This is a genomic window from Streptococcus sp. ZY171113, from assembly GCF_057748235.1.
The window spans coordinates 1,034,880-1,265,565 of record NZ_CM173243.1; the positions used below are offsets into that span (position 1 = coordinate 1,034,880).

Below are 230,686 nucleotides of genomic sequence, written 5' to 3' on the forward strand. Positions count from 1 at the left end.
TCCAACCGCTATGCTTAGGTGGGTGTCCACTGATAAAGATGAATACTGGCCATTCAAAATGCGTGTCATTAAAATATAATATTTCTGATCAACTTCAAATAGTTAAAAAAGTTACAGAATAAAGAAAAACAACAATGAAAATTGTGTGGAGCCTGAGACAAACACCCACGAGAACGATTGGACATGGGGTTATTTCCTTTCTTAAATGATTAAAGGTACGGAAATTGCTAAAAAGAAAAAATAGTAAAAATAAACATCTGATGGTTCCTTTCTCTTACCATTATACCATATTTGAAAAATTCTTCTTTTTCCGCTATAATAATAGGGTTAGAAGAGAGAAAAGGCAGACTCTGCTCTGCTATTTCCAAAACCATAGAAAAGAAAGAACACGTCATGACACTAGAACAAGACATTCAAAAACGCCGCACCTTTGCCATCATCAGTCACCCGGACGCGGGGAAGACCACCATCACCGAGCAGCTCCTCTATTTTGGGGGCGAGATTCGGGAGGCTGGTACCGTTAAGGGCAAGAAGACCGGCAACTTCGCCAAGTCCGACTGGATGGACATCGAGAAGCAGCGGGGGATTTCCGTGACCTCGTCTGTCATGCAGTTTGACTACGCTGGCAAGCGGGTCAACATCCTGGACACCCCAGGGCACGAGGACTTCTCTGAGGACACCTACCGGACCCTGATGGCGGTGGACGCTGCCGTCATGGTGGTTGACTCGGCCAAGGGTATCGAGGCCCAGACTAAAAAGCTCTTTGAGGTTGTCAAGCACCGTGGCATTCCCGTTTTCACCTTCATCAACAAGCTGGACCGAGACGGTCGCGAGCCTTTGGACCTGCTCCAAGAGCTGGAAGAAGTCCTGGGCATCGCCAGCTACCCTATGAACTGGCCCATCGGTATGGGCAAGAGCTTCGAGGGCCTTTATGACCTCCACAACCAGCGTCTGGAGCTCTATAAGGGTGAGGAGCGGTTTGCACCTTTGGAAAATGGCGGAGCTTTGTTCGCTAATAACCCCTTCTATGAGCAAGTTTTGGAGGACATCGAGCTCTTGGCGGAAGCAGGCAATGAGTTTTCCCGTGAAGCTATTCTGGCAGGGGAGCTGACGCCAGTCTTCTTCGGCTCGGCCCTGACCAATTTTGGGGTCCAGACCTTCCTGGATTCCTTCCTGGAATTTGCCCCAGCACCGCATGGTCACAAGACCACCACTGGCGAGGTCATCGACCCCCTCAACAAGGATTTCTCTGGATTTGTCTTCAAAATCCAGGCCAACATGGACCCAAGACACCGTGACCGTATCGCCTTTGTCCGTGTGGTTTCAGGCCAGTTTGAAAAGGGCATGGCGGTCAACCTGCCTCGGACAGGCAAGGGAGCCAAACTGTCCAACGTGACCCAGTTTATGGCTGAAAGCCGTGAGAATGTTGAAACGGCCGTTGCAGGCGACATCATCGGGGTCTACGATACGGGGACCTATCAGGTCGGAGACACCCTGACTGTTGGCAAGAACAAGTTTGAATTCGAGCCCCTGCCAACCTTCACCCCAGAGATTTTCATGAAAGTGACTGCCAAGAATGTCATGAAGCAGAAGTCCTTCCACAAGGGCATTGAGCAGCTGGTGCAGGAAGGGGCCATTCAGCTCTACACCAACTACCAGACGGGCGAATACATGCTGGGTGCTGTCGGCCAGCTCCAGTTTGAAGTCTTCAAGCACCGCATGGAAGGCGAGTACAACGCCGAAGTGGTCATGACCCCGATGGGTAAAAAGACCGTCCGCTGGATCAAGCCAGAAGACCTGGACGAACGCATGTCCTCTAGCCGAAACATCCTGGCCAAGGACCGCTTTGACCAGCCTGTCTTCCTCTTTGAAAACGACTTTGCCCTCCGCTGGTTTGCGGACAAGTACCCGAAAGTGGCACTTGAGGAGAAGATGTAAGCAGTATCATGAGCCAAAATCAGCCAGATATCATCAAGATTTCTGGTTTTTTGGTTGCGTTTTCTTTGACATTGAATTAGTTTTATGATACAATTTAGTCATAAAATAAGAGGAGGTAACTATATGTTCCCAATTTCAGAACCTATTTCTAATCATTTTCTTTTATCCCTACTCATTTTACTGTCAGGCTTAGGCCTGGTAGCCTACCTTCCCTGGCACCGGCTGGGAGAACTGAGGTTATCTGTTGATGGGAAGGCCTTGATTTTTCAGCAACAACACCTGACTGCCTTCCTGAAAGGTCTACTGATTTTTTCATCAGTCTTCATCAGTTTATCAGTCTTTACTGCAGGTTTGCCGGTAGGTTTTTACTGGTTACGCTACCTTTATCTGCTATTAGCCATTCTCTTAAGCTTATGGGCTAGCCGAAGACAGATACATTAAGTAAAACATCAGCACTCATTAAAAACCAACTCCGAATGGGGTTGGTTTTTAGCCGTTATATCCAAACTAATTCTTGCAGGCTGAAGCGAATTCTTCCTTGGCGAAGGCTTCGTCGATGATAGCCTTGAGTTGGTTAGCAGAAGCCTGCATTTTTTGAAGCTCAACATCGTTGAGGGGAACTTTAACGTTGCGAACGATACCGTGGGCACCAATGATAGCTGGTTGACCGATAAAGATGCCAGACACGCCCTCGTACTGGTCTGTTTGGTAAACAGAGAGTGGGAGCACCGCATTTTCATCGTCAAGGATGGCCTTGGTGATACGGGCCAGGGCAACGGCGATACCGTAGTAGGTGGCACCTTTTTTGTTGATGATAGAGTAGGCGGCATCACGAACAGACACAAAGAGGTCAACCAAGCCTTGCTCGTCAATGTCGCGGTTGTCTTGCAACCATTGTTCCAGCTTCACCCCAGCAACGTTGGCGTGTGACCAAACGGCAAATTCGGAGTCACCGTGTTCACCCATGATGTAGGCGTGTACGGAACGAGCATCAATACCAATTTTGTCAGCCAGGGCATGACGGAAGCGGGCTGAGTCAAGGGAAGTACCAGAACCGATAACTCGCTCTTTGGGGAAACCTGAGAATTTCCAAGTGGAGTAGGTCAGGATGTCAACGGGGTTGGCGGCCACCAGGAAGATGCCGTTAAAACCAGACGCTACAACTGCCTCAACGATGCTCTTGTTGATCCGCAGGTTTTTTTCAACCAAATCAAGACGGGTCTCACCTGGTTTTTGGGGAGCACCAGCAGTCAAAACCACCACATCAGCGTCATGGCAGTCGCTGTACTCGGCTGAGTAAATCTTCTTAGGTGAGGTGAAGGCCAAAGCGTGGCTCAAGTCCTCGGCATCACCTTGGGTTTTTTCCTTGGAAATGTCGATAATCCCCAGCTCCTGAGCGATGCCCTGAGTTACCAAGGCGAAGGCGTAAGATGAACCAACGGCACCGTCACCAACCAAGATGACTTTTTTGTGTTGTTTTGTGATTGTCATGATATGCTCCTTTTTTCTAGTTTGGGCGAACCCATATGATTATTGTATCACTAAACCCTTACCTTGTCAGCCGTCAGTTGTGAAAAACATAACAGAAACCGTTTTCCATATGGAACAGAAGTTGCTTTTATATAACAAAGACCAGGCTTTTTCGTAGTTCTAAGGGGAAATTTTTCGAGAATTATGCTATAATAGAAAGCGACTTAAACCCTAGAAAGAGTGTGGTTATGCAAGATAGAAATCTGGTCAGTGTAAACCTGACCACGGAGATGAAATCCAGTTTCATCGACTATGCCATGAGTGTTATCGTCTCACGAGCCCTGCCTGATGTGCGTGATGGCCTCAAACCGGTTCACCGTCGGATTCTGTACGGCATGAACGAATTGGGCGTCATGCCTGACAAGCCCCATAAAAAATCAGCCCGTATCACGGGTGACGTCATGGGTAAATACCACCCGCACGGGGACAGCTCCATTTATGAGGCTATGGTTCGTATGGCCCAATGGTGGAGCTACCGGGCCATGTTGGTTGACGGCCACGGAAACTTTGGTTCCATGGACGGCGATGGGGCGGCTGCCCAGCGTTACACCGAGGCCCGCATGAGCAAGATTGCCCTGGAGATGCTCCGGGATATCAACAAAAACACGGTTGACTTTACCGATAACTACGACGGCAACGAGCGGGAGCCTATGGTGTTGCCAGCCCGTTTTCCTAACCTTTTGGTCAATGGTGCCACAGGAATCGCGGTCGGTATGGCGACCAACATTCCTCCCCATAACCTTGGAGAAACCGTAGACGCGGTCAAATTGGTCATGGATAGGCCAGAAGTGACCACCAGAGAACTCATGGAGGTCCTGCCAGGTCCTGACTTCCCAACAGGGGCTTTGGTTATGGGCAAATCGGGCATCCACAAGGCCTACGAGACAGGGAAGGGCTCGATTGTCTTACGGTCACGCACCGAGATTGAAACCACCAAGTCAGGCCGTGAGCGGATTGTGGTGACTGAGTTTCCTTACATGGTCAACAAGAGCAAGGTCTTGGAACACATCGTTAAACTGGCTCAGGAGAAGCGGATTGAGGGCATTACAGCCGTTCGAGACGAGTCCAGCCGTGAAGGGGTTCGCATGGTCATCGAGGTGCGACGGGATGCCTCAGCCAGCGTTATCCTCAACAACCTCTTCAAACAGACCCAGCTCCAGACCAATTTCAGCTTTAACATGCTGGCCATCGAGAATGGGGTGCCACGTATCCTGTCCTTGCGAGCCATCTTAGATAATTACATCGCCCACCAAAAAGAGGTTATTGTTCGTCGGACCCAGTTTGACAAGGACAAGGCAGAGAGCAAGGCCCACATCTTGGCTGGTCTCCTGATTGCCCTGGACCATATTGACGAGGTCATTCGGATTATCCGAAACAGTGCAACCGACGCTGAAGCTCAGGCAGAATTGATGAGCCGCTTTGACCTGTCAGAACGCCAGAGCCAGGCCATCTTGGACATGCGTCTGCGTCGCTTGACCGGCTTGGAACGTGACAAGATTCAGGCTGAATACGATGAGTTGCTGGCCTTGATTGCTGACTTGGCTGATATTCTGGCCAAGCCAGAGCGGGTGGTGACCATCATCAAGGAAGAGCTAGACGAGGTTAAACGTAAGTACAACGATGCCCGTCGCACCGAGCTCATGGTCGGCGAGGTTCTCTCTATCGAAGACGAAGACCTGATCGAAGAAGAAGATGTCCTGATTACCCTCTCCAACAAGGGCTACATCAAACGCCTGGCCCAAGACGAGTTTCGTGCCCAAAAACGGGGCGGCCGTGGGGTGCAAGGGACTGGCGTCAACGACGATGACTTCGTCCGTGAACTGGTCTCAACCAGCACCCACGATGCCATGTTCTTCTTTACCAACCAAGGTCGTGTTTACCGCCTTAAGGGCTATGAAATCCCTGAATACGGTCGGACAGCCAAGGGCTTGCCAGTGGTCAACCTGCTTAAATTAGATGAGGGTGAGACCATCCAGACCATCATCAATGTTAAGGCAGATGATTTCACCGACAAGTACCTCTTCTTCACCACCCGTCAAGGTGTCATCAAGCGGACCAGCGTGTCTGAGTTTGCCAATATCCGTCAAAATGGCCTTCGTGCCATCAATATGCGGGAGGGTGATGAACTGATCAACGTCCTTTTGACCAGCGGTCAGGAGGAAATCATCATCGGTACCCAAACCGGCTACTCGGTTCGCTTCAAGGAAGAAGCCGTTCGTAGCATGAGCCGGAGTGCCACTGGGGTTAAAGGTGTCAGTCTTCGTGATGGCGACCGAGTAATCGGTGCCGCACGAATTTCAGATGACCAAGAAGTCTTGGTCATCACGGAAAAAGGTTACGGGAAACGCACCTCAGCCACTGAATACCCAACCAAGAACCGTGGTGGTCTGGGTATCAAGACCGCCAACCTTACTGAGAAAAACGGTAGCCTGGCTGGCCTTGTCACCGTCTCTGGTGACGAAGACATCATGATTATCACCGATACGGGTGTCATTATCCGAACAACGGTTGCCAGCATTTCGCAAACCGGCCGCTCCACCCAAGGGGTTAAGGTTATGCGACTGGATGATGAGGCTAAGATTGTAACCTTTGCCCTGGTCAAGGCCGAAGAGGAAGACCCAACAGAAAACGAGGAAACAAATGACTAAAAGAAAACGACAAAACACCATTCGCAACTGGATTTACAACAGCCTGATGGTGGTCTTGGTTGTGGTTGGTTTACTCTTGATTTTTAACAAGCCCATCCGCAACTACATAATCGGTCAAAACAGCAATAAGTATCAAGTCACCCAAGTGACAAAAGAGGAATTGCAGGCCAACAAAGAAGCCGAAGCCTCCTTTGATTTTGCAGCCGTTCAGTCTCTCAGTACGGAGGCCATCTTGACCGCCCAGATGGAAGCCCAAAACCTCCCAGTAATCGGTGGCATTGCCATCCCTGAGTTGGAAATGAACCTGCCGATTTTCAAAGGTGTTGGCAACACCGAGATTGCCTACGGTGCTGGTACCATGAAGGAAGACCAGGTCATGGGAGAACGCAACTACGCCTTGGCCAGTCACCACATCTTTGGTATCGAAGGAGCTTCTAAGATGCTCTTTTCGCCCCTGGACAACGCCCAAAACGGCATGAAGATTTACCTGACAGACAAGGATAAAATCTACACCTACGTCATTTCAGAAGTGAAAATCGTCTCTCCTGAACACGTGGAAGTCATTGATGACCGCCCTGGTCAGACCGAGGTAACTCTAGTGACCTGTACCGACTTTGATGCCACCAACCGCATCATCGTTCACGGCACCTTTGTGGAGTCGGTTGATTTTGAGAAAGCCCCTGCGGAGGTGTTGAAAGCCTTCGAAATGACTTATAACCAACGCATTTTTTAAGCCAAGCCCTCGCAGTAGCGAGGGCTTCTTGCTAGAAAGGATTACCCATGACCTTAAATTTGACCGCCATCCATCATGTGGCCATCATCGTTTCTGACTACGACAAATCTCGCGACTTCTACGTCAACAAGCTTGGCTTTGACATCATTCGGGAAAACCATCGCCCTGAGCGGCATGACTACAAGCTGGATTTGCGTTGCGGCACCATCGAGCTGGAGATTTTTGGCAATAAGTTGAGCGACCCAGCCTATGTAGCCCCGCCCAAACGGGTTGGTCGACCAGACTATCCTAGCGAAGCCTGTGGCCTACGGCACCTGGCCTTCTATGTGCCAGATGTCCCAGCAACGGTGGCCCAATTAGAAGCCCTAGGGATTCCTTGTGAACCCATCCGCTATGACACTTACACCGGTAAGGCCATGACCTTCTTTTTTGACCCAGACGGCCTGCCCCTGGAACTTCACGCCTAAACAAACGAGACTGGGATAAAAAGATTTTGAGTTTTCGAAATCTCATACAATTATCCCTTGATGAAACTAAAATCAAAAAAAGCGAACAAAGAATGGTTCTGATTTTCAGAAATCCTTCTTTGTTCGCTTTTAATATTTGGGTTTGGACTTTTGTCTCAGCCTCATATTTTATGAAAAGCTAGGATGACGTCCTAGTCTCGAGCCAGTTCCCAGTGCTTGCTGAGGTGGCGAGAAAGCTGGGAAATGCTAAAGTTGACTACAAAGTAGAGCAGGGCAAGAGTCACATAGAGGGTAAAGACTGGACCAGGCTCAACATTTCTGCCCATGATGATTTGGCTGGCTCCAAACAGTTCCTGGAGGGCGATGACCGAGTAGAGGAGGCTGGTGTCCTTGATGACAGTGACCGCCTGAGAAATCATGGCTGGCAACATCTTGCGGATGGCCTGGGGGAGAATGATGTAACGCAGGATTTGCAGTTGGGAAAAGCCTTGAGCTAGGCCAGCCTCCGTCTGCCCCTTATCGATGGCGTTAAAGCCCCCACGGATGATTTCAGCCAGGGCAGCCGAGGTAAAGATGGTAAAGGCTGTGATACCAGCAGGTCGTGACTTGAGTTGAAAGACCAAAAAGACGGTGAAAATCCAAAGCAGGTTAGGGACATTACGGATAAATTCGATGAGGACACTGGCCAGGAAACTGACCAGCTTGTTTTTGCTGTTACGCATGAGGGCTAGGACAGTCCCGAAAATGCTGGAGAGGCAGATGATGATGGCTGACAGGTAGAGAGTTAGTCCCAAGCCCCGAAAGAGAAAGGCCAGGTTGGTTGGGGTAAGAACTTCTGAAATGCTTGACATGGGTCACCTCCTTAATAGGCCTGCTTGTTCTTTCTCTCCCAACGACGGGCCAGGCTGGCCAGGGGGAAGCAAAGAGAGAAGTAGAGCAGGGCTGCTGTGACAAAGGGTGGGATGTAGTTGGCGTGGACCGCCGACCAGTGCTTGGTCATAAACATGATGTCCACCCCGCCGATGATGGCCACGGTCGAGGTGTTTTTAATCAGATTGACCACCTGATTGGCCAGAGGAGGCAGGATGGTCCTCACGGTCTGGGGAAGGATGATGTAACGCATGCCCTCCAGGTAGCTAAAGCCCTGAGACAGGGCAGCCTCCATTTGACCACTAGGAACAGCTAGAATACCCGTCCGAAAGACCTCGGCCATGTAGGCCCCGTGGTAGAGGCCTACACAGAGAACAGCGGTAGCATAGATAGAGGGCATAAGGACAAAGTTGGAAATCAGAGGTAGGCCGTAGTAGACCAGAACAAACTGAACCAAAATCGGCGTGTTCTGGTAAAATTCCACATAGACCCGAGCCAGGATCCGAAGGCTCTTGGATTTGCTGGTGGCTAGGATGGCGAAGAAGCCACCTAGGCTAAGGGCCAATAGCAGAGCACCACAGGCGATGAGAAGGGTAAAGAGAAATCCCCTAGCAAAGAGAGGCCAGTCTTGGAAAAAGCTCGCCCACAGGTCAGGAGAGAAAATAGATTCAAGGGTCATAGCAGCTCCTTTCTAGTTGGTGGCCAGTGTCGTTGGTTTGAGGGTGTTTTGCTGGTAGAGCTTGTCCAAACTTCCATCAGCCAGCCACTCAGTGACCCAACTGTCTAAATAGGCATGGAGATCGGTGTTAGACTTTTTGGTCACAATCCCATACTGGGAGGGGTTATAGTCCAGATCCAGGATTTGGTTCTTTTTCCCAACAAAACCAGAGAGAATGGACCTGTCGATGGAAAAGGCATCGACGCGTTGGGCTGCCAGACTGATGGCCACTTCAGGGTTGCTCCCGAGTTCGGTAAACTTAAGGTGGATGCCCTTTTCAGCTGCCAGTTTGGTCAGGACCTGCTGCTGGATTGACCCTTGAGTAACCCCAATGGTCTTGCCGTCCAGGTCTTTCCAGGTCTTGATGGGGCTGGTTTTCTTGACCAAAAAGCTATTAGCATCGGTGTAGTAGGGAGTGGTAAAGTTATAAAGTTTCTTGCGTTCCTCGGTGATGGTAAAGGTAGCAATAACCATGTCCAGCTGACCGTTATCAAGCAAGGCCCCTCTGGTCTGGGCAGTTACAGGTGTAAAGACAACTTTAACCTCTAGCTGCTCAGCTATTTTTTTAGCCAAATCAACCTCCAAGCCCGTGTAGGCTTGGGTCTTGGGGTCTCGGTAGCCGAAGTTAGGCACATCCTGTTTGACACCAACGCGGAGTTCCCCCCGCTTGATGATTGTGGCTAACTGCTGGCTAGTTAAGAGTTCCTCCCGCTGGCTATTGGCCTTAACGGGTTGAGCCAGGCCGAAAAGAAAGACGAGTGAGAGGGCAAAGAGGGTTTTAAAAAAAGTTGCTAATCTCATCATAGGCCAGCCTCCTCTAGGGAAACCCGCTCACTGGTGTGGTTGATAATCTTGCTGAGGAACTGTTGTACCCGTGGTTCAGTCGGTTGGTCAAAGAAGTCATCCACCGCTGTGCTATCGACCAGAACCTGGCCGTCGGCCATAAAGATGATACGGTCAGCAACTTCACGGGCAAAGCCCATCTCGTGGGTGACAACAATCATGGTGATGCCTTTGCGGGCCAGATTCTTCATGACAGTCAGGACATCACCGATGGTTTCAGGGTCAAGGGCAGAGGTCGGCTCATCAAAAAGTAGGAGCTTGGGTTCCATGGCCAGGGCTCTAGCGATAGCAACCCGCTGTTTTTGGCCCCCAGAGAGCATGGCAGGGTAGGCCTCTTTACGGTCCCACATGTTAACGTAGGTTAAGTACTTTTCTGCCCGTTTTTCCGCCTCTTTTGGGGTCAGCCCCAAGACTTTCAAGGGTGCTAGTGTAACATTTTCTAACACAGTTTTGTGAGGATAGAGGTTAAAATGCTGGAAAACCATGCTGGCTTCTCGGCGGAGGGTCATCAATTCCTTAGAAGTCGCTCCCTTGACTTGGTGACCATTGACCACTAAGTCTCCCTGGTCGATGGTTTCCAGGGCATTGATGGTGCGGATGAGGGTGGACTTTCCAGAGCCTGATGGCCCTAAAAGAACGACCACCTGCCCCTCTTCAAACGCAAGGTTAATGTCTTTGAGAGCGTGAAAGTCTCCATAGAACTTGTTGACGGCTGTAAAGGATATCAGTGGCATAGGCAACTCCTTGGTTTGTATTTGTTAGTTTTTCTAACATGACACTAAAATACCACAAAAAAAGAACGATGTCAACAAAAATAACATCGTTTCAAGGGGTTTTTGTGATATTTTTTTCTAATTGTGGTGGTTTTTGTTGAAAGAACCTTGTTTTTTAGCCTCTTGGTTGAGCAAATCACTGATTAGGTTGCCAATCCGAACAATATCATCAGGTAACCCCCTTAGTTCAAAATTATCCAGAAGGGGAAAACCAAACCGCTGACTGTACTGTTTGGCCGTCAGGCAATACTGGTGGTTGAAATTGCGGTTACCGCTACCGACAATACCAAGGCAATGCTTATAGTTGTCGTAGGCAGCTAAAAAATCACCCAGGGGCGTGGTCAAGATTTCCACGTCGCCAGTATCGACCCCGTTTCCCCCCTCAAGGTAGGTGGGAAGAAAGGCAATCACAGGGGCCTCAAGAGGAAAAATCTCCCCCTTGAGAGACTTGACATTGAGGGAGGTCGCCTCAAGCTCATGCTGGCTACTCAAGTAATCGGTCAATTTAGTGACAAAATGCTGGGTATTGCCTGTCAGGCTGATGTAAAGGAGGGTTAGGGTCATGGTTTACCTTTCTCTGGTGTTGATAGTGTTTGGGTTTATCGCGAAGGTTACTGGTCTTGGTTGGTCTGTCGCTTGCTTATTCAGTTCAAGATTCCTTTCTCAACCAACCGATTTGACAGCCAGAATGCCTGGCGACAAGAGATAGTTTGGGGACTAGGTACTCTTCCAGTTTTTTGAAGATGACCCTGTCCCCTTCTTAAATTAGTTGCCTTGCTGGTCAGGTTTTGGCTGATAGGACTATTATAGCAAAAAAGCTCAAACATTCACAAGAAAACCTAAGCCACTCTCCAAACTCTCCCGCTGATTTTTGCCCCACAAGACGCAAGGGATGAAGCAGTTGACAGCGGAACTTGCCCATCAGAAAACCTCCCCAGGCTGACTTCTGGGGAGGTTTTGGCTGTCAGGCAGTGGCTTGGTCCTGAGGGAGCTTGCTAGTCTTGTGGTGGCGTTTGGCCAAGAGGTCAGCGTAGTAGTGGCGGCTATTGTTAGCCACGACCAGCAGGTCCTTATAGAGTTTGAGGGACTTGGCCCGGCTCATGAGGTCAATGTAGTCAACCACCAACCGATAGGCCTCAAGCACTTGCTGGCGAAGGGCGGTGAGGTCATAGGCTTGGCGGTCAATCTGTTCTTTAGACCGACTAGCAAAGAGGGCTTCGAATTCCTGTTGGGCGATGTTCAGCTGATCCACAAAAGGTTTAACGCCCAGGCTGGCAACCTCCTCCTTGTTGGGGCTGGTAGTCAGTTTACCCAGCAGTTTGGAAATCAGAATGGACTGTTCTTCATAGTTGTGGCGACCGCCTCCCTGATAGTGGGCTAAGAGTAGTTTGAGACTGGTGTAAGCCGACCGCAAAGGCTCTGTACTGTCATAACGGTGGGCCCGAATACTCTCTTTTAGGCCCTGAATCGCCCGTTGTCGCCGCTCATCAGCTTCTCGTATGAGTTGAGATTTGTTGCTGACACGGATTGGCTTGACGGCTTCCTTATAGGTTGTGGTTTCTTGACGAAGTTTTGCCACCAAAGAGACAAAGAGCTCATCACTGCTGTAACGCAGGCCAGACCGGTCGAGATCGTCGAGGAAACGGGTCAAAAATTGAGCCATCTCGGTGTTTTTCAACCGTTTCAAGTTAAGTGATGTTAAGGTCATGGGATAACCCTCCTTGATAAATATGTTTGTCTTGTTTGCTCCAGTCTCAGTTTTAGCTTGAACCTGGGGCTCTAGAGGTTTTGCTTCACCTCCTGTCATCTTATTATTCGTAAGCACCTAATAAAAAATAGGTTTTCGTTAATTTTTTTGAAAAATTTTTAGAAGGAGAAGACGGCCGTTTCTTCTTCCCTCAACAAGAGACTAAAGCCATGTTTATCCAAGTCCAATGCCACGGGGAAATGACCAGGTCAAGCTCTGACCAATCCCAATGCCACGGGGAAATAGCCAGGTCACGCTCTGACCAATCCCAATGCCACGAGGAAATGACCAGGTCAAGCTCTGACCCAAGCCAATGCCACGGGGAAATGACCAGGTCAAGCTCTGACCTAAGCCAATGCCACGGGGAAATGGCCAGGTCAAGCTCTGACCAAGCCCAATGCCACGGGGAAATGGCCAGGTCAAGCCCTGACCTAAGCCAATGCCACGGGGAAATGGCCAGGTCAAGCTCTGACCAAGCCCAATGCCACGAGGAAATGGCTTCTTTTGTGACGTAAAAGGTGCGGACGGTAAGGTAAAACTGTGTTATAATAAGAACAAGGATAATAAGACGAGGAGGGAAAGCATGACCGAGCAACTGATAAAATCTAAAAAGCGTGTTCAGCAGCATGGTGAGGTCTTTACACCAAGATGGATGGTGGATCTCATGTTGGATATTCCTGAGGTGGCTGTAGCCTGTCAGTCTATTGATGCCACTTTTCTTGAGCCAGCGGCAGGAGATGGCAATTTCTTGTTAGCTATCTTGGAACGTAAGCTCACTTTTTTAACCAGCCACTACCCATCGTCTGACTGGGCTAGGGAAAGCCTCTGGGTTCTAGCTTCTATCTATGGCATAGAGTTCCTAGCGGATAATCTGGAGCTGGCTTGGCTAATATTATGAGGCCCCTTACTAGAGATGGGATTTCAACGGTGACAATTATTTCCAATTGTGGTATGATTGAATTGTCTGACAACCAAGTTGTTAACCGAAAATTATTTCAAAAGTCTTACCCGGGAACTTTTTTTGAATTAAAAATTGATGCGTCCAATGAAAGTTTGTATGATACGGAGGAAGAGGAGGAGTTTGAATGGTAGTATTGGTAGTAAAAGATTTGGTGGCTAATGCTTCTGACAATCAGTCAGGAACTGCTTTGTTTGAACAAATTCAGCATGCCTTCCAGCAAGGTCAAACAGTAACAGTCTCTTTTGAAGCTGTCCCTTATGTCAGCACCTCTTTTGTCAATTCAGCTTTTATCAATCTGTTGGAAACTTACTCTTTTGATGAGATTAGAAAACAGTTAAGATTTACACAGTCGACGGTGCAGATTAACGCTTTGATTAAAGACCGCTTCGCCTTTGAAACGCAAAAGAGATCGACAGTTGCCTGATAATAACTAGCCTTAGCAGAAGCTTTAACGTCTATACAAAACAACCCTCCCTCGCCTTGGTCTCGGCGAGGGAGGGTTTGTCATTAGTTATTCCCACTCAACAGTTGCTGGTGGTTTGCTGGTGATGTCGTAGACGATGCGGTTGACGTGGTCCACTTCGTTGACGATGCGGACAGAGATTTTTTGGAGGACTTCCCACGGAATCTTGGCGAAGTCGGCGGTCATGCCGTCAATGGAAGTGATGGCACGGATGGCGATGGTGTAGTCGTAGGTACGGCCGTCACCCATAACGCCGACGGAGCGGACACCGGTGTTAACGGTGAAGTATTGCCAGATGTCACGGTCAAGGCCAGCCTTGGCGATTTCTTCACGGAGGATGGCGTCTGATTCACGCACCGTTTGGAGTTTTTCTTCGGTGATTTCACCCATGACACGGATGGCCAGGCCTGGGCCTGGGAATGGCTGACGCCAAACAATTTCGTCTGGCATGCCAAGGGCAGTACCAAGAGCTCGCACCTCGTCCTTGAAGAGGGTGTTGAGGGGTTCAATCAATTCAAACTGCATGTCCTCAGGCAGGCCGCCCACGTTGTGGTGGCTCTTGATGGTCTGAGCTGTTTCAGTTCCTGATTCGATGATGTCGGTGTAGAGGGTGCCTTGAGCCAGGAATTTAACATCCTTGAGCTTGCTGGCCTCGTCATCGAAGACGTAGACAAATTCGTTACCGATAATCTTGCGTTTTTGTTCTGGGTCTGACACGCCAGCCAGTTTGTCCAAGAAACGTTTGGCAGCGTCAGCCTTGATGATGTTGAGGCCGAACTTGCCACCCAGCATTTCCATGACCTGGTCAGCTTCGCCTTTTCTGAGCAATCCATGGTCCACAAAAATACAGGTCAACTGGTCGCCGATGGCCCGCTGGAGCAGGACGCCAACCACAGAGGAGTCAACCCCGCCAGACAGACCGAGGAGGACCTTCTTGTCGCCCACGGTGGCACGGATTTTCTCGATGGCCATGTCGATGAAGTTGTCCATGGACCAGTCCTGGCGAGCGCCACAGATGTTTACCGCAAAGTTTTTGAGAAGGTCGTTACCGTAAACAGAGTGGCGAACCTCAGGGTGGAACTGGATGCCGTAGATGCGTTTGTCAGCCCGCTCGATGGCCGCAAATGGGCAGTCGGCAGAAACAGCGGTACGAACGAAACCTTGAGGAATCTCAGTCACGGCGTCACCGTGGCTCATGAGTACCAGCTGCTCTTCAGGGGTTTCGCCAAAGAGGGCAGAGGTCTTATCATGGGTCAATGGGGACTGGCCGTACTCACGGTGACCAGCCTCGTCAGCAGGGACAACCTTACCACCCAGGGTTTGGGTCAGGAGCTGCATACCATAGCAGATGCCCAAAATGGGAATGCCCAGTTCGAAAATCTCTGGGTCGATGGAAAAGCTGTCCTTCTCGTACACGGAGTTTGGACCGCCAGACAGGACGATACCAATCGGGTTGATGGCACGCACCTCGTCAGCAGAAATCTTGTGACTGAGGAGCTCAGAGAAGACACCGAACTCACGGATACGGCGGGTAATCAGCTGATTGTACTGGCTACCGTAGTCGAGGACGATGATTTTTTGCACGTCTTGTGGGGAAGAAGTAGTGGTCATGATGGTCCTTTCTATATAAAACCTTGTAAACATTCCCATTTTACCATAATTTTGGTAAATAGGGTAGGGAAAAATAACAGAAAAAGAGGGCAAGGACGAAGAAAAAGCCCATCCCTCATAAGAGCTGGACAGGACTAGACAGTTGGTTTCGAAGCATGGCTCAGCCATTCTTTACCCAGGCCGGGGTCAAACCGCCTGAGGGGAGTGATTTTTTCGAGGAGAAAGTGGCCAGCCAGGCCGACAAGGAAGCCAGATAAAATCCCACTAAAGGCCAAAATAGGCAGGTAGTTGAGGGGGGCTAGGGAGCGGGCGATAGCTGAGAAGACCAAAAGCTGGCCCAGGTTATGGAGCATCCCCCCCAGGGTGGAAATGCCAATCAGGCTGACCCGCTTGGGCCCCAGCTTTTTAGCAGTCAGCATGCCCAGATAGCTGATTATGGTGCCAGAAAAGGCGTAGAGAAAGCTGGAAAAACCGCCAGCCAGGAGGGTGGTCACCCCTAAGCGGAGCAGGATGACCTTGAAGCTATCACGAGGTGGCAGGCTGAATAGGGCGATGAGAGTGACCAGGTTACCTAGTCCTAGCTTGGCTCCTGGAGCAAAAGCGAATGGAGCAGGAATCAGACGTTCAAAGAGACCGATGATGACAGCCTGGGCGGCCAACATGGTGATAAAGAGGGTTTTGCTGATGGGTTTTGACATGATGGCCTTTCTAGAGGTGTTTCTTCTATCTTACCTGTTTTTGGGAAAATAGGCAAGTCTCCTTACTGAGCTGGACTATGAAGCTTACTGGTTAGGTCAGGGAGGTCGTCTTTCTTGTCCTTTTGAGAAAATATGCTATAATGGTCTTTATCAATAGTTAGAGAGGATTTTTCCAATGAAACGCATTGTGATTGTCGGTGCTGGTTATGCTGGAGTGTCAGCTGCCCGTCACTTGGCAAAGACTTTTAAGAAAAATCAAGAGATTTCCATTACCTTGATTGACAAGAACCCTTTCATGACCTACATGACCGAGCTTCATGAGGTGGCTGCTGGTCGGGTGGAGCCTGAGGCCGTTAAGCATGACCTGCAACGGATTTTCAAGAAATACCCTAACGTTAATCTGGTGACCGACAAGGTGACCAAGGTGGACTACGAGAAAAAGGAAGTTCTTGCTGAACACGGCACCTTTGCCTATGACTACCTGCTTCTGGCAATGGGTGGTGAGGCCAATGACTTTGGCACGCCTGGTGTGAAGGAAAATGGTTTTACCCTCTGGTCCATCGAAGCAGCAGAAGCCTTGCATGCCCAAATCATCGATGCTTGTTACCAGGCTAGTCGTGAACACGATGAGGCCAAACGTCGTGCCCTCTTGACCTTTACCGTTATCGGTGGTGGTTTCACAGGTATCGAGATGATTGGTGAGCTGATTGACTGGGTGCCAATCTTGGCCAAGCAATTCCGTTTGGACGAGAAAGAATTCTCCCTCAAATTAGTTGAAGCCACACCAAACATCTTGGCCATGGTGACTGAGGTGGAGCGTGAGAAAGCCACCAAGTATCTGACCAAAAAAGGGGTTGAATTGATTTTAGCAGACGGGGTAACCTCTGTTGACAAGGACCAGCTCAATCTGGCTTCTGGCCGTTCCATCCCGACCTACACCTCTATCTGGACAGCTGGGGTTCAGGCCAACTCTGACACAGCTGACTTTGGAATTGGCAAAGGCCGTGCTGGTCGCCTTATGGCCAACCAGTATATGGAAGCTCTGGACCAAGACGATGTTTACATCGCTGGTGACCTGGTTTACTTTGAAGATGCCAGTCAAGAAGGCCGTCCTGTGCCGCAAATCGTTCAGGCCGCTGAACAAACTGGCCACACTGCCGCTGCCAACATCGCGGCAGCCATTACCGGTGGGGAAAAGCATGAGTTCAAAGGCAAGTATGACGGCTTTATGGTCTCTATCGGTGCCAAATATGCCGTGGCCTACCTCAACGACAAGTACCACCTGTCAGGTTTCATGGCGACCTTGGTTAAACACCTGGTTAACCTGATTTACTTCTTCAGCATCAGCTCCCTCTACAACATGGTGACCTATGTTCGCCACGAGTTCTTCGATGTTGAAAACCGCCGTAACGTCTTTGGTGGTCACCTGTCCAGCAAGGGCAACCGCCTCTGGTTGGTGCCTCTGCGGGTCTTCTACGGTAGCGTTTGGCTCTATGAGGGGATTAAAAAGGCTTTTGGCCTCTTTGGTACCAACTCTTGGTTGGGGGATAAGGTGGTCTTTCCTTTCCCTTGGTTGCAGGAAACCGTCTCTGGTGCCTCTCAGGCTGCTGAAGCGACTAGTGGCGCCTCTATGGCAGCAACCGCTGCGGAAGTAGCAGAACCTGTCTTTAGTTTGAGCTACACCTACGGTGAAGCCCCGATGACTGTCTTTGAAAAGATGCCAGACTGGTTTGCGACGGTCATGGAGTTCCTGATGCCTAACCAGGAAGTGGCCCTGCTCATGCAGAAGGTCATGGTCTTTGTTGAGATTGCCATCGGCTTGGCCCTGATTGCTGGTCTCTTCGTCTGGTTGATTTCAGCCATGACAGCTGGGATGGTGGTCATGTTCAGTTTGTCTGGCATGTTCTTCTGGGTCAACATCTGGTTCATTCCAGTTGCTGTTGCCTTGATGGGTGGGGCTGGTCAAGCCCTCGGTCTTGATTACTGGGTGATGCCGTGGTTGGGCAAACACCTGGACCGTATCCTCTATGGTAAGGAACGGCACCTCTACGGCCAGAAGAACTAACGGATTTATTTTTGGGAAATAGCAGAGCTGAGGTTCTGGTTTTTCTCAGATAAGAACAAAAAGAAAAGCATAAAGAGGTTAGGACAGTTGTCCCGACCTCTTTATGCGACAAGAATAAGAAAGGAGAGGTTATGGTACATCCGATTTGGGATAGCTTTCCCCAGGTTCAGGCTGGCCTGGCAGAGGTTAAGCAACTGATGCTTGATGAGCTAAAAGGTTTGCCCAAACCGATGGCTGACCAGGTCGCCTTAGCCATTCAGGCTCCAGGTAAGTACCTGCGATCTGGTCTCTGCCTCTTGCTGGCTCAGGAGCGGCAAGGCAAATGTTCCACTGGTCACTATTATCTGGCGGCAGCCCTGGAGTATTTTCATCTGGCGACCCTTTTTCACGATGATGTCATTGACGGGGCTGATCAGAGGAGGGGCCTGCCAGCCCTGCATCAGGTGACCTCTAACCGCCTAGCCATCTACATAGGGGATTACCTGTTGGCACGGGCAGGTCAACTGGCAGCCCGAGGTAGTCAGGCTCTGGGGATTGAGCAGGCCCCATCTGGTCTGAAAACCCAGGCTATCGAGGGGGTCTTGGCTGGTGAAATCCGCCAGCTCCTCAATCACCACAATCTGCAAATGACCCTCAAAGACTACCTCAAGCAAATCCAAGGTAAAACTGCTCTGCTATTTGCCCTAGCCTGTCAAGCAGGGGTTCTGGAAGCGACCAGCTCCCCAAGAGACCATCACCTAGCCTTTCAGGCGGGGCGGGCCTTGGGCATGGCCTTCCAGTTAGCAGACGACCTTTTGGACTACGAGCAGGCCCTGAGCCAGTCTGGTAAGCCCCAGTTCCAGGATGTGCAAAACGGCATTTACACAGCTCCCCTGCTCTTTGCCTTGAACGACCAGCCAGCCCTGGCAGAGTGGTTGGCTCAGCGGCAGGGTCAGGCTTGGTCAGAGGTAGAGTTGACAGATTTGTTAGAACAGCTTGAACAGTCCCAGGCCCTAGCCAAGACCAGGCAGCTCAAACAGGCTTATCTGGCCAAGGCCAAGCAGGCCTTTGAGCGGTTGGGCTTATCTCAAGTTGTTCTGGAGCATTTGATAAAAAACATTTGACAGCCCTATCATCATATGGTAGACTAACAAAGTATCAAAAAAAGAAAAGGAAATTCCTATGTCTAAAAAATGGTTTTTGAACAGTGCCCTTGTTTTGGCTACTAGCTTGACGCTGGTTGCTTGTGGTGCTAAAAAAGAAGAAGCTGCTCCAGCAGCTAGCTCATCTGTTGCCGCTTCAAGCTCTTCAGAAGCAACTTCAGGTGCAACAGCTACTAAGTTGGTAGACGGCACTTACATGGCTGAAGGTGCGGAGTACGATGAGCGTGGTTGGAAAATCAGCCACACCATCGTTGTTAAAGATGGCATGGTTGTTGAGTCTAAGTTTGACTACGTTAACGCTGAAGGCAAACTCAAAGGTGAAGACGAGGCTTACAACACTTCAATGAAGGAAAAAGCAGGTGTTTCTCACGCAGAAGCCATCGAGAAACTCAACGCTGGTGTTGTTGCTAAACCAGGCTTTGATAACATCGAAGTGGTTTCAGGTGCAACTCACACGTCTGAGGCTTTCAAAGCATCTATGATGGAACTGATCAAAGCTGCTAAAGAAGGCAAAACTGAGACAATCGTCTTGAAATAAGCTACTTGTTAAGCCCTCATTTGGGGGCTTTTCGCATACAGATAGAAAGGTTATCATGAAACGATTGCTTTTAGTGCTGGCCCTGGCCCTCCTGGTTCTGGTGGGTTGTCAGCCCAAGACGGACCAGGGGCTGGCGGTCAGCAAAACACCTCTGACACGGACCGAGTCCCTGATTCACACCGTCGTTACCCTCAGCATTTACCACGATGGCCAGGAGGCGGTCATGGAGGAGGCTTTGGCGGAAATAGCAGAGCTGGAAAACCTGCTTTCGACCAATCTGGAGACCTCGGACATCTATAAGATTAACCAGGCCGCTGGAAAAGAGGCGGTCAAGGTTGACCCGAGAACCTTCAGCCTTCTTGAGGCAGCGCTTGAGGCCTCTGAGATTAGCCAAGGAAGATTTGATGTCTCTATTGGGGCTGTCAGTCAGCTCTGGCGAATCGGCTCACCAGAGGCTCGCAAACCGTCTGATGAAGAAATCGCTGAGGCTCTGACCCATATCGACTATCAGAAGATTGAGCTGGACAAGGCCAAACAGACGGTCAAGGTGCCAGCTGGCATGGTGCTGGAGATGGGAGCCATTTCCAAGGGCTTTATCGCTGACCAGATTAAGAAACTCTTTGCCGAGAAGGGCATCACGACAGCTGTCATCAACCTGGGTGGTAACGTGGTGGTTATGGGCAGCTCGCCTAACAATGCAGACGGCTGGAAGGTCGGGGTCCAGGACCCTGACGAAATCCGTGGGGCAACGGTGGGAAGTGTTCCTCAGAAAGACAGCTCCATTGTGACCTCTGGTATTTACGAACGCTACCTGGAAGTGGATGGTGTCCGTTACCACCACATCCTCAACCCTGAGACGGGCTATCCGATTGACAACAGCATCTCTGGCGTCACCGTCTTTACCAAGTCCTCCACCCAGGCCGACGCCCTGTCCACCAGCCTCTTTGTCATGGGGCTGGAAGAAGGACTGGCCTACATCAACCAACTAGAAGGGGTCGAAGCGGTCTTTATTGACAAGGACCGCGGGGTTCATGTCAGCGATGGGCTCAAAGACCGTTTTGAATTAAGCAACGAGGAGTATCACCTTGCCAACTAAGACCAAATTGACCCTACCGATTTTTTTAGAATTTGTGGAACTCAAGACCAAGGTGGCCAGCGTCTTTCCGCTGGTGGCTGGTCTTCTCTGGTACCGTTACTGGTATGGCCAGCTGGATGTGGTCAACACGGTTTTGTTCAGTTTAGCCGTTCTGGCCTTTGACCTGACCACCACAGCCATCAACAATACCATGGACTACAAGAAGGCTCTGGATGCGGCCTATAAGGCTGAGGACAATGTCATCGGCCGCCACCAGCTGGACTACGGGCAAATGGTGAGAATCATCTTTGCCCTCTTGGGGTTGGCGACAGCCCTGTCTCTGGTCTTGGTCTGGCGGACGGACTGGTTGCTTTTGCCCATGGGTATGGTTTGTTTCTTGATTGGGATTTTCTACACCTTTGGTCCCATGCCCCTGTCCCGCCTGCCTCTGGGCGAGGTCTTTTCTGGGGTGACCATGGGCTTTGGCATTTTCTTTCTGGCCAACTACATCCAGTTTCCGACCTACTTTGTCAAGAGCGGCTGGGTGGAGGGTTACCTGAGTATGGAAGTCCATGTCTGGCCACTGGCTGAGCTAGCCTTAATCAGCCTGCCTCTGGTGGCTCTGATCGCTAACATCATGCTGGCCAACAACATCTGCGACTACGAGCAGGATTTGCGAAATGCCCGTTACACCCTGGTTCACTACCTGACCCCAGCCTGGTCGGTCAAACTCTATCAAGCCTTATCAGCCCTGCCCTGGGTGAGTTTGGGTCTGGCTGTCCTACTGGGCCTGCTGCCCTGGTGGAGCCTGGTCATCTGCTCGGCCATTCCCCTCCACCTGAAAAGTGTCAAGCGATTTAGCAGCAAGCAGGTCAAGCGGGAGACCTTTATCGAGAGCATTAAGAGTTTTGTGCTCTGGAGCGGGCTTTATGTCCTGGTCCTGCTGGTCGCTGGTTTCCTTAGGTAAAGAAAAAGCCCTGCTTGGGGCTTTTTTGCTATCGCGGTAAGATCAGTTCGTCTGGGCTGTCGGTGAGGAATTATTGAGACTGTCAGCTCCTAGTCCAACTTTCTCCCTTAATCTTGACCCTAGTGATTTGGCTAACTGGCTAAGAGAAGGGGGAGGGAGATGGTAATCGTCAGGCCTGGCTGGTCAGGTCTAAAGTCTGTTCTTCCTTTGTGAAGGGCAATGATTTGCTTGGTGATTACGACTCCCATGCCGTGTGCGCTGTAATTACTGGTCTTGGTAGCTAGTGTAGCAACCATTTCTGGGGAAATGCTGCCTCTGTCAGCTAGGGTCAGGACGGCTTGGTCTCTTTCTTTGCTTAGCCTAACGGTGATTGGGACATCAGGGCGATTGTGGGTGATGCTGTTGAGCAGGCAGTTGTCAATGGCTCGAGACAGGAGGACTGGGTGGGCAAGGACGAGAATGCTCTGAGCAGGCAGGTCAATCGCTAGCTGGGTTCCTTCGTGGTGGTTGAGAAAGTCGGCTAGCGTTTGCCGCACCAAGGCGGTCACATCGATTGTTTGAAACTCAGTTTGGATTTCTTGACTTTGTAGGCGATAGACCAGGTTGAGGTTGTCAATGATGGTCTCCATGCGGTGGATGGACTGGGTCAGTTGCTGGGTGTGTTTACTTATGCCGTATCCCTGCTCCAGCTGGTCGGCGTAGCCCAAGGCTAGGGTCAGAGGCGTTCGCAAGTCATGGGTCACCCCTCTTATCCAATGACTTTGCATGTCCTTGGTTGCCTGGAGGAGCTGGGAGGTTTGGTTGATGGCGGTCTTGATTTCAGAGAGGTTGCCTCGTTCATCCAAAAGAACAGGCTGGTCCTGAGACAAATTGTGCAGGGCTTGGGTGATGGGGGAGATTTCTCGGAGCAGCTTGAGGCGGCTTTTCCAATAGATGATAAAGTAGGTCACCAGCAGCACCACGACAATCCCTAGTAAGAGGTAGAAGAGTTTATCGAAAGCACTAATGAGGATTGTACCGCCAATGCGTGTGTAACTATCTTTGGAATAGCCCAAGACGACAATCTGGTCGTCCAGTAGGTAGGTAAAGACAGGATAGTCCTCCAAGTACCAACGACTAAAACTGGCAATGTCAGCTCGTGAATAGGTTTTGTTTAGTTGCTCAGGCAGGCGGTAGTTTTGGCTAATGTTTCCATTTTCATTTAAGACCATGAGCCAGATGTCTTTTTCGTCTAGCTCTTTTTTTATGTCCTTGTCAAGAATGACTGCATCATCGACAATCAGGCGGTCATAGAGTTGGGAAGGATAGCTATTGCTGGTGAGATTATCCTGAAAAAGGTAGAAAAAACCACCAATAAAGAGGCTCAAAGCCAGCAATCCCAGCCCTAAAACGGTCACAAAATAGCGTAGTAGGGTTTTGGAAAAATAGTGAAGGGTTGTCATATCAGTTTACTTTCAGTTGGTAACCGAGCCCCTTAACGGTCAGGAGGTGACGAGGGCTAGAAGGAGTGGCTTCGATTTTCTGGCGGATTTTGCGGATGTGAGCCATGAGAGTATTTTCATAGCCTTGGTAATTGACACCCCAGACTTGTGTCAGAATTTGCTCGAATGTCAGGATTTTATTGGCATGGTCAGCTAGGAGTTTGAGGAGGCTATATTCCTTGGCAGTCAAGGGGATTTCCTGGCCAGTTTTAAGCACCAGAGCTCGCTCAAAGTCAATCTGGCTGGCAGAGAGCTGAAGGGTCTGGGGCGTTTCGGGGTAGGTTCGCCGTAAGATGGAGAGGAGACGCAGTTCCAATTCCTTGGGGCGGAAGGGTTTGACCAGGTAGTCATCTGCTCCCAGCTCAAAGCCTTGGTATTGTTTTTCAATGTCGGAAATAGCTGACAAAAAGAGTACAGGAAGCTGAGAAGTCGCACGGATATGGCGGAGGATATCAAAGCCGGATCCGTCTGGTAGCATGATGTCCAGCACAGCCAAGTCTACTTTTTCCGTATCTAGCAAGTCCAGGGCTTGAGATTGACCAGTCGCTGTCAAGAGCTTGGAAAATCCAGCGATGGTCAGGCTATCCACAATCATCTCTAAAATCTCTGGGGTGTCTTCTACGATGAGAAGGTTTTTGTCTTTTAAGTTCATCTGGCGCTCCTTTCAAGATAAGTATAGCACAGCCAGCAAGTCTGCGGCAGCTATTTTCCAAAAATTAAGGCAAAAGTAAGGAAGGCATCATGGAGAGGTAAGGTGGTAGCGCTATACTGGGGGTATTAAGAAGATGGAGGTGCTCAGATGACAGCAATGATTGAACTCAAAGGCGTGACCAAATGCTTTGGCCAGCAGGTGGCTGTTGACTTGGACAAATTGCAGATTGAAAAAGGGGAGATTTACGGCTTGATTGGCCCCAATGGAGCGGGAAAATCGACTATTATGAAGATGGTTTGTGGGCTTTCGACTCCAAGCAAGGGGGAGATTTGCATCAATGGCACTGCGATGAATGAGAAAAATCGGACGGCTATTGTTGGCCAGATTGGTTCCTTGATTGAGGAACCTGCTTACTATGATAACTTGACAGGACTTGAGAACTTGCAGATTGTTCAGACCCTCAAGGGCTTGTCCGATCAAGATGTGGCAGAAGCACTAGCCATTGTCCGCCTGAGCGACCATCAGAAAAAGCTAGTCAAGCACTATTCGTTGGGGATGAAGCAGCGGTTGGGCATTGCCATGGCCATTATGGGTCGGCCTGATGTGGTCATCTTGGATGAGCCGACCAATGGACTGGATCCGCAGGCACGGGAAGAGATTCGCCGCTTGATTCGGAGTTTGCCAGAGCGGTTTCAGACCACGGTCATGATTTCCTCTCATGCCTTGGATGAGATTGAAAAAATGGTGACCCAGATTGGGATTATTGGCAAGGGCAAGGTGCTCTACCAGGGAACGGTGGAGCAGTTCAAGCACCGTCACGCTAGCCAAATCTTGCTACGGACATCCGACGATGCCTTGGCACAGACCGTCTTGTCCGCTTATCCGTCTGAACGGACGGCAGATGGTCTGCTCTTGCCCTATGCGGCAGATGAAGAGGTGGGGAGTTGGGTACAGGTGCTGGGCAGTCAAGGTGTTTCTTTGTACCGCATCAGCGATCGCAGCAAGTCGCTGGAAGAGCTCTTTATTGCCTTTACAGAAAGCACACAGTTGTAGGAGGTGGGTATGAAATTGTATCAGATTGAGCGGCGGAAGTACCGCAGGCAGGGCCTGGGGATTTTGCTGGCAGTTTTTATCGGTTTGCAGGTTCTAATTGCAGGTGTTCAGCTCTTTCAAAAGGGCGGTCTATCCGTTAGCGATAGTGTCCGTGTCTTGCGTGTCTTTGATGGTTTGGCAGTCTTTAGTGTGATTCTGTTGCCGATTTTTCTGGCTAGTCTAGTCAGTATCAGTGTGCAGCTGGAAAATCGCCACCAGATGTGGAAGGTCTTGCAGGCGACAGGCGTGTCTTTTCCAGCTATTTTTTGTCGGAAAATCATCTATGTTTTTGGGCGTTACCTACTAGCACAGCTGGTGACATGGGGGATAGTGCTTGGAATGGTCTGCCTGTCTGGTCTGGGGCAAGCCTTGGACTGGGGGCGCCTGGCTTGGTATGGAGGCAGTTTTCTAGTTGTGTCGCTGGCCATTGTGGAGCTGCATTTTTACCTGTCTCTGAGGGTGGCCAATCAACTGATTTCCCTAGCCGTGGCCCTTTTGGGGTCCTTGGTGAGTGTGATTCTGGTCTTTCTGCCCTTCCCGCTCATGTGGGCCATCCCTTATGCTTGGTACGGCTACCTCATGAGCTTGCTTCCCGAAAAAATGGGTGATAGTTTTACCTTCCAAATCCGTGAGGTGAACTGGCTGGCGTTGGGACTAGGGCTTTTCCTAGCGATTTTCCTACATCTTATCAATCAAGGTCAGAAAGCGAGGAACTAAGATGCTATTTTTGAAGATGGAAATCCTGAAAATTCGCAGGTCCAGGCTCTGGCTGCCCCTCTTGGTCTTGCCTGTCTTGGCCATTCTCTTTGGTACGGGCAATTATCTGGGCAATCGTGAGGTCTTGCAACGGGAGTGGCTCAGCCTCTTTACCCAAGTGTACTTGTTCTACAGCATGCTCTTTTTTCCAACCTTGGTCGGCCTCTTGGTGGCCTTTGTCTGGCATAATGAACACAAGAAAAATGCCCTCAAACTCATGCTGGTCTCTCGCTACTCGCCGCTGGCGATGGTAATGACCAAGACTGGTCTGGTCTTTGGTCTGGTGATGGTGGCACAGTTGTTTTTGTTGCTGCTCTATGGTCTGGTAGGAGCATTCTTGCACTTTGAGATGGACTTCCCCTGGGTCTTGTGTGCCTATACGCTGGCGGGGACTCTCTTTATCCTGCCCCTCATCGCTATCCAGTCCTACCTCTCCTTGCGGGTCAAATCCTTTGCCTTACCTGTTGCCTGTGCCATGGGGCTAGGTCTGATTGGATTTTTTGTATCGGCTCAAAGCCACATTCCTGAGCTGGCAAATGTCTTTGCTTTTTCCAAAATCACCCTAGTCTTGAACAACCTAGATAGCCTGATGATTGATTTGGCTGTGGGCGAATGCCTAAAAATGAGCGGCTGGTCGTTTCTTGTCACCGTTGGTTTTTCCCTGCTGCAACTCTACTATTTTGAAAAAATGAGACGCTGAAGACCACGTGTCGCAATGACCAGGGCAACAGGACTAGTGCCTTTCGGTGAACATTTCGGAAGTAGATTTTTAGACAAAAAAGCCCTGCTTGGGGCTTTTTATATTGGTAAAATCAGTTCTTCTTGACTGGCTTGGCCTTGGATTTCGATCAGGAATTGGTGGGGCAGACAGACCAGGACTTGGCCAGCCTGGCTAATCCAGCCGGTACGGACGGCAATTTGGTCAGGACTGTTATCTTCCTTGACCCGGATACGGGAACCGTCGATTTCCACAATGTTGTACTGACCAGGATTGGGGTGGTAGGTGATGGTCTGCTTGGAGCCGTCAGTAGTCAGTTCGAACTGGTCAATGACCTCCCCTTTGATTTTAACCACAGCAACCAGACTGGCTGGCTGGGGTTGCTGGGCCCGCCAGACGGTATAAAACCAGGGCGACAGGCTGATGAGCAGGGTCAGACCAATCAAGAGGTAGTCGTAAGGCTTGAAATGTTTTAGAATGGTTTTCATGTTTCTATTGTACCAAAAAATGAGGCAAAGGTCACGGGGCTATGCACCTAAGGTTTCTGTTAATGGGACAAGTTTTGTTAGACAGTTGACATCAGATTGTAAAGAAATAGAAGCTTAACTTCAGCTTTTTTTAAGCCTTCCTTGCATAGGAAAGCCTTTTTATCTATAATGATTACTAGTTAGTGTTATTTGGTTTGTATTTATTGACAGGAAAGAAGGGTATTTGATACGATGTAGGGGTATTATTTTAGAAAGGTTTTTCAGTTATGAAAAAAATTATTTCAATCGTTGTTGGGGTTTTGGCCCTCCTTGCTGCCGTGATTAACGGCTACCTCCTCTTCTTCAAGTCGGATAAGGCGACTGAAACAGCGGCACCAGCCTCTTCAGCACCTAGTCAAGCGATTAGTTCATCAGAGGCAGTGGCTTCAAGCAGCGAAACTGCCACTAGCTCGTCAGAAGTAGTAGCCGAAGCAGGTCAATACACTGATGGTACTTATACTGGTGTCGTGACCTCTACTAACCGTGGTGATTATCAAGTACAGGTGACCATTGCTGAAGGTAAGATGGCCGATATTCAAGTTATCCTCTTCCCAGACGGTAACGAGATGTCTCAGCAAATCAACGGCACCAACCTGCCAATCTACACGGCAGAGGCTTTGGAAAAACAGTCAGCTGAGGTCAGCCAGATTTCTGGTGCCAGCGAGGCCTTCAAAGGCTTTACAGGCTCTCTTCAAGATGCCCTTAACCAAGCTAAAGGTTAATGGTTAAAGTTATCTATCAAACGGTGGTGGCCATGACCATGCCCTTCACCCTCAGCCTGGCTGTGACCGATGAGGTTGCAGGCCAGGCTTTGTTGCAGAAACTGGCAGGAGCTGTCCTAGCAGACCTCAAGGCCATCGAAGACAAGTTTTCAGCCTTTCGGCCTGATTCTCTGGTTTCCCGGTATCGGGCAGGCGAAAAGGCGGTCATGTTGGACAGGGATTTCCAAGAAGTTTACGTTCGTAGTCTGGCTGCCCAGGAGGAGACAGCTGGTGGTTTTGACCCTTATTTTGACGGGTCCTATAACCCAACTGGTCTGGTCAAGGGTTGGGCTATCGAGAGGGTCTTTAACCGCCACCTCAAGCCTGTATTAGCTTATGGCTATGTGGAGGCAGTTTGTCTCAATGGTGCTGGGGATATGCAACTGGCGACGTCACCAGTTAGTGACTTTATCTGGCAGGTTGGGGTTGAAGGGGCTACTAATCCTCAGGAACTGGTGACCCGCCTATCTTTGAAAGATGGGGCCGTGGCCACCTCTGGTTACAGCAAGAAGGGCAATCACATTGTAGGCGCAAGCTCTGACCTTACTCAGGTGACTGTGGTTGCTCTGTCTCTGACTGAGGCTGACCTTTGGGCGACAGCCCTATTGGCTCTGCCAGAAGAAGACGCTCGGGCTCAAATCGCCCAACACAAGCTCAGTGGCCTCTACCAGACGGCGACTGGGACGATTTATTTTCAACATGGAGGATTTCAAAATGTTTAAGACAACACAACTTAGTCGGCTGCTTGTCTGGCTAGTAGGGGCGGTTCTTTTGCCCCTGCCTTTGGTGGCGACTTACCTAATCGGTTTAACAGGTGTTCAATCTGGTTCAAAATTGGGTGTCGTGTATGGGATTGTGGCCTATGTTTGGCTCATGCTGGCACTTTATCTCAGCACTAAGCCAAAATGGGTCAAAACCTTGGTCGGCTTACCTTTTGCCAGTCGCATGAGCCATATCCTGAGTGGGGTTTCTCTGCTTTTTACTGGTTTTCACAAGGAATTGAGCCCGGCCTTTGGCTTGGTCGAGCTGACAGGTCAAGTGGCTCTGATGGTCTTGATCAGTGCTGGTCTTTACTGGGCGGTCTTTTCTGGCTCTGGTCTGAGCAAGTATTTGCCTAGTCTGTCTAAACTCACTATGTCGGCTGGTTTTAATCGAAGTTTAGTTAACTTTGTTCAAGGTCTGCTGGCGGTTTCAACTGGTTTGGTCTTTGTCCACACTCTTGTTTTGCCGTCTCTGCGTAGTAACCTGATTTTCCTGGCCACTTTCTTGGTTTTTAGCCTGCCGATTTTTGTGGCCTACGCCAAGAGCAAGCTTTCGCAACCTGCTCAAGAAGTGGCGACAGAAGACCTGATTCTGACAGAACAAGCCTAATCCTATTGGAGGTTATCATGTTAAAAACCCATAAATTTAGTGTGATTGTTGCTTGGCTGGTGGCGGTATTTCTCCTGCCCCTGCCCTTTCTATATACCTACATCAATGGCATTCAGCCTGGATTTGGCAGCCAGAAGTTAGGGGTTTCCTACGGGATTATCGCCTACGTTTGGATGCTCTTGGCCATCTACATTGGTACACGCCCTCGCTGGATTGACCGCTACATCGGCCTGCCTGCGGCCTACATGCTGCATGGTATCCTGAGTTTGGTGGCGATTGTCTTTTCCTTTTTCCATAAAAATATGAACCCGTCCTTCGGACTGGTTCAACAAACTGGCAACATTGCCTTTATGATTTTTCTGAGTTTGGGGCTTTACTCTACTGTTTTCATGGCAGGCTGGTTGACCAGTCGTGTGCCCGCTCTAGGTAAACTCAAACGCCAGTTGGAAACAGTCTTTAAGCACGAGGTATCGGTTTGGTTGCACCGTCTCAATGTGGTTGCAACGCTCTTGATTTTTGTCCATATCCAGTTGATTGACTACATCCGTGCCAATAAGCCTTTCTTGGCTCTTGTTTACCTGATTAGTATTTTTGTTTTCGGAGCCTATCTCTACAGCAAACTCAAGCCGACAGCTAAGGGTTACACCTCAACATTGATTAGTAACAAGGAAATTGCTCCTAACATTTACGAGTTGAGGATCGCCCTCTCCAGCAAACGTCAGGCCAAGTCTATCCGTCCTGGTGACTTTGTTTTCATCTCTTTCCCAAATGTTAAGGGATTAGCTGAACCACATCCTTTCTCAGCGGTCAACAACCCGGCAGATGACAAGAATGAGCTGGTCTTGGCCATCCGTGGTGATGGTGACTTTACAAGAGGCCTACAAGCTGTCTCTGCTCCTGCGGAAATCTTTGTTACGGGTGGTTACGGCATGTACCAAACGGTTATTGACGACCTGCAACCTGAGTCCATTATCATGGTGACGGGTGGTATTGGGGTAACCCCAATGTTGTCTATCATCGATGGTAATCCAACCATTCCGACCACGGTTTTCCATAGTGCGACTGTTGAGGCCTCCCTTATCTACGGTGATAAATTTGCCCAATGGGAAGCTGAGCGGCCTCATTTCAAAGCCTATCGAACTGTTGGTCTGTTTGACCCGAGCGGCATGGATGCCTATCTGCCTAAGAATAAGACCAAGGTTCTTGTTTTGGTTAGTGGTCCAGGTGTCATGGCCAACTTTGTTATCAAAGAAAGCCTCAAGCGTGGCGTGCCACGCGGCCAGATTTTCTATGAAGAATTTGGATGGTAACCCATTCATATCAACACCTCCGAGAAATGGAGGTGTTTTTCTATCCTTGTCTCCGTAAACAGCTCCGCCATTTCCCAAAAGAAGTAGCTGTTTATAACCGTTCTCATGTTTGCGAAATGGTTTACAAGGAGCTTTCATATCTCGTATAATATAAGTATTAGAAAGAGGTTAAAATGAACAAGATTTTGCGTTATTCCCTTTTGGCGGTGGCAACCCTGAGCCTGGCCGCCTGTGCCCAGACTAGCTCAACAGCGACACCTGCCTCATCGGCGGAGACGGCGGTCCTCAAGAACCAGAATCAGCTGGACCAGATTACCCAGGACTATCGGGCCTTTGTTGAGGGCCAGATGGATCAGCTCCTTGCTGATACGGAAAAATGGGCAGAGCTGCTCAAAGAGGGCAAGCTAGAAGAAGCTAAAGCCCAGTACCCCATCATTCGCATGGCCTATGAGCGGAGCGAGCCAATTGCCGAGAGCTTCGGTGAACTGGACGTTCGGATTGACTTCCGACTGGTGGACTACGTTGACGAGAACCAGACAGAGGAAGGTTGGGCTGGCTTCCACCGCATCGAGTGGATCCTTTGGGAAGACAAGACCACGGTCGGTACAGAAAGTTATGCTGACCAGCTGGTCAAGGACATCAAGGAACTCCGTGCCAAGGTTTCAACGGTTGAGGTGACCCCAGACATGATGACCACAGGTGCCGTTGACCTCCTCAACGAAGTGGCTACCAGCAAGATTACAGGGGAAGAGGAGATTTACTCTCATACCGACCTCTACGATTTCCGAGCCAACATTGAGGGGGCAAAAACCATTTTTGAACTCTTCAAACCGCTCTTGGAAGAAAAGGACAAGGATTTGGTGGCTGAATTGACCAAACGTTTCGCTGAAGTCAATAGCCTTTTAGATAGTCACATGACCGATGAGGTCAACTACAAGTCCTACACCGATTTGACCAAGGACGACACCAAGCTGCTGGCTGAGGCGGTGACCAAATTGGGTGAGCCCCTGTCGCAGATGGGACTTGTTATAGAATAGGAGTTGCCATGACAGATCAGAACAAGCCTGAGTTCTTGGAGCAAAAGATGAGCAGGCGAGACTTTCTTAAGAAAGCCAGCTTGGCAGGAGCAGGAGCGGTTATCGGCTCAACCGTTGTCGGTGGCCTCTTGACCAAACAAGTGGCTGAGAAAAGCAAGCAGGTGGTCGGTCAGGAGCAGTTTGACTTCTACGGCCGTCACCAGGCTGGTATCATCAGCCCTGTTCAGAAGAATCTTTACCTGGTTGTCTTGGATTTGGCCACGACAGACAAGGCTACCGTGATTCAAATGTTCAAGGACTGGACGGCCTATTCCGCCAAGCTGATTGCTGGTGAAAATGTCGAGACTGAGCCTGACAACCCGCATTTGCCACCCAAGGATACAGGAGAGACCGTGGGGCTTAACCCCTACCGCCTGACCCTGACCTACGGCATCAGCAAGTCCTTCCTGCAAAAATTGGGCCTGTCTAACAAAGAAATGGCAGTCTTCCGTGACCTGCCACCCTTTCCTGGTGAGCAGCTGGAGGACCGCTACACAGGGGGGGACATCATGATTCAGGCCTGTGCCGATGACGAGCAGGTGGCCTTCCATGCCATCCGAAACCTCATTCGCAAGAGCCGAGGCAGCGTGACCATGAAGTGGAGCCAGTCTGGCTTTACCGCTATTGGTGACGGTAAGGAAACCCCACGCAACCTCTTTGGCTTCAAGGACGGTACCGCCAATCCAGCCACCGCAAAAGACCAGCAGGACACCATCTGGTATGAGGGCAATGATTGGCTCTTTGATGGCACCTTCATGGTTGTCCGCAAGATTCGCATGCACCTGGAAACCTGGGACCGAACCAGCCTCAAGGAGCAGGAGAACACCTTTGGCCGCCACAAGGTCAGCGGAGCTCCGCTTGGTAAGCACCACGAGTTTGATGAGGTCGACATCGAAGCCAAGGACGACAAGGGCGAACCTGTTATTCCCATTAGCTCCCACGTCCATCTGGCCAAGAAGTCTGGCAAGACCATGCACCGCCGTTCCTATTCCTACTCGGATGGCATCAACGAGCGGACCGGCCAGTTCGAGTCGGGCCTGCTCTTCATTTCCTTCCAGAAGGACCCTGACCAGTTCATCAAGATGCAGACCATGATGGGGGCGACCGACAAGCTCAACGAGTACATCACCCACATCGGGTCGGGGCTCTTTGCCTGCTTCGGCGGGGTCGCAAAAGGAGGCTATATTGGTCAAGCCTTATTTGAATAAATGCCTGGCGGTCATCAGTCTCCTTTGGCTGTTCATCCAGGTGCCAGCTGTATCAGCCCAATCCCTGAGTGACCTCTACATCCAGATTTCGGATGCCAAAACAGCCCTCCAAGCTGACCAATCAGCCCAGGCTCTAGAGCAAATCAAGACCTTTTCAGCTGAGTTTGCCCAGCTGGAAAACAGCCAGTCTGAGGCAGGTCAGTCGGTCTCTGAGGAGTTGACGGCCATTCTGGCTGATGAAGCAGTTACCAAAGACGAACTGGCTAGTTTGTCCAAAAAACTCTTGGCCTTTGAAAAAGAGCAAAACCCTGTTGACATGGCAGCTGAATTGGACAAATTCACCAACAAGGTATTTCCAGCTTTGGACCGCCTGCGGGCGACCATTGAGACCGAGACAGATGTTGAGGAGCTCAAACGGGCCTTTCTGACCTTCAACACGGTCTGGACCCGCAACGAGGCCTTGGTTCGACCAACCATGGCCCATTATGGGCGGATAGAGACCAGCCTGTCCTTCCTGCGAGCCTCGCTGGAGGTCGAACCTCTGGATAAGGTTGCGGTGGTGGCTAATCTGGATGAACTCGAAACAGCCCTCAAGAGCTTTGTGGCTGGGGAAGACCTGTCTCAGAGCTCTGCCATTTCCAGCCTCAGCCAAGGGATAGAGACCTTGGAGGCGGTCCACCAGGCTTTTGTCAGCGGGCAGACCGCTAAGGGCCAGGGGCTGATGCGGGACTTTATCAGTGCTTGGCCAAGTTTTGAGAGTGCGGTTAGTACGCGATCGGCTAGTTTGTATAGCCAGGTTGAGGGCCAGTCACCCATTATCATGGCTCGGGGACAGGACAAGGGCCAGCAGGACAAGCTGGCAGCCTTGATTGACCAGCTCAAGGGCATTGACACCAATGGGGCCTACTCGATTTGGGACAGCATGTTGATTCTGCTCCGAGAGGGAGTGGAGGCCCTCTTGATTGTCCTCAGTCTGGTCAGTATGCTCAAGGCAGCTGGGCAGAAGAAGGGGCTGAGCTGGGTTTATGGCGGAGCCGTGATCGGTTTGGTCGCCAGCGGCCTGGCTGCGGTGCTCTTACACCTGCTCTTCCCAGCCCTGACTTCGGGTGCCAATCGGGAAATCTTGGAGGGCTTTGTCGGCCTCTTTGCCGTAGCCATGATGTTGGGTATTGGCATCTGGCTCCATAGCAAGTCTCAGGCAGTTGCCTGGCAGGCCTACATGGAGAAGCAGATGGCCTTGGTTTTATCAACGGGCTCTTTTGTCTCCATGTTTGCCCTGTCCTTCTTAGCGGTCTTCCGTGAGGGGGCAGAGACCATTCTCTTCTACGCAGGAATTTTGCCTAACATCAGCCTGACGGATTTTCTATTGGGAATCGGTTTGGCTATTTTGGTCTTAGTGGTGCTGACGGTCGTCTTTCTCAAGTCGACTCAGAAACTGCCCATTCATCGGATTTTCCAAGTTTTGGGTTGGTTGATTTACCTGCTAGCTTTCAAGATGTTGGGCGTCAGCCTACATACCCTGCAATTGACTAACATCATCACCAGCAGCCACATCAAGTGGCTACCCAGTGTGGATTGGCTGGGCATTTACCCCTCTTGGGAGGTTGTCCTGCCTCAGCTAGGCTTTGTGGTTCTGGCTGGTCTAGCCTGGGTCATTCAGAGGAGGTCAAGCCATGTCCACTAAGGAAGAACGGGTTCTGGACCACTTGGCGGAATTCCGCAGGCGACTGATTGGAGTTCTGGGGGTCTTTGGATTGACATTTCTGGTCAGTTTATATTTCTCGCCAGCTTTTTATCAGTTCTTGACCAGCAACTTGGAGCAAAAATTGCTGGTGCTGGGACCAAATGACATCCTCTGGATTTACGTGAGTTTGGCCAGTTTAGCTAGTTTTAGCTTGATTTTACCTTTTACTTGCTACCAGATTTGGGCCTATATCAAGCCAGCCCTCAAACCACAGGAGGCCAAGGCCCTTCTGACCTACATTCCAGCGGTCTTTGCCTGTTTTGTGGCTGGTCTGGCCTTTGGTTTTTACCTGATTGTGCCAGCCCTTTTCGGGGTGCTCATGTCCCTGGGTGAGGGGCTCTTTCTGACCCAGATTACAGCTCAAAACTACCTGGCCTTTGTTCTCCACACTTGCCTGCCCCTGGCCATCCTCTTTGAGTTTCCGGTGGTAGTGGCCTTCCTAACTAAACTGGGGCTGGTCAGCGCTAGCTATTTACAACAACACCGCCGCTATGCCTATTTCGGCCTGATTTGTTTGGCTGTTGTGCTAACCCCAGCCGACCTGGTGAGCGACCTGGTCCTGTCTCTGCCCTTGATTTTGATTTATGAGGTGGGGATTGTGGTCAGTCGGACGATTGAAAAGAAAGGAAAACCTTAAATGGGATTTTTACGTGATATTGGAACGCCTGGCGTTCTGGTCATTCTAATTGCTGCTCTGGTCATTTTTGGCCCGCAAAAACTGCCCGAGCTAGGGGCTTCCCTGGGCAAGATGATTACCGAGTTCAAAAAAGCCATGGGCACCGACAAAAAGGAGGAGGAGTAGATGTACGACAGCCGCGTTGAAGGCCAGGGCCTTTTTGAGGTAACCTCCCAGGGCTATGGTCAGCCCATCACCACCTTTGGCATGACCGACAAGGGCGAGACCCCCATGAGTTTGGTCAACATCGCCCTAGCTTCCTGCGTCACCATGTGCGTTCAAGGCTATTTTGCCAAATGGCAGAGCAGAAAAGACATCCGTATCGCTACCGACAGCAGTTATCGGGAAGGGAGATTTACCCTGACTGTCCAGCTGGAGGAGGACTTGACACCTGAACTCGAGACAGACGTCCGAGCCTACGTTGCGGAGCGTTGCCGGGTCAAGCAACTCTTCCGTGAGGATATTGCGGTTAGCATTGTATTCAAACAGTTTCCAAAATAAGTCCACATAATTTATTTTATGTAAAAAATAAACCAACTGCCGTTTAAGGTAGTTGGTTTTTGCATGTCTAGGAAAAAAGACAAGAGCAATCAGCCTTGTCTTACAAGATTTTCACGACCTTGCCATAGATAGAGCTCCGAGATACCCAACCATTGACATGCTTGTGGTTGTTGGAAATCTGAAATTGCCTGTTGTTCTTGATGGCTGAAATCAGGTGGAGGTAGATGTGGCCGTTGACCTTGACAAAGACGATGTCTCGTTTCTTCAGAACTGTCTGATCTGTCACGGGTTCTACAATGACTGACTGACCTGATTTGAGCCGAGGTGTCATGCTTTGGCCATAGCCCGTCACCTTACAAGTTTCACCAGCCTGTAAATGCTTAAGAGTATTGGCATCTTCCTTACCTGAATAAGTGTAGTCCATAGAAGTTTCCTTTCTCAAATATTTTTTACATAACTAAAATTATGTAAAAAAAGAGAGGGTTTGCTCAGATTAACATAATTTTAGTTATGTTACAGTTTATCCAGAGCATTTTTTTGTTCATCGTTGACGATATGGGTGTAGAGGTCGGTGACCTGGGTACTGGCATGGCCCAGCTGGTGGCTGACCAGAACCTGAGACTTGGTGGCATCGTAGAGTCTTGTAGCCAAGGTGTGACGGAGTTTGTGGGGGGTTACCCTGACCTTGAAGCCTTGCGAGTACTTAGCCACAATTTTTTCCACGCTAGATGCCTCAATCCGATTAACCTTGCCACCGTATTCGGTAAGAAAGAGAGCGGTGTCGGTCTTGTCAGCCTTGTAACGTTGCTGACGAATGGCCAGATAGGCCTCCAAGTAAGGCTGGGCAAAACTGGCCACGTGAACCGAATCCCGTTTACCGCCTTTTCGAATAACCTCAATCATCATGGTTTTGAGGTTGAGCTCACGTAAGTCCAGATTGACAGCCTCAGACAGGCGGACACCCGATGCCAGCAACAATGCAATCAGGGCCAAATCCCGCTCCTTATTTTTCAGGAAGGAGGATAGGGCTCGCTGAGACAGGCCCTGCGGGTAGTCCTGCTCGATGTAGTCTAAAAAGCCCTGCGTTTCTTCCCCCAAAAAGAGCTTCTGCTTGATGTTTTCCGCCCGAGCCGCCAGGGTCTCCCGCTTTTTCTTGGTGGCGACTTTTTTCATCACATTCCGATAAAAGTAGGGCTCGCCATTTTTGTCTTCGACTTCTTCGGTCAAATACTTGTAAAGACTAGACAGGGCGGACAGGGTGCGGTTGATGGTGGTCTGGGAGACACCCTGTCGTTTGCTGACGCTGTTCAAAAGTGTCCGCTCCCGCAGATAGAGGATAAAGGCCTCCATGTCTTTCTTGGACAGGTTTTCCAGGGTTTCCAGGGGAATGTCGGCTGGCTCCGTCACCGCAACCAGGTCACTGTCAATTAACCAGTCAAAAAAACGTTTGTATTCTTTCAAATACTCGTAGAGGGTGGTAAAACTGTAAGGCACCGCCAGCTTGGACTGATAATAATCCAAAACATACCAGGGCATGATGGCTTTTAGTTCCTCAATTTTTTCCAGTAAGACCTCACGTCGCATGTTGATTTTCCTCCGATAATGTTCTTAATAGTAGTATATCATGGCTGGGTTTGTTTTTCAAGAAAATTATAGTTTTTCGGAAAGATGTGAGGGCAAAATGGGAATTCTGGTTTTTCCTTGTGAATTTGCTAAAATTGGTTTATAATAAGATATCGACTTGAAAGGAAGATCTTGCCTATGTCCCATCCAGAATTGATTGTCATGCTGACCCACAATGATAGAACGGTCTCAAACGCTGCAAGTCTCTTTGAAGCCTGCAAAGCCACCAAGGCCAAGTATTGGGGGTTCAAAGAGAAACCCCTGCCCCTGGAAGACATGAAAAGACTTTTTGCTCAGATGAAAGCCTGCGGGAAAACGACTGTCTTAGAGGTTGTTGAGTACACTGAACAAGCTGGTTTAGAGGGGGCTGAAATCGCTCATGCCTGTGGTGTTGACATTTTGATGGGAACCATATATTCTGAAAAAATACATGACTTCTGCAAAAAACACGACTTAAAATACATGCCTTTTGTTGGGCAAATCACTGGTCGCCCTTCGATTTTATCGGGTTCTATTGAGGACATGGTTGCTGAAGCTGAAAGCTACCTCGCTAAGGGCGTTGATGGCATTGATTTGCTGGGTTACCGTTATACTGGAGACCCCGTGGCCCTTAATAAGACCTTGGTCAGTCAAGTAGAGACCTCTATTTGTCTTGCTGGTAGTATCGACAGTTACCAACGCTTAGACGAAGTCAAAGCAGCAAATCCTCGCTTTTTCACCATTGGCAGTGCCTTTTTTGATCATCAATTTGAGGGCAGTTTTGCAGAACAGATCGATAAGGTTTGTGATTACATGAGCAAGTAAAAAAGACTTTAGGCCATCCTAAAGTCTTTTTTGGTTTAGCGTAACAATTCTTGTGGGATATACTGGGGATCATACATGACTTCGGAACGGTTATCCAGGAGCAAGTCGGTGGCTAACAGTTCCCGGCTTGCTGCGTCTAGGGTTTGTTTGTAGATTTTAGACCGTCGGTAATATTTTTCCCCTATCTGGGTGAAATGATGGTCTTCTTCGATAATCTCATAGGCCCAAGGAAAAGGTTTTTCGCTCCGCAATTCCCCATAAAGCACCTCATCCTGGCACCAAACCAAGAGTTGAACGTCTTGATCGGTGGTGTTTTTGAAACGATAGTCCTGATTGTTATAGGAGACGGACGTCCCATTGGCAAAAGGCACCCGCGGGCCTTCATCTGGGGCTAAGGCATCAGAATGAGCGTGGAATTCTGTGATTTCTAGGGGGCTTCGGATAACCATTTGATGGATGGTATTGGCTAAATTGCAGAGCCCGCCACCAATATCAGCCACCAGTTTGCCCTGATGGATAACCCGACCGTCTTGGTAGCCCTTGGCTGCGGTAATCTTGCCCACTAATTTCCAAAAGGAATACTCTTCGCCTGGATGGATGATTAAGCCCTGCATGGTCTCAGCGGCGATGGCAATGTTTTTAGCCTTACCAACTTGCAAATCAAGCTCTACCCCAGGTCCCCGCTTGATAAGGTTTGACTGCCGTTGATCAATCAGGTGGGGCAGGGGAGTTTGCTGACGGGTCAGGGCAAAATTTGGACGGTCCCGCCAATTTTTCAGGTGACGCTTGAGGATTTCCTTCTGCGTCGAAATCTGATAGCAAGTGGAATTAATGTCGCAAAAGAGGATTTCACGACGCAAGAAACGTTTGATGTTATGAAAGGTCATGCTTGCTCTCCTCCTAACTTTTCCAGTTGCCCCAGGCGATTATAGTAAGGTGAATGGCGATAAAACCAAAGGATAAGCTGTTCCAGTCGCCGTCGTTTTCCTAGTTTCACCTCGTGCTCCCGTCGGATAAAGGTGACCAAAATGCTGGCAAGACCAGCTCGATTGGCTCCTAAAACGTCTGTAAAGACTTGGTCGCCAATCATAATGACCTCTTCTGCTGACAAGCCTAAACGCTCCAAAGCCTGATGGTAGGCCTGAGGCTTGGGTTTATCAGCCAAGGCAATGAAGGGGCTGTCAATGTTTTGGGTAAAGTCCAAAATCCGTTCCTCATCGTTATTTGACAGGAGCATGGTCTTGAAGCCTTGTCGCTGCAAATCAGCAAAGAGGGCTTCAATTTCTGGTGTCGCTGGATCTCCGTGGTTGACCAAGGTCTGATCAATATCAAAAATGAGCCCACGATAACCTAAGGCAGCCAACTGCCCGTAATCAATCCTAAAGACGCTGGCAACTTGATTAAACGGAAAGAATTGCTTTAACATAATACCCTCCAATTTCATATCTTATAAGATTAGTTTAACACAAACAAGTAGAGAAGACAAGATAAAACAAGGCCTCTTCCAAGACCTTGTTTTATCTGATTAGTTTTTTTCCTTGGCCAATCGCTCCCGCTCCAAACGGAGTTTGCGATTGGGATTGAGGGTGTTGAAGAGTTCTTCTAATTTTTCAGCCGTCCAAACATCGGCGGCCGACACAAAGTTACCATTCTTATCCTTAAAGGATATGGGTTTATCTCCCATAACCGACCTCCTTTTTTACATAAATAAAATTATGCAAAACTGTTTTATTCTAGTCGCTTTCACAACTCTAGGCGACAAGCTGATATAACCTATTACTCAGTCTCTATTCATTTTCAGGCTCGGGTTGATAAGGTCACCCGAAGCCCTACTCGCTTTTTCATTTTAGGGCGAGTAGCTCAAACTCCCCGAAAAACAAGATTTTCTATCCAAAGCGAACTGTGCCTTTACTCCGTGAGTCCAGTCGAACACGGCCTACGTTCTATGCAAAAAAGATAGATTTTCCTAGAAACTACGTTTCTTCGTCAAATCTCCTGTTTTTGCTGTGAACGTTTAACGGCCTTTGTATCCTAGTCAACAAACTCAAATTCAAAGTTGCCGATGCGGACGGTGTCACCGTCCTTGGCACCACGTTCGCGAAGAGCCTCATCAACACCCATGCCCCGCAACTGGCGGGCAAATTTCATGATGGACTCGTCACGCTCCATGTTGGTCATAACAAAGAGGCGTTCCAGTTTCTCACCAGACAGTACCCAAGCCGCATCGTCATCACGGGTAATGTCAAATGGCCGCTGATCTTCGGTAAATCCGTAGTAGGCTTCTTCTTCCAAATCAGTCTCGTCATAGAGCAAGAATTCGTCGGTCTTATCAAGCAATTCCGCTGTCGCTTCCAAGAGGGCATCCAGCCCCTGGTGGGCAATCCCTGAAATCGGGAAAATCAGCGGCAGATCGTCAAACTCATCGTAGTTTTCAGCCAACTGCTCCTTGAAGAGCTCCAGATTATCCTCGGCCCCTGGCATGTCCATCTTGTTGGCCACGATAATCTGCGGCCGCTCCATGAGGCGGAGGTTGTAGGTTTCCAGCTCGCTGTTGATGGCCACATAATCCTCGTAAGGGTCACGGCCTTCGCTGGCCGCCATGTCAATCACATGGAGGATAACTCGGGTCCGCTCAATGTGGCGGAGGAACTGGGTTCCTAGACCAACACCCTGACTGGCCCCTTCAATCAAACCCGGTAGGTCAGCCATGGCAAAGCTCTCTCCAGATTTGGTCCGCACCATGCCCAGGTTAGGGACAATGGTGGTAAAGTGGTAGGCACCAATTTTGGGCTTGGCTGCTGAGACAACGCTGAGCAGGGTTGATTTACCGACAGACGGGAAGCCAACCAAACCCACATCCGCCAAAATCTTGAGTTCCAGCTCCAGCTCACGTTCTTCACCTGGTTCACCGTTCTCAGCAATCTCAGGAGCTGGGTTGCGGGGGGTCGCAAAACGAATATTACCACGGCCACCACGACCACCTTTGGCAATGATAAACTCCTGACCATGCTCAACCAGGTCAGTAATGACCTTACCCGTTTCGGCGTCACGGACAGTCGTTCCCTGAGGGACACGAACATAGAGGTCCTTGGCCCCCTTGCCGTGCATGCCCTTGGTCATCCCTTTTTCACCTGCCTGGGCCTTAAACTTGCGGTTGTAGCGGAAATCCATGAGGGTTCTAAGGCCCTCATCCACCACAAAAATCACATCGCCACCGCGACCACCGTCACCACCCCAAGGACCGCCGTCCGGCACATATTTCTCACGGCGGAAGGCCACCATACCATCGCCGCCCCGACCAGCCTTAACGCTGATCTTAGCGGTATCTAAAAACATACTCATCTACTTCTTCTTTCTTTTTCTTTGGGAAATAGCAGAGCTGCTCTGCTATGACCAAAAAACCTAACATCTACGACCATAAAACCAGGCCTGTCACCAAACAAAAAACGCTGGTAAGCGTTTATCTAGGGCGGAGAGCACTGTAAGCACTCAGCACAATCCCGCCGATAGTGATGATCACCATCAGGATAACGACCAAGAGGGTCAACCGTTCAAACCAAGTCTTTTTACGGGGTCCTTTATCACCAAAAGCCACTCAACTTTACCTCTATCTACTTATTTCTTTCAGTATTTTACCACAATGCCGAAAAAATCGCAAATAGAAGGCTAAAAACATCAGGAGTTGTTGTGACATTTCTGAAAATATGATAAACTGGAAAGGTACTAAAGATAAAGGAGACGCACATGGTTTTACCAAACTTTGACGAAAACTTGAAAAAATACGCCCAGCTTTTGATTGCTAAAGGGATTAATGTCCAAAAAGGACACACCATCATCATCACGATTGGTGTTGAGCATGCGAAATTCGCCCGTCTCTTGACAGAGGAAGCCTATGCCCGTGGTGCAGCTGAGGTTATCGTGGATTATACTGATGAGAAAATTTCTCGTCAACGCCTGATTCATGCTGACATCGAGCGTTTAGAAAATGTGCCAGACTACATCGTTGAACGCTCTCGCTACCTCTTGAGCAAAAAGGCTAGTCGCCTGGTTATTCTCTCATCTGACCCTAATGCCTATGGTGGTGTTGACCCAGACCGTATCCAGACAGCTCAAAAAGCCATGGCCATCGCCCTGGAGGAGCAACGCAACGCCAGCCAGGCCAACAAAATCAGCTGGAACCTGGCCTCTGCTGCTAGTCCAGAATGGGCTGCCATGGTCTTCCCTGACTTGGAAACTGAGGAAGAACAGGTTGATGCCCTCTGGGATGCCTTCTTCAAGATGAACCGCATCTACGAGGCTGACCCTGTTAAGGCTTGGGACGAGCACGAAGCCCGCTTGACAGAGCGTGCTGCTTGGCTCAACGAGCAACAGTTCGATGCCCTCCACTACACGGCTCCAGGAACTGACCTGGTTCTGGGCATGCCGAAGAACCACAGCTGGCAAGCAGCAGGTTCCATCAACGCTCAAGGCGAGAAATTCATCGCCAACATGCCAACTGAGGAAGTTTTCTGTGCCCCTGACTACCGCCGTGCGGATGGTTATGTTTCTTCTACAAAGCCACTTAGCTACGCTGGCGTTGTCATCGAAGGCATGACCTTCACCTTCAAAGATGGTCAAATCACCGAAGTCACTGCTGAAAAAGGCGAGGAAACCATCAAACGTTTGGTGGAAGAAAACGACGGTGCCCGTGCCCTGGGTGAAGTCGCACTCGTGCCACACAAGACCCCAATTTCTCTCTCAGGTTTGACCTTCTTCAACACCCTCTACGATGAGAACGCCTCTAACCACTTGGCCATCGGTCAAGCCTACGCCTTCAGCATCGTTGGCGGTACAGAGATGACCCCAGACCAGCTCAAAGAGGCTGGCCTCAACCGCTCAACTGCCCACGTTGACTTTATGATTGGTTCCGAACACATGGACATCGACGGCATCAAGGCTGACGGCAGCCGTGTGCCAATCTTCCGTGGTGGTGAGTGGGCCAACTAAAAAACGTCACCTTCCCCTGACATGAAAAGCCCCCAAAATTAGAACGAAAAGTCTAACTTTGGGGGCTTTTCTTATAGAGTTTTCTTTTTGGTTAGCCCCTGATTGAGCGTGAGGTTAGCTGTGGGAAAGGCCCTCAAAATGGCCCGGCAGAGCAACTGCTCACTCTCCCTGAGGTCAAGCTGATAGACCAACGCCATCTGATTGTTCTTGACGGTTAGGCTCAATAGCTCCGCTCTCTGACAGCAAGCGGTGATGACCTGATTGAGTAGCCCCTCATCGGCCTCATCTACAGAAAGGCTGAGGCTGAGCTGACGCTTCTGACTGCTGACTTGAGCGAAGCTGGCATGTTCCAAAATCAGTAATACCCCAGCTACCAAAAGCGTCACCAGTCCAGCAAGCATGAGGTAACCCATCCCTGTCGCTAGACCAATGGCTGTCGCCATAAAAATCAAGAGAAGCTCCTTGGCAGAGGCCGCAGGTGAGCGGAATTTAATCAGGCTAAAGGTTCCCGCAACAGCCACTGAGGTGCCTAGATTACCATTAACCAAGAAAATAATCACGGCAATCAAACAGGGAAGAACGGTCAAGGTTTGAACAAATTCCTTAGAATATGCTGAACGGTATTTGTAGAGACTGGCCAAAATCAAACCGAGGACCAAGTTAACCAAGAGGCTGACCAAGACCCAGAGGGGACTAATCGTCAGATTGGTTTGAGTAAACACACTATCAAGAATGGTACTAGGCATGGGCAACCTCCTTTTGCTTGGTCAATCTGGCCTGATTGAGCAGGTAGGCTTGGCCGTATTTAGAGAAGGAAATTTTCTCTAAACCATAGGCCTCAAGCAAATCAACCAACCACTCTGGTTTTTCTCCTGCCACCTTGACTTCAATGATGACCTGATTGCTGGGCAGCAAGGCATGACCGTGGCGATTAGCATAGGCGGCTAGCTCATGGTCACGGTAAATCAGGTTTTGATCGATGGTCAAACGAACCGTTTTATCAACCTTCCCCTTGAAAGATTGGCGGTCATAGGCAATCACCATCTGAGGTTGGAGTTTGCCGTAACGGTGACGCAACTGCTTTAAGTGAGCCGTCACATCTTCTTCAACCATGGTGTTCAAAACCTGGCCTTTGGTAACACAGTCAACAACGGCCACAGGTTTAGCGGTCAAGCGGTACTTGAAACCAACCCCATTCACCTTTTTCTTAATTTCTAGAAAAGCCTGGCTATCAGCTGTTGGTTCTTGGTCGTAGAGCCGCATGCGAATCTTCTCCTTACCATGTTTCTTGGCCAAGGCGTCTTCAATCATCTGGAACTCAGGGTTATCAAAGTAGACGTTGGTAATTGTGGACTGGGCAAAATTATCCGCCTCCATGTGCTTGACTAAATCTTTTATCAGTTGGTTTAAGCGGGTTTTCTCTAAAATATATTTGGTTTCTACTCGTTTGAAGTGTTTTTGAATAACTTGGTTGTTCATAATGCTGTCCTCATTTCTTTTGATGGTCTTAGTTTACTGGGAGAGACTTAAGGACCTCTTAAAAATAAGTTAAAGAACTCTTAAACGTGCCAGCTGGGCTATTTTATGGTAAAATAAAGAAAACGCATAGAAATGAGACGCTTATGACCTACGAACTGAGTTTAGAATACGGCAGCTACCCTGTGAAGGTCCGTGATGGCCTGTGGGGGGAACGCAAAACAGCACCTGAGTTTTTGCTGGGCAACCAGCCCCTTTTGGATAAGATTGAGACCATGAACCAGCTTTTCCACGAGCTCTTTCTGACCATCGAGTGCACCTTCCACTATGTGGGCAGCCAGTACCCGGAGAAAATCCAGACCATCAAGGCCATGTATGAGGATGTGGCTGAGGAGTTGACCCAAACCTACCCTGAGCAGGGCGTGGTCATTGAGTACTTTATTTTGTAGAAGCAACAAATGAGGCTGGGACAAAAAGATTTTGAGTTTTCGAAATCACATACCATTATCCCCTGCTGAAACAACAAAATCAAAAAGACGAACAAAGAGAAATTCTGGTTTTCAGAAATCCTTCTTTGTTCGTTTTTAATATTGTTTTGTCCCAGCCTCATTTTTCTGTCTCGTTCGTTGGCTGGTCAAAAACAGCAAAGCCGACTACTGCACCGCTACCACTTCAACCTGAGGACCGCCCAAGAGTACCAGGTACTGGTCCACTCGGTCTACGCCGTAGGCCTGTTTGAGGGCTTGGGCATAGAGGCCCATCTGAGCTTGGTAACGGGAGACTAAATCCGCTGGATTTTTGTACTTGTCCGTCTTGTAGTCAAAGAGGACTAGGCGGTCATCTAGTTTCAAGAAACCATCCACAATCCCCCGAACCACAAAGTCCTCACCGCTGACCTCATCGGTCATGAGGAGGGCAAAGGGTGCCTCACGCACCAGGTTCTGGTGCTGGGCCTGCAAAAGCTGGCCCAGGTCAGTTTGGAAAAAGCTGTGTAACTTTGGCAAGTCCAGGGCGACCTTGACCTGCTCAGGCAGGTTCATCCCAGCTAAAGCCTGCTCCAAATCCGCTAGACTTACCCTCTCACGGATAGGCAAAACCTGCATGAGCTCGTGGACCGCCGACCCAATCGCGGTCGGCGACAGGTCCTCAACCTGACCAAAGCTCGGCAGGTCAAAACTGACCGGCTTGATGGCCGTCTCCATCACCGCTAGGCTATCTCCATCCACCAGAGGTTGGTAGCGGGCCTTGATTTGGCTGGGTGTTCTCAGGGTCGGTAGGTTAATGGCCGAGCGGTAGGTCTGGTTCAGGTCTTCCACCCGTTCCAGACTAGCCAAAGCCTGCTCCAACTCCTCTGTCTGACGGACCTGGCTCTGACGCTGACTGTCCATAGCCAAACCAGTTGGCAAGTCTCCAATCTGGTCTGGGGTCAAGTCCTCATCCGTCACCACCGTCAGTTCAATCGGCAACTCCTTATCGGTCGCCAGAACAGCCAGAACCCAATCTTGGAAGGAAGCCAAGGCTTCCCTCTGGGCAAAAGGCAGCCGCCCATCAACCAGTTTTCCGTCAAAACGGTCCGTCAACTTATCCGCCTGGCCCTTGCCAACCAGATAGAGCTTCTTCTCTGCCCGGGTCATGCCCACGTAGAGGAGCCGCATTTGCTCGGACAGGCTGGCTAGTCTTAGGTCACGCTGGTTGGTCTGATAGGCTAGGGTATCCAGGCTCACCAGAACCCTTGGCAGGTCAATCTGACCTGGCTCAAATTCCCCCTTCATATCGGCAAGGTAGCGAATACCAGCCCCCTTGCTCCGACTCAAGACCAACTTGGACCGCTCATCCCGCTTGTCAAAAGACTTGTCCATATTGAGGATAAAGACATAAGGAAACTGGAGGCCCTTACTCTTGTGGATGGTCATGAGGCTGACCGCATCAGCAGGCGGAGCCACCTCCACACTGGCCAGGTCATTTTCCGTCTCCAAAATTCGGTCAATCATGCGGATAAACCGCCCTAAGCCCTTGAAACCCGTCTGCTCAAACTGGTTGGCCCTCAGGGCCAGAGCATAGAGGTTGGCCTGCCGCTTGTCCCCATTGGGCAAGAGCCCCACATGGTCATAGTAGAGCCGGTCCTGGTAAATCACCCAAATCAAGTCGTAGAGGCTATGGCTCTTGGCGTAGCGCCGCCATTTTTCCAGATACTGGTGGAAATGGCTGAGCTTCTGAGCCAGATTTGGGGTGATGAACTGGCTTTCCTCCCCCTGACCAGACAGGGCCAAGAGAACTTTCTCGTAAAAATTGAGCCCCTTGGCCTGCAAGGACAGGCGGGTCAAATCGTCCTCGGAAAAGTCAAACATGGGTGACTTGAGCAGGGCCACCAGGGCGTAGTCCCGCAAGGGGTTGTCAATGGCCCGCAAGCTGTCCAGCATGACCATGACGTCCACCGATTTGAGGTAGGTCAGCTCGCCCCCGTCCGCCACCAGAGGAATGCCATGACGGTCAAAGGATTTCAGAATCTTGTCATTGCGGGAACGAGAAGCCACCAAGAGGGTCATGTCCCCAAAGGGCACCCCTTGCTGGTGAAGGGCAATGATTTCCTTGACCACCACATCCACCTCGCCCTGGCTGACCTGATTGTCCCCCTCCTGGTCCTCATCTTGGTCCTTTTCACCCGTTTCAGGGCTGTAAAGCAGGTACTGGCAGGTGTTGGCCGTGTCAGCGATTTGCTGGCCTGGCGAGCCAGCCACCAGCTGGTGGGTCTGGTCATAAACCAAATCACCCAGGTCCTCGTCCATAAGGCGGGTAAAGATGGCGTTGGTCGCTTCCAAGACCTCCATCTGGCTACGGAAGTTCTCCTTGAGCACAATCAACTGGCCAGCCGTCGGGTCCTGCTGGTAGAGCTTGAACTTGTGGTTAAAAATCTGCGGGTCGGCCTGGCGGAAGCGGTAGATGGACTGCTTGATGTCCCCCACCATAAAGCGGTTGTTGCCACGGGCCAAGAGCTCCAAGAGACTTTCCTGGGTGTGGTTGGTGTCCTGGTACTCATCCACCATGACCTCCACATAGCGGTCCTGGTAACTGGCTCGAACCTCTGGAAACTCCTCCAAGAGCTGGATGGCCAGGTGGCTAATGTCCGAAAATTCAAAGGCATTTTCAGCCCGCTTGACCTGCAAGTACTGGTCACAAAAATCCAGCAGAAAGTCCTGGAACAGTTCCAGCAAGGGCTGGGCCCCGTCCTGGTAGGCCAGGACCAACTTGGTCTGATAGGCCTGGGCCAGCCAGTTCCGCACCTGGTCCATCAGGGCCTTACGGCCAGCATTGTAGGCCTCCTTGATGTCTTTGGTATCTTCTTTCCGAGTGGCGTTGGTCAGACCACGCCCATTGGAAGAGCTGGCCAAACGATCCACAAAGCCCAAAACTTCTTCTAACCTGGCCAGGTCGGCAGTCAAGTCTACTTCCGCCAAGCGGTCAACAATCTCAGCCACATGGTCCAAATACTTGGCTTTAGGAAATAGCTGAGCTTCATTATCCAGATGGTGGCGGAAAAACTTGTCTAAGTCATCAACCAGGCTCAAACCTGACTGCCTGAGCTGGTCAAGCACCAGCTGGCTAGAACTGGCCTCTGGGATAAAGGTCTCCCTCAGCCACTTGGTCGGGTTTGGGGTGGATTGGACAAAGGTGTAAACCTGGTCCACCACTTCTCGGAAGCCCTTGGTGTCCTTGCGGTTGCCTGAGAAATTCCCAACCAGCTGCTTGAAGGTCTGGGCCTGAGGCCCTGCCGCATAGTCTTCAAAGAGGTCATCAAAGACCTCTTTTTTCAGAATGTCTTGCTCGCTCTTGTCGGTTAAAATCCGAAACTGGGGCGACAGGCCGAGCAAGTAACCATGCTCCATAACCAGTTTCTGGGTAAAGGCGTCCATGGTCCCAATGTCTGCGGTCTGTACACCGGCCAGCTGGGTGGCCAAATGGGCTTGATGGGCTGGCTCAGTCGTCTTGGCTAGAGCCGTTGCCAACTTGTCCTCCAAACGTTCCTTGAGCTCGCCAGCTGCCTTAACCGTGAAGGTGGAGATAAAGAGCTGGTTGACCCCAACGCCCCGCTGAATCATATCCACAATCCGCTCAACCATGACAAAGGTCTTCCCTGAACCTGCAGAGGCTGACACTAGGATGTTATTGCCGTGGCTGTAAATGGCTTGGAGTTGCTCCGCCGTCCGCTTCTGCTTCTTATCACTAGCGGCTTCCTGGGCCACCAGGTCCCTGATGGCTCCCTGGCTTAAAAAGTCCTCAAACATGCTTGTCCTCCTTGGTTTGGTCTAACTGCTCGGCCATTGCCTCCAAAATCAAGGACCGCTGGTCCTTGCGTGGGAAGTTGGTCAGGTGCCGGGCCTGGTTCAGGTGCAGGTCGGCCTCAAAACGGGTGATGCTCTTGAGCTGGTCGCCAGCCACGCTCTTGCCATCCTTAGTGTAGGGGTTGATAGCGAACTGGCCACTCAAAATGGTCGCCGCCGCCTGACGGTAGGTCTCTCGGTTGTAGGCCAAGAGCAGGGCCAGCTCCTCCTGGCTAAAGGTGTTGCCCTTGCTGGCGTAGGCTGGGCCCAAGGGCAGGCTATCCTCGGCCACAAAGAGGCCCTTGTAGGTTAGCTCCTGGGCCAGGGTCTGGCGAATATCGTCCAAGGACCCTGTCTTGGTCAGGTTGACCTGGGGCTCCTGAACCTGAAGGTACATGGCCCCAAAGATGGCCTCCACCTGAGCGAACTGGTCCCTGTCACTCAGGGCAGCCAGGTAGGTCATGAGCTGGGGACTGAGACGATTGTAGAGGTCGCTAAGCTTGAAGCGTTGGTCGCTGGACTTGTAGTCCACCACACCATGGGTCTGGCTGCCTACCAAGCGGTCCAGTCGGTCAATCTTGCCCCGAACCGTAATCTGACGGCCATCAATCTCATCCAACAAGAAGGGCTTGTCCATGCCAAAACTGGCCTCCTGGGCCACGATTTGCACAGGCTCCTGGTCTGCCAAGAGCCGACTGGTAGCCACAATCATAGCCGTCACCACCTCTTGGGCATAACGGGTCTGGGCCGTCTGCTGGTAGGCACTTGCCAATTCAGGCTCGCTCAGGGCAGTAGTCAAGGCCTGGGTCAACTTGTCGTCAAAGGCCCGGTCTGACCGATCATCCCCCAAAAGCTCAAAGACTCGATGAAAGAAAATCCCGTGCTGGCGGGCGTCTGGCAGGACACTCTCCTCCTCCCGCAAGCCCAGCAAATGATTGAGGAAGAACTTGTATTCATTGTTGTAGAAATCGCTGAGCGCCGAAGCGGATAGGTTGAGGGGACGGTCTGCGGGGTAACGCACCGCCAAGGCTTCAGGACTGACGGGTCTGCTGGTCGGGTTGGAATTGACCTCAGGTAAGGTCAGGCCCTGCTCAGCCAATTTTTTCCGTAAGCGTCGAATCAAGACCGCCCAGTAATCAGCTGCCTCCTTGGGTAAATCAGAAAGGTCTAGCTTGTCCTGGTGGGCCTCAACCAATCGAGCCAGAAGGCTCCGATAGGTTCCCAGATTCTCAGTTTGCTGAGACAGGCCCTTGCTGAATTTGGTCTCCACAGGCAGGCCCAGGTCCTTTAGGGTCAGAAGATAGCTGGATTGGCTGTCTTCTGTTTCTCCCAAGAGGGTCGGACTGGATAGGACCAGTTCTTGAGTGGCGGCATTGAGCAGGGACATCATGGTATAGTTGTTGCGTTTGAGGTTGTCCTGGCTAGGCAGGTCCAGCTGCCCCTTATCCGCCAAATGGCTGTTAATCAGGCCCCGATCCTCGTCAGTCAGGAGGCTGACATTTTTAACCACTTCCGGGAAGTTAGACTGGGACAGCCCAACAGCAAAGACAAATGGCTTGGTGTGGGGTTCAATCAGGTTGTAGGCGGTCACATTGACCACATCCACCGTGGATGGAACCAGGCGGTAGGTGGCCGATAGCAGGCCTGACCGCAAGAGACCCAGGTAGTCTGCCTGAGACAGGTCCTCCCCAGCCAAAATCAGGTTCATCTGCTCCAAGAGCTGGGTAAAGACCTGCCAAACCTCAGCCTGACGGTCCGCCTCCAACTGGCTACCTGATTGGGCCAGGTGAGACAGGTGGTTCCGCACACCAATCCCTTCGAGTAAGGCCAGCAAACGGATCAGAAAATCTGTCACCGACTGGTTCTGAGTGGTCAAAAAACTGTCCAAATAACCCATGATAGTCTGTCGGGTCGCATTGAGGCTGGCCAGGTCAAAGCGGCCAGTTGTCTTGGTAAAGGGACGGGAAAAGGCTGAACGCCCCTTGAGGTTGGCATAGGTCACGTATTGCTCAAATTTGTCGATGGCCAGCTGGTCAAACTGGCCAAAGAGACCAGATTTGAGGAGGTTGAGCAGGTCCTCAGCCCGAAACTGGTAGCGAACCAAGCGTTCCAAACTGTCAATCAACTGAACCAGCGGGTGGTCAGCCATGGCCTCGGCCTTGCCCAGATAATAGGGAATGGCATAGGTATCAAAGACCCGTTTGAGGTGGAGCTGGTAGGCCTCAACATCCCCCAACAAGACCAGCATGTCCTTGTAGCGGTGACCTTGGTCCAGCTTGCTCCGAATGGCCTTGGCCACCTCTTCCAATTCGTCCTTGACGGTCGGTAAGTTCCAAATCCTAAGGGCTGACTTATCCTGGTCGGTCAGCTCCATCGGCTCGGGGCTAAAATCATATCGGGCTTCCAAGGCCTGGGTTATTCGGCTAAAGATGGTCTCTCGGTCAGGCTGACCCAGGTATTCTGGCTTGACTGCAAATTTAGCAGCCAGACCTCTCAGGAAATCTAGACTGGCCTGGTAGAGGTTTCCAGCCAAAAACGGTCGCTTGTAGGCCTTGGGACTGGCATAAACCCCGATGACCACGTCATGGCACAGGTGATTGAGCTCACTTAAAAGGATTTCTTCTTCCGCCGTAAAGCGGGTAAAGCCGTCCACAAACACAACCACTTGTGACAAATCAAGGGCGGTCTGACCAGTCGCTAAGGCTTGACGGAGGTGGCTGATAGGGGTGGATTGGGACAGGTCAAGGCCTGCTAGAACAGCCGAAACGCGGTCGAAAATGAGCCTGATGTCCGCCAGTTTGTGGCTATCCAAGCCTGCTAAATCCTCCCAATCAAGAGTGCTGCTCTGCCATTCCTTATAAAAATCAACTAGCTGCTTGATAAAAGCCGGGTCCTGCCGCAGGCGAGCGTAGAGCCTCAGGTCCTGGTCGCTCAAACCGTTCAGAACCTTGTAAAAGACCATGCTCAGGCCCGTGTCGTTGAGACTGGTCGGCTGGTGCTTGGCCGTCAGGGTCAGGTAGCGAGCCATCTGGCCGAAGCGGGTCACGGTGATGGCAAAGGAAGCCTTCTGGGGCAAGCTCTCCAAAACCTGCCGCTCCTTGTCGAAGGACAGGGAGTTTGGGGCCAGGTAAAAGACCCGCTTGCCGCTGGCAGCGTAGGCCTCTGCTTCTCTGGCCAGGAGCTTGGTGAGGTGGTTGGCCACATCGGTGTAAAGTAGTCGCATAAAAAAACCTTTCGTGCACGTTCTCCCTCTATTATAGCACGATTTTTATGACATTTCGTGTATAAAAATAGAACCACTAATGGTAGTTTCAGAACTGACATTAGCGGTTCATTGATCCAGCTTGCTATAAAAAATTAATAATTGTATACAGGTTCTATGGGGAATTCCCCTCGAAAATGACTTATCTTACCTCTTGCTGGTAAAAGGCCTCCAAGGCCTCCTGCCAGGTCGGAATGACAAAACCAGTCGCCTTGGTCTTTTCCAAACTCATGGTCGAATTGAGCGGCCGTTTGGCCTTGGCTGGGAATTGGCTAGAATCCACAGGTGCCACTTCCACATCGGTGTTTTTCAGAATTTCCTTGGCAAAATCATACCAGGTCACATCCTCAGCCGCATCGTTGGACAGGTGGTAATAGCCGTAAGGAATGGTTTTGTCAATGGCGTAGGTCATAAACTCCGCCAGGGTCCGTGTCCAGGTTGGACGGCCGTGCTGGTCGTTAACCACGGTCAATCGAGGGTGTTTCTCGGCCAGAGCCTGCATGGTAAAGACAAAGTTCTTACCGTAGTTACCAAAGACCCAAGCCGTCCGAATGATGTAGTGCTTGCTGGCGTAACGCTCAACCGCTTCCTCACCCAAACGTTTGGTGCGGCCGTACTCGGTCTGAGGGTCTGGGGTGTCAGTTTCCAGCCACTCTTGACCAACTGGCTTTTGGCCATCAAAGACATAGTCCGTCGAGATGTAAACCAGGGTCGCCCCGTATTTGTCACAGGCCTTGGCGATGTTTTCTGTCCCCGTCACGTTAACGGCATAGTTGAGGGCCTTGCCCTCGTCTTCTGCGGCGTCAACCGCCGTATAGGCCGCACAGTGGTAGACCAAGGTCGGCTTGACTTCTGCAAAGACCTCATCCACCTTGTCCCAGTCCGTGATGTCCATTTCGGCCACATCAACAGCCACATAGTCTTCTTTTCTTTCGTCAAGCAAATGGCGGAGCTCTGTACCCAGTTGCCCCTTGCTACCTGTTACTAAAATCATCAGTTTGTCTCCTTTTTCTTTCTATTCTACACCAATTTTCCTAAAAAATCAGCCCTTTTCTTTGACAATATAGACGGGACGCTTCTTGGTTTCTAGGAAAATCTTGGCGATGTATTTACCAATAATGCCCAAACAGAGCAGCTGAATGCCACCGATAAAAAGCATGATGGTTACCAAGCTGGCCCAGCCGGCCACAGGGTCACCAAAGAGCAGCTTTTTCCCTACCACAAAAGCGATACCAAGGATGGATAAGATAAAGGACGAAGTCCCAGCCCAGATGGCTAGACTGAGTGGCGCGTCCGAAAAGTTAATAAAACCATCGATGGAATACTTGAGCAAGCTCCAGAAATTCCAAGAAGTTTCCCCAGCTACCCGCTCCCTGTTTTCATAGGACAGGTAGGTCACCTCATAGCCCACCCAGGAAAAAAGCCCCTTAGAAAAACGATTGACCTCACCTAGCTCTAAAATACTGTCCACCACTTGGCGGGTCATGAGGCGGAAATCCCTGGCACCATCAACCATCTCAGTGTCTGAAACCTTGTTGATGAGGTAGTAAAAGGCCTTGGCAAAGAAGGACCGAATGGGCGGTTCTCCCGTTCGATCCGCCCGACGGGTCCCGACCACATCGTAACCCTCTTGGATTTTCTCATACATCTCAAGCAACAATTCTGGCGGATCCTGCAAATCAGCGTCCATAACCGTCACCAAGTCCCCCTTGGCCGCCTCAAGACCAGCCAAAAGAGCTGCCTCCTTGCCAAAATTTCGTGAAAAGGACAGGTAATGGACGTTGGTAAATTGATTAGATACCGCTCTCAGGACAGTCAAGGTCCCGTCCTTGGAGCCATCATTAACAAAGATATAATCAAACTGGAGTTGACCAGCCAGCTGTTTTTCCACCGCCTGGCAGGCTGCCAGAAAGGGTCGAATAGTGGCCTCTTCATTGTAACAAGGCACGATAATTGCTAATTGTTTCATTTTTCTCTCTTCAAACGTTGAACGTTATGGTCAGCCAGTTTTTATAAGACGAGTTCTCTAGCCACGCTTCTTCTTGGCTTTTTTAATCTTATTAGCCTGGCGTTTCATGGCTGATTTCATAGCAAATTCGCCAATCTTGCCCTTGAGGCCGCCGCCAAACATATCTGACATGGATGGCATACCGGAACCGCCCATCATGCCGTCTAAGGCAGATAGGTCCATGCCTGACAAATCAGGCATACCGGAGCCCATGCCCATATTTGGCATGTTTTTTGGCAGGTTGTTGGGGTTAATGCCCATTTGCTTCATCATCTGGCTCATGTCACCAGTCATGATGCCCTGCATCATGGTCTTAGCCTGATTGAAGTCCTTGATAAATTTGTTGACCTCAACAAAGCTGTTACCTGAACCGGCCGCAATCCGACGGCGACGGCTTGGGGTCAAGAGGTCTGGATTTTCCCGTTCTTCAGGTGTCATGGAAGACACGATGGCCCGTTTACGGGCAACCTGTTTCTGATCCACCTTGAGGTTGGCAAGGGCTGGGTTACCAGCCATACCTGGCAGGAGCTTGAGCAGGTCTTCCATTGGTCCCATGCTTTGAACCTGGTCCAGCTGGTCGATGAAATCGTTGAAATCAAAGGTGTTTTCCCGCATCTTCTCAGCCAGTTCCAATGACTTCTTCTCATCGTACTCAGCTGAGGCCTTCTCAATCAGGGTCAGGAGGTCACCCATGCCCAAAATCCGGCTGGACATGCGGTCTGGGTGGAAGGTTTCAATGTCAGTGATTTTCTCACCAGTACCCGTGAACTTGATTGGTTTGCCAGTGATGTGACGGATGGACAAGGCCGCACCACCACGGGTATCGCCATCAATCTTGGTCAGAATAACACCAGTAATGTCCAGCTGGCGGTTGAACTCGTCAGCCACGTTAGCAGCTTCTTGACCAATCATGCTGTCAACAACCAGGAGAATCTCGTTAGGTTGGGCCAGAGCCTTGACATCACGAAGTTCTTCCATGAGGTGCTCGTCGATTTGCAGACGACCAGCTGTATCAATCAAGACGTAGTCATTGCGGTTTTCGCGAGCCTGTTTGAGACCTTCAGCCACGATTTGAACCGCAGGCACTTCTGTTCCCAGGTCAAAGACTGGCACCCCAATCTGGCCACCTAAGGTTTTAAGCTGGTCGATGGCTGCTGGCCGGTAAATATCCGCTGCAATCATGAGCGGACGGGCGTTTTGCTCCTTGATGAGCTTGTTGGCCAGTTTACCCGCAAAGGTGGTCTTACCCGCACCCTGAAGACCCACCATCATGATGATGGTCGGAATCTTAGGTGATTTTTCTAACTCAGCCGTTTCAGACCCCAAAATAGCTGTCAGTTCTTCGTTGACAATTTTGACAATCTGCTGACTAGGGTTAAGGGTGTCGATAACCTCATGACCGATGGCCCGCTCGCGGATTTTTTTGATGAATTCCTTGACCACAGGCAGGGCCACGTCAGCCTCAAGCAGGGCCAAACGGATTTCCTTGGTCACCTCTTGGACGTCTTTTTCACTTAATTTTTTCTGACCACGCAGGTTCTTAAAGACACCTTGCAAGCGTTGGGTTAATGATTCAAATGCCATAATTAGTTTACATAATAAAAATTATGTACTTCCTCCTTTATCTTATCTCTTACTGGTTAACGACAGGGCAAAAACTGTTAGCTCTGCGATTGCCCCAAAACCACCTAATCCCGGTTATCGATGCTGGTCAAAATGGCCAACCGCTCCTCCAGGAAGGGGTCACCAGCATAGTGCTGGGCCAACTCTTCGAAAATCTGGGAACGCACGATGTAGTCCGAGTACATGTGGAGCTTCATCTCGTAGTCCTCCAGAATCTTTTCTGTCCGCTTGATGTTGTCATAAACAGCCTGGCGACTAACCGCAAACTCCTCGGCAATCTCGGCCAGGCTATAATCATCGGCATAATAGAGCTCGATATAGTTCATCTGCTTGTCGGTCAAGAGGGCCGCGTAAAACTCAAAGAGGGCGTTCATTCGGTTGGTTTTTTCAAGTTCCATGTCTTTCATTTTACCATATAATTAGCGTTTTGTCAGCGACTGACCGCTTTTCCCTTGAAATCATTCATTCCAAAGCTATTTCTCCGCATTCAAATGATTATTGCTCAGTTTCGAATCGTTCAGTAACCAAAGAAACGATGATGATCTCCACACTTCCTTACTCTTTCTTGAAAAATCATTGACACTCCTTCTCTAAAGAAGAGTTTGCATCAGCCTGTAAGAACCAAAAAAACAGCTAGACTGAGCCTAACTGATTTTTTTGGTCACTTCCTTCCATCTGCTCCGCTATTTAAAACGATTAGGAGAGTTCCTCGAAGGATTATTCCAACAAGACCGGTTCAACAAGCCAGCCAAACCCTTTTGATATTCAAGTGCTTGCTACAAGGTAAAGATTTCTTCTGGATGACCAGCTTGATTCAAACTTGTTTTTAAGGTCGCAATCCTTTCTTCTCTCTCTCTTTTCTGGCAGGTCAGGTCATTTTTTTGTCCTAGCTATTGTCCCAATTTCTGTGAAAAAACCAGCTTGAAAAAGCTGGTTTTTACTATCTTACTTGGCACCAAGTGCAGCCATAGTGATGTAGTTGTATGGTTTGTTGAAGTGTGGCAAGAAGAGGATGTCAAGCAGAGCCAACTTGTCGATGGTTACTTGCTCTTGGATAGCCAATGAGAAGAGGTGCATACCCATAGAGATGTCTTCTTTAGAGGCCATTTGCGCACCAAGAATCACACGAGTGTCTGCATCGTAAACGATACGGATCTTAACGCTGTGGTTGTCATGCTCCATGAATTCTGGTTTTTGCAGGTCTTCAAAGTCAGTTGCAACAGCGTTGAAACCGAAGCGTTTTGCTTTCTCAAGGGTCAAACCAGTTGATACCATCTTGAGGTCGAAGATCGCGATACCGTTAGAACCTTGAACACCAGCTGTTTCAAGCTCAGTACCACAAGCGTTGTGAGCGGCAACAATAGCTGTACGAACAGCGTTTGAAGCCAAAGCGATGTAGTTAGTGTCTTGAAGTGAGTTGTCATAGATGGTCGCACAGTCACCAATCGCATAAACGTCAGGAATGTTTGTTTCACCTTTTTTGTTAACCACGAAGGCACCGTTACGGAAGAGTTCAATCTTACCGTCGCCAAGACCAGTGTTAGGACGGAAACCAACAGCCAAGATAACCATGTCAACGTCGAAGGTTTCTTTGTCAGTTACCAAACGCTCAACTTTACCGTCACCTTCAACTGCTTGTACAGTTTGACCAAAGGCCAACTTGATGCCGTTCTCTTCGAGGTTTTTGTTCATCAAGTCAGTGAATTCTGGGTCGTAGTAACCACCAAGTGATGTTGTTGCGATATCAACAAGGGTAACTTCTTTGTTAAGGCGTTGGAAGGCTTCAGCAAGCTCAACACCGATGTAACCAGCACCAACAACGGCAACGCGTTTGATGTCTGGGTTGTTGAGTTTCTCGATAACTTCAGCAGAGTTTTGGTACAACTTAACGAATTGCAAGTTTTCCAAAGTTGCTTTGAACTCACGAGAACCTTCTTGGATTTCAGCACCCTTGATTGGAGGCAAGATTGGTTGTGAACCAGTCGCCAAAATCAACTTGTCGTAGCTCTCAACGTGTTTTTCACCGTTAACAAGTGCGTGAACTTCTTTTTTGTCGTAGTCGATGAACTCAACTGGTGACTCCATGTAAACTTTAGCACCTTTTGCTTCAAGTTGCTCTTTACTTGAGTAGAACAAGCCTTCAGCACCAGCGATTTGCTTACCAATCCAAAGGGCCATACCACAGCCCAAGAATGAGATGTTATTGTTTTGGTCGAAAACAACAACTTCGTTTTGCTCGCCGTAGTTGTTCAAGATAGTGTTAATAGCTGATGTACCGGCGTGGTTAGCACCGACAACAACGATTTTAGCCATGTGTAAATTCCTCTTTCTTAATTTTTCTTAGATTTACTTTCCCATTATAGCATGTTTGTGAAGTTAATTCAAGTTTTTTGTCACCATTCTGTGAAAAATTCTTCAATGACAGGGGTTACACCTCTATACATTGTGAATTTATTCTCATTCTTTAAAAAACCAACCCTTGATTTAGGGTCGGTTCTCTTGCTTCTTATGGATTAAATGAGATGTGAACGTGGTCATAGTGGTTCTCTGTGACGCTGCCACGATCCTCCATGAGGTTCCAAGTGTAGGCAGGACCGTACTTGCTATCAAACGGTGCATAAAAACGTTGCTTCCAGATGATGTAAGAGATGTTCTTGCTACCCATATTAGCTGCGGCATAGGCTGCAATTTGGTCACCCAAGTCAGAGCTAACTGGTACCATGAAGTCCAAAGCAAGACCCTTGCCATGATCACCTGAATCAGAACGGTAACCATTTACCCACATGTCACCAAATACTGACAACACCTCATGCTTATAGGCAACCACATGGGGTTGCAAACCAGCTTCTGAACCTGTAAATGTCGTCACTGTCGAAACAACAGGATTAGGAGCAGGTGCTTCAACAACAGGTTCGGCTGGAGTGGTTTCTGCTGCTGGTGCTTCAACAACAGCTTCGGCTGGAGCTGGTTCTGCTACTGGTGCTTCAACAACAGGTTCGGCTGGAGTGGTTTCTGCTACTGGTGCTTCAACAACAGCTTCGGCTGGAGTGGGTTCTGCTACTGGTGCTTCAACAACAGGTTCAGCTGGAGCTGGTTCTGCTACTGGCGCTTCAACAACAGGTTCGGCTGGAGTAGTTTCTGCTACTGGTGCTTCAACAACAGGTTCAGCTGGAGTTGTTTCTGCTACTGGTGCTTCAACAACAGCTTCTGTTGGAGTAGCTTCTGCTACTGGTGCCTCAACAACGGGTTCGGCTGGAGTGGTTTCTGCTACTGGTGCTTCAACAGTAGAATTCTCTACTGTTGCTGACGCAGGAAGGGGCACCTCGTCAAGGTTAACAACTGTTTCATCTACTGTTACTTGATTAGTTTGCAAATCAACATGAGCCTCAACAGCTTCTGTCGTTTGCTGAGTAGCTGGTGCTTGAATGGCCAAACCAGTTACTGCATTATTCTGGTTAACCTGAGTGGTCAAGACAGTATCAGGGAAAATCAAATCCCAGTTGCTGATTTGGTTAAGTTTAGCCAAAAGCTCAACATCAACAGACAAGGCTTCGGCAATGGTGCTCAAGGTGTCACCGTATTTGATGGTGTAAGTAACTTGACCACCGTCTTGTTGAAAATCTGCTCGCACATCTTCAACGGTCCGCGGGGTCCAAACCAAGGCCTCCGCCTGAGCAAGATTAGCTGTAAACAATGATAAAACAACACTTGATGTCAACACAACTTTTTTATTTACTGTCATTTCAAATACCTTCTTTTCGTATTGGATTATCTCCATCTTACCATAAGCTGAAACAAAAACAAGCCCAGAGGGCCTGTTTTAACCAAATTGTAGTTTTGAGACACAGTTGTAACAAAAGAGACTGGCTGAGCCAATCTCTGTAACATTAGTGACGGAAATGACGGACACCCGTAAAGACCATGGCGATATCATACTTGTTGGCTGCGGCGATGACTTCCTCGTCACGCACCGAGCCGCCAGGTTGGATGATGGCCTTGATGCCTGCAGCGGCGATTTCTTCCACGTTGTCAGCAAATGGGAAGAAGGCGTCTGACGCCAGAACAGCACCGTCCAGACGGTCCTTGGCCTGCTCGATGGCGATCTTAACAGAGGCCACACGGTTGGTCTGACCAGGGCCCACGCCCAGGGTCATATGGTCGTTAGAAATGAGGATACCGTTAGACTTAACGTACTTGATGGCCTTCCAGGCAAACTCCAGGGCCACACGCTCCTGCTCGCTCGGTTGACGGTCAGTCACGATGGTCCAGTCCGCTGGATCCACAGTCGTCACGTCCTGGTTCTGCACCAGCATGCCGCCCACAACGCCCGTGTACTCGGCTTCCACTTCGCTCTTGTCCTGCTCGTCAAACGGCAGTTCCAGCACGCGCAGGTTGGCTTTTTCTTGAAGAATGGCTAGCGCTTCTGCCGTATAAGACGGTGCGATGATGATTTCCAGGAAAATCTTGCTCATCTTCTCAGCCGTCGCCCCATCTACCTCTCTGTTAAGGACAACAATCCCACCGAAAATGGATACTGGGTCTGCTTCGTAGCAGTAATCCCAAGCTGACTCGATGTCGTTAGCCTGACCGATACCGCAAGGGTTCATGTGCTTGAGGGCCACCACCGTTGGCTTGTCCTTGAAGTCACGGATAGAACGGATAGCCGCATCCGCGTCACGGATATTGTTGAAGGACAGTTCCTTACCATTGAGCTGTTTAGCTGAAGCAATCGAATAATCTGTTGGAATGGCTTTTTGGTAGAAGTCCGCATCCTGTTGAGGGTTTTCCCCGTAACGCATCGGCTGTTTGAGGTCGTAGGTCAGGGTCAATTTTTCTGGCTTGGTCTCGCCAACTTGAGCCGTGAAGTATTCCGCAATCAAGGCATCGTAGGCTGCGGTGTGACGGAAGACCTTGGCAGCCAAACGCTGTCTGGTTTCGTAAGTCGTGCTGCCCTGCTCTGCTATTTCACCCAAAACCACCGCATAATCCGCAGGGTCCACCACCACGGTCACGCTAGCGTGGTTTTTAGCCGCCGAGCGGAGCATGGACGGGCCGCCGATGTCGATGTTTTCCACCGCCAAATCGTAGGTCACGTCAGGGCGAAGGATGGTCTCCTTGAAGGGATAGAGGTTGACCACCACCAGGTCGATGAGGCCAATCTCGTGGCTGGCCGCCGCATCTAGGTGGCTGTCCAGGTCACGACGGGCCAAGAGGCCACCGTGAATCTTAGGGTGGAGGGTCTTAACACGGCCGTCCATCATTTCAGGGAAACCAGTCACATCGTCAATGGCAATGGTCGCAATACCAGCATTGTCCAAAGCCACCTTGGTACCGCCAGTTGAGATAATCTCCCAACCCAGGCTCGTCAATTCTTGGGCAAGCTCTACAATGCCTGCCTTGTCTGATACGCTAATTAAAGCACGTTTAGTCATGGGGTCTCCTTTTTCTTTTTTTACTATTTTTCTTTATTTAAAGCTTTTAAAATTAATCGTTCTACTCTAGATGAATATAAGTATCTCCGTAATGCATTGCTTGCCCGTCGCAGTTTATAAAGTAATTCTAAACTATCATATATAGACATTGCAAGCAACCATTCTTCTTCTACTTTTTTCTTCTCCATTTCCTCTTTAGAAAAATCAAAAGAGTCTGTATATCTATTGAGTAATTTAATTTTCATTCCTTCGCTAGTATAGAAAGACATTTGAAGTTGTTCCAGATTCCTCAGAGAATGAAATTCTGACCAATAAAGATTCCAAATATCATGTTGTTTAACTGAAAAAAGTCTTGTAAATTTCCTTAAACGATCACTAGATAGTTTATCAACTATTCCTTTTAAATCATTTAAATTGGGTAACTCAACAAATGAATACCTTTTTATAGTTTTTAAATTACGCCCACGTGTCCCCTTCAGGTATGAGTAGTTAGGAATTTCTTTATCCAAAATTAAATCAACAATCAGTTCTTGAACTCTAATAACGTAATCAAAATTTTTAGAGAGCTCATAAATATGTTTGTCAATCCATAACAACAACTTCTCATATAGAAGTACAACCTCTTCAAAATACTGACTATTCTCTTTATCAATTATTCTTCTAATTTCACGCTTCTGGCTATAGAAATAGAAAAAGAAAATAACTGGCATTAATGTTGTAAGAGCAACTAGAGCAGGTAGTCTAGAAAACACATCACCTATGTTTACTTTCACTTGTGATATATTTTTAACTAGCTCTTGAATTTTAGGTAAATAGTAAGCGATGTCTATTTCTAACATCCCTAGAGAAAAACAAGAGAGTAAAAATGCTAAAGCCACAGGAATACTAAATAAAACCCTAAATAGGGTGATCATGCTTAGAAAAATAGGTGGCTTAGATAATCCTAACCATACTGGACTTCTCTCATTACCGCCAGAAACTAGCCAACCTAGTCTTAAAAATCGACAAATTCGTAATCCATAGTAATTTAATCTAATAGTAAATAAAGCTAACCATACAATCTTCTTGCGTGTTGCAAGCCTTCCTAATTCACTAATATAGTAACTTGAAAATCCATATATTTGTGAAATTGAAAAATCATATACACACAAACAGAAAATTAATTCCAGCCAATATATAAAAGTTAACAATAACAAATTCCCTTGGGAACTTTTCAAATTACTCGAAACTATTGCAGATATTATTTGTTCTCTAAACAAAATTGCTAAGATTAACGAAAGTGGCAATAGAACTAATTTCAATAGTTTCATATTTAAAGTTACCTCTAAAACACAAATCTATCTTTACTTACTTTCTTAAAACACCTAGATGACAGAGCACTTCCGGATACAGCACATACTCCGCCTCGTGGATTCTGGCTTCAAAGGTGTCGATGGTATCGTCTGGTAATCGAGGCACACGCACCTGCTTGATGATGGCACCTGTGTCCACACCTGCATCAACATAGTGGACAGTGACGCCACTCTCAGCCACACCAGCCTCCCAGGCATCTTGGATGCCGTGGGCACCTGGAAACTCTGGCAGGTAGGCGGGGTGGATGTTGATGATACGGCCCTCGTAGGCTGACAGGAGGGTCGGCCCCACGATTTTCATGTAGCCCGCCAGGACCACCAGGTCAATCTGGTTCTGGTCGAGGAGCTCCACCAGGGCGGTCTCGTAGGCGGCCTTGTCGGCAAAGTCCGCTAGCTCAAAGCTGTAGCTGGGCACGCCTAGTTTTTCTGCCCGCTCTAGGGCATGGGCGGTTTTTTTGTCGGAAAAGAGCAGAGCGATGGGAAATTGTTCCGCTAGAACTTGAAAATTAGAGCCATTACCAGAGGCAAAGACGGCGATTTTCTTGGTCATTAGGCAATCACCACGCTCTTGTCGGTCTTCTCTGTGATTCGACCGATTTGGTAGACCTCTTCGTCAACCAGTTCTTTAACTTTTTCAACATTTTCTGGGGAAACAGCCAAAATGAGGCCGATACCCATGTTGAAGATTTCAAACATTTCCTCGTGTTTGATGTTCCCGTAGGTCTCCAAGGCGGTGAAGATTGGCAAAACTGGGATACTAGCTTCGTCAATGTGGGCAGCCAGATCTTCGCTAAACATGCGAGGCACGTTTTCGATAAAACCGCCGCCGGTGATGTGGGCAATGCCGTTGACCAGACCTGCCTTAACCAGAGGCAGAACCTGCTTGACATAGATACGAGTTGGTTCAAGGAGGACATCCTTTAGAGCTCTGCCATTGAGCTCTGGCAACAGAGCGTCCCCGTCCACATCCGCAAAAACGCGGCGGACCAGGGAATAACCGTTGGAGTGGATACCGCTGGAGGCCAGGCCCAGGAGGATGTCGCCACTCTTGACCTTGCTGCCGTCAATGAGCTGGGACTTCTCGGCGATACCGACAGCGAAACCGGCCAAATCGTAGTCCTCTTCGCCGTACATGCCAGGCATCTCGGCAGTCTCACCACCAATCAGGGCAGCACCTGCCTGCACACAGCCCTCGGCCACGCCAGCAACCACCTGCTCCAGCTTCTCAGGGACGTTCTTGCCAGTCGCGATGTAGTCCAGGAAGTAGAGGGGCTCAGCGCCCGCAGCAATGATGTCGTTGACACACATGGCCACACAGTCCTGACCGATAGTGTCGTGCTTGTCGTACTTGATGGCCAGCATGAGCTTGGTGCCCACGCCGTCGGTACCAGAAACCAGAACGGGCTCCTTGACATCCAGCTGGCTCAGGTCAAAGAGCCCGCCAAAGCCACCCAGGGCGCCTAGAACGCCCAAACGCTCGGTGCGTGCCACGTGCTTTTTGATGCGTTCCACAACTTCGTAGCCAGCCTCAACATCAACGCCAGAGGCGGCGTATGCATTTTTGTTTTCAGACATTTTCTTCTCCTATTCGGCCTTTTGTAAAACTACTTTTCATCCAAGTCTTTTAATTCCTTAGCAATCATTAGCCATTGATAAGCTGCATAAATCCATGCCAAGGCCCAAATACCGTAACCTATACCGGCAAATAGATGGTTTTTGATAAGGGATACCACTGTTAAAAAGAGCAACAAGGGAACTAAAATAAGACTAATGGCTAAAATTAAGTGATTTATTTTTTGAATTTGCTTTTTCATTACTTCACATTATCAATATAAAAGCTAGTATGCTCGTTGAGACTGCGTTTGTACTCTTCCTCGTAATCGTAGAGTGGGGTTGGGAATTCGCCGTCGAAGTAAGACACGCAGAGGCCGCCTTTTGGGGCATCGGTGTCAATGCCGATGGCCTCAATCAGGCTCTCCACAGAGAGATAGGTCAGGCTATCTGCTCCAATAATCTCGCAGACCTCATCCACCGTGTGGTTGGCTGAAATCAGCTCACGGCGGGTCTGGATGTCAATCCCGTAGAAACATGGGTACTTGAGTTCTGGGCTACCGATGGCCACGTGAACTTCTGCCGCTCCTGCTTCCTTGAGCAACTGGACAATGCGGCGGCTGGTTGTTCCACGGACAATGGAGTCGTCAATCATGACCACCCGCTTGCCCTTAACCACGCTGGACACGGCAGAGAGTTTCATGCGAACCCCCTGCTCACGCAGTTCCTGGGTTGGCTGGATAAAGGTCCGTTGCACGTATTGGTTTTTGATCAGACCCATCTCATTTGGCAAACCAGATTCTTCTGCGAAGCCCATGGCTAAGGACAGAGAGGAGTTTGGTACACCGACCACGATATCGGCTTCTTGCTTGAACTCCTGAGCCAAGCGACGGCCCATTTCTTTTCGGGCTAGATGGACATTAACCCCATGAATGACCGAGTCAGGACGGGCAAAGTAAACGTACTCCATGGAGCAGATAGCCAACTGGGTGTCAGTCGTGTAGTGGTCGATGTGCATGCCAGCATCGTCAAAAACAATCACTTCCCCTGGTTGCATGTCCCGCACCCACTCGGCACCAATGACTTCAAAGGCACAGGTTTCAGACGACACCACCCAGGCACCGTTCTTCATCTGACCGATAGACAGCGGACGAAAACCGTTGGGATCAAGAGCCGCCACCAGCTTATCTTCCAAAAGAAGAACGTAGGCAAAGCCACCCTTGACAATGTTGAGGGATTCCTTAATCTTGTCCATCAGGTCCTCCGCCTTGCTGCGGCGGATCAGGTGCATGAGGATTTCCGTGTCAGAGGAGCTGGAGAAAATGGCTCCTTGGGCCTCCAATTCTTTTTTCAGAGACACGGCATTGGTCAGGTTACCGTTGTGGGCCAGACCCGCCTTCATGTCTGAAAAGCGGTAGTGGAAGGGCTGGACATTGTTGATGGAGGCTGAACCCGAAGTCGGGTAACGCAAATGACCGATGGCCGCTTGCCCCTCTAATTTTTCCAGGTTTTTAGGGTCTTTAAAGACATCTGCCAAGAGACCCAGGCCGTGGTGGCGTTTGAATTTGCCTTGGTCGTTGGCCAAGATACCGGCCCCTTCTTGGCCTCGGTGCTGGAGGCTGTGTAGGCCAAAGTAGGTGATTTGGGCGGCCTGGGGATGACCCCAGATGCCAAAGACCCCGCATTCTTCGTTAAGAGATTTGACGTCGTAAATCATGATTTCAATTCCTTTTTCTCGCTATCGCTCGCTGTTCTGCTGCTTATTTCCCTGTAAAATACTTCACGGCACTTTCAAAGAGTTTCTGGTCCTTGTTGCCTGGCACGTTCTGGAAGAGGCCATTTTCAGTCCGCTCAGAGTGGGCCATCTTACCGATGATTTGGCCGTTTTCACTGACGATGCCCTCAATGGCATAGAAGGAACCGTTTGGATTGTAGCGGCTGTCCATGCTTGGCTTACCGTCAAAGTCCACGTACTGGCTCCAGATTTGGCCCTTGTCACGCAGACGGGCAAATTCTTCAGCCGTCACCACAAACTTGCCTTCTCCATGAGAAACTGGCACCGTGTGGATGTCGCCAACAGCCACGCCTGCCAACCACGGTGAGTTGACATTGGCGATGCGGGTTTCAACCATCTTGGCCACGTGTTGGTTGGCATCGTTATAGAAGAGGGTTGGGCTGGTCGCTGTCGCATCCTCAAAGTTGCCGTAAGGCAGGAGACCTGATTTGACCAAGGCCTGGAAGCCATTACAGATACCGATGATGAGGCCACCACGAACCACAAAGGCATCGATGGCTGCCCGCACCCGCTCATTGAGCAAGATATTGACGATGAACTTGGCCGAACCGTCTGGCTCGTCCGCCGCCGAGAAGCCACCCGCAAAGAAGATGACGTTGGCCCGCTCGATGGTCGCCACCATCTCAGCGATGGACTGGCCGATAACCTCCTGATTGAGGGTTCTAAAGGGCACCAGCACCACTTCCGCACCCGCCTGCTCGAAGGCCTTGGCCGAGTCGTACTCAGAGTTGGTGCCTGGGAAGACTGGGATGTAAACCAGTGGCTTGTCCACGCTCTCCTTGGCTTTTTGGGCAAATGGCAGAGCGACTGACGGCACCTCCTCCAGAACATCAGCTTGCGTAAAGGTGGTCGGGTAGAGGTCTTCTAAGGTTCTCTCAAAGGCAGCCAAGAGCTTGTCACCAGCTAAAACCTGGCCATTAACCGTCAGGGCAAAGTCAGCCACCGTGCGACCGATTGGCTCCAAACCAGGGATTTCTGTCGCAGAAGTGAAGACAAAGCCACCCAACTGACCAGCCAAACTGGTTTCCAGAGTTGCCAAGCTCACCTCAGCACCAATCCGGTTACCAAAGCTCATCAGGACCAGGCTTTCCAGAAGACCACCGTATTTCACCGCAGAGATAGCAGTTAGGTTGTACTTGGCCTGCAAGTCAGACAGGGTTTCAAGATTAGCCTTAACCGTTGCAAAATCAATGTCAGCCGTCAAACCAGCCCCTGGCAAGTAATAAACATAATCACCAGCAGCCTTAAATTCAGGCGAGTAAATCGACTCCACATGACCAGTAGCCACACCAAAGGCTACCAAGGTTGGCGGCACCGTCAGTTCTTCAAAGGTACCCGACATGGAGTCCTTACCACCGATAGAAGGTAGCCCCAGCTGAATCTGAGCTTCGATAGACCCAAGCAGAGCCGATACAGGCTGACCAAAACGCTCTGCCTGCTTGTCCATACGCTGGAAGTATTCTTGATAGGAGAAACGAGCTTTCTGCCAGTTGACACCCGTCGCCGCCAAACGAGCCGTCGCTTCAATGACCGCGTAGGCTGCCCCGTGGTAAGGTGACCAGGCCGCCAGATAAGGGTTATAGCCTTGGGCTATGGCGGAAACCGTTGTGGTCACCCCATGCTGAACAGGGAGTTTTTGCACCGAACTTTCCGTTGGTGTGAGTTGGTAGCGACCGCCCAGCGGGTGGTTAACCGTTGAACGACCAACTGAGGAGTCAAAAATAGTTTGCAAGCCCTTCTGGCTGGTGTGGTTGAGGTCAGCAAGAACAGCCGTCAGATCCGCCTCAAGGCTATCAAGGCTAGTCGTCACTTGGTAGGGTTGCTCGGTCTGACTGTCCACCACCTTGGCAGTCACCTGAACACGGACACCGTTGGTGTCAAGAAAGGCCCGCTCCAGGTCCACGATGGTCTGACCCTTCCAAGTCATGACCAGACGAGGCTCCTCGGTCACGGTCGCCACTTGAACCGCATGAATGTTCTCACCTGCCGCCGCTGCGATAAAGGTCTCTACATCCTGGGCAGCCACCACAACAGCCATCCGCTCCTGCGATTCTGAAATGGCAATCTCAGTACCGTTAAGACCAGCATACTTGAGCGGCACCTTGTCCAAGTCGATAAAGAGGCCGTCTGCCAGTTCACCGATGGCCACGCAGACACCACCTGCACCAAAGTCGTTGGATTTCTTAATCAATTGGGTTACGGCCGGGTTTCTAAAGAGGCGTTGGATTTTGCGTTCTTCGATGGCATTCCCCTTTTGCACCTCTGCTCCTGCTGTTTCTAGGGATTCGGCCGTTTGCACTTTAGAGGAACCTGTTGCCCCACCGATACCGTCACGGCCAGTTTTTCCGCCGAGAAGGATAATGGCATCCCCAGCCTCAGGCTTGAGTCGGCGGACATTGTCCTTAGGCGCCGCACCGACCACTGCACCCAGCTCCATCCGCTTGGCCATAAAGCCAGGGTGGAAATACTCGCGAACGTAGGTGGTCGCCAGACCAATCTGGTTGCCGTAAGAGGAATAGCCGTGAGCAGCGGTCTTAGAAATCACCTGCTGCGGCAACTTGCCAGGACGGGTATCCGCCACCGACTGGGTCACATCGCCAGCCCCTGAAATCCGCATGGCCTGATAGACGTAAGAACGGCCGGACAAGGGGTCACGAATGGCCCCACCGATACAGGTCGCCGCCCCACCAAAGGGCTCGATTTCTGTTGGGTGGTTGTGGGTTTCGTTCTTGAACATGAGGAGCCAGGGCTCCTTGACGCCATCCACCTCAACCTCGATTTCCACCGAGCAGGCGTTGATTTCGTCCGAGACCTCCAGGTCGTCCAAACGCCCATTGGCCCGCTCGTAACGGCCAAAGATGGTCGCCATGTCCATGAGGGTGATGGGCTTGTCAGAACGGCCCAACTCCTCCCGCATGGCCAGGTACTTGTCATAGGTCTCTTGAAGGTTTTGGGCAAAAGCTGACGCTGAAAAGTCGATGTTGGTCAGCTCGGTTTCAAAGGTGGTGTGACGGCAGTGGTCAGACCAGTAGGTGTCCAGAACCTTGAGTTCCGTTTCCGTTGGCACACGGCCGATGGACTTGAAATAATCCTGAATAAAGAGCAAATCATCCACTTCCATGGCCAGGCCTTGGTCACGCTTGTAGGCCACAAATTGGTCACGGTCATGGGTCGCAAATTCTTCCAAGCTAGGAATGAGCTGGCTGGAGCTGGCAAAACCATCCAGAACCAAGTCAGCCTCCAAATCCTTGAAGCGGGAATCAACAGGGTTGAGCAGGTAGGTCTTGATGGCCGCCAGTTCAGCCTGGTCAATGTCCTTGTTGAGTAAGTAGAGGTGGGCAGCCTTAACCACCACCTCATCAGAAGCACCCAAGAGGAAGAGGGCTTCCTCGGCCGAAGCTGCCCGCTGGTCGAATTGACCTGGCAGGGCTTCGATGGCAAAGCTGGTCCAATCAGCCAAGGCAGCTGCCTCTTCTTCTCCTGTCCAGATGCTGTCGGTCACCTGCTCTGAGAAGATGTGCTTTTTAGCCTTGTCCAAGAGGGCTTCGTCCAGACCAAAAACATCATAGACCTGAACCAAACGCAGGGCTGACAAACTGGTCAGCTGCAACTTGTCCTGCAAGTCCTTGAGCAGGGCCTGAGCCTTGATGCCAAAAGCCGCCTGTTTCTCAACAAAAATCCGTTCTGCCATTAGTTTTTAACTCCTTTTAATTTGTCTAACACTTCTTCATAAACAGCGGTCAGGGAACCCAGGTTCCGCCTAAAGACATCCTTGTCCATGTGTCGGCCGTCTGCATCCCAGAGACGACAGGTATCAGGGGAGACCTCATCAGCTAGAACCAGCTGGCCATCAACCGTCCGACCAAACTCCAACTTGAAGTCAATCAGGGTCAGGCCAATCTGAGCAAACAAGTCTGTCAGTACGCGGTTAATCTCCAAGGTCTTGGTCCGCAGCTCTGCCATTTCCTCAGGGGTAGATAGGCCCAAGAAAAGCACATGGTCATCGTTGATAAAGGGGTCGTCCAGCTCATCTCGCTTGTAGTAGAACTCCAAGATGGGTTGGGGGAGCTTGCCGCCCTCGTCCAGACCGAACCGCTTGGCAAAGGAGCCAGCGGCATAGTTTCTCAGAACCACTTCCAGAGGGATAATGGTCACCTGCCGATTGAGTTGCTCGGTTTCTGACAAGAGTTTGACAAAGTGGGTATCAAGACCAGCCTGGTTAAGGTGCTCAAAAATCAAGCCTGAAATCAGGTTGTTGAGTCGTCCCTTGCCTGCCAGTTCTTCCTTCCTGGCCCCATTGAGCATGGTCACCTGGTCCTTGTAGTGGGCAACAATCAGGCCCTGGTCCTCTGTTGCATACAGGTCCTTGGCCTTTCCTGAATAAAGAAGTTGTCGTTTCACCATTTTATTCGCCTTTCTTGCGTTTAATGTTATTTTATCATAGCCTCATCAGTTTTTCAAATAGAAAAACGAATTATTTTCAGAATTCCATTGTTTTTGGTCAGATATAGTGGGTTTACAACTAAAAACAGCGGTGGGCATAAGCCTAAAATACTACGGCAACAAACTATTCAGACAAAACTTGACTAATCATAATATTTTCAAGACCTTACTCAGCTATGATAACAAAAGAAAAGGACAATCAATTTTGATTAACGGTAAGCCAAAAAAATAAGATGAGCAATTGCTCATCTTATTTGGATTTGATGTAGTTAACTCCTCCTGCTTTTGGTCCAACAGCCTTACCAAAGAAGGCAGCCAGAACCACGACGGTCAGGAGATAAGGGAAGATTTGCAGGTAAACGTTTGGGACCTTGGCCAAAAGAGGCACCTGGCCACCGATAACCGCCAAACTCTGCGATAGCCCGAAGAAAAGGCTGGACAGCATGGCACCAATCGGGTTCCAACGGCCAAAAATCATGGCTGCCAAGGCGATGAAGCCTGGACCCAAAATGGTGGTCACGGCAAAGTTAACCGATACCGATTGTGCATAAAGCGCTCCGCCCATTCCCCCAAGAAAACCTGAAATCAAGATGCCGTAATATTTCATGAGGTAAACGTTGATACCAAGGGTATCGGCCGCCTGCGGGTGCTCGCCGACCGAGCGAAGACGCAGGCCAAAGCGGGTCTTGTAAAGGACGTACCAGGCCATAAATGAGAAACCAATAGCCAAGTAACCAGCCAGGCTGGTGTTTTTGAAGAAAATATCACCCAAAACTGGAATATCCGCCAAAATCGGGAAGTTGAACTTACCAAAAGCGTGCTGGATATTATCCGTTTGCCCCTTGCCATAGAAGACTTTTACCAGGAAAATAGCTAGCGCTGGGGCAAGCAGGTTGAGGACTGTTCCAGAAACCACGTGATCCGCACGAAGATTGACCGTGGCTACCGCGTGGATAACGGAGAAGGCCAGACCAGCCAGACCAGCCACCAAGAGGGTCACCCAAGGGGTTGCCTTGCCCAGACTGTCCGCCATTTCAAGGTTGAAGACGATGCCAGAGAATGCCCCGATAACCATGATGCCTTCCAAACCAACGTTGACCACGCCAGACCGCTCTGAGAAAACCCCACCAATAGAAGTCAAAATCAGGGGAGCGGCATAAACCAACATGGACGGGATTAAAATCGCGAGTACATTCATCTTATTTCCCTCCTTTTGCTGCTTTTTTCGGCTTGATGTGGCGTTCAATCAAGTAGTGGACACCCACGAAGAAGATGATTGAGGCCGTTACAATCTTCACCACTTCTGGTGGAATACCCGCCACGTTCATCCCTGGGGATCCAACGCTCAAGGTTCCAAAGAGGAAGGCTGCAAAGACGATACCCACAGGGTTATTGGTCGCCAAGAGGCTCACCGCCATACCATCAAAACCGATGGCCAGAGAGCTGGATTGGACAAAGACGTTTTCAAAGGTACCAATCCCCTCAACAACACCAGCCAGACCAGCCAGGGCACCTGAGATAATCATGGACAGGATAATGGTTCGTTTTGAGGACATGCCTGCGTATTCACTGGCATGGGGGTTAAGACCAACCGAACGAATTTCAAAACCGAGGGTGGTTTTGTTGAGCAGGTACCAGATGACCGCTACGGCAATCAGAGCCAGGAAAATGCCCAAGTTGGCCCGAGAGTTGTTGGTCAACTCGGATAACCAAGCCAAACGGTAGCTGGCTTGTTCTGAAACAGGAAGGCTTGAGTCGATGGATTTCTTGATGGATTCATCCATGACATTCTGGATGATGTGGTTACCAGAGTAGAGGATGATGTAGTTCATCATGATGGTCACAATCACCTCGCTGGTTCCCAGATAGGCACGGAGAATGCCTGGAATAGCGCCAGCAATTCCCCCAGCCAACATGCCAATAAGGACCGTGCAGAGCAAGAGGAGTGGGCGAGCCATCTCAGGGTTTTCCAGGGCGAACCAGCCCGCAGCAATCCAGCCGATGAAGGCTTGACCGGCCAAACCGATGTTGAAGAAGCCAGCTCGGCTGGCCACCGTGAAGCCCAGACCAACCAAAATCAGCGGTCCCATAGCCCGAACGATTTCACCGATGTTTTTCAGGCTACCAAAGGCGGTCAAAAAGAGCCCCTCGTAACCCCAAATCGGGTCGTAGCCAAAAATTAACATGGCTACTGCCCCCAGCAGGAGACCCAAGATAACGGAAATCAAGGGCACTGCAATCTGTTGTGTTTTCTTAGACATGACTTACCTCCTTGTCAATCGATCCACCTGCCATCAGGATACCCAACTCTTGTTTGTTGGTTTCTTCTGGCAACACAATGCCTTGAATGTGGCCGTCATGAATAACGGCGATGCGGTCGGACAGGTTAAGGATTTCGTCCAGCTCAAAGCTGACAACCAGAACAGCCTTGCCCTTGTCCCGCTCTTCAATCAAGCGTTTATGGATGTATTCAATGGCACCAACGTCCAACCCACGGGTTGGCTGGCTGACAATGAGGAGGTCAGGATTGCGGTCAACCTCACGGGCAATGATGGCCTTTTGTTGGTTACCGCCTGAGAAGCCCTTAGCTGGTACCAATTCGTTGGCACCGCGAACGTCAAACTCCTCCATGAGCTGACGGGCATAGGCGTTAATCTTAGGATAGTTAAGAACCCCGTTCTTACTGAGCGGTTCCTTATAATAGGTCTGCAAAGCGATGTTTTCAGCCAGGGTCATCTGAAGGACCAGGCCATCACGGTGGCGGTCTTCTGGCACGTGACCCACGCTCAGTTCCGTGATTTGACGGGAACTAGACTTGGTCACGTCTTGGCCCTTGATGGTAATGCTACCGGATTTGACCTTGCGTAGTCCAGTAATGGCCTGGATTAATTCGCTCTGGCCGTTGCCGTCAATACCTGCGATACCGACAATCTCACCGGCCCGAACATCCAATGACAGGTTTTTAACCGCAGGAACACCACGGTTCTCGTTGACAACCAAGTCCTTGATGGAAAGAACCACTTCTTTTGGTTCAGAGGCTTTCTTTTCTGTCTTGAAAGACACCGAACGGCCCACCATCATTTCTGCCAAATCCTGAGCGGTTGCACCAGCAACATCAACGGTCTGGATAGACTTACCACGACGGATAACCGTTACTCGGTCAGCCACCGCACGGATTTCATCCAGCTTGTGGGTGATGAGGATGATGGATTTGCCTTCCTTAACCAAGTTTTTCAGGATGGTCATGAGTTCCTGGATTTCAGAAGGGGTCAAAACGGCTGTCGGTTCATCAAAAATGAGAATATCTGCCCCACGGTAGAGGGTTTTGAGGATTTCAACCCGCTGTTGGGCTCCGACAGAAATGTCAGCCACTTTAGCCTCTGGTTCTACAGCCAAACCGTATTTTTCAGACAAGTCCTTGATGTTTTGACTAGCCGTTTTGAGGTCCAAAACGCCGTTCTTGACAGTCTCATTGCCCAAAATGATATTTTCAGCAACGGTAAAAGCCTCAACCAACATAAAGTGTTGGTGAACCATGCCGATGCCCAGCTGAGATGACTTGGATGGGGAATCGATACTGACCGTTTGACCATTGATGGCAATTTCACCACTGGTCGGCTGCAAAAGGCCAGCCAGCATGTTCATCAGGGTTGATTTTCCCGCACCATTTTCACCCAAGAGGGCATGAATTTCACCCTGCTTGACCGTGAGGTTGATGCGGTCGTTGGCCACGAAATCACCGAATTTCTTGGTAATCTCGCGCATGTCGATGACAGGTTGTGTCATAAAACTATCCTTTCGGTATCTCTTTATAGTTCAGCAAAACCTGCCAGCCTAAGTTGGGAATGGCAAGTTTTACTGAAGCATAAATGCTTCAGCTCGGTAAAAGGCGACCGACAGCGTCGGTTCGCCCCTACCAGTCATGCAAATTAGTTTTCTGGAACAGTTACAGTACCGTCGACAATCGCTTTTTTAGCGTCTTCGATCGCTTTCTTAGCTTCATCGTCCAAGCCAGTTGTTGCCAATTCAACACCGCCGTCTTTCAAACCGTAAACCGTTACGGAACCGCCAGGGAAGTTGCCGTCTTGGGTTTGTTTAGCAATCAATTGAACAGCTTTACCAACTTCTTTGATGGTTGACGCCAGAACGAAGTTAGACTCTTTACCGTCTTTAGACGTGTATTTACCTTCTTCAGCCTGGTCACGGTCAACACCGATAACCCAAACTTTTTCAGCTTCTGGTTTTGTTTCGTTGAGGGCTTTAGCTTCTGAGAAGACACCCGCACCAGTACCACCTGCTGCTTGGAAGATGACGTCTGCACCAGCACCGTATTGAGCGGCAGCAATGGTTTTACCTTTAGCAGCGTCACCAAATGAGCCTGCGTACTGAACGTCAACTTGGATAGATGGGTCAACGGATTTGACACCAGCGACAAAACCTTTTTCAAAACGTGAGATAACCACACCTTCAATACCGCCGACGAAACCAACCTTTTTGGTCTTAGTGGCTTTAGCCGCAGCGATACCAGCTAGGTAAGATGCTTCATGGTCAGCAAAGGTGACGCTAGCCACGTTGTCAAGACCTTCAACAACACTGTCAACCAGGATGAAGTTAGTTTCAGCATTGTTCTTAGCTGATGTTTCAACCGCATCGGTCAAGAGGAAACCAATACCACCAATCAGGTTGTAGCCGTTTGATACAGCGGTGTCAAAGTTAGTAACGTACTCAGATTCGCTGTTTGACTGGAAGTAGTCAAAACCATTTCCTTTTGACAAACCGTTTTCTGCACCCCATGCTTGGAGACCTTCCCAAGCTGATTGGTTAAATGATTTGTCGTCAACACCACCAGTGTCTGTTACGATAGCAACTTTAAGGTCCGTTTTTGCTTCAGTTGAAGCCGCTTCTTTAGAAGCACCGCGGTTACCGCAAGCTGCAAGTCCAAGAACAGCAACTGCTGTCAAACCAACACCGATATATTTCTTGTTCATTGAAATGAACCCTCCTAATTTTTTTTGCAGCCTGGGGCTGCGTGTGATAGTGGTTGCCTACAAACTAAGTTAAGTCTGTAAACGAGTATGGAAGTAATTCCCCGACCGTCATCTCGACCGTCTGGCCGTTTTTAGCGACCAATGTAACTTTGGAATCCGATTTGAAAAATTCGACCATGACCTGACGACAAGCGCCGCAAGGAGAGACTGGTTCTTCGGTCTGGCCATAAACAGCCAATTCAACCAAGTCACGATGCCCTTCGGAAACAGCCTTGAAAATGGCTGTTCGTTCACCGCAGTTGGTCAGGCCAAAACTGGCGTTCTCAACGTTACAACCCGTGTAGATGGTACCGTCTGCCGTTTTGAGGGCGGCACCGATAGGGAAGTTTGAATAAGGCACATAGGCCTGTTTGCTGGCAGCCATGGCCAGGTCAACCAGATTAGTAGCCGCCATTGACTGTTTCTCCTTCAACGATGGCAACGCCTGATGAGGTCCCGATGCGAGTCGCACCAGCCTCAACAAAGGCCTGGGCATCTGCCAGGCTACGGGCACCGCCTGCCGCCTTGACCCCGATGTCTGGACCAACGGTCTGACGCATGAGAGCCACATCGGCAATGGTCGCCCCACCCGTTGAGAAGCCTGTTGAGGTTTTAACAAAGTCGGCACCAGCTCGCACGCTGGCCTCACAAGCCTTGACCTTTTCCTCGTCGGTCAAGAGACAGGCTTCGATGATGACCTTAACCAGTTTGTCCCCGCTGGCTTCAACGACGGCACGAATGTCATCTTCAACCAGTTGCCAGTTGCCGTCTTTGGCAGCACCGATGTTGATGACCATGTCAATCTCATCTGCACCTTGAGCAATGGCTTCCTTGGTTTCAAAGGCCTTGACACTACTCAGCGTGGCTCCCAGAGGGAAGCCGACAACGGTACAAACCTTGACTGAGGAGCTCTGCAATTTTTCCGAACAATAGGCCACCCAGGTCGGGTTGACACAAACGCTAGCGAAAGCGTATCGCTTAGCTTCCTCAAGAATCTGGTCAATCTGCTCCTGACGGCTGTCTGCCTTGAGCAGGGTATGGTCAATGTATGTGTTAATGGTCACGAGTCTTTCCCTCCTAACGAATGATGGTGATAATCTCTTTAGGGGTGATTTCCTCACCTCCTATTGTAACATGTTTTTGGAAATTTGTAAGCTTTTCAGCCTCAATTTTTTCATTCGAGTAGATTTTGGCAATGAGGTTGCCGTTGGTAACCCTTTCACCAACTTTTTTATCGAACACTATTCCTGTTTCAAAATCTAAACTATCGGTTTTGACAGCACGGCCTGCTCCTAGCTTCATGGCATAGAGACCAAATTCTAGGGCTGGGAGGGCGGTGATAAAGCCGTCTTTTTCAGCACGAACCTCGGTCACGTAGCTGGCAGAACTTGGTCGGAAGAGGTCGTCCAGGTCACCGCCTTGAGCAACCACCATCTCCTTGAATTTGTCCAAGGCCTGGCCGCCAGTCAGGTGACTTCTGATGTCTTCAAGCGACTTGGTCACGCCAGCCAAATCCAGCATGAGCTGGGCCAGTTCACAGATAAAATGGGTGATGTCTTCTCTACCCTGGCCTTGCATGATTTCCAGAGCTTCCAAAACCTCCAAACGGTTACCAATCGCCCGGCCCAGAGGCTGGCTCATATCGGTAATCACAGCGATGGTCTGACGGCCAACGGCCTTGCCAAGAGACACCATGGTCTTAGCCAGTTGTTCCGCATCCTCGATGGTCTTCATGAAGGCCCCATCACCAACGGTCACGTCCAGCAAAATGGCATCGGCACCCGCAGCAATTTTCTTACTCATGACCGAGCTGGCAATCAGAGGAATAATGTCAACAGTAGCCGTCACATCCCGCAGGGCATAGAGCAGCTTATCCGCCCGAACTAGCTGGTCGGATTGGCCAATGACTGCAATGTTGGTCTCCTGAACCTGCTTGATAAAGGCTTCCTCAGTTTGTTCAATCTGGAAGCCCTTGATGGCCTCCAACTTGTCCAAAGTACCGCCGGTGTGGCCCAGGCCACGACCACTCATTTTGGCCACAGGCACGCCAAAGCTGGCCACCAGTGGGGCCAAAATCAGGGTCACCTTGTCCCCAACCCCACCCGTCGAGTGCTTGTCGGTCTTGATACCAGGGATGGCTGACAGGTCAAACTGCTGACCAGTCCCCACCATGGCCATGGTCAAGTCGCTGATTTCCCGAGTAGTCATGCCCTGGAAATAGATGGCCATGGCTAATGCCGACATCTGATAATCAGGCACCTGCCCCTTGGCATAGCCCTCAATCAGCCAGTAAATCTCCTCAGTGGACAGCTCCAGGCCGTCCCGCTTTTTCTGAATTAAATCAACTGTTCTCATGGTAGCTCCTTAAAATATAGTAGCCCTTGTCCTTTTTCAAGACCTCACAATTACCAAAAACGGCTTCCATCTTGGCCTTGGCACTCGGGGCCCCCTGCTTCTTCTGGATAACGATGGTCAGATGCCCACCCGCCACCAGATAGCGAGGACTTTCTTCTATAATAGCATGCACCACCTGCTTGCCTGCCCGAATGGGCGGGTTGCTGATAATGGCATCAAAACTCCCCGTCACCGCCTCATAGAGGTCTGACTGGAGGATAGTGGCTGCCAGCCCATTTTGGTCGGCGTTTTTTCGAGCAAGCTCAATGGCTCTGCTATTCACATCGACCATGGTGGGAACCACGCCTTGTGCTTTTGCCAAAGCGAGGCCCAGAGGACCGTAACCACAGCCCACATCGAGGAGCTTGGTCCCTGCTGGCAAATCCGTCAGAGCAGACAGGAGGACCTGACTACCATAATCAATCATTTTCTTGGAAAAAACCCCAGCATCTGTCAAAAAAGTCATGGACTGACCCAGTAAAGTCACCTGTAAACGGTGAATATCGTGGGCAGCATCAGGATTTTTAGCGTAATACATTTGTGTCATTTTCTATCACCTTCTTTCAGGTCACTTTTTATTCTAACACATTTTGAAACTGTTTTCAACGTTTTTCCTAAATATATTTGTGGAAACGTGGTATAATGAAACTATGTCTCAAGAATTTATTAATTTCAACCAGATTAGCCGAGCGGATTGGCAGGACCTCCACAAGACCAGCCAAGTGCCTTTGACGGCAGATGAACTCAACGCTATCAAGAGTTTCAATGACAAGATTGACATCCAGGACGTGATTGACATCTACCTGCCCATCATCAACCTGATTAAGATTTACAAGAACAACCAGGAAAACCTGGCCTTTGCCAAGAGCATTTTTTTGCAAGATAATTTTGGTCAACGTCCCTTTATCATCGGGGTTTCTGGTAGCGTGGCCGTCGGCAAGTCCACCACCAGTCGCCTCTTGCAGCTCCTGCTCTCACGCACCTTTGAGGGTAGCCGAGTCGAGCTGGTCACAACCGACGGCTTCCTCTACCCCAATGCCCACCTGATTGCCCACAATATTCTCCATAAAAAGGGCTTCCCTGAAAGCTATGATATGGAGTTGCTCTTGGACTTCCTAGACAAGATGAAAAATGGTCAAGAGGCGACAATTCCTGTTTACTCACATGATAGTTATGACATCGTACCTGACCAGAAACAGACCATCTCAGCTCCTGATTTTTTGATTGTGGAGGGGATTAACGTCTTTCAGAACCTGCAAAACAATCGGCTGTATATGAACGATTACTATGATTTTTCCATTTACATGGATGCTGATAGCCAGGACATTGAAAGCTGGTATCTGGAGCGGTTCGAGAAACACTTGGAACGGGCCAAGGAAGATCCGACCAGCTACTACCACAAGTTCACCAGCTGGGACCTGACAGAAGCTCGGCTATTTGCCCAAAACATCTGGAAAACGGTCAACCTCATCAATCTGGAAAACTACATCGAGCCGACCCGCAATCGGGCAGAGCTCATCCTCCACAAGGATAAAAACCACCAAATTGATAAAATTTTTCTGAAAAAGTAATTTTTGCTTGTCAAACGAGGAAAATTGCTATATAATGGGATAGTTAAGATAAATGGAGGTGAAAACATTGGCAAACATCAAATCAGCTATCAAACGTGCTGAGCTTAACGTGAAACAAAACGCTAAAAACTCGTCACAAAAATCTGCGATGCGTACTGCTATCAAAGCTTTTGAAGCAAACCCATCTGAAGAGCTTTTCCGTGCTGCTTCTTCTAGCATCGATAAAGCTGAGTCAAAAGGCTTGATTCACAAGAACAAAGCAAGCCGCGACAAGGCACGCCTTGCTGCTAAATTGGCTTAATAAAAAAGAACCGTCACGGTTCTTTTTTATTTTTTCAGATGAAAGAGATTGTAATCAGCTGACTATGCGGGTTGTAAGTGTAGCGATAACCGCCATAAGTCGCCTCCCCCTGAAAATGCTGGTGGATGAATGAGTTTTCTGAAGCTAACTCAGCCACTAATCGCTCGTAGTCTTCTCGCTGTTCAAATTGAAAATCAACGGTTTGCTGGCCATGATGAAAGCCCTGGTCCAGGTGGCTCGTGAGTTCTTCGAGATGAAAACGCCTAAAATAACTTCCTCTTTGCTGATAGTAGCCTAGGGCCTCATGCCCCAAATCGGGGTAGGTCAGAAGCTGATGGTCTTCTTGATGGAATCTTTCCCAAGCCGTATGCGTTGCTTCGAATAAAGGTTTAGGCATCAGGAAATAACTGTAATCAATGCTGGTGCGTACTTGCTGACTAACTTCAGACTCAAAAACAGGGTCGCCCCAGGTGGTATCAACGGGGTAATACTGGCCATCTAGTTGAACCAGATTCCAAGCATGGGGCAGGTCATAGGCAACGATATCGCCTGCCACATAGATACAGGGAATGCCAGCTTTTTGGCAGAGAAATTGAAAGGCACGACTATAACCCGCACAGACCGATTGTTTATCGAGAAAGACGCTGCGAATGCTCTGGTCCTGCCAGCCCAGATCAAGATCTGTCAAAGCTTCGGTATGATAATCGGTCTCCCTGATAAGGTATTCGTAGATGTACTTGACCTTATCATGGTCAGTACCATCAGGTAATTGAGAAACAATTTGATCCCCAATCTCTTGTAATTGCTGGTAGGTATGGCGAGCGTCTGGAGGATAGCGATAGTCTGAAAAAACAATACTACCGCTCTCTTCTGACAGCCAATAAAACTCTGGAAAGTCATGAGTAACAGCCAAATAGACCCGAGATAATTGAGAGGCATCCAAACTCTTCAGAGAAATTTGCTCATTAAACTGCCTCAGAGCATGAACCAAACGCAGATAGTCCTCCTGCTCTGTCGAACTAAGCTGATTAAAATAAAAGCCTTGCTCTGCCTGTGGGCGTTCCGCCTCAAGAATAGCCTGGTCCGCTAATCTCTCTTGCAAAATAAGCTGGGCCAAACGCTCCTGCTTCAGCTGGTCTTGAATGATGGGATAGGTCGCAAGCGTCAGCAACCCTAGAACTGATAGCCCGACCAAAGTAGCTTTTTTCATCCTGTCCTCCTTGCTCCTATTATAACATGTGGTGGTTTATCAGACAAACAGTAAAGGCATAGCAGCTCTCTGCTATGCCTTTCTTGCAAAAGCTTAACCCTGTGTTTTGGGCAATTTGACCTCAAACACTGTTCCCTTGGGTTGATTATCACTAATGGTAATCTGACCACCGAGACTGGTCGCAATCTGTTGGGCTAGAGAGAGGCCAAGTCCGAAACCACCCTTGTGACGGGTTCTAGCCTTGTCCACCCGATAAAAACGGTCAAACACCCGTAATTTTTCTTGGTCAGTAATCCCTAAACCGTTATCGCTCACTTTAATGAGAAGCTGTTTCTCCAAACACGTTAGGCTGATGGCGATTTCCCCATCGTCTTCTGTGTACTTGATGGCATTGTCAAAGAGGATGGTGAGCAGTTGTTTCAGCAAGGTTTTATCTGATAAGAGGGGGGCAGTCAAGCCCTCAGCCCTGCCTTGAAAGGCCTTGCCATGTTCCTCAGCTATGAGGCTGTAATTGGCAAAAAGGTCTTCAAAGAAAGAAGGTTCAATGGTCACCAAATCTGGGGTCAGACCATCATCTCGCCTTGCTAGGTTGAGGAGGTTAGTCGTTAGAAGCCTCATGTTCCGTACCTCATCCAAACTAGCTGCGATGCTCTCGCTATTGGCCAAGATGGTTTCATCAGGCTTGCGAAAAAGGCCCTCTAGGCGGTTCTGCAAAACCGCAAGCGGGGTCCGTAGCTCGTGGCTGGCGTTCTCGACAAAGGTCTTTTGCCGCTCATAACTCTCCAAAATCGGGCGTCGCGTCCACTCAGCCAGATAGGTGCTGGCAAAAAGGGAAATGACCCAGAAAAACACCATAATGCTAACGATAATCTTGACCGAACGGGAATTACTAGCCTCCAGCTGGTCGGTGTTTATCAGTATGGTCGCAAAAGCCACCTCAGGGTGATTTAGGTTGCTAATCTGGATGGTCAAGGTCCGATAAAGTTCCGTTTTGCCCCAGTAGTTCTTGAGAGGTACTTGGATAATCTTATCCAAATTGCCCGTGTTAAGCTCCAGTTCTTCAAACTGACCATAAACATCTAGGAGATTGAGAACTTCCCCATCTGCATTGTAGAGAACAATGTCAGTATTGGTCACCAATTCATTATCAGGACGATGCTTGGGACGACCATAAAAGGCTTCTAACACATCAAACTGAGTCGCTTCAACCCGAGCCATTTGGAAATTGACATAATGGTTGATGTTATCCCTAGCTGACCGCAGGTTTTTATCAACCGTCCGATATATCCCCACATTCATAACCTGGAGAATAATGACCGTCATGACAAAGAAAATCAAGGTGAAGACCGAGAAAAAGAGCTTAAAATTTGACCGCTTGTCCGAACTTAAACGTGGTTTCAGTTTACTTACCATGTTTCAAAATGTACCCCACACTTCTCAGGGTTTGCAGGTTACGGCCAAAGTCACTATCCTTGAGTTTCTTACGAATCTTGGACACATAAACCTCAACCACCGACACCGTCGTGTCGCTATCAAAGCCCCAAATCCGGTCAAAAATCTGGGTCTTAGGCAAAATCACGTTCTGGTTTTGCAGGAAATAAACCAGCAAATCAAATTCCTTACCAAGAAGCTCCACCTCAACCCCATCAACCGTTGTTGTATTGGTTGTCGTGTCCACCTCCACATTACCAAAAGTCAGGTTGTTGTTGGTCAGCTTGCCCGTCCGCTTGAGCAGGGCCTGAATCCGCATCTTGAGCTCTTCCAGGTAGAAAGGCTTGGTCAGGTAGTCGTCTGCCCCCAGCTCAAAGCCCCGACCCTTGTCATCCAGGTCTTCCTTGGCGGTCATAATCAGCACAGGGGTCGTGTTGCCCTTAGCTCGCAACTCCTTGAGCAGGTCAAACCCATTCTTCTCAGGAATCATGACATCCAAAAGAATCAAGTCATAGACCCCGCTCTCGGCTTCGTAGAGCCCCTCTTCCCCATCAAAAACCTGCATGACATCAACAAAATCATCCAGAAAATCAAAAATCGAATTGGACAGGTTCAAATCGTCCTCAACTAACAACACTTTAATCATAGTATCCTCCTTATTAGTGGTTCAGCTAAGGTTTAGAGCGAGGCAGTTGACTGAAGACAGTACTTAGGGTACGGCAAGGCCAACTAACGCCGCTATAACCGATAAAATGAACCAGTATAGCCTATTATAGCACGCTTGCTGTCTAGGGTAAACCCAGTAGCTGAGCTTGGAGATAGTATAGCCCAGGAAACTTAAAAGGGGCTGAAAGAGGCGTATCAGGCTAGATTAAAATTCAGTCAAATCCTCTGCCTCAACCACCGTCACATGGCCCATTTTGCGGTTGTGTTTGGCTTCTGCCTTGCCGTAGAGGTGGAGGTGGGCTTGGGGGTTGGCTTTGCAGAAGGCTTGAGCCTGCTCCATGTGTTGGCCCAGAACATTGAGCATGACGGCTGGTGCGTGGAGGGTGATTGCTGGGAGAGGTTGCCCCAGTACACCTAGAATATGGGTATCAAACTGGGAGAAATTGCAGGCTTCAATCGAATAATGGCCTGAGTTGTGCGGGCGTGGGGCAATCTCGTTGACCATGATGTCGTCAGCAGTCGCAAACATCTCCACGCAAAGGGTACCTGAGAGCTGGAGCTGTTTGGCAATCTTGATCGCCATGCTCTTAGCTTTTTCAGCCAAGGCTTCCGAAATCCGAGCTGGCACCACCGTCTTAGACAGGATATTGTTGCGGTGACTATTTTCCTGAACGGGAAAGACAACCACATCAGAACCGTTACCTGATACGATGACCGAGATTTCCAGGTCGAAGTTGACAAATTCTTCCAAAACACAGTCAGCTGAGTCCGCTAATTGTCTCGCGTCAGCCAAGTTTTCCTCGCCTTTAATGACCACCTGACCGTGGCCGTCATAGCCGCCAGTTGCTGTTTTTAGAACGTATTTTTTAGACAAATCAAGGTCATCCAAGTCGCGGCTAGAGGTCACCACCCGATAAGGGGCAACCGTCACGCCGGCCTGCTGGCTCAAAAAGGCCTTCTCGGCGATGCGGTTCTGGGAAATCCGCAGCAGGTCGGTCCCCTGAGGGAGCTGGCCGTCCGCCACCACTGCATCCAGGGCGTTCGCATTGACATTTTCAAACTCGTAGGTCAGGACGTCGCACCGTTCCGCCAGCTGACGCAGGGCGTCCACGTCGTGGTAGTCAGCCACAATCATCTCCGCCACCCGACTGGCAGGGCAATCCGCCTGAGGGTCCAGAGCAATGACCTTATGCCCCCCATAAATGGCGGAAATGGCCATCATCTGGCCCAGCTGCCCGCCTCCGATAATCCCGATTGTCTTAGAGTAACTCATCGCTCGACGCCTCCGCGATTTTCCCTTGTTCCATAGCAAAGCTGGCCAGTTTGTCCGCAATACCGCTATCCTGGATAGACAAGATACGCAGGGCCATGAGGGCCGCATTGGTCGCTCCCGCTTCTCCAATGGCCATGGTGGCCACCGGCACACCGCCTGGCATCTGAACGATGGAGTATAGCGAATCCACTCCCGACAGGGCCCGTGACTGAACAGGCACACCGATAACTGGCAGGGTCGTCTTGGCAGCAACCATACCAGGCAGGTGGGCTGCCCCACCTGCTCCAGCGATGATAACTTCGATGCCACGGCCACGGGCTTCTTCCGCATGTTTGAACATGAGGTCAGGCGTGCGGTGGGCAGAGACCACCTTCTTCTCGTAGGTCACACCGAACTTATCCAGAACCTCAGCCGCCTTTTTCATGGTGGCCCAGTCGGACTTAGAGCCCATAATGATTGAAATTTTTGTCATGATTTCTCCTTTTTCTGCTTCTTTTCTTAAGTGCTGGCGGACGTCAGCGACTGCCTTTGGCATTCCATGACTAAGTTCTGAGCTTACCGTCTCAAAACTTCCGCATAGCCTCATCAGCTCCTGATGAGGCTATTTTCAGCACGGCGAAAAGAATCCTAACATGATTCGCTTCGCTCGCCATTGTTACTTAAGGGCCTTGCTTCCAATATCGTTTCGGTAAAATAGTCCGTCGGTCTTCTGGTGTTTCAGTTCATCGTAAATCATCTTCTGTCCTGTCAGAACGTCTTCAGCTGTGGTGACCAGCATGTAAACTCGACCACCGTTAGAGAGCAGGGCTCTGCTATTGTCCACAAAACGAGCACCAGCATAATAGGTGATGAGGTCTCCATCGGTCTTGGCAGGGAGCTCGACGCCTTTTTCGTAGTCCAGAGGGTAACCGTCGGAAGCAACCACCACGCCCAGGGTCACGCCACTGTCTAGCCAGCTGATGTCTGGAGTTCTCTCGTCCAAAATGTCGGTGATGTTTTGAGCGAAGTTAGAGGTCAAACGAGGCAAGATAATCTGGGTCTCAGGGTCTCCAAAGCGGGCGTTGAACTCGATAACCTTGGGGCCGTCCGCCGTCAGCATGAGGCCGCAGTAAAGCACGCCCAGATAAGGTCGGCCTTCGGCAATCATGCCAGACAGCAGGGGCTTGACAATAGTCTCCACCGACTGGTCGATGACCAACTGAGGCAGGTGGGGAACTGGTGCATAGGCCCCCATTCCACCCGTGTTAGGCCCCTTGTCGCCGTCGTAGGCCCGCTTGTGGTCTTGGGCAGTCGGCATGAGGGAGAACTTGTCCCCGTTGACAAAGGCAAAGAGGGAGAACTCCTCGCCAAAGAGACACTCCTCTATGACTACGCGAGCCTTGGTGTGGCCAAACTTGTTGTCCACCAGCATCTCATGGGTGGCTTCAACCGCTTCTTCAACCGTTTCCGCAACGACAACACCTTTGCCCAAAGCAAGACCGTCAGCCTTAATCACGATTGGAGCCCCGTGCTCTTCGATGTAGGCCTTGGCCTCTTCAAAATCGGTAAAGGTGGCGTACTTGGCAGTCGGAATGCCGTACTTGACCATGATGGACTTGGCGAAGTCCTTGGACCACTCCAGCTCCGCAGCGGCCTTGGTCGGGCCAAAGGCCAAAAGACCAGCCGCATTGAAATCATCGACCAGACCAGCCGCCAGGGCATCGTCTGGGCCGACAAAGGTCCAAGCGATGTCATTGTCCTTGGCAAAGGCAATCAGCCTGTCATGCTCAGAAATACTAATATCAACCAGATCCAAGCCGTCCAAAGTCATGCCATCATTGCCTGGTGCGACAAAAACTTGCTCCACACCAGCCGACTCCAGCAATTTTTTCCCAATGGCATGCTCACGACCACCAGAACCGATAACCAACAGTTTCATAAGAACTCCTTTGACGTATTTTGTAAAACCATTATAACAAAAACGGTCGGTTTTTTCCACAGAAAACTAACTCAAAATAAAAAACAACCAAATGATATTCGGTTGTTTTAGTATTGAAGGGGAATAGGAACTATAATCAATAAAACGTCATGCTTACTCTAGTTCACAAATTCATTTGCATAAATATCCACATGCTCGAAAGAACGAATAAGAATCGGATCAAAATACCAAGCCAATTCTCCATCAACTGGGTAACGTTTTACCAGAGAATCTTTGAAAAAATTACCATAAATAGCCACATAGCCGACTTCTGATGAATGCTGACCAAGGCTAGCACTATATGCTTTTAATTGGCCGTCGCCATCATAATAAGGCAAAAATTCATTATAAGCAATAGTAATATTAGAACTCATCAAGCGATTTTGACTATTTTGAGCATAATGAGGATCTAATGGCCCCATCATGCCACCATCCCAGGGGACACTGGCATCTGAAACATCCAGCTGGATAGCTTCAGCATAAAAATCATGGGCCTGACGCCCTTCAATCGAAGAAACCTCCACCAGCTCAGGAGCATAACCAATAAATTGGTTGTAAGAAAAAACGGAATCTTGTAGACCACCTAAATCGAAAACGTGGCTCCCTAGTGCATGAACAAGTGTAAAGCTATTTCCACTAATGTACCAATTACTGCCATGGTTAGGCATAATGATAAACCGTGCACCGCGAGTCAAATCTTTGGCCCTGATTGCCAAACCGGTCATGGTGAAATTGCTGACCCCGTCATGGGCAGCTGGTCCCGTTGCAAAACCAAACCATCTGGCCGACCCATCAACCAATAAGGTCGTTAAATTGCCACGAAACCACACATTGGAGGTTAGAACGAGGTAATTATCTTCTTCTTTTTCGCTACCAATAGCAAATTCACCCTCGGGAAAATCAAGGACTGCATAGGGAAATGCCTTGGATTTTTCAAGGTAAGTTTGGATAATTTGATGGTTTTCTCTGCCACTATTCGCTTCTTGAAGTGGCAGTTTGAAAATTGGGCTCAACTCAAGTAAACTTGCTTCAATAGTTGTGGACTGGTCTGGAAAATTGACTTTATAGCGTAAGTCTGCCGTATTTGAACGATTAGGAACCAAAATCTCCTCAACACGCCCAACACCCATGCTATCATCATCAACTAATTCTACTTCTTGACCAATCTCTAATTGTGTCACAATAGGAATAAGAATAGTTTCATCAACTCCTACGATTTCTTGTCCATTTGGAAAGGTTAGAGTGTATCTGACTTCCTTATCAAAAAGATGTCGAGGGGGCAAAATAGCTGAAATATAGCCCACCTGATGAACATCTACTGAAGCGTCAACCGATTGTGAGAGGACAATCAATTGATTTTTCTGATATTTTGCCATGCTTGTTGCTTCTTCACGTTGCTTGAACAGGGAAAGAACAACTTGGTGTGGTGGCACATCAAATTCAATATAGATAAATAAAAAGGTTAGAGACAATAACAGGGTCAATAAGCTTAAAATGACTCGACGCTCTCGTTTTTGCCGATGTCGTCGCAAGTCGACGTTTTTCTTTTTCATAATACTTCGTCACCCCATATTATAATTGTAAGGATAAAAAGAAATAATACGTAAACAGAGGAAAGAGACAGGCTAACACAATGCCGATTTGAGACATTTTTGTTGAAAATACACTCCGAGGCCGTATTGACAGCAATAAGAGCCAAAACGGTAAGAAGTATCGTGGCTGAACCCCATCAATAGTTAAAGCAGCAACCGCAGTATACTGTAGATATAAAATAATAAAGATAAATAGGGTAATGCCTACAAAAAGCAAGACTTTGATGGCATCAAACCAAGCTACTAACTTACGCCCAGTCAACTCTTGAGCTTCCTCAATAAAGACACTACAAACAAGACCAACGCCTGCTACTAAGCTGGGAAACATTGGAATCGCCATATAGGAAGGCTGGTCAGCGTAACCTAATTGGAGTGCAAAAAAATTATAATTCAATAAACTAAATCGAAGAATGTCAATAAACCCTCTAGGATTAGTTTTAATGAAATGCAACTGCTCTGAAACATTAGCTACCGAACCAAAATACTTCGTGCTATCAACATGACGAATCACATACAACCAGCCTAAGGTTATTAGGGCAAAGGTAACCACACTGGCCAATAAACTCAAGGCCTTGGCAGTTGTCAAGCTACCTTTTAGCTTACCAAAAAGAGCCAAAGGAAGGAGCAAGGCAACCAGGAAACAAGCAGGAGGCTTTGCCAGGGTAACTAATAAACCCAGAAAACTCAACAAGGAAATTTGCCCCCAGGACAAACTGTCTTTTTTTATGAGCATCGTCAAAATTTTCAAACTATAGGCGATGAACAAGGGGGCGACACCAAATAAATAACTATCTGCTGTGACGCTAGCCATGCTTAAAAAATACGGAGGCAAGGTTGCTAATGCTAACAAAGCAATTTTCGCATAGGGCATGGTCCGAACAGCCAAGAACAAGAAAGTGAATGAAAAAAGAAAACCAACAATTTTCATCACCAAAAATTCTTTAGCAACGTCTAATTTCAGTAATTTATTTCCCCAAACTACTAAAACATAGGGGAAATAGGAAATAGGCATATAAGAAGTTGCCGTCACACTCACACGATAGATTGATTTGTTGCTATAAGGCAAATCACTGTAATCTGACAACCAGCTCGTTTCAATCGCTTGAATGTCCTCGTTAAACAATTTACTGTTGAAAGAACGTTCAACAAAAGCATTCTGACTTTCTGAAATCATGCCACCATATTGGCTATTGTCCTGATTTCGAGTTCTGAGAATATCTCCGTTAGCAATTTGAACACTACGAACGTAATGAATCTCCTCATCAAACCAGCTACTGGGTTGACGACTGATTATCGCAAATAAACCTGAACTAAAAATAATCAGAGTGAGGAAAAGCAAGATGACTGCTTTAAAAGGGTCTCGCTCTTGATATAATTTTTGAATAGTCGTTTTCATTCCTTTCACCTCAACATCTTCTTTTCTACCCTAAAATAGATTAGAGCCATCGCAAGCAACCATATCACCATCACAGAAAGAAAACTATAAGCTGTTCCATCTATACCGAAACTAAAAATCAGCGGTCGCGATAGACTTAATGATAGAATCACTGCAAGGCCATAAGGAAACATTAACAAGCGTTGACAACGAAAAATAGTCAATAAATTATCAAATAAGGTCGCAAAAGCACTCATTACGCCACCAATCATAAGGAGCATAAAAGCAGTTTTATAAGAGGTCAAGGCCGTTCCGAAAACCAAACTTAAAACAGGTAGGCCCAGAAGGTAACTAATGCCTAAAATCAGAAAACTAAGACCTGACAAAATAAGGATTAACTGGCGACGTAGCTGACGAAAAGCTAACCAATCCCCTTTTTGTTCATAAATAGCTAGCTGTGTTAATTGCGGTCTCAGAAACAACATCATCAAATTCATCACAAATATAGGCATGAATAAAATGTTAAAATCCTTTTGTAGGCCTGTAACCCCTAATCCAGAAACCAAAAAATCATCTAAAACATACTTGGGCTGATTATAAATAAAGGTAATGAAAAAACCTGTCAAAAAAAGAGGAAGGGTCTCCTTTAAGAGATGGAAAATCGCAGAGACTGCTGGAACCTCCCAATTGATTTTAAAATTGGCCTGCAACGGTTTGATGTCCATCAGGTAAAAAGTAACCGCAGAGCCTAAACAAGCACAGCTAAGAGCAATGGTTAATCGGTGACTAATCAGCAACGAACCTAGAAAAACTAGTAGGGTCACAAGGTTTCTAAAAAACAAAGATTGGCCTGCTAAATCAAGTCGCTCTTCTTGTTGAAAAAAACCTTGAAAAACGTCAGAAAGAGCATCTATCATTCTTAAAATAGCAACCCATAACAAGATTTCTGCCTTCTCTTGGTGCTTTACCAGAAAAAACAAATACCCTAACGTCACCAATGCCATCAACACTGTAGTAAAACAACGAGTAAAGAAATAAGTGCTAAAGGAATAAGCCCTTTTTATATCTGTACTCTGAAAATTTCTAACTTGAAAAAGCCCAATAATGACAAGTAAATGGCCGACAGAATAGGCATAGGCAAAAGTGTCTGCTTCTTGATTTTCCATAAAACGTGAAACAATCAAGAGTAAAAGCACTGATAGAGCTGCCGTTGAAAAGCTACCAGCCATATTCCAAATAAATACACGATGTTTTGCCATTATCTTCTACTACTGTTTCCTGTCTCTGATGGCAATCACTTGAATCAATTCCTTTAATTTAATATCAAGCGAAGCAACTTTTTTCATCATTCTGTATTGATTGACAATCAATAAGAAAATCATCGTCAAGAAAACAAAGTTTGCTGGTGATTCAAACCCTAGAACCTTAGAAAACCAAATGATAACTTGTGGAAAAATCGCAAAAAACAATAAGATAAAAGAGAATAGAAACCAAAAAATACTATCTTCAATTTTGATATTGGATTTTCGAATATTATGCAACATCACGAATACGGTTATAAATGCTACAACCAATAAAATACTTTGAAGCAAAGCTATCATAGCGACCTCTTTCTAAATGACTGAACAAGCAAAATCGAGATAAACATGTGCAACATATATTGTAAAGATCTTGTTAAGGTCAGATATGACTGGCCAGCCTGGCGTTCTTGCATGGTAACTTGAACTTCCTTTACTTTTTTTCCTTGGCGAAGGAGATAAGAAATCGTATCCGGTTCAGGAGTATAATTGACTTGTGTTGCAAATGTTTTTATCAGTTCTTTGTTGAAAATTCTCATCCCCGATGTTGGATCAGAAATGGTCTGACCAGTTGTCAACTTAATGGTCCAGCTAATCAATGTATTGCCCAACATTCTCAAAGATCTATTTCTTGCTTGCGTTACAAATCGTGACCCAATGACGCAATCATTACCCTGTTCCAATTCCGATACCATCAGTTCAATATACTCTGGTAAATGCTGGCCATCGGCATCAAATTGTAGAGCATGTTCATACCCCAATTGATTAGCATACTTAAATCCCGTTTGAACCGCACCAGACAAACCCAAATTGACTGGCAAATCAATAATATTAAAGTCATGATAATGGCAAATTTCCGAGGTGCAATCCTTTGAACCATCGTTTATTATGACATAATCAAATTGTGGATAGTGCTTTCGAAGGTGATCAACAACTGCAAAAATGGATTCCTCTTCATTATAAGCAGGAATAATAATTAAAGTATTTGATTGACGTTGTACAGTCATGTGTAACTCCTTTTATATAAAGAATTATTTCAATTTAGCCGCAAAATAATCTTCTAGAACTTTTTTAAGTTGTTCTTTTTCTGAATCCTCTACAAAGCTAATTTTACCATCCACTGTTGAGTAAAGTTTATCTTCAGAATAAAAGATGCGATCAAACCTAGTCTCATCACTTGAAAACAAGCTACTGCCAAGGAAATAATTTGCTTCACTAATATCTAAGAAATCCAAAATTGTCGGTGACAAATTGAGGGAATTTTTTCCGTTAACATCAATGACTTGTGGCGTCACTCCCTTGTAATAAATTGATAATGGGACCTTATCCAGATTACCAACAGCCCTATTTTTACCAAATGATTTCAAATAGCTATCATCAACATAAGTTGCGTGGTCGGTTGTAAAGACTAAGATGGTATTATCAGCAAGCGGACTATTATTAAATTTTTCTAAAAAGTCCCCCAATTGCACATCCATATTATAAAATTTATTCAGATTGGGATCCTTGCCATCACCAAATTTTTTATCTGGAGAATCCAAACTCAGATGGGTTCCAAAGGTATAGATAGAAATAAAGAAAGGCTCTTTTTTCTCTGATAAATCCGTTGCCGTTTTCCAAAGTAAATCATAGGCTTCTTTATCCGTCAGGTTTTTCTCGCTTTTTTTGGTAACAAGTTCATCATAATTAAAGCGTTTTAAATAAGCAGTAAACTCTTTATTGCTTGGTTCAGTATTGACAAAGGCCGAATGATAGCCCTGTTTTTCTAAAATACTTTCAAGAGATTCTAATGAATTGGAATCAAAATTGCTGAATTGATAACCCGAATACAATTGACCGATTAACCCCGCATAAGTTGCAAAAGTATGGTTGTAATAATTATCAAAGGTAATGGATTTTTGCTGCAAGTCCCGAAGCTCCGGCAATAAGTCACGCTCATCTTCAATAATACTTTGAGAAAGTCCCTCAGCAAAAATCAAGATAAGATTAGGCTTATCTACCAAGTCGGACGGTTTTTTAACACCATCGCTAATACCTTCTTGATAAAATTTTTGAGCAACTTCTGCTCCTTTTTCCCGAATACGACGAGAAATTTCAGCCTGCTCTGTCTGATATTCCCAGAGAAGGAACCAGTTATAATGAGGGGAATTCTCGATATAACCATGATAAAGCAAATTAAAAACAATAACCAAGCTAGAAAGTGCAGCTATAAGCTGGCTCTTAACATCGATTCGAACAGGACTTATCGGAATGAGTGAAAAAATGATTAAACCAATACTTGACAGAACATACAAATCCATCCGTCCCGATAAGGCTTCAAGAGAATCAACGTTAGATAGCATAACTGGACTCACATAGGTTCCTGCAAAGAGGAGAGACAATTGTTCAACATTGTAGAAAAACATAAGAACAACTGAGATAAATTGAGCCAAGTATTTATTTAAGCGAAAAACAAGATTGGAGAGTAGAAAAATGATAAACAACTCTAAAAAACTAACCAAAATTGTGAGGTCGCTTTCTGCACCCTTCCAAGTAAAGAGGGTTAATAAAACAGCTGCTAGATACTTTGTGCCCGTTCCTTTTGAGTCAATAAAATCAAAAATGTGATGACTAGCTCTTGAAACTTGTTTCTTAATCTTTTGAAATTGTTCGTTTGATAATATATTTAATTGCACTACCTGGTCCTCGATAAATGTATTTTAGGGCTCCTTTTATTCCCCCAATATGATTAAAATCCACATAGGTATTTGGCAAGGTATCTGGTCTAACATTGATGACCGTATTATCCACAAATGGCGTTATCAAAATCGGGTTATGAGAAATCCTGTAATCATACCCCTTAGCCCAAGCTAGATAAACCAAGATACGCTCGATAGAATGCAAAATGGTATGCTGTGGGAGAGGCTCAGCTGGGATATCCTCATCTTTTAAATTCAGGTCAAATAGAGGTTCTAAAGCATCGTATTTGAACCAGATGAAGGTGCCATAACTCATGATAAAGGTGCTCAACTGATTAAAATCAAGCTGACGTCCCAAATCCATCTTCTCCCAGAGGACGTTCATACCTGCCGCAAACCGGTTTTCATTGACTGGGTCAACTATTTTGGTATAGCGGAAAAAACTTGGGATATCAGCAATGACTAAGCCAAGGTCTTCTCGCTTGTCTAGTTCTGCAATAATAGTATCGCCAGCTTCAAACATCATGGTAAAGAGTTCATCCCGCCAAGAATCACCAACCCAGTAGGGGTATTCGGGTGATTTTTTAGTATGGAAATGCCCAATGATGTCATAACCAGATAGGGTATCCTTGAGTTTCAGCATAGGAATAACATCCCGTCCCTTATTCCCCGTCAAAACTACCTGACCAGCCTGCTGGAAATCTGTTAGAATACTCTCAATCTCAGCCTTTTTAGCCTCTGTATCTGTTGTCAAATATAAGTCATAGTTAAAACTGAACTGCTTGAAAGCCTCTAAGAACAAGGGTAAGAGGTCCACATAGTAGGTGTGGAGATGAACAGCAATTTTTTTATCAGACTGAACAGCAAGGTCTTGTTTGACCAAGAGCTTGCGATCCAGCAGATAGGCTGGAGTTGGTAAACTAACCGCCGTCATGTGTTTGGTAATCAACTCTGAAGGGTAGCTGGTCCGCTTCTCAATGTCCTTCAAGAGGTAGGGAGCCAGGTGTCTGGACAAGTCAAAAGTTTTAATTTTGATAAAAGGAACCTTGGCATCCAGCAAAACTTGAGGGTAATGGATAGTAAAGTTGCGATGAAAATAATCTTGATGAATTGGTACGGTATCCAAAACAGCCGTGTATTTGAAACCAGCCTTAGTCATCAGTTGAGTGTATCGGGTTTCATATTGGTCAATGACCAGTTGCACATCAGTGTGGGACTGGACTGATTTCCAAAAATCAAGAAAGGCTGACGCAGAAATCATGGGCTTTTTGAAACTCATGAAATAGGATTGCAGGTGTTCTGGGATATAAAGGTCATGCCCCTTAACCAGAGCATGGTTGGTAATCCCCCAGAAATCAATACTATCATCCTGTTCATACCGCTCATAATAGTCTGCCATGTCCCAGAGGGGGCCAAAACAGGTATCATTCATAACCGTAACGCTGTCATAATCCGCTAAGGTTTCAAAACCAACGCGTTCCATCCCAGATTTCCAAGCGGCGAAGTCATAACCAGAATTTTCCCGTTGAATAAAGTCGTGAATCAAACCAGCTTGCTCAAGTCTCGCGACAACATCCCCTTGCAGGGAACTATTTGAAATAAAGACAACCCTACTAAAGAGCGGTCGCAGCTTCTCTAATTGGTAATAAACGTGCTCACTAAAATGATTGTATTTATTAAAATGCACGTATAAAAGCAAACGCTTCATGTGTTTCTCCTAAAAATCTCGTTATTAGCACCATTCAAAAGGCAAAGTGGCTTTAGACGGACCACTTGCCTTGACGGTGCAACATGCCAGTATTGGAATCCAGTTCAGAAAAATCATCCTGGGACACTTTGCGGTCAATCGAAAAGACTGGCGGCATATGAACAGAGGAAACTGCCAAATCTTGTTGCTTCTCATCTCTGACGAAACCGATCAATTTCAACTTAGCATGGTTGAAGTAGGGCAGGGAACACTTGTAAATTAAGCGTTTTTTGCCTGCACCCAACTGGGTTTGGTCCCATGAATTATCATTGTAGAGACCAACATTTGAATCAATATCAATAAAAGAAAAGGCAACGTGAGTTTTCAAATGGTCTTCCATAACGGTATAAGTAAACTCGAATTCCAATTCTTCATGAGGTTCCACCTTGTTTTTAGACAAGAGCTTCACTTCAAAATCCTTTACCGGAACCCGAACGGAAGCCTGTTCAGCGGGTTCGTGTGAAGGAGACGGTGCAATTTGCACATTGTCAAAACTATACTGGTTAGCCACTTCGAAGGGCTCACCTTCCACTTTTACCAGACCTTTCTCAATCAAGACCGCACGGTTACAGTATTTCTTAACAGCCCCCATATCATGGGTAACCAGGATGGTGGTTTTCCCTGACTGTTTGCGTTCCATGAAATAGTCGTTACACTTGCGTTGGAAAGCTTCATCGCCAACCGCCAGAACTTCATCCAAGATAAGAATATCACCCTGGGCCTTGATGGCCACAGAGAAAGCCAAACGAACCTGCATGCCGCTGGAATAGTTTTTGAGTTTTTGGTTCATGAATTCGCCCAGCTCGGCAAAATCAACAATGTCATCATACATACCGTCAATCTGTTCCCTCGTGAAGCCCAACATGGCACCATTAAGGTAAACATTCTCACGACCGGTCAATTCAGGGTTAAAACCAACACCGAGTTCGATAAAGGACACCAATTTGCCATCGACCTTTACAGAACCCTGCTCAGGCACATAAATCTGGGAAATGATTTTCAGTAGGGTTGATTTCCCTGAACCATTTCGACCAACAATACCGAAGAAATCACCCTCATGAACCTCAAAACTGATGTCCTTGAGGACATGCTGTTCCTTGTAGCCTTTGATGCCTTTGAAGCGATTGACCAGAGCTGTCCGGAGGCTCTGGGTACTTTCGGTCGGCAATCTAAAATACTTGCTAACATGGTCAACCTTGACCACTACTTTTTTATCTGTCATTACAAAATCTCCGCAAAACGCTTGGCTTGTTTTTTGAATACCACATAGCCCAGACTGAAAATCAGAATCGGTAACAGGTAAGGCACAAAAACAACAAAGGGATTGGAAATCACATCTCTAACAGTCATGTTACCCGAATAAATCACAAAATGCCGCAAGTCTTGCACAATTTGAGCAATAGGGTTGAGCATCATGACTTTTGCCAAAGTGGTCTGACCACGCTGAACAATAAAGGTCAAGGTGTAAATAATCGGGCTGGCATAGAGACCTGCCTGCAAGACAACCTCCCAAATCGGTCCAATATCACGAAACTTGACGAACAGACTAGACAGGAAAAAGGCAACACCCGCAGCCAGTAAAATCAGTTCCAGAACCAGTGGCACCATAGCCAATGTTGTCCACGACAACTGCACACCGCTCACCAAACCAAAGGCAAAAACAACCAAGAGGTTAATGGCATAGTTGATTGTCGCTCCGGTCACAGCTGAAAACACGATGATTTCCTTAGGAAAATTCAGCTTCCGCAAGAGGTCACCGCGAGACACGATGGACATCATCCCCATGTTGGTAGCCTCCGTAAAAAAGTTCCACGTCACCATGCCCAACATGAGACCGACAGCATTGTGGGGAGTTCCATCATCAAACCGCAAAAATTTCACAAAAACCAAATACATGATGGTAAAGAGCATCATGGGTTTCAAAATTGACCACAAATGACCAATCAAACTCCCCTGATAGCGGAGCTTAAAGTCCGTTTTCACCATTTCCCGCAAAAGAATGCGGTTTTCCTTGGTTAGTAACATCACAATTCCTCATTTCTTTGTGTAGCCAAACTTGGTCACCACCAGGGTCCAAAAGACCAGAGTGTGGAACCAACGGTTCTTGGCCAGTTTATAGGTTTTCAGGCGGCGGATCCGCTCACCCAGCGGCTGGTCCATAAGCCCAACATAGGCCTCAACCAAGGCTCTTTTGTCTTGGGGCAATGGCAGAGCGAAGAGCTGATTGGCCTGGACCTGACTGGATTTAATCAGCCACCAGTATTTTGCCACCAAGGCCTGCGGTCTCAGCCAGTTTTTCAGCCGTTTCCGCCAGGTCCTGGCTCCCAGGACATTGTTGCTGTGCTGGCGGTAGAGCTGGGTAGCCTGGTCGATATAGATTAGCTTACCCAAGGCAGCGGCCACCAAGGCCAGGTACCAATCGTGCATAAGCAAGTCATCAGCTGTCTGCCAGAGGTCGGCCAAGGCTCGGTTAATCATCATGGTCCCACCGGTCACCGTGTTTTCGGTCAGCTCCTGACGGAGTTCTGTGTTGGCATGGTGGGACTGGCTGGCAATCATGCTCTCATGCAGGACATTAAGGCCCTCATCCACCACTTTCAGGTCAGTATAAACCAAGAGGGGCTGGTCAGCAGGTTCTTGCTGGGCCCGTTTTAAGGTCACTTCCAGCTTGTTTGGCAACCAGACATCGTCCTGGTCACTGAAAAAGTAATAGTCTGCTGGTTCAAATTTAAGTAGGGTGTAAAAACTCTTGATGACCCCCAGGTTAACCTGCTGATCAGGATTGACCCAGCGGATACGACGGTCACTTGCCACCAGGTCTCGGATGACCTCATGTGTGCCGTCAGTCGAGCCATCATCTCGTATCAAGAGTTCCCAGTCCGTTATCGTCTGGGCCTGAATGCTCTTGACCTGCTCTGCCAGATACTTGTGACCATTGTAGGTCGCTAATAAAATCTTAACTGTCATGTAAAAACAAGTCCTCGTAGGTGGCCACAATCTTGTCCCAGGTGTAGTGGTCTCGGATGATGGCCTTGGCCTTGCGACCCAGGTCTGCAAAGGCCTCTTGACCGTCCACCTGATCAATCAAAGTAGCCAAGTTCCCCCTTGATTTGTCCCAATAGAGGGCACCATCAGCTGCCACGGTCTGGTTAAAGCTGACGTCTAGAACAAGGTTGAGGTCGGTCTGGGCCAGGGCCTCTAGCAAACTGGGGTTGGTCCCCCCAACTTCATGACCATGGAGATAGGCAAAAGCCTGGCCACGGAGATAGGCCACCAAATCCTGGTCGTAAACCGTGCCAACAAACTTGACCCGAGGGTCCTGGTCAAAGTGCAATGTTTCCTTGAGCTGGTCAAAGAAACGGGAGCCCTCATGGTTGGTCACGATGACCAGGTCACGCTGGGTTGAACTGGCCATAAATTCGCGAATTTGGGTTTCATAATTATTTTCAGGGACAAACCGCCCCAAAATCAAATAATAGCCCTTCTCCGTCAGGCCATGTTGACCAAAAAAGGTTCGCACCTTCTCATCTTGACTGGTCAAGCTGGATGGCACAACGGCTGTGCCGTAGGCGATGCAGGTCGTTTTGGCCTTGGGGTAGTTGGCCTTGATATAAGTTTCAATACCTGGGTTGTCTGCGATAACCAAGTCAGCGGTCTGGCACATGAACCGTTCCGCCACTTTCAGGTAGGCACGAACCGGCTTGGACCACTTGGTCCGCTGCCATTCCAGACCGTCAGGGTTGATATAGAAAATACCGCCAACAGCCCTAATCCGCTGAGCTAGGATAGGCATGATGCCACCTATGGTATTGCCCAAAAAATAGAAAATGGGATGCTCCAAACCTTGAGTTTTGACCAGCTTGAGGGCATAGGTCAGGGCCATGAGGTCGTAGGCCATGACGCGGGCAGGCCCCAGCTGGGGCGGGTTGATGGTAAAGCAGTCCGCTCCCTTATAATCAAAGTGGGTCTGATGCTGGTCGTCCGACAGGCAGGCAACATGATACTGCAGCTGGTCGCTGGTCTGGTGGCTAACCAAGTGGTCAACAAAGGTCTCAAAGCCACCGTAATGGGCGGGTAAGCCCCGACTACCGATGATAAACACGTGACGCATGTGGCTCTCCTTTCTAGAATTGAAACAGCATATCACTTCATTATAGCACAGTTTAGAAATATTTGCTAGAGAAAACCGGCTCTATAATTTCTGTAGTGGGTAAATCCACGACAGAGATTATAGGGTCTTTTGAGTATGAAAAAAGTCCCATATGACCTACAATGAAAAGCGACGAAACTCACATTAGAAGGACTCATATGGAACACAATCATTTTATCACACAACTGCTAGAAATTAAAGACCCTAATATCACTATTTTGGAGATTGTGGAGGCTGGAAGTCACAAGGAAGTCATCGCTAAACTGGACTACACTGCTCCAAAATGCCAACATTGCCAGGGCCAGATGGCTAAATACGACTTCCAGAAACCATCCAAAATACCCTACCTAGAATGTGCTGGTTACAAGACACTCATTCGCTTGCGAAAGCGCCGGTTCCGATGCCAGGAGTGCGGAAAAATAGCTGTCGCTGAGACCTCATTGGTCAAGAAAAACCACCAAATCCCTGTCATCCTTCATCAGAAAATCGCCCAGAAACTGATTGAGAAAGTTGCCCTGACGGCCATCGCTGACAGCCTTGCGGTATCAACCTCAACCGTCATCCGAAAACTAAAGGAATTCCAGTTCAAGACAGATCTGACTTGGATTCCTGAGAACATGTCCTGGGACGAATACAGCTTCAAGAAAGGCAAAATGAGCTTCATCGCTCAAGACTTTGACTCGCTCAAAATCATCACAATTCTAGACGGTCGAACCCAAGCTACCATTCGCAACCACTTTCTACGCTATTCTAGAGCCGTCAGAAACCGCGTCAAAGTCATTACAATGGACATGTTTAGCCCCTACTACGACATCGCTAAGAAACTATTTCCAACTGCTAAAATCGTCCTCGATCGTTTCCACATTGTCCAACACCTAAGCAGATCCATGAACAGGCTACGCATCCAGGTAATGAACCAGTTTGACCGAAAATCCCACGAATACAGGGCCCTCAAGCGCTACTGGAAACTAATCCAGCAAGATAGTCGTAAGATCAGCGATAAACGCTTTTATCGTCCAACTTTTCGCATGCACTTGACTAACCAGGAGATTGTCGCTAAGCTGCTCAGCTATTCTCAAGAACTGAAAGAACATTACGAGCTCTATCAACTGCTCCTGTTTCATTTCCAGGAGAAACAAGCTGACCAGTTTTTTGGACTGATTGAGGAGACCATTTCAAACGTCAAGCCTGTCTTTCAGACAGTTTTTAGAACCTTTTTGAAGGACAGGGACAAGGTTATCAATGCTTTGGAATTGCCTTACTCTAATGCCAAACTCGAGGCGACAAACAATATCATCAAGGTCATTAAGCGGAATGCTTTTGGCTTCCGAAACTTTGAAAACTTCAAAACTCGTATTTTCATTGCCATAAACATAAAACGAGAGAAGACAAGACTTGTCCTCTCTCGGTGTTAGATTGGTCAACCCACTACAGTTGACAATGAGCCAGAAAACCAAGCGCCTCCCTTCTAATTTCTTTTGTGAGATAGCAAGGTGGAGACCTTAGTAGAGGGAACAGAAAAAAGAAACCGCTCAGCGATTTCTTTCGAAAGATAAGACTTAGAACCTGTATTCACATCTCAGCATTCACCTGACAGGCTAGTTTTGGCTCACTCTTTGTCACATTTTTTGGTAATACGGGCAGTATTTCTGCAAAAATGTTTCTCGATTGCACCAAAACTAGCCTAGTCAATCAAATACTTCGATTGTGAATACAGGTTCTTAGACAACTGTCCGAACTCCCCTTCTACTAATCCGACCATAAGGTCATGGCCAAACGAAAATCGTCATCAGCAAGCACCTGTTGCTGAGACAGGCCCTCACGCTCCCTGCGACGTTCTTCCACCTGACGCAGGTTGACAATACCTTCCTGCCGCCAATTTCGCAAAATGGCCTGGATGTACTTCCAGTTGCGTTTGTCATTGAGGACAGCCTCTTTGAGGGCCTCCCTAATCAAAACCGAATCCGTTTTATTCTCAAATAGTAACTTTTGCAAATCTTCCAATTCAAAAGGACTTAGCAAACGACCGAACTCCCTCTCAAAGTCCGCTACCAAGTCTCTTAACTCCTGGCCATCAAGACCGACTGGCTGACTCGGTGAAACAGTCGTCACCAGCCGAGGATTCAGCAAAGCCTCCAATTTCTCAAAGGCTGGACTGGTATCAAAAATCGTCTCAATTTCCCCAGCCACCTCGATGGTCTTGATGACCAAAAGCTCCTTCTCCGTCAAGCGGCCCAGAGACCGATTGACCTCAGCCACCGTCGTTCCCAAGGCCTGGGCCATCTGGCTTGGCAAGAGCTCGTCCAGCTTGGTCGTGTTCTGCAAATAACAAAACTGCCAGACCAAAAAATCCTCGGCCCGCTCAAACAGGTCCTTGTAATGAAACAACAAGCTCCCTGGCAGAACCAAATGCCCCGCCTGATAAGTCGCTCCCAGGCTCATGCCCACCTCCTATAATTGTGCCGAATTCAGCCCGTCCTCCTGCAAATCCTCCAGGTGGTAAGGCGTCTCCTGATAAACCGCATAGTTGATCCAATTGCTAAAAAAGGTCGCCGCTGGCAGGTTCCACCGCATGATGGGCTCCTGGTTAGCATCGTCATTGCGGTAGTAGTTTTGGGGAATAGCCGAGCTGGCATCCAAAGCCAGATCCCTGCGGTATTCCTTATCCAGAGTATCCCGATCGTACTCCAAATGACCAAAGCTGTAGACCTCACGCAGGTCAGGGCTGGCCAAAATAGACAGACCAACCTCTGCTCCCTTGGCCAAAATAGCCAGGGGCGTCTTGGTCAAGACCAGCTCCTCAGCCACCGTCGTGTGCCGAGAATGCGGGGCCAAAAACTCATCATCAAAGCCCCGCAAAAGCGGGCAAGCCTTGTCTCCAACCTCTTGGCTGAAAACCCCTGTCAACTTCTGAGCCAGCAGGCTTTTATCCACCCCATAGCGGTAGTAAAGCCCAGCCTGAGCCCCCCAACACAAGTGCAGGGTTGAGTAAACATGGGTCTTGGCCCAGTCAAAAACCTGACAAAGTTCCTCCCAATAATCCACCTCTTCAAAGGCCAGCGTTTCCACCGGAGCCCCTGTCACAATCATACCATCGTAGAGCTTGTCTTTGATGTCCGAAAAGGTCTTGTAAAAGGTCTCCAAATGGGCAAATTCCGTGTTCTTGGACTCATGACTGGTCATATAGAGAAAGTCAACCTCCAACTGCAAGGGGGTATTGGAGAGTAACCGTAACAACTGGGTCTCCGTCGCCTCCTTAGTCGGCATCAGGTTGACAATCAACAAATTCAGCGGCCGAATATCCTGATGGCTGGCCCGCTTGTCATCCATGACAAAGATGTTCTCAGACCGCAAAATAGCAACCGCAGGTAATTTTTTATCAAGTGTAATTGGCATTCCTATAACCTCGCTTATCCTCTCTTAACTCTATTATAAAAGAGGTGTCAGAAGGTTTCAAATAGGGATTTTTTTTAGCACATTATAAATTTTAGCTATAACTGTCATAGACAAGACCTATGGCAGTTAATCACGCATTAACCATTCTGCTGACGGTATTTCTCCATCTTAGCCTTAAACAGCTCGCCATTACTAGGCGGAGTGTAGGTCACCGCGTTAGCCCCAGCAGCAATAACTGCACGGATGGTTTCTTCGGTCGGACCACCAGTTGCTATAATTGGCACATCTGGAAAGTCATGACGTACCCGACGTACGATCTCCACCGTCTTAGTACCGCCAGATACATTGAGAATATCCACTCCTGCTTCCAAGCGTGAACGAATATCTGCCTTGTCTGAGACGACCGTATAGATGATTGGAATGTCAACCAACTCGTTCATTCTCTGCAATGTTGCCACATCTGTCGGCCCATTGGTCACAACCGCCAAGGCCCCTTCTGATTCCGAAAAAAGGCTCATATTGGCTGAACGTTGACCGCTGGTTAAACCGCCACCAACACCTGCAAAAACAGGCACATTGGCCACTGCCATGATGCTCTTGATGATGGCTGGACTAGGCGTGAACGGGTAAACGGCTAGAACAGCATCTGCATTGGTATTAGCAATAATCGCCACATCTGTTGTAAAAACAACCGCACGAATCAACCGCCCATAAATGTCGATTCCTGAAGACTCCCAAATCGCTTTAGGCATCTTGACAATATCCTGACGCAGATGCGAGAGAACCTTGGGAGCCTTCGTTGTTTCTGTCACGAACCTATCTCCCTAGTAGTGCATGAGCACCTTGTAGTCGTAGTCGCCGATGGCTTCACGGCCCTTGAGCTCATCCAATTCAATCAAGAAGGCACAGCCAGCAACCACACCGCCCAGCTTCTCAATCATCTCAATGGTGGCCTTCACGGTACCACCAGTTGCCAAGAGGTCGTCCACAATCAGGACCCGCTGACCTGGCTTGATGGCATCAGCGTGCATGCAGAGGGTGTCCACACCGTACTCTTTTTCGTAATCCGCCGAAATCACCTCACGTGGCAATTTACCAGGCTTACGAACAGGAGCAAAACCGATGCCCAATTCAAAGGCCACAGGACAGCCCACGATAAAGCCACGCGCCTCAGGACCGACAATCATGTCGATGTCCTTGCTGACCGCATATTGCACAATCTCACGAATAGCGTAGCTGTAAGCATTACCGTCCGCCATCAGCGGGCTAATGTCACGGAACTCAATCCCCTCTTTAGGGTAGTCCTTAATGGTTGCAATGTAATTCTTCAATTCCATCTTCAATTCCTCGAAAAGTATTTTTACACCCCATTATAGCACGTTTTTATCTTTTTGGGAAATAGCAGAGCTGTGATATACTTAAAGAAAGATAAGTTTAGGAGGTTTTTATGGTAAAAACTGGTTTGAAAAATACCCTCAGCAAGGGCCTTGGTGCCGCTAGCAAGGTCTTTGCCCTGTTAGACACTGTGGCCATGGTAGACAAGGTGTCCAAAAACACAGCTCCCATTTTAGAAAAGGCCATCGACCGTCACCATGATCGCCAAGAGGGACTGGTGCTACTACCCGATGTGACCCATCTGGACGTGACCAAGGCCAAGGCCCACTTGGAAGACTTGGGCTTTCTGGTAGCCATGATTGTGGCCAAACCCAGTCAGGTCAAAAAAGACCACCAGTTGGACGAGGTGGTAGCCATGGTGCCCAAGTCAGGCAAATTGCCCAGCGGCAGCCTGGTCAAACTCTATTATGTCACCGCAGACAATCTGCCCAAGTCACGGACAGCTTTGGAGCTAGGCCAGTTGAAAGGACTGGATGTGGAGGTCGCTACCCAGCTCCTTAACCAAGATGGTTTCCGTGTCCTTGCTCTGCCCATTGCCCCCAACAAGGCCTATGCCAAGGGGACCCCGCAAACCGTGGTCATGACCGAGCCCAAGAGCATGCCGCAGGTAGGGGGGCTGGTCAAGATCTTCTACCTGAGCCCAGAGGTCATCGCCGCCAGCCAAGACCTAGCAGACCAGCAAGCCGCCAAGCAAGAAGAACTCAAAAAATCATTGGAGCAAGCCATCGGCACCGCCCACAAAGCCGCCAGCGACCTGGCCAGCAAGCTGACGGGGTTGATCAAGTAAGTAAACAATATAGATGACTATCAAGGTTAGATAGCTTTGAAGACACTACTTCGAATGAATAAGAGGGCAAAGGGGACAAAAATCCAAACCCCAATATCAAAAACGAACAAAGAAGGATTTCTAAAAATCAGAACCTTTCTTTGTTCGCCTTTTTGATGTTTCTGTTTCAGTAGGGGATAATGGTATGTGATTTCAAAAACTCAAAATCTTTTTATCCCAGCCTCTGACATAGTCCTTAAATTTGCAACACCTGTAATTCTGAAGAAAATTCCTTAGTTGCTGAGGCCAATCCTTTCAACAAATCGTCTGAAGCCTGCCTGGCCAGCCTCGTCTCGTTTATAGACGCCAGCATCTTCCAGAACACGAGCAAAGACTTGGCCAACAGCTTCTTGGACGACAGCTGTCACGCTTTCAGCAGTCACTTCTGGATGGGCTGATTTAAGGTTTTCAGCCCAAGGCAGGTGGTAGTCTGCGACCTGATGGTCTTGACCAAGCAGGTAGTTTTCAACCTCTTTCAATTCTGTTTTCAGACGTGGTGGCAGAATGGCCAGACCCATAACCTCAATCAGGCCGATGTTTTCTTTCTTGATGTGCTGAACATCCTTGTGCGGGTGGTAAATGCCGTCTGGGTGTTCTTCTGAGGTATGATTGTCTCGCAGGACAAGGTCCAACTCAAAGAGGTCTGCCCGTTTTCTGGCAATTGGGGTCACGGTGTGGTGAGGGGTATCACCTGTATAGGCTAAAATATCCAGTTCTGGGTCAGAATACCCTGCCCAAGCCAGTCTAATTTTATCCGCCAAGTCCACCAAGCGTTCCTTGTTTTCCCCGGTCAAGCGGATAACGGACATGGGCCACTTGACGATACCAGCTGTGACGTCCTCATAGCCTGCAAAGGTGAACTGGCTGTCCAGCTCTGCTATTTCCATCGGGAAGGTATGACGGCCACCCTGGTAGTGGTTGTGGGTCAAGATGGAGCCGCCCACGATTGGCAGGTCGGCATTTGAGCCCGCAAAGTAGCCAGGGAAGGTATCCACCAAATCCAGCAGCTGCTCAAAGGTGGTGCGAGTGATGACCATAGGCAGGTGCTCGGTGTTGAGGAAGATGCAGTGCTCGTTGAAATAGGCATAAGGCGAGTACTGGAAGCCCCAAAGTTCCTGCCCCAGTGGCAAGCGAATAATGCGGTGGTTGGCCCGTGCAGGGTGGTCCAAACGGCCCTGGTAGCCCTCGTTTTCCATGGCCAGCTGGTCTAGCGGGTAGCTGGACTGCTTGAGGAGCTTGGCTGCTGCGATGGCCTTGGGATCCTTTTCAGGCTTGGACAGGTTGATGGTGATTTGGAGCTTGCCGTAGTCGCTAGTCGTTTCAAAGGCAACGTTTTTGGCAATGGCCTCCAGCTTGATGTAGTCGTTGCGTTTGGACAGGTCGTAAAAGTCAGCAACAGCCGCTTCTGGCTTTTCCTTGTAGCTGGTCCAGAAGCGGTCGTTGACCACACTTGGTGGCGGAGTGATGAAGTTCATGAGCTCCGCACCGAGGCAGTCTCTTTCTTCCAGAAGTTCACCACAACGGCCATTTTCAACCGCCAAGTCAACCAGTTCCTCTTTGAGGGCAATAATCGCTTGGGCGGCTGTTTCTCGGTCTGCTCCCTCCTCACCAACCAGGGCCAGGACACGGTTGACCAGGTAAACATGGTCCATGTCCGTATAGTCTGACTGGGCAATGACCTCTTGGACAAAGGTATCAATTAGTTTCGTCATTTCGTTTTCCTCCAGGTTCTCTAAACCTATTGGTCTTATCAATTCAGGAGCGGAACCCTGCAGCCTCCTTATCTAGGCCAAGCAGCAGAGAAAACCGCTCAAAAATTGATTAGATTTTTGCGACTTACTTGCGTGACAGCACACGGCTGCCACCAGCGATTTCGGCGATGTAGAAGGATGGAGCATAGCCGATAGTCTCGGTGTAGAGACGGCCGACGTTTTCAGTAAAGGCGTCCACCTTGTCCTTAGCAACAATGGCAATGCCACAACCACCAAAACCAGCACCCGTCATACGAGCACCCAGGACACCTTCTTGTTCCCAAGCGGTGTGGGCCAGGGTATCCAGCTCGATACCAGTTACTTCGTAATCATGTTCCAGAGACACATGGGAAGCATTGACCAGACGGCCAAAGTCTTCCAACTGGCCTGCTTGAAGGGCTTCAAGGGCACGCAGGGTCCGCTCATTTTCAGAGACTGCGTGGCGGGCCCGCTTGATGCGGTTGGCATCCTTAATCAAGTAAGCATACTGGTCAAATTCTTGGCTGGTCAACTCACCCAGGGTCTTGATGTCCAGAACAGCATTGAGTTCCTCAACGGCGGTTTCACACTCAGCACGGCGTTCGTTGTACTTGGAATCTGCCAACTCACGGCGTTTGTTGGTGTTCATGATGACGATGACGTTGTCTTTCAAGTCAAGCGGCACCAGCTCATATTCCAGAGTATTGGTATCCAAGTAAATGGCACGGCTGTCAGCCCCCATACCGATTGCAAACTGGTCCATGATACCTGAGTTGACACCGATGAACTCATTTTCAGTCTGTTTACCAATTTTTACCAGGTCCAGACGCTCTAGTTTGAGTCCAAAGAGTTCTTCAGCGATGATACCAATCAGGAGTTCCAGAGAGGCTGATGAAGACAGGCCAGAGCCGTTTGGAATGTTGCCGAAAACATAGGCCTCAAATCCGCTGTCAATCACATGACCAGCTTCTTGCAAGAACTTGAGCACACCCTTGGCATAGTTGGTCCAGTTGTCAGCCTTGTCAAAGACCAGGTTATCCAAGTCCACCTCGATAACGCCCAAGTCTTCAAAGTTACCTGAATAGAAACGCAGTTTCTTGTCCTCACGCTTGCGGGCCGCACCGTAGGTTCCTAGGGTAATGGCTGCTGGGAACACGTGACCGCCGTTGTAGTCAGTGTGCTCACCAATCAGGTTAATCCGACCTGGTGAAAAGAAGGTGGCATCAGCTTCTGTTCCAAAAACAGCAGTAAAGGCTTGGTTGAGTTGTTGAATATCCATAGGAAGTCTCCTTTGTAATCGTTTTTCTTTTATTATACGCTATCAAAAAAAATATTTCAATAGTTTTTAGTAAAAGTTTACTAAAATATTTTTTTGTGTTATACTGGAGGAAAGACAACTGAGGAGCCCCTTTATGGTTACCATCAAAGATATTGCAAAAAAAGCCCAGGTATCAGCAGCCACCGTTTCTCGGGTACTCAATCAGGACCCCAAGCTATCGGTCAGCCCCGAAACTCGGCAAAAGATTTTGGACGTGGCCCAAAGCCTCAACTACACCAAGCATCTCCGCTCGGCTATTGGCCCCGAAAAAGCCCCGAAAACTATCGCCATCGTCGAATGGTACAGCGAGCAGGAAGAGCTCAACGACCTCTACTACTATGCCATCCGCCTGGGCGTGGAGGAGCGTGCCCAGGAGCTGGGCTACCAGATTGTGCGGGCCTTCAACAACGACCACTACAACCTGGATAAGAACCTGGCCGGCCTTATCGCCCTGGGCAAGTTCAGCCCCCAGCAGGTGCGTGAGTTGGAAGACCTCTGTCCGACCCTGCTCTTTGTTGACAGCGACACCCTCAAGGACGGGCATTCTTGCGTGACCACTGACTTTGACCACGCCGTTATCAGCGTTTTGGATTATTTTTTGGGCAAAGGGCAGAGCAGGATTGGCATGTTGGTGGGTGAGGAGGCGACCACCGATAGTAAACTGCCGCTGATTGACCAACGCTTCCGAACCTACAAAAATTACATGACCGAACTAGGCCTCTACCAACCCGAGCATGTTTATGTTGGTCCCTTCTCAGCCCCATCTGGCTACCAACTCATGAGCCAAGCCATCACCGACCTGGGCGATGACCTACCTGAAGCCTTCTTCATGGCCAATGACACTCTGGCTCTAGGAGCCCTACGGGCCCTCCAAGAACGCCAAATTCCCGTCCCAGGTCGGGTTAGTATCATCTCCTTTAACGACACCCCCATTACCAGACAAGTCTATCCAGCCCTGTCCAGCGTAACGGTATACACCAGTGAAATGGGGAAAACCGCCGTTGACATGCTCCACCAGCGACTGGAAACCCCAAGCCATTCCATCCCAACCCTGGTTAAACTAGCTACCAAGCTGACCATCCGAGAGAGCAGTTTGTAGGAACTTCCTTACCAGGTATTTCATTAGATGTTCTAAGCAACTAAAAGGACCTTGTGCTAGATGACGCAGCACAAGGTCCTTTTCACTACTAAAACTTCTGACGTTAACCATGCCAAGATTAAAAAAGCAGTTCACTACCCGCAGTCATTTCGTTTTCTGAGGGATATCCTTATTATTAACAACCACCTCTTCTTCCTCTTTCTCAAAGGAATTAGCCCGTTGGTAGAGCTTGGTCAGGTAGGTCAGGTAGTCCAACTTGTCTTGACTGATGTCGCTGGTCTGCAGCCGCCATTGCCAGTTGTCTCCCAGGGTTGATGGGGTATTCATCCGCGTATGGGCTGGCAGGTCCAGAATGTCCTGCATGGTGGCAATGGCCGTCCGACTTGGCATGGCAAAGAGGGCCCGCAACATGACCTGATTGATAGGCTCTGCCCACCGGCTGTGCAGGTAGTCACAGACATAGGCCTGCTGGTCTGCTGTCAAGTCCTCAAACCAGCCATTGACCACAGGATTGTCATGGGTGCCGATATAGGCCACGCTGTTAGTCACCGTGTTGTGGGGCAGGTAGGAACTGTCATTGGTCGGGTCATCAAAGGCGAAGGCCAAGACCGCCATGCCTGGATAGCCACAGTCTGCCAGGAGCTGGCGAGCCTGGTCGTCGATGTCACCCAAATCCTCCGCAATAATCGGCAGGTCGCCCAACTTCTCCTTAACCAGGGCGAAGAGCTCATAGCCAGGACCATCCTGCCAAGAGCCGTCCTTAGCCGTCTCCGCCTGACCATCAATCTCCCAGAAGGCTGAAAACCCACGGAAATGGTCGATTCTCAGGACATGGTAGAGGTCAAAACTCCGCTTAATCCGCTCCAGCCACCAGGCATAGCCTGTCGCCTTGTGGGCCGCCCAATCGTAAATCGGGTTCCCCCAGAGCTGGCCCTCATCGCTGAAGGCGTCTGGCGGACAGCCCGCCACCGACAGGGGCTGACGGTCTGCGTCAACCTTGAAGAGCTCAGGCTGGCACCAGACCTCCACACTATCGGCCGACACATAGATGGGCATGTCGCCAATCAACTGGATGCCATTGGCCTCGGCATAGGCCCGCAGGTCCTGCCACTGGCTAAAGAAGAAATACTGGGTCACCTGATGGTAGTGGATGGTCTCTGCCAAGAGCTGGCGATAGGCCTCTAGGCTCTCTTTTTTTCGGGAAATAGCCGAGCGGTCAGGCCAGTCCTGCAAGGGCAGGTTGCCAAAGTGCTCTTTGAGGGCCATAAAAAGGGCAAAATCATCCAGCCAAACAGACTCCTGCTCTAAGAAGGTTTCATAGGCTGCCTGCTCTGCCATGTCCCCAAAAAAACCAGCCACCGCAGCCTCCAAGAGGGGACGACGGCCAGCAGAAACCGCATCGTAGTCCACACGGCTAGGGTCAGCCCCCAGGGTCAGGCCAGCCAATCGGGTAGGGTTCAGCCAGCCAGCCTCAGCCAGCAGGTCCAAGTCGATAAAGTGGGTGTTGCCCGCAAAGGCCGAGTAGGACTGGTAGGGCGAGTCGCCATAGCTGGTCGGGCTCAAGGGCAGGACCTGCCAATAGGTCTGCTTGGTCGCTGCCAAAAGGTCGATAAAGTCATAGGCCGCCTGGCCAAAGGTACCAATCCCGTAAAGACTGGGCAGGGAACTGATGTGCAAAAGCACACCGCTCGCACGTTGGGTCATTATTCCTCTCCTCATCAAGTTCTGAAAAGGCGGGCAGAGCCCGCCCCCTTGTTGTCAATCAATCACTCTCAACCGGGTCCGTCAAGCCAGCGATAAAGTCTTCAAAGCTATCTGCCAAATGAAGAATTCGGTAACCAAGCTCCTGGTCCACATGGACCACCGCTGGTTCACCCTGAGAGCCACAAGCACGGTAATCCAGAAAAATCAGCTCATGCCCACCACTTGGTGTATCAGCAATGGCTAGACCGATATTAGTTGGGTAACCCCATTCGGTTGACCAAAAGTCTTGGCCACATTCCCCAAGCAGAGAATTAGGCTTGTCATCACCGATACTAAAAAATCCATCCACATCAATGGCAACTTGTTCCAATCCAGTAGCACCACTTGCCATAAAACAAGTTTTCTTGGGAAAGCCACCATTTTGAACCCTCATTAGGCTGATATAACTGGCTGGCAAGCGGTAGCCAAGCCTTTGTTCCACCTGGCTGATCAGGTCGTCACTTGGATAGGAACCAACATAGTGCTGGTTAGCGTAGTCGCTGTCACGCCAAAAATCGGTCAAATCGAGGTTCTTGAACATGATTACTTCTTTCCTTCCATAGCTTCTAAGAGCTGTCTCACAGGCTTACCCAAAACAGGGTGAACAAAGTGTGGGACAATTTCCACCAGAGACCGAAGGACAAAGTCCCGTTCGGCCACATAAGGGTGGGGCACCACCAACTTATCGCTGTAAATCTGCTCTTGGCCAATAAAGAGAACATCCAGGTCAATCAGACGAGGGCCCCATTTGATTTCTCGAACCCGACCCATGTCAGCCTCAATGGCAAGGAGGGTATCTAGCAGGCTCTCTGGGGTCAGCCAGGTCTCCACTTCCACCACTTGGTTGAGGAAGCTGTCCTGCTCCACACCGCCCCAGGGCTCGGTTTCCAAGAGGCTAGAGGCTTTGGTGATGACCAGACCAGCTGCTTCTAGGCGGTTTCTAGCATCAAACAGATTAGTATCCTTGTCACCCATGTTGGTTCCAAGTCCGATAAGGGCCCTGCTTTTTTCCCGACAAATGGTCACCGAACAAGTGTCCAGCGGCAAATGCACAGGGGCCCAAGGTTTTTTGAGGGTCAGCTCTACCGATTGCACCAGAGGATAATGGCGGAAAATCCGAGCCACCAAATCATAGGCCGCAGACTCAATCAGGTCATGGCTGACTTCCCGAGTCCAATCGGTCAACTGCTGGCTGAGCTCGCCGTAGTGGATACTGGCGGTCAAGTCGCCCGTAGTCGCAGCTTGCGTCATGTCGTAGCTCAGAATGACGTCCAGGACAAACTTCTGACCCAGCTCTTTTTCAGCCGCAAAGACCCCGTGGTGGGCAAAGACGGTCAGGTCCTTGATACGTAGTTTATCCATCCTAGTACCCCATGAGGCGATAGGCCTCGTTTTTCAGGTCCTTGTCCGTGTCCAAGAGGCCACGGGAAATGCTGGTTACGGTTGCCGTGCCAGGTTTTCGCACCCCCCGCATGTTCATACACATGTGCTCGGCCTCGATAACTACCATGGCTCCCTGGGCACCCAGATAGTTCATGAGAGCGTCAGCGATTTCCATGGTCAGGCGTTCTTGAATTTGTGGTTTCTTGGCATAGACTTCCACGGTCCGAGCCAGCTTGGACAGGCCAGCCACCCGGCCGTTTGGCACGTAGGCGATGTGGGCCTTACCATAGAAGGGCAGAAAGTGGTGCTCACACATGGAATGGAAGAAAATGTCCTTCTCCACCACCATGCGGTCATCCACAATCTCAAAGGACTTGGACAGGTGGCTTTCTGCCGTCTCCCCCAGACCTGAAAAGACCTCAGCATACATCCGAGCCACACGGGCAGGGGTTTCTTGCAGGCCCTCGCGCTCCTTGTCCTCTCCGACCGCCTCAATAATCAGGCTGACCGCCTGCTCAATTTTCTCTAAATCCATGACAACTCCTTTTCTTTACCCTTATTGTACCCTTTTTCAGCCAAGGTTTCAACGGTTTTTCACGCAAAAAGCAGGCCCTCGCGCTCCTTGTCCTCTCCGACCGCCTCAATAATCAGGCTGACCGCCTGCTCAATTTTCTCTAAATCCATGACAACTCCTTTTCTTTACCCTTATTGTACCCTTTTTCAGCCAAGGTTTCAACGGTTTTTCACGCAAAAAGCAGGCCCTAAGACCTGCACCTTTTACCTTATGACCGATAAGCCCCGAAGTGCTTGTCCGCTTCTTTCTCCCCTTGGGAAATAGCAGAGCCAACTACTAGTCCCATGCGGTGAGCTGCCACATCGTGAACACGAACGACTTCTACTCCCTTGGCCGCTGCGATAGCAGTCAAGTAGCTGGAAGCCAGGTCACGGTTGGTGAAACCAGTTTCCGTAGCCACATCGGTCTCAAACCCATGCTCTTCCAAGATGTTCATGACAAAGCGTTTGCGAGACACCCCCAGGAAAATTGGGTAGGCCTTGTCATGAATCTGACCCAGCTGGTCAATCAAGACTAGGTTTTCCCGCTTGGTCAAGCCAAAGCCGATGCCTAGGTCTAAGACCAACAGGTCTCTATCCAAACCTGCTCGGTCAGCCACTTCAAAACTCCTCTGGAAATAGGCCCACATGAGCTCGACGATGTCCATATCCGCAAAACTGGCCAGTTCTTCTGCTGAGAAGGCCCAACCGCTGCCAAAGGTCGGGAAGATCTTACTGCCAGGGTTATCTGGACGGGCGATGACGGGGTTGAACATAACGATGGCCTGTTTGCCAGACTTGGCCACCACACCAGCCATGTCTGGGTCACCCAGCAAGCCAGTGATATCATTGACTACATCGGCTCCAGCTTGCAGGGCTGCTTCAGCCACCTGAGCCTTCCAGGTGTCGATGGAAATCAAGACATCGCTAATTTCGCGAATAGCCCTGATAACAGGCACCACACGGGAGATTTCTTCTGCCACCTCAACATAGGTTGTTGAGCCTGGTCGGGTCGATTCACCGCCGATGTCCAGCATGGTCGCCCCAGCCGCAAGCAGGTTTTTGGCCTGCTGGACGGCTGCTTCCACCGCCAGGTATTGGCCCCCGTCAGAAAAAGAATCAGGGGTCACGTTGATAATGCCACAGAGGGCTGTCTTTTGGCCACCTTCAATCCGCTTCATCATGCCAGGAACCTCCACCAAGTCATGTAAACCACCAAAATCAGGAGAGGCACCAGAACCGTCATGGCCAGGCCATAGCGGAGCATGATGCGGTCAGGATAGTATTTTTTACCACTGCCAATCAGCATGGTCGCATGGTGGAAGGGCAAAAGAAACTGGGTGTTGGTCAGGACATAGACCATGAGGACGATAACTGGCGCGGTGTAACCCGCCTCCTGCATGAGGGGCAGGAGAATGGGCAGCACCACCGAAATGGTGGCCACCACCGACCCGATGGCCATGTGGAGCAGGATAACCACGGCCATGATGACCAAGAGGTAGAGGGGCGAGCCAGTGCCAGGGATAAAGCCCTTGAGGTGGTCAAAGACGATGGCCGTCACGCCCGCCTGACCCAGCACCCGCCCAATGGAGAAGATGGTCATCAAAAAGAGAATAAAGTGGGGGTTGACCGCTGACAGGTCCTTTTTGTCCAGAATCTTAGTAGCAAAGAAAATCCCGACACCCGCCAAGGCCACCAGCCAGGCAGGTAGGCCATGCCAAGATCCCATGGCCCAAAGCAACAAAACAGCCACCATGATGCCCAAACTGAGCAACTGTTGACCTTTTGACATGGTCGCTTGGCTGTCTGGCTCCGCCAGCATAGCAGGGCTAAAACCAGCCAGTTCCTTGGCAAAGAGGGTTTTAATCAGGGCAAAAACCAAAATCCCTGTTACCACAACAGGCAGGGCCATCATCTGAAACCAGGTGCCATAGGACAGCTGGCTAGCCACTTCTTCTCCTGCCATGGTCAAGAGCGACTGGTTGAGGACGATATCCCCTGTGCTAAAGAGCATATAGACAATGGTCGCACTGATAAAAGCATTAAAAATCAAGACCGACTTGGTCGCCTCTTCTTGTGGGTTTCGAGCTTTCAAGAGACCATCCAAAATGGTCCCCAAAATAATCACCCGCACAAAGGCTTGGGGAATCAAAATGGTCAAGACCAAGCCCAAAGCATAGGGCAAGAGCAAGAGCAAATTTGGCCGTGTTGCAAAGCGTTTAAAGAGCCCCTCAACATGCTGATGAATCAAGCCTGTCTTCATCATACCCAGACTGAGCAAGGTTGTGGTGATGATCAAGAGGTTCATGTCTCCCCAAAGGAAGCTAAAGATGTCCTTGGCAGGGGTCTGACCAAAGAGGACAAAACTCCCCAACAAAAAGACGCAGGCCAAGCTCTTGTGAATGGCATCCGTGGCCCAAACAGCCACCGTCATCATCAAACTAGCCACCAAGATCCGCTGGTTAAAGTCAAAGCCCAAGGGATTCCACAGGGCCAGGGCCAGCGACAGACCAACGATAATCAATAAAGTTCTGATTTTTTCTATTTTCATGAAAAAACTCCTTTCTAAGGCTCTATTGTAACCCCATTTTCCTCATTTTGCAAGTAATGTCAAACAAACATTTGGTTTTAAGAACCATTCCTAAATGTATAAAAAACCAGCAAGAGTGACTTGCTGGCTAATCATATATATTATTGGCGATGGCTGCTGACGCTGATACGGTTAAGGGCCCGCTGGAGGGCGACCTTGGCCCGCTGAACCTCATCGGCCCGGTGGGTCAATTCGGCTTCGGCCAGCTGACGTTCCGCCCGAAGTTTAGCCCGTTCGGCCCGGCTGACATCGATGTCGCGTTCTCGCTCGGCGGAATCAGCCACGATGGTAATCAGGTTTTTCTTGACCTCAATGATACCACCGTTAACGGCTACCCAGTCCACGTGGTTGTCATCGTCAATCCGACGAATCTTAACCTCGTGAACTTCTAAGGGAGCAATCAGGTTGGCATGGTTGGGCAAAATGCCCATCTCGCCTGACTTGGTATGAACCAAGACAAAGGAGGCATGGTGGTCATACTTAATGCCGTCTGGGGTCACGATTTGGACAGTCATTGCTTGTTTTTCCATCAGTCTGCCCCTTAGTAACCCATTTTCTCGGCTTTTTTCACCACGTCTTCGATTGGGCCAACGTTGCGGAAGGCGTCTTCTGGCAGGTGGTCGTATTCCCCAGCCAGGATATCCTTGAAGCCTCGTACAGTTTCAGCTACTGGCACATAAGAGCCTGGCTGACCTGTGAATTGCTCGGCCACGTGGAAGTTCTGTGACAAGAAGAACTGAATCCGACGGGCTCTGCCGACCAAGACCTTCTCATCCTCCGACAACTCGTCCATTCCCAAAATGGCAATGATGTCCTGGAGCTCCCGGTAACGCTGGAGGACCCGCTGAACCTCGGTAGCCACGGCGTAATGCTCCTCACCGACAATCTCTGGCGAGAGGGCCCGCGAGCTGGAAGCCAGAGGGTCAACCGCAGGGTAAATCCCCATCTGGGTCAGGCGGCGTTCCAGGTTGGTTGTGGAATCCAAGTGGGCAAAGGCAGTGGCTGGCGCTGGGTCGGTGTAGTCATCGGCTGGAACGTAAATGGCCTGGATAGAGGTTACTGACCCCTTCTTGGTTGAGGTGATCCGCTCTTGGAGCTGACCCATCTCGGTGGCCAGGGTCGGCTGGTAGCCCACCGCTGACGGCATGCGGCCAAGGAGGGCCGACACCTCAGAACCCGCCTGGGTAAAGCGGAAGATGTTGTCGATAAAGAGGAGCACGTCCTGACCTTCCACATCACGGAAGTATTCGGCGATGGTCAAACCGGTCAAGGCCACCCGCATCCGAGCCCCTGGCGGTTCGTTCATCTGGCCGAAGACCATGGCGGTCTTTTCGATAACGCCCGATTCCTTCATTTCCCAGTAGAGGTCGTTCCCCTCACGGGTCCGCTCACCGACACCAGTGAAGACCGAAATCCCCCCATGCTCCTGGGCGATATTGTTAATCAATTCTTGAATCAGGACGGTCTTACCAACACCCGCACCCCCAAAGAGACCGACCTTACCACCTTTAAGGTAAGGGGCCAAGAGGTCGATAACCTTGATGCCTGTCTCGAGTATTTCTGACGACGTCGCCAGTTCATCAAAGGCTGGTGCTTTCTTATGAATGGGTTGGCGTTCGGCTGTCTCATCAAAAGGAGCTTCCAAGTCAATGGTATCTCCCAAGACATTGAAGACCCGTCCAAGGGTTTTAGGACCGACAGGAACGCTGATGGGACGGCCCGTGTCCAGAACCTCCAAGCCCCGCTTGAGGCCATCGGTGGATTCCATGGCAATGGTTCTTACCAGACCATCCCCCAGTTCCAGAGCAACCTCCAAAACGATTTTCTGCTTGGGATTGCCGTCCTTATAGACCACGAGGGCGTGGTTAATTTCAGGGAGTTTGTCGCCTGCTGCGAATAGGACATCCACAACAGGGCCAACCACCTGAGCAATCTTACCTGAACTCATAACTTTCCTTTCTGAAGATGACTTTCTTTTTGATCGTTTCTGATGTGGTCGGGGACGGCAGCAGCCCCTTCGGGTCTCATGCCTCATTCGGGAGCCTAGGTCTCCCGAATCCCCCGCCAATCAGCGACAAGTCGCAACTATGGCTTTGACCACGGCGAAACGATCAGATAACTGGCTCGCCCATCCACTAGGCTCGCCAGTTGCGGAGCAGATAAACCGCTCCATCTGTCAAGTCATTTTCCTATTACTAATCAAGGGCGTTTGCCCCTGCGACAATTTCTGTAATTTCTTGGGTAATGTTGGCCTGTCTGGCTCGGTTATACTTGATGGTCAAGTCGCTGATGATTTGCTTGGCATTATCAGTCGCCGTTTGCATAGCAGTCATGCCAGCGGCATGTTCCGCTGTCTTGGCGTCAATAATGGCCCCGTAAATCATGCTCTCCGTGTATTGCGGTAGGAGCTGGGCCAAAATGGCCTCCCGATTGGGTTCCAAATCAAAGCTGTTAATCCGCTCCAAGTCCGCCTCATCAGCCACCAAGTCCGTGATGGGCAACATCTGTTGCACCCGCACCTGACTGGTCAGGCTGTTGACGTGGTGGTTGTAGCAGACATAGAGCTCATCAAAGAGGCCATTGACATACATGTCAACCGAGCGGGAAATGATCCGCCCAACCTCTTCGAAACTCGGCTGGTCAGCCAGCCCCCGCAATTCAAAGGCCACAGGCATGTTGCGAGCCTTGAAAAAATCCGCTCCGACACTCCCGATGGCAATGATGCTGTAATCCTGCCCATCAGGGTGGTAATCCGCAATCAAATCCATCATGGCCTTGAGAATCTTGGCATTGTAACCACCGACCAGACCACGATCTGAGGTGATGACGATGTAGCCCGACTTCTTGATGTCCCGAGAGGCCAGCATGGGATTGTCCGACCCCGTCACCAGCTCTGTCCGCAACAAGTCTGTCGTGATTTGGCGAATTTTGCTAGCGTAAAGCTGGAAATCCCTGGCCGCAGCCTCCGACTTGACCAACTTGGCCGACGACACCATCTTCATGGCCGAGGTGATTTTGCTGGTCTTTTCTGTCGATAAAATTTTGGCCTTGATATCACTGAGTGATGCTGTCATAGGGCCTCCTTACGCCGTGAAAATGGCTTGCGCTTTGAAGGCAGAAATGGCCGTATCTAAAACATCACCCTCAGGTAAGTCCTTGCTGTCCCTAATCCCTGACAAAATGTGGTCATAGTGGGTATCAAAGTAGGCGTAGAGGTCTTCTTCAAAGGCTGAAATCTGGTCAACCGGCACATCGTCCAAGAAGCCATGAGTCAAGGCATAGAGAATCAAGACCTGCTTCTCCATGGCCAACGGCTTGTGGAGGGGCTGCTTGAGCACTTCCACCGTCCGACGGCCCCGATTGAGCTTGGCCTGGGTGGCCGCATCTAGGTCGCTACCGAACTGAGTAAAGGCCTCAAGCTCCCGATAGGACGCCAAGTCCAAACGCAGGGTACCGGCCACCTTCTTCATGGCCTTGGTCTGGGCCGAACCACCCACACGAGACACGGACGACCCTGCGTCAATGGCTGGTCGAATGCCCGAGTTAAAGAGGTTTTCTTGAAGGAAAATCTGACCATCCGTGATGGAAATCACGTTGGTGGCGATATAGGCCGAAATGTCGCCTGCCTGAGTTTCGATAAATGGCAGAGCGGTGATAGAGCCCCCACCCAACTCATCAGAGAGCTTGGCTGACCGCTCCAAGAGACGGCTGTGGAGGTAGAAGACATCACCTGGATAGGCCTCACGACCTGGCGGGCGGCGGAGCAAAAGAGACAGCTCTCGGTAGGCTACCGCTTGTTTAGACAAATCATCATAAACAATCAAGACGTGCTTGCCATTATACATGAATTCCTCAGCCATGGCCACCCCAGCATAAGGGGCGATGTAAAGGAGGGGCGACGGTTGCGAAGCTGATGCCGTGACCACGATGGTGTAGTCTAGGGCACCGTAGCGACGCAGGGTTTCCACCTGGGTCCGAACCGTTGATTCCTTCTGACCAATGGCCACATAGATACAAATCATGTCCTGACCTTTTTGATTGAGAATAGCATCGATGGCCACTGAGGTTTTACCTGTCTGACGGTCACCGATAATCAATTCCCGCTGACCACGACCGATTGGCACCAAGGCGTCAATGGCCTTGATACCCGTTTGCAGGGGCTCAGAAACGGATTTCCGCTCCATAACACCAGGGGCTGGCACCTCAACAGGACGGGTTCCTGTCGTTGCGATTGGACCCAAACCATCGACCGGTTGCCCCAGCGGATTGACTACCCGACCAATCAAGGCCTCACCGACTGGCACTTCCATAATCTTGCCGGTCCGTTTGACACGGTCACCCTCACGGATGCCCGAAAACGGCCCCAGGATAATAATCCCGACATCATTTTGCTCCAGGTTTTGAGCCATGCCATAAACGCCATTATCAAATTCCAGGAGCTCGCCACTCATGGCCTCGTTGAGACCGTGGGCACGGGCAACCCCGTCACCCACATAGGTTACAACGCCCGTTTCCGTGACGTTAAACCGTGGTTGAAACTGGGAAATCTGCTGGCGAATTAACTGACTGATTTCTTGTGTATTGATTGCCAAAGGGCTCACCACCTTCTATCTTTCTTTGGTTTCTTGTTTGAGCTCAGCCAACTGCTGGCGAATACTAGCGTCGATAATCTGGTGATTGGCTTCCAAAATAAAGCCTCCGATAATAGCTGAATCAACTTTCTCTACCAATCGACCTACCAGAACACCCAAACGGCGTCTAGCCAGGTTCATGAACCGCTCTTTTTCGCCGTCTGTCAAGGCAACAGCAGTTGTCACATAAACATCCACCTCGGCTGATTCATAGCCCAGAAGCTCATTGATCCGCAATAAAATCGGATAGAGATAGGCTTCCTGTGACTCAGCCAAGATTTGCTCAAAAAAGCTGGCCAAAATATCTAAACTGGGCTCACCCAGGGTTCTGGCCAGGGTCAGCTTGTCCTCATGACTGAGAGACAAGTCTGAAAAGTAGGCCTGCAAGTGATTGGCCTCAAAAATGGTCAAGAGGTCAGCCACCTGATTATGGAGCTGACCCACCACTTGCTTGGAACGAGCGAGCCGCAAAAGCTGCTTGGCCTGGCGGTCAACCAGGGCTTGAACCTGATTTGCCATTAGCCTTCTCCCAACTCTGTCAAGTAACGGTCAATCAGCTCATGCTGGCTGGCCTCGTCCAACTCCCGCCCCAAAATCTTCTGGGCAACATCAAGAGACAGCAGGGTAATTTCCTGTTTGGATTCTGTCATGGCCTTCTCACGGTCCGCAGCGATTTCCAAACGGGCTTTCTCCTTGACGGCTTGAGCATCCAGCTTGGCTTCCTTAACCAAACGGTCGGCCTGAGCCTGGGCCACAGTTTTGCTTTCTGCCACGATACGGCTGGCCTCGATTCTAGCCTCACGCAAGGCTTCTTCACGTTCTTTAACCAGGTCTTCAGACTGCTGGCGCAAGCTATTAGCCTTATCCAGGTCACCACTGATTTTGTTGGCCCGCTCCTCAAGGGTTGCAGTCAGCTGTTTCCAAGCGAAGGTTTTGATTAGGAAAAATAGCAGAGCTACTGATCCTGTTACGATGATAAAATTCCCCAGCAAGGTGCTCATAGGGGTTGCTGTTAAAATAACCACGTCCTCGTCCTTTCTAGCCGTTCAGCTTTTTACCCAGATAGATTGACACCAAGAGGGTAAAAACATAGGCCTGAATGAATGAAATAAAGATTGAAAATGCCGTCCAAAGCATGTTCAAAAGAAAGGCCACAGGCCAAGCCACAGGTGTCAGATTGCCCACCTGCAAAATCAGGTCCATGACCACCTCACCCGCAAAGATGTTTCCGTAGAGACGCAGGGCCAAAGAGACCACATTGGTAATCTCTTCCAGAATGTTCATAGGAGTCATGGCTGGCGGGGTCACAAATTCCTTGAGGTAGTGTTTAAGCCCGCGGTGACGAATGGCCTCGATGTGAATAATCAGGGCCATCAGAATGGCCAAACCAAAGTCATAAAAGAGGTTGGCCGTTGGTGACGTTACCAGATTAACCCCATGAGACGTCTGAATTTTGGTCAAGAGACCGATGTTGTTGGCCAGGGCCAAAAAGGTAAAGACCGTAAAGAGCAAGAGGCTATACTGCTTGGTATAGACCGGCCCCAGGTTTTTTTCTGCCGTGTTATAGACAAAGTCATAGCAGTATTCCAGGGCATTTTGCTTGCCAGTCGGTCGCAGGGTCATCTTGCGGCTGGCCCAAAAGACCCAACCGAAGACCAGGACCACAATCAGCAAAGACATGGCCAACATGACCAAATCAAAACTGATGGGACCAATTTCAATGCTAGGGGAGACATGTGATGTCATAAATCGACCTCGTGTTTCCTGTCAGTAAGCTTATCTCAACACAAAGGCCATGGCCAAGGTGACAAAGAAGGTACCCTCGATAAAGGCCACGCCCATCAGCATGATAGCACGCAGCTGGTCAATAATTTCTGGCTGACGAGAAGCAGCCTTCATCAACGAACCAACCAAAAATCCCTCACCGAGACTCACACCCAAACAACCCAAACCGAGGGCCAAAATACCAAGATTCATGATAGAATACTCCTTTAATTTTTTTACTTGTCTAGTTTAGTCCTATTTTTGGCGTTTGTCAATGAAAAATACAAGGAATTTCAATTTTTTTACACTCTTTCTAAAGACTACTTCTACTTTCTTCCTATTTAATAATACCGTTTCAGGTAATAAGTAAAAAACAGGTCATCAAACCTGTTTTTTACTTAGAACCTGTATTCACATCTCAGCATTCACCTGACTGGCTAGTTTTGGCTCACTCTTTGTCACATTTTTTGGTAATACGGGCAGTATTTCTGCAAAAATGTTTCTCGATTGCACCAAAACTAGCCTAGTCAATCAAATACTTCGATTGTGAATACAGGTTCTTATTTTGGATTAACATCCGATGTTCAAGGCAGGTCTGACCCAGTGTGACCTCCTTAGTTACCCCGTCAAAGACAAAGCCGACCTGTTCATAGAAGTTGATAGCCCTATTGTTACCCGCCAAGACCCAGAGACAAACTTGGTTGTAGCTCTGCAATTTCCCCAAAGCAGCCTGAATGAGGGCATAGCCAATCCCAAGGCCATAATGCTCCTTGAGGACGTAGAGCGTGTAAAGCTCACCTGCCTGGGGTAAGTATGAGCTATCTTCTGGCAGTTTTCGATAGTCAAGTTGTCCAAAAACTCCTGGGGCCAAAGCCCTGCATAGGCCTCCTGAAAGGCTTGATAGTGAACAAAGGCCTTACCATCAATCTCTTCTGGCGTCTCCATCAGTTTAATCTGCATAACTTTCTCCTATGGTGACGTCTATTCTAGACCATCAATAGTGGCCTGAACAGGCTTACTAATCATGACCACCTCCGTCTTGAGGTCCACCGCCTCAAACTCAGGATCAATGCACTCCATCCAGTAGGCCATGTGTTTCTTGTCAATGTCAGATTCCGATTCCTCAACTTGGATTCCGCCCTCACCTTGGACAGAGTACCAGTAGAGGTATTCTCGTCCGTCTAAGATTTCTCGGAAAATGGTTTCGACATACATCTTCTCCCCTTCCAGGGTTAGGAGGGTATCCTCCATATGGTCATTGAGAAAGGCCAACCATTCGTCAACCTTCTGAGACTTGCCTTCTTTGACACGGAAACGGGTTAGTTCAACGCTAATAGCCATCTGCTTCTCCTTAAAAGCTTCTCTATCGAAAATCCCCTCCTAGGATAAACCAGAGGGGATCGTAATGATTAGTCAATTGACACGTATTCTTTAGAGAGTTCAAGCACTTCTTCAGCAGTTGAACATTCGGTAAGAGCACGGTGAGCGTATTCTTCCATTTTCGCTGAATCCAAAGTCTTCATGAGACTACGGGTACGCAGAACAGAAGTCGCTGACATGGAGAACTCATCCAAGCCCATGCCGACAAGGAGTGGCACAGCCTGTTGGTCACCAGCCATCTCACCACACATACCAGCCCATTTGCCTTCAGCGTGAGCTGCCTTGATCACGTTATTGATCAAGCGAAGGATAGATGGGTTGTATGGTTGGTAGAGGTAAGACACCTGCTCGTTCATGCGGTCAGCCGCCATGGTGTACTGAATCAGGTCATTGGTACCGATTGAGAAGAAGTCAACTTCTTTGGCAAACTGGTCAGCCAGCATAGCCGCAGCAGGGATTTCAATCATGATACCCACTTGGATGTCATCAGCAACCGCAACGCCTTCAGCAACCAATTTGGCCTTTTCTTCATCGAAGACCTTCTTAGCTGCACGGAACTCGGTCAAGAGGGCAACCATTGGGAACATGATACGAAGTTGACCGTGGACAGAAGCACGCAAGAGGGCACGAATCTGGGTGCGGAACATGGCATCACCAGTCTCAGAAATCGAGATACGAAGAGCACGGAAACCAAGGAATGGGTTCATTTCGTGTGGCATGTCAAAGTATGGCAACTCTTTGTCACCACCGATGTCCATGGTACGAACCACAACTGGCTTGCCGTTCATGCCTTCAAGAACAGCCTTGTAGGCTTCGTATTGCTCGTCTTCAGTTGGGAAGTCTTGAGAGTCCATGTAAAGGAACTCGGTACGGTAGAGACCAACTGCCTCAGCACCGTTGTCGTTGACACCTTCAACGTCTTTTGGCGTACCGATGTTGGCTACCAATTCGAAGTGCTTCCCATCAGCAGTTACTGTCTGAGCATCTTTGAGAAGTGCCCACTCAGCTTTTTGAGCCGCATAGGCTTCACCAGCTGCTTTGAATTCAGCAATCACATCATCAGATGGGTTGATGACAACCTCACCGGTAATCCCGTTAACCGCCAAGAAGTCACCGTTTTTAACAATCTCAGTGATGTTGTTGGTACCAAGTACCGCTGCAATCTCAAGCGTACGGGCCATGATGGCAGAGTGAGAGGTCCGACCACCGATGTTGGTCACAAAGGCCTTAACAAAGTTCTTGTCCAATTGAGCGGTATCAGACGGGGTCAAGTCGTGAGCAATCACGATAGACTCTTCTGAAATTGCTGCTGGGTTAGGAAGGGTAACGCCCAAAAGGTTAGCCAGAACGCGCTTAGCCACGTCACGAATGTCCGCCGCACGCTCTTGCATGTAGGGGTTGTCGTCCATGCTCTCAAAGATGTTAACGAACATGTCCGTCACTTCTTTAAGACCAGTTTCAGCGTTGGTTTGTTTGGCACGAATCGTTTCTTTAATCTGACCAATCATTTCTGGGTCAGCAAGAACCATGAGGTGAGCGTCAAAAACTGCCGCTGCTTCTTCGCCAAGGGTATCTACCGCCTTGTTTCTAATTGCAGAAAGCTCGTCTTGAGACTTGGCAAGCGCCGCATCCAAACGAGCTTCTTCTGCACTTGTATCTTCAACTGTTACAGTTTCAAATGACAAATCTGGTTGAACAAGGAGATAGGCCTTAGCAACTGCAACGCCGTCTGACGCCGCAATGCCCTTAAGCTTATCTGTCATGTGTTTAGATCAACCCTTCTTTTGTCATTGTTTCTTCGATAGCTGCCAAAGCGTCATCAGCGTCTGCACCATCAGTTGAGATAACCACGTCTGCACCTTGACCAACACCAAGGCTCATCACGCCCATGATTGATTTGAGGTTAACTGATTTACCTTTGTAATCCAAAGTGATGTCTGAAGCAAACTTGCTAGCAGTTTGAACAAGCAAGGTCGCTGGACGAGCGTGGATACCTGTTTCTGCAACAATGTGGAAGTCTTTTGAAGCCATAGTTATGGTTCTCCTTTGTTTGATTTTTTGAGTCACCTGATGGTAACCCTTACAAAAACAATTATATCACATTCCTCTCTTTTTTTCAAGACAAAACCTTCTTTTATGGAAAAATTTTGAAATCCCTTCCGATGATTTTCATTTTCTTCTATTAAAAGGCCTTTTTAATTTTTCCAGCTCTGCCATTTTTTACAAAAAACACTATATCTAGTGGCTTACAAAAAAATCGTCCCTATATCTTGTATTTCAATCCATTTTTTGGTATGCTAGTTGGGTACTATATTTTTAGGAGGCCAGCATGGCTAAAATTACCGTATTTACCAAAAACAACTGCATGCCCTGCAAGATGACCAAGAAGTTCCTGACGGAAAACGGGGTCGATTTTGAGGAAATCAATATTGAAGAACAGCCAGACAAGGTGGACTACGTTAAAAGCCTGGGCTTTTCAGCCGCTCCTGTCATCGAGGCAGGCGACGTCGTCTTCTCTGGTTTCCAGCCAGCCAAGCTCAAAGAACTGCTCTAATGCAGCTGGTCTTTTTTTCATTGACCGGCCAAACCCGTCGGTTTTTAACCAAGCTGGACGTGCTTGATCTGGCCATAGAGCTTAAACCAGGCCAATCCTACCAGCTCAACCAAGACTTTGTCCTCATCTGCCCCACCTATGAGAGCGGGGTGGACCATGTGGACCAGTTTATGGACCAGCACAAAACTTTCTGCAAGGGGATTATCGGCATCGGCAACCGTAACTTCGGCCCTGATTTCTGTCACCTGGCCAAAGGCTACGCGGCCAGCTACCAGCTCCCCCTACTTTATACATTAGAATTCAGCGGCACGCCAGACGATGTCGCGACAGTTAAAGGAATATTAACAAATGAGTCTTAAAAATCTCGGCGATGTGTCCTACTTCCGCCTCAACAACGAAATCAACCGCCCAGTCAACGGCCAAATTCCCCTCCACAAGGACAAGGAAGCCCTGAAAGCCTTCTTTGAGGAAAATGTCATTCCCAACACCCTGACCTTTGACAGCACAACTGCCAAAATCAAGTTCCTCTTGGAAAACGACTACTTAGAAGAAGCCTTCATCAAGAAGTACCGTCCAGAATTTATCGAAGAACTGGCTGACCAGTTAAGAGCTGCCAACTTCCAGTTCCAGTCCTTCATGGCAGCCTACAAATTCTACCAGCAGTACGCCCTCAAAACCAACGACGGCGACTTCTACCTGGAAAGCATGGAAGACCGGGTTCTCTACAACGCCCTCTACTTCGCTGACGGCGACGAGGAACTGGCCCGCACCTTGGCTGACGAGATGATTCACCTCCGCTACCAGCCTGCAACGCCATCCTTCCTCAACGCTGGTCGCAGCCGTCGAGGCGAATTGGTGTCCTGCTTCCTGATTCAGGTCACTGACGACATGAATGCCATCGGTCGTTCCATCAACTCAGCTCTGCAATTGTCCCGTATTGGTGGGGGCGTGGGCATCTCCCTCAGCAACCTCCGCGAGGCGGGGGCTCCTATCAAGGGCTACGCAGGTGCTGCCTCTGGGGTCGTGCCTGTTATGAAACTCTTCGAGGACAGCTTCTCCTACTCCAACCAGCTGGGCCAACGCCAAGGGGCTGGTGTGGTTTACCTGGATGTTTTCCACCCCGACATCCTCAACTTCCTTTCGACCAAGAAGGAAAATGCTGACGAGAAAATTCGAGTTAAAACCCTGTCGCTGGGGCTGACTGTCCCAGACAAATTCTACGAGCTGGCGAGAAAAAATGAGGACATGTACCTCTTCAGCCCATACACCATTGAAAAAGAGTACGGGGTGCCATTTAACTACATCAACATCACCGAGAAATACGATGAGCTGGTAGCCAACCCTCGCATCACCAAGACCAAAATCAAGGCCCGTGACTTGGAGACTGAAATTTCAAAACTTCAGCAGGAATCAGGCTACCCTTACATCATCAACGTGGACGTGGCCAACCGGGCCAACCCGATTGACGGTCGGATTGTCATGAGCAACCTCTGTTCAGAGATTTTGCAGATTCAAAAGACCAGCCAAATCAACGACGCTCAGGAATTTGAAGTGCTAGGAACAGACATTTCATGTAACCTGGGCTCAACCAACGTGGTTAACCTCATGACCTCACCTGATTTTGGTAAGTCTGTCCGTGCCATGACCCGAGCCCTGACCTTTGTTACTGACAGTTCAAGCATCGTGGCCGTGCCAACCATTAAAAACGGTAACGACCAGGCCCACACCATCGGTCTGGGAGCCATGGGCCTCCACTCCTACTTCGCCCGCAACCACATGCACTACGGTAGCCCTGAGTCGCTGGAGTTCACCGACATCTACTTCATGCTCCTCAACTACTGGACCTTGGTCGAATCCAATAAGATCGCTCAGGAGCGTGGTACCAGCTTTGTTGGCTTTGAAAATTCCAAGTACGCTGACGGCACTTATTTTGATAAGTATGTGACGGGTAAACACCAGCCATCATCAGACAAGGTCAAGGAGCTCTTTGCTGGCCATTTCATTCCGACTGGGGAAGACTGGGCTACCCTGCGTGATGCCGTTTCTCAGCACGGCCTCTACCACCAAAACCGTCTGGCAGTGGCACCAAACGGCTCTATCAGCTACATCAATGATGTGTCAGCCTCCATTCACCCAATTACTCAAAGAATTGAGGAGCGTCAAGAGAAGAAAATCGGTAAAATCTACTACCCTGCTTCTGGTCTGGCGACTGACACCATCCCTTACTACACGTCTGCCTATGACATGGACATGCGTCAGGTCATTGATGTTTACGCCGCAGCCACCGAGCACGTGGACCAAGGCCTGTCTATGACCCTCTTCCTGCGGAGCGAGATGCCACTTGGCCTCTACGAATGGAAGACCGAGACCAAGCAGACCACCCGTGACCTGTCTATCCTGCGTAACTACGCCTTCAACAAGGGCGTCAAGTCCATCTACTACATCCGCACCTTCACCGATGACGGTGAAGAAGTGGGCAGCAACCAGTGTGAAAGCTGTGTGATTTAACCCGCTACTGCTTATTGGGACTAAAAGTCCCTAATAAGCAGACGGGAAGTCCTAGTAGACCTTCCCTAAGCGTCTTACTAACTTCGAAATTTAGGCATTATCGGCCTAAATTTCTTCGTGTCGTAACCTAAGTAGGTTATCTTAGAACTAAAGTTCCTAGCTAATCACGGCAAGCCCTATTGGGGCTTGCCTAACTCCCTTCCTAACTACAATTTTTAGGCAGGTTGGTCTAAAAATCTCCGTGTCATCAACTAACATGGAGATAAAACCAATAACTGGACGAACAAATTAGCTCCAGAAATGAGGGACAAAAACTTTTCAGATACCCTCCAGGTATCTGAAAGGTTAGAATACCGACCAGATAATGTCTTAAAGTCCAAAAGTCACCTTCGTGGTGACTTTTTCAATTCTCATCTGGGTACCATATATTTTCAAAAACTCCCACAGAAAGACAACTTCTGTGGGAGTTTTTAGGTACAGATTAGGACATTTGCCTATCGATGCACACCTTTTTTAACCAGCTCTTCCAACTCGGTCAAGCGGCGTTCAAAGACAGCAAAGGCGGCGTTGAGGTAGTCAACCTCTTCCATGTCAACGCCAGCTTTCTTGATGACGTTAAGTGGGTAGTCTGAGTTACCAGCCTTGAGGTAGTCTAGGTACTTGTCCTTATCCTCTTGGGTACCGTAAACAATCTTGTCCGCCAAGAAGTTGGCCGCCGCAAAGCCTGTTGCATACTGGTAGACGTAGTAGTTGTAGTAGAAATGCGGAATCCGAGCCCACTCGTATTGGATAAAGTGATTGTCCTCAGCCGATAGACCATAGTAGGTCTCGTTCAACTGGCTGTACAGGTTGTTGAGATAGTCACTGGTCAAGACCTCACCAGCCTGGTCAGCCTTGTGGATGGCATGCTCAAACTCAGCAAACTGGGTCTGACGGAAAATGGTCCCTCGGAAGCCATCCAGGTAGTTATTGAGAATGGCAAAGCGTTGCTTCTCGTCCGTTACTTCATTAAGCAGGGCTTCGGTCAGGATGTTTTCATTGGTGGTTGAAGCAATTTCAGCCAGGAAAATAGAGTAATCCCCGTAAGGATAGGGCTGGGTTTCACGGGTGTACATGGAGTGCATGGAGTGGCCAGCCTCATGGAGCAAGGTGTAGAAATTGTCCAGGGTGTCCTGCCAGTTCAGCAACATGAAGGCATTGGTGTCGTAAGACCCGCCTGAGTAGGCTCCTGAACGCTTGCCCTTGTTGACATGCACATCAATCCAGCGTTCAGTAAAGGATTTCTTGATGCGTGAAGCGTAGTCTTCGCCCAAGATGGCCAGAACTTCCTGACCTTTTTCCAAGGCCTGGTCATAGGTGATGGCCATATCAACCTCTGACAGGGGCACATACATGTCGTACATCTTGAGGTCATCCAAGCCCAAAATCTCCTTACGCAACTGAACGTAGCGATGGAGCAAAGGCAGGTGCTTGTGAACAGCTTCTAGCAGGGTCTCAAAGACAGCTTCTGGAATGAAGTTAGCTGAGAGGGCAGCATGGCGGGCAGAATCATACTTGTGGACCTTGGCATTGAAGTTATGGACCTTGACGTTGGACTGGAGGGTCTTGGCGTAGGTGTGTTGGAACTGCTCATAGGTGCCATACATGGCTTCATAGGCTTCACGACGGACTTCTCGGTCTTGGTTTTCCATCAGGCTAATGTAGTTACCGTGGGTCAGCTCAATCAGCTCACCCTTGCCATCTGGCACATGAGGGAAGGTCAAGTCTGCATTGTCCAAAATAGAGAAGGTCTCCGACGGGCTATTGAAAATCTCCGTGGCCGCCCCCAAGAGCTTCTCTTCAGCTGGCGAGAGGACATGAGCTTTCTTGCTAAGCAAACGCTCAAAGGCATGGCGGTAGAGTTCCAGACCTGGTTCAGCTGCCATAAACGCTTCTAGGGCATCCTCAGACAGGGTCATAAGGGTCGGCTCGTAGGCTGCAAAAGTCGTGTTCAGCTGAGCGTACAAGGACATGGCCTTAGCCTTAAAGCCCTGATAGAGGCTAAAGGCTGTATCCTCATCACTCTTCATGGAAGCATAGACGTAGAGCTTCTCCAAGCGACGCATGAGACCATACATGGTTTCAGTGATCTCCAAGAGACCTGATGCCGATGCTGTCATAACCTCGGTAAATTCTGAGACGGCTTCTAGAGCCTCGGTTAGGCTGGCGAATTCAGCCTCCCAAGCCTCGTCGCTAGGGAAGACAGTTGTCAAATCCCAGGTGTATTTTTCCTCTAAATGGGCACGATTTTCTGACATGGTAGTCACTACTGGGTCTTGAACCCAGTCCTTTCTAGTGTTCTACCTTCCATTATAGCATAAAAAGAAAAAGCCCGCTATATCGTCATTTCTGACAATTCTTCCCGATGTAGCCCCGACCGACCTCTGGACAAGGTCTTTTTTCTTTGCCTACTGTATCTTACTGTATTCTACTGCGTTTTACTGTAACCTACTGCGTTCAGACCACGCAAAAAAGCCCCTGGCACTCGCCAAGGGCTTTTTGAAATACAATGATAGCGGCTGGGCGGCGTATCCAGCATCTCAGGTACTCTTGCGAGTGTGTCAGGAGCCTTTCTGACCTCGTTATCATTCTGCATCTCTATCTTAACACGTCACAATCTATTTGTCAAACGGTTTAATACGACCGTTTTGTTTCATGTGTTCTAGTTTTGAGTCGGTAACATCATACACCGAAGCAACATAAAAATAGTCATGCCTCCTGTCTAGCTTCACAACAACCAAAACATTATCCTCTAAAACCTTAATCACCTCAAAGCTATCGGATTTGACATTCCTATTTTGTCCGACATAGTCGGGGGATTCTAAAATACCCGCAACATCTGGGATATACTTGACCATATTTTGATGACGACTTTTTAACATATGTTTTTCAAGATTCTCTTCATTGACGAGAATATCTGTAACACTCGTCTCAAAGTCAACAATCCCCATAATCTTAGGATTGATTTTCACATTGTATTTCATAATTTTGATTATACCACACCTTTCGTACTAGTGTAACAATATCAGATAAAAAAACCGCCCAGGAAGCCCTGAGCGGTCGGCTGCATTATAATCGCTTAGTATACTTGAGGGCAATCCAGCCCGTACCACTTTTCAGGCGGCCCCATTCGTAACCATCAGCGGTTCTGGTCTCGGTAATCGTGTAGACACCGGGCTTGATAAAGCCTTTGTTTCCGCCTTTAACAGATGGTTGCTTTTGCAGGTAAAGGTCTGTGATGGCCACCTGCACTCGGAAATGCCCAGGAGCTTTTTGAGCTGGGGCAGCCGAACGAGTGGCCACGCCCTGCTTGCCCATCATCTCTTCCACCGTTTTGCCAAGGCTGGCAAAATGCTTCATCCGTTCAATGAAATAGGCCTTGGTGCTGGCAGTCGTGCCACCATGTAGGGCCATGGAACGATGTGGGCAGGTCGTTGGCACGAATTCATGGTGGAGCTTGACGGTATCCGCATTGATTGGCAGGCCGTAGTAGAGCAGGTCCTCCGTGGCCTGCATGAGGGTCACATCCTCATTGGCCAGAAAATCCTTGTCGCTGGCTGACAGGGATTGACAGACCTCGTAACCGATGAAATGGCTGTTGCCTGTTGGGTGGCCTGTGTGCCAAGCAACGTTGTAAGTGTCAATAACTCGTGCGATGCAGTCCCGTGTGATGTAATAGTGGGCAATGCCCAGCTCTTTGTCTCGTGGGCCTAACCAAGCCACATACTGTTCAGCCGTCATGGAACCAGCATCGTTGTGAATCACTACGCCACGAATGGATGGCATCTTGCCAGCGTTCAGTAGATTGGTGTTGATTTTTTTAATCGTCATTCTTCTTCTCCTTTGTTAAAAAAAGTTATCGCTTCTTAGCACCAAAGAAGCTCAGCTCTTCGTCCGTCCAAATGCCCAGCTCCCACATGACCCGAATGGCGTTCCGCTGGTTTTCTTTTGAAACAGGGTCTGTATCTTCGGGATTGAGATAGGCCGCTGAAAAATCATAGGCCTCCCTGTCGTTAACAGGATTCAGGACCACGCAGTCATCTTTCCAATGAACCCAGACCCCACTGTAACCCTTGTAACGGGTGATATAGGGTAGAATGCCTAAGATATTCTGCAAAAGAAAAGCCTTAACGTTCTTCTGTGGCACGGGTTGGGTAAAGTCCATCGGCTGGTTAACCCCATAGACCCCAGGGTTCCTGGGGTTGCTTGGAAATTGCAGACCGCAACCATTGTCAAAGTTAATGGTCCAAATGGGATTGGTTCGCTCCATGTTCAAAGCCAGAGGTCCCCGACGCTTCTTGGTCACATCAGCCTGAACTGCCAAGTCAAGCGGGTTGGTTCGCTGTCCCAGATACCGCATAGGCTAGCCCACCACCACGGCCGTCAGGGTCTCGGTAAAGCTCTCTGCCACCGTCACTTCTGCTGCGGTCTCAGACACCAGACGGACATCTGCCAAGACCTGATGGCCCAGGCTATCGTAGAGGCTGACAGACACGAAGCGACGGCCCAGATTATGGGACACCTCCTGGGTCGCACCCGCCCCGAAGTTCAGCTCCTGAGTATGAACCCGAGCCGTGTTGGCAATCTGTGCCAGAGCTTCCTTGTTCTCCTTGATGGCCTCAGCGATTTCCTGGAAGGTGTTGAGCTCTTCTGGTGCCGCCTCAACCAGCTTGGCCACCTCAGCCTGAGCCAGCTCCTGAGCCTTGGCCTCAAGACCAGCCTGCAAGGTAGGGATGACCCCGCCAGGGGCTTTCAGTTTCTCTTCCAGCACAGGGGCCAGCTCTTGACCCAGGCCTTGCTTGACCTCATCATCCAAAACAGCGGCTTTCAACTCCGAAATCAAGTGGTCCTGAGCTCCATTAACCAGGGCACTGTGAAGTGCCTCTGATACAAAGATCTCCCCATTACGGCCACCAGCTTCGTCGTCCAAAATCCTTGTTAAATCGGAAGAAGTCAGAACCCCAGTCACATGACCCTCGAAAGCCTCCTGATTATCACGAACATAGGCCGCCATAGCCTCTGCTGTCAGCTCGCTAGCCCCTGTCGAAGCCCCCACAGCCTGCCAGCTACCGCCCGCATAGACCTTGACCGCTTTCTCAGCCGTGTCAAAGTAGATTTGCCCTTCCTTAGGACTAGCAGGGGCTACGGCCAAGTTCTGCAAGGCCACGTTAAGCAGCTGGTTACCCTTGAGGTCGATGTTAGTTAAAAATGTTGACATGTTTTTCTCCTTTTAATTCAAAATAGCTGTGCCTGAAAATTCGGCACTAAACGAAACGACGATACGGCTTTCGCCCTCATAGAGGACATCGCCAAAAACCTCATTGCCAGCCGTATCGACAACGGTCACGCTAGGACGCTTCCCCAGCTCGTGGTCAATGGTCCAGACCCTACTGGCCTCAATCTGGCGGTGTTCGTAGGTCTGACGCCTGGCCAGCTCACGGATTTCCGCCATGGGCTCCATGGCGAAAAGCTCAGCCGTCCCATACTTGGTAGCCGACTGGGTCAGCCTCAGCTTGACCTTCTGGTCAGACGGGAAAACATAACCCCCAGCCTTGACCTCTACCCAACACTCCCCCAGAGGGATAGGCTGGTCGATGGTAAAGCTGACACGGTCACCAGCCACCGTCACAGCCGTCTCATAGATGATGCGGAAGTCCTCCCCCTGCACCAGCTGGACCAGAGCCTCCTGACCATCTAGGTCGATGCCTTTTAGGTTCTCATCCACCAGCTGAAAGGCGATGACCGAACTCCTGTCCCCTTGCTTGATTCGGTAGCCACCGTCCACCTGGACCAGGCCTGTTGAGTTTCGGCGGTCTTCTTGTTTCATGGACCCACCTCCTTCTCCTCCTGATAGTGCTTGCTGGAGATACCCAGCACTGTTCCCGCAAAGGTCGTCACCAAGGCCAAGGTTCCAGCTACGGCCGTCACATCAACACGGTAGAGACTGCCAAGGCCAGTAATCAGCGTGATGGTTGCTGGTGCCCAAACCGTGATGGCCCGCTTGGCCACATCGTACTGTTTATTGGTCAGCTTCATGTTAGCCCTCCTTAATCGGCAATTCTTGGTAATCTTCAAACAAGCGGTCAATGTAACCATTGCCACTCAAGGCCTTGTAATTCTGGTACATGCGACTAATCAACTCATACTCCTTGGAATTGGTCTGACCAAGAGTTAGGGCCTGCTTGATGTCCTTATCCAAGTGCCTACGCATCTGGGCTAGATGGCTTTCATCATGAAGGTTGAGCTTGTCTTGGACCTCTCTCAAGGTCATGTTGTTTGCCTCAGCTGTTGCCTGCAAGGCATCCACATTGTTTGTAATGGTTGACAGATTGCCCTTCAACTCGTTGAATTGCTCCTTGCTAAGATTGTTGGCCCGTGAGGCCATGTAGCCAAAGAGACCAGTGGCGATAACACCGATGGTCGGGGCTAAAGCCCCAACCGTTGTTAAAAGCTCGCTTTCTGTCATCCCTACACCTCGATTTCTACACTATGCTCAATTGGCTTAGCCTTGCCCTTCTGGACACGCTTCAAGGCCTCAATTTCCGAAAAGATACGAGCATCGACTTCCTCCTGCCGCTCTTGGTAGTCCTTGAGACCAGCTAGAACCTCTGCCTTAAATTCGGAAATTTCCCTCTTATTTTCTTCTAAAGCTTGCTCATGTTCCGAAAACTTTTCTTTCTCAAAGCGTTGAGGGAAATTATCTTGATAGTGCTTGTCCATAGCCTGCTCATAAAGCTCGCTATTCGGAAGGTCAATCACCTCGGCAGAGAGAAAGACAGGTACACTAGCTCCCTCGTTATTGACTAAAATCACCTTTGTCGCAAAGGCCTTACCAGCCCCATCATACTCCTGAGACTTACTAAAAAATTCAAGCATTAGTTTTTCCTTTCTAATCTAAATTAGCCATGTTAATGTCGTTTTCAGCGTTTCATTTATTGACAAATAGTTCCCAATGGTGCAACTGCCTGTTCTATCTATCGTCACCACCTTTTCGTAAGACAAACTAGAAGAACTGGTATTTTGAGCGATAACAGGGAACTTGCTATCAACACCAGCTATTGGCAGAAGTGTGGTCGGTATCTTTCCGAGAGAGAAATTTGACACATAATTCGTTGCCGTGACATTTATCCTAAGTGCCACCACCGACCCGTCCCGCTTGTAGTGGACACCCGACACGCCAGTCGATGTCCAACCGACCTGGACCAATCCTGGATTGTCGGCTTGGGCATATTCGACCCAGGGTGTCCAGTTTCCTCCGTGTCTGGTTCGGGTAAACATACGGCCTGTATTCTTTTGAATTGCATTCTGAGCAAGAAAGTTGTCGCTTTCGCTATACACAGAAACAAAGAATTGGCTCAGTCCGCTACCAACATTCGGTCCGTTAGATGGCTCGTTGCAGGAAAAGAAGCTATTGGTCAGCTTGGTGTTAAGGTCAACTGTCCGAGAGGCGTTGTAAAGCGACCGACCTGAATGCCCTGTCAACTGCCATTGCTGAATAGGGTTATTATTGGCATAAATATCCCCAACAACATCAAGAGCACCTCGCTCACGAGCTTTATTGATGCCTACACCCGACCTATCGTAGGTCAATGAATAGCGTTCTGTTGGTGCCGCATCTTTAAAAGTAACTGGCCCGTTAAAATTATCTGACAAACTGCCCAGCACTTCAAAAGATGACAGAGAACTAAAGGTCCCAGCTAATGTCGCTTGCGAATTAACCAGCTCCGCCATCGTCGTGCTATCCACATTGGCAGAACTGTTGTTAGCCGAAAAGCTACCGCCATAGGGAGCTGTTTGAAAATCTAACTTCAACCGATTGTTTTGACGACCGTTCCAAGTCAAGGGAGCCACCTTGACCGTCCGAGTGACAACCAGCTGGTCTCGCTGAGTTCCCCCTCGGGCTACTGTAAAGGACAGGATTGGATTGTGGTAAGGCAAAACCGTAACCGTCCTAGTCATCGGCTCGCTAGTTCGACCACGGCTGTCCGTAACCGTTGCACGAATGGTAACCTGGCCATGATAGGCCATCGGACCCAAAGTTCCGCCGTTAGTGGTTGTGGACTGATTTCGCCCAACAATTTCTACCCGAATGGACTGGATACTAGAGCCGTAGATACCATTACCAGAAGCATTTACCCGAATGTTAGACAACCCCTGGGCAAAGGCTGCACTCCCCAGAGCAGCATGGACCTTGGCATTGGTATCTGTCAAGGTTAATGTGGTGATGGTCGGCTTAATATGGGATGGGATTTCGCCAATAAACGGTATCCAGATTGTATGGGTGTATCCATCATTATCTTTCCTCGCCTCTAAGCGAATATACCCTGTGCCACTAAAATTATCTGGAATATCATCCCAAAAATTAGAAGGCAAGGTCCAGGAACTGGATTGGTTTGAAGACCAGTCCATGATGGTACCTTGCTTACCATACCAGTAATAAGAGAGCTTAAAACGGTTGGCTGAAGTTATGCTAACGTTTTTCAAAGTCAGAGACACTTGGCTACCGATAGGGGTCGTAAATTTAGAAATATACGGCGCATATTCGCTGTACTCTGAGATTGTAACCTTACCTTTCCGACCAAATTGCCCCAACCATGGGCCTTGCGTTCGGTCAAAGAAATTGGTTCGAACATCGTACTCCAAGCTAGACACATGCTGGAAATTCGGTCGGTCAAAATAGGCCAGGCCAATAAATTCGTAGCCACGATTTAAAGTGCTGGCTAAATTTTGGTAGCTCGTACCCAAGTCGGATGATACTGGGTAAATTTTCTTGGCCAAAGACACACGTTTAGTCACTCCTTCATGACTAACCTCAAAAAAAGCCTCCCCACCACTACGAAGGTCAATCCGCTTCATCAAACGGACTTCAAAATAGAGGCCAAAGCCCGTTCCCTTGGGCTTGCCGCCATCTTCCCTAAGCCCCATCGCTTTGGGGTAGCACCTAATTTCCGCTAGGTATTCCCTACGGACATCGTCGTAAATATAAAATCGAGCGTCGGAGTCCGCCTTATAGGTTGTTGCCGCACCAGGAGCACGATACTCCGCCTCAATTGGGCGTGTTACTAATGCCATATTACCTCCTTATCCAACATACCTGATGACATTCATGTCAAGATTTGTGTGGTGTTGCTCCATGCGGTAACGACCCACCTGCAAGGTTTTGGTAAAGATACCGTTGTCAATGTGGATGAGCCCCTGACTGATATACATGACCTCTCTACCAGCTGACATCATGCTTATCCTATCCTTGGACACACGCAAGGTCGCAGAGCCGTCAGTCGCCCCAATCATAAGGCCTTCCTCCGACCTAGACATGTAAGTCGTCAGAAACTCCGTCCGTTCTGCAAATTCACCCAAATTCTGCTGGATGGCCACTATTCGCTGAGCAGCCTGGACCAAGGCTTCTTCGTTAGCCTTTGCTTCAGTAGCAGACTTCTCTGCCAAGGCCAGGTACCGTCTGGATAGCTCGTCAACCGTATCCACCGCCGCCTTGGCTTCTAGCTCAGTCTTGACCAGCTCAGTCTGCTCACGGATAATTCTGAGTTGCTCTTCGGTTAAGGTTTTGTCAGCCTTAGAGTTGATTAAATTCTCAACATTACCCACCATATCCACCCACTTATACTTAGTCGGGTCTTGACTATCATCCTGGATAAAATCGGTATAAGTCCCCATATACCGCTTATTTCCTGTCTGGGTCAGACTGAATCCTGTTCGGCCGTCTGCACTTTCGGCGTAAGCAACGTGAAAATAGGGTGTCCTACCGTCTGCTCCTTTAGGACCTGGCACTCCCTGGGCACCGTCAGAACCTTTCCACTTCGTCCAGCGATAGCTAGCTGGATTAGTGCTGTCAGTAGCGTTAAAGTCCTGATACATGCCGATATAGGCCTTGGTCTGGTCAGTCTGACTAAAACCACCACCTGTCGCATTGTCCGCATAAGCAATGTGAGTGTACTGGGTTCGACCGTCCGCACCTCTAGCACCAGCGATACCTTGCTCACCTCGTGGCCCTTGCAGCCCTTGGAGGCCTCGCTCACCTTTCGGGCCTTGAGGTCCACGGTCTCCTTGTTGTCCCTGTGGACCCTGTGGGCCAGCAGCTCCTGTCGCACCACGGTCTCCTTTCGGTCCCTGTGGCCCTTGCGGGCCAGTTGGACCTGTTGCTCCACGAGGACCGGCTACTCCATTTTGACCAGGATCTCCCTTGTCACCTTTAGGACCAGGCGTAAGTGAGATTCTGTTCAATTCTCCTACTGTGGCTAATTTTTCATTGCCAACTTTCAGTTCCGAGGTGTTCATTGTGATAATCCCACGCTCATCGACGGTAAAGACTGGCTTGGTTGAGCCTGGAACAACGATACGATTCGCTTGCACATCAAAAGTTTCGACGAAATTCGCTAAAATTCGCTGAGAGACCAACTGGCGCATCCAGGCTTCGTTGGTCACCGTCAACTCTTCCATCTTGGCTTTTTGGATTTCCGCGACCTTTGTGACCATAGCCGCGGATTCGACATAATCTAACACGGCCGCCTGGCCACTCTTCTGAGCCAATTGCTTAGCTTCTACCATCTCCTTGTCGAAATCAGCCTGTCGCCTGTCAAATTCGCCATCCAGATGCTCAATCTTTTGCTCCAATTGGGCAGCCAACTCCCGCGAAACCTGTTCGATTTTCTTGCCAAAAAAGCCCTTGTACTCGTATTGAGTATCGCTCCCAGACTTGCTATCGGCACTAATCGTCCCAGACAGACCGCCGTTAAAGCTAAAGCTCTGAGACAAGACAGGGACCTTAAACCGCTCTCCTTTATTGGTAACAATAGTCACCCATTGGCCAACCTGGAGCTTCAAATGGCCACGGTATTTAAGATGATAGGGATAGTAAGTGATGTATTTGATGTTGTTGTAGAGCTCACTGAGCATTTGCCTATCCATGAAATCATTCTCAATCTCAAGGCTCTGGCCATTTCTAACACCGACAGACAGGACTTCTTGCCCTTGTTTGCAAGTAATCCCTGCCAGTTGGTACAAGACCTCATTTCGCTCAAGGCCATGCATCAGGTAGCCTGCAGAGGTGATGGTGAGATTCGAATCTGTCAGGCCACGGATTTCCAGCTGACCTTGCCTGTTGAAAAATGCCGAAAAGCCAAGCAGTTGAATAGCTTGGCTTAAAACATCTCGAAAGGTCAGGCTGGCCTTGCTCGGGGCAGTCATAATGCGGTTTCGGATGGCGTAGTAGCCTAGATTGTCAGTCGCTAGGGTTACACCAGTCTTGGTCGCAATCTCTCGAACAACATCACGAATTTGAGCGGGAAATACTAGGTCGGTTTGGTAGGGTTGATTCAGCCGATACATGGCATCTATCAACTCCAGCTTGGTCGTGTTGCTGTTGCGGTCGATGGAGATGGTATTGACATAGAAATGCCCCATGTCAACCCACTCAACCACCCCAGCCACTTCCAACCCAATCTGTGGCCGAACCAAATCCAGCTTGTTGAAACTGTCGATGGCCTCTGCAAACGTGATGGTCGCAGTTCCTGAAACCGTCCCTCCAGGCTTGTAACTGTCGCCAGAAATGTAGCCGTACTTAAAATCGGCCGTCTTGATTTGATAGGCTGGTGCATTTACCAAACGAATGGCCAAACGACGCTCAGGAGCTAGCATTGCTTCGTTAAATCGGTGCATAGCTTACCTCTCAATCAAATTAAATTTAAGACCAGACCAGGGCTTCAGTCGGTCTGTCATAGAGTAAGCCGGCGAGCTTCTGTCGCCGACATAAAACGTCTTGGTTGTTTGACCCAAGATGGGGTCAGGGTAAGAGACCGAAAAGAAAACAGGCGATACCGCATTTAGTATCGCACTGCACTCCTGTTGGGTAAGCAAGCCCCACTCCAGGTCTAGTTTTCGCTTCGTCGTGATACGGTCTCGAACCATGTCCCCATTGGCATTACGACCAGTCTCTCCATCAATGTCCTGGATGCTGACTTGCAAGGATTTCGGAGCCTTGACAGCAACACCGTTAATTCTTAAACTTGTCATTTAATCCTCCTAAATATTGAGTAATAACTGGCCAGCCTCTTCCTGGGCTCGATTTATTTCTCGGATGGCTACACGGCCGAACTCATGACCGGCAATGTTGATGACGATGTCTCCATTTCCAGAGAACCCGCCAGTATTGAAATCCGAGCCACCGATGGCACTCAGTACCGCACCACCAACAACCCGACCCATGGTTTGGAGGAAGCCGGTATTTTCTAGAGGCATAACCACCTCTTTACCTGCTTCACCAATCATAGCAATTGTCGGGCTGTCCACAATACCACCACGAGCTAGTCGTGGCAGATTGACAGGGCTGAAACCGCCAATACTTACACCTGGCAGCAGCTTGTTAATCACGCTAACAGCACTGTTTAAGATGCTAATCCCTCGGTTAATGGTCCCCTCAACCGTGTTAAGCACCCCATTGATGACACTACGAACCGCACCGCCGATGGCCTCACCGACCATGGTTCCGACGTGGGTAAAGGTCGATTTTATTTTGGACCAAATCCCTGAGAAGAACTCAACGATGCCGCTGAAAGCACGTTTCACACCCTCATAGGCTTCGTTAAATTTTCCAGTAAACCAAGAACCCACCTCACCTAAGACAGATTTGACCTTGCCCCACTGTTCACCGAACCAACCTCCTAATTTTTGGAAAATGTTGGTCAAGGCCGTCCAGGCGTCTTGGAATTTGGTGGTAAACCAGGTATTGATTTCAGCCAGTTTCGACTTAGTTTCTGACCACCGCTCGCCAAACCATGATGAAAATGGTTTGAAAATATTGGTCAAAAAGTTCCAAGCTGACTGAAATTTCTCCTGGAACCAGGTTGGAATATTGGCAAGGTTCGAGGTCAATTCAGACCAACGAGATTGGAACCAACTGCCCAGCGATTTGAAAATATTGGTTAGCCCTGTCCAACCCTCTTTGAATTTAGAGGTGAACCAAGAGCCAACCTCGGCTAGCTTGGACTTTGTTTCAGACCAGCGTTCACCGAACCAGGTACCGATGGGACTGAAAATCCTGACGATACCGTCCCAGGCTGTTTGGAAGAGACCAAGAATGACCTGCCAAGCAGTATCAATACCTTGTTTGATTTTCTCCCAGGTGTCATTGAAAAAGGAAACCATGTTGCCCCAAACATCTGAAGCAACTTGCTTGACCGTCTCCCAGTTCGTCACGAGAAGGTAGCCCACTGCAACGAGGGCTGCTATTGCAGCAACAACTAAAGTAATAGGACTGGTCAAAACTGCCAGAGCAGCATTCAGTGCCCAGGTTGCTACGCTGAGGGCTGTTGTCCCTGCCGCCGCCGCCCAGCTGGCAACTGCGTCAGTCGCTTTACCGGCTGTAGACGCCGTCCAAGCGACAGCTTCTTTGCCCTTTTCGAGAATAAGGCGACCAGTATTGACGATAAAATCCTTTGCATACATCGCGTTCAAAGCCATTGTTTCCAATTTGTCCTGAATTTTAGCAATGGTCACAGCGTGTAAAGAAGTTTTAAGATTGTCAAAGGCTGTCTTCATCGACGATAGGGCTCCAGCAGCACCACCAGCTTGTCCCAGCACAGAAAGAAATTCAATTGTCTTCCAAACGCCCACAAAGAGCCCGATAGTTTTAGCTAAATCCGCAAACAGAGGTTTGTTCTCTTCGTAAAGTGTTTTCACACCGGTGCTGAACTTGCTGATAAACGGATTGATATGGTTCGACCAAGCATCAAGTAGTGCCCCAACGATTTCCGAAATGCCCTCGGAAAATGATTTGATGAATGGCGATACGTGCTCATCATAAAACCGACTAAAGGCAACGCCAACATCATTCACAATTTCTTCGACAGTCTCAGCTAGTGGCGCTATTGCCTCGAAAAACCCACTCATAGCCTTCTCTAACTTCGGGGCGTTATCGGTCACGATTGTTTCCAACCCGCCCATTAAATCAGCTCCGAACCGACTACCAATATCAATAATCGTGCTACCTGCACTGAGTAATGCCGAAGTAATGGCACTGCCTATCCTGATTGCACCGGACGACGTCATCACTTCGTAGAAGGTATTAGAGAGTGACTGAGCAATATTACCAGCTGATTGACCGATATTTCCTAAGTTGGTGAACAAGCTTGTCAACGCTTGAATAATTCGCTCTTTCTGTCTATCTAAACCATTGGCGATACTCTCGGCAATAAAAACACCAATGCCTAAGGCTACGGTTGCAACCGAACCTGTAAACTGCCCCAAAGCATACGCCCATTTTTCCAACATGGTGTCGAAGGCAGTTATCACTCTAGGGTCAGTAAAAATTTCACCCAAAACCGTCTTTATGCGGTCTAAGGCTGCCATGAAGCGGTCAATACCATCTGCACGAAAAGCGGCATTAAATCCTTTGCCAAATAAATCAGCTAGTTCTTTTAATTTTGGCAACCAACCATCAAATATGGACTTAAACTGGTTATCCATGTCAGTCAGCTCAACGGTCGGTAGGATGTCGGCAGGTGAGCCAGAGCCCCCCTTGCCACCTTTACCACCGCCTCCGCCACCAGGAGAACCGCCTTTACCGCCACCTCCATCACCATCGTCTTTGTTGACGTTGAGGGTGGTGATTTCGTCAAAGCCAGCCAGGCCCATGAGCTCTTTGACTGCTTTTTTAGCGGATTTGGCCGTGTCATCAAGGTTGTCTGCTGCGCCACCTGTGGCGTCACCCAAACCTTGACCAGCATCTCCTAGGTCTCCAAGAGCGTTACCTGCTCCTTCTGCGGCTTTTTGGACATCTTGGATGCCACCTGCTGCTGACCCAGCTTTACTGGTCGCCTTTTTGTTAAACATCAAGGCGACAAACTCAGCCAGCTTGGCGGTCACGTTTTTCAGGACCATGGCCAGAGAGTTAAGGACGGGCATCATGGCGTTGATGACTGGCAACATGGCGTTACCGACATTCAAGGCCGAATCCTTGAGCAAGGACTTAAAGAGGCTAATCCGACCATTGACCGAGTTGGCCAAGGTGTCACCATACTTGGCCGTTGCCTGCTCCAGGATAGCCATAAGACGGATTTGTTGCTGGGTCTGGAAGTCCAGCTGGTTCCAGGCCTGCCCGTTGGCGAACCGCCTAAAGGCTTCCGTGGATTCAATCATAGCTACATTGACGTTGATGCCAAGGTCTTCTCAATAATGTTATCGCACGGCTTTTTATCCGTACTTCTTACAGTTTCCTGCAAGTTCGGCATACATTTTCACCTCCAGCCGAACTGATGAGGTGCTTACCACTCGTGGGGATGTTTTATTCTATGCTTTTCAGTAAAAACAAAAAGCATAGGTTCAATCCCTATGCTCTACGGTGACTAAGCCCTTTTAATTGCTTAGTTTACCTCGGTATCGTCATATTTTAACTCTCGGATTTCAAGTTAAAACTTAGAGTTCTACCGATTTTGGTAAGTTCTTAATCCGCCTATTTCTAGGCGGTGCGACAAAAGTCTATCGCTTCGGTATTCCCCAACAAACCCGACCGAATCCGCTCCATGACGTCGGTAATGCTCCGCCCTGTCCCTTCAGCCACCACAGCCGAGGTTTGAAGCATTTTAGCCGTATAGGCACTAAGCTTAGAGCTGTCCTTGATAAAGCTGGAAAAGAGGTTGGAATACACCGCCCCGTACTTGACCGCTTCACCCGTGGACATGTTCATGGCGTTAGCGTTACGTTCCGCCCATTTCAAAAATGCTTGCGAGGACTCGCCCATCTGCCGCTTGACCTGGTTCATGGCAGCCGAAACTTCCAGAGCCATCTGGGTCCCGTACATGCCGATGTCCAACAATTTCTTGCCGATATAGGCAAAGACTGCTAGGCTGGCGAACCGCCCTAACATGCTAGCTAGACCGTTCATCTTCCCGCCCATCCGCTTGGTTAGGCCGCTAGTCTGCCTTTCAACCGCATTACTTGCCTGTTTGGTCTTGGCTTCCAGCTCCTTCATCTTCCGCTTGTAGGGCTCAATCCGAGCGTCAATCACGACCTGCAGTTCCTCAAGTGTCATGGCCATGTGCTAATCCCTCCTTTCGTCTTTGGTTAAATCGCTCTGCAAATAACCGCATCCGTTCCCTATGCAGTAAGAGTTCCTGTTCCCGTCTAGCTTGCTCAACCTGCTGGCGCTCGTCCTCGAACAAGGCTGGTGCAAACTCCCAAATATCGGGAACCTTAGCATCCTTACTCAGGACAGCCGACACCTGATGGGCAATCATCTGAGACAGGCGGTATTCGCTGATGACTTTTTCTTTCTGTTTTTGCGTCTGGGTGCGGTTGTAACTAGCAATCACATCCAGCACCTCACCGACTGTGTATTCCCAAAAATCAAAAGGCCCTATGCCCACATCAAGCGACATGGGATAGAGCCTTGCAACAAATTGGGTCGCCGTCTGCAGCTGGGTCTCTACTCGACCGCTGTCAATGTCGGAGCTTCCTTGGTCTCGCTCCGAGGAATAAAACCCGAATCTTCAAAGAGTGGCAGGATAATGTCCGTCAGGAAGGACACCTGACTACCGCCTACATCCACATAGTCGTCAAAGAGGTCGTAGACCGCCTCCAAATTCAAGCCGTGATGGAACTTCTGCAAGGCCCCGTGGGCAATGACCAGCATGACCTTGAGCGGTGGCAGAGGCATGTCCTCACCCGCCTTGGGCATAAAGACCTTGAGCAGGTTCAGACCCAGTTTTTCCTCGACGGCCACTGCCTGGCGAGTGGTCAAACGCAATTTATAATCGGTCTCACCGACTGTCCACCTTGTGTATGGTTTGTTCATGATGCTTATCCTCCAATTGGGTCTGTAAAGGTCAGATCAGACTGCAAGGCAATCTTGAGTGTAAATTCGATGACAGAGTTGACCCCACCACCGCCGACTTTGAGGGCTACTTGCCCCTTAAATTTGACCTTGGTCCCGTCTGGATAGGTCTGCTGGAAAGTTGCGGCAGCTTTTGAGGTTTCTAAGGATTTCAACTTGCGATAAGAGCTGTCTGTCTTGGTGTTATCCCAAGCAAACTTATACTCCAATTCACCAGCATCGCCGATACCCATTTCGTACTGTTTAACAGTATCTGCCAAGGTGGTGTTTTCAACTTTTTCTGGGTCAATACCCAGCTCAGGCACTTCTTTCAGTCCTTTTAAATCGACGAAACTAGTGCCTGCATTGGTCGTATCCAGACCAAGCGTGATTCCATTTGCTAACATTAGTGTTCTCCTGTTCTTCTGTGATAGACCTGCTCCGTGTTGATGTCCACAATGCCCTCGAACCGCATGACCTTGTGCTTCAAGTGACTTGCTTCTGGAACATCGGTGGCATCCATCCGTTTCAGGCCGAGTTTAGCAAAGACCTCATTGATTTTAACAGACAAATCGCTGGTCGAAGCTTTGTCAAAGACGTCAATCATGTAACGGATTTCCGACTTCTGCTCCCTGTCATCGTAGTAATCATAAGGTTTGTTTTGTTCTTCCAAAAAAATGACGACTGGGAAAGTCTCCCAATCGTCAGGGTATGTGTCTGTGACATTTTCGGTCAGTTTGCTCAATTCTTGATAGATGAGCGGTTTAATGTTAATCATTTTGAAGCTTCCTCTCTGATTTTTCGGGCGACATAGTTGCCAATGTTTTTCATTACCCTATCTTCGTTGTTTTTGAGTGCTGGGTACATAAAAGGCTGGGCAGCTTGACCATACATCTTGTAAAATTCACCGTGTTTAACAAAATGATAAGGACCTGGGTCAATCTGCGACTCGTGGACATACCAGGGCGTAGAGCGATAGCTCACACTCACCTCTGGCGAGATACCAGCATGGCTAGCCGCCCCTTTTGGCCCTGTTCCAAATTCCACATAAGGTGCATGTGGAGCGTCGTTGTAGAGGGTGCCCAGGACCGAGGTTGCTTTGAGTTCTACCCTGGTCTTGGTCCGTTGACGAAGCTCGCCTTGGTTGGCAGGTGCTGCCAATTTAGCAGCTGGCTGAACCACATTCTTGAGGGCGTTGTGGACAGCTTTTTCCATATAGGGCAGGCTACGAGCTGATAGATTACCGAACTTACGTGCCAACTTATCAGCATTGATTAGTTTCGGCATGCTTCCAGCTCCAGTAAGACATGGTTGGTATAGACTTTCTTGGAAATGACCTTGTGGGTCACATCCTCGCTATCGATGCAAATCCCGTCACGCTCTGAGATAACAGTTCCCTTGTCCACCAAACAGTTTAGGATATAGGACAGCCTGTTGCCGTAGAGCTCCGCCTGGAGCTTGCCACCAGCTGGCCAGATTTCAGCCCTAATCACCCGCTTTTCAGCTTCATCGTAACCCTCAATGGTTTGCCCTTCAGCCCCCTTGGTCGCCTTGTAAGGCTTCAAGGTGTAAGGTTTTAGCCTATTTCGCTTCAAACGCATGTCCTGCCACCCGTGCCAACCTGTAACGCCTAATGCTGCTCATCAGATGGTCTGACAAGCCATCCTTGTACGTTACCGAAACGCCCCCTTCGCTACGTGATTTCTCCCCCTCGCTCCCCTGACGGTTATAGAGCTCTAGGGCCACTTCCAGCTGGATACGGACCAGCGGCGGGGTTAATTTCTCTCGATTGGTTTCCGTCAAAATGATGTTTTCTGACCGCAACAACAAAGACGAGAGGACATCATCGTCCGTCTCGCCTGTTAATGTCTCTAATTGTTCAATCAGTTCCATGGGACCTCCTACTTAGCAGGAGCTTCCCCTGCCGCTTTCTTGCTTGGTTTGATGATTTCCACGACGTCATCAATTTCAACACCTTGTTCGGCAAGATTGGCTTTGAGCTCGTCATACCGCTCTTGGCTGACCTCGAACACATCACCAACCAAACGGCGGACACCCGTCTGCCAGTCGTTAAAATCTTGTTTGACTTTGATTTTGATCATGATTCAGTTCCTTTCAATTTTTCTAGCAATTCTTCTTTGGATAGCTTCGAGACCCCTTTGAGGCCTCGCTCCTTGGCCAAAACCTTCAACTCATCCAAAGACAGGACGTCAGTAGTCATCGGTTTTACCCGATGGCGACGAAGTAACATGCCCATAGCAACCTCCTTACGCCACCGTGATCTTGACGGCCTTCTTAGCGTCATAGAGGTAGGTGCCGTAGATGGAATCCGCAGAGATAACCGTTGATTTCTTCAAAATATCACGGTCTGTCTCAAGGTTGAGGTCGCGTTTCTTGAGCAATCGCAACGCTCCGACCTTAACCAAGTAGGCTTCGTTGTCCGCCAAACGCTTAGAGCGGACCACTGTGGCACCCAAGACCTTAGCAAAAGCTCCTGTTACCAGGGCATCTGCCCCAAGCTCCGTGTTTAAGGTCAGCTTACGGGCGTCACCAACCAAGGCGATAGCGTTCTTAGGATTGGTAATCAGCACCATGTCGGCCAAGTCTTCGTCATCAAACTTGGCGATGGCTTTTTCCAAATTTGCAACCGTCAAACCACCCGTTGCCGTCTCCGTCAGAGTGGCTGTTTTCAAAGCCGTCAACATGTCCTCATCTTGCTTCTGAGCATGGGCAAGGGCGATTTGTTGGGCAGCAGCCGCAAGGGCATCATCATAGCCTACCTGCAAGGCGTAGTCGGTAATTTCGACTGCCTTACCAATCTGCTTGATTTTCATTTCCTTTTTAGTGGTTGACATTTGGGTGATCTCGATAGTTTCGCCTTCCGTCAAATCCGTAGCGTCGCCAATGTAATCCCAGGCTGGGACGGTCAAAGTGTCCCCAGGCTGGCCCTGCAAAGTTGTGTCAACCGTTGCCAGAGGGACGAAACGAATCTTCTTGTCCAGCTCAGCTTGAACCATATCGGCCAATACTTGAGGGATGATGAGTTGTCTTGATAAAGTTGTTCCTGTTGTCATGTTCTATTCCTTTCTTGTGAGCTTATCGTAGAGCTCACGGTCTTTGTTGAAAAGGTCTGCCCGCTGGGAGACCGTCATCTTGTCAAACTGCTCCTTGGTAACCGCAGACGGTTCACTCGGAGCTTGTTTAATCGGTGCCCCACCCTTCATCTTGTCGGCAACGCCCTTCTGGACTGCCTGTTCCCAAGATTTCTGCAGGGCGTCAATCGAGCTGTGGACACTATCAGCGTCCGTCAGATTGACCACATCAAGTAGCTCGTTTGGTAGGCCACGTTCGCCTAGGATGAGCTTAGCTTCTGCGGTCAATTCCCGCTTGGCAATCTCTGCCTCACGTTCCGCAAGAGCCTGTTCACGCTGTTCCAGCTGATACTTCTGCTTGTCGTCGGCGTTCATCTTGGCCAATTTCTTAGCCTCAGATTCCTTGGCCTCTTGCTCTGCTTTCCACTTAGCAAACTTTTTGTCGATGATAGCATCGACATCTGCGTCCGTGTACTTCTTTTCGTCTTGCGGTTGCTTCTCCACTGGCTCTGCAGGTACCGTAGATTCTTCAACCGTTTCGACTGTTTGTTGTTCTTCTGCCATGATTGGCACCTCCTATGTTTTCAGCCGTCCCCGGCTATTTATTCCGTAGCTTTTAACGCCATCCACGCCTGGGCAAAGAAAAAATCCGTATCGCTACGACTTTTGATTATTTCCGACCAAACCAAGATTTCTTAGAAACCTTGTCAGCAACCTTTTTCTCAAGATAGTCAAATCTTGCATTGGTTGCCTGAGCATTCCGCTCCACAATCGCCCGCAAGTCAGCCAGCTCACGCTTGGCCTCGCATAACTGGAGACCATAGTCGTCGATGACTTCTTGTTGCAGGTCGTTGGCACGTTGCAACTGAGCGACCAATTTTAGCAGATCAAGCCATTCTCGTTTCTTCTTAATCCGTTTGTTCATTTTTTCCTCCTGTGTGAAGTAAAATTAAGTAGTGTGAAGTAATTTTGAGTAGCGTGAAGTAGTTTTGAGTAGCAAAAAAGCACCGCTGGGGTGCTATAATGACATAATTGATTGCCTAATATCAGCAATAATTGCTTGACGCTCTTCCTCTGACACAGCGACAACTTCAATATTTTCGGAGAGTTCAGGTTCGTCTGGTAAAGATAACCAAAATTTCTCTTCTTCTTTAGTCAAAGTATATGTCATGGTTATTCAATCCTCCCGAATTCGAAATCAAACTTCTCAGACAGTATTTTCATCGTTTCTTCCTGAGCTTTGACCTCAGTATACCCTAATTTCATAAATTTTTCAATAGAATTAAGGTATTCTCGCTCTGCTTTTCTTGGTATTCGCTTATTAGGCCTAGTATACCAATAAACACTCCCATCATGCCCAGCTGTCAAACCATATTTGACCGAGTTGTTTTTACTTCTTTGTTGTAAAGAAGCTAAATCACTTAGCGATGGAGGATAACCAGATGGGTGATTGTGAATTGAGACGAGCCCTTTTTCAGAACTTGTCTTAAAAGCTTTCTTAACTTGTTCGTTATAGACAACTTTTTTGGGAACTCTGGCCTTATTCGAAATTGCAATCACTTTCCCAGAAACTGCGTTAAGCAAATAGTAATCTTCGAACTGTGTTCCATTTCTGTGTTGCAACATCTGTCGAGATGATTTAGCGATAGAATCTGCAATATTTTCCGTAAGAGGGTGACGTCGTATTTTATCCAAATACTTCTCACTTCTAACGTAATCTAGGTCTACCCCAAACTCTCTCCCACTTAACTCCCGTTCCCTCGGCTCCTCCACATACTTGGCATACCATTCCTTGTAGGTCATGTCCCCTGGGACGAGGATATTCTTGCCTGTCTCTGGGTCTCGGGCTCTACGTTCCAGCTTAGACAGCCATTCCTTGTCATCGCTGGCAATGGTCGTTGAGCGACACCAAGGGTGCAAAGGCGGATAGGTCACGCCTGTCACCGCCTCAGATACCTTGTAGGTCTTGCCGTCCTGGTGCTGGCACTTGCTAGAAGTTCGCAGGTCAAGCACGGCCACAAAGCGGTACCATTCCACGTCAGCTTCCTCGTAGCTCTTCAGTTCCATCTGCCCGTGGAAAAAGGCTGATTCCGTCCGAACCAGCCTGCGAGAGTTATATTTTCCAGCCTCAAACCGTTTGGCAATAGCTTCCGCAGTTTCTCGATCACTCCTGCCAGACAAAAGACTAACCAGCAACTCTGTTTTCAACCCCTGAGACAGGCTCTGCGTGTTGTTCCAGATACGACTGGAGAAAGAGCCACCCTCCCACCTAGAACGCAGGAGAGAGGAAATCTCGGCCTCTGAGGGACTGTTGAAGTGATAGGCTAGACCAGACTGCTGCTGAAGCTCGAAAGTTGACCGATGAAAAGAATCCTCAGCCAAGCCAGCATAGAACTCTTCTGACCGCTTGGATTCAATCCCAGCAAGAGCTTGGACAATCTCGCTAGCCTGCCTCTGGGTCCGTTCCAACTGCTCAAGCCGATGGGCATAAGCTGGACTGTCCAAATCTGCCAACAGCCGTGTGATGTTAGGGTCATCAGGCTGGGCAGCCAAGACTTGCTTTAGGTCGTTTAAGTTATCCAACTGACCAGCCTGCTTGAGGATTTGTCTGGCCTGCTGCTCGGTTAATCCGTAATCACGCCGAAACTTGTCAAAGATTTTGTCCGTCTGCCCCTGCAAATACCGACTAGCCTGGTCATAGGCCAGAGCCAATTCATCCGCAAACGCCTCAGCCTTACCCATCTGGTCAACCATGAGCTGGGCCTTGCGTCGTTCCCAGTAGGATAACTTACTCATCTAGCTCTTCCTCAATAGGGTGGTTAGCTATCTGTTGGTCAAAAACAAAAGCCGCTTCCTTGTTTCTCTGTTTCTGATCTTCCAGGGCCTCAATTTCCGCATCGGGGTCCTCTACGAATGGCAAAAGAGAAATAAGTTGGCGCAGGCTGACCTTATCGTTGAGGTTGCTGATGATTTGCGAAAGCTCCAGCAGGTTCTTAGGCAGGCCACGGCTGAAGTTTGGCACGATGGCACGGGCATTGTCATAGATGGTCGTCAGGTTGTGGTAATAAGCAAAGAGCCTAATCCGCTTGTGCAGAGATTGGACATACTGACGTTGCTTGATTTTGGTGATCATTTCAAGCCCTAGCAGCTTGAACTCCATCGCTACGCCCGAGGTATTCCCTGCAAATTTTTCATCAGTCAAATTCGGCACATGGCTGAAGGTGTAGATGTCTTCCTTAACAGCCTGACGCAGAACCTCGACCGCCGTCTCATCTAGGGTATTGGTCAAAAACTCTGCCTTGGACGAATCTGGAAGCTCTAGCAGCCCCTCCTCCCGCAGGATTTGCATGGCTTCCTTTGCGTCTTCTGGCGTATCTGCCAGCGTTGTCCCATACACGGTCAAGATGGACTCGATAGCCTGCTCCTTATCGTTGACACGGTTGCCCATGAGGCTGTTGTAAGCGTCAATCAGACCTAGCTGCTGCTCATAGTCGCCGATACAGTGGGTATTGTTGCGGTACTCAATAATGGGCAAGTCGCCAAGGTTGTGAGCAACGGGCTGACTAAATGTCACGGGGTCATCTCCTTGCAAGGTCAAACTGTAATGCCAGGTTTCTGTCACCACCTCTGCTCGATAGGTCGTGGTGTTATCCTCTCCGTTGACCACCTCATAGTAATAGACCCCAAAAAGAGGTGTCTGTTCAATGCTGTCATCGTGGACGATAAAAGTATTTTCAGGCTCCAGCACTCGGATAGCCAGCTCATTCTCACCCTCTCTGGCATAGACGAACTCGTAAGATTTGCCGTAGATAGCCATGTTGAGGGCATTCTCGCTGTCCACCTGGTCAACGCTAGCCAAATCAAAGGCAGCTAGCAAACTGTCCAAATCCCCATCGCCTGTGTTGGTATACTTGATAGCATTGCCCATGAAATAGCCTGTTGCCGTATCTGCAATATCCTTAGCGTGGTTGCAGACCGTCTTAAAATTGGGCTTACCCTCCCGCCGTTTATGGTTGAGGATGTCGTGCTGGCCCAGGTAATAGTCTTTCAACCGCTTCAAGCGTGGCACTTGGGCCACATGACTGCGGATGAGCTTTCTGATAAGGTCTCCGTCAAGCGAACGCTCATTGTATTGTTCTCTTGGATAGGTTAGTTGTTTCATGGTTCCTCCTTTACAATCCAATTTCTGATTTCCTGCGGACAGTAGCCACTCGCTTGTCCTCGATACACTGCAAGGCATACCGCAGAGCGTCCATCAAGTGATTATTCTTGTCCTCTGGTTTATTCAACCAATTACCCTCTTTGTCTCGCTGGTAACAGTAGCTATAAAACTCATCCATGATATGCTTACAATCTGGATGAACAATGATTCGATAACCTTGCAATTTAGACACTCCTGCCATGATGGAATCCTTACCCTTTCGGCTGGCCTGAACCCTGCGCAAGCCATGTTCCGACCGAAGCTCCTCAATCAAGCGGCTCTCCGCACTATCAGCTACCAGCTTAGACTTAGCATAACCTTTGCGACGGATAAGGTCCGCCACCTCACGGGTAATAAGTCCCGTCTGATAGGCTTCGTCAAAAATATGGATAGTGTTGGTCGTATTATTGATGAGGCAGGCTACCAAAGCTGTCGGGTCATGGGTGAAACCAAAGTCAAGCCCAATACAGAGCTCGTTGAGCCTGTCCTTCATCAGCTCGTCCTTGTCAAAATCCTCGACCGTGACATTCTCGTAGATCAACCCCTCAGCCACACCCCATTCGCCATCACAGACGATACGGGCCCGCCTCGGGTTGGTCAGGTAGAGGTCTTCGTATCGCTTGACATCGACCTCGTCCAGCCATTCATTGCAGCGGAAAGTCGTTGTCATCGAAAGCGTATCTGCTCGCTTGGTTTCCTCATCAAAAAATACCCGTTTGAGCCAATGCCTCTCGTTCCATGGATTGAACGTCACCGTGATTTGCTTAAAAAAATCAGGGACGTCTAAGCTGCCACGGATGGACTCGACGACTGTTGAAAACTTGTCCTCGGTCTCTATCTGGTAGGCTTCTTCACAATATGTTGCGAATGTATCGTTTCCATACACTCTCTCTATGTTTCCACAGAGTTCAGACTATATCATCACTCTAAAAAGAGTGCCTCCCGCTTCGGATTCACTTGAACCCTACTCTACTCCATTAAAAAAACACCCACTCGGATGTTTTCTTTGTTTCGATAGTCGTTGCACGTTTTTAATTGACATCTTTGTAACTTAACCCTCTTACAACCAACCCAATAACTCTCGGCGTAGTGCCAAATTTTTTGGACAAACCTACCGTACCGAATATTTTATCTTGTCGTTTATAGTGGGCCCTTATATACCGAACATCATCATCTGATAATTTCGAATGGATATTCGAAGAACCTTGTTTTGATTTTTTCAACCCAATATCGTATGCGTGTTGCATATTTTCTTCTCTTGTCATCCATTCCAAATTATCAACACGGTTGTCTAATTTGTTGCCGTTTTTATGATTTACCGTAGGTTTATTTTCCGGATTTGGGATAAAAGTTTCAGCAATAAGACGGTTAACTCTGTATTCTTTACTTTTTCCATCTTTTACCAAACTAACTCTGGCGTAACCATCCCTTGTAAGACGATTCTTTGAAAGGATGCGTTCATCTCTATAACATGTTCCCGACCACTTTCGTAAAGACTTCACATCTCCTTGGTCGCTAACTTGATATATCCCTTCGTAACCCTTTATATCTTTCCAAATCATGGCACAATTCCTTATTTATTTGATAAGTATATTATACCACTCCCGTTCATAATTGTCAATCAAACTTCGCTCATGATTGCCCTCGTCTCTACGTTAGGGGTTCCCATGAATTCAAGAGGTTTTACTTGGTCTGATTAGTTAAACCAAGCCCAGCAAAGACTACCAACATCAACAGTGATGGATGTGATTTTCAACTCATCATCAAGACCTCGAAAAAGGATTTTCTGACCAGTCGCCTTTACAGTAATTTCAGGTAAGCTCTCGTTGAACTTGAACAGATGGCTGACCTTGAGCTGATTACAGGCCCATTTAAAGTCTGTATAGGTTGATTGCTTATTGGTGTTGGAATACCTGCGGACGACCAAGAGATTTGCCCATGGGTATTTCAGCAATCGAACAATAAAATTAAGGGCCGTGGTCTTGGACTTTTTGCTTCCACGGCTGCCTTTGACGACTCTGTAAAAATTCCTTGACCGCCAAAAACGGCCGTAGCCCTGACCAACAACTTGGGGTAGACTAAGCTCAATCTGGGATGTCGTTTTCATTCAAAAACACCACCGTCCCTTGCACTTCCGCCTCAACCTTATCCGTCCACATGCGGTACCGTTTGCCTAAAAGTTCTGCAGCAGCCTTTCTTGTGGCCACGTTCGGTCTCACGTCAACCAGGCGTTGCACGCCATCACCATCAAGTATAGCTAAGGGCTCTGTCACCTCACCTCTCATGGCAGCTGTTAAAAACTCCATGACCTCTTGCTGGTCAGCTACTTTCTCAGACTTGAGCTGTTCCAACCGTTCGGCTATATAGGCTTTGATAACAGGTTTTAACAAGTTTTCAGCACCGATTTGTTGAGCCGACCTCTTAGCATACCCCGCTTTTATCGCCGCCTGAGTCGCATTCAGGCAGATGATGTACTCATCTGCAAACCGTCGCTGTTTCTCTGTCATTTTGCCATTTTCCATCACCTCCAATCACGCAAAAAAGACAAGACCACCTGGCCTTGCCTCAATTCTTGATACTACCATAATACCACCTCTAGCAGTATTTTTGAGTATCAATTTGTACCGTTCCAGTATTGTTTTGTACTGATTTTGTACGATTTAGTAACGCATTCAGGCTATCCACGCCCTTGCGCTTCAGCATGTAGTAGTTGTTGCGGTTCATTTCGAGCCGGTCGATAGCTTCGTCGAAGGTCTGGCAGTTGACGTAGGTCGTGACCAGGACGTGCCGCTGCAACATGTCCGGCAAGGCCATGAGCAAGTCGATGATTTCCTGCCGTCGTTTGAGCAAATTTTCAATCTGCTTAGTGTTGTAGTCAGTAACATCCACGATCAAGATGTTCTTATCCTCCTGCGACTTCCTCAGGCCTCCCTGAACCTTCATATCGGACCATTTCGGTGAGCTCAGCACAGAGCTTCGGGTAGTCTCAATATCTGCTCGTAACTCAGCAATCAGCTTCGGGATAATCCGCAATTCCTCCAACAAATAATGGGCTGGTGTCTTGTCTTTCGCCATTCTTCGCCCTCCTTATGGTATAATATTATTAGCAAACATACCCAAGGAGTCAGCAGCCGCTGGCTTTTTTGTAAAATAGCTGAGCGGTTAAACCAGCCGCCGATGCCGGCGAATAGGTCAAAAAATTTCATCTATCCACCTCAAAATAATTCTATCTGCCTCTTTGGCTCAAAATTAAGCCAGAGCACTTCTGTCCTCTTGAGACCTTTTTCTGCCGTCACAGAAAATTCCAATCTTTCCCAATTCTTGAGTCTCTCATTGTAAAGCGGACTGTCATAGCCACTTAGTAAAATTTGGGCCTTCGAACGATTGAGTGTGTCCAGCAAGTTCACATGGTCATCGTCCGTCATCTCGTGACTGTACTGCTTACCTGTCCGAGTAGAGAGGACATAGGGCGGGTCAACGTACATACAAACATCTGACCGGTCAAATCTCTGGATTAAGTCCAAGGCTGGTCGATTCTCAATCTGCACTTGTTTTAATCGCAAGGCCATCTCCTGTACAATCTCTGGCAGGTCGTTCCAGTGCTTGACTGCATAAGACCGCTCTCGACCGTTAATGTCATTTTTCCACCCGCTCTTTTCTAGCACTCTAAAGCCGTGCGACATGGTGGACTTTATAATAAACTGCACTGCCCGATTTAACTTATCTGCAGGGATGTTTTTAAAAGCATCATCATAGACTTTGCGAGCATACGGCGTGAGAAATAGCTGAGCAGCCAATTCGTCCGGCCTAGCTCTGATAACCTCAAAGAGATTAACCACATCATCATTGAGGTCGTTGACCGTTTCGATAGCTGATGGGCTTTTGGTAAATAGCACCGCCCCAGAGCCAAAATAAGGCTCTAAATAGCTTTTGTGTTCAGGCAGCAGAGCCACTATTCGACTGGCCAGATTCCATTTGCTACCGGGATAGCGTAGTAGAGATTTTATAATCCCTCCACCTCCCTCGCAAACTGCCACAGGCGTTCGTCGACGGACTTGATTTCTTTTTCGGTCAATTTACTGATGTAAGTGTAAGGACTGTTAGCCGATGTGATGTGGTATTTGTCAACCATTTCAAAACGGACATGATTGTCAGATATTGCCTTAAAAAGCGATGCTCCCAATATCTCCACCGTGTAAAGCTTTTCCCGCTCCACATCGTACCGATCCAACCAGGCACGGGCGAAAAGCTCTTGATTATCTCTGTTTCTTAACCAACCATCTACCTTCTCGGTCCGAGGGAAATAATCCATGGATTGATGCAGCGATAGATGCTTCTCTCTTGCTTCCTCAATCCACTCCGCCACAAACTTGGGCACAACCACCTTCTGCGGTTCCTCCAACTGCCTCACCAACTCCAGCACGCTGTCCTTGGCCACCATGACCTTGGCACCGCAATTTTTCCAGCCTAACACGGACGGCAGCTGATTGATTTTGCCGTACAATTCCTGATTATTCATTTCACTTCCTCCATTTTCTTCTGCTGCTCACCCAGGAAATCAGCAATAGCTCCCGTGATAGCCAGCACCAGACTATCATTTTGATAATGCTGGCAGAGCTGGCCAAGAGATTTATAGACCCATTGCCAGTAGGCCAGAGAGCCAAATCCCAGCTCTTGGGCTTTTTGATTGCTGGCAGCCATCCACTTCGGGATAGTAACCGACATAAATTCGATGTAGTTCATCCTAACGCCTCCAACTTGACATAGATGCCCACGGTGTCTGACCAGAACTTCTCCGCTATCTCGCTGGCCACACGACTATCGTTGACATAGTAGCCCGACTGCTCCAAGCAGTCCTTGAGTAGTTTGACCAGGTTGTCCGTGTCTGGCTTCGTGTGCTTGTACTGGCCGTGACTGGTCCCCCTCACTTTCGGGAATAGCCACTTGGTCGTCAGTCGCAATGGACCATCCAAGGGTTCAGGCGGTTTATGCTTGACCAAGAGGCTCATGAACATGGCTCGCACATCCTGCAACTCAGCTGGCTCATAAAACTGTGGCTTCCCTCTGACCACACGGACTTTTTTCATCTGGTGGGTGGTGGTTGGGATTTCTGCCATAGGTAAGAAAAATTCAATCATGATTTTTACCTTTCGATTTATCGTAACTTTCCACGCCCCTTGTCAAAGTTGGGACAAAGGATAAGGGGGCAGGACTTACAGCCCCCCTTTCCTTTTCCCTTTGACTTGACGAAGGAAAAGTCCTTTATAACTCTCTGTAAGAGAGTTACCTTGTATTTTCTCGGAAAATAACTAGTCTTTTTCTAATTTTTCTACCTTTGACTAGAAAAGAAAATAACTAGTCTTTTTCTAATCTTGGAATAGAAAATAACTGGATTTTTCTTTAGAATTCTTCTAGTTTTTTTCTTTCTTTTCCATTTCTTGATTTGCTAAAACTTTGAAGACAATACCTTTTTTGACATCAAATTCGTCGTGCTCTTTAACATAGTTTTCGACACTCTTGTTTGACTTGAGGTCTAAATATTCACGGATTTCTTTGACGGTGACAGGGGTCGTACCATCAAACAAGGCACTATAAGCAGTCTCTAATTTCTGGTTACGCTCTTTCAGGTACTCATCTTTGGATTTCCGCCCTTCCCTGGCCTTCTGCCATAACGGCTTACTATCCTCTAGCTGAATATCCGCCAGCACCCCTGTCGTGTCCACAGAGTGAACAGGATAGCTGAACCACATGTTGACCGGCTTGAACTTGGCGAACTCCCGCAAGGTTCCCTCCACTCGCCAGGCAGAGCTGGCCTCAATAGCCTGGGTCGCCTGCTTGATTCGGTCCTGATAGGGTTGCCGTCGCAAGATGTCTGGCACAGCCTTGTCAAAGTGTTTCCGCATCTGGGCCGCGCTCTGGAGGTCGTCCAGAGTGATTTCCGACTGGTAGTAGGCCAGATTTTCCGCTTGGATTGCCTCTTTGAGAATAGCAGAGCTGCTACTGTTGACCCGTTGCTTGGTAAGGTCCTCAGACACTTCCAGCTCTACCAGGTCGATGAGGGCATCTGGATCGCGGGCAAATACCCCTGAACCGCTGGCCCTATCCATGGACTTCTTACCTCCCTGGGCACCCTTAGAATGGTGGTGGCAGTAGATAACACTGCAGCCCAATTCTGTGGCCACCTTGTCAAACTGATTGGTAAAGTGAGCCATCTGGTCAGCTGAGTTTTCGTCACCCGTCAGAACCTTGTAGATTGGGTCGATTATGACTGCCGTGTAATTCTTCTTGAGCGACCGCCTGATGAGCTTAGGGGCCAGCTTGTCCATCGGTACCGTCTTCCCACGCAGGTTCCAGATGTCGATGTTTTGGAGGTTGTTGGGTGCAACACCTAGCCCCTCGTAAACATCCTTGAAACGGTGCAGGGCTGATGGCCTATCCAACTCTAGGTTGACATAAAGGACCCGCCCCTGCTCACAATCCCAGCCTAGCCACTTGCCGCCCTCAGCGATAGCAATGGTCAGCTCAATCAAGGCAAAGGACTTACCCGCCTTGGACGGCCCAGCCATCAGGAGCTTGTGACCTTGTCGCAGGACACCCTTGATGAGCTCAGGCGCCAGGTCAGGCAGGTTATCCCACTCATTAGCCAGCCCCTCTGGATCAGGCAGGTCATCGTTCAAGTCCTCAATCCATTGGAACCATTCCTCATAGTTGTCCTTGCCGATGTTGGTGTCAATCAAAAATTGTTTCTGACCGTTTCGGATCACACCAGGCATGCGAGACAGACGGCTAGGGTTGCGGTTCTGAGTGTCAATATCCAGGCCATTCTTCTTACAAATGGCGTAGATATAGTCAACCCGCTTGCGGTATTCCTGGTAATCCCTAGCGTCCACCTTGACGATGGCGTGGAGAGACTTTTTCCCAGAGTGGACCAAGGCTGCAATCGGCAGTTCTAACTCCTTGAAGAGGGCGTACTGCTTGCCAAGGTCCATGCTGTCGGATTCCACCAAAGCATAGCGGAAGTCCGTCACGTTGTCATTCTTAACTCCCTTACCGTCAAGAGGGTTAAAGCGAATCCAGGCTCCAGCCTCTTCCTTGTAATCACCAAAGACCGCTCCGATGTCACCCTCACACTTCTGCAAGGCCTGAATCAGTTCCCCTGCCGTGCGGTCATAGTTGCCCTGCGTTGGCTTATAGATGGGGCCATCATCAGTCTCAATCGGGTAAGTCGTCGTCACATAACCGACCAAATCTGTGGAATCAAAGATAGTTTCCAAGTAAGTGATGAGTTCCTGCACTGGTGACCAGTTGACAGGCTCCTTGATTTCCTTGGCCTCAACCCAGTTCTTGTCAATGATTTTATAATCACGGTCGATGGTGCTGTCCCAGTCCAGCTCATGGGCGTCGTCTGCCAAGCGGAACTCAGACACCCAGCCGTTGTCCTTGGCCATCTGGGTGATAGTAGCACCTGTCACAGTACCCATACCGCTGCCCTGGAAGGTATCCCATTTCTTGAAACATTCCCCCCGCTTGTAGCGCTTGGTGTCTTTTTGCGACCACATATCCCAATCCATGGCCGTGTAACCTTCCTGCTTCAGGGCCATGCCTACGTTGACCCAGTCCTGATAGGACAGGAACGCAGGGTCAATGTAGTCCAGGAGTGGGATGAGGTCAAAATCTCGTTCTGTCATTTAATCTCCTATTCTGGTTGGTACTCTTTCGGTCGCACACCTGCTGGCAATCGCCATCCAGCCGCTGCAATACGGTCAATCATGTTCTTGGCCACGTCAAACTTCCACATGCCCACATGCTGGAAACCATACCGCTCGAGCAAGCGGATTTGCTTCGGTGTAGTCAATCCTGAATCCCGGCGTTTTGCCAGTCGGTCAAAGAGCTTGCTTGCTTTTCCATAATTTCCGATTTCATCAGTAAAAATACCGAATTTTTCCAGAGCTTTTAATTGCTTATCTGTTGGTGGTGCCATGTCTATTCCAAACTCTGGCACATAATCCACCAGGTCTTCGGCGTTGATAGACATCTCAAACTGGAGAGGGTCAACCAGGGCTCGCTTGCGTTTCCTCATTTCTTCCAACTGTTTAGCCAAGGCCTCTTCCCGTTCGGCGATGACGTCCTTGGAGGCCACTTCCTCAGCCTCCAAGAGCTCAAAAGCCACCTCGGTTTCCTCGGTCATGTTCTCGACCATCTTCTGGGCAACTTCTGGACTGCCAGCAATGAGGTGGGCTGGCCGACAAAGCTCGTGTCGCTCAGTGTGCCAGAGGAAATCCAGTAAAAGCAGATTTTCCTTGCCAGGATAGAGGCGTGTGCCACGGCCCACCATCTGACTATAAAGAGCCCGCACCTTGGTTGGTCGTAGGACCACAACGCAGTCCACACTTGGGCAGTCCCAGCCCTCAGTCAAGAGCATGGAGTTACAGAGGACATTGTACTTGCCCTTGTCAAAGTCTGCCAGCACCTCTTCCCGGTCCTTACTCTCGCCATTAACCTCGGCAGCCTTAAACCCTTTGGCATTTAGAATATCCCGAAACTTCTGCGAGGTCTTGACCAATGGCAGGAACACGACCGTTTTGCGGTCAGCACATTGCTTGACCATTTCATCGGCAATCTGCTCCAGGTAAGGGTCTAAGGCCGTGCCAATCTCGCTGGCCTTGAAATCCCCAGCCTGCTGACTGACCTTCGACAGATCCAAAGTCAAGGGAATGGTGATGGCTGTAATCTTGGATAGGTAGCCCGATTTGATGGCATCAACCAGGGAATACTCATAGGCTAAACTGTCAAAATACTTGCCCAGGTTCTGTTTGTCACCCCTGTCTGGGGTGGCTGTTACACCCAAAACATTTGCTCCCTCGAAATGCCCCAGCACCCGCTGGTAGCCATCTGAGATAGCATGGTGGGCCTCGTCGATGATGATGGTGTCAAAGTGATTAGGCGGGAACTGGCTCAGTCGTTTTTCCCGTTGCATGGTCTGGACAGACCCAACCACAACACGATACCAGGAACCGACTGATGTGCTTTCGGCTTTTTCCAGAGCTGTTCCCAGGCCTGTTGCCGTCATCAGCTTGTCGCTGGCCTGTTCCAAGAGTTCTGACCGATGGGCCAGGACCAGCACCCGCTCGCCCAGCCTCACCCGGTCCTCAATGATTTTTGAAAAGACAATGGTCTTACCGCACCCTGTTGGCAGGACTAAGAGGGTGCGTTTGCGACCCTCTTCCCATTCCTGCTGAACGGCTGACCGTGCCTCTGTTTGATACGGTCTCAGCTCCATAGCTTAGAACCCACCCCAGCTTTGTTGACCAGCTGGCTGTTGTGGTGACTGCTGGTAGGCTGGCGTACTAGGCTGACCACTACCGTTCAAAACCTTGGTCCAGTCCACATCGTCAGCATAAATCATGGATTTCACATCATCGTATTCGCGGTCTGCATACTGGCCAGTTCCCTTTCGCTTGCCAATCCGAGCCACACCCTTGGAGCCAATCACCGTGTTCCAGTTCATTCGGAGCGGTTGCCCGTGCTTCTTCTGGCCAATAGCCCCAAAGAATGCTGACAACATCCCTTCTGTTGACGTGTGCAAGAACAGGTTGTGAGTCAACTGTGCAACACCTTCGGCCGTCTCAATTTGTAGCGTGATAACGGCCTTGTTGCAAGCTGGCAATTTTCCTGGATTTTGGGGATTCGGCGTGTGACGGGCCCGTTCAAAGCCTGTGACAGTAAACTGGTAATCACCAGGTTTTAGCTGGACAAAACCCGACCCGTCCTGGACGATTTCATCATCCCAATTAAGCTCGCGATCTGGTTGGTTGAATTGTTGTGTCATGTTGATTCTCCTTTTTTAGGCCAAAATAGTGATGTTAGTCTGCTCTGCCAGATTGTCTCGCAGGTACTGGGCAATGTTGTTAACTGCTTCCAGTCGCCAAGCACCGCCGTCTGCCTCAAACAAGGCCATTTCTGCACGCTTATTAACACGGAAGATGAATTGGCTGGCTGGTTGCTCAACCTCCGCAAAGGTGCGGTAAGGACGTAGGGTAACTGGGTTAGGTGCCTTGGCTTTGGCCATGCTGGCCACACCGTCCTTAATCGTTGTGACCTGAGCGATGCCATCATCGACAACCTCTGCCCCATTTTCAATCCGCAGGGCACTGGCAAACTCAAGTACCGCCCAGCGGTCGTCGCTATCCTGGAACTTGGACTGCAGGAGGACGTTGAAATCTGAAGCCTCATTCCACACTGCAAAGTGAATTGACGGCGTCAGAGCCTGAACATTGACCAGCTGCGTGCGGACTGACTGCTCATCGTCTTGAGTGTAAACAGACACTTCTTTAGGATTTTGGACCACTACCATGACCCGCTCTTGGTTAATACCGTTGAGGTCGCTCTTGAGGTAGTCCACCAGACTAGCCAAGGTCCGCAACTCCAAGCAAGCAGGATAGCGTTTTGGTTCCAGCTCAACCATGCGGTGACGGTTGGCATCATAGAAATCCTTGCCATCAATCGTGATGACTTTTTCTTCACGTCCTGCAAGCTCCACACCATATTCCACAACTGCTTTGATATTTTCTGACATATTAGTTACCTACTTTCTTTTTGTTAAAATCAATGACACCCTCGTTGATGCCTTTCTCCAGCTCAGCAATTGGCTGGCCAATATCCGTCCGCAGAACCGCCTCTTCGTCGAAGAAGGTCTGTCCTGGCATGGCACTCTTGAGCTCGTTGGCATGGATAGTGCCAGCCTTTTCACCCACCAGCACCGTCGTGGCCACCCCGGTCTGTGGTGCCAGGGTGGATTTGACATCCATAACCGTGTTGACTGTCTGACGGGCCTCGTCAGGCTTCATGGTCAATGTGATGACTACCTTGCGGGCCGTCTTAACATCCGTGTTAGGATCAAGGATATTGTCAAAGACCTTGGCCAATTCCTTGTCCACTTTCTCTTGCAGACCTCCGCCGCCAATGACGGACAGGTCCAGATTGATTGTTTTAGTCATAGGTTCCTCCTAAAATTGTCTGTTTTTCAAAATGATGTCCTTAATGCTCATGCCATTAGAGCCTGGGCTATTCCAGTAACTTACCAAAAAGTCAAAGTACCCATCTGGATAATTTTCAAAAGGCGTGTCTGCGGGGATATGGTTCAGTTCAGATTGAATGCCTCTGAGTTCCACCTCCGTCACCCCGTCCAACTGCATGAGTTGCCTCAAGCTCTCAGGAATCGTCTCAGAGATGTCAGAGACTTCTCGTGCAAAGTTAGGAGTAGCTGGCGGTGCCACCTGCGACATATCCATGGCAAGGCTAGTCTGCTCTTGAATTGGAGCTGGTCGCTCGACAGGATTTGGCCCCATAGTACCTGGTTGAGGTTCTTGAGGAACAGGTTGAGCTGGTGCTGGTTGGCTTTGCGGGGCAAAGATATGAGCAATAGCCTCATAGTCCAACGGTAATTCGTCTGGCAAACCATGACGGTTCTTGGCATCCCAAGCGGGGTGATGTTGAGTATAGAGGACACGTTGGCCACCTTGGGCTTTCTTCTTGCCGTTGTCAGCTGTCATGACGACCGTCTTATAATTGGCAAAAAGTACCATATCAACCCATTCCTTAACCAGAGGTGCCGTTTGTGAGCCAGTTTTCTTACCCAACTTCAATTCCCAACGGTCATAAGCTCCCATTTCATCAGGTTGTTCAAACTTTCTAATTTGAGCATGAGCAGTCAAGACCACATTGATACCCAAGTCAACCAGCTCACTGAGAAGATTTAGCAAACGTCCTACTTCTTCCTTGACATAGGTGTAGCCCTTGCCCCATCCGATTTCTTCAATCCCTCTGACATTGTGCTGAGCACAAACATCATCATTAACTAAGGTCTCCGCCCAGTCAATGGTATCAATGACCAAAGTCTGACAGACTGTTGGGTTAGCCTTAACCCAGGCAATCTGATTTTTTAGCATGGTATAGCTAGTCGGCTTGTCCAAGCGAGCCACATCCATGTTGTCCGTTGACCCCTCCGTGTCGATAAAGAGCGGATTAGGAAACTGAGCCGCAAAGCTAGACTTCCCGATACCTTCTGGGCCATAGACGACCACCCGCTGGGCTCTTGCCCGCTTCCCTCGTGTGATTTGCATGTGTTACTCCTTTCGTTTTTTGGTAATTTCTCTGTCTAATGCAGTTGAAATCACCCGATTTATCATCAAATCCCTAAATCCTCTAACAATTGAATCGTACTCAGGAGGCATGAAATGAGTGCTTTTTTTGATTTCATCAATAGCCTCTTGCCATGTAGAATTATTGGTTAAAGCTAGGCGTGTGACTTCATCTGCCAATCCATCAATTCGACTAATTAATAATTGATGGATGACAGATTCCTGTGAGCTTTTCATTCTCTTTTTAAGGTCGTCAATGTAATTTTCTTTATCCAAACAGTTACTCCTTTCTAAAATGTCCAATTAGGTACTGTTGCTGGCTGGGCAGGCGGTGCTGGTTGATAGTCTGGGTTCTCCAAAGAGTAACCGTCCTCGATAATGATGGCGCACTCTTCCCCGGTTGACACACGGGTCGCAATGGCCTGCAAGCCCTCACGTTCCAGCCATGCCCCGAACTCTTCCAGGGTCTGCTTGTCCATCTGCTCCAGCTTGTCGATGAGGACAAAGCCACACTCTGGCTTGAGCTTGCGGACGATAGCCGTGGCCACCATGAGCTGTTGAGAGCCAGACATGTTGTCCCACTCTTGACCAAGGTAGAGCAGTTTGCCGTCATCAACGGACAAACCTTCCAGAGGCAGGTCAGCATTGGTTAGCAGATCACGTTTAGCCTGTCGAACATCCTCGATTTTAGTAGTCAGCTCCTGGTATTGGACACGGTAGCCCTTGGCATCTTCCTCAGCCTTGTCCTTGTCCAAGTTGGCCCGCACTTGACGATTGACCTCATCAATTTGGGCAATGTTGGCTTCAATCTCGGCCGTGTTCTCGTCATGCAAATCCATGGCATCAGCTCTTGCAACAGCCAAGTCATCGTTCAACTGAGCCAATTGCTTTTCAGCCTCTTTAAGCTTACGCTTGAGCTCATCCACCTCTGCCTGCTTAAAGGCCTGGTTCTGCTCAATGACCGTCACATGTTGCCGTTTGCGGGCATTCTCCCCATTTTTGGCCAAGATAGCCTGCTGCTGTTGGATAAGGTCTGAAATGCTGACAAGTTCCTTGGGGGCACCAGGGTAGTCTGGCATTTCCTTGGCAAACTTCTCTTTCTGGTCAGCAATAACCCCAATAGCATGTCGCTGGTCGTAAAAAGCTTTTTCCTGTTGCTCCAGCTCAAAGAGTTGCGGGCCCACACCGATAATTTGAAGTAGAGTGTCCGCCTTTTCCTTAGCCGTGCCGTCCATAAACTTAGGCAGGTTGATGGCCAATTCTTCCACAAAGCTATCCAGCAACTGCTGACCAGCCTTCTTACCGTTCGGGTCAATAACCTTGAGGTCAGAGTTCTTACCTTTACGCTCCACGATGAGGCCGTTTGACAGGGTCACCTTAAGAGTAGGTGGTACCTGTGACCCCTCACGAGCAGCCTGACTTGGCTTGTAGCGACCGCCACCCAGGGCCCATGCGATTGCATCCAGTACGCTTGACTTGCCTTGGGCATTGTTGCCACCGATAATGGTCAACCCCTTGGCTGACGGCTCAATCTTGACCGCCTTGATACGCTTGACATTTTCGATTTCCAGTTTGTTAATCGTTACCATCTTCGAAATCCTCTCCGCCAATTCTAAATGAGCAAACCTCGACAGTTTTTTGCTCCGTCACAATTTCGCTATTTGCAAGAGCAAAACCAAGCAAAGCATTTGTAACCGAGGTCAAGGTCATGTTACACTTCTCAGCGATTTCCACAATATCGTTGTAATATCCCATATCACAACCAATCCGACCATAACCCGTTGATTGGGCACCAATTGTTTTTCTAACAGCCATCTTCTTCTCCTTTGTAATCTAAAATTCGGTATAAATCTTGATAATGCTCATCATCACCCGTGGACAACCAAAGACGATAAGACTTGAGCAATAACTTTAAGCGTGTTGTCCGTTCTATTTGCCCACCTCCTCAAAAATCAACCGCTCCACGTCAACCTTGACCCTCTTAGGCTCAGGTCGTCTGACTGCCAGATTAGTCCTGATAATGCCCAGGAATGTCCGGCACTTGCCTTTTTCGATTCGACCCATCGCCGAATCCTCGATGGCCTGGCCCACGATGTCCAGAGCCTTAGTTAGTAACCACTGTTTCATCTTATCCTCCAATCCCACGGATCTCCGCCGTGATTTCTGTCAATCGGGACCTAAGCAGGTCCAGTTGTTCGGCCACCTCTCGCAACTCTCCCAGGGTCTGCAAGGCCATAGCGAGGGCGATGATAGCGACCATGGTCGTGATGGCCAGCCCTGTAAATAGCAGGCCTGTCAGAGCATCTTGGCGTTCCAGTTCTGTTTCAGCGTGGCCTAACCGCTCGGATAGACCGATTTTGTCTTTTGTCATTCTTCAGTTTCCTTTTTACCTTGTCCAGAGGTATTTTTTAGATTTGATTTTCGAGCCAAATGATTAAGGCTCGCTTTGACCAGCGCTTGGCTGGCAGTTCTTTTGGAAATCCTGGCAGATAACGGTATTGTTCGTTAAACGTTGTCTTGGAAATCCCCAAGAACCGTGCCGTCTGACCAATATCCATAGTTTCCTTGTACTCGTCGCTTCGCCGGTAGATTGCAACCAGCTCCGCAACCGTATCTTTGATTATGCTTTTTATCCATTCGGACAAGTCTAATACAATCTTGTCCATCAGCACCTCCTGTGGTATAATCTAAGTAAGTAATTTTTCTTCAGCGACTGTTCCCGCAGTCGCTTTTTGTTTACCGAATTTTAAAATCATCGATAACCCGTACAATGAACCGATGAGCCGTTGGGTCGTTTTTCTTGCCATGCAAGATATTACTCACATCAGTTCGTGCCATATCGTACTTGACCGCCAGAGAAGACAACTGAATACTGTTCTCTTCCAAGTAAGTCAAGATTTTTTGACGCCCAGCGTCCGTATTAGGCATAGACCTTACCTCCTTCCTCTTAGTAAAAGTTCTTGGCTTGTCAAGAACTTTTTTGTATCTTTATGATACAAAAAGCGTTATTAGAAAAAATCGTAAAATTAAGCGATTATCTCTTGACAAAAACTAAGATTTGTCTTAAAATCGAGGTATAAGAAAGACCTAGCCAAGGCTTTATCCCATTCTTACCGCTCCAACAGTAACAAAACAGGTAACGCTATTGACTACGATTTTTCCTAACAACTAACTTACAAAAACTATTTTAAGACATATCCTAAAATTTGTCAAGCGATTTTTACGATAAATCTTAAATATTTTTTGTCATACCCTAGAAAGGTTGATAAATCAATGTTTGAGACATTTGAGATTGTCAAAAATTTAGCCAAAAAACAGGGGCTATCTCTCAATCAACTAGAAGAAAAACTAGGATATAGTAGAAATACCTTGTATGGGCTTAAAAGTTCAATCCCTAAGTCAGACCGACTGCAAGAAATTGCCGACTACTTCGGCGTATCTACCGACTACCTGCTAGGTCGTACTGATAATCCAGCTATTACAGGAGCTCTACCAAAAGATAGCTTGGACGAGACACCACAATACCGTGCCATCCAGCGTAAAGCCAAATCTCTTAGTATCAAGGATCAAGAGCGGCTGCTGCAACTCATGGACATCACTTTCCAAGATGTCCTGAACGGAGGTGGTGATGACGACCACGATTTCTAAGAAACCCAACTACAAGGCCATCAAAAACCAGGCCTATGATTTCCTAGAGCATTACACAGACGGCAATTTGCCTATAAACCTTGTCCACATCATCAACCAGTTGGACAACCTCCACCTCATGAAATACAGCACCTTTGCCAAACAACATGACCTGCCACTACTGCACGTCATCGAGTATTTCCAAAGCGAGGACGGTGCCCTCTGGTACCAGCCAGCGACAGAGACCTATATCTTGCTCTACAACGATACTGTGGAGAACAAAGAGCGAATCCGTTTCACGATTGCTCACGAGCTTGGCCACTACGTTCTGAAGCACAACGAGCTGACCGATAAAACGATTATTTCCAGAGGCGGATTGACAAATGAAGAGTACGACTTATTTGAACAGGAGGCTAACTTCTTCGCTAAACACCTCCTGGTACCTTTTCCAGTTCTAGGGAATTACCTGCAATTCTTCAATGAAATGGATGTCGCCTTTATCCAGCAAGTCTTCCATGTATCCTATACGGTTGCCAGCTATGTAATCAAGAACCTAAAATCAATGCAGAGCTACGGTGTGGTCAAAGACGGACATCATGTGGAGGAACGGTTCACAACCTACATCAGCACAACCCAGTCTACCCGTATCTGCAAATCTTGCCACAGCAAGATAAACCGTCACACTCACTACTGCCACATCTGTGCAATGAAACAGTACGAAGGACTAACCACCTTGGAAGCCTATCTGGAAAATCGAGAAATAGAAAGGGAACGAATGAGATATTTTAAGTACTCCATCAACGAATCTGGCTATCCAGTTAACTGCCCTCGTTGCGAAAACGAAGAAATTGAAGCAACTTCCTACTGCAATGTTTGTGGGATTTATACTCAAAACATCTGCCTGGGAAGTTACGAAAGTAATTTCGACCGTTTTGGCTACCCACTCCCCATCACAGACTTCCTAGACGGAGGCTGTGGTAAACATCTAGCAGGCAATTCACGTTACTGTCCTGATTGCGGTGGCAAAAGCTCCTACTTCTTCCAGGGCTTACTGAAAAATTGGGACATAGAGAAAAAAGAGCAGAATACTTTAATGGAATTTCCATTCTGACATTCACCAACCGCCGAAGCCACTCGAGTAATCGAGATGGTTATTGGGCATTTTATACTGACAGAAAAATAAAAATATGGATAGGAATTTTTATGAAATCGTCCAAAATCATATTCTATTTACTTTTTTGGCCTTTTTATGCAATCTACTTCTTTGGAACTCTATTCTACCGCCTCATTCGTTGGGGGTTAAAAGAAAAATACTTTAGAAGCGAGGAATTTATCGAACATAAAAAAGCGATTAGTGGAGCTGTTTCAGAGTACAATGAATTAGCCGATTATGTCAACTCATTCGAACAAATGTCTCTCACCTCAGAGAGTAGTGACCGTTTCAAATACTCCCATTTAGCTACGACTGAAAATTTGAGTAGTCACAGTATTAAACGAGACCGCAACACCAAAAATTATACCAACAACGTCCATCAAACATCGTTACAAGTTGTCATAAAAGCTGCTGAACAGCCCTTGAAATACCTCTGTAAATACTTCGGCGTTAAACCTACCGAAGAAAATCTCAGACATATCCAAGAAATGAGTAATACTATTTCAAGATTCTCCAATGCTAAAGAGAATCTTCGAAAACGCCTTGCAAAAATCGAAGCGGACTTCAATCCACCTAAATTCATCCAAAAGCATTATCACCATGAGTTGCTCAAACATTTGGAAATTGAAGTCCCAACTATTGATTTTGAAGTGCCTGTATATCAATTTGAATATGTTAGTTCAGGAGGTAACAGTTCCCAACGAACGACGATTAAACTCGATGAACTGACACTTGAAAACCTCTCGGAATACCTTTCTGAAAGGATAAAACATAGTAAATCTGCCCAATTTCAACGTGCCCTAATGACTAAAAAACTAAGAGAATTCATCAAAAATCGTGACAGTTACACTTGTCAAATTTGCTCGGCTTCAATTGCTGAACAAAGCTTGTTACTACTCGAAGTTGATCATATCCTACCAGTTTCCAAGGGTGGGTTATCAACCGAGGATAACCTTCAGACACTCTGTTGGAAATGTAACCGAAGTAAATCCAATAAAACAGCATAAAAAAAGTCCACCACTCTCGAGCCGTCATTTCAGTCGTGGATATTTACAGATAAAACTAACATACGTGCAACCCTGAACCACGTTAAAAGCTGGAAGGAGAAAAGGAAATGGCAAAAGCCCCGAAAAAGAAAAAAGGCTGCTTAGGCTGCCTTGGTGTTCTAGTAGCTGTTGGTGTTGTCGGTGCTGCACTTGGTGGGGGCAACAACGAAACCACTACGGCAGAGCCAGCAAGCTCAACTGTGGCCAAAGAGGCTAGCAGTAGCGCTGAAACAAGCAACTCATCAGCTACTGAGACCTCAAGTAGTAGTGCTGAAGCTTCTGTTCCAGCGGAGTACAAAACCGCCCTTAAAAAAGCGGAAAGTTACTCTAACACGATGCACATGTCCAAACAAGGGCTATACGATCAGCTAACCTCGGAATACGGTGAAAAATATTCTCCCGAGGCTGGTCAGTATGCTATCGACAATCTTAAGGCTGACTACAACAAAAACGCTCTTAAAAAAGCGGAAGACTACTCAAAAAATATGCACATGTCCAAACAAGGCATCTATGACCAACTCGTTTCTGAACATGGTGAAAAGTTTACAGCAGAAGAAGCCCAGTATGCTGTGGATAATCTCAAGGCTGATTACGGCAAGAACGCCCTTGAAAAAGCCAAGAGCTACCAAAAACAGATGGCCATGTCACCGGAAGCCATCCGCAATCAGTTGATTTCGGAATACGGCGAAAAGTTTACGCCTGAAGAAGCAGACTACGCAATCGCAAATCTACCGCAATAACAAAAAAAGCCACACGTCCTACCGCCAAGTAAGAAAACGTGTGGCTACCATACAAGGACCTCTAGACAGGGGCTCTTTGCTATACCCATTATACCACATTAAAGGAGGTGATGCCAACATCCTAACAGTAATTTTTACCTTGTCCAGAGGCCCCAAACTGAAAGGATATAAAAAATGAAATACACTAAAACCAAATACCCAAACATCTTTAGCTACGAAACTGCCAACGGCAAGAGGTACCACGTCCGCAAGGGCTACTTCCTTAAAGGCAAGAAAAAAGAGGCCAGCAAGAGCAACCTCAAAACAATCTTAGAGGCCCGCCAGGCCCTGGCCGAGATTGAACGTAAAATCGCAGACGGCGAATTTAACAAAAGCAAAAACATGACTGTTGAGCAATATTGGGCCAAATACTGGCAGAAGAAAATTGACAAGAACCAATGGTCGCCAGACACCGAATATCAGAAGGTTAATGTTTTTAAGAACCATTTTGAACCACGGTACGGCAAGACAAAACTCAAAGACCTTGACCGAGAAGAGTACGAGGAGCACATTAATAGCCTCCTGGTCAAGCACAGACGGACGACCGTCTATCAAATGCACGGCATCTTCATGGCTATGCTCAACGATGCCGTGGCCTGTGGCTACCTCTACCAGAACACGCTCCAGAAAATCTACATCGGCGAAAGCCCGCTAGAGCCCTTTGATAAAGAGTTGTCCATGGACCAATTTAAGTCCATCGATGCAGCTGCTAGAGAGTTGTTTGACGACTACACCTACGCCATGGTCCGACTGACCTACTTCGGCCTCAGACAGAGTGAGGTGATTGCGGTCAAAATCAAGACCATCATCAACCGTCCTGACGGCCTGGTCGCCCTTGCCCATAGCAACTCCAGGAGTAAGTTCCGCCCTGACGGCAAAGATCGGCGAGGCAAAGAGCGGATGAAATCCAAGAGCTCCGAGCGTGTGACGGTCCTCGACCAAGAGACCAGCGAACTAATCTTAAAAGCAGTCAACAGAGCAAAAGAGATAGCCAAGGATTACAATCGCATACTAGGACCAGAAGATTTCATCTTCCTCGTTGACTACCCAGGGGCCAGATATAAAGGCGAGCCTGTGCCAGTAGGACGACTAGCTTACTTGTTTGAAGCAATCAGCACCAAATCTGGCATCCATGTCACACCACACATGATGAGGCACTTCTTCGTCACCCAAGGCCTGCTCTCTGGCATCTCTTTGGAGCAGATGGCCTCTGCTGTCGGTCATACAAAATCTTACATGACCGAAAAGTATAGCCACACCCAAGAAGAAATGGCCGCCCAAGCCAGCCAAGCCTTTGCCCTGGCCATTAAATAAAAAAAGGTCGGGGACTCCCCGACAGATTCCCCGACTAAAACCAAATATCCCGTGATTATATGCGATTAAGTCATTAGAACCTTGTTGCTAAAACCGCAGAAATAAGCCTTTTTACAGCCATATTTAATCACGAAGATTTCTAGTTTCCATTATAGCATAAAATTTGGGTGGATAAAGCGTTTGCCGTGATTTATCTGTCTGATTTTTGTAAAAAGCCTCAAACTGGCGGTAATAGGTGGTTAAATCTGCTGTAATCTGAGGAAACTCCCCGCTAATTGGTCGCACCTGCGGGTAAAACTCCTCGGCCGTCTGAGCCAAGAGATTGCCTCCTGCCTCATAGGCAGCTGCCTGCCGCGTCAGCCATTTCCCATTTTTTTGAAAAAGCTGGCGCTGGATATAGGCGACGGGGTCTGTTTCAAGGGTTGGCTCCAAAACAGACAGGGGCTGGCGAGCAAAGGGCTGACGCAAAACATCGAGCAAGGGACTGGCTAGGGACTGCTCTCGGACCAAACCACAAACCCGTCCCCGAAGGTCTTCGTGAAGCAGGTAGTGGAGACGGATAACTTGCCTGTCCCCATCCAACTCCCAGAGGTGAAACCCCATGTTGGGCGACCAGTTGAGAAAGCCCTTTTGACCCTCTGCTAAATAGCGGACCAGCCAGAGTTTTTTACCTAAGAGCCAGATGACCTGATAACCAGCCTGCCGATAGGTTAGCGTTCTCTCTAGTAAGCGTTCTTGACTAAGCCGACTGCATTGGACTTCTAAGACCAGGCGGTTATCAACCAAGAGGTCGGCCACCTGACCGAGTTCTGGCAAAACCGCCTCAATCTGGACAGGAACCCCAGCTGATACCAAGTTTCGGTAGAGAGCAGCTTTCAAATCCAGGTGCTCAGCTGATTCATTTTCCTGAAAAAACTGGCACTCAGCCAACCGCACATGGGCAAAATGCGGCCGCATGACCCTGCCCTGTTTGAGGCAGACAGGTTGTTGACAGGCTGGACAGGTGTAAGCCGTCTTTTTATCTACCTGACCATCCAAAAGATTGACCAGCCGTCCCTCTTCATCACAAGCTAGAAACATAACCTACCTCCTGATTAACTATTCGTATTGCTCATGAAAAACTGGCCATAAACATAAAACGAGAGAAGACAAGACTTGTCCTCTCTAGGTGTTAAAAACCAAAAAGAGATGATCCAAGGATCATCTCTTCTTTGTCTTATTCAGACTTAATTTTTCTTGCGACGACGCAGGGCTACAAGGCCGAGAGCCGTTGTTAAGAGGCTAGTGCCCACAAGAGTAGCAAGCGAGCTTGAATCACCAGTGCTTGGCAGAGCCTTAGCGACTTTCTCAGCTGCTTTCGGAGCTGGCTGAGCAACTGCGGCAGGAGCTTTTGGAGCTTCTGACTGAGCAGGTGTCACAGGCTTAACTGATGTTTCAGGAGTAGCTGGCTTCGCTGGGGTCTTAACCTTGCGGTAAACGTTAATCACGTTACCATCCTTGTCAGTTGTGGTTGAAACAATCTCATAACCTGGGATTGGTGCGTTTGGATGGCTACCACCTTCTGTTACTTGGATTGGATGACCATTTTCATCAAGGAAGCTGGTCACAACTTGTTTAGATGGGGTCTTAACCTTGCGGTAAACGTTAATCACGTTACCATCCTTGTCAGTTGTGGTTGAAACAATCTCGTAACCTGGGATTGGTGCGTTTGGATGGCTACCACCTTCTGTTACTTGGATTGGATGACCATTTTCATCAAGGAAGCTGGTCACAACTTGTTTAGTTGGGGTCTTAACCTTGCGGTAAACGTTAATCACGTTGCCATCCTTGTCAGTTGTGGTTGAAACAATCTCGTAACCTGGGATTGGTGCGTTTGGATGGCTACCACCTTCTGTTACTTGAATTGGATGACCATTTTCATCAAGGAAGCTGGTCACAACTTGTTTAGATGGGGTCTTAACCTTGCGGTAAACGTTAATCACGTTGCCATCCTTATCAGTTGTGGTTGAAACAATCTCGTAACCTGGGATTAGTGCGTTTGGATCTTGACCTTGAGTTGGGTCTTGAATTGGGTTACCGTTCTCATCAACGTAAGTTGTGCTTGGTGGCGTTACCTTGCGGTAAACGTTCTTCACATTACCCTTAGCATCCGTCTCAGTCGATACAATCTCGTAGCCTGAGATTGGAGCATTCGGATTTTGACCTTGAGTTGGGTCTTGAATTGGGTTTCCGTTCTCATCAACGTAAGTTGTGCTTGGTGGTGTTACCTTACGGTAAACGTTCTTCACGTTACCCTTAGCATCCGTCTCAGTCGATACAAGCTCGTAGCCTGAGATTGGAGCATTCGGATTCTGACCTTGAGTTGGGTCTTGAATTGGGTTACCGTTCTCATCAACGTAAGTTGTGCTTGGCGGTGTTACCTTGCGGTAAACGTTCTTCACATTGCCATCAGCATCCGTCTCAGTCGATACAATCTCGTAACCTGAGATTGGAGCATTTGGATTTTGACCTTGAGTTGGGTCTTGAATTGGGTTGCCCGCTTCATCCACATAGTTGGTCTTAACAACTTTCTTGTAAGTATTAACCACATCGCCATTTGGTGTTGGAACACTTGAAACAAGTTCGTAGCCCTCGATTGGAACGTTTGGTTTCGCACCTTCTTCTGGTGACTTGATTGGGTTTCCATTCACATCAACAAAGATGGTTGAAGGCGTTGTTGGTGTTACAATCTTACGGTAAACATTGACCACATTGCCAGCCTCGTCAGTTCGAGTTGAAACGATTTCGTAACCAGGGAGTGGAGCGTTTGGATCCTGACCGTCCTTACGAGGTGAAATAGTGTTACCTGCTTCATCTACATAAGTTGTGTTCGGTGTTGGAATCATCTTATAAACGTTAACCACATTACCATCTGGATCTGTTGTCGTTGAAACAATCTCGTAACCCTCGATTGGAGCGTTTGGATCTTGACCTTGAGTTGGGTTTTGAATTTGCTTACCATTCTCGTCAACATAAGTGGTTGTTGGTGGAACAACTTTCTTATAAACGTTAACCACATTGCCTTTGGCATCTGTTACCGTCAAGACAACCTTGTAGCCCTCGATTGGAGCGTTTGGATGCTGACCTTCTGTTGGGTCTTGAATTGGGTTACCGTTCTCGTCAACGTAAGTTGTGCTTGGTGGTGTTACCTTACGGTAAACGTTCTTCACGTTACCATCTTTGTCGGTTGTTACTGAAACAATCTCATATCCCTCAACTGGAACATTAGGGTTAGTACCCTCTTCTGGTGACTTGATTGGGTTACCAGACTCGTCAACGAAGGTTGTTGTTGGTGGAACAACTTTCTTATAAACGTTCTTCACGTTACCTGTAACTGGGTCAATCGTTGTTGACACGATGGTGTAGCCATCAACAGGAACACCTGTCTTCTGACCTTCTTCTGGTGTCTTGATCGGGTTACCAGCTTCATCAACGAAAGTAGTAACTGGAGTAGCTGGCGTTTCAACCTTACGGTAAACGTGTTTCACATCGCCATTCTCAGCAATCTCAGTTGTTACCAACTCGTAACCTGGGATAGTTTCTGAAGACTTAGAACCATCTTTCTGTGGTGAAAGGGTATTGCCTTTTTCGTCAACGAATGTGGTTACTGGAGTAACTGGCGTTACAACCTTACGGTAAACGTTACGAACATTGCCGTCTTTGTCAGTTGTTGATGACACAATAGTGTAACCTTCAACTGGAGCGTTAGGGTTGGTACCTTCTTCTGGTGACTTGATTGGGTTACCAGCTTCATCAACGAAGGTTGTTGTTGGCGTTACAGTCTTCTTGTAAACGTTACGAACATTACCATCTTTGTCGGTTACGCTTGTAACAATTTCGTAGCCTTCGATTGGTTCATTAGGGTTAGAACCAGCTTTCTCAGGTGAAATTTCCTTACCGTCAAGATCAACGTAAGTCGTCACAGGAACTTTCTTGTAAACGTTGCGAACGTTACCAGTTTCTGGGTCTGTCACTGATGACACAATCTCGTAGCCTTCGATTGGAGCGTTTGGATCTTGACCGTTTGCTGGGTCTTTGATTGGCTTACCAGCTTCATCAACGTAAGTCGTTTGAACTGGAGCGTAAACGTGAGTCACGTTACCCTTCTCGTCAACCTTGGTTTCTTTAACGTAGTAGCCGTCAAAGGTTGATGGGTCAAGTGTGCCGTCTTCTTTAGGCTTGAGAACAGTACCATCTTCAGTCACATACTCAGTTGTCTTCTTAGCGTAAACGTGAGTGGTGTTACCATTTTCATCAACCTTAGTCTCTTTGACGTAGTAGCCGTCAAAGGTTTCAGTTGGGTTAGTACCGTCTTCCTTAGGTTTAAGAACTGTGCCATTCTCAGCGACATGCTCGGTTGTCTTCTTAGCGTAGACGTGAGTGGTGTTACCTGTTGCTTCATCAACCTTAGTTTCTTTGACGTAGTAGTCCGCCAATTTCGCTGGGTCGAAGGTACCATCAACCGTTGGAATCAAGCTCTTACCTGCTTCATCAACGTAAGATGTTGTCTTAGGCGTTACTTCTGGTGTGTAAGTTGCAGTGGCCTTGGTGCCGTTAACGTCTTGACGAACGACAGTCACGCCTGTGCCCTTACCAGTGAAGTTCTCTTCTGGAGTGAAGGTTACAGTGCCGTCTGGAGCAACAGTGTAAGTACCTTCGCCTGGAACAACTTTTTCAGTTTTGCCGTCTTCGAAGGTTGCTGGAACAGTGTCGTCCATTGGAACAGCCTCGTTACCAGGTGTGAACTCAACCTTAGCAGATTGTGGTTTACCTTGAACATCTTTAGTTGTTTCTGGCTCACCCTTAGGTGTTACTGGCGTTACAGTTGGGATGTAATCCGCAGTAACTGGCGTGCCGTTGTTATCAACACGTTTAACCGTTACACCTTTGGCACGACCTGTGAAGTCTTTCTCAGGAACGAAGGTCACAACGCCGTCTGGAGAAACTGTGTAAGTACCTTCACCTGGAACAACTTTTTCAGTTGTGCCATCTTCAAAGGTTGCAGGCTCTTTCAAGTCAATTGGTGTTGACTCATCACCTGGTTCAAAGACAGGTTTACCAGTTTGTGTCTTACCTTGAAGATCAGTTGTCTCAACCGGTGTACCTGTTGGAACAACTGGCGTTACAGTTGGCGTGTAAGTCGCTGTCGCTGGCGTACCGTTAGTGTCAACACGTTTAACTGTTACACCTTTAGCACGACCGGTGAAGTTCTTCTCTGGTGAGAAGGTTACTGTACCGTCTGGGGCAACGGTGTAGACACCTTCGCCTGGAACAGTCTTCTCAGTTGTGCCATCTTCGAAGGTTGCTGGTACAGTGTCGTCCATTGGAACAGCTTCATTACCAGGCTTAAAGACTGGCTTGTCTGATTGTTCTTCACCCTGAGGACCGGTTGTTTCCTTAGGCTCTCCTGTTGGTGTTACTGGGGTTACGGTTGGCGTGTAGGTTGCTGTCGCTGGCGTACCGTTGGTGTCAACTCGTTTAACCGTTACACCTTTGGCACGACCTGTGAAGGTCTTCTCTGGTGTGAAGGTTACTGTGCCGTCTGGGGCAACTGTGTAAGTTCCCTCACCTGGAACAACTTTCTCAGTTGTACCATCTTCGAAGGTTGCTGGAACTTTTTCGTCGATTGGCGTTGCGTCGTTACCTGCCTTGAACTCAGGTTTACCAGTTTGTTTAGCACCTTGAATATCAGTTGTTTCAGCTGGTTCTGCTGTTGGCGTTACTGGGGTTACAGTTGGCGTGTAGGTGGTTGTAACCGGGGTACCGTTGGTGTCTTTAGCCTTAACGGTTACACCCTTAGCACGGCCTGTGAAGGTTGGTTCTGGTTGGAAATCAACACTGCCATCTTCTTTAAGCGTGTAAGTACCTTCGCCTGGAACAACGACTTCCTTAACTTCTTCACCTTGAGCGTTAACAAGAGTAAGGCTGTCCTTATTGATTGGAGCAACGGCATCACCTTCTGTAAAGGTTGGTGTACCGTTTTGTTTCTTACCTTGAACATCAGTTGTTTCAGCTGGTTCAGCTGTTGGCCTTACTGGGGTTACGGTTGGCGTGTAAGTCGCTGTCGCTGGCGTACCGTTGGTGTCAACTCGTTTAACCGTTACACCCTTAGCACGACCTGTGAAGGTCTTCTCTGGTGTGAAGGTTACTGTGCCGTCTGGAGCAACTGTGTAAGTTCCCTCACCTGGAACAACTTTCTCTGTTGTGCCATCTTCGAAGGTTGCTGGAACAGTGTCATTCATTGGAACAGCGTCGTTACCAGCCTTGAACTCAGGTTTACCAGTTTGTTTCACACCTTGCTTGTCAGTCGTTTCAGCTGGTTCAGCTGTTGGCCTTACTGGGGTTACAGTTGGCGTGTAGGTGGTTGTAACCGGGGTACCGTTGGTGTCTTTAGCCTTAACGGTTACACCCTTAGCACGGCCTGTAAAGGTTGGCTCTGGTTGGAAATCAACACTGCCATCTTCTTTAAGCGTGTAAGTACCCTCGCCTGGAACAACGATTTCCTTAACTTCTTCACCTTGAGCGTTAACAAGAGTAAGGCTGGCCTTATTGATTGGAGCAACGGCATCACCTTCTGTAAAGGTTGGTGTACCGTTTTGTTTCTTACCTTGAACATCAGTTGTTTCAGCTGGTTCAGCTGTTGGGGTAACTGGTGTCACTTTTGGCGTGTAAGTTGTTGTAACTGGTGTGCCGTTTTCATCCTTAGCTTTAACAGTAACTGGAGTTGCTGTACCTGTAAAGGTTGGTTCTGGTTTGAAGTCGATGGTGCCGTCTTCTTTAAGGGTGTAAGTACCCTCACCTGGAACAGTCAATTCTTTGACTTCTTTACCGCCAGCGTCAACCAAAGTGATGGTGCTGTTGTCGATTGGAGCAACCGCGTCACCTTCTTTGAAGAGAACTTTAGCATCAGTGTTTTGAGTCACACCTTGCTTGTCTTCAGTTGTTGCTGGTTCTGCTGTTGGAGCAACTGGAGTAACTGTTGGCGTGTAAGTTGTGTCAACTGTGGTGCCGTTCTTATCTGCTGCACGCAGTTTAACTGGGTCTGCTGTACCAACAAAGTCTGGGTTTGGTTGGAACTCAACCGTTACCTGACCATCTTCACCCTTAACAAGGCTGTAAGTACCAACTGTTTTCTTCTGACCTGGGTTTTCTGGGTCATCGATGGTCGCTGGAACTGGTTGGTCTGTTGGATTACCGTCGGCACCAAGAAGCGTGATGGTGTCGTTTTGGATAGGGGCAACCTTATCACCTTCTTTGAAGAGTGCTTTAGCGTCAGTGTTTTGTGGCTCACCTTGCTTGTCTTCTGTACGAGCTGGTTCTGCTGTTGGTTTAACTGGCGTTACAGTTGGCGTGTACGCAGCTTTAGCTGGTGTGCCGTTCTTATCCTTAACTTGAACAGTGATTGGGTCTGGTGTACCAACAAAGGTTGGATTTGGTTGGAAGGTTACCTGGCCTGTAGCTGGGTCAATGGTGTACTTACCAACTTCCTTACCATCTTTAGTTGCTGGCAATTCCTTAGCGTCAGTTTCTTCGCCAGTTGCTGGGTCGATAAACTTAGCTGGCTGAGCTTCTGTGATGGTAATTGGTGCTGTCGCATCGCCAGGTGTAAAGGCAAGTTCAGACGTTTGTGGTTGACCTTGAAGACCTGTGGTCTCGTCTGGTGTGCCTGTTGGTGTGATTGGCGTTACAGTTGGCGTGTAAGTTGTGTCAACTGTGGTGCCGTTCTTATCTGCTGCACGCAGTTTAACTGGGTCTGCTGTACCAACAAAGTCTGGGTTTGGTTGGAACTCAACCGTTACCTGACCATCTTCACCCTTAACAAGGCTGTAAGTACCAACAGTTTTCTTCTGACCTGGGTTTTCTGGGTCATCGATGGTCGCTGGAACTGGTTGGTCTGTTGGATTACCGTCGGCACCAAGAAGCGTGATGGTGTCGTTTTGGATAGGGGCAACCTTATCACCTTCTTTGAAGAGGGCGTCAGCGTCGCTTGACTGTTTCACACCTTGCTTGTCAGTTGTACGAGCTGGTTCTGCTGTTGGTTTAACTGGCGTTACAGTTGGCGTGTACTTAGCTGTAGCTGGTGTACCGTTTGAGTCCTTAACCTGAACAGTGATTGGGTCTGGTGTACCAACAAAGTCTGGATTTGGTTGGAAGGTTACCTGACCAGTTGTTGGGTCAATAGTGTACTTACCAACTTCCTTACCATCTTTAGTTGCTGGCAATTCCTTAGCGTCGGTTTCCTTACCAGTTGTTGGGTCGATAAACTTAGCTGGCTGAGCTTCTGTGATGGTAATTGGTGCTGAGTCATCGCCAGGTGTAAAGGCAAGTTCAGACGTTTGTGGTTGACCTTGAAGACCTGTGGTCTCGTCTGGTGTGCCTGTTGGTGTGATTGGCGTTACGGTTGGCGTGTAAGTTGTGTCAACTGTGGTGCCGTTCTTATCTGCTGCACGCAGTTTAACTGGATCAGCTGTACCAACGAAGTCTGGGTTTGGTTGGAACTCAACCGTTACCTGACCATCTGCAGCCTTAACAAGAGTGTAAGTACCAACTGTTTTCTTCTGACCTGGGTTTTCTGGGTCATCGATGGTCGCTGGAACTGGTTGGTCTGTTGGTTGATTATCTGCACCAAGAAGTGTGATGGTGTCGTTTTGGATAGGGGCAACCTTATCACCTTCTTTGAAGAGGGCGTCAGCGTCGCTTGACTGTTTCACGCCTTGCTTATCAGTTGTACGAGCTGGTTCTGCTGTTGGTTTAACTGGCGTTACAGTTGGTGTGTACGCAGCTTTAGCTGGTGTGCCGTTCTTATCCTTAACCTGAACAGTGATTGGGTCTGGTGTACCAACAAAGGTTGGATTTGGTTGGAAGGTTACCTGGCCTGTAGCTGGATCGATGGTGTAGGTACCAACTCGCTCACCATCTTTCATGGCTGGCAATTCTTTAGCGTTAGTTTCTTCTTTAGTTGCTGGGTCGATAAACTTAGCTGGTTGATCTTCTGTGATGGTAATTGGTGCTGAGTCATCGCCAGGTGTAAAGACAAGTTCAGACGTTTGTGGTTGACCTTGAAGACCTGTGGTCTCGTCTGGTGTGCCTGTTGGTTTAACTGGGGTTACAGTTGGCGTGTACTTAGCTGTCGCTGGAGTGCCGTTAGCGTCCTTAACCTGAACAGTGATTGGGTCTGCTGTACCAACAAAGGTTGGATTTGGTTGGAAGGTTACCTGACCAGTTGTTGGATCAATAGTGTAAGTACCAACTCGCTCACCATCTTTCATGGCTGGCAATTCTTTAGCGTCAGTTTCTTTAAGAGTTGTTGGGTCGATAAACTTAGCTGGCTGAGCTTCTGTGATGGTAATTGGAGTCTCAGCATTACCTGGTGTAAACACCAACTCAGATGTTTGTGATTTACCTTGTGGGCCTGTTGTTTCATCTGGTGTAGCTGTTGGCGTTACTGGAGTAACGGTTGGGGTGTAAGTTGAAGTAGCTGGGGTGCCGTTGGTGTCTTTTGCTTGAACCTTGATTGGAGCAACAGCGACATTTCCAGTATAGTCTTTGTTCGGCTTGAAGGTCACGTCACCTGTGCTTTTATCAAGCTCAAAGCTACCGATAACCTTGCCATTAGTGTCTTTCGCTGGAACGGTGGTTTCCTCAATCGGATCACCTGCTTCGTTCAAGAACTTAGCTGGGTTTGTCTCGCTCACAATCACTGGAGCAGAAACATCACCTGGGAAGAAGTCCAAACGCTTGCTTTGTTCTTGACCTTGTTTGCCTGTTGAAGTTTCCTCTTCACCTCTTGGGGTTACTGGCGTTACAGTTGGGGTATAAGTTGAAGTAGCTGGGGTGCCGTTGGTGTCTTTTGCTTGAACCTTGATTGGAGCAACAGCGACATCGCCAGTATAGTCTTTGTTCGGCTTGAAGGTCACGTCACCTGTGCTTTTATCAAGCTCAAAGCTACCGATAACCTTGCCATTAGTGTCTTTCGCTGGAACGGTGGTTTCCTCAATCGGATCACCTGCTTCGTTCAAGAACTTAGCTGGGTTTGTCTCGCTCACAATCACTGGAGCAGAAACATCACCTGGGAAGAAGTCCAAACGCTTGCTTTGTTCTTGACCTTGTTTGCCTGTTGAAGTTTCCTCTTCACCTCTTGGGGTTACTGGCGTAACGGTTGGGGTGTAAGTTGAAGTAGCTGGGGTGCCGTTGGTGTCTTTTGCTTGAACCTTGATTGGAGCAACAGCGACATTTCCAGTATAGTCTTTGTTCGGCTTGAAGGTCACGTCACCTGTGGTTTTATCAAGCTCAAAGCTACCGATAACCTTGCCAGCAGCGTCTTTAGCTGGAACAGTGGTATCATCAATCGGATCACCTGCTTCGTTCAAGAATTTAGCTGGGTTGGTAGCACTAACAATAACTGGGGCAGAGACATCGCCTGGGAAGAAGTCCAGACGCTTACTTTGTTCTTGACCTTGTTTGCCTGTTGAGGTTTCCTCTTCACCTCTTGGGGTTACTGGCGTTACAGTTGGGGTATAAGTTGAAGTAGCTGGGGTGCCGTTGGTGTCTTTTGCTTGAACCTTGATTGGAGCAACAGCGACATTTCCAGTATAGTCTTTGTTCGGCTTGAAGGTCACGTCACCTGTGCTTTTATCAAGCTCAAAGCTACCGATAACCTTGCCAGCAGCGTCTTTAGCTGGAACAGTGGTATCATCAATCGGATCACCTGCTTCGTTCAAGAATTTAGCTGGGTTGGTAGCACTAACAATAACTGGGGCAGAGACATCGCCTGGGAAGAAGTCCAGACGCTTACTTTGTTCTTGACCTTGTTTGCCTGTTGAGGTTTCCTCTTCACCTCTTGGGGTTACTGGCGTTACAGTTGGGGTATAAGTTGAAGTAGCTGGGGTGCCGTTAACGTCCTTAGCTTGAACCTTAATTGGCTTAACAGGAACATCACCAGTATAATCCTTGTTTGGCTTGAAGGTCACGTCACCTGTGGTTTTATCAAGCTCAAAGCTACCGATAACCTTGCCACTAGTGTCTGTCGCTGGAACAGTGGTTTCCTCAATTGGATCACCTGCTTCGTTCAAGAACTTGGCTGGGTTGGTAGCACTCACAATAACTGGGGCAGAAACATCACCCGGGAAGAAGTCCAGACGCTTACTTTGTTCTTGACCTTGTTTGCCTGTTGAGGTCTCCTCTTCGCCTGTTGGGGTGACTGGTTTTACCTCTGGAATGTAGAGAGAATCCCAAGTCTTGGTCTTGAGGTTCGCTTTTGCACGCTCTTCGGCAGTCTCTTCTGTACCAGCTGTGTTGGGTTCGCCAGTATTGGCGTTTGCCCAGTTTGTGGTCAAACCGTTAGCGTCTGTCGCACGAACGATAACACCGTCAGCAACACCTGTAAACGATGGAACAGGTTGGAAATCAATGGTCACCAAGCCACCGTTACCGTTGACAATGGTATAAGTTCCTTGAGCGGTCGTCAAGCTTTGAACTAGGGCACCACTTGCTGGGTCAACGATACCGAAGTCTGTTGCCTTCATGGTGTTGGTTTCCGTCAAGGTTTGCTCACGAACAATCTGACCTTCTGTAATTTTAGTGCCACTTGCAGTAAAATTAAGCGTGCCCGTTTGTTTCTGGCCTTGGAGACCTTCTGTATGTTCGTAAGTTCCTTTTGGAGGAATGGCTGCCAAGATTTGGAAATCTTCTACTTCACCTGAATAGGCTTGACCAGTAGCTTGCTCAATATCTTTCTGGTCACTAGAAATACGAACCCGAGCACCCAACTTAATAGTAGATTTAACAGACTCAATTGCTGTCCAATCAATATTGCTGAAGGTCAGTGCAACATTCTGGTCACGACCTGTCACAGAAACAATCTCGGAAGCTTCACCTTCATCAAACTGATTGTTGTTGTTAAAGTCAACCCAACCACGCACAAACGCAGGAACGTCGCCATCATTGCTAGCCTTGACCGTCAAGGTATAGGTATCTAAACCTCTGTTTGCAACTTCATAAAGGCCATTTGCTGCCAGCTGACGTTCGCCTTCGTCAATTGTTGCAACATCATCGTTTTCATCATCGGCATAAAAATCTGCTTTCGATGTGTTTGTTCCTGTCACATCAACGTCCGCAAGGTCAGTACCCAAATACGGTTGCTTGGCTCCAGTGATGATATGGGTTGCTTGGCCAAAACTATCTGGTGCATCGCCTGTATCAAAGAAGACAAAACCAAAGGTTGCGGCTTGTGCTGAGGTTGTCGAGATAAAGATACCAATCTCTGAGGTATCTTTAGCCAAGTAAATCGGCACACTCTTATTTGGAACGTTATTTCGACGAGCACCCCCAGTAGAGGCAAGAGGACCAACAACTTGTGTTCCAAGACCACCGTTTGGATCAGTTGAAGCATAGCCTGTCCGAATCGAACCATTTACCGGTCTTAGTTGAGCGTCCGTAGTCAAACGCGTAGAGTTATCAATCTGACGGCCCTCTTTAGCAATCTCTGCAAACAATTCAAACGGTTGACCATTGGTTGTGAAGATTACCGCCTCTTCGTTCGAAGCCTCTTCTGAATCCAGCAAAACAACGTTGGTCGGTACTTCAACCCCATGATAAGTTGTCTTGATGTCAAAGAGAACACCTGTGTCTGCATTTGCAACCCGAATGGCTTGCATAGCATTAAAATCAATCAAGCCTGAGTCAGAAGCACCAGAGAATAAGTTGTTGGTGTTTTGGATAAGGAGATGGTCCGTATTTGCGGCCGTTGCAGGCTGTGCAGCAGGATTGTAGTTGGACATGGCTGCCGTGCCATCATTACGCTGGGCAAAGTATTCCGAAGCCTTAAACGGCAAAATGTTTTTAACGGTCAAGGTCACCACATAACCAGGACGAATCTCGTTGGTAATGACCGAACCAACCTTGAGACGGTCGAAAATCGCACCTTGTTGGTTAAAGAAGTTAGCAGGGAAAACCGAACGGACGTTTTTGTCTACGTTTTCAACAGTGATGTTCGGTTGGCTATCATCCAGGCTCAACCAGGCGATACTATTTCCCAAATCCCGAACCGCATCGCCTGTCAAAACAGTAGAGGCATCCGTAGCCAAGGTTGTTCTGGTATCTAAGGCCGTGTCGGTATTTACCGCACGAAGGCCTGAAAATCCTTCTTTCTCAGTATTGTTGCTTGCTGAAACCTCATCACGACGAACCGTTACCTTGAGGGTACGGGTTGATGAGTCACGCTCAACGATAGCCGCTGCGATGGCATTGTTAACTACATCAAAAGCTGTACCCGCGTTATTGGTTGCTGTTAGAGCTACATAGCCTTTCGGAAGGTCAAGGTTAACCGTGACATTGAACGTATGTGGTTGGTCCGCAGGAACTGCTGTTGTTTCTGAAACAGAGTAGCTTTGTTGCTTGATTTGCTCGCCTGTTTCTTCGTCGATGTATTGGACACGGTAGGTTGTGGCCGCAACACGGGTTGGCAAGTCTACTTTTGGCTCAGTAGCTGGAGCTTCATCCTCGACCTCAGTTGAAGGTGCTGTTAGCGCAACTTTAGGCTCTTCTTGTTTAGCCTCAGCAGTTTCAGCACTTGGCTCACTTGCTGCCTTATTTTCCACAGCCTTTTCAGCTGGTGCTGACGCTTCGCTAGTCACCTCTGACGTCTCGTCAGTTTTAAGGGCAATGGCCGACTCGCCTTCTGTTTCCGTCTCAGCTTCAGGCGTCTCCTCCTCTGAGCTGGTGGTCGTACTTGTGGTTGTTACTTCAGCAGTGGTAGCTGTTGAGACTTGCTCAGCTGCTACTGCCTGACTACCTGTCACCAACCAAAAAGCGGCAACGGCAACCGAAGCAACACCAACATTGAATTTACGAATCGAGAACCGCTCGCGTTTATCACGCTTGTCTACCCGACGCAATCGCTTGTTAGTTTCCATTTAAGAAAAACTCCTTCCAAATATTGAAAACGTTATGTGGGAGTTTACAAAAACCCCATCATACATTTACCATTCTAACAAATTCCCCTTGAAAAGACAAATAAAAACAACGACGTTTATTTTTTTTTTTTGATATTGATATATTTTATTTTTCTTGAAATAAAGGGTTTTCTTAAACGCTTAATATAAAAATCCCTTCAAAGCTCTGCCATTATCCCACACGAAAAAACCAGCCTAAAGGCTGGTTAAGGCTTAGAACCTGTAGTCACATTTCAGCATTCACCTGACTGGCTAGTTTTGACTCACTCTTTGTCACATTTTTTGGTAATACGGGCAGTATTTCTGCAAAAATGTTTCTCGATTGCACCAAAACTAGCCTAGTCAGTTGAATACTTCGATTGTGATTACAGGTTCTTAAAGGCTGTCGCCGTTCCAGATGGAGTTTTTCACCACCACATAGTCCACATGGCGGAGACTCTCCAGGTCACGGCCACCTGCATAAGAGATAGACGATTGCAAATCCTCGGTCATTTCCTTGAGGGTGTCGGCCAGATGGCCCTTGGCAGGCAGGAGAATTTTCTTGCCTTCAACGTTTTTATGCTCGCCCTTTTGGAACTGGGAAGCTGAACCGAAGTACTCCTTGAACTGCTGGCCGTCTTGTTCCACCAGCTGACCTGGGCTTTCGATGTGGCCCGCAAAGAGGGAACCAATCATGACCATGCTGGCTCCGAAACGGATGGACTTGGCAATGTCCCCATGGGTACGAATGCCGCCGTCAGCGATAATAGGCTTGCGAGCCGCCTTGGCACAAAGTCGCAGGGCCGCCAGCTGCCAACCGCCAGTTCCAAAGCCTGTCTTAACCTTGGTGATGCAGACCTTACCTGGGCCGATACCGACCTTGGTGGCGTCCGCACCAGCGTTCTCCAACTCACGCACCGCCTCAGGCGTGCCGACGTTACCAGCGATGACAAAGGTCTCTGGCAACTCTTTTTTGATGTGCTTAATCATGTTAATCACGCTGTCCGCATGACCATGGGCGATGTCAATGGTGATAAACTCTGGGGCGTCACTCTTGAGCGAGGTCACAAAGTCGTACTCGTAGTCCTTGACCCCAACCGAAATGGAGGCAATCAAGCCCTGGTCGTGCATCTTCTTGATAAAGGCAGGGCGACCTGCTTCATCAAAGCGGTGCATGATGTAGAAATAGCCCTCACGTGCCAGTTGCTCAGCAACTGCCTCATCAATAATGGTCTGCATGTTGGCAGGTACAACAGGGAGCTTGAAGGTATGACCACCAAAAACGACGCTGGTGTCAGCCTCTGAACGGCTCTTGATGATGCACTTGTTAGGGATAAGCTGGATATCCTCATAATCAAAAATAGGGACGTTATGGTACATGATGTACCTCCTTATTGAGATGATGACCTTCCTATGCGGAGACAATCCACATCGCTAGGTAATTTCTTACCTTTCCTCAACTATTATACCACATCAGGCCCTGCTTACAAGAAAAATCCTAAAAAATAACAAAAACGTCCGTTATAAACGAACGTTTTAGCCATGTTTCTCACATCTGCTGTTAGATAGCTAGTTATGGTTTGAAAACTCCTGACCTTGCCTCTCCAGCTCCTGTTTGCGGGCATGCAAGCTCTGCCATTTCTGATAAAGGTCATCCAAATCCTTGGTCAAGTCAGCCATCTCATCATTGAGGTCCTCGATGTCCTCCTCCAAATCAGCCAACTCTTCGGTGACATCCTCCAGCTCATCTTCCAAATCATAGCGGTTCTTATACTTAGTCTTATCACCCGCCTTAAACTGGAAGGCAAAGCCATTTTTCTCAAAATCAAATCCTTTGCCATCCTCAGAGGATGAGGCATACTGACGCATCGCCTGGCTGCTCTTGTTCAAGGCATTTTTAAAGATGGATTTAATCATCCCTTCAAAACCGGTATCCTTGAGCTGCCGATCAATCTGATTGTAAGCCTCATCCATCTGCTCAAAGACTTGACCAGTAAACTCCATAGCTGTTCGGTGGGTGTCTTGCTGGCTATCGCCGCTTGTTCGGTAATCATTTTGTTTCATTTCTTTCTCCATTCTAAAACTCATTTGCTTGGTAACTGGGCTAGTCTCCTGACCCGTCAGGTCAAAATCACTGACCAACTTCTTAGTAACTTGGCTGAGCAATCCCTTATTAACCTTGTACTTGCTGTCAGAATCTGTCGCATCAACCAAGAGCAGGTTGGCAGTCATCAACTTTTGGGTATGAAAGGAAACTGCGGCCCCCGTAATACCCAGTTTTTCAGCGATGTCCTTGTTCTTGGCACCTTGGGTCAATTCCTGCAAAACCTGATAGCGGGTCTCGTCACTCATGGTCTTGAGCAGGGTGGAAAAATCATCCATGTCCAGCTCATCTTTGAGAGAAATCAATTCTTCCATCCGAGTCGAAATGATCAGGAAAACATCCATGTCAAAATCATCTGTAAAGAGCATGGTCATGACACGGATATGGATGGGACTGAGCACAAACAGCTCATAATCCTTACCGTATTGGGCCGCTAAATCCTTGACGCCTGTTGTCGGGACATAGTTGAAAAAGTCGTCCAGGTCAAAATTAGCCAGATAAGCCTGACGCTCAGCTTCAAAGCGATCGTAGTAGGGTTGATAAAGCTGGTCAACCTGAGCCATCAAGGTAACCAGGGCCTGGACCGTTTCTACTGGCTTTTGAATAGCCTGGAACCAGTGCCATTTTTCATCGGCAGGCAGGTCAATCTTATCCAGATAGGCCAAAAGTCCAATGTCCTCGACCTTCTCCTCCACATAGTTGCGGCGGATTTGGTAGGTGTAGCAGGTACTAATCTCCTCGACCGTCAGGGTCTCAAAGAGGGCCAGGGTTTCAGCCACCGACTTGGGGTCATGCCCTTTCTGATAAAGCAGGTAAAAATAAAGAATATGGGCCAGGGAATAGGCCTCTCCCCAAAGGCAGAGGCGTTTGATGTCTTCTGTTAAAGGGGCCAGCTGCTTTTTCAAGTCTTCCTTGATGGGCCAGATGTCTTGCAGGGCTTCTCGCTCTTTTTGACTCATGTCCCATTCTATATTTTCAGGTGTTTCAAGAGCAAATAGTGGCACATAGAACACATCCATAATCTGGCTGCGGTGGGGGTGATGGCTATAGGTTGGCATGGTGGTCTCCCTTTTTCGGTGTCGTTTCTTCTATTATAGGCTTTTCTGCGCCATCTGGCAAGCTAAGCCTGGTCCTGATGAGCAGCTCTGCTATTGTCCCAAATCATCACCGCCACTAAGCCAAGCGACAGCACCAAGAAGAGGCCAGACAGTTGACGGGCGGTGAAAACCAGGACCAGGCCTGACACCAAAAATCGTGATAAGAGCATGCCCGCTGTGAAATAGGTACTAATCCCAGCACCGATGGTGGCCAGATGCTCCTCGGGCATGGTGTTGACGACGAGGGCGTTGAGTTTAGGGTTGATGAGGCCGATGAGGCAGGCGGTTAAAAAGAGGCTCAGGAGAAAAATCGGGGTTTTGAGCCAGAACAGGCTGGCAAAAATCAAGGCTGGCATGGCGGCTATGAGGCGAATCATAAGAAACACGTCCCATTTTTGAGCCACCGTCATGCCCAGACTACCACCCAAGAGATTGCCCACCATAAAGACCATGCTAGAAGCTGATAGGCTAAAGGCCAGGTTAAGCCAGACCAGTTCCGGGTTTTGGGTCAGGGAGAGAACAAAAATGGTACTCAAAACAGAACTGAGGGCATTGACAATCGGCACGATAATCATGAGTTGTTTGAGAACAGGAGAGGTCTTGATAAAGTCAAAAACCTGCTTGGCACTTTGCCACATCTCTTTGAAAATTGGACGCTTGCCCTCAGACTGATTAGCCACCTTAATGGGATCTCGGTCTAAGAGTTGCTGGATAGCAGGTTTCAACCCCAGGAGAACCAGAGCTGCCACCGCAAAGGTCCCTGCGTTCACAAAGGCTAGCTGCTGGTAGGACAAGATACCGACCAAGACTGCTCCCGATGCTTGAAAGACCATGCCCATAAGGCTAGAAATGGTCCCACGAAAAGCCATCGACTGCTCCCGCTCCTCGGCAGCCACCAGCCGTAGGCCAATGGGGCTGTACAAACCGTTCTCATACTGGCCTGCCAAATCCGACACAAAGTTAATCAGGCTGGCCACCAGAACCACCCAAAGGGCTGGCGTCAACCCCATGAGCAACCCGACCAGGCTGTAAAGCCCCACCCGAACAAGCAGGGTTCCCAAAATCAACTCCAGCTTCTTCTTGGCTTGGTCGGCCTTGATGCCAATGGCAAAGCTGAAGAGCATGGGTAGGGTTTCTGACAGGGAAACAGCCGATAAGCCCAGCTGGGGATCTGGTAACTGGGCCACATAGGTCATCAAAGCCAGATAATAGAGACCATCACCAAAGTTGGACAACAAGTCTGCCGCAAAGAGGCTGATAAAGAGCTTGTTTTTTAAGAGTTTTTTCATCACCGATACTCCATTTAATTTTTTGATAAGCACTTATTTAATTTTATTGTACTCCTCCTTGAAAACCTTGTCAAGTATTTTGTTAAATATTTGTTTAATTTTTTGTTAAGTGAAAAACCACTCTTCTTGGAGTGGCTTTCGTGATTTAACTACTGCTGATTTAATGAGCTGTTTCAATTAGCTCGGTCAAGGTCTCTTCTGTCACTTGACCAGCAAAGGTTGAGGCAACGGTACCGTCACTATTGATAACGATATGGGTTGGAAAGGCACGAACACCATAGGTGTTTAAAACATTATCTTCCGTGTCAAAGACCAGAGGATAAGTGGTTCCAGCGTCCCTTGCAGTTTTAACAATGGTTGCCTGCTCCTCATCGGCAGGCTTCTTATTGGCAAATTGGCTATCATTTGGGGAGGCTAAGGATAGGAAAACCACATCATCCTTATCTTTTAGGGACTGGTAAACCTTTTCCAGTTCAGGCAACTCCTTCTTACACGGCCCGCACCAGCTAGCCCAGACATTGAGATAGACCTTCTTGCCAGCATAATCTGACAACTTGACTTTTTCTCCAGCCTCATTAACCATGGTCACATCTGGAGCTGTTTCTCCTTGAACTAAGGTTGGTTCATAGCTACCACCACCAAAGATAAGGGAACAGGCTGATAGACTAAAGACTGCCAAACAGGCCACAGCAAAAAGTTTCATTCGTTTCAACATCATGATTTCCTCCTTATGATGTAAAGTTAGTTAAAACAGGGTTACTAGGCCAGCCACTAAGATAGACAGGCCGATCAGCACGAGCAAAGCTCCTGACAAGAACTTGGTCACTTTTAAGAGATGAGTTTTTGTTTTAAAGTAGGCCAGTACCTTTTGTGAAAAGAAAGCAATAAGTATAAAAGGTAGAATAAAACCTAGACAATAAACACCGATGAGAAAGGCACTAAAGAACCCCTGGTGACTGCTGGCATAAAGAAAAACGCTGGCTAAGATTGGACCAATACAAGGGCTCCATGAAAAACTAAAGGCAAAGCCCATTACAATCGCTAAGAGGGGCGTCACCTCTTGCCCTGCCTTATAAACCTTATTCTTGACTGAAAATTCTCGGTTGGCTAGAGCAGACCGCCAGACACCCAGCTGCAAGAGACCCATAAGAACAATCAAGCCTCCCCCAAGTAATTTCATTAGCAGCATATGCCGGGCTAAATAGCGACTAATCAAACTGCTGGCAAAACCAAGAACAAAAAAAGTTAGGGTAATGCCTAAGACAAAGCATAAGGTATTGATGAAGACACGACGTCGGTTCAGAACCAACTGCCCATCCTTATCCACATCACTCTGACCACCCAAAATCCCAATATAGACAGGTAAAATTGGCAACACACAGGGTGAGAAAAAAGATAAGATTCCCTCGAAAAAGAGGGCTAAGATTTTAAGACCATCCATAGGACACTCCTTCCTTGTTTTATTATACCACTATCTTAACACAAACAGAATTCATTATCAACTATTTTTGTGCCTTTTTGATAAAAAAATTTTACTCCTATCAAAAAATCAAACAAAAAAGGCTAGAAGCATATCGTTCTAACCTTTATAAAAGCAACCTTAGGCTTGGAAATCTAGTACCATACGGCCTTGGATGGTCCCTTTTTCCATCTCATCAAAAACAGCTGGTGCCTCATCAACCGAACGTTTTTGGACAACTGGGACAACCAATCCTTCTGCACCAAACTGGAAGGCTTCTTCCAAATCCTTACGGGTACCAACAAGTGAGCCGATAATCTTGATACCATCCAGAACGGTCTTCACGATAGACACGTCCATGGTTTCTGATGGCAGACCTACTGCCACAACTGTACCGCCAGCTCGCACAGAATCAATAGCCTGGTTAAAGGCAACCTTAGACACTGCTGTCACACAGGCAGAATGGCAACCACCAGTTTTCTCCTGAATCAAACCAGCAACATCCTCAACTTCTCGGCCATTGATGACAAAATCCGCACCCACTTCCAAGGCCAAATCCAGCTTATCTTGGTTGATATCAATGGCCACAACATGAGCATTAAAGACCTTCTTAGCATACTGAATAGCCAGGTTTCCTAGCCCACCAGCACCATAAACCGCAATCCATTGACCAGGAGCTGCACCACCCTCCTTAATGGCCTTATAAGTGGTCACGCCAGCACAAGTGATGGAACTGGCTTGAGCTGGGTCAAGACCTTCAGGAACCTTAACAGCATACTCAGCAGAAACAACTGCATACTCACTCATCCCGCCATCAACACTGTAACCAGCATTTTTCACACTACGACAGAGGGTCTCACGACCAGTCGTGCAATACTCACAATAACCGCACCCTTCAAAGAACCAAGCGATAGACACCCGATCTCCAACCTTCAGGGCTGTGACATCATCTGCAATTTCTGTGACAATACCAATCCCTTCGTGGCCTAAAATACGACCTGGAACCTGACCAAAATCTCCGTGAGCCACATGGAGATCCGTGTGACAGACCCCACAATACTCCACCTTAACCAGGGCTTGACCTGGGCCAACTTGTGGCAGAGTATGGTCAACAACTTCAACACCAGTCGATTCTTGGTTTACAACAACAGCTTTCATCTTCAAACTCCTTATGTGTTTTTTTCAGAAAGGTGGCCACCTTTGGTAATCGTTTACATCTTTATTTTATAACTTTGTGATATTTCTGTCAATGATTTCCCAAAACAATCGTTTCACCAGTTAAGGACATCACCTTGCTAAAAACAGTCCCTCATGCCTCCAAGCAGGACGCCTTCAGCAAAATATGGTACAATGATAAGCATGAACACAAAAGATTTTGATTTTTACCTGCCCGAGCACCTGATTGCCCAGACTCCTCTGGAGCAACGGGATGCCTCCCGCCTCCTGGTCATCGACCGAGACAGTAAGACCATGACCGACACCAGCTTTGACCACATCATTGACCAGCTCAACCCTGGCGACGCCCTGGTCATGAACGACACCCGAGTTCTGCCCGCCCGCCTCTATGGCCACAAGCCTGATACCGGCGGTCAAGTCGAGTTCCTCCTCCTCAAAAACACCGCCGGCGACCAGTGGGAGGTCCTGGCCAAGCCAGCCAAACGCCTCAAGACTGGCACGGTTGTGAGCTTTGGGGACGGTCGCCTGACGGCAACCGTCATGGCAGAGCTGGACCACGGGGGACGGATTGTGGAGTTTGCCTACGATGGCATTTTCTTGGAGGTTCTGGAAAGCCTGGGCGACATGCCCCTGCCGCCTTATATCCATGAAAAGTTGGAAGACAAGGATCGCTACCAGACTGTTTATGCCAAGGAAAATGGCTCCGCAGCCGCCCCAACAGCTGGCCTCCACTTCACCCCTGACCTGCTCCAGAAAATCGAAACCAAGGGTGTCAAGCTGGTTTACCTGACCCTTCATGTGGGCCTAGGCACCTTCCGTCCCGTCTCCGTAGATAATCTGGACGATCACGACATGCATTCCGAGTTCTACAATCTGACCGAGGAGGCCGCCCAGACCATCAATGCTGTCAAGGCTGCTGGCGGCCGTGTCGTCGCCGTTGGCACAACCTCTATCCGAACACTTGAAACCATCGGCAACAAATTTGACGGCCAGCTCCAAGCCGATTCTGGCTGGACCAATATTTTCATCAAACCAGGCTACCAGTTCAAGGTTGTCGATGCCTTCTCCACCAATTTCCACCTGCCCATGTCCACCCTGGTCATGCTGGTTTCCGCCTTTTCCGGCCGAGAATTTGTCCTGGACGCCTACAAACACGCTGTCGAGGAAAACTACCGCTTCTTCAGCTTTGGCGATGCCATGTTTGTGAAATAGCCCAACTACATGAACAAGAAAAAGCCCCTTCAAGGGCTTTTTCTTGTTCAAAACTTACTTAATCAACTCATAGATGGCTTCTGCGTAGATGGCTGTGGAGCGGAAGATGTCATCCAGAGCCATGAATTCATTGGCCTGGTGCATGGTGTTGATGGAATCTGGGAACATGGCCCCGTAAGCGACCCCACGTTTGAGGAGACGGCCAAAGGTGCCGCCACCGATAACCATTTCGTGGCCCTTGAGGCCTGTTTGCTTCTCGTAAACACCCAGAAGGGTCTGCACCAATGGGTCTTCCAGTGGCGTGTAGTGTGGGGTGTGGCCGTGTTCAGACAGGGTCACCTTGCCCACACCCTCCAGTTTTTCAAGCTGGGCTTGAATGGTTTCTGGGTCTGTGCCTTTTGGATAACGGAAGTTGAGGGCGATGGTGTTGTCGGCACGGTCAGCCTCAAAGCTAAAGACACCTGCGTTGACGGTCAAGTCCCCCATGCGGTCATCGGTGTGGGCCACGCCCAGGTTCACCGCCAAGAAGTCTTGGTGAAGCTTGTCCGCAATGATGGCCACATAGGCCTTGGCTGAGCCTGCCAAATCCAGCTGGTTAAGGAAGCAAGCCAGGTAAGTGGCTCCGTTGATGCCCTCTTCTGGGGTTGACCCGTGGGCTGATTTGCCATAGATGGTCAGGTTCAGTTTGTCTCCAACCTCTGCTACTTCGCCACGCACCTCTGGGTGCTGGCTCAAAAATTCGGCCAAACGGCTCTCGATGTCTGACAAGGTCAGGCCAGACAGCTCTGCTGCGGCTGACTCAGGCACCATGTTCTCACGCAAACCGCCTTTGAAACGGTGCAGGGTTACCGCTCCGCCATTGTCCCCAGCATAGTGGAGGTAGGCCGTGATGTTTCCCTTCTCACCGTTGATAATCGGGAACTCAGCGTCAGGCGAGAAGCCGAAATCAGGCAGGGGCAGGCCCACGTGCTCGAAGTAGTAGTCCATGTCGGCCCAGCCAGATTCCTCGTCGGTGCCCACGATGAAACGAACCTTCTTAGAAATCGGCAAGCCCAGCTCCTTGATGATTTTGAGGCCATAGTAGCAGGCCAGGGTCGGGCCCTTGTCGTCAGAGGAACCGCGGGCGTAGAGACGGCCGTCCTTGATGACTGGCGTGTAAGGGTCGGTGTCCCAGCCAGAACCAGCAGGCACCACGTCCAGGTGGCCAAAGATCCCCAGAACCTCGTCGCCCTCACCAAACTCGAAATGGCCCGCGTAGTTGTCCACGTTGGTGGTGGTGTAACCGTCCCGCTCCGCCATGGCCAGGAAATGCTCCAGGGCACGGACTGGTCCAGGGCCAAATGGGTGCTTGGCGTCTGCCTTGTCGTCCTCACGCTCGGACTTGATAGCCAAGATATCGCACAGGTCGCTCAACAGAGCCTCTTTGCGTTTTTCTACTTCTGCTTGAAAATTGATGGTCATGTGTTCTCCTTTAGTCTAAATCATCCACACAAGCCTGGTCAACTTGCCTGACTCGTTTTTGTTATTTTTTGGGAAATAGCAGAGCTAACCACTTTGTTAACTCTCCACCCCTTCTCCCTAACGGTGCTCAATCACCTCATCAACTGGCAAACGGTAGCTAGGCTCAGGTTTTTCTTCGCTGTAACCTACCGTCACCAGGACCTCTGGGCGGAAGCGTGGGTCAATGTCCAGGACCTCATTGGCCTTGGCCTTGTCAAAACCAAACATCATGTTGGAGGCAAAACCTTGGTCGGTCAGGGCCAGAACCAGGTTCATGGCCACCAAACCCGTGTTAAAGGCCAAATAGTCGCTGGTGGTCGCCGCATCGTACTGGCCAAAGAGTTTGGGATAGGACTGGGCAAACTTGGCCAACTGGTCATCAGGCAGGTCATGGACACCCACCCGGGCAATCTTACGGGCCCGCTTTGGCAGGTCGGTGTCGCTAAAGATGGCCACCACATACTGGGCGTCCCTGATTTGCTGGCCATTGGCATTGAAACCAAGCTCTGCCAACTGGTCCTTCTTGTCCTTAACGATGACAAACTTCCATGGCTGCATGTTGTGGGCAGATGGAGCCAGGGTCGCCACCTCAATGGCTGTCCGCACATCGCTCACGTCCACAGGCTGATCAGAAAACTGACGCACCGCATGGCGTTTCTTATTAATCGCTAAAAATTTCATGGCTTTTCCTCCGAAATACTTTTATTCTATTATAGCATAAATTGGGAGGGGTTACAGATTTTTTTCAATAGCTCATCGCATTTCTACTTCGGATCAATACCTGTATCTTTTCTACCAATAGTTGACTAATCTGCTCAACATCACACAAATTGTCAAAATCTTGTGTATCAGATAACAGAAACGCTATATCCGGAAGCTCCACATAGTCATCAAGTTCACAAATGCCGTGCTCAATCGTAACAGTATACTCCTTGATAAACACTGTCAAGGAAAAATACACATCATTTGGCCGCTCTCCAGTACGCTCATCTTCAATATCCTCAAAAAAGTGTACTGAATCCCAAAAACGTAAAGTTCCCCAGGAAAACAAAGACGTTTAGCCTTGTCACCACTATTAGGTTTTTTCTTCTTGTTCACTTATCATTTGAGCCAATTCCGCCCGTTTATAAACTAGTTCAGGTAGGGGAGAACGAGCTTCTTCCATACTCACCATAAGATAACGATAGTTCCAATGTGGTAAACGATAGGAAGGCAATGGAAATTCTTGGATGCACAGTCTAGCAACAACATCATAGATTTCCCAAGCCTTGGGTCGAAGGTTGACATTAGTTAGGATGTCAGGAGTTTTATCAATCAACCAAGTCAAAATACTCGGGTCATCTAAAAATGTCTCCTTATCCTTATCATAGACCAGTACCATAGGAATAAAGGGGCGCCAATAATTCCGCCAATAAGAAAAGTTTGTCCACGAAAAATTCCCGAGGACCACCTGTAAATGACGTTCTTCCTCTTGGAAACCAGCATAAAAGTCTTCTGCAAACTGCTCTCGAGGAGACTTCTTCTTTTTGAATAATGATTTCAACTTAGTTAAAAAACTCATCTTTATTATTCGCTTTCTTGATTTAAATTCAACCTCCCCAACACCCTCTCCGCCACCTGCTCAGGTATCCCCAGCTGACGGATATCATCGACAGAGGCCTCCTTGATGGCCGTTAGATTCTTGAAGTGTTTGAGGAGGAGCTGTTTCCGCTTGGGTCCTAGACCCTCGATGCCATCCAACTGAGATGAAAAGCTGTTCTTGCTTCGGACTTGCCGGTGGAAGGTGATGGCAAAGCGGTGGACTTCGTCTTGGATGCGGTGGAGGAGGAAAAATTCTTGGGAATTGCGGGCCAGCTCCACCACCTCAAGCGGGTCGCCAAAGAGCAAATCGTTGGTCTGATGGCGATCATTTTTTTGCAGACCTGCAACAGGAATGACCAGGCCCAGCTTTTTCAGAATAGCCTTGGCCGCATTGACTTGGCCTTGGCCACCGTCCATGATGATGAGGTCTGGCAGGACACCTCCCTCACGCACCGCCCTACTGTAGCGCCGCTCGATGACCTCCCGCATAGAGGCATAGTCATCAGGTCCGACAACGGTCTTAATCTTGTACTTGCGGTAATCCGCCTTTTTAGCTCGGCCATTTTCAAAAACCACCATGGCAGAAACGGGGGAGGTCCCCATGATGTTGGAGTTGTCGAAGGCCTCGATGCGGTTGGGGGCAGGAATCCCCAGCAGGGCCCCCAGGTTATCCACCGCCCCCTGGGTCTTGACCAGGTCCTTCTCGGCCAGGTCGAACTGCTGCTGGAGGCTGACCCGGGCATTTTTGGTCGCCAAAGCCACCAGCTGCTTCTTCTCCCCCTGCTTGGGTTTGACGATTTTTGTGGGAACAATGGCTGCCGCTAGGCTCTCGTCAATGTCCTGGGGCAGGAAGATTTCCTTGGGCACAAAGTGCCGTTTGTCCCCGTAAAATTGACCCAGGTAGGTCAAAAAGTCCTCGTCAGGGTCATTGTAATAAGGGAAAAGTTGGACATCCCGCTCAATCAGCTTGCCCTGGCGGACAAAGAAGACCTGCACGCACATCCAGCCCTTGTCCACGGCGTAGCCGAAGATGTCTCGGTCCATCATATCGGCACTCATGACCCGCTGCTTGGTCCGCAGGGTGGCGATGCTGGACAGCAAATCTCTATACTCCGCCGCCCGCTCAAACTCCAGCTTGCTGGCAGCGTCAGCCATTTTGACCCGCAAATCCTCTAAAATCTTGTCATCACGGCCGTTGAGAAAGCCCTTGACGTCTTCTGCCATCTGCCTGAAATAGGACCTATCCACCCCGCAGATGGTGTGAGCATGGCATTGGCCGATGTGGTAGTAGAAACAGACCTTCTCAGGAGGGTTAGTGCATTTGCGAAACGGAAAAATCCGGTCCAGCAGCCGCTTGATGTCGTTGGCCGACCCCGAATCAGGGTAGGGACCAAAGTAGATGCCACCGTCAGCCCTCTTGACCTGACGGGTAATGAGCAGGCGAGGATAGGGCTCGTTGGTAATCTTGATAAAGGGATAGGACTTGTCGTCCTTGAGCTTGATGTTGAATTTGGGCTTATTTTCCTGAATCAGGTTAATCTCCAAGAGCAGGGCCTCGGTGTTGGACCCTGTCACGATAAACTCAAAATCCGCAATCTCTGACACCAAAAGCTCGGTCTTGGTATCATGACTGCCTCGGAAATAAGACCGCACCCGATTTTTCAGGTTCTTGGCCTTGCCCACGTAAATAATCTGCCCCTGCTTGTCCTTGTGGAGGTAACACCCCGGACTGTCTGGCAAAAGCTCTAGTTTGTGTTGTATCAGTTGGTTCATAAGACTATTTTATCATTTTTTCAGGGAAATAGCAGAGCAGACTGCCAGCTCTGCCATTTCTCAAAAAATCAGCCCCTTGTGAGCGTCAAAAAAGGCTAGAACCAGCGTTCCAGCCTTATGGTTAAGGATTAGTGGGCCACAATTTCTTGGGCAATCTCACGGCCAGTCAGGCCAGTGTCGTAGTAGGTCGGCCAGTTTTCCAGCTCTTCAAGAAGAACCTTGTGGTCCTCGGCACCCCAGTAGAGGTGGAAGTGAGCGGAATCCTGCGGCGCGATGGCGTGGTCGCTGAACTGGATGTTCTTGAACTCGCCAGCGTCAGCTTCCTTGGCTGTGAAGAGGTAGCGAACCCCACGGTTGCCCTTCTTATAGGTCAGGACTTCCTTGCCAACATAGTCGTAGGTAAAGGTCTTTTTCTCCCCACCACGGACAAAGGTCATGGTGTTCTTGTCCCCATCTATGATGATGTTATCCACGTCGGTCTTGTAGCCGATGGTGTAGTAGTCTTTGTACTCTGCGGCCGTCATGGACTTAGTGGTCTTGGCCTTATAGTCCCAAACTGGATCCAAGGTGCCGTCAACCAGGTAAGGGTAAACTGATTGCCAGTCACCAGTCCAGTCCACCAGGGTCCGATCCATGATGTCCTTGTCCTCAAAGTAGCCCTTGTAAACCGTCTTGGTGGTTTCAACCTCAGGTTTGATGGCTTCGCCTTTTTGACTTGTGGTCAATAGCAGAGCAGCCAAGTTATCTCTCATGACTGAGAAGTAGTCTGCTCCCTTGGCCATTTCCTGTTCAGTCAGGCTTTCCAGCGGGTTGAGAACAGCTGCCTCCACCCCAACCTCGTCCGCCAGAGTCTTGGCAACTTTTGACGAAGCATTTTCTTCAAAATAGACGTAGGTGATGCCGTTGTCCTTAACGTAGCTGGCCAATTCACCCAGGCGTTTGGCTGATGGCTCGCTGTCTGCTGACACACCTGCGATTGGGATTTGGGTCAGGCCGTATTCCAGAGCCAGGTAGCCGAAGGCGGCGTGTTGGACAACGAAGCTGGTTTGGCCAGGTTCAGCTAGAGCCTCATCGTATTCCTTGTCCAGTTCTTCCAGTTTCGCGATATAAGCGGCAGCATTTTTATCAAAAGCATCGGCCGACTCAGGGAACTGGGCCTTGAGGTCGTCACGGATATTTTCCACCAGCTTGATGGCCAGGCTCGGTGCCAACCAAACGTGAGGGTCCAACTCATGGCTGTGGCCTTCTTCCCCGTGGTCGTGGTCATGGCCTTCCTCAGCCACACCAGGAGCCAAAATCATGTCGCCTGTAGCCTTGATGATGTTGACCTTGTCAGTATCAACGGCCTCCTCGACGTCATGAATCCAAGTCTCCATGTTGTCATCGTCATAGACAAAGGCATCCGCCTCCTGAATCTTGGCAATGTCCTTGGTCGATGGCTCAAAGCCGTGAACCTCGGTGCCAGCCTTAATCAGCAGCTCAACACTGCCCTCGTCACCAACGATATTTTTGGTGTACTCATAGATAGGGTAGAAAGAGGCAACTACCTCAATCTTGTCATCGTCCTTGACTGAGCTTGCTTGGTTGCCACAAGCTACCAAGGTCAGTGTTGCCAAGGTCACCAGACCCAGGGATTTAAGAAAACGTTTGGTCATTGAAAACTCCTTTTCATATTGTTTCAAACCGATTACACTTAACCAGTTAATACTCAACCAGTAAATTATAACACAACTGTAATTTTTTGCAAGAGGTTTTCTGAAAAAACTTAACTGGCTTTCTAAATCGATGAAAATTAATAAAACGATATTACTTGTTCAAATAAGCTGTTGACCAAGGGGGAACTCTGGAACTAAGCGAGCTGTCACAAAACCACCTGACAACTGTTAAGATAAAAAACCTGCTAGCGGACTAACAAGTTTTTCTGTTGATTAAATGGCTTCTGTTGTGAAACTTCTGCTTTCCAGAACCCGGAGCATGGCCTTGGCGGTATCTAGGGCGGTGAAGAGGGGAACGCCATTTTCAACGGCAGCCTGACGGATTTTTGCCCCGTCTTGACCGGCTGTGCGGTCGGTGCCTGAGGTGTTGATGATGGCTTGGACCTTACCTTGTCGAATCTGGCTGAGGATGTCCTCATCGCTCTCGCCAATCTTGGTCACGGTCTGGGCTGCAATGCCTTGTTCCCTCAGGTAGCTGGATGTTCCAGCGGTAGCCATTACCCCATAGCCAATGGCCTCAAAGCGACGGGCCAGGTCAAGGGCTTCCGCCTTGCTGTCGTCGGCAATAGTGAAGATGATGTTGCCGAAGGTCGGCAGGTGGAGGTAGCTGGCCTCAAAGGCCTTGTAGAGGGCTTTTTCCAGGGTTTGGTCAGAGCCCATGACCTCGCCAGTGGACTTCATCTCAGGTCCCAGGAGACTATCAACCTTGGCCAATTTGGTGAAGGAGAAGACTGGGGCCTTGATGTGAACCTGCGGGCTTTCAGGGTAGAGGCCGTTAGCGTAGCCCAGTTCGTCCAAGGTCTTGCCCAAAATCAGCTGGGTAGCCACCTGAGCCATGGGAATACCCGTCACCTTAGACAGGAAAGGCACGGTTCGGCTGGCCCGAGGGTTGACCTCGATGACGAAGACCTCCTGGTCCTTGATGACAAACTGGATGTTCATCATGCCGATACAATTGAGACCGACAGCCAGGCGTTTGGTGTAGTCTACAATGGTGTCCTGAACCTGCTTGGACAGGGTCTGGGGTGGGTAAACCGCCATAGAGTCACCCGAGTGGACACCTGCCCGCTCAATGTGTTCCATGATGCCAGGAATGAGGACGGATTGGCCGTCCGAAATGGCATCCACTTCGCATTCTTGACCGACAATGTAAGAGTCAACCAGAACAGGGTGGTCTGGGCTGGCCTTAACGGCTGTCTGCATGTAGGAGCGGAGGTCGATTTCGGTTTCCACGATTTCCATGGCTCGACCACCGAGTACGTAAGAAGGGCGAACCAGAACAGGGTAACCAATGCGGTTGGCAGCTGCGACTGCTCCTTCTTCATCCATTGCGGTTTGACCTGGCGGTTGCGGAATGCCCAATTCTTTCAGGGCTTGTTCAAAAAGGTCACGGTCTTCAGCCCGGTCCAAATCAGCCACCTGAGTGCCGAGGATTTTCACGCCAGCCTCAGCCAAAGGCTCCGCCAAGTTGATGGCAGTCTGGCCACCGAACTGAACCACAACCCCAAGCGGTTGCTCCAGATCAATGACGTTGAGAACGTCTTCTAGGGTCAGGGGCTCAAAGTAGAGCTTGTCAGATACTGAGAAGTCGGTGGACACCGTTTCTGGATTAGAGTTCATGATGATGGCTTCATAACCAGCCGCCTGAATGGCTTTTACCGAGTGAACGGTGGCGTAGTCAAACTCGACCCCTTGACCGATACGGATTGGGCCTGAACCAAGCACCAAGACCGATGGCTTGTCGGACCTGATGGATTCATTTTCCCAAGCGTAGGTGGAGTAGAAATAGGGGGTGCTGGATTCAAACTCAGCTGCACAGGTATCCACCATCTTGTAAACAGGAATCAGCTGCTTATCCTTACGGAGCTGGCGAATGGCTGCTGGTGTGGTCTGCCAGAGCTCGGCAATCTTGCGGTCGGAGAAGCCATTTTGCTTGGCCAGCTTGAGGGTTTCAAGGTCATCTGGTTGAGCCTTGAGCTCTGCCTCAATCTCAGTAATGCGCAGCAATTTGTCCAAGAAAAAGAGGTCAATCTTGGTCAGGTCATGGAGTTTTTCCAGACTGTGGCCTCGGCGAATGGCCTCAGACAGGTAAAAGAGGCGGTCGTCTTGAGCAAGGGCAATCTTGTCAAAGAGGACTTCATCGCTGACCTGGGCCAATTCTGGCATTTCATTGTGGTAAACACCAATTTCCAGAGACCGACAGGCCTTGAGCAGGCTCTCTTCGATGTTGCGGCCAATGGCCATGACCTCGCCCGTCGCCTTCATCTGAGTCCCCAGACGACGCTCGCCCGACTCAAACTTGTCAAAGGGGAAACGAGGGAGCTTGGCCACCACATAATCCAGAGCTGGCTCAAACATGGCATAGGTGGTGCCTGTCACGGGGTTGGTCATCTCGTCTAGGGTCAGGCCAACAGCGATTTTAGCCGCCAATTTGGCAATGGGATAGCCCGTTGCCTTAGAAGCCAGAGCAGATGAGCGAGACACCCGAGGGTTAACCTCGATGACATAATAGTTAAAACTGTGGGGGTCAAGGGCCAGTTGAACGTTACAGCCACCTTCAATTTTAAGAGCACGGATAATCTTGAGACTAGCATCTCGGAGCATTTGATGCTCACGATCAGACAAAGTTTGAGTTGGGGCAAAGACGATGGAGTCACCCGTGTGAATACCAACGGGATCAAAGTTCTCCATGTTACAGACCACCAGGGCGTTGTCTGCCGAATCCCGCATGACTTCGTACTCGATTTCCTTGTAACCCGCAATGGAGCGTTCAATCAAACACTGGGTTACTGGCGACAATTTGAGGCCATTCTCAGCAATTTCACGGAGCTCTGCTTCATTGGCACACATGCCCCCGCCTGTTCCTCCTAGGGTAAAGGCTGGACGGACAATGAGGGGGTAGCCGATGGTCTGGGCGAAGGCAACCGCCTCCTCAACCGTGGTCACAATGGTTGATTCAGGAATGGGCTGCCCCAAATCCTCCATGAGTTTCTTGAAGAGGTCACGGTCTTCCGCCTGGTCAATGGCTGACAGCTTGGTGCCCAAAAGTTCCACGCCCAAGTCATCCAAGATGCCTTCCTTAGACAGGAGCATGGCCATGTTGAGACCAGTCTGGCCACCCAGGGTTGGCAGGAGGGCGTCTGGCCGCTCCTTGCGGAGAATCCGAGTGACAAATTCCAGTGTAATGGGTTCGATATAGACCTTATCGGCAATTTCCTTGTCGGTCATGATGGTGGCTGGGTTGGAGTTGACCAAGACCACCTCATAGCCCTCTTCCTTGAGGGCCAAGCAGGCCTGGGTGCCGGCGTAGTCAAATTCTGCAGCCTGGCCGATAACAATCGGACCAGAACCGATAACCATAATCTTTTTAATATCTGTACGTTTTGGCATAATTGATGATACAAGGGACTAGTCATTTTACAACGATTGTCGCCCGTGTTTAAGCTGAGAGAAATTCCCCCAACCAACACTGTATCTACTCCTTTCTCTTCCTTATCTCAAGCAGGGGAACGACGGCAAGCCACTACTTCTTAAAGCCGTCAATCATATCCATGAAGCGGTCAAAGAGGTAGCTGGCATCATGGGGACCTGGTGCGGCATCTGGGTGATACTGGACCGAAAAGGCTGGGTAATCCCTGTGCCTAACCCCCTCAACGGTCTTATCGTTGATTTCTTCATGGGTAATGATGAGGCAGTCAGGCAGCTGATCACGGGACACGGCAAAGCCGTGGTTTTGGCTAGTAAAGTCAACCCGACCGGTTTCCAGCTCACGCACCGCATGGTTAAAACCACGGTGACCGAAGGCCATCTTGTAGGTCTGGGCCCCATTGGCCTTGGCAAAGAGCTGGTGGCCCATACAGATTCCAAAGAGTGGAATCTTGCCCTGCACACCACGAATCATGTCCAAAACCGCTGGCACATCATCTGGGTCACCTGGGCCGTTGGACAACATGACACCGTCTGGTGCCAGAGCCAAAATCGCCTCCGCAGTCGTGTCGTAAGGCACAACGGTCACATCACAATTCCGCTCCGCCAATTCCCGCAGGATAGAATGCTTGAGGCCAAAGTCCACCAGAACCACACTCCGTCCTGTTCCAGGAGCAGGGTAGGCGGTTTGAGTGGAGACCTGAGCAATGTTATCGGTCGGCAAGACAGCTGCTCGCAAGTCAGCCAGCTGCTGGTCCATATCAGCCTCGCTATCGGTAAACCTAGCTTTCATGGTCCCATGTTGGCGGATAAGCCGTGTCAGGGCTCGGGTATCGATTCCAGAAATCCCAGGAATATTCTTGGTTTTGAGAAACTCGTCCAGGGTCATCTGATTCCGCCAGTTGCTTCCACGGCGGGCCCACTCATAGACAACAACCCCCTTACAGGTCGGTGTGATAGACTCATAGTCATCACGGTTAATGCCATAATTGCCCACCATGGGGTAGGTAAAGGTCAAGATTTGACCATTGTAAGACTGGTCGGTGATGGATTCCTGGTAGCCAGTCATGCCCGTGCTAAAAACCAGTTCTCCCACCGTTTCCATGTCAGCCCCAAAGGCCTGACCTTCAAAAATCGTGCCATCTTCCAAAATCAGGTAACGTTTGCTCATGCCTATCTCCTTTTTCAGTGTTTTAAGGTTTCTCTACTAAGGTTCCTGAAAAACTCTACTTGCTTTCTTTTTGCTCACATTCGATAGTCAGTTCAAATAATATACCTACCATTTGAACGTTATTCTAATCAAATCAACAAGACGCAGTGGTTGAGTGCTTCAAGGCGTATTAGCCTTGAAGGTGGGAAATCTTGAGTTGCCTTGCAACTCGACCCTCTAAGGCGCTGATTTCATCCGCTTTTACAGCCCTAACGAACGTAGCGAGCTTTGCTCGCTCAATCTGCGACCTCAAAGAGCCTATTCCCAGGCTCTTTGAGCTATGCGGGGGTGAGAGGGAAATAGTCCAGTGGACTATTTCAGCCCGAACCCTAAAAATTAGTGAGGTGAGGGAAAATCGCCCCCTTCGGGTTACCGATTTCTGTCTCACTCCCTTACAAGTACTGCAATTTGCCACGGAAATCATCCAGAGAGGTGTAACCTTTCTCTGCCATGATGGCCAGGAGTTCCGTCTCCAAGCGTTCAAAGATTGCTGGGCCTTCTTCCTGCAGGGCGGTGCCCACCTGAACCAGGCTGGCCCCACAGAGGATGTGCTCAAAGACATCCCGACCTGTATTGACCCCGCCCGTGCCGATGATGGCGATGGACGGCTTCAAGCGTTGGTAGAAGGCATGGACATTGGCTAGGGCCGTCGGCTTGATGTAGGCGCCACCCAGACCGCCAAAACCGTTCTTGGGCTTGATGGCCACCGTCTCGTCCTCAATGTAGAGGCCGTTGCCGATGCTGTTGATGGTATTGACAAAGGTCATCGGGAACTGGTTGAGGACCTCAGCGACTTGGTCAAAGTGGGTCAGGTCAAAGTAGGGCGGCAGTTTCACGCCCAGGGGCTGGTCAAAGTAGGCGAAAACTTCCGTCAGGAGTTCTCGTACACCTTCGGTGTCATAGCCGAGCTGGGGCTTGCCAACGATGTTTGGGCAGGAAAGGTTGAGCTCCACGAGACCATTGTAGTCAGAGTCCTGGATTTTCTTGAGCAGGGTATGGGTTTCCTCACGAGACAAACCAGTCACCGATAGGAAGGGTGAGCTCTCGCCCACCTCTACCCCTTTCAGGTAGTCCAGGTAGTAATCGATGCCCAAATTTGGCAGGCCCATGGAATTGATAGAGCCCAGGGGAACAGCCTTGTAGCGAGGGGTCGGATTGCCCTCACGCGGGTTGAGGGTGGCTGATTTGGTCACGAAGGTGCTGGCCTTGGAAGCCCGCAGGCCGTCCAACTCCTCCTTGTCGTAGCAATGCACCCCAGAGGCGTTCATGAGGCAGGTGTCAAATGAGAAATTTCCGAGTCGTGTCGCAAGTGTCATAGCAGCTATCCTTTCTCTAATGGAGCAACGGTTCAAACCGTCTCAGTTTTGTCAGCAGGCTATTGATTGCTCAACAGCTTAAAAAGCAGCATCTCTGTAAACAATCTTTCCTTGGCAAACCGTTAGGAGGGATTTGCCGTAAACGTCCTGACCTCCGTACGGGGTGTTGCGGCCCTTGGTCAGGAAATCAGTTGGGTCAATCTGGTAGGGGGTGTCCAAGTCCAGAACCAGCAAATCTGCGGAGCTGCCAACTTCTAAACGGCCATAAGGCAGGCCAAAGGTGTCAGCCACTCGGCTGGTCATCAGCGCCAGCAATTTTTCCAAAGAAAGAATGCCCGGCTTAACCAAATGGGTGTAGAGGAGGGGCAGGGCGGTTTCGCTGCCCACGATGCCAAAGGCGGCCACGGCCATAGAGCAATCCTTCTCCTCTGGTGCGTGCGGGGCGTGGTCGGTGGCAATCAGGTCGATGGTGCCGTCCAGCAGGCCCTCAATCAGGGCAGCCCGATCCTCAGAAGCCCGCAGGGGCGGGTTCATCTTCCAGAATCCCGTGTCGTGGGTGATGTCGTTCTCGTCGCTGACCAGGTGGTGGGGGCAGACCTCGCAGGTTACCTTGATGCCCTTTGCCTTGGCTTCACGCACCAGGCGAACCGATTCCTTGGTGGACACGTGGCAAACGTGGTAGTGGCAGCTCGCGGCTTCAGCCAGCAGGATGTCTCGAGCAATCTGGACACTCTCGCAGACCGAGGGAATGCCCTTGAGGCCCAGTTCCTGGCTCTTCTTGCCCTCGTGCATGCAGCCACCACGAATGAGGGAGTTGTCCTCACAATGGGCGACAATCGGTTTTCCTAGTCTTGCCGCCAATTGCATGGCTTCATACATGGTATTAGCGTCCTGAACCCCACGACCATCGTCGCTGAAGGCAAAGACTTGGTCAGCCAAGTCCTCTAGGTCGGCCAGCTCGGCTCCCAGCTCTTCCTTGGTAATGGCCCCGTAAGGCAGGGCTCGGATGACGCTGTCGGTGTTGAGCAGATCCAGTTGGACTTGCAAGGTGGTCTTGCTATCTGGAACAGGATTGAGGTTGGGCATGGGCATGGCCGTTGTGAAACCACCTCTGGCTGCCGCTCGGCTGGCCTGGGCAATGGTTTCCTTGTAACTAAAGCCAGGTTCCCTCCAATGCACATGAACATCGATGAAGCCTGGCGATACCTTGCGACCTGCTAGGTCAATGACCTCACCGTCCGCCTGGTCAATCTGCTCGGCCAGGTCAGCAATGACACCGTCGCGAATCAAGATGTCCCGGTCAACCCAAGCACCGTCCAAAAACAGTTGGGCATGTTTAAGTAGCATAAGTCCTCCTTATCAGAATGGTCAGCGGCCCTGCCACTGATGGTCTTGTCTCTTAGGCAGATTTTGAGGCCGTTGAGACTAGAGTTGGTTGCTTGCAATAATGTGTTCCAGTATAGCCTGCCGCATAAACATGCCGTTGGTCATCTGCTCAAAGATGACTGACTTGCCCGCCTCAACCAGGTCGGTTGCAATCTCTGCTCCACGGTTAACTGGTGCTGGGTGCATGACAATGGCCTGGTCTTTCAGACGTTCATAACGCTCCTGGGTCAAGCCGTAGGCCTGGTGGTAGCTGGTCACATCAGATAATTTGGTGCCAAAATGGCGTTCGTGTTGGAGGCGGAGCAGCATGCAGACGTCTAAATCTTGGATAACTTGGTCAAAGTCCACCATGTCACCCAGGGTCGGGTCTGCAAAGACCTCTGGTCCCACAAAGACCACGTCTGCTCCCAAGCGGGTTAGGGTGTGGTAGTTGCTTCTGGCTACTCGGGAATGCTTGATGTCACCGACAATAGCAACCTTGAGGCCGTCCAGACGGCCGAACCGCTCATAGATGGTCATGAGGTCCAGCAAGCATTGGCTCGGGTGTTCGCCGCTGCCATCGCCACCGTTAATGACTGGGGCAGTCAGACCGACCAATTCCCGCTCGTAATAGTCCTCTTGGGGGTGGCGGATGACCAAGATCTGGCAACCGATAGCCGACATGGTCTGGCAGGTGTCGTAAAGGCTCTCGCCCTTGTTGACTGAGGACGTGTCGGCATCAAAATTGATGACGGTCAGGCCCAGCTTGTGCTCGGCCACTTCGAAACTGTGTTTGGTACGGGTCGAATTTTCAAAAAAGAGGTTGCTGACAAAGAGGTCAGGCCGCTGGATGGGCTGGGCACCTGCTTTCAAGTCCAAGGCCCGCTCAATCAGCTGGTAAATCTGGTCAGTTGTCAAATCTGACATGCGTAGCAGGTTAATCATGGCTCCTCCTCTGGTTTTCTGGTAAAGTTGGGCTGGTCGGCTAGACCTTGTCCAAGCCCTCAAAAAAGTCGGTCACAATGGTCACTTGGTCAGCTTTCAGGTCCCCCCGTTCCTGGGCCACTTGCAGAAGCTCGTCTCGGTTAGACAGGGTGTAGAGGGGCAGGTCTGCTTGAGCAAAGGCTGCCGCTGCTTTTTGCAACTGGTAGGTAAAGATGGCCAGAACAGCCACAACTTCAATGCCAGCCTGGCGGAGGACACCAACAGCCTCTAAGACGCTGCCACCTGTTGAAATCAGGTCCTCAATCAGGACAACTTTTTTACCAGGCTCATTGTAACCTTCAATTTGTTGGCTGCGGCCATGTTTTTTCTGACTGCCACGAACATAACCCAGGGGCTTGTTAAGGTAGTCCGCCAGGATAGAGGCCATGGGAATACCAGCTGTCGCTGTTCCCATGATGGCATCGTAGTCCAAACCAGCTAGGATGTCAGCCAGACCGTTACGAACGGCTGTCCGATGTTCTGGAAAGGCCAGAACCCGACGGTTGTCGCAATAAATGGGCGACTTGATACCGCTGGCCCAAGTAAAGAGCTCGTCTGGGGAGAGAAAAACAGCCTTGGTCTCTAAGAGTGAATGGGCGATGCTTGTCATGCTAGGGCCTCCTCGATGGCTTGATAGGTTTGGTAAGGGGTGTCGGATTGGCTGATAGCTCGGCCGACCACGATGTAGTCTGAACCAGCCACCTTGGCCTGGTCTGGGCTTGCTACCCGCTTCTGGTCAAAAGCTCTGCTATTCCCCAAAGAAATCCCCGGGGTCACACAGATGAAGTCCGAACCACAGGCCTCGTGGATGGCTGCCACCTCGTGGACGCTGCAAACCACCCCGTCCAGACCCGCCGCCTTGGCGTTTTGGGCGTATCTTAGGGTCGCCTCCAGAGCCGTCCCACCAAAGCCCAGCTCCTCAGCCACCGCCTGGTCGTCCAGGGAAGTCAGGATGGTCACGGCGATGCAGAGGGTGTCAGGGTTGGTGGTCTTGACCGCTTCAGCCGCCGCCCGCATCATGGCGACACCACCCGTGGCATGAACGTTGAGCATGTCCACCCCCAGCTTGGCCAGGTTGGTCAAGCCCTGGGCCACCGTGTTGGGGATGTCGTGGAGCTTGAGGTCCAGAAAGACCTGGTGGCCCGCCGCCTTGAGATCCCGCACAAAGTCCGCCCCCAGGGCGTAAAAGACCTCCATGCCCACCTTGACGTAGATGGGCTCCGGAAACTTGGCCAGAAGCTCATCAGCTTCCTTGCGGCTGGAAACATCCAGGGCGACGATGGTTCTTGTCATCTTGTCCTCCTTTTTTTGGAACATGGCAGAGCAGGCAAGCAGGCACAAAAAAGTACCCTGCCAAAGCAAGGTACTGGATTTTTTTCTTTGCAAAAAATCGGCAAAGCCCTAGAGACTTTCCCCTTTTGTTCAGATTTTCTTACCTTGCTCGCCTCTCTGGACGAATTTAAAGCTATTCTGAACTGATATTAGCATACATTTCTACAAAATGCAAGCATTTTCTGGTTAAAATTTCAAATATTTTCGAATGGACAGGCTAGAACCAACCGCGCCAATCACGACACCGATGGCAAAAACACCTGCAATCAGGTAATAAATGAAGGGTTCTGGCTTGTAGAGGGACAGGTTCTGCAAGACCAGCTCAGGGTTCCATTCCGCATAGGCAAAATGGTAGCCCAGATAAACCAAGAGGGATGGGCCGATGGCTCCCAGGAAGCCAACCAAGGCCCCCTCGATGAAGAATGGGCCACGGATATAACCACTCTTGGCCCCCACCAGACGCATGATTTGAATCTCCGTGCTACGGGAAATAATGGTCATTCGAATGGTGTTTGAGATGAAGAAGATTGCCATCAAGAGGATAACCGCCGTCACCACCAAGCCCCAGACACGGACCGCATCAGCTACCTTGAAGAGGTTCTCAGCCTTGAGACCTCCGTAAGACACTGACTCGACCCCACCGATTTTCTCGATGGCAGCAGCCACATCTTTGACCGCGTCAGCATGGGTAGTGGACACGATATAGACGTCCGACAGGGGATTATCCTGGTCATAAATCTCCCAGTCTGCTCCCATGGTTTCCTTCAGGGACGCCAACTGCTCATCCTTGCTAGAGAAGGTAATACCCTCAACCTCTGGCAGGCCCATAATCTGATTATAAACCTTATGAAAATCTGGGTTAGGAATGGTTTCTCCTCGATCATTGACAACCGTTTCACTGTTGTCAGTGGACTCGAACAAAAGGAAAGTGTTGATTTGAATATTTCCCTCAACCCCTGTCGTCAATCGCTCAGCATTTAGAACAATGGCTGAAAAGAAAGCCAAGAGGGTCAAGGTCAGGCCTACTGATGATATGGCAATAAAGCTCATCAGGCCGTTACGGAAGAGCCCCTTGAGGGCCTCCCAAAAATGCTTAAAGGGTCTCATCATCGTAACCGTAGTCTCCTTCCTCCTGGTCTCTCACCACACTCCCCTGCTCAATGGCCACCACACGGTGACGGAGGGTGTTAACGATTTGGCTGTTGTGGGTGGCCATCAAGACCGTTGTCCCTTGCAGGTTGATACGCTCCAAAAGGTTCATAATATCCCAAGACGTCTCAGGGTCCAGGTTACCCGTCGGCTCGTCCGCAATCAAGAGTTTGGGATTGTTGACAATAGCTCGTGCAATAGCCACCCGTTGTTGCTCACCACCAGACAATTGGTCTGGGAAAGACCGCATCTTGTGCTTGAGACCAACCAGGTCTAGAACCTCCGGAACCCGCTTCTTGATGGTGCTGCGTCTAGCCCCGATAACCTCCATGGCATAGGCCACGTTTTCAAAAACAGTCTTTTTGGGCAGGAGCTTATAGTCCTGGAAAACCACCCCAATCGAGCGACGCAGGTAAGGCAAATGGCGGGGTTTGAGTTTGGTCACATCAAACTCCCCCACCTTAATGCTGCCGCTGGTAGCCTTCTCCTCATGGTAAATTAGCTTGATAAAGCTAGATTTCCCTGATCCAGACGGGCCAACCAGGTAAACAAATTCGCCTTGATTGACGTCCAGATTGATGTCTCGCAAGGCTGTTGTTGAACGATGATACTTTTTCGTCACATCGCGTAATTCAATCAGTGCCATAAGCACTCCTTTCATTTTTTCAGTTTGTAGAGATGACAGGTGTTGTTAGCATTTTGACCAGTAACAATCACTTATCCCTCATCCAGCCCCATCTTCCACTTGAGGTAGGCGTCGATAAAGCCGTCGATGTCGCCATCCATGACCTTGTCCACCTGGGCCACTTCGTGGCTAGTTCGGTGGTCCTTGACCATGGTGTAGGGGGTGAAGACGTAAGAACGAATCTGGCTACCCCAGGTGATTTCTTTCTTGTCACCCTTGAGGGCTGAGACTTCTGCTTGCTTCTTCTCCTCTTCCAGCTGGTAGAGCTTGGCCTGGAGCATCTTCATGGCTCGGTCTCGGTTTCCGTACTGGGTTCGGTCAACGGTAGAGGCCACCACAATCCCTGTCGGAATATGGGTCAACCGCACACCCGTTGAGACCTTGTTGACGTTCTGACCACCTGCACCGCCTGAGCGGAAGGTGTCCATCTTGATCTCGTCATCCCGAATATCAACTTCAATGGTATCATCCAGTTCTGGCATGACTTCCACCGAGGCAAAGGAGGTATGGCGACGCTTGGCCGAGTCAAAAGGTGAAATCCGCACCAAACGGTGGACACCCATTTCCGACTTGAGCAGACCATAAGCATTTGGCCCCTGGAAGGACAGGGTCACCGACTTGATGCCCGCCTCATCACCCGCCTGATAATCCAAGGTTTCCACCTTGAAGCCCTTGGCATTACCAAACCGCATATACATCCGCAGGAGCAAGTCACCCCAGTCCTGGGCCTCAGTTCCACCCGAGCCTGGGTGGATTTCCAAAATGGCGTTGTTGCTGTCATAAGGCTCCGACAAGAGCAGGGTCATCTCGTAGCTGGTCATGAGCTGGTTCAAACGCTCCAAGCCCTCCACCAACTCACCCAGCAGGCTCTCGTCCTCGTCCAACATCTCCTGCAAGAGCTCGCACTCATCGCAGAGGTCCAACATGTCGTGGAAGGTCTGGTACTTGTGCTTGAGCTCGTTGAGCTCCAAAGACACCTTCTGGGCTGCCTGGTTGTCGTTCCAAAAGTCTGGCTCGGTCATGCGGTGCTCCAAGAGAGCAATCTCTTCCTCTAACCCATCCAGGTCAAAGAGACCTCCCAAAGCTGGTTAGCTTTTCTCTCAGGTCCAGGAGCATGTTGCGGCAATCGATTCTATCCATACACACCTCATTCATTTATTTTTTGGGGCAATAGCAGAGCTAAGACCCCTTTATTTTTAGTTCAGTTTAGTCTGGCAAGTAACTGCCATAACTTATCTATTCTATCACATTTTTAGCCAACTTGCCAGCAATCCAGCAAGACTTCCCACGCCGTCAAGATATCTCGGTTGGCCGTCCGACTGGCCCAAACCAGGGCAAACAGGGAGTGGGCTAATCTTGCCAAAACATCTCATCAGCATTAACCAGCCTGCCAGCGTTGCAACAAGAGTTCACGTTCCGTCAGGATGTCCTCGTTGTCTGTTCGAATCTCCAAAACCATGTCCAACATATCCTGACTAGGCTGTTTAATAATTTCTCCCAGAGCCCAGAGGGCTGTTGCTGTGTGAATAGGGTTATTGTTCTTGTCGATAATTTCCAAGAGCTTGACCACAGCCGTCTTGTCATGGGCATTGGCCAGGGCGATGATGGCATTGCGTTGGAGGATATTTTTCCCCCGCCAGGCCCCTGCAATCATGCCAAACTTTTCCTTGAAGGTCGAGTTGGTCAACTCTAAGAAGGGAATCAGCTCAGGATGAGCCAGGTCAGGGTCAATCTCGCTGGCCAGGGGATTGTTAAGCCCCTTGTTGTAGGGGCAACAAATCTGGCAGATGTCGCAACCATAGATGACGGTCTTGATTTTCTTACGAAATTCCAGGGCCATCATGCCCTTGTCCTGGGTCTGGAAGGATAAACACCGCTGGGCATCCATGCTGCCATCCCCAATCAAACAGGAGGTCGGACAGGCGTCCAAGCAGCGGGTGCAGTCGCCACAGTCGTAGTCAACTGGGCTGTCTGGCTCGATGTCCAGGTTGGTAATCAATTCCCCCAGATACATGTAGGAGCCGTATTCCTTGGAGATGACCAGGCCGTTCTTGCCGATAAAGCCAATACCGGCCCGTCTGGCCACGGCCGTGTCCACCAGTGCACCTGTATCCACCATGGCCTTGTGTTCCAGCGGGTAGTCCTGACAAAGTTCCTTAATGCCGTTGGCTAGTCTGGTCAGCTTGTCCTTGAGGACATGGTGGTAGTCCAGACCCCAGCTGTTAGGGGTGATTTTGCCCCGTTTGTAGCTGGTTTTCTGTGGTTCAATCGGCAACTTATGCGGGTAAGCGACAGCTATGGAAATGATGGTTTTGGCCGATGCCAGACTGAGCTTGGGGTCCAAGCGTTCGTCGATGTTCTTATGCTCGAAACCTGTTGTCCGCCCTTCCTCGTAGGCCGCGCGCAAGCTTTTTTCCAAATACGAAAAATCATCAGCCGTGGTAAAGCCGATTTTTGAAATGCCAATCTCTTTTGCCAGTTCCTGAATTTTCGTCTTTAAGTCCATACTACCAGTTTACCCCAAAAGCATGACAAGTGCAAGAATAAGCCGTTACAAGTTGGTGACAAGAAAAGTTCCCAGCCAAAGACTGAGAACCTTGTTTACAAAATATTATCAAAATCCACCCGAACCTGGTCAGGCCAGACGCTGGATTGAACTTCGCCGATGTGCTGCTTGCGAAGCAGGAACATGGCCAAACGAGACTGACCGATACCCCCACCGATGGACAGCGGAAAATCGCCTGCCAGAAGGGACTGGTGCCAGTCAAAATTGAGGCGTTCCATATTGTTTGTCAGGAGGCACTGGTGGCGAAGAGCCGCCTCGTCCACCCGAATCCCCATCGAAGACAGTTCAAAAGCTGTGCCTAGCTGGTCATTCCAAACCAAGATGTCACCGTTTAAGCCCTTGTAGCCTGCTTCTGTCGGGGTTGTCCAGTCGTCGTAGTCTGGGGCCCGCCCGTCATGGGGCTGGCCATCAGCCAATTCACCACCGATACCGATAAGGAAGACGGCGCCGTATTCTTTGGCGATGGCATTTTCCCGTTCTTTAGAGGTCAAGTCAGGGTAACGAGCCACCAAATCTTCGGTGTGGACAAAGGTAATTTGCTTGGGCAGGACAGACTCAATGTCGTAACGAGCCTCCACCGCCAGCTCGGTCAAACGAATGGCCTTGTAAATCTGCTCTACGGTTTCTTTGAGGTAGGCCAGGTTCCGGCGACCAGCTGGGATGACCTTTTCCCAGTCCCACTGGTCAACATAAACCGAGTGGGTCGGGTCCAGAGAATCCTCGTCAGGTCGCAAGGCCTTCATGTGGACAAAAAGTCCCTCGCCTTCGTTAAAGCCAAACCGAGCCAGGGTGTGACGTTTCCACTTGGCCAGGGAATGAACAACTTCGTAAACAGCATCTGGAATCAGCTTGACGTGAACCTTAACGGCATTTTCGATGCCAGACAGGTTGTCCTGCATGCCATCGCCAACGCGGCTAAGAATAGGTCCCTGAACCTCAACGATGTCTAACTTGTCAATCAAATATTGGGTGAAGGTGTTCTTCACAAAGGAAATTTCTTCCTGCTGATGGATAAAACTTTTTTCCATGATTTGCCTTTCACAATGGTGATAGTTTATTGTAGCACAATTCGTCTTTCCTGGCAAAGAAAATCTGGCCAGCGTCAGCTATTTTTCTCAAAACTAATCGGAAAAGAGGGCCACCAGTTTGACCAAGCGGAGGTTGACCGCCACCTGCTTGGCGTAGTAACTGTTGCCCCCGTTGCGGTAGAGGCTGGTGCCACCATGCCAAAGGGCGACAGGGTTATAGTAAGGGTAGGTCTGACCGTCAGTGTTACCAAGGCTGGGTGCCACCACCTCTCGGGAATAGGTCTTGGCCAAATCAACCGTGGTCACGCCACCCCGTTGAGAGACGTAGTCAATGTAAGACAAGCCGAAATTGTAGGCCTGAACAGCCGTCCAAACATCGACACCCGCCTCGTCAGCCACCACAAAATTCTCCGAAAGGACGGTGATGCCCTGCACCAAGCTCTCCTTATTATCGGTAATATCGCCTGGAAGGCCAGTCAGGCTCTCGCTGGACTGAATGAGGTCATCGGACCTGCCCTTGGTCTCAGTATAAATCATGGCCAAAATCAAATCCTGACCAGCAGGACTGCCTGTTTCAGCCAGAACCTCCTTGACCAAGGGCCGGTAGGTCAGGACATGCTGGATTTGCTGGTAGGTGCGGACACTCCATAGACCCGCCAAAACCAGCACCAGCAAGAGTAATAGTTGCAAAAAACGCTTCATTATTTGCTGGTGATGTCCTGAATGTTCTTGATGAGAATGGAGTAGGTCCCATCATGATTTTGGATAAATTCCACACTGTCGGCGTCTTCGTAAACGTGGTTGGGCACCAGAAGCTCGATACCGTTGGACAGAGACAGTTTCTGGTTTTCCAGTTTTTTAAGCTGGCGGGAATGGTCAATGTCCCCTAGCTTGATGGGCTCTGGGATAGCTTCCTTGAGTTGATCCACAAAGGTCAGTCGAGCCGTCAAGTTATCATCAAAGAGCTGGTCTGCCAACTGCTCTGGTGACAAGGTATCTCCAGCCTCCAGGCTCTTATGGAGGGCAGATTTCATCTTGCCCTGAAAGGCAAAATCATCTCGGTTAAAGTTATCGGCAATCTTCTGAGCTGTCTGTTCCATGAGCTTGATGGACTTTTTCACCGACTGCTCGGGCTGAACCGCCAGGAGATTCTCCGAAAAATAATTGGCAAAAGACCCATTGTGCTTGATCCGCTTTTCAATCAGGTAGTAGGCCTTGGTGGCCAGGTTGATGACCAGGGCCTCATCAGGAGTTTGGCTGGCACTTGGCAGGTTGTTGCTGGTCAGCTGGATGGGGCACTCCTCGTCACCGCCGGCGTGAACCAGGCTCTCCCGCAAGGTTAACCGCAGAAAGGCAAAATGCTTGACCCCCTCCTTGTCAAAGTCGATAAAGACCAAATCATTGGTCTTCTGGTTGTCGCTGATGACGAACTCTTCCTTCCAAAGCTGACTGACAGCCACCGAGGACTGGTAGAGGTCGTCCCCAATCAGGCTGAAAAAGGGGTTGTCCTCGCCAAACTGACCCCGCTTGGCCTCGTCCGAAAAGACCCGAGCCAACTTCTTGCGAAAATACTCGTCCAACCTCGGGGTCAAGGTCAGCGGCCCCTCAGCCAAGTTTAACTCCGTATCGTCTGGACTAAACTGGTGGATAATCACCCGCTTCACATAAAGGTCCATGTCCGCCTCCTTCTTTCTTCTCCACGCTCTTATCCCTTTTTAGGGAAATGGCAGAGCGATGAACTGTTTTTCCATTTTACCATAATCACAAGGTTGTAACAAGGTAAAATCAAAACCTGCCAACTAAATAAAAAGAAGACCTAAGTCTGCCAACAAGCGATGACGAACCAGTTCTAAACTAGCTAAATTCTGACGAACCTTAACCAAGAGCACCCCTCCCTGTAAGCTCGCCATAATTGCCACAGCCTGCTCTTGTGCAGCCGCCATATCCAGTTCCGGCTGACGTTCTCGTAAAACACCAGTCAAAGCCAATTCCCAATCAGCGACAAACTCTTCTAATAGAACCTGAAAATCCCCTTCCTGACTAGCCAGCTCTGCAATCAGATTACCTAAGGGACAGCCATGAAAAACCGTTTGATTCCGATGAAAATCATAAAACCAATCCACCATATCCAAAAGAGCCTTGTCAGGATTAGCTTGACTCAAAATCTCACCTAAAAGCTCCTGTCGCCACTTGGTCAAGAGTTTTTGAATGACCTCCAAACCAATAGCCTTCTTGGACGTAAAATAATGATAGAGCTGTCCCTTACCGACACCACTAGCCTGCATAATGTCGCTGATAGAGGTCGCCACGTAACCCTGTTGGTAAATCAATTCTTCTGTTTTTTCTAAAATGAAATCTCTTGTTGTCATCATCATATCCTTAACTGTTTTTCTAAATTATACCACGTTTTCAAACAAAAAACTTTACAAACCCGTTTTGAGGTGGTAAGATAATTCTGTACCGACCGGTAGGTACTTAATTTTGCTCAAGAAAAATCACCGTCAGGCAAACAGCATGCTCTATTAGCCATGTCTCTTGGTGCTTTTCAGAGCCTATTATCAAAAAAAAAAAGAAAGAGGTAAAAACTTATGTTTAACCCTAAAAACGTTGCCATTGTCATCACAGACCCTCAGGTTGAATTTTTGAAGCCTGCTGGTAAGGGCTTCGGAGCTACCAAAGACATTCTGGAAAAGGTTAATACCATTGAAAACCTCATCAACCTTTTTGCCGTGGCCAAAAACAAGGGCTACAAACGTTTTATCTCAGCCCACTACTTCTACCCTCACGACAGCAAGTGGCAATTCAAGGCTGCTGGCGAAACCATGATGATTGAAAATCAAATGTTCTGGCGGGATAGCCAGTATAGTCCTGTTGTCGAGGGCTCTGGAGCCGACATCATCGAAGAGATGAAAGAGTTGATGGACGAAGACACCATCTTAGTCAGCCCCCACAAAATTTTTGGCCCTGAAAGCAATGACCTGGCCCTCCAACTCCGTAAAAACGGCATTGATACCATCATCTTGGCCGGTATGAACGCCAACCTCTGTGTTGATTCCCACATGCGTGAACTGATTGAGATGGGCTTCAATGTGATTGTTGCTAAAGATGCCATCGGTGCCCCTGGTCAAGAGGCCTACGATGCCGCCCTGACCAATTTTGGCTACATCGCTAACCAAGTTTTAACCACCGAGGAAATCATCGACGCCCTCTAAGTTAACAAACCGAGCTGGGTTACAGCTCGGTTTTTAGGTTGTCTAAACGAAAAGCAAAAACAGCCCTAGTTGGGCTGCTCTGCTATTTATCAAAATCTTAGCTATAAAGTGGGAAAGCGTCGGTGATGGCACGGACTTCGGCACGAACCTCGTCCAGCACTTCTGGCTTGTCAGCGTTTTCCAGGGTCTTGATGATGAGTTCAGCAATCTTGGTCGCTTCTGCTTCACCCAAACCACGGCTGGTGATGGCTGGTGAGCCAATACGGATACCTGAAGTTTGGAAGGGCGACAGGGTTTCAAAGGGAATGGAGTTCTTGTTGAGGGTGATGTTAACCTCGTCAAGGAGGTGCTGGGCAACCTTACCGCTTTCAACAACGCCAGTCACGTCCACCAAGAAGAGGTGGTTGTCGGTACCGCCAGAGATGACCTTGAACTTGTCATGCTTGAGGAAGACATTGGCCATGGCCTGGGTGTTCTTGATGATGTTCTCACCGTATTCTTTGAAGGCTGGGTCCAGAACTTCCTTGAAGGCAACTGCCTTGGCAGCAATGACGTGCATGAGCGGACCACCTTGCAGACCTGGGAAGATGGCTGAGTTGATTTTCTTAGCGATGTCTTCATCATTGGTCAAAATCAAGCCACCACGTGGGCCACGAAGGGTCTTGTGGGTGGTTGTTGTGGTGATGTGGGCATGCGGCACTGGGCTTGGGTGGTGACCTGAGGCAACCAGACCAGCAATGTGGGCCATGTCCACAACCAAGTAAGCCCCAACAGCGTCAGCGATTTCACGGAACTTAGCGAAATCAATGATGCGAGAGTAGGCTGAAGCTCCCGCCACAATCAGTTTTGGTTGCACTTCTTTGGCCTTTTCAAGGATGGCATCGTAATCCAAGAGGTGGGTTTCTGGGTCAACGGTGTAGTGTACAAAGTTGTACTGCTTACCAGAGAAGCTCACGGTCGCCCCGTGGGTCAAGTGACCACCAGCTGACAGGTCCATCCCCATGACCGTATCGCCTGACTGGATCAACGCCATGTAAGCCGCCGCATTGGCCTGGCTACCTGAGTGCGGCTGCACGTTGGCAAACTTAGCTCCAAAAATCTCCTTGGCACGCTCGATGGCCAGATTCTCCACCACGTCCACGCAGTCGGTACCACCGTAGTAGCGTTTGCCTGGATAGCCTTCGGCGTATTTATTGGTCAAAAGGGTGCCCTGGGCAACCATCACAGCCTTAGAAACGACGTTCTCAGAAGCAATCAACTCAATGTTATTCTGCTGACGCTCTTCCTCAGCATGAACCGCTGCCCAAAGGTCAGCGTCGAAGGCTTCAAAGTTCTCTTTGTCAAAAATCATGGCGATTTCTCCTTAAAAATATTTTTTAATGTAACGTTTATCAATGTTATCAGTCAACCAAACCCCGTTGGCTGAACGATAAAAAACCTGACCGTCTGCATGAAGCTGACCAGCAGCAATTTCCAAGACACAGGGCTTGCCATGCCGCCGACCAACTGCTTGAGCAGTCGCAACATCAGCCGACAAGTGGACATGTTGACGGCTCATCTTCACAATGCCCTGAGCTAAAATAGATTCCAGCTGATGCTCTGCCGTCCCATGGTAAAGGACTTCTGGCGGTTCAAGCTGAGAAAGCCCCACATCAACGGCAATCGAATGCCCCTGTCTGGCTCGAATCTTGGTGCCGTCAGGGCTGTACTCGTAGCGTTTCTTATTATTAGTCGCCACAATATGGTCCAAACGGTCACGGGTTAGAGAAAAACCAAGCTTTCGACTGACACCAGCCAGTAAAGCTGGCACAGGCAAGTAGCCCTCATCATCCAGCTGACAATCAATCAGCTGGGGATCGTGCCGCAAAATCAAACTTATCAGACGACCAATCGACCGATCGTCATGTGGTTTTCCCATAACAACTTCTCCTTCTCAAAAAAGGGCAATCTAGGTCTCAAATACTAGCTCTGGCACCGCAGCCTCAAGATCGGCCTGGGTGATGGCACCCTGGCGTAAAATCCGAGCGGTCTCCCCAGACAAGTCCAGGATAGTTGAATCTCGGCCAGTCAAGGCCTCATCGTCGGCGTAACCCGCCACCTGACCGCCAAAGGCAGCCATGATGTCGGTAAAAGCCACCCCGCTCTCTTGGCCCGATAAATTGGCCGAGGGGCCAATCAGGGGACCATGCTGGGCAATGAGCTCAGCCGTCACAGGATGGGCTGGTAACCGAAAACCAACCGTGTCTAGGCCTGAATTAATCCAAAAAGGCACCTTATCGTTCGCTTTTAGGATGATGGTCAAGGGTCCAGGCATAAATCTATTATACACTTTTTCTAGAAAAAGTGGTGGATTTTGGCTGAATTTTTTTATTTGTTCGAGATTTGATACATTTAGATTGAGTGCCTTGTCACGAGGGCGGTTTTTGAGGGCGTAAACCCGATTGACCGCCGCCTCATCCAAGGCCTGGGCGAAAAGCCCGTAAACGGTCTCGGTCGGCAGGACAACCGCCCCACCGCTGGCTAAAATCTGGCCCAAATCAGCCATTGTCCACCACCACCATTCTGTCCTTATCAAAGGCGTCTTGCAAAACCCGAACCCGCTTGTCGGGAAAAGCTGCCTGCATGAGGGCCGACACGCTGGCCCCTTGCTTGTAGCCGATTTCCAAGTAGATTTTCCCGTCTTTGGTCAAATGAGCTGGCGCACCGTCAGCGATTTTACGGTAGATGGCCAGGCCCTCTTCCTCCGCAAATAGAGCGGTATGGGGTTCGTGACGGAGAACATTGCTACCAACTTCGTCTTCATCAGCGTAAGCGATGTAGGGTGGGTTGGAGACAATCACATCAAAGACCCCATCAAGCTGGTCAAAGACATCCGACTGGATGAGGGAAACTGTCACCCCATGCTTGTCAGCATTAGCTCTTGCAACGGCCAAAGCATCGGCAGACAGGTCACTGGCCGTCACCGCCCAGCTGGGCTGGCTCTGGGCTAGAGATAGGGCAATAGCACCGCTGCCTGTTCCAATGTCTAAAACCCGCAAGTCCGCTCGGCTATTTTCCAAAAGCATCAGCTCTACCAGCTCCTCAGTCTCGGGACGAGGAATGAGGACACGGGAGTCAACCGAAAGGGTCAGGTCACGGAAATGGGCCCGCCCCGTGATGTACTGGGCAGGAACATGGGCCATGAGCTGGTCGGCAATCTGCTGGAGAAGGGCCTGGTCAGCTGGCGTCAGGGCCTCTCGCAGGTGCAAAATCAGGTCCGTCGTGGTCCAGCCCTTGAGCTCCTTAAACACATAGGAGAGGGCTGCCCGCTCCTCTCCTACTGCTTCCAACTGGTTTTCGAGGGCAACAAGTTGTTCACCTAAACGCATTAGTTGGCCAACTTCTCGAGTTTTTGGGTCTGGTCATAGAGGACCAGGGCGTCAACCACCTCATCCATCTTACCAGCCAGGATGGTGTCCAACTTTTGCAGGGTCAGGCCGATGCGGTGGTCGGTGACACGGTTTTGCGGGAAGTTATAGGTCCGAATCCGCTCGGAACGGTCACCCGTACCGATGGTTGATTTCCGCTCAGCGTCCTGCTCGTCCTGGGCAATCTGGGCAAAGTGGTCAGCCACACGGGCACGAATAATCTTCATGGCCTTTTCACGGTTCTTCTGCTGAGTCCGTTCTTCCTGCATTTCAACCTTGATGTTGGTCGGCAAGTGGACAATACGGACGGCCGTTGCCACCTTGTTGACGTTCTGACCACCCGCACCAGAAGCGTGGTAGATGTCCACACGAAGGTCTTTAGGATCGATGTCGTATTCCACGTCTTCGATTTCAGGCATGATGAGGACGGTAGCTGTTGAAGTGTGGACACGGCCCTGGCTCTCGGTCACAGGAACCCGTTGCACCCGGTGGGCACCGCTCTCGTACTTGAGTTTGGAGTAAACCGACTGGCCAGACACCATGGCCACCACTTCCTTGATGCCACCGACACCGTTGTAAGAGGTCTCCATGATTTCAAAACGCCAGCCCTGGCTTTCTGAAAATTTCTGGTACATGGCCAGGAGGTCACCCGCAAAGAGGGCCGCCTCATCACCACCAGCAGCCCCACGGATTTCCAAGATGATGTTCTTGTCGTCGTTAGGGTCTTTTGGCAGGAGCAAGATTTTCAGGCGGTCTTCCAGCTCTTCCTTGGCTGCCTTGGAGGCCTTGAGTTCTTCCTTGGCCATCTCTTCCAGGTCACTATCCCCACCAGCGTCCTTAATCATCTCCTCAGCGTCAGCGATGTTCTGGATAACCGCCTTGTACTCGCGGTAAACGGCAACCATTTCACGGGTGCCTGCCTCCTCCTTGGACAGTTCCATAAAGCGTTTGGTGTCACTCACCACCTCTGGATCGCTCAAAAGCTCGCCCAGCTCCTCGTAGCGGTCTTCCACCGCCTGTAATTGGTCGTAGATGTTCATGATTTCTCCTTTTCTGTTGGGAAATAGCCCAGCAGGTCAGCTGGTTCCCTTCTCATTCTCTTTTCTTGGTTAGATTGTTGGTACTGTGACTGTTGACTGGTCGTCAAGCAAGTTCAGCCTTAGCATTTGGGTCTGCAAACTCTTTTAGCAAAGCTTGTTCACCTGTCAGCAGTTTTTGTGTGGTTGTTCTAATTCAAAAACAAAAACCACTCTAAATCAATGGCTCCTTATAGTGCCTGCGGCAGACTGGGATGTAAGTCTCGTTACCACCGATTTGGATTTGCTCGCCCTCGTAAACTGGTTGGCCGTTCCGGGTTCTCAAAACCATGGTGGCCTTTTTCGAGCAGTACTGGCAGATGGTCTTGATTTCCTCAATCTTATCTGCCAAGAGCAAGAGGTACTGAGACCCTTCAAAGAGCTCATTTCGGAAGTCATTTTTGAGGCCAAAGGCCATGACTGGCACATCCAGTTCATCAACCACCCTGGCCAGGTCATAGACATTACACTTGGTCAAAAACTGACACTCATCAATCAAAACACAGTAGGGTTTGTCCTCCCGCTCTGCGATGTAGCCAAAAATATCCATATCGTCTGTAATGGGAATGGCTTCGCGTCGCATACCGATTCGGCTAGACACCACCCCAATCTCGTCTCGATTGTCCAAGGCCGAGGTCATGATAACCACAGGCTTGCCCTGCTCCTCGTAGTTGTGGGCCACTTTGAGAATCTCGATGGTCTTGCCCGAGTTCATGGTCCCGTACTTGTAGTATAACTGTGCCACGTCACGGCTCCGTTCTATTGGTTTGGGGCCAAGCCCACTCCTTCTTATTCTACCATAAAATGCTTCACTTGGGCAGTCCCAGTCCTCAAAAATTATCGAAAAACCAACGGTCAGTCAGAACCGCTGGTTTAGGAGCTTTCTCTAGTCGCCCATTTGCCCCAGATGAACCAGGTTGAAGGCTTGTCGGGCTTGGTCTATCTTGTCAGCTGAGACAAAGGCGGTCTGGTAGCCCATGGTCATGGCCTTGTCCAGCAGGTCAGCCACTTGGTCCAAGTCTTCAAAGCTGCAGGCCAAGACCTGATCATAAATCCGCTGACGAAGCTCATCCGTGTAGCCCTCAAAAATGGCACTGACCACATGGTGAATCTTATCGGTTTCTGAAATAGGGCGAGACAAGTCGCCAACAGTCCCCACGATAAAGCCATCCAAACTTGGGTAATGGTCTTTGAGCTGGCGGAGGTAGTTGCCCATGCCAGCCATGGCCGCCAGAGTAGTGGTCAGGTTAGGGTCCCTAAAACTGGTCGCAATCAGGCTGCCGTCAGCCGTAACAGCCAACTCAGCCCCATAGGCACCACCCAGCACCCGAATCTTGTCCCAGAGGTACTCGGCGTTGAGGATTTTACGAGCCACTTCCATGGCACCACAATAGTGGCCACCCAAGGCCTTGAAGTCATAGCCCAGAGCTAGAGCGTTGACCTCGCCATCAATGACCAGGGCTTCTTGCTTGTTGGTCAGGACAAGGTCTGCCAGCAGGTCCCTCTGAATCACTTGACCAGTCCTTGGCCTCAGGGTCTGGGCTAACTTGTCCAAGAAGGGCTGGATGCCATTCCCCTGATAGACCACCGTGACAGCTTCTCTAGCAAAGGCCTGCTCAGCTAGGGCCTGCAAATGGCTAATCAGCTCGGCTTTTTTACCCTCAAAAGACGCTACCAAATCCCGTAAGAACCAATAGAAATCCAGGCCAGACAGGTGGGATTCTAGCAAGCCCCTGGCGTTCAGGTAAGACCGCAGCCGCTGAAAGGCCAACTCATTGCCCTTGTCTAAGACATCGTAGTCAAACTGCTGGAGCAGGTTGGTCAGAAACTGGTAAAGCCGCTCCTCATCGTCCCAAATGGTCCCATAGGCCATGTCTTTCAAGAGGTCAAGCACCGCTTCTTCCTGCTGATGCAGGTACTTGCTGAAAAACTGAATGGCCACATAGGGCTCGCCATTCTTTTCAAAGACCCTGGTCCAGAAATAGGTGGTGCCTGTTTTCTCCGCCAGGTCATTGCTGAGGGTAAAGGCGTCCCTCGTCGCCGTTCCCAGATAGCCAAGGAGGCCACTCATGAGGGCCAGATAAGGCAGGTCAGCCACTGTCAGGTCTCTCTGGTCAAAGACCAGAGAGACCTGCTGAATCGGTCGCTTGGCTACTTTGTCGGACTGGACTGCGTAGGCTACCAAGGCATGGGGCACCCGCTCGTAGGAAGTGGTTTCCAAGCTCGGAGCCAAATCTGCCACCGCCAGCTTGGGAAGGCTGGCCAAACTGCTGGCTGAGTTCGGGGTTTCCTGCATGGTTTTGAGGTCCAGCAAATCAGCTTCCAGCTGGGCCAATTCCTGCTGGGTCAAGCTGTCTTGGTAGGCTGCCAAATCAGCCTGAGCCTCTGCTGCTTCTGCCTGATACTGGTCCAAGCTGGGCTCCAAGGACAGGTAGAGCCAATGGGGATTGTCCAGATAGTAGGTCTGAATCAAATCCTCAAAATAGCCCTGCTGGCTCTTTTCCACCACCTTGGCCAAGAGACCAGCATAGTCCAATTTTTCAGCTGGCGACAGGCCCCTATCTACATGAGCCAGGGCGTCCAAACTCAGCAGGATACCCTTGGGCAGGCCCTGATTGTCAAAACCTTCCAGCAAGAAAAACTGCCACTGGTTAATGACTGAGGTCACCAGATTCTGGTCCAGCCCCTGGACCACCAGATCTTTCAACTCTGCCTCAACCAACTCACGCACCGCCTCCAAATCCTCCCCGTAACTGTCCAAAAAGGTCACGGTCGTGTAGGGCTGGAGCAGGGTGTCATCAAAGCTCGCATAAACATCGCTGACCAGCCCCTTGGCCACCAGTGCCTGCTTGATGGGCGAACTTTCCATGCTAAATAAAATGGAGGCCAAAAGCCGAAGGCCGAAATTATCCTCCAGCTGGTCCAAACGCCCCTGGGCAATCCCGATTCCCGTCAAGGACGGGGCATAGTCAGGCGAGGCACTTGGGTAGGTTTTTCGGAGCAATAGCGGAGCGGCAAAGCTGGTCGCAACCTCCTCTTCCAAAAGAGGAGGAACAGCTTGCTCACTATCCAGATAGGCATCAATCCGTTCCAAGACAGCAGCGATGTCAAGGTCACCATAGACAGCCATAACGGCCTGGGAAGGGTGATAATGCCGCTTGTAGAAGGCCACCATCTCCTCCTGGGTCAGGCTGGGAATATCCTTGGGATTGCCGGCCGCATGCCAGCGGTAGCTATTGTCAAACAAATGGGTCAATAACTCAATACTCAGGGCATTGTCAGGTGAGGCCAACATGCCCTTCATCTCGTTGTAAACAATGCCGTTGACCGTCAGGTTCCCCGCCTCGTCAACCTCGTAATGCCAGCCTTCCTGGGCCAAAATCCGTGGGTCATTTAGAAAATTAGGATGAAAAACCGCATCCAGATAGATGTCCAACAGGTTGAAAAAATCTTGGTCATTGGTCGTGGCAAAAGGATAGACCGTTCGGTCAGGGTAGGTGATGGCGTTGAGGTAGGTGTTGAGCGAGGACTTGGCCAGCTCCGCAAAGGGGTCCTTGACATTGTACTTGCGGCTGCCACAAAACACCGAATGCTCGATGATGTGGCAGACCCCATTGTGGGATTCTGGCAGGGTCCGAAACTGGATGGTAAAGGTCTTTTCAACCGCAGCCGTTTCCAAGTAAAGGACGCTTGCCCCTGAGGTCTTGTGGCGAAACCGGTGCAAGGTCCCGTCTGCTAGGTCAAGTGGACGGCTGTCCACCAGAACAAAGTTATCCATGCTTGTCATCTTTCTCCTTGTCTAGTGTTTAATGGCTATCGGTTCAGATAATAAGGATTAGCACCAACCGTCGGTCAAACAGTCCGAGTAAACAAAACCCAACTGACAACCTAAAACACGATAAGAAAAACCGCTAAACGATGGCACCACAAGGTCATCTACCGTTTAGCGATTGGTCAGATTAGTCTCTCCTTAGTAGAGGTACTGGCCGGCAATGTCCATCAGTTGCTTGCTGCTCAGGGCCCCCATATCCCGCTTGACAATCTCTCCGTTAAGCATGAAGAAAATGGTTGGCACACCCAAGATACCGTGTTCTTGGCAGAATTCTGCATTGTCTGGATCGCTGGAATTGAGCTTGTAGATATTCACAAACGGGAAGTCAAAGTCAATTTCCTCCAGGCTCTTGCCCAAGGCCACACATGGGCCACAGTTGATGCCATACACATCCACAATCGAAAAGCCTTCTTTGGTTGCTTGGGCGAATTCACTGGCTTTAATTTCTTTAATCATTTTCTGTTCCTCTGTTTCTCTTTTTATTGTTTTCCTTAGTCATGGTCCAAGGCCATATCCTCTTGCAAGTGGATAAAGCGTCGGTAGAGTGGTGAGCATTGATAGAGCTCTTGGTGGGTTCCTTGGGCGACAACTTGGCCGTCTTCCATTAGGATAATCTGATCTGCCTTCAAGATGGTCTTGAGGTTATGAGCCACGATGATCATGGTCTTGTCTGCCATCGCCTCCATGAGGTTGCTGGTGATTTCCTGTTCATTGACCGCATCCAAATTGGCAGTCGCCTCATCCAGCAAGAGAATCTCTGGCTGGCTCATCAGGGCACGGGCTATGGCTACCCGCTGGCGTTGGCCACCTGACAACTTGAGCCCCATATCTCCCATATCGGTATCCAATCCCGCTTCCAAGCTAGGCAAAAATTCATCCAACTTGGCCAGTTTAACCACCTGGTCAAGATCAGCTTGAGAGACATCCGACCTAGCACCGTAGAGCAGGTTGTCACGGATGGTTCCCGATAGAAGCGGGCTGTTCTGAATCACATAGCCAAAGGCTTGTCGCCACTCGTCTAGGTGAATGTCATTGATATTGATCCCGTCCAAAAGAATTTCCCCTTGAGTGGGTTCATAGAAGCGTTCTAAGAGCTTGAGCAGGGTGGTCTTGCCACAGCCTGACGGTCCGATGATGGCAGTTGACTGGCCCAAGGGAATGGTCACATCGATACCATTCAGAACCGCATCACCACCCTCCTTGTAGGCAAAATGAACCTGCTGAAAGGTCAGCTGACTGCCCCTGACCAGGCCCTGGTCTCGCTGAATAACTTCTTTTTCCAAATCAGCAATCTCAGCCACCGCACTGGTTGACCCCTTGATGCCCTGCATTTGCAGGAGGGTCTGGAAAATCATCTGGAAATTGTGGGGCATCATGGCACTGAACATGTAGAAAGAAATCAGGTCGTCCAAGGTCATCTGGCCTTGCTGAACCAGAATATTCCCACGAATCAGAACCAGACCCGTCAAGAGCACATCGACAAACTGCTGGAAACTGCTCAGGAACACCTCGTAGCGAACCTTGCTGAGGTCCACCTTGAATTTTTCTTGGTTGATGGCCTTGCCTCGTTCAAACTCACTGGCCTCTGTTCCGCTGACCTTAATCAGCTTCATATTGGCCAGACGCTCTGAGAAATAGCCTGTCAGCTCCGAAATGCTGTCCTGCAGGTAATAATGAATGGTATAGACCCAATTGCTCCCGAAAATGAAGAAGAGGGCGTAAATCACAACAATGGGTAAAATCAGCAAAGTCAGGCTGGCGGAGTAAGAAAACATGGTGAACAAGCTCAAACCCGCGAAAAAGATGACGCTGAGCAAGGTCAGAAAATCATCGACAATAGTGCCCAGAAGAATGGAATCCTGGGTCACCCGACTGATCAAGGTTGACGGCACCAGTTTTTCATAAAGACGAATCGGCAGGTCGATAAAGGACTTCCAGGTCGCAATCTGTATCCGCTGGTCAAAGAGGACCAGGACATAGGCTACAAAAATAGGAACCAAAGCCGCCAAGGTCGCCAGGACATTGGCAGAGATAAAATCCTTAATCAACCCCGGTTTTTCGATGGCACCAGCTGTGATGTCTCCCATAATATCCACCGAATAAACCGCTAGGTTGGTGGAAAAATAGATAATCACCCCTTGGAAGGCATAGAGCAACCAAGGGAGTTTAGATTTTTTCAAGAGATGAAGCAAGGGCTTCCAGGACGTTTTAGTTTGTTTTGACATATCTCTCCCCCCTTACATGCTAAGATCCGCTTGGAGCAGATCCTGATAGAGGACACAAGACGCCTTGAGCTGGTCGTGACTGCCAACAGCAACCACCCGCCCCTTGTCCAGAACGACAATCTGATCGGCCGCCTCGATGGTTCTCAGGCGATGAGCCACAGCCACCACCGTCCGCCCCTGAGCCAGGGTCTGCAAGGAGGTCAGAACCTCTTGCTCGCTATCAGCATCCAGATTGGAGGTCGCCTCATCCAAGAGCAGGATTTCGGGTTGTTTGAGAAATAGCCGAGCTAAAATCAAGCGTTGCCGTTCGCCACCTGACAAGCCCTCACCATTTTCAGCCAGGACCGTATCGTAGCCCTCAGGCAGAGCGGTAATCGCCTCATGGATGGCAGCTTGCTTGGCCGCTAAAACCAGCTCCTCCTGACCAACCTCCCGCTGGAGACCATAGGTGATGTTGTCTCGAATGCTCCCAGAAAAAAGACTGAGTTCCTGGGTCACATAGGCGATTTTGCTCCGCCATTCCTGCAAGTCATAAGCCCCGATGGGCTGATTACCGTAGGAAATCGCTCCGCTATCGACAGGGAAAAACCGTTCAATCAAGGCCAGCAAGGTCGATTTCCCTGCACCAGAAGCCCCCACGATAGCGGTCAATTTCCCCTTAGGGATGGTCAGGTTCAGCCCTGACAAAATCGGACGGTCTTGGTAAGAAAAGGTCACGTCTGAAAAGACCAAATCCTGGGGCTCAGCCACAAGGGGCAGTCCCTCGTAAACTTCCGCTTCTTCCTCCATAAAATCCACCACCCGTTCAACCGAGCCCTGAACCCCCTTAATCAAGGGCCAGATATTGGTCAGCAAGCCCAGATTGGACGAGATGGTCTGGGTGTAGAGAAAGTAAGAAATCCAAACCGCCA

At 49.2% G+C, this 230,686-nt stretch carries 216 protein-coding genes and 4 pseudogenes (2 of these 220 only partly in view); 44 read left to right on the top strand and 176 right to left on the bottom strand.

Annotation, left to right across the window (positions count from 1 at the left end; genetic code table 11):
• From AC3ARB_RS04840 to AC3ARB_RS04850, 3 genes are all read left to right on the top strand, one after another.
• Nucleotides 1-122, top strand: partial view of a radical SAM/SPASM domain-containing protein gene (locus AC3ARB_RS04840; RefSeq protein ID WP_024394083.1) — the final stretch only. 1,138 nt of this gene lie to the left of the window's left edge; 122 of the gene's 1,260 nt are visible here — the last part of the coding sequence; the start codon falls outside the window, past its left edge; it ends in the stop codon at nt 120-122.
• Between the two features lie 271 nt (nt 123-393).
• Complete coding sequence (locus AC3ARB_RS04845; RefSeq protein ID WP_488321423.1) at nt 394-1,938, top strand: peptide chain release factor 3; 1,545 nt, start codon at nt 394-396, stop codon at nt 1,936-1,938.
• A 123-nt stretch (nt 1,939-2,061) separates the two neighbouring features.
• Entirely contained in the window at nt 2,062-2,379 is a 318-nt protein-coding gene (locus AC3ARB_RS04850; protein ID WP_488321424.1) for a hypothetical protein, read from the top strand.
• Nucleotides 2,380-2,445: 66 nt separating this feature from the next.
• On the opposite strand, the gene AC3ARB_RS04855 is transcribed toward AC3ARB_RS04850, so the two are convergent.
• Entirely contained in the window at nt 2,446-3,429 is a 984-nt protein-coding gene (locus tag AC3ARB_RS04855; protein WP_488321425.1) for an L-lactate dehydrogenase, read from the bottom strand.
• Nucleotides 3,430-3,656: 227 nt separating this feature from the next.
• Here AC3ARB_RS04855 and gyrA point away from each other — a divergent pair, with 227 nt between their 5' ends.
• From gyrA to gloA2, 3 genes are read left to right on the top strand one after another with little or no spacing between them, the layout of a single operon-like run.
• Nucleotides 3,657-6,116, top strand: coding sequence for a DNA gyrase subunit A (gene gyrA / locus AC3ARB_RS04860; RefSeq protein WP_488321426.1), 2,460 nt, complete (start codon nt 3,657-3,659; stop codon nt 6,114-6,116).
• Nucleotides 6,109-6,849 carry a class A sortase gene (locus AC3ARB_RS04865; RefSeq protein ID WP_488321427.1) on the top strand — a complete coding sequence of 247 codons (741 nt, stop codon included), beginning with the start codon at nt 6,109-6,111 and terminating at the stop codon, nt 6,847-6,849. The genes gyrA and AC3ARB_RS04865 overlap by 8 nt, the downstream gene beginning before the upstream one ends.
• A gap of 47 nt (nt 6,850-6,896) precedes the next feature.
• A complete protein-coding gene (gene gloA2, locus AC3ARB_RS04870; RefSeq protein ID WP_488321428.1) occupies nt 6,897-7,316 on the top strand; it encodes an SMU1112c/YaeR family gloxylase I-like metalloprotein in 420 nt (139 codons plus the stop codon).
• Nucleotides 7,317-7,507: 191 nt separating this feature from the next.
• Here gloA2 and AC3ARB_RS04875 read toward each other — a convergent pair whose 3' ends face one another.
• The 7 genes from AC3ARB_RS04875 to AC3ARB_RS04905 form a co-directional block, all read right to left on the bottom strand.
• Nucleotides 7,508-8,167 (bottom strand): amino acid ABC transporter permease, encoded by a 660-nt coding sequence (locus AC3ARB_RS04875; protein ID WP_488321429.1) that lies wholly within the window; start codon nt 8,165-8,167, stop codon nt 7,508-7,510.
• Nucleotides 8,168-8,178: 11 nt separating this feature from the next.
• Entirely contained in the window at nt 8,179-8,865 is a 687-nt protein-coding gene (locus AC3ARB_RS04880) for an amino acid ABC transporter permease (RefSeq protein WP_488321430.1), read from the bottom strand.
• A gap of 12 nt (nt 8,866-8,877) precedes the next feature.
• A complete protein-coding gene (locus AC3ARB_RS04885) occupies nt 8,878-9,705 on the bottom strand; it encodes a transporter substrate-binding domain-containing protein (protein ID WP_488321533.1) in 828 nt (275 codons plus the stop codon).
• A complete protein-coding gene (locus AC3ARB_RS04890; protein WP_488321431.1) occupies nt 9,705-10,481 on the bottom strand; it encodes an amino acid ABC transporter ATP-binding protein in 777 nt (258 codons plus the stop codon). Before AC3ARB_RS04890 ends, AC3ARB_RS04885 begins: the two co-directional genes overlap by 1 nt.
• A gap of 117 nt (nt 10,482-10,598) precedes the next feature.
• Nucleotides 10,599-11,084, bottom strand: a complete 486-nt coding sequence (gene nrdI, locus AC3ARB_RS04895) for a class Ib ribonucleoside-diphosphate reductase assembly flavoprotein NrdI (RefSeq protein WP_488321432.1) — start codon at nt 11,082-11,084, stop codon at nt 10,599-10,601.
• Between the two features lie 400 nt (nt 11,085-11,484).
• Nucleotides 11,485-12,228, bottom strand: coding sequence for a DUF6261 family protein (locus AC3ARB_RS04900; RefSeq protein WP_488321433.1), 744 nt, complete (start codon nt 12,226-12,228; stop codon nt 11,485-11,487).
• Between the two features lie 213 nt (nt 12,229-12,441).
• Complete coding sequence (locus AC3ARB_RS04905; protein WP_488321434.1) at nt 12,442-12,732, bottom strand: hypothetical protein; 291 nt, start codon at nt 12,730-12,732, stop codon at nt 12,442-12,444.
• Nucleotides 12,733-12,850: 118 nt separating this feature from the next.
• Between AC3ARB_RS04905 and AC3ARB_RS04910 the strand changes: the two are divergent.
• Both AC3ARB_RS04910 and AC3ARB_RS04915 read left to right on the top strand, forming a co-directional pair.
• Nucleotides 12,851-13,150 (top strand): annotated as a pseudogene (locus tag AC3ARB_RS04910) (methylase); the annotation flags it as partial.
• 202 nt (nt 13,151-13,352) lie between these two features.
• Nucleotides 13,353-13,652 carry an STAS-like domain-containing protein gene (locus AC3ARB_RS04915; protein ID WP_488321435.1) on the top strand — a complete coding sequence of 100 codons (300 nt, stop codon included), beginning with the start codon at nt 13,353-13,355 and terminating at the stop codon, nt 13,650-13,652.
• A gap of 87 nt (nt 13,653-13,739) precedes the next feature.
• Here AC3ARB_RS04915 and guaA read toward each other — a convergent pair whose 3' ends face one another.
• Nucleotides 13,740-15,302: a glutamine-hydrolyzing GMP synthase gene (guaA, locus tag AC3ARB_RS04920; RefSeq protein ID WP_488321436.1), complete on the bottom strand. Its 1,563-nt coding sequence runs from the start codon at nt 15,300-15,302 to the stop codon at nt 13,740-13,742.
• A gap of 134 nt (nt 15,303-15,436) precedes the next feature.
• On the bottom strand, nt 15,437-16,000 hold the full coding sequence (locus AC3ARB_RS04925) for a Gx transporter family protein (protein WP_488321437.1): 564 nt from the start codon (nt 15,998-16,000) through the stop codon (nt 15,437-15,439).
• A 175-nt stretch (nt 16,001-16,175) separates the two neighbouring features.
• Here AC3ARB_RS04925 and AC3ARB_RS04930 point away from each other — a divergent pair, with 175 nt between their 5' ends.
• The 5 genes from AC3ARB_RS04930 (at nt 16,176) to AC3ARB_RS04950 (ending at nt 21,787) form a co-directional block, all read left to right on the top strand.
• Nucleotides 16,176-18,065: an FAD-dependent oxidoreductase gene (locus tag AC3ARB_RS04930; protein WP_488321438.1), complete on the top strand. Its 1,890-nt coding sequence runs from the start codon at nt 16,176-16,178 to the stop codon at nt 18,063-18,065.
• 131 nt (nt 18,066-18,196) lie between these two features.
• A complete protein-coding gene (locus tag AC3ARB_RS04935; protein ID WP_488321439.1) occupies nt 18,197-19,168 on the top strand; it encodes a polyprenyl synthetase family protein in 972 nt (323 codons plus the stop codon).
• Between the two features lie 58 nt (nt 19,169-19,226).
• Nucleotides 19,227-19,745: an FMN-binding protein gene (locus AC3ARB_RS04940; RefSeq protein WP_488321440.1), complete on the top strand. Its 519-nt coding sequence runs from the start codon at nt 19,227-19,229 to the stop codon at nt 19,743-19,745.
• Nucleotides 19,746-19,800: 55 nt separating this feature from the next.
• Nucleotides 19,801-20,841: an FAD:protein FMN transferase gene (locus AC3ARB_RS04945; RefSeq protein WP_488321441.1), complete on the top strand. Its 1,041-nt coding sequence runs from the start codon at nt 19,801-19,803 to the stop codon at nt 20,839-20,841.
• Nucleotides 20,831-21,787, top strand: a complete 957-nt coding sequence (locus tag AC3ARB_RS04950; protein WP_488321442.1) for a 1,4-dihydroxy-2-naphthoate polyprenyltransferase — start codon at nt 20,831-20,833, stop codon at nt 21,785-21,787. The genes AC3ARB_RS04945 and AC3ARB_RS04950 overlap by 11 nt, the downstream gene beginning before the upstream one ends.
• A 131-nt stretch (nt 21,788-21,918) precedes the next feature.
• On the opposite strand, the gene AC3ARB_RS04955 is transcribed toward AC3ARB_RS04950, so the two are convergent.
• Together AC3ARB_RS04955 and AC3ARB_RS04960 are read right to left on the bottom strand one after the other, a co-directional pair.
• Entirely contained in the window at nt 21,919-23,229 is a 1,311-nt protein-coding gene (locus AC3ARB_RS04955) for a sensor histidine kinase (protein WP_488321443.1), read from the bottom strand.
• Nucleotide 23,230: 1 nt separating this feature from the next.
• Nucleotides 23,231-23,920: a response regulator transcription factor gene (locus AC3ARB_RS04960; protein ID WP_488321444.1), complete on the bottom strand. Its 690-nt coding sequence runs from the start codon at nt 23,918-23,920 to the stop codon at nt 23,231-23,233.
• A gap of 147 nt (nt 23,921-24,067) precedes the next feature.
• Here AC3ARB_RS04960 and AC3ARB_RS04965 point away from each other — a divergent pair, with 147 nt between their 5' ends.
• The 3 genes from AC3ARB_RS04965 to AC3ARB_RS04975 are packed head-to-tail and all read left to right on the top strand — an operon-like array spanning nt 24,068 to nt 26,468.
• Nucleotides 24,068-24,973 (top strand): ABC transporter ATP-binding protein, encoded by a 906-nt coding sequence (locus tag AC3ARB_RS04965; protein WP_488321445.1) that lies wholly within the window; start codon nt 24,068-24,070, stop codon nt 24,971-24,973.
• Nucleotides 24,974-24,982: 9 nt separating this feature from the next.
• Nucleotides 24,983-25,729: an ABC transporter permease gene (locus AC3ARB_RS04970; protein ID WP_488321446.1), complete on the top strand. Its 747-nt coding sequence runs from the start codon at nt 24,983-24,985 to the stop codon at nt 25,727-25,729.
• A 1-nt stretch (nt 25,730) separates the two neighbouring features.
• On the top strand, nt 25,731-26,468 hold the full coding sequence (locus AC3ARB_RS04975) for an ABC transporter permease (protein ID WP_488321447.1): 738 nt from the start codon (nt 25,731-25,733) through the stop codon (nt 26,466-26,468).
• Nucleotides 26,469-26,566: 98 nt separating this feature from the next.
• Here AC3ARB_RS04975 and AC3ARB_RS04980 read toward each other — a convergent pair whose 3' ends face one another.
• Nucleotides 26,567-26,974, bottom strand: a complete 408-nt coding sequence (locus tag AC3ARB_RS04980) for a NusG domain II-containing protein (protein WP_488321448.1) — start codon at nt 26,972-26,974, stop codon at nt 26,567-26,569.
• Nucleotides 26,975-27,240: 266 nt separating this feature from the next.
• Between AC3ARB_RS04980 and AC3ARB_RS04985 the strand changes: the two genes are divergently transcribed.
• The 10 genes from AC3ARB_RS04985 (at nt 27,241) to AC3ARB_RS05030 (ending at nt 35,660) form a co-directional block, all read left to right on the top strand.
• Nucleotides 27,241-27,735, top strand: coding sequence for an FMN-binding protein (locus AC3ARB_RS04985; RefSeq protein WP_488321449.1), 495 nt, complete (start codon nt 27,241-27,243; stop codon nt 27,733-27,735).
• Nucleotides 27,735-28,496, top strand: a complete 762-nt coding sequence (locus AC3ARB_RS04990) for an FAD:protein FMN transferase (protein WP_488321450.1) — start codon at nt 27,735-27,737, stop codon at nt 28,494-28,496. Before AC3ARB_RS04985 ends, AC3ARB_RS04990 begins: the two co-directional genes overlap by 1 nt.
• A complete protein-coding gene (locus tag AC3ARB_RS04995; protein WP_488321451.1) occupies nt 28,489-29,145 on the top strand; it encodes a hypothetical protein in 657 nt (218 codons plus the stop codon). The genes AC3ARB_RS04990 and AC3ARB_RS04995 overlap by 8 nt, the downstream gene beginning before the upstream one ends.
• A gap of 17 nt (nt 29,146-29,162) precedes the next feature.
• Nucleotides 29,163-30,455, top strand: a complete 1,293-nt coding sequence (locus tag AC3ARB_RS05000; protein WP_488321452.1) for a ferric reductase-like transmembrane domain-containing protein — start codon at nt 29,163-29,165, stop codon at nt 30,453-30,455.
• 173 nt (nt 30,456-30,628) lie between these two features.
• Complete coding sequence (efeO, locus tag AC3ARB_RS05005; RefSeq protein ID WP_488321453.1) at nt 30,629-31,492, top strand: iron uptake system protein EfeO; 864 nt, start codon at nt 30,629-30,631, stop codon at nt 31,490-31,492.
• Between the two features lie 8 nt (nt 31,493-31,500).
• Entirely contained in the window at nt 31,501-32,739 is a 1,239-nt protein-coding gene (gene efeB, locus AC3ARB_RS05010) for an iron uptake transporter deferrochelatase/peroxidase subunit (RefSeq protein WP_488321454.1), read from the top strand.
• Nucleotides 32,717-34,423 (top strand): FTR1 family iron permease, encoded by a 1,707-nt coding sequence (locus AC3ARB_RS05015; protein WP_488321455.1) that lies wholly within the window; start codon nt 32,717-32,719, stop codon nt 34,421-34,423. Before efeB ends, AC3ARB_RS05015 begins: the two co-directional genes overlap by 23 nt.
• Nucleotides 34,413-35,120, top strand: a complete 708-nt coding sequence (tatC, locus tag AC3ARB_RS05020; RefSeq protein ID WP_488321456.1) for a twin-arginine translocase subunit TatC — start codon at nt 34,413-34,415, stop codon at nt 35,118-35,120. The genes AC3ARB_RS05015 and tatC overlap by 11 nt, the downstream gene beginning before the upstream one ends.
• The gene (locus AC3ARB_RS05025; RefSeq protein ID WP_488321457.1) at nt 35,121-35,285 is read left to right on the top strand and encodes a twin-arginine translocase TatA/TatE family subunit; all 165 of its coding nucleotides are present in this window, start codon (nt 35,121-35,123) and stop codon (nt 35,283-35,285) included.
• On the top strand, nt 35,286-35,660 hold the full coding sequence (locus AC3ARB_RS05030; protein ID WP_488321458.1) for an OsmC family protein: 375 nt from the start codon (nt 35,286-35,288) through the stop codon (nt 35,658-35,660). It begins immediately after the preceding gene.
• Nucleotides 35,661-35,760: 100 nt separating this feature from the next.
• On the opposite strand, the gene AC3ARB_RS05035 is transcribed toward AC3ARB_RS05030, so the two are convergent.
• Nucleotides 35,761-36,084 carry a S24 family peptidase gene (locus AC3ARB_RS05035; RefSeq protein ID WP_488321459.1) on the bottom strand — a complete coding sequence of 108 codons (324 nt, stop codon included), beginning with the start codon at nt 36,082-36,084 and terminating at the stop codon, nt 35,761-35,763.
• Nucleotides 36,085-36,173: 89 nt separating this feature from the next.
• A complete protein-coding gene (xerS, locus tag AC3ARB_RS05040) occupies nt 36,174-37,244 on the bottom strand; it encodes a tyrosine recombinase XerS (protein ID WP_488321460.1) in 1,071 nt (356 codons plus the stop codon).
• 177 nt (nt 37,245-37,421) lie between these two features.
• Here xerS and AC3ARB_RS05045 point away from each other — a divergent pair, with 177 nt between their 5' ends.
• The gene (locus AC3ARB_RS05045; RefSeq protein WP_488321461.1) at nt 37,422-38,087 is read left to right on the top strand and encodes a hypothetical protein; all 666 of its coding nucleotides are present in this window, start codon (nt 37,422-37,424) and stop codon (nt 38,085-38,087) included.
• 35 nt (nt 38,088-38,122) lie between these two features.
• Here the strand turns inward: AC3ARB_RS05045 and AC3ARB_RS05050 are convergent, their stop codons facing one another.
• From AC3ARB_RS05050 to AC3ARB_RS05070, 5 genes are all read right to left on the bottom strand, one after another.
• Nucleotides 38,123-38,974, bottom strand: coding sequence for a VanW family protein (locus AC3ARB_RS05050; RefSeq protein ID WP_488321462.1), 852 nt, complete (start codon nt 38,972-38,974; stop codon nt 38,123-38,125).
• Nucleotides 38,971-39,513 carry a YqeG family HAD IIIA-type phosphatase gene (locus AC3ARB_RS05055; protein ID WP_488321463.1) on the bottom strand — a complete coding sequence of 181 codons (543 nt, stop codon included), beginning with the start codon at nt 39,511-39,513 and terminating at the stop codon, nt 38,971-38,973. Before AC3ARB_RS05055 ends, AC3ARB_RS05050 begins: the two co-directional genes overlap by 4 nt.
• A 99-nt stretch (nt 39,514-39,612) precedes the next feature.
• On the bottom strand, nt 39,613-39,771 hold the full coding sequence (locus AC3ARB_RS05060; RefSeq protein ID WP_488321464.1) for a hypothetical protein: 159 nt from the start codon (nt 39,769-39,771) through the stop codon (nt 39,613-39,615).
• Between the two features lie 347 nt (nt 39,772-40,118).
• Nucleotides 40,119-41,429, bottom strand: a complete 1,311-nt coding sequence (gene obgE, locus AC3ARB_RS05065) for a GTPase ObgE (protein WP_488321465.1) — start codon at nt 41,427-41,429, stop codon at nt 40,119-40,121.
• A gap of 118 nt (nt 41,430-41,547) precedes the next feature.
• On the bottom strand, nt 41,548-41,682 hold the full coding sequence (locus AC3ARB_RS05070) for a DUF4044 domain-containing protein (RefSeq protein ID WP_488321466.1): 135 nt from the start codon (nt 41,680-41,682) through the stop codon (nt 41,548-41,550).
• Between the two features lie 149 nt (nt 41,683-41,831).
• Between AC3ARB_RS05070 and AC3ARB_RS05075 the strand changes: the two genes are divergently transcribed.
• Nucleotides 41,832-43,073: an aminopeptidase gene (locus AC3ARB_RS05075; RefSeq protein ID WP_488321467.1), complete on the top strand. Its 1,242-nt coding sequence runs from the start codon at nt 41,832-41,834 to the stop codon at nt 43,071-43,073.
• A 71-nt stretch (nt 43,074-43,144) separates the two neighbouring features.
• Here AC3ARB_RS05075 and AC3ARB_RS05080 read toward each other — a convergent pair whose 3' ends face one another.
• Both AC3ARB_RS05080 and AC3ARB_RS05085 read right to left on the bottom strand, forming a co-directional pair.
• Nucleotides 43,145-43,819, bottom strand: coding sequence for a DUF4956 domain-containing protein (locus AC3ARB_RS05080; protein ID WP_488321468.1), 675 nt, complete (start codon nt 43,817-43,819; stop codon nt 43,145-43,147).
• Entirely contained in the window at nt 43,812-44,552 is a 741-nt protein-coding gene (locus AC3ARB_RS05085; RefSeq protein WP_488321469.1) for a polyphosphate polymerase domain-containing protein, read from the bottom strand. Before AC3ARB_RS05085 ends, AC3ARB_RS05080 begins: the two co-directional genes overlap by 8 nt.
• 143 nt (nt 44,553-44,695) lie before the next feature.
• On the opposite strand from AC3ARB_RS05085, the gene AC3ARB_RS05090 reads away from it, so the two are divergent.
• Nucleotides 44,696-44,998 (top strand): hypothetical protein, encoded by a 303-nt coding sequence (locus tag AC3ARB_RS05090; protein ID WP_488321470.1) that lies wholly within the window; start codon nt 44,696-44,698, stop codon nt 44,996-44,998.
• A 204-nt stretch (nt 44,999-45,202) separates the two neighbouring features.
• On the opposite strand, the gene addA is transcribed toward AC3ARB_RS05090, so the two are convergent.
• From addA to AC3ARB_RS05210, 24 genes are all read right to left on the bottom strand, one after another.
• The gene (addA, locus tag AC3ARB_RS05095; protein ID WP_488321471.1) at nt 45,203-48,832 is read right to left on the bottom strand and encodes a helicase-exonuclease AddAB subunit AddA; all 3,630 of its coding nucleotides are present in this window, start codon (nt 48,830-48,832) and stop codon (nt 45,203-45,205) included.
• Nucleotides 48,825-52,091 carry an ATP-dependent nuclease subunit B gene (rexB, locus tag AC3ARB_RS05100; RefSeq protein WP_488321472.1) on the bottom strand — a complete coding sequence of 1,089 codons (3,267 nt, stop codon included), beginning with the start codon at nt 52,089-52,091 and terminating at the stop codon, nt 48,825-48,827. The genes addA and rexB overlap by 8 nt, the downstream gene beginning before the upstream one ends.
• A gap of 181 nt (nt 52,092-52,272) precedes the next feature.
• Entirely contained in the window at nt 52,273-53,127 is an 855-nt protein-coding gene (gene rfbD, locus AC3ARB_RS05105) for a dTDP-4-dehydrorhamnose reductase (RefSeq protein ID WP_488321534.1), read from the bottom strand.
• 45 nt (nt 53,128-53,172) lie between these two features.
• Nucleotides 53,173-54,099 carry a glycosyltransferase family 2 protein gene (locus AC3ARB_RS05110; protein ID WP_488321473.1) on the bottom strand — a complete coding sequence of 309 codons (927 nt, stop codon included), beginning with the start codon at nt 54,097-54,099 and terminating at the stop codon, nt 53,173-53,175.
• A 57-nt stretch (nt 54,100-54,156) separates the two neighbouring features.
• A complete protein-coding gene (gene ffh, locus AC3ARB_RS05115) occupies nt 54,157-55,722 on the bottom strand; it encodes a signal recognition particle protein (protein ID WP_488321474.1) in 1,566 nt (521 codons plus the stop codon).
• A 104-nt stretch (nt 55,723-55,826) separates the two neighbouring features.
• Nucleotides 55,827-56,159 carry a putative DNA-binding protein gene (locus AC3ARB_RS05120; RefSeq protein WP_488321475.1) on the bottom strand — a complete coding sequence of 111 codons (333 nt, stop codon included), beginning with the start codon at nt 56,157-56,159 and terminating at the stop codon, nt 55,827-55,829.
• 547 nt (nt 56,160-56,706) lie between these two features.
• A complete protein-coding gene (nox, locus tag AC3ARB_RS05125; protein ID WP_488321476.1) occupies nt 56,707-58,074 on the bottom strand; it encodes a H2O-forming NADH oxidase in 1,368 nt (455 codons plus the stop codon).
• Between the two features lie 193 nt (nt 58,075-58,267).
• Nucleotides 58,268-59,503, bottom strand: a complete 1,236-nt coding sequence (locus AC3ARB_RS05130; protein WP_488321477.1) for a LysM peptidoglycan-binding domain-containing protein — start codon at nt 59,501-59,503, stop codon at nt 58,268-58,270.
• 145 nt (nt 59,504-59,648) lie between these two features.
• The gene (purH, locus tag AC3ARB_RS05135) at nt 59,649-61,193 is read right to left on the bottom strand and encodes a bifunctional phosphoribosylaminoimidazolecarboxamide formyltransferase/IMP cyclohydrolase (protein WP_488321478.1); all 1,545 of its coding nucleotides are present in this window, start codon (nt 61,191-61,193) and stop codon (nt 59,649-59,651) included.
• Nucleotides 61,194-61,216: 23 nt separating this feature from the next.
• Nucleotides 61,217-62,503 carry a hypothetical protein gene (locus tag AC3ARB_RS05140; RefSeq protein ID WP_488321479.1) on the bottom strand — a complete coding sequence of 429 codons (1,287 nt, stop codon included), beginning with the start codon at nt 62,501-62,503 and terminating at the stop codon, nt 61,217-61,219.
• 37 nt (nt 62,504-62,540) lie between these two features.
• A complete protein-coding gene (purN, locus tag AC3ARB_RS05145; protein WP_488321480.1) occupies nt 62,541-63,095 on the bottom strand; it encodes a phosphoribosylglycinamide formyltransferase in 555 nt (184 codons plus the stop codon).
• Nucleotides 63,095-64,120, bottom strand: coding sequence for a phosphoribosylformylglycinamidine cyclo-ligase (purM, locus tag AC3ARB_RS05150; protein WP_488321481.1), 1,026 nt, complete (start codon nt 64,118-64,120; stop codon nt 63,095-63,097). The genes purN and purM overlap by 1 nt, the downstream gene beginning before the upstream one ends.
• Before the next feature lie 29 nt (nt 64,121-64,149).
• Entirely contained in the window at nt 64,150-64,359 is a 210-nt protein-coding gene (locus AC3ARB_RS05155) for a hypothetical protein (protein WP_488321482.1), read from the bottom strand.
• Nucleotides 64,359-65,813: an amidophosphoribosyltransferase gene (gene purF / locus AC3ARB_RS05160; RefSeq protein ID WP_488321483.1), complete on the bottom strand. Its 1,455-nt coding sequence runs from the start codon at nt 65,811-65,813 to the stop codon at nt 64,359-64,361. Before purF ends, AC3ARB_RS05155 begins: the two co-directional genes overlap by 1 nt.
• Before the next feature lie 43 nt (nt 65,814-65,856).
• Entirely contained in the window at nt 65,857-69,582 is a 3,726-nt protein-coding gene (locus tag AC3ARB_RS05165) for a phosphoribosylformylglycinamidine synthase (RefSeq protein WP_488321484.1), read from the bottom strand.
• A complete protein-coding gene (purC, locus tag AC3ARB_RS05170; protein WP_488321535.1) occupies nt 69,582-70,292 on the bottom strand; it encodes a phosphoribosylaminoimidazolesuccinocarboxamide synthase in 711 nt (236 codons plus the stop codon). The genes AC3ARB_RS05165 and purC overlap by 1 nt, the downstream gene beginning before the upstream one ends.
• A gap of 292 nt (nt 70,293-70,584) precedes the next feature.
• Nucleotides 70,585-71,532 (bottom strand): ABC transporter permease, encoded by a 948-nt coding sequence (locus AC3ARB_RS05175; RefSeq protein ID WP_488321485.1) that lies wholly within the window; start codon nt 71,530-71,532, stop codon nt 70,585-70,587.
• A 1-nt stretch (nt 71,533) separates the two neighbouring features.
• A complete protein-coding gene (locus tag AC3ARB_RS05180) occupies nt 71,534-72,595 on the bottom strand; it encodes an ABC transporter permease (protein WP_488321486.1) in 1,062 nt (353 codons plus the stop codon).
• Entirely contained in the window at nt 72,588-74,120 is a 1,533-nt protein-coding gene (locus AC3ARB_RS05185; protein WP_488321487.1) for an ABC transporter ATP-binding protein, read from the bottom strand. The genes AC3ARB_RS05180 and AC3ARB_RS05185 overlap by 8 nt, the downstream gene beginning before the upstream one ends.
• A gap of 143 nt (nt 74,121-74,263) precedes the next feature.
• Nucleotides 74,264-75,322, bottom strand: a complete 1,059-nt coding sequence (locus AC3ARB_RS05190) for a BMP family lipoprotein (RefSeq protein WP_488321488.1) — start codon at nt 75,320-75,322, stop codon at nt 74,264-74,266.
• Nucleotides 75,323-75,386: 64 nt separating this feature from the next.
• A complete protein-coding gene (locus AC3ARB_RS05195) occupies nt 75,387-75,776 on the bottom strand; it encodes a cytidine deaminase (RefSeq protein WP_488321489.1) in 390 nt (129 codons plus the stop codon).
• Nucleotides 75,763-76,425, bottom strand: coding sequence for a deoxyribose-phosphate aldolase (gene deoC / locus AC3ARB_RS05200; RefSeq protein WP_488321490.1), 663 nt, complete (start codon nt 76,423-76,425; stop codon nt 75,763-75,765). The genes AC3ARB_RS05195 and deoC overlap by 14 nt, the downstream gene beginning before the upstream one ends.
• 13 nt (nt 76,426-76,438) lie before the next feature.
• Nucleotides 76,439-77,716 (bottom strand): pyrimidine-nucleoside phosphorylase, encoded by a 1,278-nt coding sequence (locus AC3ARB_RS05205; RefSeq protein WP_488321491.1) that lies wholly within the window; start codon nt 77,714-77,716, stop codon nt 76,439-76,441.
• Complete coding sequence (locus AC3ARB_RS05210) at nt 77,703-78,302, bottom strand: class I SAM-dependent methyltransferase (protein WP_488321492.1); 600 nt, start codon at nt 78,300-78,302, stop codon at nt 77,703-77,705. Before AC3ARB_RS05210 ends, AC3ARB_RS05205 begins: the two co-directional genes overlap by 14 nt.
• A gap of 103 nt (nt 78,303-78,405) precedes the next feature.
• Between AC3ARB_RS05210 and coaA the strand changes: the two genes are divergently transcribed.
• Both coaA and rpsT read left to right on the top strand, forming a co-directional pair.
• Entirely contained in the window at nt 78,406-79,326 is a 921-nt protein-coding gene (gene coaA, locus AC3ARB_RS05215; RefSeq protein WP_488321493.1) for a type I pantothenate kinase, read from the top strand.
• Nucleotides 79,327-79,378: 52 nt separating this feature from the next.
• Nucleotides 79,379-79,627 carry a 30S ribosomal protein S20 gene (rpsT, locus tag AC3ARB_RS05220; protein ID WP_488321494.1) on the top strand — a complete coding sequence of 83 codons (249 nt, stop codon included), beginning with the start codon at nt 79,379-79,381 and terminating at the stop codon, nt 79,625-79,627.
• Between the two features lie 34 nt (nt 79,628-79,661).
• Here rpsT and AC3ARB_RS05225 read toward each other — a convergent pair whose 3' ends face one another.
• The 17 genes from AC3ARB_RS05225 to cps2T all read right to left on the bottom strand — a co-directional run bounded on the left by AC3ARB_RS05225 (nt 79,662) and on the right by cps2T (nt 98,965).
• Nucleotides 79,662-80,837 (bottom strand): transglutaminase domain-containing protein, encoded by a 1,176-nt coding sequence (locus tag AC3ARB_RS05225; protein ID WP_488321495.1) that lies wholly within the window; start codon nt 80,835-80,837, stop codon nt 79,662-79,664.
• Between the two features lie 93 nt (nt 80,838-80,930).
• Nucleotides 80,931-82,250, bottom strand: coding sequence for a sensor histidine kinase (locus AC3ARB_RS05230; RefSeq protein ID WP_488321496.1), 1,320 nt, complete (start codon nt 82,248-82,250; stop codon nt 80,931-80,933).
• Entirely contained in the window at nt 82,240-82,914 is a 675-nt protein-coding gene (locus tag AC3ARB_RS05235) for a response regulator transcription factor (RefSeq protein ID WP_488321497.1), read from the bottom strand. The genes AC3ARB_RS05230 and AC3ARB_RS05235 overlap by 11 nt, the downstream gene beginning before the upstream one ends.
• Nucleotides 82,915-83,139: 225 nt before the next feature.
• Nucleotides 83,140-84,207: a 5-(carboxyamino)imidazole ribonucleotide synthase gene (purK, locus tag AC3ARB_RS05240; RefSeq protein WP_488321498.1), complete on the bottom strand. Its 1,068-nt coding sequence runs from the start codon at nt 84,205-84,207 to the stop codon at nt 83,140-83,142.
• Nucleotides 84,194-84,679: a 5-(carboxyamino)imidazole ribonucleotide mutase gene (gene purE, locus AC3ARB_RS05245; protein ID WP_488321499.1), complete on the bottom strand. Its 486-nt coding sequence runs from the start codon at nt 84,677-84,679 to the stop codon at nt 84,194-84,196. Before purE ends, purK begins: the two co-directional genes overlap by 14 nt.
• 183 nt (nt 84,680-84,862) lie before the next feature.
• Nucleotides 84,863-86,125, bottom strand: coding sequence for a phosphoribosylamine--glycine ligase (gene purD, locus AC3ARB_RS05250; protein ID WP_488321500.1), 1,263 nt, complete (start codon nt 86,123-86,125; stop codon nt 84,863-84,865).
• Nucleotides 86,126-86,283: 158 nt separating this feature from the next.
• A complete protein-coding gene (locus tag AC3ARB_RS05255; RefSeq protein WP_488321501.1) occupies nt 86,284-87,717 on the bottom strand; it encodes an HlyD family secretion protein in 1,434 nt (477 codons plus the stop codon).
• A 19-nt stretch (nt 87,718-87,736) separates the two neighbouring features.
• Nucleotides 87,737-89,152, bottom strand: coding sequence for a DUF2142 domain-containing protein (locus tag AC3ARB_RS05260; RefSeq protein WP_488321502.1), 1,416 nt, complete (start codon nt 89,150-89,152; stop codon nt 87,737-87,739).
• A gap of 5 nt (nt 89,153-89,157) precedes the next feature.
• Nucleotides 89,158-90,390 carry a lipopolysaccharide biosynthesis protein gene (locus AC3ARB_RS05265; RefSeq protein WP_488321503.1) on the bottom strand — a complete coding sequence of 411 codons (1,233 nt, stop codon included), beginning with the start codon at nt 90,388-90,390 and terminating at the stop codon, nt 89,158-89,160.
• A gap of 9 nt (nt 90,391-90,399) precedes the next feature.
• Nucleotides 90,400-90,732, bottom strand: coding sequence for a DUF2304 domain-containing protein (locus AC3ARB_RS05270; RefSeq protein ID WP_488321504.1), 333 nt, complete (start codon nt 90,730-90,732; stop codon nt 90,400-90,402).
• Nucleotides 90,729-91,436, bottom strand: coding sequence for a glycosyltransferase family 2 protein (locus tag AC3ARB_RS05275; RefSeq protein ID WP_488321505.1), 708 nt, complete (start codon nt 91,434-91,436; stop codon nt 90,729-90,731). Before AC3ARB_RS05275 ends, AC3ARB_RS05270 begins: the two co-directional genes overlap by 4 nt.
• 24 nt (nt 91,437-91,460) lie before the next feature.
• Nucleotides 91,461-93,104 carry an LTA synthase family protein gene (locus AC3ARB_RS05280; RefSeq protein ID WP_488321506.1) on the bottom strand — a complete coding sequence of 548 codons (1,644 nt, stop codon included), beginning with the start codon at nt 93,102-93,104 and terminating at the stop codon, nt 91,461-91,463.
• Entirely contained in the window at nt 93,061-94,815 is a 1,755-nt protein-coding gene (locus AC3ARB_RS05285) for a rhamnan synthesis F family protein (protein ID WP_488321507.1), read from the bottom strand. Before AC3ARB_RS05285 ends, AC3ARB_RS05280 begins: the two co-directional genes overlap by 44 nt.
• Before the next feature lie 52 nt (nt 94,816-94,867).
• Nucleotides 94,868-96,076 (bottom strand): ABC transporter ATP-binding protein, encoded by a 1,209-nt coding sequence (locus AC3ARB_RS05290; protein WP_488321508.1) that lies wholly within the window; start codon nt 96,074-96,076, stop codon nt 94,868-94,870.
• Nucleotides 96,076-96,882: an ABC transporter permease gene (locus AC3ARB_RS05295; RefSeq protein WP_488319557.1), complete on the bottom strand. Its 807-nt coding sequence runs from the start codon at nt 96,880-96,882 to the stop codon at nt 96,076-96,078. The genes AC3ARB_RS05290 and AC3ARB_RS05295 overlap by 1 nt, the downstream gene beginning before the upstream one ends.
• Before the next feature lie 6 nt (nt 96,883-96,888).
• Nucleotides 96,889-97,821 (bottom strand): glycosyltransferase family 2 protein, encoded by a 933-nt coding sequence (locus tag AC3ARB_RS05300; RefSeq protein ID WP_488319558.1) that lies wholly within the window; start codon nt 97,819-97,821, stop codon nt 96,889-96,891.
• Nucleotides 97,811-98,965, bottom strand: coding sequence for a beta 1-4 rhamnosyltransferase Cps2T (cps2T, locus tag AC3ARB_RS05305; protein WP_488319559.1), 1,155 nt, complete (start codon nt 98,963-98,965; stop codon nt 97,811-97,813). Before cps2T ends, AC3ARB_RS05300 begins: the two co-directional genes overlap by 11 nt.
• Nucleotides 98,966-99,162: 197 nt before the next feature.
• On the opposite strand from cps2T, the gene AC3ARB_RS05310 reads away from it, so the two are divergent.
• A complete protein-coding gene (locus tag AC3ARB_RS05310) occupies nt 99,163-100,419 on the top strand; it encodes an ISL3 family transposase (RefSeq protein ID WP_488319560.1) in 1,257 nt (418 codons plus the stop codon).
• Between the two features lie 334 nt (nt 100,420-100,753).
• On the opposite strand, the gene AC3ARB_RS05315 is transcribed toward AC3ARB_RS05310, so the two are convergent.
• The 4 genes from AC3ARB_RS05315 to AC3ARB_RS05330 all read right to left on the bottom strand — a co-directional run bounded on the left by AC3ARB_RS05315 (nt 100,754) and on the right by AC3ARB_RS05330 (nt 103,737).
• Nucleotides 100,754-101,446: a DnaD domain-containing protein gene (locus AC3ARB_RS05315; RefSeq protein WP_488319561.1), complete on the bottom strand. Its 693-nt coding sequence runs from the start codon at nt 101,444-101,446 to the stop codon at nt 100,754-100,756.
• 9 nt (nt 101,447-101,455) lie between these two features.
• A complete protein-coding gene (gene metA, locus AC3ARB_RS05320) occupies nt 101,456-102,400 on the bottom strand; it encodes a homoserine O-acetyltransferase MetA (RefSeq protein WP_488319562.1) in 945 nt (314 codons plus the stop codon).
• Nucleotides 102,401-102,537: 137 nt separating this feature from the next.
• Nucleotides 102,538-103,152, bottom strand: a complete 615-nt coding sequence (locus tag AC3ARB_RS05325; protein WP_488321536.1) for a hydrolase — start codon at nt 103,150-103,152, stop codon at nt 102,538-102,540.
• A 72-nt stretch (nt 103,153-103,224) separates the two neighbouring features.
• Nucleotides 103,225-103,737, bottom strand: a complete 513-nt coding sequence (locus AC3ARB_RS05330; RefSeq protein ID WP_488319563.1) for an adenine phosphoribosyltransferase — start codon at nt 103,735-103,737, stop codon at nt 103,225-103,227.
• A gap of 110 nt (nt 103,738-103,847) precedes the next feature.
• On the opposite strand from AC3ARB_RS05330, the gene AC3ARB_RS05335 reads away from it, so the two are divergent.
• The gene (locus tag AC3ARB_RS05335; RefSeq protein ID WP_488319564.1) at nt 103,848-104,582 is read left to right on the top strand and encodes a PASTA domain-containing protein; all 735 of its coding nucleotides are present in this window, start codon (nt 103,848-103,850) and stop codon (nt 104,580-104,582) included.
• 272 nt (nt 104,583-104,854) lie between these two features.
• Here the strand turns inward: AC3ARB_RS05335 and galT are convergent, their stop codons facing one another.
• Complete coding sequence (gene galT, locus AC3ARB_RS05340) at nt 104,855-106,333, bottom strand: UDP-glucose--hexose-1-phosphate uridylyltransferase (RefSeq protein WP_488319565.1); 1,479 nt, start codon at nt 106,331-106,333, stop codon at nt 104,855-104,857.
• Between the two features lie 124 nt (nt 106,334-106,457).
• The gene (locus AC3ARB_RS05345; protein WP_488319566.1) at nt 106,458-107,630 is read right to left on the bottom strand and encodes a galactokinase; all 1,173 of its coding nucleotides are present in this window, start codon (nt 107,628-107,630) and stop codon (nt 106,458-106,460) included.
• Nucleotides 107,631-107,763: 133 nt separating this feature from the next.
• On the opposite strand from AC3ARB_RS05345, the gene AC3ARB_RS05350 reads away from it, so the two are divergent.
• Nucleotides 107,764-108,768 (top strand): LacI family DNA-binding transcriptional regulator, encoded by a 1,005-nt coding sequence (locus AC3ARB_RS05350; protein ID WP_488319567.1) that lies wholly within the window; start codon nt 107,764-107,766, stop codon nt 108,766-108,768.
• A gap of 144 nt (nt 108,769-108,912) precedes the next feature.
• Here the strand turns inward: AC3ARB_RS05350 and malQ are convergent, their stop codons facing one another.
• The 18 genes from malQ to AC3ARB_RS05440 form a co-directional block, all read right to left on the bottom strand.
• Nucleotides 108,913-110,472, bottom strand: a complete 1,560-nt coding sequence (gene malQ / locus AC3ARB_RS05355) for a 4-alpha-glucanotransferase (RefSeq protein WP_488319568.1) — start codon at nt 110,470-110,472, stop codon at nt 108,913-108,915.
• Between the two features lie 58 nt (nt 110,473-110,530).
• Nucleotides 110,531-111,052: an SMI1/KNR4 family protein gene (locus tag AC3ARB_RS05360; protein ID WP_488319569.1), complete on the bottom strand. Its 522-nt coding sequence runs from the start codon at nt 111,050-111,052 to the stop codon at nt 110,531-110,533.
• Between the two features lie 2 nt (nt 111,053-111,054).
• Nucleotides 111,055-111,873 (bottom strand): 2-amino-4-hydroxy-6-hydroxymethyldihydropteridine diphosphokinase, encoded by an 819-nt coding sequence (folK, locus tag AC3ARB_RS05365; RefSeq protein ID WP_488319570.1) that lies wholly within the window; start codon nt 111,871-111,873, stop codon nt 111,055-111,057.
• Between the two features lies 1 nt (nt 111,874).
• On the bottom strand, nt 111,875-112,429 hold the full coding sequence (folE, locus tag AC3ARB_RS05370) for a GTP cyclohydrolase I FolE (protein WP_488319571.1): 555 nt from the start codon (nt 112,427-112,429) through the stop codon (nt 111,875-111,877).
• Nucleotides 112,430-112,676: 247 nt separating this feature from the next.
• The gene (locus AC3ARB_RS05375) at nt 112,677-113,630 is read right to left on the bottom strand and encodes a dihydropteroate synthase (protein WP_488319572.1); all 954 of its coding nucleotides are present in this window, start codon (nt 113,628-113,630) and stop codon (nt 112,677-112,679) included.
• Nucleotides 113,627-114,997 (bottom strand): SLC13 family permease, encoded by a 1,371-nt coding sequence (locus AC3ARB_RS05380; protein ID WP_488319573.1) that lies wholly within the window; start codon nt 114,995-114,997, stop codon nt 113,627-113,629. Before AC3ARB_RS05380 ends, AC3ARB_RS05375 begins: the two co-directional genes overlap by 4 nt.
• Nucleotides 114,998-115,137: 140 nt before the next feature.
• Complete coding sequence (locus tag AC3ARB_RS05385) at nt 115,138-115,566, bottom strand: F0F1 ATP synthase subunit epsilon (protein WP_488319574.1); 429 nt, start codon at nt 115,564-115,566, stop codon at nt 115,138-115,140.
• Nucleotides 115,567-115,577: 11 nt separating this feature from the next.
• Nucleotides 115,578-116,984 carry a F0F1 ATP synthase subunit beta gene (atpD, locus tag AC3ARB_RS05390; RefSeq protein ID WP_488319575.1) on the bottom strand — a complete coding sequence of 469 codons (1,407 nt, stop codon included), beginning with the start codon at nt 116,982-116,984 and terminating at the stop codon, nt 115,578-115,580.
• A 247-nt stretch (nt 116,985-117,231) separates the two neighbouring features.
• A complete protein-coding gene (locus AC3ARB_RS05395) occupies nt 117,232-118,110 on the bottom strand; it encodes a F0F1 ATP synthase subunit gamma (protein ID WP_488319576.1) in 879 nt (292 codons plus the stop codon).
• Nucleotides 118,111-118,119: 9 nt separating this feature from the next.
• Nucleotides 118,120-119,628, bottom strand: a complete 1,509-nt coding sequence (gene atpA, locus AC3ARB_RS05400; RefSeq protein ID WP_488319577.1) for a F0F1 ATP synthase subunit alpha — start codon at nt 119,626-119,628, stop codon at nt 118,120-118,122.
• A 15-nt stretch (nt 119,629-119,643) separates the two neighbouring features.
• Nucleotides 119,644-120,186 (bottom strand): F0F1 ATP synthase subunit delta, encoded by a 543-nt coding sequence (locus AC3ARB_RS05405; RefSeq protein ID WP_488319578.1) that lies wholly within the window; start codon nt 120,184-120,186, stop codon nt 119,644-119,646.
• Nucleotides 120,186-120,692 (bottom strand): F0F1 ATP synthase subunit B, encoded by a 507-nt coding sequence (gene atpF / locus AC3ARB_RS05410; RefSeq protein ID WP_488319579.1) that lies wholly within the window; start codon nt 120,690-120,692, stop codon nt 120,186-120,188. The genes AC3ARB_RS05405 and atpF overlap by 1 nt, the downstream gene beginning before the upstream one ends.
• 13 nt (nt 120,693-120,705) lie before the next feature.
• Entirely contained in the window at nt 120,706-121,413 is a 708-nt protein-coding gene (gene atpB / locus AC3ARB_RS05415; protein WP_488319580.1) for a F0F1 ATP synthase subunit A, read from the bottom strand.
• Between the two features lie 30 nt (nt 121,414-121,443).
• Entirely contained in the window at nt 121,444-121,644 is a 201-nt protein-coding gene (locus tag AC3ARB_RS05420) for a F0F1 ATP synthase subunit C (protein ID WP_488319581.1), read from the bottom strand.
• A 310-nt stretch (nt 121,645-121,954) separates the two neighbouring features.
• Entirely contained in the window at nt 121,955-122,302 is a 348-nt protein-coding gene (locus AC3ARB_RS05425) for a GNAT family N-acetyltransferase (RefSeq protein WP_488319582.1), read from the bottom strand.
• 110 nt (nt 122,303-122,412) lie between these two features.
• Nucleotides 122,413-122,772, bottom strand: a complete 360-nt coding sequence (locus tag AC3ARB_RS05430) for a DUF6176 family protein (RefSeq protein ID WP_488319583.1) — start codon at nt 122,770-122,772, stop codon at nt 122,413-122,415.
• 68 nt (nt 122,773-122,840) lie between these two features.
• Complete coding sequence (ptsP, locus tag AC3ARB_RS05435) at nt 122,841-124,574, bottom strand: phosphoenolpyruvate--protein phosphotransferase (protein WP_488319584.1); 1,734 nt, start codon at nt 124,572-124,574, stop codon at nt 122,841-122,843.
• Nucleotides 124,575-124,578: 4 nt separating this feature from the next.
• Complete coding sequence (locus AC3ARB_RS05440) at nt 124,579-124,842, bottom strand: phosphocarrier protein HPr (RefSeq protein WP_488319585.1); 264 nt, start codon at nt 124,840-124,842, stop codon at nt 124,579-124,581.
• 298 nt (nt 124,843-125,140) lie between these two features.
• On the opposite strand from AC3ARB_RS05440, the gene nrdH reads away from it, so the two are divergent.
• The 3 genes from nrdH to nrdE are packed head-to-tail and all read left to right on the top strand — an operon-like array spanning nt 125,141 to nt 127,873.
• On the top strand, nt 125,141-125,365 hold the full coding sequence (nrdH, locus tag AC3ARB_RS05445) for a glutaredoxin-like protein NrdH (RefSeq protein WP_488319586.1): 225 nt from the start codon (nt 125,141-125,143) through the stop codon (nt 125,363-125,365).
• Complete coding sequence (nrdI, locus tag AC3ARB_RS05450; RefSeq protein ID WP_488319587.1) at nt 125,365-125,724, top strand: class Ib ribonucleoside-diphosphate reductase assembly flavoprotein NrdI; 360 nt, start codon at nt 125,365-125,367, stop codon at nt 125,722-125,724. Before nrdH ends, nrdI (AC3ARB_RS05450) begins: the two co-directional genes overlap by 1 nt.
• The gene (gene nrdE, locus AC3ARB_RS05455; RefSeq protein WP_488319588.1) at nt 125,714-127,873 is read left to right on the top strand and encodes a class 1b ribonucleoside-diphosphate reductase subunit alpha; all 2,160 of its coding nucleotides are present in this window, start codon (nt 125,714-125,716) and stop codon (nt 127,871-127,873) included. The genes nrdI (AC3ARB_RS05450) and nrdE overlap by 11 nt, the downstream gene beginning before the upstream one ends.
• A 494-nt stretch (nt 127,874-128,367) precedes the next feature.
• On the opposite strand, the gene pepF is transcribed toward nrdE, so the two are convergent.
• From pepF to AC3ARB_RS05710, 51 genes and pseudogenes are all read right to left on the bottom strand, one after another.
• Nucleotides 128,368-130,170, bottom strand: coding sequence for an oligoendopeptidase F (pepF, locus tag AC3ARB_RS05460; protein WP_488319589.1), 1,803 nt, complete (start codon nt 130,168-130,170; stop codon nt 128,368-128,370).
• Nucleotides 130,171-130,530: 360 nt separating this feature from the next.
• Nucleotides 130,531-130,884, bottom strand: coding sequence for a PBECR3 domain-containing polyvalent protein (locus tag AC3ARB_RS05465; protein WP_488319590.1), 354 nt, complete (start codon nt 130,882-130,884; stop codon nt 130,531-130,533).
• A gap of 97 nt (nt 130,885-130,981) precedes the next feature.
• Nucleotides 130,982-131,743: a peptidoglycan recognition protein family protein gene (locus tag AC3ARB_RS05470; RefSeq protein ID WP_488319591.1), complete on the bottom strand. Its 762-nt coding sequence runs from the start codon at nt 131,741-131,743 to the stop codon at nt 130,982-130,984.
• A gap of 25 nt (nt 131,744-131,768) precedes the next feature.
• On the bottom strand, nt 131,769-132,272 hold the full coding sequence (locus AC3ARB_RS05475; RefSeq protein WP_488319592.1) for a hypothetical protein: 504 nt from the start codon (nt 132,270-132,272) through the stop codon (nt 131,769-131,771).
• 3 nt (nt 132,273-132,275) lie between these two features.
• The gene (locus AC3ARB_RS05480; protein WP_488319593.1) at nt 132,276-133,130 is read right to left on the bottom strand and encodes a hypothetical protein; all 855 of its coding nucleotides are present in this window, start codon (nt 133,128-133,130) and stop codon (nt 132,276-132,278) included.
• Between the two features lie 12 nt (nt 133,131-133,142).
• Nucleotides 133,143-133,739, bottom strand: coding sequence for a hypothetical protein (locus AC3ARB_RS05485; protein WP_488319594.1), 597 nt, complete (start codon nt 133,737-133,739; stop codon nt 133,143-133,145).
• Nucleotides 133,736-133,948: a phage holin gene (locus AC3ARB_RS05490; RefSeq protein WP_488319595.1), complete on the bottom strand. Its 213-nt coding sequence runs from the start codon at nt 133,946-133,948 to the stop codon at nt 133,736-133,738. Before AC3ARB_RS05490 ends, AC3ARB_RS05485 begins: the two co-directional genes overlap by 4 nt.
• Nucleotide 133,949: 1 nt before the next feature.
• Entirely contained in the window at nt 133,950-134,378 is a 429-nt protein-coding gene (locus tag AC3ARB_RS05495; protein ID WP_488319596.1) for a hypothetical protein, read from the bottom strand.
• A 2-nt stretch (nt 134,379-134,380) separates the two neighbouring features.
• Nucleotides 134,381-134,788 carry a DUF1366 domain-containing protein gene (locus tag AC3ARB_RS05500; RefSeq protein ID WP_488319597.1) on the bottom strand — a complete coding sequence of 136 codons (408 nt, stop codon included), beginning with the start codon at nt 134,786-134,788 and terminating at the stop codon, nt 134,381-134,383.
• An 18-nt stretch (nt 134,789-134,806) separates the two neighbouring features.
• Nucleotides 134,807-136,984 (bottom strand): DUF859 family phage minor structural protein, encoded by a 2,178-nt coding sequence (locus AC3ARB_RS05505; protein WP_488319598.1) that lies wholly within the window; start codon nt 136,982-136,984, stop codon nt 134,807-134,809.
• 9 nt (nt 136,985-136,993) lie between these two features.
• Nucleotides 136,994-139,585, bottom strand: a complete 2,592-nt coding sequence (locus tag AC3ARB_RS05510; protein ID WP_488319599.1) for a hypothetical protein — start codon at nt 139,583-139,585, stop codon at nt 136,994-136,996.
• A gap of 3 nt (nt 139,586-139,588) precedes the next feature.
• Nucleotides 139,589-139,939 (bottom strand): DUF6711 family protein, encoded by a 351-nt coding sequence (locus tag AC3ARB_RS05515; RefSeq protein ID WP_488319600.1) that lies wholly within the window; start codon nt 139,937-139,939, stop codon nt 139,589-139,591.
• 9 nt (nt 139,940-139,948) lie between these two features.
• Nucleotides 139,949-143,062 carry a phage tail protein gene (locus AC3ARB_RS05520; RefSeq protein ID WP_488319601.1) on the bottom strand — a complete coding sequence of 1,038 codons (3,114 nt, stop codon included), beginning with the start codon at nt 143,060-143,062 and terminating at the stop codon, nt 139,949-139,951.
• 337 nt (nt 143,063-143,399) lie between these two features.
• A pseudogene (locus AC3ARB_RS05525) lies at nt 143,400-143,960 on the bottom strand (hypothetical protein); the annotation flags it as partial.
• Nucleotides 143,944-144,300 carry a hypothetical protein gene (locus AC3ARB_RS05530; protein WP_488319602.1) on the bottom strand — a complete coding sequence of 119 codons (357 nt, stop codon included), beginning with the start codon at nt 144,298-144,300 and terminating at the stop codon, nt 143,944-143,946. The pseudogene AC3ARB_RS05525 and the gene AC3ARB_RS05530, both read right to left, overlap by 17 nt.
• Before the next feature lie 47 nt (nt 144,301-144,347).
• Nucleotides 144,348-144,716, bottom strand: a complete 369-nt coding sequence (locus AC3ARB_RS05535; RefSeq protein WP_488319603.1) for a DUF6096 family protein — start codon at nt 144,714-144,716, stop codon at nt 144,348-144,350.
• A gap of 5 nt (nt 144,717-144,721) precedes the next feature.
• Nucleotides 144,722-145,141, bottom strand: a complete 420-nt coding sequence (locus AC3ARB_RS05540) for a phage tail tube protein (RefSeq protein ID WP_488319604.1) — start codon at nt 145,139-145,141, stop codon at nt 144,722-144,724.
• On the bottom strand, nt 145,141-145,512 hold the full coding sequence (locus AC3ARB_RS05545) for a hypothetical protein (protein ID WP_488319605.1): 372 nt from the start codon (nt 145,510-145,512) through the stop codon (nt 145,141-145,143). Before AC3ARB_RS05545 ends, AC3ARB_RS05540 begins: the two co-directional genes overlap by 1 nt.
• On the bottom strand, nt 145,509-146,021 hold the full coding sequence (locus tag AC3ARB_RS05550) for an HK97-gp10 family putative phage morphogenesis protein (RefSeq protein WP_488319606.1): 513 nt from the start codon (nt 146,019-146,021) through the stop codon (nt 145,509-145,511). The genes AC3ARB_RS05545 and AC3ARB_RS05550 overlap by 4 nt, the downstream gene beginning before the upstream one ends.
• On the bottom strand, nt 146,009-146,335 hold the full coding sequence (locus AC3ARB_RS05555) for a hypothetical protein (RefSeq protein ID WP_488319607.1): 327 nt from the start codon (nt 146,333-146,335) through the stop codon (nt 146,009-146,011). Before AC3ARB_RS05555 ends, AC3ARB_RS05550 begins: the two co-directional genes overlap by 13 nt.
• Nucleotides 146,316-146,627 (bottom strand): phage head-tail connector protein, encoded by a 312-nt coding sequence (locus tag AC3ARB_RS05560; protein WP_488319608.1) that lies wholly within the window; start codon nt 146,625-146,627, stop codon nt 146,316-146,318. Before AC3ARB_RS05560 ends, AC3ARB_RS05555 begins: the two co-directional genes overlap by 20 nt.
• Before the next feature lie 8 nt (nt 146,628-146,635).
• Nucleotides 146,636-146,836, bottom strand: coding sequence for a hypothetical protein (locus AC3ARB_RS05565; protein ID WP_488319609.1), 201 nt, complete (start codon nt 146,834-146,836; stop codon nt 146,636-146,638).
• Nucleotides 146,833-146,991 (bottom strand): Rho termination factor N-terminal domain-containing protein, encoded by a 159-nt coding sequence (locus AC3ARB_RS05570; RefSeq protein ID WP_488319610.1) that lies wholly within the window; start codon nt 146,989-146,991, stop codon nt 146,833-146,835. Before AC3ARB_RS05570 ends, AC3ARB_RS05565 begins: the two co-directional genes overlap by 4 nt.
• A 10-nt stretch (nt 146,992-147,001) precedes the next feature.
• A complete protein-coding gene (locus tag AC3ARB_RS05575) occupies nt 147,002-147,808 on the bottom strand; it encodes a N4-gp56 family major capsid protein (protein WP_488319611.1) in 807 nt (268 codons plus the stop codon).
• Between the two features lie 3 nt (nt 147,809-147,811).
• A complete protein-coding gene (locus AC3ARB_RS05580; protein ID WP_488319612.1) occupies nt 147,812-148,390 on the bottom strand; it encodes a DUF4355 domain-containing protein in 579 nt (192 codons plus the stop codon).
• Between the two features lie 106 nt (nt 148,391-148,496).
• A complete protein-coding gene (locus AC3ARB_RS05585; protein WP_488319613.1) occupies nt 148,497-148,751 on the bottom strand; it encodes a hypothetical protein in 255 nt (84 codons plus the stop codon).
• A gap of 93 nt (nt 148,752-148,844) precedes the next feature.
• On the bottom strand, nt 148,845-148,997 hold the full coding sequence (locus AC3ARB_RS05590; RefSeq protein WP_488319614.1) for a hypothetical protein: 153 nt from the start codon (nt 148,995-148,997) through the stop codon (nt 148,845-148,847).
• A gap of 2 nt (nt 148,998-148,999) precedes the next feature.
• A complete protein-coding gene (locus AC3ARB_RS05595; RefSeq protein ID WP_488319615.1) occupies nt 149,000-150,622 on the bottom strand; it encodes a minor capsid protein in 1,623 nt (540 codons plus the stop codon).
• Complete coding sequence (locus AC3ARB_RS05600) at nt 150,615-151,988, bottom strand: phage portal protein (protein ID WP_488319616.1); 1,374 nt, start codon at nt 151,986-151,988, stop codon at nt 150,615-150,617. Before AC3ARB_RS05600 ends, AC3ARB_RS05595 begins: the two co-directional genes overlap by 8 nt.
• Nucleotides 151,989-151,998: 10 nt before the next feature.
• Nucleotides 151,999-152,880: pseudogene (locus tag AC3ARB_RS05605) on the bottom strand (PBSX family phage terminase large subunit); the annotation flags it as partial.
• A gap of 178 nt (nt 152,881-153,058) precedes the next feature.
• Nucleotides 153,059-153,589, bottom strand: coding sequence for an NUMOD4 motif-containing HNH endonuclease (locus AC3ARB_RS05610; RefSeq protein ID WP_488319617.1), 531 nt, complete (start codon nt 153,587-153,589; stop codon nt 153,059-153,061).
• 140 nt (nt 153,590-153,729) lie between these two features.
• A pseudogene (locus tag AC3ARB_RS05615) lies at nt 153,730-154,134 on the bottom strand (phage terminase large subunit); the annotation flags it as partial.
• Nucleotides 154,112-154,534 (bottom strand): terminase small subunit, encoded by a 423-nt coding sequence (locus AC3ARB_RS05620; protein WP_488319618.1) that lies wholly within the window; start codon nt 154,532-154,534, stop codon nt 154,112-154,114. The gene AC3ARB_RS05620 and the pseudogene AC3ARB_RS05615, both read right to left, overlap by 23 nt.
• A gap of 88 nt (nt 154,535-154,622) precedes the next feature.
• A complete protein-coding gene (locus AC3ARB_RS05625; protein ID WP_488319619.1) occupies nt 154,623-155,102 on the bottom strand; it encodes a DUF1492 domain-containing protein in 480 nt (159 codons plus the stop codon).
• A gap of 140 nt (nt 155,103-155,242) precedes the next feature.
• Nucleotides 155,243-156,034, bottom strand: coding sequence for a DNA adenine methylase (locus AC3ARB_RS05630; RefSeq protein ID WP_488321537.1), 792 nt, complete (start codon nt 156,032-156,034; stop codon nt 155,243-155,245).
• A complete protein-coding gene (locus tag AC3ARB_RS05635; protein WP_488319620.1) occupies nt 156,031-156,546 on the bottom strand; it encodes a DUF1642 domain-containing protein in 516 nt (171 codons plus the stop codon). The genes AC3ARB_RS05630 and AC3ARB_RS05635 overlap by 4 nt, the downstream gene beginning before the upstream one ends.
• Nucleotides 156,543-156,770 carry a hypothetical protein gene (locus tag AC3ARB_RS05640; RefSeq protein WP_488319621.1) on the bottom strand — a complete coding sequence of 76 codons (228 nt, stop codon included), beginning with the start codon at nt 156,768-156,770 and terminating at the stop codon, nt 156,543-156,545. The genes AC3ARB_RS05635 and AC3ARB_RS05640 overlap by 4 nt, the downstream gene beginning before the upstream one ends.
• Nucleotides 156,767-157,165, bottom strand: a complete 399-nt coding sequence (locus AC3ARB_RS05645) for a RusA family crossover junction endodeoxyribonuclease (protein ID WP_488319622.1) — start codon at nt 157,163-157,165, stop codon at nt 156,767-156,769. The genes AC3ARB_RS05640 and AC3ARB_RS05645 overlap by 4 nt, the downstream gene beginning before the upstream one ends.
• Before the next feature lie 273 nt (nt 157,166-157,438).
• A complete protein-coding gene (locus AC3ARB_RS05650) occupies nt 157,439-159,715 on the bottom strand; it encodes an AAA family ATPase (RefSeq protein WP_488319623.1) in 2,277 nt (758 codons plus the stop codon).
• Between the two features lie 8 nt (nt 159,716-159,723).
• Nucleotides 159,724-161,307, bottom strand: a complete 1,584-nt coding sequence (locus tag AC3ARB_RS05655) for a DEAD/DEAH box helicase (protein WP_488319624.1) — start codon at nt 161,305-161,307, stop codon at nt 159,724-159,726.
• A gap of 3 nt (nt 161,308-161,310) precedes the next feature.
• Complete coding sequence (locus AC3ARB_RS05660; RefSeq protein WP_488319625.1) at nt 161,311-161,856, bottom strand: hypothetical protein; 546 nt, start codon at nt 161,854-161,856, stop codon at nt 161,311-161,313.
• 15 nt (nt 161,857-161,871) lie between these two features.
• Nucleotides 161,872-162,603, bottom strand: a complete 732-nt coding sequence (locus tag AC3ARB_RS05665) for a hypothetical protein (RefSeq protein WP_488319626.1) — start codon at nt 162,601-162,603, stop codon at nt 161,872-161,874.
• A 1-nt stretch (nt 162,604) separates the two neighbouring features.
• Complete coding sequence (locus AC3ARB_RS05670) at nt 162,605-163,024, bottom strand: hypothetical protein (RefSeq protein ID WP_488319627.1); 420 nt, start codon at nt 163,022-163,024, stop codon at nt 162,605-162,607.
• Nucleotides 163,025-163,033: 9 nt separating this feature from the next.
• Nucleotides 163,034-164,149 (bottom strand): ATP-binding protein, encoded by a 1,116-nt coding sequence (locus AC3ARB_RS05675; protein ID WP_488319628.1) that lies wholly within the window; start codon nt 164,147-164,149, stop codon nt 163,034-163,036.
• A 3-nt stretch (nt 164,150-164,152) separates the two neighbouring features.
• On the bottom strand, nt 164,153-164,443 hold the full coding sequence (locus tag AC3ARB_RS05680; RefSeq protein WP_488319629.1) for a hypothetical protein: 291 nt from the start codon (nt 164,441-164,443) through the stop codon (nt 164,153-164,155).
• Nucleotides 164,444-164,457: 14 nt separating this feature from the next.
• A complete protein-coding gene (locus tag AC3ARB_RS05685; RefSeq protein ID WP_488319630.1) occupies nt 164,458-165,756 on the bottom strand; it encodes an AAA family ATPase in 1,299 nt (432 codons plus the stop codon).
• Entirely contained in the window at nt 165,743-165,982 is a 240-nt protein-coding gene (locus AC3ARB_RS05690; RefSeq protein WP_488319631.1) for a hypothetical protein, read from the bottom strand. Before AC3ARB_RS05690 ends, AC3ARB_RS05685 begins: the two co-directional genes overlap by 14 nt.
• Before the next feature lie 114 nt (nt 165,983-166,096).
• Nucleotides 166,097-166,294: a hypothetical protein gene (locus tag AC3ARB_RS05695; protein ID WP_488319632.1), complete on the bottom strand. Its 198-nt coding sequence runs from the start codon at nt 166,292-166,294 to the stop codon at nt 166,097-166,099.
• 1 nt (nt 166,295) lies between these two features.
• Nucleotides 166,296-166,538: a hypothetical protein gene (locus AC3ARB_RS05700; RefSeq protein WP_488319633.1), complete on the bottom strand. Its 243-nt coding sequence runs from the start codon at nt 166,536-166,538 to the stop codon at nt 166,296-166,298.
• Nucleotides 166,539-166,575: 37 nt separating this feature from the next.
• Entirely contained in the window at nt 166,576-166,833 is a 258-nt protein-coding gene (locus AC3ARB_RS05705; RefSeq protein WP_488319634.1) for a DNA-binding protein, read from the bottom strand.
• 70 nt (nt 166,834-166,903) lie between these two features.
• The gene (locus tag AC3ARB_RS05710) at nt 166,904-167,095 is read right to left on the bottom strand and encodes a hypothetical protein (RefSeq protein ID WP_488319635.1); all 192 of its coding nucleotides are present in this window, start codon (nt 167,093-167,095) and stop codon (nt 166,904-166,906) included.
• Between the two features lie 345 nt (nt 167,096-167,440).
• On the opposite strand from AC3ARB_RS05710, the gene AC3ARB_RS05715 reads away from it, so the two are divergent.
• From AC3ARB_RS05715 to AC3ARB_RS05735, 5 genes are all read left to right on the top strand, one after another.
• Nucleotides 167,441-167,815 (top strand): helix-turn-helix domain-containing protein, encoded by a 375-nt coding sequence (locus tag AC3ARB_RS05715; protein ID WP_488319636.1) that lies wholly within the window; start codon nt 167,441-167,443, stop codon nt 167,813-167,815.
• A complete protein-coding gene (locus AC3ARB_RS05720; RefSeq protein ID WP_488319637.1) occupies nt 167,796-168,905 on the top strand; it encodes an ImmA/IrrE family metallo-endopeptidase in 1,110 nt (369 codons plus the stop codon). Before AC3ARB_RS05715 ends, AC3ARB_RS05720 begins: the two co-directional genes overlap by 20 nt.
• Before the next feature lie 92 nt (nt 168,906-168,997).
• Nucleotides 168,998-169,954 (top strand): HNH endonuclease, encoded by a 957-nt coding sequence (locus AC3ARB_RS05725; protein WP_488319638.1) that lies wholly within the window; start codon nt 168,998-169,000, stop codon nt 169,952-169,954.
• A 107-nt stretch (nt 169,955-170,061) separates the two neighbouring features.
• On the top strand, nt 170,062-170,733 hold the full coding sequence (locus AC3ARB_RS05730; RefSeq protein ID WP_488319639.1) for an Ltp family lipoprotein: 672 nt from the start codon (nt 170,062-170,064) through the stop codon (nt 170,731-170,733).
• Nucleotides 170,734-170,907: 174 nt separating this feature from the next.
• Nucleotides 170,908-172,086: a tyrosine-type recombinase/integrase gene (locus tag AC3ARB_RS05735; protein WP_488319640.1), complete on the top strand. Its 1,179-nt coding sequence runs from the start codon at nt 170,908-170,910 to the stop codon at nt 172,084-172,086.
• A 123-nt stretch (nt 172,087-172,209) separates the two neighbouring features.
• On the opposite strand, the gene AC3ARB_RS05740 is transcribed toward AC3ARB_RS05735, so the two are convergent.
• From AC3ARB_RS05740 to adhP, 8 genes are all read right to left on the bottom strand, one after another.
• The gene (locus AC3ARB_RS05740) at nt 172,210-173,166 is read right to left on the bottom strand and encodes a competence protein CoiA (protein WP_488319641.1); all 957 of its coding nucleotides are present in this window, start codon (nt 173,164-173,166) and stop codon (nt 172,210-172,212) included.
• A gap of 146 nt (nt 173,167-173,312) precedes the next feature.
• A complete protein-coding gene (locus tag AC3ARB_RS05745; RefSeq protein WP_488319642.1) occupies nt 173,313-186,038 on the bottom strand; it encodes a YSIRK-type signal peptide-containing protein in 12,726 nt (4,241 codons plus the stop codon).
• 414 nt (nt 186,039-186,452) lie between these two features.
• A complete protein-coding gene (gene guaC, locus AC3ARB_RS05750; RefSeq protein ID WP_488319643.1) occupies nt 186,453-187,436 on the bottom strand; it encodes a GMP reductase in 984 nt (327 codons plus the stop codon).
• A 189-nt stretch (nt 187,437-187,625) separates the two neighbouring features.
• Complete coding sequence (locus tag AC3ARB_RS05755) at nt 187,626-189,218, bottom strand: ArsR/SmtB family transcription factor (protein ID WP_488319644.1); 1,593 nt, start codon at nt 189,216-189,218, stop codon at nt 187,626-187,628.
• 62 nt (nt 189,219-189,280) lie between these two features.
• Nucleotides 189,281-190,546, bottom strand: coding sequence for an MFS transporter (locus AC3ARB_RS05760; protein WP_488319645.1), 1,266 nt, complete (start codon nt 190,544-190,546; stop codon nt 189,281-189,283).
• Between the two features lie 160 nt (nt 190,547-190,706).
• Nucleotides 190,707-191,264, bottom strand: coding sequence for a TlpA family protein disulfide reductase (locus tag AC3ARB_RS05765; RefSeq protein ID WP_488319646.1), 558 nt, complete (start codon nt 191,262-191,264; stop codon nt 190,707-190,709).
• Nucleotides 191,265-191,291: 27 nt separating this feature from the next.
• Complete coding sequence (locus tag AC3ARB_RS05770; protein ID WP_488319647.1) at nt 191,292-191,987, bottom strand: cytochrome c biogenesis CcdA family protein; 696 nt, start codon at nt 191,985-191,987, stop codon at nt 191,292-191,294.
• Between the two features lie 159 nt (nt 191,988-192,146).
• Entirely contained in the window at nt 192,147-193,163 is a 1,017-nt protein-coding gene (adhP, locus tag AC3ARB_RS05775; protein WP_488319648.1) for an alcohol dehydrogenase AdhP, read from the bottom strand.
• 201 nt (nt 193,164-193,364) lie between these two features.
• On the opposite strand from adhP, the gene queA reads away from it, so the two are divergent.
• Nucleotides 193,365-194,393 carry a tRNA preQ1(34) S-adenosylmethionine ribosyltransferase-isomerase QueA gene (queA, locus tag AC3ARB_RS05780; protein ID WP_488319649.1) on the top strand — a complete coding sequence of 343 codons (1,029 nt, stop codon included), beginning with the start codon at nt 193,365-193,367 and terminating at the stop codon, nt 194,391-194,393.
• Nucleotides 194,394-194,447: 54 nt separating this feature from the next.
• Here queA and pepV read toward each other — a convergent pair whose 3' ends face one another.
• From pepV to AC3ARB_RS05880, 20 genes are all read right to left on the bottom strand, one after another.
• Nucleotides 194,448-195,854: a dipeptidase PepV gene (gene pepV, locus AC3ARB_RS05785; RefSeq protein WP_488319650.1), complete on the bottom strand. Its 1,407-nt coding sequence runs from the start codon at nt 195,852-195,854 to the stop codon at nt 194,448-194,450.
• Nucleotides 195,855-195,971: 117 nt separating this feature from the next.
• Nucleotides 195,972-196,574: a nitroreductase family protein gene (locus AC3ARB_RS05790; RefSeq protein ID WP_488319651.1), complete on the bottom strand. Its 603-nt coding sequence runs from the start codon at nt 196,572-196,574 to the stop codon at nt 195,972-195,974.
• Nucleotides 196,575-196,968: 394 nt separating this feature from the next.
• The gene (locus tag AC3ARB_RS05795; RefSeq protein ID WP_488319652.1) at nt 196,969-197,454 is read right to left on the bottom strand and encodes a hypothetical protein; all 486 of its coding nucleotides are present in this window, start codon (nt 197,452-197,454) and stop codon (nt 196,969-196,971) included.
• A 5-nt stretch (nt 197,455-197,459) separates the two neighbouring features.
• Nucleotides 197,460-199,247: an excinuclease ABC subunit UvrC gene (uvrC, locus tag AC3ARB_RS05800; protein WP_488319653.1), complete on the bottom strand. Its 1,788-nt coding sequence runs from the start codon at nt 199,245-199,247 to the stop codon at nt 197,460-197,462.
• A gap of 128 nt (nt 199,248-199,375) precedes the next feature.
• Complete coding sequence (locus tag AC3ARB_RS05805) at nt 199,376-200,902, bottom strand: zinc ABC transporter substrate-binding protein AdcA (protein ID WP_488319654.1); 1,527 nt, start codon at nt 200,900-200,902, stop codon at nt 199,376-199,378.
• Between the two features lie 273 nt (nt 200,903-201,175).
• Nucleotides 201,176-204,352 carry a carbamoyl-phosphate synthase large subunit gene (carB, locus tag AC3ARB_RS05810; RefSeq protein ID WP_488319655.1) on the bottom strand — a complete coding sequence of 1,059 codons (3,177 nt, stop codon included), beginning with the start codon at nt 204,350-204,352 and terminating at the stop codon, nt 201,176-201,178.
• Nucleotides 204,353-204,485: 133 nt separating this feature from the next.
• Nucleotides 204,486-205,559, bottom strand: a complete 1,074-nt coding sequence (locus tag AC3ARB_RS05815) for a carbamoyl phosphate synthase small subunit (protein ID WP_488319656.1) — start codon at nt 205,557-205,559, stop codon at nt 204,486-204,488.
• A 431-nt stretch (nt 205,560-205,990) separates the two neighbouring features.
• The gene (locus AC3ARB_RS05820; protein ID WP_488319657.1) at nt 205,991-206,914 is read right to left on the bottom strand and encodes a dihydroorotate oxidase; all 924 of its coding nucleotides are present in this window, start codon (nt 206,912-206,914) and stop codon (nt 205,991-205,993) included.
• Between the two features lie 78 nt (nt 206,915-206,992).
• Nucleotides 206,993-208,261 (bottom strand): dihydroorotase, encoded by a 1,269-nt coding sequence (gene pyrC, locus AC3ARB_RS05825; RefSeq protein WP_488319658.1) that lies wholly within the window; start codon nt 208,259-208,261, stop codon nt 206,993-206,995.
• 78 nt (nt 208,262-208,339) lie between these two features.
• On the bottom strand, nt 208,340-209,224 hold the full coding sequence (locus AC3ARB_RS05830) for an aspartate carbamoyltransferase catalytic subunit (protein WP_488319659.1): 885 nt from the start codon (nt 209,222-209,224) through the stop codon (nt 208,340-208,342).
• A 40-nt stretch (nt 209,225-209,264) separates the two neighbouring features.
• Nucleotides 209,265-209,873, bottom strand: a complete 609-nt coding sequence (gene pyrE, locus AC3ARB_RS05835; RefSeq protein WP_488319660.1) for an orotate phosphoribosyltransferase — start codon at nt 209,871-209,873, stop codon at nt 209,265-209,267.
• The gene (gene pyrF, locus AC3ARB_RS05840) at nt 209,870-210,556 is read right to left on the bottom strand and encodes an orotidine-5'-phosphate decarboxylase (RefSeq protein WP_488319661.1); all 687 of its coding nucleotides are present in this window, start codon (nt 210,554-210,556) and stop codon (nt 209,870-209,872) included. The genes pyrE and pyrF overlap by 4 nt, the downstream gene beginning before the upstream one ends.
• A gap of 225 nt (nt 210,557-210,781) precedes the next feature.
• On the bottom strand, nt 210,782-211,705 hold the full coding sequence (gene ftsX, locus AC3ARB_RS05845) for a permease-like cell division protein FtsX (RefSeq protein WP_488319662.1): 924 nt from the start codon (nt 211,703-211,705) through the stop codon (nt 210,782-210,784).
• The gene (ftsE, locus tag AC3ARB_RS05850; protein WP_488319663.1) at nt 211,689-212,390 is read right to left on the bottom strand and encodes a cell division ATP-binding protein FtsE; all 702 of its coding nucleotides are present in this window, start codon (nt 212,388-212,390) and stop codon (nt 211,689-211,691) included. The genes ftsX and ftsE overlap by 17 nt, the downstream gene beginning before the upstream one ends.
• Nucleotides 212,391-212,461: 71 nt before the next feature.
• A protein-coding gene (gene prfB, locus AC3ARB_RS05855) for a peptide chain release factor 2 (RefSeq protein ID WP_488319664.1) occupies nt 212,462-213,569 on the bottom strand; the annotation gives its coding sequence in 2 pieces (ribosomal slippage) (nt 212,462-213,496 and nt 213,498-213,569; 1,107 coding nt in all).
• 238 nt (nt 213,570-213,807) lie between these two features.
• Complete coding sequence (gene queG, locus AC3ARB_RS05860) at nt 213,808-214,935, bottom strand: tRNA epoxyqueuosine(34) reductase QueG (RefSeq protein ID WP_488319665.1); 1,128 nt, start codon at nt 214,933-214,935, stop codon at nt 213,808-213,810.
• Nucleotides 214,936-215,030: 95 nt separating this feature from the next.
• Complete coding sequence (asnA, locus tag AC3ARB_RS05865) at nt 215,031-216,023, bottom strand: aspartate--ammonia ligase (RefSeq protein WP_488319666.1); 993 nt, start codon at nt 216,021-216,023, stop codon at nt 215,031-215,033.
• Nucleotides 216,024-216,116: 93 nt separating this feature from the next.
• Nucleotides 216,117-216,728: a lysozyme family protein gene (locus tag AC3ARB_RS05870; RefSeq protein ID WP_488321538.1), complete on the bottom strand. Its 612-nt coding sequence runs from the start codon at nt 216,726-216,728 to the stop codon at nt 216,117-216,119.
• The gene (locus AC3ARB_RS05875) at nt 216,725-217,699 is read right to left on the bottom strand and encodes a nucleoid-associated protein (RefSeq protein WP_488319667.1); all 975 of its coding nucleotides are present in this window, start codon (nt 217,697-217,699) and stop codon (nt 216,725-216,727) included. Before AC3ARB_RS05875 ends, AC3ARB_RS05870 begins: the two co-directional genes overlap by 4 nt.
• A gap of 123 nt (nt 217,700-217,822) precedes the next feature.
• A complete protein-coding gene (locus AC3ARB_RS05880; RefSeq protein WP_488319668.1) occupies nt 217,823-218,392 on the bottom strand; it encodes a TetR/AcrR family transcriptional regulator in 570 nt (189 codons plus the stop codon).
• Nucleotides 218,393-218,611: 219 nt separating this feature from the next.
• On the opposite strand from AC3ARB_RS05880, the gene AC3ARB_RS05885 reads away from it, so the two are divergent.
• Nucleotides 218,612-219,235: a cysteine hydrolase family protein gene (locus tag AC3ARB_RS05885; RefSeq protein ID WP_488319669.1), complete on the top strand. Its 624-nt coding sequence runs from the start codon at nt 218,612-218,614 to the stop codon at nt 219,233-219,235.
• A gap of 97 nt (nt 219,236-219,332) precedes the next feature.
• Here AC3ARB_RS05885 and glyA read toward each other — a convergent pair whose 3' ends face one another.
• The 10 genes from glyA to AC3ARB_RS05935 all read right to left on the bottom strand — a co-directional run.
• Nucleotides 219,333-220,586 (bottom strand): serine hydroxymethyltransferase, encoded by a 1,254-nt coding sequence (glyA, locus tag AC3ARB_RS05890; RefSeq protein WP_488319670.1) that lies wholly within the window; start codon nt 220,584-220,586, stop codon nt 219,333-219,335.
• A 12-nt stretch (nt 220,587-220,598) separates the two neighbouring features.
• Nucleotides 220,599-221,153: an RNA 2'-phosphotransferase gene (locus AC3ARB_RS05895; protein ID WP_488319671.1), complete on the bottom strand. Its 555-nt coding sequence runs from the start codon at nt 221,151-221,153 to the stop codon at nt 220,599-220,601.
• Nucleotides 221,154-221,183: 30 nt separating this feature from the next.
• A complete protein-coding gene (locus tag AC3ARB_RS05900) occupies nt 221,184-221,780 on the bottom strand; it encodes an L-threonylcarbamoyladenylate synthase (protein WP_488319672.1) in 597 nt (198 codons plus the stop codon).
• A complete protein-coding gene (gene prmC / locus AC3ARB_RS05905) occupies nt 221,773-222,603 on the bottom strand; it encodes a peptide chain release factor N(5)-glutamine methyltransferase (RefSeq protein WP_488319673.1) in 831 nt (276 codons plus the stop codon). The genes AC3ARB_RS05900 and prmC overlap by 8 nt, the downstream gene beginning before the upstream one ends.
• Nucleotides 222,603-223,682: a peptide chain release factor 1 gene (gene prfA, locus AC3ARB_RS05910; RefSeq protein ID WP_488319674.1), complete on the bottom strand. Its 1,080-nt coding sequence runs from the start codon at nt 223,680-223,682 to the stop codon at nt 222,603-222,605. Before prfA ends, prmC begins: the two co-directional genes overlap by 1 nt.
• A gap of 211 nt (nt 223,683-223,893) precedes the next feature.
• Entirely contained in the window at nt 223,894-224,463 is a 570-nt protein-coding gene (locus AC3ARB_RS05915) for a thymidine kinase (protein ID WP_488319675.1), read from the bottom strand.
• Between the two features lie 141 nt (nt 224,464-224,604).
• Nucleotides 224,605-227,505 (bottom strand): insulinase family protein, encoded by a 2,901-nt coding sequence (locus tag AC3ARB_RS05920; protein WP_488319676.1) that lies wholly within the window; start codon nt 227,503-227,505, stop codon nt 224,605-224,607.
• Between the two features lie 183 nt (nt 227,506-227,688).
• Entirely contained in the window at nt 227,689-228,006 is a 318-nt protein-coding gene (locus tag AC3ARB_RS05925) for a thioredoxin family protein (protein WP_488319677.1), read from the bottom strand.
• A gap of 35 nt (nt 228,007-228,041) precedes the next feature.
• Entirely contained in the window at nt 228,042-229,775 is a 1,734-nt protein-coding gene (locus tag AC3ARB_RS05930) for an ABC transporter ATP-binding protein (protein ID WP_488319678.1), read from the bottom strand.
• A 12-nt stretch (nt 229,776-229,787) separates the two neighbouring features.
• A protein-coding gene (locus tag AC3ARB_RS05935; protein ID WP_488319679.1) for an ABC transporter ATP-binding protein crosses the window boundary here: on the bottom strand, nt 229,788-230,686 show its 3' portion. Its footprint extends 832 nt past the window's final position; the window shows 899 of its 1,731 coding nt (coding positions 833-1,731); its start codon lies off the right edge, out of view; the stop codon is at nt 229,788-229,790.

Coding starts and splice junctions, on each gene's coding strand:
- AC3ARB_RS05130 (WP_488321477.1), bottom strand. CDS start 59,503: ATGACAGTAAATAAAAAAGTTGTGTTGACATCAAGTGTTGTTTTATCA.
- AC3ARB_RS05770 (WP_488319647.1), bottom strand. CDS start 191,987: ATGGATGGTCTTAAAATCTTAGCCCTCTTTTTCGAGGGAATCTTATCT.
- AC3ARB_RS05210 (WP_488321492.1), bottom strand. CDS start 78,302: ATGACACAAATGTATTACGCTAAAAATCCTGATGCTGCCCACGATATT.
- purM (WP_488321481.1), bottom strand. CDS start 64,120: ATGTCTGAAAACAAAAATGCATACGCCGCCTCTGGCGTTGATGTTGAG.
- AC3ARB_RS05830 (WP_488319659.1), bottom strand. CDS start 209,224: ATGATTAACCTGCTACGCATGTCAGATTTGACAACTGACCAGATTTAC.
- AC3ARB_RS05000 (WP_488321452.1), top strand. CDS start 29,163: ATGTTAAAAACCCATAAATTTAGTGTGATTGTTGCTTGGCTGGTGGCG.
- AC3ARB_RS05600 (WP_488319616.1), bottom strand. CDS start 151,988: ATGAAACAACTAACCTATCCAAGAGAACAATACAATGAGCGTTCGCTT.
- AC3ARB_RS05705 (WP_488319634.1), bottom strand. CDS start 166,833: ATGGACAAGATTGTATTAGACTTGTCCGAATGGATAAAAAGCATAATC.
- AC3ARB_RS05740 (WP_488319641.1), bottom strand. CDS start 173,166: ATGTTTCTAGCTTGTGATGAAGAGGGACGGCTGGTCAATCTTTTGGAT.
- AC3ARB_RS05335 (WP_488319564.1), top strand. CDS start 103,848: ATGGTAAAAACTGGTTTGAAAAATACCCTCAGCAAGGGCCTTGGTGCC.
- AC3ARB_RS04880 (WP_488321430.1), bottom strand. CDS start 8,865: ATGACCCTTGAATCTATTTTCTCTCCTGACCTGTGGGCGAGCTTTTTC.
- ffh (WP_488321474.1), bottom strand. CDS start 55,722: ATGGCATTTGAATCATTAACCCAACGCTTGCAAGGTGTCTTTAAGAAC.
- purF (WP_488321483.1), bottom strand. CDS start 65,813: ATGATTTACGACGTCAAATCTCTTAACGAAGAATGCGGGGTCTTTGGC.
- AC3ARB_RS04975 (WP_488321447.1), top strand. CDS start 25,731: ATGCTATTTTTGAAGATGGAAATCCTGAAAATTCGCAGGTCCAGGCTC.
- AC3ARB_RS04890 (WP_488321431.1), bottom strand. CDS start 10,481: ATGCCACTGATATCCTTTACAGCCGTCAACAAGTTCTATGGAGACTTT.
- rpsT (WP_488321494.1), top strand. CDS start 79,379: ATGGAGGTGAAAACATTGGCAAACATCAAATCAGCTATCAAACGTGCT.
- AC3ARB_RS05405 (WP_488319578.1), bottom strand. CDS start 120,186: ATGGCAAATCAGGTTCAAGCCCTGGTTGACCGCCAGGCCAAGCAGCTT.
- AC3ARB_RS05755 (WP_488319644.1), bottom strand. CDS start 189,218: ATGCCAACCTATAGCCATCACCCCCACCGCAGCCAGATTATGGATGTG.
- carB (WP_488319655.1), bottom strand. CDS start 204,352: ATGCCAAAACGTACAGATATTAAAAAGATTATGGTTATCGGTTCTGGT.
- gyrA (WP_488321426.1), top strand. CDS start 3,657: ATGCAAGATAGAAATCTGGTCAGTGTAAACCTGACCACGGAGATGAAA.
- purN (WP_488321480.1), bottom strand. CDS start 63,095: ATGACCAAGAAAATCGCCGTCTTTGCCTCTGGTAATGGCTCTAATTTT.
- AC3ARB_RS05550 (WP_488319606.1), bottom strand. CDS start 146,021: ATGCCGAAACTAATCAATGCTGATAAGTTGGCACGTAAGTTCGGTAAT.
- AC3ARB_RS04960 (WP_488321444.1), bottom strand. CDS start 23,920: ATGAACTTAAAAGACAAAAACCTTCTCATCGTAGAAGACACCCCAGAG.
- nrdE (WP_488319588.1), top strand. CDS start 125,714: ATGAGTCTTAAAAATCTCGGCGATGTGTCCTACTTCCGCCTCAACAAC.
- AC3ARB_RS05490 (WP_488319595.1), bottom strand. CDS start 133,948: ATGAAGCTGACCAATAAACAGTACGATGTGGCCAAGCGGGCCATCACG.
- AC3ARB_RS05310 (WP_488319560.1), top strand. CDS start 99,163: ATGGAACACAATCATTTTATCACACAACTGCTAGAAATTAAAGACCCT.
- AC3ARB_RS04945 (WP_488321441.1), top strand. CDS start 19,801: ATGAAACGATTGCTTTTAGTGCTGGCCCTGGCCCTCCTGGTTCTGGTG.
- AC3ARB_RS04900 (WP_488321433.1), bottom strand. CDS start 12,228: ATGACCTTAACATCACTTAACTTGAAACGGTTGAAAAACACCGAGATG.
- AC3ARB_RS05690 (WP_488319631.1), bottom strand. CDS start 165,982: ATGGCTGTTAGAAAAACAATTGGTGCCCAATCAACGGGTTATGGTCGG.
- AC3ARB_RS05375 (WP_488319572.1), bottom strand. CDS start 113,630: ATGATGAAGCGGATTGAAGGTGGCCAAAAGACAGCCCTCTGTGGCATT.
- AC3ARB_RS05585 (WP_488319613.1), bottom strand. CDS start 148,751: ATGAACAAACGGATTAAGAAGAAACGAGAATGGCTTGATCTGCTAAAA.
- AC3ARB_RS04875 (WP_488321429.1), bottom strand. CDS start 8,167: ATGTCAAGCATTTCAGAAGTTCTTACCCCAACCAACCTGGCCTTTCTC.
- AC3ARB_RS05165 (WP_488321484.1), bottom strand. CDS start 69,582: ATGGCAGAACGGATTTTTGTTGAGAAACAGGCGGCTTTTGGCATCAAG.
- atpB (WP_488319580.1), bottom strand. CDS start 121,413: ATGACATCACATGTCTCCCCTAGCATTGAAATTGGTCCCATCAGTTTT.
- AC3ARB_RS05030 (WP_488321458.1), top strand. CDS start 35,286: ATGTACGACAGCCGCGTTGAAGGCCAGGGCCTTTTTGAGGTAACCTCC.
- AC3ARB_RS05275 (WP_488321505.1), bottom strand. CDS start 91,436: ATGACTGTACAACGTCAATCAAATACTTTAATTATTATTCCTGCTTAT.
- AC3ARB_RS05225 (WP_488321495.1), bottom strand. CDS start 80,837: ATGAAAAAAGCTACTTTGGTCGGGCTATCAGTTCTAGGGTTGCTGACG.
- AC3ARB_RS05110 (WP_488321473.1), bottom strand. CDS start 54,099: ATGAAACAATTAGCAATTATCGTGCCTTGTTACAATGAAGAGGCCACT.
- efeB (WP_488321454.1), top strand. CDS start 31,501: ATGACAGATCAGAACAAGCCTGAGTTCTTGGAGCAAAAGATGAGCAGG.
- AC3ARB_RS05180 (WP_488321486.1), bottom strand. CDS start 72,595: ATGTCTAAGAAAACACAACAGATTGCAGTGCCCTTGATTTCCGTTATC.
- pyrE (WP_488319660.1), bottom strand. CDS start 209,873: ATGACAAGCATCGCCCATTCACTCTTAGAGACCAAGGCTGTTTTTCTC.
- AC3ARB_RS05360 (WP_488319569.1), bottom strand. CDS start 111,052: ATGTTCAAGAACCTCGATTTGACCGATTTTTGGCGTGACAGCGACTAC.
- AC3ARB_RS05260 (WP_488321502.1), bottom strand. CDS start 89,152: ATGAAAACGACTATTCAAAAATTATATCAAGAGCGAGACCCTTTTAAA.
- AC3ARB_RS05660 (WP_488319625.1), bottom strand. CDS start 161,856: ATGACACAACAATTCAACCAACCAGATCGCGAGCTTAATTGGGATGAT.
- galT (WP_488319565.1), bottom strand. CDS start 106,333: ATGACGAAACTAATTGATACCTTTGTCCAAGAGGTCATTGCCCAGTCA.
- AC3ARB_RS05420 (WP_488319581.1), bottom strand. CDS start 121,644: ATGAATCTTGGTATTTTGGCCCTCGGTTTGGGTTGTTTGGGTGTGAGT.
- AC3ARB_RS05290 (WP_488321508.1), bottom strand. CDS start 96,076: ATGACAGATAAAAAAGTAGTGGTCAAGGTTGACCATGTTAGCAAGTAT.
- guaA (WP_488321436.1), bottom strand. CDS start 15,302: ATGACCACTACTTCTTCCCCACAAGACGTGCAAAAAATCATCGTCCTC.
- AC3ARB_RS05580 (WP_488319612.1), bottom strand. CDS start 148,390: ATGGCAGAAGAACAACAAACAGTCGAAACGGTTGAAGAATCTACGGTA.
- efeO (WP_488321453.1), top strand. CDS start 30,629: ATGAACAAGATTTTGCGTTATTCCCTTTTGGCGGTGGCAACCCTGAGC.
- AC3ARB_RS05880 (WP_488319668.1), bottom strand. CDS start 218,392: ATGACAACAAGAGATTTCATTTTAGAAAAAACAGAAGAATTGATTTAC.
- AC3ARB_RS05395 (WP_488319576.1), bottom strand. CDS start 118,110: ATGACAGCATCACTCAGTGATATCAAGGCCAAAATTTTATCGACAGAA.
- AC3ARB_RS05485 (WP_488319594.1), bottom strand. CDS start 133,739: ATGAAACAAGAAGACCGCCGAAACTCAACAGGCCTGGTCCAGGTGGAC.
- AC3ARB_RS04855 (WP_488321425.1), bottom strand. CDS start 3,429: ATGACAATCACAAAACAACACAAAAAAGTCATCTTGGTTGGTGACGGT.
- AC3ARB_RS05380 (WP_488319573.1), bottom strand. CDS start 114,997: ATGAAAATAGAAAAAATCAGAACTTTATTGATTATCGTTGGTCTGTCG.
- prmC (WP_488319673.1), bottom strand. CDS start 222,603: ATGCGTTTAGGTGAACAACTTGTTGCCCTCGAAAACCAGTTGGAAGCA.
- pyrC (WP_488319658.1), bottom strand. CDS start 208,261: ATGCTACTTAAACATGCCCAACTGTTTTTGGACGGTGCTTGGGTTGAC.
- AC3ARB_RS05675 (WP_488319628.1), bottom strand. CDS start 164,149: ATGCAAATCACACGAGGGAAGCGGGCAAGAGCCCAGCGGGTGGTCGTC.
- AC3ARB_RS05505 (WP_488319598.1), bottom strand. CDS start 136,984: ATGGCATTAGTAACACGCCCAATTGAGGCGGAGTATCGTGCTCCTGGT.
- AC3ARB_RS05285 (WP_488321507.1), bottom strand. CDS start 94,815: ATGAAGCGTTTGCTTTTATACGTGCATTTTAATAAATACAATCATTTT.
- AC3ARB_RS05120 (WP_488321475.1), bottom strand. CDS start 56,159: ATGGAACTTGAAAAAACCAACCGAATGAACGCCCTCTTTGAGTTTTAC.
- purH (WP_488321478.1), bottom strand. CDS start 61,193: ATGACTAAACGTGCTTTAATTAGCGTATCAGACAAGGCAGGCATTGTA.
- queG (WP_488319665.1), bottom strand. CDS start 214,935: ATGGACTTAAAGACGAAAATTCAGGAACTGGCAAAAGAGATTGGCATT.
- tatC (WP_488321456.1), top strand. CDS start 34,413: ATGTCCACTAAGGAAGAACGGGTTCTGGACCACTTGGCGGAATTCCGC.
- AC3ARB_RS04930 (WP_488321438.1), top strand. CDS start 16,176: ATGAAACGCATTGTGATTGTCGGTGCTGGTTATGCTGGAGTGTCAGCT.
- AC3ARB_RS05725 (WP_488319638.1), top strand. CDS start 168,998: ATGAAATCGTCCAAAATCATATTCTATTTACTTTTTTGGCCTTTTTAT.
- AC3ARB_RS04980 (WP_488321448.1), bottom strand. CDS start 26,974: ATGAAAACCATTCTAAAACATTTCAAGCCTTACGACTACCTCTTGATT.
- AC3ARB_RS04925 (WP_488321437.1), bottom strand. CDS start 16,000: ATGTCAAAACCCATCAGCAAAACCCTCTTTATCACCATGTTGGCCGCC.
- AC3ARB_RS05500 (WP_488319597.1), bottom strand. CDS start 134,788: ATGCTTGAATTTTTTAGTAAGTCTCAGGAGTATGATGGGGCTGGTAAG.
- AC3ARB_RS05565 (WP_488319609.1), bottom strand. CDS start 146,836: ATGATCAAAATCAAAGTCAAACAAGATTTTAACGACTGGCAGACGGGT.
- AC3ARB_RS04955 (WP_488321443.1), bottom strand. CDS start 23,229: ATGACAACCCTTCACTATTTTTCCAAAACCCTACTACGCTATTTTGTG.
- AC3ARB_RS05575 (WP_488319611.1), bottom strand. CDS start 147,808: ATGACAACAGGAACAACTTTATCAAGACAACTCATCATCCCTCAAGTA.
- AC3ARB_RS04885 (WP_488321533.1), bottom strand. CDS start 9,705: ATGAGATTAGCAACTTTTTTTAAAACCCTCTTTGCCCTCTCACTCGTC.
- AC3ARB_RS05265 (WP_488321503.1), bottom strand. CDS start 90,390: ATGGCAAAACATCGTGTATTTATTTGGAATATGGCTGGTAGCTTTTCA.
- AC3ARB_RS04970 (WP_488321446.1), top strand. CDS start 24,983: ATGAAATTGTATCAGATTGAGCGGCGGAAGTACCGCAGGCAGGGCCTG.
- AC3ARB_RS05730 (WP_488319639.1), top strand. CDS start 170,062: ATGGCAAAAGCCCCGAAAAAGAAAAAAGGCTGCTTAGGCTGCCTTGGT.
- AC3ARB_RS05315 (WP_488319561.1), bottom strand. CDS start 101,446: ATGAGCCTGGGAGCGACTTATCAGGCGGGGCATTTGGTTCTGCCAGGG.
- asnA (WP_488319666.1), bottom strand. CDS start 216,023: ATGGAAAAAAGTTTTATCCATCAGCAGGAAGAAATTTCCTTTGTGAAG.
- AC3ARB_RS05190 (WP_488321488.1), bottom strand. CDS start 75,322: ATGAACAAGAAATATATCGGTGTTGGTTTGACAGCAGTTGCTGTTCTT.
- AC3ARB_RS04965 (WP_488321445.1), top strand. CDS start 24,068: ATGACAGCAATGATTGAACTCAAAGGCGTGACCAAATGCTTTGGCCAG.
- ftsX (WP_488319662.1), bottom strand. CDS start 211,705: ATGATGAGACCCTTTAAGCATTTTTGGGAGGCCCTCAAGGGGCTCTTC.
- obgE (WP_488321465.1), bottom strand. CDS start 41,429: ATGAGTATGTTTTTAGATACCGCTAAGATCAGCGTTAAGGCTGGTCGG.
- AC3ARB_RS05205 (WP_488321491.1), bottom strand. CDS start 77,716: ATGAGAACAGTTGATTTAATTCAGAAAAAGCGGGACGGCCTGGAGCTG.
- purK (WP_488321498.1), bottom strand. CDS start 84,207: ATGAGTTACTCTAAGACAATCGGGATTATCGGAGGCGGGCAGCTGGGC.
- AC3ARB_RS05430 (WP_488319583.1), bottom strand. CDS start 122,772: ATGGCTATTAGCGTTGAACTAACCCGTTTCCGTGTCAAAGAAGGCAAG.
- AC3ARB_RS05025 (WP_488321457.1), top strand. CDS start 35,121: ATGGGATTTTTACGTGATATTGGAACGCCTGGCGTTCTGGTCATTCTA.
- adhP (WP_488319648.1), bottom strand. CDS start 193,163: ATGAAAGCTGTTGTTGTAAACCAAGAATCGACTGGTGTTGAAGTTGTT.
- AC3ARB_RS05665 (WP_488319626.1), bottom strand. CDS start 162,603: ATGTCAGAAAATATCAAAGCAGTTGTGGAATATGGTGTGGAGCTTGCA.
- AC3ARB_RS05625 (WP_488319619.1), bottom strand. CDS start 155,102: ATGGCGAAAGACAAGACACCAGCCCATTATTTGTTGGAGGAATTGCGG.
- AC3ARB_RS04915 (WP_488321435.1), top strand. CDS start 13,353: ATGGTAGTATTGGTAGTAAAAGATTTGGTGGCTAATGCTTCTGACAAT.
- AC3ARB_RS05760 (WP_488319645.1), bottom strand. CDS start 190,546: ATGAAAAAACTCTTAAAAAACAAGCTCTTTATCAGCCTCTTTGCGGCA.
- AC3ARB_RS05090 (WP_488321470.1), top strand. CDS start 44,696: ATGACCTACGAACTGAGTTTAGAATACGGCAGCTACCCTGTGAAGGTC.
- AC3ARB_RS05175 (WP_488321485.1), bottom strand. CDS start 71,532: ATGAATGTACTCGCGATTTTAATCCCGTCCATGTTGGTTTATGCCGCT.
- AC3ARB_RS05050 (WP_488321462.1), bottom strand. CDS start 38,974: ATGACCTTTCATAACATCAAACGTTTCTTGCGTCGTGAAATCCTCTTT.
- AC3ARB_RS04995 (WP_488321451.1), top strand. CDS start 28,489: ATGTTTAAGACAACACAACTTAGTCGGCTGCTTGTCTGGCTAGTAGGG.
- AC3ARB_RS05620 (WP_488319618.1), bottom strand. CDS start 154,534: ATGACAGAGAAACAGCGACGGTTTGCAGATGAGTACATCATCTGCCTG.
- AC3ARB_RS05875 (WP_488319667.1), bottom strand. CDS start 217,699: ATGGACCTTTATGTGAAGCGGGTGATTATCCACCAGTTTAGTCCAGAC.
- AC3ARB_RS05885 (WP_488319669.1), top strand. CDS start 218,612: ATGTTTAACCCTAAAAACGTTGCCATTGTCATCACAGACCCTCAGGTT.
- AC3ARB_RS05545 (WP_488319605.1), bottom strand. CDS start 145,512: ATGATTAACATTAAACCGCTCATCTATCAAGAATTGAGCAAACTGACC.
- AC3ARB_RS05530 (WP_488319602.1), bottom strand. CDS start 144,300: ATGTCGCTTGATGTGGGCATAGGGCCTTTTGATTTTTGGGAATACACA.
- purE (WP_488321499.1), bottom strand. CDS start 84,679: ATGACAAAAATTTCAATCATTATGGGCTCTAAGTCCGACTGGGCCACC.
- AC3ARB_RS05520 (WP_488319601.1), bottom strand. CDS start 143,062: ATGATTGAATCCACGGAAGCCTTTAGGCGGTTCGCCAACGGGCAGGCC.
- ptsP (WP_488319584.1), bottom strand. CDS start 124,574: ATGACAGATAAGCTTAAGGGCATTGCGGCGTCAGACGGCGTTGCAGTT.
- AC3ARB_RS04850 (WP_488321424.1), top strand. CDS start 2,062: ATGTTCCCAATTTCAGAACCTATTTCTAATCATTTTCTTTTATCCCTA.
- uvrC (WP_488319653.1), bottom strand. CDS start 199,247: ATGAACCAACTGATACAACACAAACTAGAGCTTTTGCCAGACAGTCCG.
- AC3ARB_RS05695 (WP_488319632.1), bottom strand. CDS start 166,294: ATGAAACAGTGGTTACTAACTAAGGCTCTGGACATCGTGGGCCAGGCC.
- nox (WP_488321476.1), bottom strand. CDS start 58,074: ATGGCTAAAATCGTTGTTGTCGGTGCTAACCACGCCGGTACATCAGCT.
- AC3ARB_RS05510 (WP_488319599.1), bottom strand. CDS start 139,585: ATGCACCGATTTAACGAAGCAATGCTAGCTCCTGAGCGTCGTTTGGCC.
- AC3ARB_RS05920 (WP_488319676.1), bottom strand. CDS start 227,505: ATGACAAGCATGGATAACTTTGTTCTGGTGGACAGCCGTCCACTTGAC.
- xerS (WP_488321460.1), bottom strand. CDS start 37,244: ATGCGACGTGAGGTCTTACTGGAAAAAATTGAGGAACTAAAAGCCATC.
- malQ (WP_488319568.1), bottom strand. CDS start 110,472: ATGACCCAACGTGCGAGCGGTGTGCTTTTGCACATCAGTTCCCTGCCC.
- AC3ARB_RS05635 (WP_488319620.1), bottom strand. CDS start 156,546: ATGAATAATCAGGAATTGTACGGCAAAATCAATCAGCTGCCGTCCGTG.
- AC3ARB_RS05710 (WP_488319635.1), bottom strand. CDS start 167,095: ATGCCTAATACGGACGCTGGGCGTCAAAAAATCTTGACTTACTTGGAA.
- pepF (WP_488319589.1), bottom strand. CDS start 130,170: ATGTCAGAAAATCGTGCCCATTTAGAGGAAAAATACACCTGGGATTTG.
- AC3ARB_RS05235 (WP_488321497.1), bottom strand. CDS start 82,914: ATGATTAAAGTGTTGTTAGTTGAGGACGATTTGAACCTGTCCAATTCG.
- guaC (WP_488319643.1), bottom strand. CDS start 187,436: ATGTACCATAACGTCCCTATTTTTGATTATGAGGATATCCAGCTTATC.
- AC3ARB_RS05590 (WP_488319614.1), bottom strand. CDS start 148,997: ATGACATATACTTTGACTAAAGAAGAAGAGAAATTTTGGTTATCTTTA.
- AC3ARB_RS05595 (WP_488319615.1), bottom strand. CDS start 150,622: ATGAGTAAGTTATCCTACTGGGAACGACGCAAGGCCCAGCTCATGGTT.
- AC3ARB_RS05670 (WP_488319627.1), bottom strand. CDS start 163,024: ATGACTAAAACAATCAATCTGGACCTGTCCGTCATTGGCGGCGGAGGT.
- queA (WP_488319649.1), top strand. CDS start 193,365: ATGAACACAAAAGATTTTGATTTTTACCTGCCCGAGCACCTGATTGCC.
- AC3ARB_RS05350 (WP_488319567.1), top strand. CDS start 107,764: ATGGTTACCATCAAAGATATTGCAAAAAAAGCCCAGGTATCAGCAGCC.
- AC3ARB_RS04990 (WP_488321450.1), top strand. CDS start 27,735: ATGGTTAAAGTTATCTATCAAACGGTGGTGGCCATGACCATGCCCTTC.
- AC3ARB_RS05655 (WP_488319624.1), bottom strand. CDS start 161,307: ATGGAGCTGAGACCGTATCAAACAGAGGCACGGTCAGCCGTTCAGCAG.
- AC3ARB_RS05645 (WP_488319622.1), bottom strand. CDS start 157,165: ATGATTGAATTTTTCTTACCTATGGCAGAAATCCCAACCACCACCCAC.
- AC3ARB_RS05745 (WP_488319642.1), bottom strand. CDS start 186,038: ATGGAAACTAACAAGCGATTGCGTCGGGTAGACAAGCGTGATAAACGC.
- AC3ARB_RS05535 (WP_488319603.1), bottom strand. CDS start 144,716: ATGAACAAACCATACACAAGGTGGACAGTCGGTGAGACCGATTATAAA.
- AC3ARB_RS05385 (WP_488319574.1), bottom strand. CDS start 115,566: ATGGAAAAACAAGCAATGACTGTCCAAATCGTGACCCCAGACGGCATT.
- nrdI (WP_488319587.1), top strand. CDS start 125,365: ATGCAGCTGGTCTTTTTTTCATTGACCGGCCAAACCCGTCGGTTTTTA.
- AC3ARB_RS05610 (WP_488319617.1), bottom strand. CDS start 153,589: ATGATTTGGAAAGATATAAAGGGTTACGAAGGGATATATCAAGTTAGC.
- AC3ARB_RS05815 (WP_488319656.1), bottom strand. CDS start 205,559: ATGAGCAAACGTTACCTGATTTTGGAAGATGGCACGATTTTTGAAGGT.
- AC3ARB_RS05735 (WP_488319640.1), top strand. CDS start 170,908: ATGAAATACACTAAAACCAAATACCCAAACATCTTTAGCTACGAAACT.
- AC3ARB_RS05325 (WP_488321536.1), bottom strand. CDS start 103,152: ATGCCTAAAGCGATTTGGGAGTCTTCAGGAATCGACATTTATGGGCGG.
- AC3ARB_RS05820 (WP_488319657.1), bottom strand. CDS start 206,914: ATGACACTTGCGACACGACTCGGAAATTTCTCATTTGACACCTGCCTC.
- ftsE (WP_488319663.1), bottom strand. CDS start 212,390: ATGGCACTGATTGAATTACGCGATGTGACGAAAAAGTATCATCGTTCA.
- metA (WP_488319562.1), bottom strand. CDS start 102,400: ATGCCAATTACACTTGATAAAAAATTACCTGCGGTTGCTATTTTGCGG.
- addA (WP_488321471.1), bottom strand. CDS start 48,832: ATGTTTGAGGACTTTTTAAGCCAGGGAGCCATCAGGGACCTGGTGGCC.
- AC3ARB_RS05495 (WP_488319596.1), bottom strand. CDS start 134,378: ATGACAGAAAGCGAGCTTTTAACAACGGTTGGGGCTTTAGCCCCGACC.
- AC3ARB_RS05765 (WP_488319646.1), bottom strand. CDS start 191,264: ATGATGTTGAAACGAATGAAACTTTTTGCTGTGGCCTGTTTGGCAGTC.
- AC3ARB_RS05055 (WP_488321463.1), bottom strand. CDS start 39,513: ATGTTAAAGCAATTCTTTCCGTTTAATCAAGTTGCCAGCGTCTTTAGG.
- AC3ARB_RS04935 (WP_488321439.1), top strand. CDS start 18,197: ATGGTACATCCGATTTGGGATAGCTTTCCCCAGGTTCAGGCTGGCCTG.
- AC3ARB_RS05685 (WP_488319630.1), bottom strand. CDS start 165,756: ATGGTAACGATTAACAAACTGGAAATCGAAAATGTCAAGCGTATCAAG.
- AC3ARB_RS05085 (WP_488321469.1), bottom strand. CDS start 44,552: ATGAACAACCAAGTTATTCAAAAACACTTCAAACGAGTAGAAACCAAA.
- AC3ARB_RS05555 (WP_488319607.1), bottom strand. CDS start 146,335: ATGCGTTTGAAGCGAAATAGGCTAAAACCTTACACCTTGAAGCCTTAC.
- AC3ARB_RS04940 (WP_488321440.1), top strand. CDS start 19,227: ATGTCTAAAAAATGGTTTTTGAACAGTGCCCTTGTTTTGGCTACTAGC.
- AC3ARB_RS05330 (WP_488319563.1), bottom strand. CDS start 103,737: ATGGAATTGAAGAATTACATTGCAACCATTAAGGACTACCCTAAAGAG.
- cps2T (WP_488319559.1), bottom strand. CDS start 98,965: ATGCGTCACGTGTTTATCATCGGTAGTCGGGGCTTACCCGCCCATTAC.
- AC3ARB_RS05640 (WP_488319621.1), bottom strand. CDS start 156,770: ATGAACTACATCGAATTTATGTCGGTTACTATCCCGAAGTGGATGGCT.
- AC3ARB_RS05930 (WP_488319678.1), bottom strand. CDS start 229,775: ATGTCAAAACAAACTAAAACGTCCTGGAAGCCCTTGCTTCATCTCTTG.
- AC3ARB_RS05270 (WP_488321504.1), bottom strand. CDS start 90,732: ATGATAGCTTTGCTTCAAAGTATTTTATTGGTTGTAGCATTTATAACC.
- AC3ARB_RS05155 (WP_488321482.1), bottom strand. CDS start 64,359: ATGAAAAAGCAAATTCAAAAAATAAATCACTTAATTTTAGCCATTAGT.
- AC3ARB_RS05540 (WP_488319604.1), bottom strand. CDS start 145,141: ATGTTAGCAAATGGAATCACGCTTGGTCTGGATACGACCAATGCAGGC.
- AC3ARB_RS05035 (WP_488321459.1), bottom strand. CDS start 36,084: ATGGACTACACTTATTCAGGTAAGGAAGATGCCAATACTCTTAAGCAT.
- AC3ARB_RS05060 (WP_488321464.1), bottom strand. CDS start 39,771: ATGGGAGATAAACCCATATCCTTTAAGGATAAGAATGGTAACTTTGTG.
- AC3ARB_RS05515 (WP_488319600.1), bottom strand. CDS start 139,939: ATGACAAGTTTAAGAATTAACGGTGTTGCTGTCAAGGCTCCGAAATCC.
- AC3ARB_RS05195 (WP_488321489.1), bottom strand. CDS start 75,776: ATGGCGGCTACTAATCTGGTTGACCTGGCCATGGCTGCCAGCAAACAG.
- AC3ARB_RS05185 (WP_488321487.1), bottom strand. CDS start 74,120: ATGACACAACCTGTCATCGACATGCGCGAGATTACCAAGAAATTCGGT.
- AC3ARB_RS05045 (WP_488321461.1), top strand. CDS start 37,422: ATGTCCCATCCAGAATTGATTGTCATGCTGACCCACAATGATAGAACG.
- AC3ARB_RS05230 (WP_488321496.1), bottom strand. CDS start 82,250: ATGGTAAGTAAACTGAAACCACGTTTAAGTTCGGACAAGCGGTCAAAT.
- rexB (WP_488321472.1), bottom strand. CDS start 52,091: ATGCGACTACTTTACACCGATGTGGCCAACCACCTCACCAAGCTCCTG.
- AC3ARB_RS05345 (WP_488319566.1), bottom strand. CDS start 107,630: ATGGATATTCAACAACTCAACCAAGCCTTTACTGCTGTTTTTGGAACA.
- glyA (WP_488319670.1), bottom strand. CDS start 220,586: ATGATTTTTGACAAAGAGAACTTTGAAGCCTTCGACGCTGACCTTTGG.
- nrdH (WP_488319586.1), top strand. CDS start 125,141: ATGGCTAAAATTACCGTATTTACCAAAAACAACTGCATGCCCTGCAAG.
- AC3ARB_RS05720 (WP_488319637.1), top strand. CDS start 167,796: ATGACGACCACGATTTCTAAGAAACCCAACTACAAGGCCATCAAAAAC.
- AC3ARB_RS05795 (WP_488319652.1), bottom strand. CDS start 197,454: ATGAGTTTTTTAACTAAGTTGAAATCATTATTCAAAAAGAAGAAGTCT.
- purD (WP_488321500.1), bottom strand. CDS start 86,125: ATGAAACTGTTGGTTATCGGTTCTGGTGGTCGTGAGCATGCCATTGGG.
- AC3ARB_RS04985 (WP_488321449.1), top strand. CDS start 27,241: ATGAAAAAAATTATTTCAATCGTTGTTGGGGTTTTGGCCCTCCTTGCT.
- folE (WP_488319571.1), bottom strand. CDS start 112,429: ATGGATTTAGAGAAAATTGAGCAGGCGGTCAGCCTGATTATTGAGGCG.
- AC3ARB_RS05440 (WP_488319585.1), bottom strand. CDS start 124,842: ATGGCTTCAAAAGACTTCCACATTGTTGCAGAAACAGGTATCCACGCT.
- AC3ARB_RS05300 (WP_488319558.1), bottom strand. CDS start 97,821: ATGACAGTTAAGATTTTATTAGCGACCTACAATGGTCACAAGTATCTG.
- prfA (WP_488319674.1), bottom strand. CDS start 223,682: ATGAACATCTACGACCAATTACAGGCGGTGGAAGACCGCTACGAGGAG.
- folK (WP_488319570.1), bottom strand. CDS start 111,873: ATGGATAAACTACGTATCAAGGACCTGACCGTCTTTGCCCACCACGGG.
- gloA2 (WP_488321428.1), top strand. CDS start 6,897: ATGACCTTAAATTTGACCGCCATCCATCATGTGGCCATCATCGTTTCT.
- AC3ARB_RS05790 (WP_488319651.1), bottom strand. CDS start 196,574: ATGAAATTTTTAGCGATTAATAAGAAACGCCATGCGGTGCGTCAGTTT.
- pepV (WP_488319650.1), bottom strand. CDS start 195,854: ATGACCATCAATTTTCAAGCAGAAGTAGAAAAACGCAAAGAGGCTCTG.
- pyrF (WP_488319661.1), bottom strand. CDS start 210,556: ATGACAAGAACCATCGTCGCCCTGGATGTTTCCAGCCGCAAGGAAGCT.
- AC3ARB_RS05650 (WP_488319623.1), bottom strand. CDS start 159,715: ATGACAGAACGAGATTTTGACCTCATCCCACTCCTGGACTACATTGAC.
- atpD (WP_488319575.1), bottom strand. CDS start 116,984: ATGAGTTCAGGTAAGATTGCTCAGGTGGTTGGCCCTGTTGTGGATGTC.
- AC3ARB_RS05925 (WP_488319677.1), bottom strand. CDS start 228,006: ATGATTAAAGAAATTAAAGCCAGTGAATTCGCCCAAGCAACCAAAGAA.
- AC3ARB_RS05700 (WP_488319633.1), bottom strand. CDS start 166,538: ATGACAAAAGACAAAATCGGTCTATCCGAGCGGTTAGGCCACGCTGAA.
- nrdI (WP_488321432.1), bottom strand. CDS start 11,084: ATGACCCTAACCCTCCTTTACATCAGCCTGACAGGCAATACCCAGCAT.
- AC3ARB_RS05805 (WP_488319654.1), bottom strand. CDS start 200,902: ATGACCAAACGTTTTCTTAAATCCCTGGGTCTGGTGACCTTGGCAACA.
- coaA (WP_488321493.1), top strand. CDS start 78,406: ATGTCTCAAGAATTTATTAATTTCAACCAGATTAGCCGAGCGGATTGG.
- AC3ARB_RS04845 (WP_488321423.1), top strand. CDS start 394: ATGACACTAGAACAAGACATTCAAAAACGCCGCACCTTTGCCATCATC.
- AC3ARB_RS05895 (WP_488319671.1), bottom strand. CDS start 221,153: ATGGGAAAACCACATGACGATCGGTCGATTGGTCGTCTGATAAGTTTG.
- AC3ARB_RS05475 (WP_488319592.1), bottom strand. CDS start 132,272: ATGCGGTATCTGGGACAGCGAACCAACCCGCTTGACTTGGCAGTTCAG.
- AC3ARB_RS05140 (WP_488321479.1), bottom strand. CDS start 62,503: ATGAAACTATTGAAATTAGTTCTATTGCCACTTTCGTTAATCTTAGCA.
- AC3ARB_RS05480 (WP_488319593.1), bottom strand. CDS start 133,130: ATGTCAACATTTTTAACTAACATCGACCTCAAGGGTAACCAGCTGCTT.
- AC3ARB_RS05560 (WP_488319608.1), bottom strand. CDS start 146,627: ATGGAACTGATTGAACAATTAGAGACATTAACAGGCGAGACGGACGAT.
- AC3ARB_RS05570 (WP_488319610.1), bottom strand. CDS start 146,991: ATGGGCATGTTACTTCGTCGCCATCGGGTAAAACCGATGACTACTGAC.
- AC3ARB_RS05900 (WP_488319672.1), bottom strand. CDS start 221,780: ATGGCTGATTTGGGCCAGATTTTAGCCAGCGGTGGGGCGGTTGTCCTG.
- AC3ARB_RS05075 (WP_488321467.1), top strand. CDS start 41,832: ATGGTTTTACCAAACTTTGACGAAAACTTGAAAAAATACGCCCAGCTT.
- AC3ARB_RS05255 (WP_488321501.1), bottom strand. CDS start 87,717: ATGAAAAAGAAAAACGTCGACTTGCGACGACATCGGCAAAAACGAGAG.
- AC3ARB_RS04865 (WP_488321427.1), top strand. CDS start 6,109: ATGACTAAAAGAAAACGACAAAACACCATTCGCAACTGGATTTACAAC.
- AC3ARB_RS05080 (WP_488321468.1), bottom strand. CDS start 43,819: ATGCCTAGTACCATTCTTGATAGTGTGTTTACTCAAACCAATCTGACG.
- AC3ARB_RS05715 (WP_488319636.1), top strand. CDS start 167,441: ATGTTTGAGACATTTGAGATTGTCAAAAATTTAGCCAAAAAACAGGGG.
- AC3ARB_RS05470 (WP_488319591.1), bottom strand. CDS start 131,743: ATGACGATTAAAAAAATCAACACCAATCTACTGAACGCTGGCAAGATG.